Origin of the sequence: Croceicoccus sediminis (assembly GCF_007570835.1) — a bacterium.
Classification (GTDB): Bacteria; Pseudomonadota; Alphaproteobacteria; order Sphingomonadales; family Sphingomonadaceae; genus Croceicoccus; species Croceicoccus sediminis.
Genome location: NZ_SUNC01000002.1, coordinates 340,272 through 570,957, shown reverse-complemented (window position 1 = coordinate 570,957; position 230,686 = coordinate 340,272). Strand labels below are relative to the sequence as shown.

General features: G+C 63.8%; 206 protein-coding genes, 2 tRNA genes and 1 pseudogene (2 of these 209 only partly in view). 107 read left to right on the top strand and 102 right to left on the bottom strand.

The window, feature by feature from the left end; all coding sequences use genetic code 11:
• The 4 genes from FAX90_RS10780 to FAX90_RS10765 all read left to right on the top strand — a co-directional run.
• Window positions 1-1,199: the 3' portion of an HlyD family type I secretion periplasmic adaptor subunit gene (locus FAX90_RS10780; protein ID WP_144097358.1), read on the top strand. The gene continues 109 nt to the left of window position 1, outside the view; 1,199 of the gene's 1,308 nt are visible here — the last part of the coding sequence; its start codon lies beyond the left edge, outside the window; the stop codon is at window positions 1,197-1,199.
• 91 nt (window positions 1,200-1,290) lie between these two features.
• The gene (locus FAX90_RS10775) at window positions 1,291-2,505 is read left to right on the top strand and encodes a mechanosensitive ion channel family protein (RefSeq protein ID WP_144097357.1); all 1,215 of its coding nucleotides are present in this window, start codon (window positions 1,291-1,293) and stop codon (window positions 2,503-2,505) included.
• 130 nt (window positions 2,506-2,635) lie between these two features.
• On the top strand, window positions 2,636-4,729 hold the full coding sequence (locus FAX90_RS10770) for a prolyl oligopeptidase family serine peptidase (RefSeq protein WP_240704855.1): 2,094 nt from the start codon (window positions 2,636-2,638) through the stop codon (window positions 4,727-4,729).
• A gap of 108 nt (window positions 4,730-4,837) precedes the next feature.
• On the top strand, window positions 4,838-5,158 hold the full coding sequence (locus FAX90_RS10765) for a YbjQ family protein (RefSeq protein WP_144097429.1): 321 nt from the start codon (window positions 4,838-4,840) through the stop codon (window positions 5,156-5,158).
• A gap of 132 nt (window positions 5,159-5,290) precedes the next feature.
• Here FAX90_RS10765 and ald read toward each other — a convergent pair whose 3' ends face one another.
• Window positions 5,291-6,406, bottom strand: a complete 1,116-nt coding sequence (ald, locus tag FAX90_RS10760; protein WP_144097355.1) for an alanine dehydrogenase — start codon at window positions 6,404-6,406, stop codon at window positions 5,291-5,293.
• A gap of 132 nt (window positions 6,407-6,538) precedes the next feature.
• Between ald and FAX90_RS10755 the strand changes: the two genes are divergently transcribed.
• Window positions 6,539-6,994, top strand: a complete 456-nt coding sequence (locus FAX90_RS10755; protein ID WP_144097428.1) for an Lrp/AsnC family transcriptional regulator — start codon at window positions 6,539-6,541, stop codon at window positions 6,992-6,994.
• 18 nt (window positions 6,995-7,012) lie between these two features.
• On the opposite strand, the gene FAX90_RS10750 is transcribed toward FAX90_RS10755, so the two are convergent.
• The 9 genes from FAX90_RS10750 to FAX90_RS10710 are packed head-to-tail and all read right to left on the bottom strand — an operon-like array spanning window position 7,013 to window position 16,061.
• Window positions 7,013-8,443, bottom strand: a complete 1,431-nt coding sequence (locus tag FAX90_RS10750; protein ID WP_144097354.1) for an NAD-dependent succinate-semialdehyde dehydrogenase — start codon at window positions 8,441-8,443, stop codon at window positions 7,013-7,015.
• 29 nt (window positions 8,444-8,472) lie between these two features.
• A complete protein-coding gene (locus tag FAX90_RS10745) occupies window positions 8,473-9,042 on the bottom strand; it encodes a cytochrome b (protein ID WP_144097353.1) in 570 nt (189 codons plus the stop codon).
• A gap of 17 nt (window positions 9,043-9,059) precedes the next feature.
• Window positions 9,060-9,845: an SDR family NAD(P)-dependent oxidoreductase gene (locus FAX90_RS10740; protein WP_144097352.1), complete on the bottom strand. Its 786-nt coding sequence runs from the start codon at window positions 9,843-9,845 to the stop codon at window positions 9,060-9,062.
• Window positions 9,842-11,434, bottom strand: a complete 1,593-nt coding sequence (locus FAX90_RS10735; protein WP_144097351.1) for an acetolactate synthase large subunit — start codon at window positions 11,432-11,434, stop codon at window positions 9,842-9,844. Before FAX90_RS10735 ends, FAX90_RS10740 begins: the two co-directional genes overlap by 4 nt.
• A 5-nt stretch (window positions 11,435-11,439) precedes the next feature.
• Window positions 11,440-12,372: an alpha/beta fold hydrolase gene (locus tag FAX90_RS10730; protein WP_144097350.1), complete on the bottom strand. Its 933-nt coding sequence runs from the start codon at window positions 12,370-12,372 to the stop codon at window positions 11,440-11,442.
• Window positions 12,373-12,375: 3 nt separating this feature from the next.
• The gene (locus tag FAX90_RS10725; protein ID WP_144097349.1) at window positions 12,376-12,981 is read right to left on the bottom strand and encodes an amino acid synthesis family protein; all 606 of its coding nucleotides are present in this window, start codon (window positions 12,979-12,981) and stop codon (window positions 12,376-12,378) included.
• Between the two features lie 34 nt (window positions 12,982-13,015).
• On the bottom strand, window positions 13,016-13,504 hold the full coding sequence (locus FAX90_RS10720) for a VOC family protein (protein WP_144097348.1): 489 nt from the start codon (window positions 13,502-13,504) through the stop codon (window positions 13,016-13,018).
• The gene (locus tag FAX90_RS10715; protein WP_240704854.1) at window positions 13,491-14,525 is read right to left on the bottom strand and encodes a WD40/YVTN/BNR-like repeat-containing protein; all 1,035 of its coding nucleotides are present in this window, start codon (window positions 14,523-14,525) and stop codon (window positions 13,491-13,493) included. Before FAX90_RS10715 ends, FAX90_RS10720 begins: the two co-directional genes overlap by 14 nt.
• 36 nt (window positions 14,526-14,561) lie before the next feature.
• The gene (locus FAX90_RS10710; RefSeq protein ID WP_240704863.1) at window positions 14,562-16,061 is read right to left on the bottom strand and encodes an aldehyde dehydrogenase family protein; all 1,500 of its coding nucleotides are present in this window, start codon (window positions 16,059-16,061) and stop codon (window positions 14,562-14,564) included.
• Between the two features lie 135 nt (window positions 16,062-16,196).
• Here FAX90_RS10710 and FAX90_RS10705 point away from each other — a divergent pair, with 135 nt between their 5' ends.
• Window positions 16,197-16,997 (top strand): 2-keto-4-pentenoate hydratase, encoded by an 801-nt coding sequence (locus tag FAX90_RS10705; RefSeq protein ID WP_144097346.1) that lies wholly within the window; start codon window positions 16,197-16,199, stop codon window positions 16,995-16,997.
• 16 nt (window positions 16,998-17,013) lie between these two features.
• A complete protein-coding gene (locus tag FAX90_RS10700) occupies window positions 17,014-17,817 on the top strand; it encodes an SDR family NAD(P)-dependent oxidoreductase (protein WP_144097345.1) in 804 nt (267 codons plus the stop codon).
• Window positions 17,818-18,015: 198 nt separating this feature from the next.
• Here FAX90_RS10700 and FAX90_RS10695 read toward each other — a convergent pair whose 3' ends face one another.
• Both FAX90_RS10695 and FAX90_RS10690 read right to left on the bottom strand, forming a co-directional pair.
• On the bottom strand, window positions 18,016-19,146 hold the full coding sequence (locus tag FAX90_RS10695) for an MFS transporter (RefSeq protein WP_240704853.1): 1,131 nt from the start codon (window positions 19,144-19,146) through the stop codon (window positions 18,016-18,018).
• Between the two features lie 107 nt (window positions 19,147-19,253).
• A complete protein-coding gene (locus tag FAX90_RS10690; protein WP_144097343.1) occupies window positions 19,254-20,618 on the bottom strand; it encodes an aminotransferase in 1,365 nt (454 codons plus the stop codon).
• 192 nt (window positions 20,619-20,810) lie between these two features.
• Here FAX90_RS10690 and FAX90_RS10685 point away from each other — a divergent pair, with 192 nt between their 5' ends.
• Window positions 20,811-21,755 (top strand): LysR family transcriptional regulator, encoded by a 945-nt coding sequence (locus FAX90_RS10685; protein ID WP_240704852.1) that lies wholly within the window; start codon window positions 20,811-20,813, stop codon window positions 21,753-21,755.
• Window positions 21,756-21,787: 32 nt separating this feature from the next.
• Here the strand turns inward: FAX90_RS10685 and FAX90_RS10680 are convergent, their stop codons facing one another.
• Entirely contained in the window at window positions 21,788-23,002 is a 1,215-nt protein-coding gene (locus tag FAX90_RS10680; RefSeq protein ID WP_144097342.1) for an acyl-CoA dehydrogenase family protein, read from the bottom strand.
• A 329-nt stretch (window positions 23,003-23,331) separates the two neighbouring features.
• Between FAX90_RS10680 and FAX90_RS10675 the strand changes: the two genes are divergently transcribed.
• Together FAX90_RS10675 and FAX90_RS10670 are read left to right on the top strand one after the other, a co-directional pair.
• Window positions 23,332-25,740 (top strand): TonB-dependent receptor, encoded by a 2,409-nt coding sequence (locus FAX90_RS10675; protein WP_240704851.1) that lies wholly within the window; start codon window positions 23,332-23,334, stop codon window positions 25,738-25,740.
• A gap of 91 nt (window positions 25,741-25,831) precedes the next feature.
• Complete coding sequence (locus FAX90_RS10670) at window positions 25,832-26,464, top strand: glutathione binding-like protein (protein ID WP_144097341.1); 633 nt, start codon at window positions 25,832-25,834, stop codon at window positions 26,462-26,464.
• Between the two features lie 61 nt (window positions 26,465-26,525).
• Here the strand turns inward: FAX90_RS10670 and FAX90_RS10665 are convergent, their stop codons facing one another.
• The 3 genes from FAX90_RS10665 to FAX90_RS10655 all read right to left on the bottom strand — a co-directional run bounded on the left by FAX90_RS10665 (window position 26,526) and on the right by FAX90_RS10655 (window position 31,955).
• On the bottom strand, window positions 26,526-28,019 hold the full coding sequence (locus FAX90_RS10665; RefSeq protein ID WP_240704850.1) for an alpha/beta hydrolase domain-containing protein: 1,494 nt from the start codon (window positions 28,017-28,019) through the stop codon (window positions 26,526-26,528).
• A gap of 17 nt (window positions 28,020-28,036) precedes the next feature.
• The gene (locus tag FAX90_RS10660) at window positions 28,037-29,329 is read right to left on the bottom strand and encodes a PQQ-dependent sugar dehydrogenase (RefSeq protein ID WP_144097340.1); all 1,293 of its coding nucleotides are present in this window, start codon (window positions 29,327-29,329) and stop codon (window positions 28,037-28,039) included.
• A 199-nt stretch (window positions 29,330-29,528) separates the two neighbouring features.
• The gene (locus FAX90_RS10655) at window positions 29,529-31,955 is read right to left on the bottom strand and encodes a TonB-dependent receptor (protein ID WP_170234941.1); all 2,427 of its coding nucleotides are present in this window, start codon (window positions 31,953-31,955) and stop codon (window positions 29,529-29,531) included.
• A 419-nt stretch (window positions 31,956-32,374) separates the two neighbouring features.
• Between FAX90_RS10655 and FAX90_RS10650 the strand changes: the two genes are divergently transcribed.
• The 3 genes from FAX90_RS10650 to FAX90_RS10640 all read left to right on the top strand — a co-directional run bounded on the left by FAX90_RS10650 (window position 32,375) and on the right by FAX90_RS10640 (window position 34,657).
• Entirely contained in the window at window positions 32,375-33,607 is a 1,233-nt protein-coding gene (locus FAX90_RS10650; protein WP_170234940.1) for a hypothetical protein, read from the top strand.
• 133 nt (window positions 33,608-33,740) lie between these two features.
• Window positions 33,741-34,244, top strand: coding sequence for a MarR family winged helix-turn-helix transcriptional regulator (locus FAX90_RS10645; RefSeq protein ID WP_144097337.1), 504 nt, complete (start codon window positions 33,741-33,743; stop codon window positions 34,242-34,244).
• Entirely contained in the window at window positions 34,244-34,657 is a 414-nt protein-coding gene (locus tag FAX90_RS10640; RefSeq protein ID WP_144097336.1) for an acyl-CoA thioesterase, read from the top strand. The genes FAX90_RS10645 and FAX90_RS10640 overlap by 1 nt, the downstream gene beginning before the upstream one ends.
• A 3-nt stretch (window positions 34,658-34,660) precedes the next feature.
• Here the strand turns inward: FAX90_RS10640 and FAX90_RS10635 are convergent, their stop codons facing one another.
• Both FAX90_RS10635 and FAX90_RS10630 read right to left on the bottom strand, forming a co-directional pair.
• Window positions 34,661-36,067, bottom strand: coding sequence for a serine hydrolase domain-containing protein (locus FAX90_RS10635; protein ID WP_170234939.1), 1,407 nt, complete (start codon window positions 36,065-36,067; stop codon window positions 34,661-34,663).
• A gap of 93 nt (window positions 36,068-36,160) precedes the next feature.
• Window positions 36,161-37,504: a hypothetical protein gene (locus tag FAX90_RS10630; protein WP_144097334.1), complete on the bottom strand. Its 1,344-nt coding sequence runs from the start codon at window positions 37,502-37,504 to the stop codon at window positions 36,161-36,163.
• 303 nt (window positions 37,505-37,807) lie between these two features.
• Between FAX90_RS10630 and FAX90_RS10625 the strand changes: the two genes are divergently transcribed.
• The 13 genes from FAX90_RS10625 to FAX90_RS10565 all read left to right on the top strand — a co-directional run bounded on the left by FAX90_RS10625 (window position 37,808) and on the right by FAX90_RS10565 (window position 53,357).
• Window positions 37,808-38,194, top strand: a complete 387-nt coding sequence (locus FAX90_RS10625; protein WP_144097333.1) for a DUF6152 family protein — start codon at window positions 37,808-37,810, stop codon at window positions 38,192-38,194.
• A gap of 68 nt (window positions 38,195-38,262) precedes the next feature.
• A complete protein-coding gene (locus tag FAX90_RS10620) occupies window positions 38,263-39,063 on the top strand; it encodes a hypothetical protein (protein ID WP_205700668.1) in 801 nt (266 codons plus the stop codon).
• Between the two features lie 75 nt (window positions 39,064-39,138).
• A complete protein-coding gene (locus tag FAX90_RS10615) occupies window positions 39,139-40,461 on the top strand; it encodes a DUF4185 domain-containing protein (RefSeq protein ID WP_205700667.1) in 1,323 nt (440 codons plus the stop codon).
• Between the two features lie 60 nt (window positions 40,462-40,521).
• Window positions 40,522-42,678: a thiamine pyrophosphate-dependent enzyme gene (locus FAX90_RS10610; RefSeq protein WP_144097332.1), complete on the top strand. Its 2,157-nt coding sequence runs from the start codon at window positions 40,522-40,524 to the stop codon at window positions 42,676-42,678.
• The gene (locus FAX90_RS10605) at window positions 42,678-44,300 is read left to right on the top strand and encodes an indolepyruvate oxidoreductase subunit beta family protein (RefSeq protein WP_144097331.1); all 1,623 of its coding nucleotides are present in this window, start codon (window positions 42,678-42,680) and stop codon (window positions 44,298-44,300) included. The genes FAX90_RS10610 and FAX90_RS10605 overlap by 1 nt, the downstream gene beginning before the upstream one ends.
• 69 nt (window positions 44,301-44,369) lie before the next feature.
• Window positions 44,370-44,870 (top strand): MarR family winged helix-turn-helix transcriptional regulator, encoded by a 501-nt coding sequence (locus FAX90_RS10600; protein ID WP_170234938.1) that lies wholly within the window; start codon window positions 44,370-44,372, stop codon window positions 44,868-44,870.
• The gene (locus FAX90_RS10595) at window positions 44,867-45,340 is read left to right on the top strand and encodes a MarR family winged helix-turn-helix transcriptional regulator (protein WP_170234937.1); all 474 of its coding nucleotides are present in this window, start codon (window positions 44,867-44,869) and stop codon (window positions 45,338-45,340) included. Before FAX90_RS10600 ends, FAX90_RS10595 begins: the two co-directional genes overlap by 4 nt.
• Window positions 45,341-45,428: 88 nt before the next feature.
• Window positions 45,429-47,042, top strand: coding sequence for an AMP-binding protein (locus tag FAX90_RS10590; RefSeq protein WP_144097328.1), 1,614 nt, complete (start codon window positions 45,429-45,431; stop codon window positions 47,040-47,042).
• Complete coding sequence (locus tag FAX90_RS10585) at window positions 47,039-48,211, top strand: thiolase family protein (protein ID WP_144097327.1); 1,173 nt, start codon at window positions 47,039-47,041, stop codon at window positions 48,209-48,211. The genes FAX90_RS10590 and FAX90_RS10585 overlap by 4 nt, the downstream gene beginning before the upstream one ends.
• On the top strand, window positions 48,208-49,428 hold the full coding sequence (locus FAX90_RS10580; protein ID WP_144097326.1) for an SDR family NAD(P)-dependent oxidoreductase: 1,221 nt from the start codon (window positions 48,208-48,210) through the stop codon (window positions 49,426-49,428). The genes FAX90_RS10585 and FAX90_RS10580 overlap by 4 nt, the downstream gene beginning before the upstream one ends.
• Entirely contained in the window at window positions 49,425-50,243 is an 819-nt protein-coding gene (locus tag FAX90_RS10575) for a cyclase family protein (protein WP_240704849.1), read from the top strand. Before FAX90_RS10580 ends, FAX90_RS10575 begins: the two co-directional genes overlap by 4 nt.
• A gap of 101 nt (window positions 50,244-50,344) precedes the next feature.
• Window positions 50,345-51,811, top strand: coding sequence for an APC family permease (locus FAX90_RS10570; RefSeq protein WP_144097325.1), 1,467 nt, complete (start codon window positions 50,345-50,347; stop codon window positions 51,809-51,811).
• A 22-nt stretch (window positions 51,812-51,833) separates the two neighbouring features.
• Window positions 51,834-53,357 (top strand): aldehyde dehydrogenase family protein, encoded by a 1,524-nt coding sequence (locus FAX90_RS10565; RefSeq protein WP_144097324.1) that lies wholly within the window; start codon window positions 51,834-51,836, stop codon window positions 53,355-53,357.
• Between the two features lie 12 nt (window positions 53,358-53,369).
• On the opposite strand, the gene FAX90_RS10560 is transcribed toward FAX90_RS10565, so the two are convergent.
• The 3 genes from FAX90_RS10560 to FAX90_RS10550 are packed head-to-tail and all read right to left on the bottom strand — an operon-like array spanning window position 53,370 to window position 56,280.
• The gene (locus FAX90_RS10560; RefSeq protein ID WP_240704848.1) at window positions 53,370-54,683 is read right to left on the bottom strand and encodes an NAD(P)/FAD-dependent oxidoreductase; all 1,314 of its coding nucleotides are present in this window, start codon (window positions 54,681-54,683) and stop codon (window positions 53,370-53,372) included.
• Entirely contained in the window at window positions 54,680-55,102 is a 423-nt protein-coding gene (locus tag FAX90_RS10555; protein ID WP_144097323.1) for a Rid family hydrolase, read from the bottom strand. Before FAX90_RS10555 ends, FAX90_RS10560 begins: the two co-directional genes overlap by 4 nt.
• Before the next feature lie 38 nt (window positions 55,103-55,140).
• A complete protein-coding gene (locus FAX90_RS10550; protein ID WP_240704847.1) occupies window positions 55,141-56,280 on the bottom strand; it encodes an ornithine cyclodeaminase family protein in 1,140 nt (379 codons plus the stop codon).
• Window positions 56,281-56,496: 216 nt separating this feature from the next.
• Here FAX90_RS10550 and FAX90_RS10545 point away from each other — a divergent pair, with 216 nt between their 5' ends.
• Window positions 56,497-57,561, top strand: coding sequence for an AraC family transcriptional regulator (locus FAX90_RS10545; RefSeq protein WP_144097322.1), 1,065 nt, complete (start codon window positions 56,497-56,499; stop codon window positions 57,559-57,561).
• Between the two features lie 16 nt (window positions 57,562-57,577).
• Here FAX90_RS10545 and FAX90_RS10540 read toward each other — a convergent pair whose 3' ends face one another.
• Entirely contained in the window at window positions 57,578-58,081 is a 504-nt protein-coding gene (locus tag FAX90_RS10540; protein ID WP_205700666.1) for a DUF6644 family protein, read from the bottom strand.
• Window positions 58,082-58,134: 53 nt separating this feature from the next.
• A complete protein-coding gene (locus tag FAX90_RS10535) occupies window positions 58,135-58,623 on the bottom strand; it encodes a DUF6644 family protein (RefSeq protein ID WP_144097321.1) in 489 nt (162 codons plus the stop codon).
• Window positions 58,624-58,946: 323 nt separating this feature from the next.
• On the opposite strand from FAX90_RS10535, the gene FAX90_RS10530 reads away from it, so the two are divergent.
• From FAX90_RS10530 to FAX90_RS10520, 3 genes are read left to right on the top strand one after another with little or no spacing between them, the layout of a single operon-like run.
• On the top strand, window positions 58,947-59,417 hold the full coding sequence (locus FAX90_RS10530; protein ID WP_144097320.1) for a hypothetical protein: 471 nt from the start codon (window positions 58,947-58,949) through the stop codon (window positions 59,415-59,417).
• Entirely contained in the window at window positions 59,414-60,103 is a 690-nt protein-coding gene (locus FAX90_RS10525) for a HupE/UreJ family protein (RefSeq protein WP_144097319.1), read from the top strand. Before FAX90_RS10530 ends, FAX90_RS10525 begins: the two co-directional genes overlap by 4 nt.
• Complete coding sequence (locus tag FAX90_RS10520) at window positions 60,100-60,711, top strand: hypothetical protein (protein WP_205700665.1); 612 nt, start codon at window positions 60,100-60,102, stop codon at window positions 60,709-60,711. Before FAX90_RS10525 ends, FAX90_RS10520 begins: the two co-directional genes overlap by 4 nt.
• Window positions 60,712-60,814: 103 nt before the next feature.
• Here the strand turns inward: FAX90_RS10520 and FAX90_RS10515 are convergent, their stop codons facing one another.
• Together FAX90_RS10515 and FAX90_RS10510 are read right to left on the bottom strand one after the other, a co-directional pair.
• Window positions 60,815-63,103, bottom strand: a complete 2,289-nt coding sequence (locus FAX90_RS10515) for a TonB-dependent receptor (protein ID WP_144097318.1) — start codon at window positions 63,101-63,103, stop codon at window positions 60,815-60,817.
• An 18-nt stretch (window positions 63,104-63,121) separates the two neighbouring features.
• Window positions 63,122-64,570, bottom strand: a complete 1,449-nt coding sequence (locus FAX90_RS10510) for a PepSY-associated TM helix domain-containing protein (protein ID WP_276612304.1) — start codon at window positions 64,568-64,570, stop codon at window positions 63,122-63,124.
• Between the two features lie 347 nt (window positions 64,571-64,917).
• Here FAX90_RS10510 and FAX90_RS16610 point away from each other — a divergent pair, with 347 nt between their 5' ends.
• Window positions 64,918-65,472, top strand: coding sequence for a YybH family protein (locus FAX90_RS16610; protein ID WP_170234935.1), 555 nt, complete (start codon window positions 64,918-64,920; stop codon window positions 65,470-65,472).
• A gap of 83 nt (window positions 65,473-65,555) precedes the next feature.
• On the opposite strand, the gene FAX90_RS10500 is transcribed toward FAX90_RS16610, so the two are convergent.
• A complete protein-coding gene (locus FAX90_RS10500) occupies window positions 65,556-66,467 on the bottom strand; it encodes a fumarylacetoacetate hydrolase family protein (protein ID WP_144097315.1) in 912 nt (303 codons plus the stop codon).
• 48 nt (window positions 66,468-66,515) lie between these two features.
• Window positions 66,516-67,643, bottom strand: a complete 1,128-nt coding sequence (locus FAX90_RS10495; RefSeq protein WP_144097314.1) for a cupin domain-containing protein — start codon at window positions 67,641-67,643, stop codon at window positions 66,516-66,518.
• A gap of 144 nt (window positions 67,644-67,787) precedes the next feature.
• Here FAX90_RS10495 and FAX90_RS10490 point away from each other — a divergent pair, with 144 nt between their 5' ends.
• Both FAX90_RS10490 and FAX90_RS10485 read left to right on the top strand, forming a co-directional pair.
• On the top strand, window positions 67,788-68,789 hold the full coding sequence (locus FAX90_RS10490; RefSeq protein WP_144097313.1) for a carbon-nitrogen hydrolase family protein: 1,002 nt from the start codon (window positions 67,788-67,790) through the stop codon (window positions 68,787-68,789).
• A 29-nt stretch (window positions 68,790-68,818) separates the two neighbouring features.
• Entirely contained in the window at window positions 68,819-69,577 is a 759-nt protein-coding gene (locus FAX90_RS10485; RefSeq protein ID WP_144097312.1) for a maleate cis-trans isomerase family protein, read from the top strand.
• Between the two features lie 991 nt (window positions 69,578-70,568).
• Here the strand turns inward: FAX90_RS10485 and FAX90_RS10480 are convergent.
• Genes FAX90_RS10480 through FAX90_RS10450 form a run of 7 tightly spaced genes read right to left on the bottom strand, consistent with a single transcriptional unit; the run spans window position 70,569 to window position 75,772 of the window.
• Window positions 70,569-71,192 (bottom strand): DUF305 domain-containing protein, encoded by a 624-nt coding sequence (locus FAX90_RS10480; protein WP_144097311.1) that lies wholly within the window; start codon window positions 71,190-71,192, stop codon window positions 70,569-70,571.
• Complete coding sequence (locus tag FAX90_RS10475; protein WP_144097310.1) at window positions 71,193-71,609, bottom strand: potassium channel family protein; 417 nt, start codon at window positions 71,607-71,609, stop codon at window positions 71,193-71,195.
• Window positions 71,606-73,972 carry a heavy metal translocating P-type ATPase gene (locus tag FAX90_RS10470; protein ID WP_144097309.1) on the bottom strand — a complete coding sequence of 789 codons (2,367 nt, stop codon included), beginning with the start codon at window positions 73,970-73,972 and terminating at the stop codon, window positions 71,606-71,608. The genes FAX90_RS10475 and FAX90_RS10470 overlap by 4 nt, the downstream gene beginning before the upstream one ends.
• A 39-nt stretch (window positions 73,973-74,011) precedes the next feature.
• A complete protein-coding gene (locus tag FAX90_RS10465) occupies window positions 74,012-74,476 on the bottom strand; it encodes a DUF411 domain-containing protein (protein ID WP_144097308.1) in 465 nt (154 codons plus the stop codon).
• Window positions 74,476-74,859, bottom strand: coding sequence for a hypothetical protein (locus FAX90_RS10460; RefSeq protein ID WP_144097307.1), 384 nt, complete (start codon window positions 74,857-74,859; stop codon window positions 74,476-74,478). Before FAX90_RS10460 ends, FAX90_RS10465 begins: the two co-directional genes overlap by 1 nt.
• An 11-nt stretch (window positions 74,860-74,870) precedes the next feature.
• A complete protein-coding gene (locus tag FAX90_RS10455) occupies window positions 74,871-75,500 on the bottom strand; it encodes a DUF2231 domain-containing protein (RefSeq protein WP_240704845.1) in 630 nt (209 codons plus the stop codon).
• Complete coding sequence (locus FAX90_RS10450; RefSeq protein ID WP_109808972.1) at window positions 75,497-75,772, bottom strand: metal-sensitive transcriptional regulator; 276 nt, start codon at window positions 75,770-75,772, stop codon at window positions 75,497-75,499. Before FAX90_RS10450 ends, FAX90_RS10455 begins: the two co-directional genes overlap by 4 nt.
• Window positions 75,773-75,865: 93 nt before the next feature.
• On the opposite strand from FAX90_RS10450, the gene FAX90_RS10445 reads away from it, so the two are divergent.
• Both FAX90_RS10445 and FAX90_RS10440 read left to right on the top strand, forming a co-directional pair.
• The gene (locus FAX90_RS10445; protein ID WP_144097306.1) at window positions 75,866-77,686 is read left to right on the top strand and encodes a copper resistance system multicopper oxidase; all 1,821 of its coding nucleotides are present in this window, start codon (window positions 75,866-75,868) and stop codon (window positions 77,684-77,686) included.
• Window positions 77,686-78,906, top strand: coding sequence for a copper resistance protein B (locus tag FAX90_RS10440; protein WP_109808970.1), 1,221 nt, complete (start codon window positions 77,686-77,688; stop codon window positions 78,904-78,906). Before FAX90_RS10445 ends, FAX90_RS10440 begins: the two co-directional genes overlap by 1 nt.
• A gap of 225 nt (window positions 78,907-79,131) precedes the next feature.
• Here the strand turns inward: FAX90_RS10440 and FAX90_RS10435 are convergent, their stop codons facing one another.
• Window positions 79,132-79,527 carry a MerR family transcriptional regulator gene (locus FAX90_RS10435; RefSeq protein ID WP_109808969.1) on the bottom strand — a complete coding sequence of 132 codons (396 nt, stop codon included), beginning with the start codon at window positions 79,525-79,527 and terminating at the stop codon, window positions 79,132-79,134.
• 67 nt (window positions 79,528-79,594) lie between these two features.
• Between FAX90_RS10435 and FAX90_RS10430 the strand changes: the two genes are divergently transcribed.
• The 6 genes from FAX90_RS10430 (at window position 79,595) to FAX90_RS10405 (ending at window position 88,798) form a co-directional block, all read left to right on the top strand.
• Window positions 79,595-80,215, top strand: coding sequence for a cation efflux transmembrane domain-containing protein (locus FAX90_RS10430; RefSeq protein WP_144097305.1), 621 nt, complete (start codon window positions 79,595-79,597; stop codon window positions 80,213-80,215).
• Entirely contained in the window at window positions 80,208-80,603 is a 396-nt protein-coding gene (locus FAX90_RS10425; protein WP_144097304.1) for a DUF3703 domain-containing protein, read from the top strand. The genes FAX90_RS10430 and FAX90_RS10425 overlap by 8 nt, the downstream gene beginning before the upstream one ends.
• Before the next feature lie 487 nt (window positions 80,604-81,090).
• Window positions 81,091-82,344: a TolC family protein gene (locus FAX90_RS10420; RefSeq protein ID WP_144097303.1), complete on the top strand. Its 1,254-nt coding sequence runs from the start codon at window positions 81,091-81,093 to the stop codon at window positions 82,342-82,344.
• A complete protein-coding gene (locus tag FAX90_RS10415; RefSeq protein ID WP_240704844.1) occupies window positions 82,341-83,501 on the top strand; it encodes an efflux RND transporter periplasmic adaptor subunit in 1,161 nt (386 codons plus the stop codon). Before FAX90_RS10420 ends, FAX90_RS10415 begins: the two co-directional genes overlap by 4 nt.
• Window positions 83,502-83,559: 58 nt before the next feature.
• Complete coding sequence (locus FAX90_RS10410) at window positions 83,560-86,826, top strand: efflux RND transporter permease subunit (RefSeq protein WP_144097415.1); 3,267 nt, start codon at window positions 83,560-83,562, stop codon at window positions 86,824-86,826.
• A gap of 4 nt (window positions 86,827-86,830) precedes the next feature.
• Window positions 86,831-88,798: a heavy metal translocating P-type ATPase gene (locus tag FAX90_RS10405; protein ID WP_144097302.1), complete on the top strand. Its 1,968-nt coding sequence runs from the start codon at window positions 86,831-86,833 to the stop codon at window positions 88,796-88,798.
• Window positions 88,799-89,087: 289 nt separating this feature from the next.
• On the opposite strand, the gene FAX90_RS10400 is transcribed toward FAX90_RS10405, so the two are convergent.
• Both FAX90_RS10400 and FAX90_RS10395 read right to left on the bottom strand, forming a co-directional pair.
• A complete protein-coding gene (locus tag FAX90_RS10400; RefSeq protein WP_144097301.1) occupies window positions 89,088-89,303 on the bottom strand; it encodes a helix-turn-helix transcriptional regulator in 216 nt (71 codons plus the stop codon).
• A complete protein-coding gene (locus FAX90_RS10395) occupies window positions 89,296-89,787 on the bottom strand; it encodes a hypothetical protein (RefSeq protein ID WP_144097300.1) in 492 nt (163 codons plus the stop codon). The genes FAX90_RS10400 and FAX90_RS10395 overlap by 8 nt, the downstream gene beginning before the upstream one ends.
• Window positions 89,788-90,133: 346 nt before the next feature.
• Between FAX90_RS10395 and FAX90_RS10390 the strand changes: the two genes are divergently transcribed.
• The 3 genes from FAX90_RS10390 to FAX90_RS10380 all read left to right on the top strand — a co-directional run bounded on the left by FAX90_RS10390 (window position 90,134) and on the right by FAX90_RS10380 (window position 91,564).
• The gene (locus FAX90_RS10390) at window positions 90,134-90,715 is read left to right on the top strand and encodes a lytic transglycosylase domain-containing protein (RefSeq protein WP_144097414.1); all 582 of its coding nucleotides are present in this window, start codon (window positions 90,134-90,136) and stop codon (window positions 90,713-90,715) included.
• 64 nt (window positions 90,716-90,779) lie between these two features.
• Complete coding sequence (locus tag FAX90_RS16825; RefSeq protein ID WP_240704843.1) at window positions 90,780-91,331, top strand: thermonuclease family protein; 552 nt, start codon at window positions 90,780-90,782, stop codon at window positions 91,329-91,331.
• Entirely contained in the window at window positions 91,322-91,564 is a 243-nt protein-coding gene (locus tag FAX90_RS10380; protein WP_144097299.1) for a DUF6961 family protein, read from the top strand. Before FAX90_RS16825 ends, FAX90_RS10380 begins: the two co-directional genes overlap by 10 nt.
• 87 nt (window positions 91,565-91,651) lie before the next feature.
• On the opposite strand, the gene FAX90_RS10375 is transcribed toward FAX90_RS10380, so the two are convergent.
• The 5 genes and pseudogenes from FAX90_RS10375 to FAX90_RS16920 all read right to left on the bottom strand — a co-directional run.
• Window positions 91,652-92,875 (bottom strand): tyrosine-type recombinase/integrase, encoded by a 1,224-nt coding sequence (locus tag FAX90_RS10375; RefSeq protein WP_144097298.1) that lies wholly within the window; start codon window positions 92,873-92,875, stop codon window positions 91,652-91,654.
• Window positions 92,876-93,040: 165 nt separating this feature from the next.
• Window positions 93,041-93,127 (bottom strand) — tRNA-Leu (locus tag FAX90_RS10370).
• Between the two features lie 198 nt (window positions 93,128-93,325).
• A tRNA-Leu gene (locus FAX90_RS10365) sits at window positions 93,326-93,412 on the bottom strand.
• Between the two features lie 131 nt (window positions 93,413-93,543).
• Window positions 93,544-94,335, bottom strand: coding sequence for an FxLYD domain-containing protein (locus tag FAX90_RS10360; protein WP_240704842.1), 792 nt, complete (start codon window positions 94,333-94,335; stop codon window positions 93,544-93,546).
• Between the two features lie 66 nt (window positions 94,336-94,401).
• Window positions 94,402-94,497, bottom strand: a pseudogene (locus FAX90_RS16920) (zinc-ribbon domain-containing protein); the annotation flags it as partial.
• Between the two features lie 172 nt (window positions 94,498-94,669).
• On the opposite strand from FAX90_RS16920, the gene ftsE reads away from it, so the two are divergent.
• From ftsE to FAX90_RS10340, 4 genes are read left to right on the top strand one after another with little or no spacing between them, the layout of a single operon-like run.
• Complete coding sequence (ftsE, locus tag FAX90_RS10355) at window positions 94,670-95,434, top strand: cell division ATP-binding protein FtsE (RefSeq protein ID WP_205700664.1); 765 nt, start codon at window positions 94,670-94,672, stop codon at window positions 95,432-95,434.
• Window positions 95,431-96,402, top strand: coding sequence for a cell division protein FtsX (locus tag FAX90_RS10350; RefSeq protein WP_144097297.1), 972 nt, complete (start codon window positions 95,431-95,433; stop codon window positions 96,400-96,402). The genes ftsE and FAX90_RS10350 overlap by 4 nt, the downstream gene beginning before the upstream one ends.
• A 44-nt stretch (window positions 96,403-96,446) precedes the next feature.
• On the top strand, window positions 96,447-96,977 hold the full coding sequence (locus FAX90_RS10345; protein ID WP_144097296.1) for a YdcF family protein: 531 nt from the start codon (window positions 96,447-96,449) through the stop codon (window positions 96,975-96,977).
• Window positions 96,978-96,987: 10 nt separating this feature from the next.
• Complete coding sequence (locus tag FAX90_RS10340) at window positions 96,988-97,674, top strand: lysophospholipid acyltransferase family protein (protein WP_144097295.1); 687 nt, start codon at window positions 96,988-96,990, stop codon at window positions 97,672-97,674.
• Here FAX90_RS10340 and FAX90_RS10335 read toward each other — a convergent pair whose 3' ends face one another.
• Together FAX90_RS10335 and hisC are read right to left on the bottom strand one after the other, a co-directional pair.
• A complete protein-coding gene (locus FAX90_RS10335; RefSeq protein WP_240704841.1) occupies window positions 97,675-98,631 on the bottom strand; it encodes a prephenate/arogenate dehydrogenase family protein in 957 nt (318 codons plus the stop codon).
• Window positions 98,628-99,737 (bottom strand): histidinol-phosphate transaminase, encoded by a 1,110-nt coding sequence (hisC, locus tag FAX90_RS10330; RefSeq protein ID WP_144097294.1) that lies wholly within the window; start codon window positions 99,735-99,737, stop codon window positions 98,628-98,630. Before hisC ends, FAX90_RS10335 begins: the two co-directional genes overlap by 4 nt.
• A gap of 122 nt (window positions 99,738-99,859) precedes the next feature.
• Here hisC and metX point away from each other — a divergent pair, with 122 nt between their 5' ends.
• From metX to FAX90_RS10310, 4 genes are all read left to right on the top strand, one after another.
• Complete coding sequence (gene metX, locus FAX90_RS10325) at window positions 99,860-100,987, top strand: homoserine O-acetyltransferase MetX (RefSeq protein ID WP_144097293.1); 1,128 nt, start codon at window positions 99,860-99,862, stop codon at window positions 100,985-100,987.
• The gene (metW, locus tag FAX90_RS10320; RefSeq protein WP_144097292.1) at window positions 100,984-101,589 is read left to right on the top strand and encodes a methionine biosynthesis protein MetW; all 606 of its coding nucleotides are present in this window, start codon (window positions 100,984-100,986) and stop codon (window positions 101,587-101,589) included. Before metX ends, metW begins: the two co-directional genes overlap by 4 nt.
• A 72-nt stretch (window positions 101,590-101,661) precedes the next feature.
• Complete coding sequence (locus tag FAX90_RS10315) at window positions 101,662-103,173, top strand: replicative DNA helicase (RefSeq protein WP_144097291.1); 1,512 nt, start codon at window positions 101,662-101,664, stop codon at window positions 103,171-103,173.
• Window positions 103,174-103,272: 99 nt separating this feature from the next.
• The gene (locus FAX90_RS10310) at window positions 103,273-103,767 is read left to right on the top strand and encodes a GNAT family N-acetyltransferase (protein ID WP_144097290.1); all 495 of its coding nucleotides are present in this window, start codon (window positions 103,273-103,275) and stop codon (window positions 103,765-103,767) included.
• An 85-nt stretch (window positions 103,768-103,852) separates the two neighbouring features.
• Here the strand turns inward: FAX90_RS10310 and FAX90_RS10305 are convergent, their stop codons facing one another.
• Window positions 103,853-104,908 carry a CNNM domain-containing protein gene (locus tag FAX90_RS10305; RefSeq protein ID WP_144097289.1) on the bottom strand — a complete coding sequence of 352 codons (1,056 nt, stop codon included), beginning with the start codon at window positions 104,906-104,908 and terminating at the stop codon, window positions 103,853-103,855.
• Between the two features lie 245 nt (window positions 104,909-105,153).
• Here FAX90_RS10305 and FAX90_RS10300 point away from each other — a divergent pair, with 245 nt between their 5' ends.
• Complete coding sequence (locus tag FAX90_RS10300) at window positions 105,154-105,651, top strand: GNAT family N-acetyltransferase (protein WP_144097288.1); 498 nt, start codon at window positions 105,154-105,156, stop codon at window positions 105,649-105,651.
• Window positions 105,652-105,696: 45 nt separating this feature from the next.
• On the opposite strand, the gene FAX90_RS10295 is transcribed toward FAX90_RS10300, so the two are convergent.
• Together FAX90_RS10295 and FAX90_RS10290 are read right to left on the bottom strand one after the other, a co-directional pair.
• Window positions 105,697-107,160 (bottom strand): DUF1996 domain-containing protein, encoded by a 1,464-nt coding sequence (locus FAX90_RS10295; RefSeq protein ID WP_205700663.1) that lies wholly within the window; start codon window positions 107,158-107,160, stop codon window positions 105,697-105,699.
• A 172-nt stretch (window positions 107,161-107,332) separates the two neighbouring features.
• Window positions 107,333-108,526, bottom strand: coding sequence for a phospholipase D-like domain-containing protein (locus FAX90_RS10290; RefSeq protein ID WP_144097287.1), 1,194 nt, complete (start codon window positions 108,524-108,526; stop codon window positions 107,333-107,335).
• A gap of 109 nt (window positions 108,527-108,635) precedes the next feature.
• Between FAX90_RS10290 and rpoZ the strand changes: the two genes are divergently transcribed.
• The 3 genes from rpoZ (at window position 108,636) to FAX90_RS10275 (ending at window position 110,873) form a co-directional block, all read left to right on the top strand.
• The gene (gene rpoZ / locus FAX90_RS10285) at window positions 108,636-108,983 is read left to right on the top strand and encodes a DNA-directed RNA polymerase subunit omega (protein WP_144097286.1); all 348 of its coding nucleotides are present in this window, start codon (window positions 108,636-108,638) and stop codon (window positions 108,981-108,983) included.
• A 123-nt stretch (window positions 108,984-109,106) separates the two neighbouring features.
• Window positions 109,107-110,183: a DUF3667 domain-containing protein gene (locus FAX90_RS10280; protein WP_144097285.1), complete on the top strand. Its 1,077-nt coding sequence runs from the start codon at window positions 109,107-109,109 to the stop codon at window positions 110,181-110,183.
• A 69-nt stretch (window positions 110,184-110,252) separates the two neighbouring features.
• On the top strand, window positions 110,253-110,873 hold the full coding sequence (locus tag FAX90_RS10275; protein ID WP_144097284.1) for a hypothetical protein: 621 nt from the start codon (window positions 110,253-110,255) through the stop codon (window positions 110,871-110,873).
• Between the two features lie 4 nt (window positions 110,874-110,877).
• Here FAX90_RS10275 and FAX90_RS10270 read toward each other — a convergent pair whose 3' ends face one another.
• The 7 genes from FAX90_RS10270 to FAX90_RS16910 all read right to left on the bottom strand — a co-directional run bounded on the left by FAX90_RS10270 (window position 110,878) and on the right by FAX90_RS16910 (window position 118,890).
• Window positions 110,878-111,129 carry a hypothetical protein gene (locus FAX90_RS10270; protein WP_144097283.1) on the bottom strand — a complete coding sequence of 84 codons (252 nt, stop codon included), beginning with the start codon at window positions 111,127-111,129 and terminating at the stop codon, window positions 110,878-110,880.
• Between the two features lie 70 nt (window positions 111,130-111,199).
• Window positions 111,200-113,143 (bottom strand): ATP-dependent zinc metalloprotease FtsH, encoded by a 1,944-nt coding sequence (gene ftsH / locus FAX90_RS10265; protein WP_144097282.1) that lies wholly within the window; start codon window positions 113,141-113,143, stop codon window positions 111,200-111,202.
• 84 nt (window positions 113,144-113,227) lie between these two features.
• A complete protein-coding gene (gene tilS, locus FAX90_RS10260) occupies window positions 113,228-114,184 on the bottom strand; it encodes a tRNA lysidine(34) synthetase TilS (protein ID WP_144097281.1) in 957 nt (318 codons plus the stop codon).
• Window positions 114,185-114,199: 15 nt separating this feature from the next.
• Complete coding sequence (locus FAX90_RS10255; protein WP_240704840.1) at window positions 114,200-115,201, bottom strand: tetratricopeptide repeat protein; 1,002 nt, start codon at window positions 115,199-115,201, stop codon at window positions 114,200-114,202.
• Between the two features lie 45 nt (window positions 115,202-115,246).
• Window positions 115,247-116,080 (bottom strand): helix-turn-helix domain-containing protein, encoded by an 834-nt coding sequence (locus FAX90_RS10250; RefSeq protein WP_170234934.1) that lies wholly within the window; start codon window positions 116,078-116,080, stop codon window positions 115,247-115,249.
• Between the two features lie 153 nt (window positions 116,081-116,233).
• Window positions 116,234-118,510 carry a phosphoenolpyruvate--protein phosphotransferase gene (gene ptsP / locus FAX90_RS10245; RefSeq protein WP_144097279.1) on the bottom strand — a complete coding sequence of 759 codons (2,277 nt, stop codon included), beginning with the start codon at window positions 118,508-118,510 and terminating at the stop codon, window positions 116,234-116,236.
• Between the two features lie 134 nt (window positions 118,511-118,644).
• Window positions 118,645-118,890: a YdcH family protein gene (locus FAX90_RS16910; protein ID WP_338080276.1), complete on the bottom strand. Its 246-nt coding sequence runs from the start codon at window positions 118,888-118,890 to the stop codon at window positions 118,645-118,647.
• Window positions 118,891-119,097: 207 nt separating this feature from the next.
• On the opposite strand from FAX90_RS16910, the gene FAX90_RS10235 reads away from it, so the two are divergent.
• Window positions 119,098-119,292 (top strand): YdcH family protein, encoded by a 195-nt coding sequence (locus tag FAX90_RS10235; RefSeq protein ID WP_144097278.1) that lies wholly within the window; start codon window positions 119,098-119,100, stop codon window positions 119,290-119,292.
• A gap of 48 nt (window positions 119,293-119,340) precedes the next feature.
• Here FAX90_RS10235 and trmB read toward each other — a convergent pair whose 3' ends face one another.
• A complete protein-coding gene (trmB, locus tag FAX90_RS10230) occupies window positions 119,341-120,039 on the bottom strand; it encodes a tRNA (guanine(46)-N(7))-methyltransferase TrmB (protein ID WP_144097277.1) in 699 nt (232 codons plus the stop codon).
• Between the two features lie 82 nt (window positions 120,040-120,121).
• Here trmB and FAX90_RS10225 point away from each other — a divergent pair, with 82 nt between their 5' ends.
• Window positions 120,122-120,760 carry a YoaK family protein gene (locus tag FAX90_RS10225; protein ID WP_170234933.1) on the top strand — a complete coding sequence of 213 codons (639 nt, stop codon included), beginning with the start codon at window positions 120,122-120,124 and terminating at the stop codon, window positions 120,758-120,760.
• Between the two features lie 91 nt (window positions 120,761-120,851).
• On the opposite strand, the gene ctrA is transcribed toward FAX90_RS10225, so the two are convergent.
• Together ctrA and FAX90_RS10215 are read right to left on the bottom strand one after the other, a co-directional pair.
• Window positions 120,852-121,547, bottom strand: coding sequence for a response regulator transcription factor CtrA (gene ctrA, locus FAX90_RS10220; protein WP_144097275.1), 696 nt, complete (start codon window positions 121,545-121,547; stop codon window positions 120,852-120,854).
• 235 nt (window positions 121,548-121,782) lie between these two features.
• Complete coding sequence (locus FAX90_RS10215) at window positions 121,783-122,748, bottom strand: tetratricopeptide repeat protein (protein WP_144097274.1); 966 nt, start codon at window positions 122,746-122,748, stop codon at window positions 121,783-121,785.
• 195 nt (window positions 122,749-122,943) lie between these two features.
• On the opposite strand from FAX90_RS10215, the gene FAX90_RS10210 reads away from it, so the two are divergent.
• From FAX90_RS10210 to FAX90_RS10195, 4 genes are read left to right on the top strand one after another with little or no spacing between them, the layout of a single operon-like run.
• On the top strand, window positions 122,944-125,526 hold the full coding sequence (locus FAX90_RS10210; protein WP_276612300.1) for a cyclic nucleotide-binding domain-containing protein: 2,583 nt from the start codon (window positions 122,944-122,946) through the stop codon (window positions 125,524-125,526).
• Window positions 125,526-126,482 carry a hypothetical protein gene (locus FAX90_RS10205; RefSeq protein WP_240704839.1) on the top strand — a complete coding sequence of 319 codons (957 nt, stop codon included), beginning with the start codon at window positions 125,526-125,528 and terminating at the stop codon, window positions 126,480-126,482. Before FAX90_RS10210 ends, FAX90_RS10205 begins: the two co-directional genes overlap by 1 nt.
• A gap of 10 nt (window positions 126,483-126,492) precedes the next feature.
• Window positions 126,493-128,352: a cytochrome c3 family protein gene (locus tag FAX90_RS10200; protein WP_144097272.1), complete on the top strand. Its 1,860-nt coding sequence runs from the start codon at window positions 126,493-126,495 to the stop codon at window positions 128,350-128,352.
• A 4-nt stretch (window positions 128,353-128,356) separates the two neighbouring features.
• A complete protein-coding gene (locus tag FAX90_RS10195) occupies window positions 128,357-129,208 on the top strand; it encodes a metallophosphoesterase (protein ID WP_144097271.1) in 852 nt (283 codons plus the stop codon).
• Here FAX90_RS10195 and FAX90_RS10190 read toward each other — a convergent pair whose 3' ends face one another.
• Genes FAX90_RS10190 through lptB form a run of 3 tightly spaced genes read right to left on the bottom strand, consistent with a single transcriptional unit; the run spans window position 129,209 to window position 132,146 of the window.
• Window positions 129,209-129,892, bottom strand: a complete 684-nt coding sequence (locus FAX90_RS10190) for a class I SAM-dependent methyltransferase (RefSeq protein WP_144097270.1) — start codon at window positions 129,890-129,892, stop codon at window positions 129,209-129,211.
• Window positions 129,893-129,903: 11 nt separating this feature from the next.
• On the bottom strand, window positions 129,904-131,367 hold the full coding sequence (gene rpoN / locus FAX90_RS10185; protein ID WP_144097269.1) for an RNA polymerase factor sigma-54: 1,464 nt from the start codon (window positions 131,365-131,367) through the stop codon (window positions 129,904-129,906).
• Window positions 131,368-131,387: 20 nt separating this feature from the next.
• A complete protein-coding gene (gene lptB / locus FAX90_RS10180) occupies window positions 131,388-132,146 on the bottom strand; it encodes an LPS export ABC transporter ATP-binding protein (RefSeq protein WP_240704838.1) in 759 nt (252 codons plus the stop codon).
• A gap of 289 nt (window positions 132,147-132,435) precedes the next feature.
• Between lptB and FAX90_RS10175 the strand changes: the two genes are divergently transcribed.
• From FAX90_RS10175 to FAX90_RS10165, 3 genes are all read left to right on the top strand, one after another.
• Window positions 132,436-132,819 carry a hypothetical protein gene (locus FAX90_RS10175; protein ID WP_240704837.1) on the top strand — a complete coding sequence of 128 codons (384 nt, stop codon included), beginning with the start codon at window positions 132,436-132,438 and terminating at the stop codon, window positions 132,817-132,819.
• Window positions 132,820-132,940: 121 nt separating this feature from the next.
• Complete coding sequence (locus FAX90_RS10170; protein WP_144097267.1) at window positions 132,941-134,284, top strand: TldD/PmbA family protein; 1,344 nt, start codon at window positions 132,941-132,943, stop codon at window positions 134,282-134,284.
• Window positions 134,277-135,665 (top strand): mechanosensitive ion channel family protein, encoded by a 1,389-nt coding sequence (locus FAX90_RS10165; protein ID WP_240704836.1) that lies wholly within the window; start codon window positions 134,277-134,279, stop codon window positions 135,663-135,665. Before FAX90_RS10170 ends, FAX90_RS10165 begins: the two co-directional genes overlap by 8 nt.
• A gap of 21 nt (window positions 135,666-135,686) precedes the next feature.
• On the opposite strand, the gene ppa is transcribed toward FAX90_RS10165, so the two are convergent.
• Window positions 135,687-136,226, bottom strand: coding sequence for an inorganic diphosphatase (ppa, locus tag FAX90_RS10160; protein ID WP_144097266.1), 540 nt, complete (start codon window positions 136,224-136,226; stop codon window positions 135,687-135,689).
• A gap of 163 nt (window positions 136,227-136,389) precedes the next feature.
• The gene (locus FAX90_RS10155; RefSeq protein WP_240704835.1) at window positions 136,390-138,345 is read right to left on the bottom strand and encodes a M61 family metallopeptidase; all 1,956 of its coding nucleotides are present in this window, start codon (window positions 138,343-138,345) and stop codon (window positions 136,390-136,392) included.
• A 95-nt stretch (window positions 138,346-138,440) separates the two neighbouring features.
• Between FAX90_RS10155 and hisS the strand changes: the two genes are divergently transcribed.
• The 8 genes from hisS to FAX90_RS10115 all read left to right on the top strand — a co-directional run bounded on the left by hisS (window position 138,441) and on the right by FAX90_RS10115 (window position 148,058).
• A complete protein-coding gene (gene hisS, locus FAX90_RS10150) occupies window positions 138,441-139,670 on the top strand; it encodes a histidine--tRNA ligase (protein WP_144097265.1) in 1,230 nt (409 codons plus the stop codon).
• 6 nt (window positions 139,671-139,676) lie between these two features.
• On the top strand, window positions 139,677-140,750 hold the full coding sequence (prfA, locus tag FAX90_RS10145) for a peptide chain release factor 1 (protein ID WP_144097264.1): 1,074 nt from the start codon (window positions 139,677-139,679) through the stop codon (window positions 140,748-140,750).
• 2 nt (window positions 140,751-140,752) lie between these two features.
• Complete coding sequence (gene prmC / locus FAX90_RS10140; RefSeq protein WP_420810973.1) at window positions 140,753-141,592, top strand: peptide chain release factor N(5)-glutamine methyltransferase; 840 nt, start codon at window positions 140,753-140,755, stop codon at window positions 141,590-141,592.
• A 301-nt stretch (window positions 141,593-141,893) separates the two neighbouring features.
• Window positions 141,894-142,574: a DUF4167 domain-containing protein gene (locus FAX90_RS10135; RefSeq protein ID WP_144097262.1), complete on the top strand. Its 681-nt coding sequence runs from the start codon at window positions 141,894-141,896 to the stop codon at window positions 142,572-142,574.
• A gap of 40 nt (window positions 142,575-142,614) precedes the next feature.
• The gene (gene lnt, locus FAX90_RS10130) at window positions 142,615-144,219 is read left to right on the top strand and encodes an apolipoprotein N-acyltransferase (protein WP_144097261.1); all 1,605 of its coding nucleotides are present in this window, start codon (window positions 142,615-142,617) and stop codon (window positions 144,217-144,219) included.
• Window positions 144,220-144,260: 41 nt separating this feature from the next.
• Complete coding sequence (gene metK / locus FAX90_RS10125) at window positions 144,261-145,508, top strand: methionine adenosyltransferase (RefSeq protein WP_144097260.1); 1,248 nt, start codon at window positions 144,261-144,263, stop codon at window positions 145,506-145,508.
• A 79-nt stretch (window positions 145,509-145,587) separates the two neighbouring features.
• Window positions 145,588-146,253, top strand: coding sequence for a lysozyme (locus FAX90_RS10120; RefSeq protein WP_144097259.1), 666 nt, complete (start codon window positions 145,588-145,590; stop codon window positions 146,251-146,253).
• 53 nt (window positions 146,254-146,306) lie between these two features.
• Complete coding sequence (locus FAX90_RS10115; protein WP_205700662.1) at window positions 146,307-148,058, top strand: bifunctional metallophosphatase/5'-nucleotidase; 1,752 nt, start codon at window positions 146,307-146,309, stop codon at window positions 148,056-148,058.
• On the opposite strand, the gene FAX90_RS10110 is transcribed toward FAX90_RS10115, so the two are convergent.
• Window positions 148,055-148,591, bottom strand: a complete 537-nt coding sequence (locus FAX90_RS10110) for a glutathione peroxidase (protein ID WP_144097258.1) — start codon at window positions 148,589-148,591, stop codon at window positions 148,055-148,057. The two genes, FAX90_RS10115 and FAX90_RS10110, sit on opposite strands and share 4 nt — an antisense overlap.
• 29 nt (window positions 148,592-148,620) lie before the next feature.
• A complete protein-coding gene (locus FAX90_RS10105; protein WP_144097257.1) occupies window positions 148,621-149,256 on the bottom strand; it encodes a CoA transferase subunit B in 636 nt (211 codons plus the stop codon).
• Window positions 149,257-149,395: 139 nt separating this feature from the next.
• Between FAX90_RS10105 and FAX90_RS10100 the strand changes: the two genes are divergently transcribed.
• Complete coding sequence (locus FAX90_RS10100; RefSeq protein ID WP_144097256.1) at window positions 149,396-149,905, top strand: hemerythrin domain-containing protein; 510 nt, start codon at window positions 149,396-149,398, stop codon at window positions 149,903-149,905.
• 25 nt (window positions 149,906-149,930) lie between these two features.
• Here the strand turns inward: FAX90_RS10100 and FAX90_RS10095 are convergent, their stop codons facing one another.
• Both FAX90_RS10095 and FAX90_RS10090 read right to left on the bottom strand, forming a co-directional pair.
• Complete coding sequence (locus FAX90_RS10095; RefSeq protein WP_144097255.1) at window positions 149,931-150,701, bottom strand: HAD family hydrolase; 771 nt, start codon at window positions 150,699-150,701, stop codon at window positions 149,931-149,933.
• Between the two features lie 26 nt (window positions 150,702-150,727).
• Window positions 150,728-151,447 carry a CoA transferase subunit A gene (locus FAX90_RS10090; RefSeq protein ID WP_144097254.1) on the bottom strand — a complete coding sequence of 240 codons (720 nt, stop codon included), beginning with the start codon at window positions 151,445-151,447 and terminating at the stop codon, window positions 150,728-150,730.
• Window positions 151,448-151,603: 156 nt separating this feature from the next.
• On the opposite strand from FAX90_RS10090, the gene glnE reads away from it, so the two are divergent.
• The 4 genes from glnE (at window position 151,604) to FAX90_RS10070 (ending at window position 156,494) form a co-directional block, all read left to right on the top strand.
• Complete coding sequence (gene glnE, locus FAX90_RS10085; protein ID WP_144097253.1) at window positions 151,604-154,300, top strand: bifunctional [glutamate--ammonia ligase]-adenylyl-L-tyrosine phosphorylase/[glutamate--ammonia-ligase] adenylyltransferase; 2,697 nt, start codon at window positions 151,604-151,606, stop codon at window positions 154,298-154,300.
• Window positions 154,301-154,302: 2 nt separating this feature from the next.
• Window positions 154,303-154,779 (top strand): peroxiredoxin, encoded by a 477-nt coding sequence (locus tag FAX90_RS10080; RefSeq protein WP_144097252.1) that lies wholly within the window; start codon window positions 154,303-154,305, stop codon window positions 154,777-154,779.
• A 12-nt stretch (window positions 154,780-154,791) separates the two neighbouring features.
• Window positions 154,792-155,592: a ferritin-like domain-containing protein gene (locus tag FAX90_RS10075; protein WP_144097251.1), complete on the top strand. Its 801-nt coding sequence runs from the start codon at window positions 154,792-154,794 to the stop codon at window positions 155,590-155,592.
• A gap of 179 nt (window positions 155,593-155,771) precedes the next feature.
• Window positions 155,772-156,494 carry a M23 family metallopeptidase gene (locus tag FAX90_RS10070; RefSeq protein WP_144097250.1) on the top strand — a complete coding sequence of 241 codons (723 nt, stop codon included), beginning with the start codon at window positions 155,772-155,774 and terminating at the stop codon, window positions 156,492-156,494.
• 122 nt (window positions 156,495-156,616) lie between these two features.
• Here FAX90_RS10070 and FAX90_RS10065 read toward each other — a convergent pair whose 3' ends face one another.
• Complete coding sequence (locus tag FAX90_RS10065) at window positions 156,617-160,162, bottom strand: PAS domain S-box protein (RefSeq protein WP_144097249.1); 3,546 nt, start codon at window positions 160,160-160,162, stop codon at window positions 156,617-156,619.
• 158 nt (window positions 160,163-160,320) lie between these two features.
• Entirely contained in the window at window positions 160,321-161,202 is an 882-nt protein-coding gene (locus FAX90_RS10060) for a UTP--glucose-1-phosphate uridylyltransferase (protein ID WP_144097248.1), read from the bottom strand.
• A 168-nt stretch (window positions 161,203-161,370) separates the two neighbouring features.
• On the opposite strand from FAX90_RS10060, the gene murA reads away from it, so the two are divergent.
• The 3 genes from murA to FAX90_RS10045 all read left to right on the top strand — a co-directional run bounded on the left by murA (window position 161,371) and on the right by FAX90_RS10045 (window position 164,726).
• Window positions 161,371-162,654, top strand: a complete 1,284-nt coding sequence (gene murA / locus FAX90_RS10055; RefSeq protein ID WP_144097247.1) for a UDP-N-acetylglucosamine 1-carboxyvinyltransferase — start codon at window positions 161,371-161,373, stop codon at window positions 162,652-162,654.
• A gap of 55 nt (window positions 162,655-162,709) precedes the next feature.
• The gene (locus FAX90_RS10050; RefSeq protein WP_144097246.1) at window positions 162,710-164,413 is read left to right on the top strand and encodes a coiled-coil domain-containing protein; all 1,704 of its coding nucleotides are present in this window, start codon (window positions 162,710-162,712) and stop codon (window positions 164,411-164,413) included.
• A 67-nt stretch (window positions 164,414-164,480) separates the two neighbouring features.
• Window positions 164,481-164,726, top strand: coding sequence for a hypothetical protein (locus tag FAX90_RS10045; RefSeq protein WP_144097245.1), 246 nt, complete (start codon window positions 164,481-164,483; stop codon window positions 164,724-164,726).
• 78 nt (window positions 164,727-164,804) lie between these two features.
• Here FAX90_RS10045 and FAX90_RS10040 read toward each other — a convergent pair whose 3' ends face one another.
• The 5 genes from FAX90_RS10040 to FAX90_RS10020 are packed head-to-tail and all read right to left on the bottom strand — an operon-like array spanning window position 164,805 to window position 167,147.
• The gene (locus FAX90_RS10040) at window positions 164,805-165,053 is read right to left on the bottom strand and encodes a ribbon-helix-helix domain-containing protein (RefSeq protein WP_420810972.1); all 249 of its coding nucleotides are present in this window, start codon (window positions 165,051-165,053) and stop codon (window positions 164,805-164,807) included.
• Window positions 165,035-165,595 carry a GNAT family N-acetyltransferase gene (locus FAX90_RS10035; RefSeq protein ID WP_144097244.1) on the bottom strand — a complete coding sequence of 187 codons (561 nt, stop codon included), beginning with the start codon at window positions 165,593-165,595 and terminating at the stop codon, window positions 165,035-165,037. The genes FAX90_RS10040 and FAX90_RS10035 overlap by 19 nt, the downstream gene beginning before the upstream one ends.
• Window positions 165,596-165,598: 3 nt before the next feature.
• Window positions 165,599-165,931 (bottom strand): TraR/DksA family transcriptional regulator, encoded by a 333-nt coding sequence (locus tag FAX90_RS10030; protein WP_144097243.1) that lies wholly within the window; start codon window positions 165,929-165,931, stop codon window positions 165,599-165,601.
• 27 nt (window positions 165,932-165,958) lie between these two features.
• A complete protein-coding gene (locus FAX90_RS10025; protein ID WP_144097242.1) occupies window positions 165,959-166,465 on the bottom strand; it encodes a GNAT family N-acetyltransferase in 507 nt (168 codons plus the stop codon).
• Window position 166,466: 1 nt separating this feature from the next.
• Window positions 166,467-167,147, bottom strand: coding sequence for a uracil-DNA glycosylase (locus tag FAX90_RS10020; RefSeq protein ID WP_144097241.1), 681 nt, complete (start codon window positions 167,145-167,147; stop codon window positions 166,467-166,469).
• Between the two features lie 97 nt (window positions 167,148-167,244).
• On the opposite strand from FAX90_RS10020, the gene FAX90_RS10015 reads away from it, so the two are divergent.
• Genes FAX90_RS10015 through FAX90_RS10000 form a run of 4 tightly spaced genes read left to right on the top strand, consistent with a single transcriptional unit; the run spans window position 167,245 to window position 169,796 of the window.
• The gene (locus tag FAX90_RS10015; protein WP_144097240.1) at window positions 167,245-167,865 is read left to right on the top strand and encodes a ribonuclease D; all 621 of its coding nucleotides are present in this window, start codon (window positions 167,245-167,247) and stop codon (window positions 167,863-167,865) included.
• Between the two features lie 41 nt (window positions 167,866-167,906).
• A complete protein-coding gene (gene lptC, locus FAX90_RS10010; protein WP_144097239.1) occupies window positions 167,907-168,554 on the top strand; it encodes an LPS export ABC transporter periplasmic protein LptC in 648 nt (215 codons plus the stop codon).
• Complete coding sequence (locus FAX90_RS10005) at window positions 168,551-169,111, top strand: LptA/OstA family protein (protein WP_144097238.1); 561 nt, start codon at window positions 168,551-168,553, stop codon at window positions 169,109-169,111. The genes lptC and FAX90_RS10005 overlap by 4 nt, the downstream gene beginning before the upstream one ends.
• Window positions 169,112-169,136: 25 nt before the next feature.
• Window positions 169,137-169,796 carry an O-methyltransferase gene (locus tag FAX90_RS10000; RefSeq protein WP_144097237.1) on the top strand — a complete coding sequence of 220 codons (660 nt, stop codon included), beginning with the start codon at window positions 169,137-169,139 and terminating at the stop codon, window positions 169,794-169,796.
• On the opposite strand, the gene FAX90_RS09995 is transcribed toward FAX90_RS10000, so the two are convergent.
• Window positions 169,793-171,037, bottom strand: a complete 1,245-nt coding sequence (locus FAX90_RS09995; RefSeq protein ID WP_144097236.1) for a glycosyltransferase family 4 protein — start codon at window positions 171,035-171,037, stop codon at window positions 169,793-169,795. The two genes, FAX90_RS10000 and FAX90_RS09995, sit on opposite strands and share 4 nt — an antisense overlap.
• A 107-nt stretch (window positions 171,038-171,144) precedes the next feature.
• Between FAX90_RS09995 and FAX90_RS09990 the strand changes: the two genes are divergently transcribed.
• Together FAX90_RS09990 and FAX90_RS09985 are read left to right on the top strand one after the other, a co-directional pair.
• Window positions 171,145-171,597, top strand: coding sequence for a hypothetical protein (locus FAX90_RS09990; protein WP_144097235.1), 453 nt, complete (start codon window positions 171,145-171,147; stop codon window positions 171,595-171,597).
• A complete protein-coding gene (locus FAX90_RS09985) occupies window positions 171,594-173,552 on the top strand; it encodes a hypothetical protein (RefSeq protein WP_144097234.1) in 1,959 nt (652 codons plus the stop codon). Before FAX90_RS09990 ends, FAX90_RS09985 begins: the two co-directional genes overlap by 4 nt.
• A 14-nt stretch (window positions 173,553-173,566) precedes the next feature.
• Here FAX90_RS09985 and FAX90_RS09980 read toward each other — a convergent pair whose 3' ends face one another.
• Window positions 173,567-174,664, bottom strand: a complete 1,098-nt coding sequence (locus FAX90_RS09980) for a glycosyltransferase family 4 protein (RefSeq protein ID WP_144097233.1) — start codon at window positions 174,662-174,664, stop codon at window positions 173,567-173,569.
• A gap of 178 nt (window positions 174,665-174,842) precedes the next feature.
• Here FAX90_RS09980 and FAX90_RS09975 point away from each other — a divergent pair, with 178 nt between their 5' ends.
• The gene (locus tag FAX90_RS09975; RefSeq protein WP_144097232.1) at window positions 174,843-176,264 is read left to right on the top strand and encodes an O-antigen polymerase; all 1,422 of its coding nucleotides are present in this window, start codon (window positions 174,843-174,845) and stop codon (window positions 176,262-176,264) included.
• Window positions 176,265-176,274: 10 nt separating this feature from the next.
• Here the strand turns inward: FAX90_RS09975 and FAX90_RS09970 are convergent, their stop codons facing one another.
• Genes FAX90_RS09970 through FAX90_RS09935 form a run of 8 tightly spaced genes read right to left on the bottom strand, consistent with a single transcriptional unit; the run spans window position 176,275 to window position 184,288 of the window.
• Window positions 176,275-177,651 (bottom strand): MATE family efflux transporter, encoded by a 1,377-nt coding sequence (locus FAX90_RS09970; protein WP_144097231.1) that lies wholly within the window; start codon window positions 177,649-177,651, stop codon window positions 176,275-176,277.
• A complete protein-coding gene (locus FAX90_RS09965) occupies window positions 177,648-178,883 on the bottom strand; it encodes a WcaI family glycosyltransferase (protein ID WP_240704833.1) in 1,236 nt (411 codons plus the stop codon). Before FAX90_RS09965 ends, FAX90_RS09970 begins: the two co-directional genes overlap by 4 nt.
• Before the next feature lie 31 nt (window positions 178,884-178,914).
• On the bottom strand, window positions 178,915-179,874 hold the full coding sequence (locus FAX90_RS09960) for a GDP-L-fucose synthase family protein (protein WP_144097229.1): 960 nt from the start codon (window positions 179,872-179,874) through the stop codon (window positions 178,915-178,917).
• Complete coding sequence (locus FAX90_RS09955) at window positions 179,871-180,794, bottom strand: beta-1,6-N-acetylglucosaminyltransferase (RefSeq protein WP_144097228.1); 924 nt, start codon at window positions 180,792-180,794, stop codon at window positions 179,871-179,873. The genes FAX90_RS09960 and FAX90_RS09955 overlap by 4 nt, the downstream gene beginning before the upstream one ends.
• Entirely contained in the window at window positions 180,791-181,813 is a 1,023-nt protein-coding gene (locus FAX90_RS09950) for a glycosyltransferase (RefSeq protein ID WP_144097227.1), read from the bottom strand. Before FAX90_RS09950 ends, FAX90_RS09955 begins: the two co-directional genes overlap by 4 nt.
• Window positions 181,810-182,646: an NAD-dependent epimerase/dehydratase family protein gene (locus FAX90_RS09945; RefSeq protein ID WP_144097226.1), complete on the bottom strand. Its 837-nt coding sequence runs from the start codon at window positions 182,644-182,646 to the stop codon at window positions 181,810-181,812. The genes FAX90_RS09950 and FAX90_RS09945 overlap by 4 nt, the downstream gene beginning before the upstream one ends.
• Window positions 182,647-182,648: 2 nt before the next feature.
• Window positions 182,649-183,854: a DegT/DnrJ/EryC1/StrS family aminotransferase gene (locus FAX90_RS09940; RefSeq protein WP_144097225.1), complete on the bottom strand. Its 1,206-nt coding sequence runs from the start codon at window positions 183,852-183,854 to the stop codon at window positions 182,649-182,651.
• On the bottom strand, window positions 183,854-184,288 hold the full coding sequence (locus tag FAX90_RS09935) for a GDP-mannose 4,6-dehydratase (protein WP_144097224.1): 435 nt from the start codon (window positions 184,286-184,288) through the stop codon (window positions 183,854-183,856). The genes FAX90_RS09940 and FAX90_RS09935 overlap by 1 nt, the downstream gene beginning before the upstream one ends.
• Window positions 184,289-184,495: 207 nt before the next feature.
• Here FAX90_RS09935 and FAX90_RS09930 point away from each other — a divergent pair, with 207 nt between their 5' ends.
• Both FAX90_RS09930 and FAX90_RS09925 read left to right on the top strand, forming a co-directional pair.
• On the top strand, window positions 184,496-185,572 hold the full coding sequence (locus FAX90_RS09930) for a glycosyltransferase (protein ID WP_144097223.1): 1,077 nt from the start codon (window positions 184,496-184,498) through the stop codon (window positions 185,570-185,572).
• Window positions 185,569-186,126: an LbetaH domain-containing protein gene (locus FAX90_RS09925; protein WP_144097222.1), complete on the top strand. Its 558-nt coding sequence runs from the start codon at window positions 185,569-185,571 to the stop codon at window positions 186,124-186,126. The genes FAX90_RS09930 and FAX90_RS09925 overlap by 4 nt, the downstream gene beginning before the upstream one ends.
• Here FAX90_RS09925 and FAX90_RS09920 read toward each other — a convergent pair.
• The 10 genes from FAX90_RS09920 to FAX90_RS09875 form a co-directional block, all read right to left on the bottom strand.
• Window positions 186,112-187,248, bottom strand: coding sequence for a tetratricopeptide repeat protein (locus tag FAX90_RS09920; RefSeq protein WP_144097221.1), 1,137 nt, complete (start codon window positions 187,246-187,248; stop codon window positions 186,112-186,114). The two genes, FAX90_RS09925 and FAX90_RS09920, sit on opposite strands and share 15 nt — an antisense overlap.
• Complete coding sequence (locus FAX90_RS09915; RefSeq protein WP_144097220.1) at window positions 187,235-189,403, bottom strand: GumC family protein; 2,169 nt, start codon at window positions 189,401-189,403, stop codon at window positions 187,235-187,237. The genes FAX90_RS09920 and FAX90_RS09915 overlap by 14 nt, the downstream gene beginning before the upstream one ends.
• 62 nt (window positions 189,404-189,465) lie before the next feature.
• Window positions 189,466-190,161, bottom strand: a complete 696-nt coding sequence (locus FAX90_RS09910; protein WP_144097219.1) for a polysaccharide biosynthesis/export family protein — start codon at window positions 190,159-190,161, stop codon at window positions 189,466-189,468.
• A complete protein-coding gene (locus FAX90_RS09905) occupies window positions 190,158-191,495 on the bottom strand; it encodes an O-antigen ligase family protein (protein ID WP_144097218.1) in 1,338 nt (445 codons plus the stop codon). Before FAX90_RS09905 ends, FAX90_RS09910 begins: the two co-directional genes overlap by 4 nt.
• Before the next feature lie 76 nt (window positions 191,496-191,571).
• Window positions 191,572-191,823: a hypothetical protein gene (locus tag FAX90_RS09900; RefSeq protein WP_144097217.1), complete on the bottom strand. Its 252-nt coding sequence runs from the start codon at window positions 191,821-191,823 to the stop codon at window positions 191,572-191,574.
• A 153-nt stretch (window positions 191,824-191,976) separates the two neighbouring features.
• Window positions 191,977-193,413, bottom strand: coding sequence for a sugar transferase (locus FAX90_RS09895; RefSeq protein WP_144097216.1), 1,437 nt, complete (start codon window positions 193,411-193,413; stop codon window positions 191,977-191,979).
• Between the two features lie 104 nt (window positions 193,414-193,517).
• Window positions 193,518-194,561: a DNA polymerase III subunit delta gene (gene holA / locus FAX90_RS09890; protein WP_144097215.1), complete on the bottom strand. Its 1,044-nt coding sequence runs from the start codon at window positions 194,559-194,561 to the stop codon at window positions 193,518-193,520.
• Window positions 194,558-195,040: an LPS assembly lipoprotein LptE gene (lptE, locus tag FAX90_RS09885; protein WP_144097214.1), complete on the bottom strand. Its 483-nt coding sequence runs from the start codon at window positions 195,038-195,040 to the stop codon at window positions 194,558-194,560. Before lptE ends, holA begins: the two co-directional genes overlap by 4 nt.
• Complete coding sequence (leuS, locus tag FAX90_RS09880; protein WP_144097213.1) at window positions 195,040-197,562, bottom strand: leucine--tRNA ligase; 2,523 nt, start codon at window positions 197,560-197,562, stop codon at window positions 195,040-195,042. The genes lptE and leuS overlap by 1 nt, the downstream gene beginning before the upstream one ends.
• 22 nt (window positions 197,563-197,584) lie before the next feature.
• A complete protein-coding gene (locus FAX90_RS09875) occupies window positions 197,585-198,037 on the bottom strand; it encodes a DUF3576 domain-containing protein (RefSeq protein ID WP_144097212.1) in 453 nt (150 codons plus the stop codon).
• 405 nt (window positions 198,038-198,442) lie between these two features.
• Between FAX90_RS09875 and FAX90_RS09870 the strand changes: the two genes are divergently transcribed.
• The 3 genes from FAX90_RS09870 (at window position 198,443) to FAX90_RS09860 (ending at window position 200,620) form a co-directional block, all read left to right on the top strand.
• Window positions 198,443-199,207, top strand: coding sequence for a Rho GTPase-activating protein (locus tag FAX90_RS09870; RefSeq protein ID WP_240704832.1), 765 nt, complete (start codon window positions 198,443-198,445; stop codon window positions 199,205-199,207).
• Window positions 199,208-199,444: 237 nt separating this feature from the next.
• Window positions 199,445-200,167: an acetoacetyl-CoA reductase gene (gene phbB, locus FAX90_RS09865; protein WP_144097211.1), complete on the top strand. Its 723-nt coding sequence runs from the start codon at window positions 199,445-199,447 to the stop codon at window positions 200,165-200,167.
• A gap of 69 nt (window positions 200,168-200,236) precedes the next feature.
• Window positions 200,237-200,620: a limonene-1,2-epoxide hydrolase family protein gene (locus FAX90_RS09860; protein ID WP_170234932.1), complete on the top strand. Its 384-nt coding sequence runs from the start codon at window positions 200,237-200,239 to the stop codon at window positions 200,618-200,620.
• 4 nt (window positions 200,621-200,624) lie between these two features.
• Here FAX90_RS09860 and FAX90_RS09855 read toward each other — a convergent pair whose 3' ends face one another.
• The 5 genes from FAX90_RS09855 to FAX90_RS09835 form a co-directional block, all read right to left on the bottom strand.
• Window positions 200,625-201,044, bottom strand: a complete 420-nt coding sequence (locus tag FAX90_RS09855; RefSeq protein WP_144097209.1) for an SPFH domain-containing protein — start codon at window positions 201,042-201,044, stop codon at window positions 200,625-200,627.
• Between the two features lie 111 nt (window positions 201,045-201,155).
• Window positions 201,156-202,592, bottom strand: a complete 1,437-nt coding sequence (locus FAX90_RS09850) for a glutamate synthase subunit beta (RefSeq protein ID WP_144097208.1) — start codon at window positions 202,590-202,592, stop codon at window positions 201,156-201,158.
• A 13-nt stretch (window positions 202,593-202,605) separates the two neighbouring features.
• Window positions 202,606-207,246, bottom strand: a complete 4,641-nt coding sequence (gene gltB / locus FAX90_RS09845) for a glutamate synthase large subunit (protein ID WP_144097207.1) — start codon at window positions 207,244-207,246, stop codon at window positions 202,606-202,608.
• Between the two features lie 190 nt (window positions 207,247-207,436).
• Window positions 207,437-208,837: a hypothetical protein gene (locus FAX90_RS09840; protein ID WP_144097206.1), complete on the bottom strand. Its 1,401-nt coding sequence runs from the start codon at window positions 208,835-208,837 to the stop codon at window positions 207,437-207,439.
• Between the two features lie 146 nt (window positions 208,838-208,983).
• Window positions 208,984-210,228, bottom strand: coding sequence for a polyhydroxyalkanoate depolymerase (locus FAX90_RS09835; RefSeq protein WP_144097205.1), 1,245 nt, complete (start codon window positions 210,226-210,228; stop codon window positions 208,984-208,986).
• 179 nt (window positions 210,229-210,407) lie between these two features.
• On the opposite strand from FAX90_RS09835, the gene FAX90_RS09830 reads away from it, so the two are divergent.
• The 8 genes from FAX90_RS09830 to ribA all read left to right on the top strand — a co-directional run bounded on the left by FAX90_RS09830 (window position 210,408) and on the right by ribA (window position 219,313).
• Window positions 210,408-212,219, top strand: a complete 1,812-nt coding sequence (locus tag FAX90_RS09830; RefSeq protein ID WP_144097204.1) for an ABC transporter transmembrane domain-containing protein — start codon at window positions 210,408-210,410, stop codon at window positions 212,217-212,219.
• Between the two features lie 215 nt (window positions 212,220-212,434).
• Window positions 212,435-214,573 carry a M13 family metallopeptidase gene (locus FAX90_RS09825; protein ID WP_144097203.1) on the top strand — a complete coding sequence of 713 codons (2,139 nt, stop codon included), beginning with the start codon at window positions 212,435-212,437 and terminating at the stop codon, window positions 214,571-214,573.
• 65 nt (window positions 214,574-214,638) lie between these two features.
• Window positions 214,639-215,463 (top strand): undecaprenyl-diphosphate phosphatase, encoded by an 825-nt coding sequence (locus FAX90_RS09820; protein ID WP_144097202.1) that lies wholly within the window; start codon window positions 214,639-214,641, stop codon window positions 215,461-215,463.
• A 115-nt stretch (window positions 215,464-215,578) separates the two neighbouring features.
• Window positions 215,579-215,833 (top strand): GlsB/YeaQ/YmgE family stress response membrane protein, encoded by a 255-nt coding sequence (locus FAX90_RS09815; RefSeq protein ID WP_144097201.1) that lies wholly within the window; start codon window positions 215,579-215,581, stop codon window positions 215,831-215,833.
• A gap of 282 nt (window positions 215,834-216,115) precedes the next feature.
• Window positions 216,116-216,283, top strand: coding sequence for a 50S ribosomal protein L33 (gene rpmG / locus FAX90_RS09810; RefSeq protein WP_066764720.1), 168 nt, complete (start codon window positions 216,116-216,118; stop codon window positions 216,281-216,283).
• A 179-nt stretch (window positions 216,284-216,462) separates the two neighbouring features.
• Complete coding sequence (locus FAX90_RS09805) at window positions 216,463-217,119, top strand: LolA family protein (RefSeq protein WP_144097200.1); 657 nt, start codon at window positions 216,463-216,465, stop codon at window positions 217,117-217,119.
• Between the two features lie 321 nt (window positions 217,120-217,440).
• On the top strand, window positions 217,441-218,232 hold the full coding sequence (locus FAX90_RS09800; RefSeq protein ID WP_144097199.1) for an exodeoxyribonuclease III: 792 nt from the start codon (window positions 217,441-217,443) through the stop codon (window positions 218,230-218,232).
• A 10-nt stretch (window positions 218,233-218,242) separates the two neighbouring features.
• A complete protein-coding gene (ribA, locus tag FAX90_RS09795) occupies window positions 218,243-219,313 on the top strand; it encodes a GTP cyclohydrolase II (RefSeq protein WP_240704831.1) in 1,071 nt (356 codons plus the stop codon).
• A gap of 24 nt (window positions 219,314-219,337) precedes the next feature.
• On the opposite strand, the gene FAX90_RS09790 is transcribed toward ribA, so the two are convergent.
• From FAX90_RS09790 to recQ, 3 genes are all read right to left on the bottom strand, one after another.
• Window positions 219,338-219,538: a type II toxin-antitoxin system antitoxin gene (locus FAX90_RS09790; protein ID WP_144097198.1), complete on the bottom strand. Its 201-nt coding sequence runs from the start codon at window positions 219,536-219,538 to the stop codon at window positions 219,338-219,340.
• Window positions 219,539-219,553: 15 nt separating this feature from the next.
• The gene (locus FAX90_RS09785) at window positions 219,554-220,426 is read right to left on the bottom strand and encodes an SPFH domain-containing protein (RefSeq protein ID WP_240704830.1); all 873 of its coding nucleotides are present in this window, start codon (window positions 220,424-220,426) and stop codon (window positions 219,554-219,556) included.
• Between the two features lie 68 nt (window positions 220,427-220,494).
• Window positions 220,495-222,381, bottom strand: coding sequence for a DNA helicase RecQ (gene recQ, locus FAX90_RS09780; protein WP_144097197.1), 1,887 nt, complete (start codon window positions 222,379-222,381; stop codon window positions 220,495-220,497).
• 223 nt (window positions 222,382-222,604) lie between these two features.
• Between recQ and FAX90_RS09775 the strand changes: the two genes are divergently transcribed.
• The 6 genes from FAX90_RS09775 (at window position 222,605) to FAX90_RS09750 (ending at window position 230,024) form a co-directional block, all read left to right on the top strand.
• Window positions 222,605-224,008, top strand: a complete 1,404-nt coding sequence (locus FAX90_RS09775; protein ID WP_144097196.1) for an MATE family efflux transporter — start codon at window positions 222,605-222,607, stop codon at window positions 224,006-224,008.
• A 166-nt stretch (window positions 224,009-224,174) separates the two neighbouring features.
• Entirely contained in the window at window positions 224,175-224,462 is a 288-nt protein-coding gene (groES, locus tag FAX90_RS09770) for a co-chaperone GroES (RefSeq protein ID WP_144097195.1), read from the top strand.
• A gap of 45 nt (window positions 224,463-224,507) precedes the next feature.
• Window positions 224,508-226,160 carry a chaperonin GroEL gene (gene groL, locus FAX90_RS09765; protein ID WP_144097194.1) on the top strand — a complete coding sequence of 551 codons (1,653 nt, stop codon included), beginning with the start codon at window positions 224,508-224,510 and terminating at the stop codon, window positions 226,158-226,160.
• A gap of 243 nt (window positions 226,161-226,403) precedes the next feature.
• Window positions 226,404-226,811, top strand: a complete 408-nt coding sequence (locus FAX90_RS09760) for a baeRF12 domain-containing protein (RefSeq protein ID WP_144097193.1) — start codon at window positions 226,404-226,406, stop codon at window positions 226,809-226,811.
• A gap of 19 nt (window positions 226,812-226,830) precedes the next feature.
• Window positions 226,831-227,460 carry a biliverdin-producing heme oxygenase gene (locus FAX90_RS09755; RefSeq protein ID WP_144097192.1) on the top strand — a complete coding sequence of 210 codons (630 nt, stop codon included), beginning with the start codon at window positions 226,831-226,833 and terminating at the stop codon, window positions 227,458-227,460.
• Between the two features lie 11 nt (window positions 227,461-227,471).
• Complete coding sequence (locus FAX90_RS09750; protein WP_240704829.1) at window positions 227,472-230,024, top strand: HWE histidine kinase domain-containing protein; 2,553 nt, start codon at window positions 227,472-227,474, stop codon at window positions 230,022-230,024.
• Here the strand turns inward: FAX90_RS09750 and FAX90_RS09745 are convergent.
• Window positions 230,016-230,686: the 3' portion of an agmatine deiminase family protein gene (locus FAX90_RS09745; protein ID WP_144097190.1), read on the bottom strand. 319 nt of this gene lie beyond the right edge of the window; 671 of the gene's 990 nt are visible here — the last part of the coding sequence; the start codon falls outside the window, past its right edge — the gene reads right to left on this strand; the stop codon is at window positions 230,016-230,018. The two genes, FAX90_RS09750 and FAX90_RS09745, sit on opposite strands and share 9 nt — an antisense overlap.

Sequence of the window (230,686 nt, the reverse complement as noted above, 5' to 3'; positions counted from 1 at the left end):
TCGTCGCGTTCTTTCTCTGGGCTTCGCTGACCCAGATCGACCGGACGGTCCGCGGAGAGGGGCGCGTCGTGCCCAGCTCCAAGTTGCAGGTCGTCTCGAACCTCGAAGGCGGCATTGTCGAGGAGATTCTCGTCAAGGCCGGGCAACAGGTGCAGCAGGGGGACGTGCTCGTCCGCCTGTCGCCCACCCTGACGGGTGCCGCCTTCGGGAGTTCCACGGCGGAAGTACAGGCGCTGGAGGCCAAGATCGCGCGCCTCAACGCCGAAGTGCGCGGGACCACGCCCGACTATGGCATGGCACCCGAAGGGCAGGTCGCCATCGAAAGTTCGCTGCACAATGCCCGCATGGCGGAATTGAGAGGTTCGATGGCCGCCGCGGCCGCCCGCGTGCATCAGGCCGAACGCCACGTGATCGAAGCGCGGTCCATGCTGGAAGCCAGGCAGTCCAACCTGACGACGGCGCGGCAGGAACTGGAAATGCTGCGCCCACTGGTGCCCACCAAGGTCATCAGCCAGGTCGAATTCATCAAGGCGGAAAACGCCGCACTTGTCGCGCAAAAGGAAGTGGACTCGGCCGAGGCCGCCCTCGCCCGCGCACAATCCAGCGTGGCCGAGGCCAGCGCCCAGTCCGCGCAGGCGCGCAGCGACTGGCTGACCCGTTCGGGCAGCGAACTGTCGCAGGCACAAGCGGAACTCTCGGCCAAGCGGCTGCAACTGCCCGCCCTGTCCGACCGCATGGACCGCACCGTGATCCGCGCCCCGATGGCGGGACTCGTCAACCGCGTGCTCGTCACCACCGTGGGCGGCAGCGTCAATGCGGGCATGCCGATCGCCGAGATCGTGCCGTCGGACGACGCGCTTTACGTAGAGGCAAAAGTGCGCCCGTCGGACATCGCCAATATCCGGTTGGGACAGGAAGCCAAGCTTGAGATCACCGCATACAACCGCGCGGTGTTCGGCACGCTGGACGGGACCGTCACCTCGATCTCGCCCGACGCGGTGGAGGACGAAAACCTTCGCGAGAATTTCTACCTCGTCGAGGTGCAGACCACCGACACCTTGCGCGACAAGGACGGAACGGCGCTGCCCATCGGGCCGGGCATGGTCGCCAACGTGAACCTGCTGGGCGACAAGCGTTCGATCCTGTCCTACATCTTCACGCCGATCACGCGCCTCAGCCAGACGGCGTTCCGCGACTGACCGTCGTGACGGCAGAACGCCGTGTGAAGGCAGGAGCTTTCCCGATCGCGGGTTGAAACTCGTGTCCCGACGTGGGATCGGCCCTGCCGTCATGGAACAACTGCAACAGACTTTCGCCGAACAAATGCCCTGGGTGCAGTCGCTCATCGGGCTCGTTCTCCTGGCCCTTGCCGCGCTGGCGGTGAACTTCGTCATCAAGAAGGTCCTGCTGCGCGCCGCCGCGCCCTTCCTCGACACGCGCAGCCTGACCGCCGACAAGGCCGCCGCGCGCCTTGCCAACGTCATCCCGCTGATGATCGTGTCCAAGGGCATCATGCTGGTCCCCAACCTGACCGAAGGGGTGCGGATCGTGGTCCAGAACCTGGCAGAGGCCGGGATCGTCCTGTCGATCGCCTTCGCGATCAGCGGCGCGCTCAATTACGTGAACGAGCTTTATTCCCGCCGGCCAGAGGCGAAGAGCAGGCCGATCAAGGGCTATGTCCAGGTCGTCAAGATCGTCGTGTTCGGCGGCGCCGCGATCCTGGCCATCGCGGTGCTGATGGAGGAATCCCCGCTGCTCCTGCTGTCGGGCCTCGGCGCGATGGCGGCTGTCCTGATGCTGGTTTTCAAGGACACGATCCTCTCGCTCGTCGCCTCGGTCCAGCTGTCGTCGAACGACATGCTGCGCGTGGGCGACTGGATCGAAATGCCGCAACTGAACGCCGATGGCGACGTGATCGACATCGCCCTGCACACGGTGAAGGTGCAGAACTGGGACAAGACGATCACCACGATCCCGACGCACCGGCTGATTTCCGAAAGCTATCGCAACTGGCGCGGCATGAAGGAGGCGGGCGGGCGCCGGATCAAGCGTTCGATGTTCCTTGACCAGAACGCGATCCGCTTCCTGTCCGACGACGAACTGGCCACCGTGCGCCGGTTCCGCCTGCTGGACAGCTATCTTGCCCGCAAGGACGAGGAACTGCGTGACTGGAACGCGAAAGCCTTGCGCGAAGGCTGCGACCGGGTGAACGCGCGGCGGATCACCAATATCGGCACGTTCCGCGCCTATGTTATCGCCTATATCAAGGCGCACCCCCACATCCGCGACGACATGACGATGCTGGTGCGCCAGCTTCCGCCAACGCCGCAGGGGTTGCCGCTGGAAATCTACTGCTTCACCGCAACCACGGTCTGGAACGATTACGAGGCGATCCAGTCCGACCTGTTCGATCACCTTCTGGCGATCCTGCCCGAATTCGGCCTGCGCATCTATCAGGAGCCTTCGGGTCTCGACTTTCAGGGTATGCTGCGCGCATCCGCCTGAAAAGGCGGGCGAAGATACGGGCTTGATCGATGCGGGACAGCGCATAGATAGGTTTCAACAGAAACCAACAGGTCCCTTCCCCACGATGCAAACCGGCCTCCGTACTTCCCTTTCCGCCTGCCTCGCCGCAATGATCGCAAGCGCCCCTGCCGGGGCCGAGGAGATACCCTTGACCCAGTCCTTGCCCGAAGATCCCTACATCTGGCTCGAAGACACTTATTCGCAGCGCGCGCTCGACTGGGTGGAGACGGAGAACGCGGTCAGCGCCGCACGGCTTGAGGCGGAACCGACCTATCAGGCCGCCTATGACGAGGCATTCGCCATCGTATCGTCCGAAGACCGCATCCCGATGCCGGCCTTTCGCAAGGGCATGCTCTACAACTTCTGGAAGGATGCCGACCACTTGCGCGGTATCTGGCGGCGCACGACGCTGGAATCCTATCGCTCCGGCAATGCCGAGTGGGAGACGATCCTCGACATCGATGCGCTCGGCGAAAAAGAAGGCCGCTCGTGGGTCTACAAGGGCGTGTCCTGCCTGCGCCCCGAAGAACGCCTGTGCCTCGTCGAACTGTCCGACGGCGGCGAGGACGCGGTAGAGATTCGCGAATTCGATCTCGCCAAGAAAAGCTTCGTCGAAGGCGGCTTTTTCGTGCCGAAGGGCAAGTCCGACGCGACCTGGGTGGACGAGGACACGATCCTGCTCTCCACCGACTTCGCAGGCGACGGGTCCGATCTCACCACCTCGGGCTATCCCGCCGTGGTCAAGCGTTTGAAGCGCGGTCAGGCCATATCCGATGCGGTCGAGATATTCCGCGGCAAAAAGGACGACGTGGCATCGTCGGCCGCGGTGATCCGCGACAATTCGGGCAACGTGCTGCAGATGATCGTGCGTTCGACCGATTTCTGGAACCGCGAATTCGCGCTGATCGACGGGGACACCGTCACCCCGCTCGCGCTGCCTTCGCAAAGCAGCCCGCTCGGGCTCATCGACAATCGCCTTGTCGTCAAGCTTTCGCAGGACTGGGCCGTTGGCGGCACCGACTATCCGGCCGGTGCGCTCGTCTCGCTCGACGCCGACGCGTTGAAGGCCGATCCGGCAAATCCTGCGCCCACGCTCGTCTGGGCACCGGGACCGAGCGAGGCCTACAGCTCCGCGACGACCACCGCGAACCGGCTCGTCATGTCGATCCTCGACAATGTCAGCGGGCGCATCCTCTCCTTCGCACCGGCCGCGGATGGCAGCTGGACGAAAAGCACGGTCGACTTGCCCGACAAGATGACGCTCAGCCTCGTTTCGGGCGACGAGGACAGCGACCGCTTTTTCCTCAACGCCGAAGGCTTCACCACGCCCGACGCGCTCTACCTCGCCGACGCGGCGAGCGACGAGAGCGAGGTCCTGCGCGCCATGCCCGCCAAGTTCGATGCCAGCGACCTGGTCGTCGAACAGAAGTGGGCGACATCCACCGACGGCACGAAGATCCCCTATTTCCTCGTCCGCAAAAAGAACGCGGCGATGGACGGCACGACGCCGACGCTGCTCTATGGCTATGGCGGGTTCCAGGTACCGATGACGCCGGGTTACAGCGCGATCATCGGCAAGCTCTGGCTCGAAAAGGGTGGTGCCTATGTGCTGTCCAACATTCGCGGGGGCGGCGAATTCGGCCCCGCGTGGCATCAGGCCGGCCTGCAGACGAAGCGCCAGATCATCTTCGATGATTTCGCGGCCATAGCCGAAGACCTGATCGCCAGCGGGCTGACCAGCCCCGAACACCTTGGCATGATGGGCGGATCGAACGGCGGCCTGCTGACGGGCGTCGAAATGACCCAGCGGCCCGACCTGTGGAACGCGGCGGTGATCCAGGTGCCGCTGCTCGACATGATCGGGATCAGCCGCATCGGCGCGGGCGCGTCGTGGCAGGGCGAATACGGCAACGTGAACACCGACCCGGATGCGCTGGCCTTCTGGCTGGAACGTTCGCCCTATCACGCGTTGAAGGCGGGCACGGACTATCCGGTGCCTTTCATCTATTCCTCGACCAAGGACGATCGCACGGGCTCTGCCCATGCCCGCAAGTTCGCGGCGCGGATGAAGGAACTGGGCCTGCCTTATGAATACTTCGAACAGACCGAAGGCGGCCACGCCGCGGGCGCCGATCCCCGGCAGGAGGCGCGTTCATGGGCGCTGACCTACACCTACCTCACCCGTCAGTTGATGGGTGAGTAAAGGCCTTCACGCGGGCGCAACCTTCGGGCACTAGTCACGTGTAAACCGAAGGTTGCACCAGCGAGGAGAGCAATAATGGCAAGTCCGTGGGGTAACGCCGACAGCGGCATGATCGTCACCACCACCCCGACCGTGCAGGGCCGCGAAATCGCTGCCTACCACGGCATCGTCACCGGCGAAGTGATCGTGGGCGCGAACCTTTTCCGCGACCTGTTCGCATCGATCACCGACCTCGTCGGCGGCCGTTCGGGCAAGTACGAGGAAGTCCTCGCCCGCGCCCGCCGCGAAGCGATCGCCGAAATGAAGGAAGAGGCGATGAAGCTGGGCGGCAACGCCGTCGTCGGCGTCGACCTCGACTACGAAGTGCTGGGCCAGAACGGCTCGATGCTGATGGTCAGCTGCTCGGGCACGGCGGTCACGCTGGGCTGATCGGCCACGTTTGGGCGGACGGGAAAGGCCCCGCCGTCTGTTGACGGAATTTGGGCTAGCCGCGGCCCGGTGCGTGATGCCCGTGCCGCGGCGCCTTGAATGGCCTTACCCGCCAATCCGTCAAAAAAGTACTCAGTCCAGCAGCGAGCTTACCGGCACGTAATCATAACCCAGGTCACGGGCCACGGCTTCGTAAGTGATCTGGCCTTCGTGCACGTTCAGGCCTTGCGCCAAATGGGCGTCGTCCTTCAGCGCCGCTTTCCATCCCTTGTTCGCGATGCGCAGGGCATGCGGCAGGGTGACGTTGTTCAGCGCGTACGTGCTGGTCCGCGCGACCGCGCCCGGCATGTTGGCGACGCAGTAGTGGACGATGCCGTCGACGATATAAGTCGGGTCGGCGTGGGTTGTGGCCTTAGAGGTTTCGAAGCACCCGCCCTGATCGATCGCGACGTCGACCAGAACCGCACCCGGCTGCATGGTGGACAGCATCTCGCGCGTGACGAGCTTCGGCGCAGCGGCGCCCGGAACCAGCACGGCACCCACGACGAGGTCTGCCCCGGCAACTTGCGCGGCAAGGGCGGCATTGCTGGAGAAAAGGGTATGCGCACGGCCCTCGAAGTGATTGTCGAGACGTTCGAGAACGGTCGGATCACGGTCGAGGATGGTCACGTCCGCACCCATGCCGACAGCCATCTGCGCCGCGTTGACGCCGACAACGCCGCCGCCGATCACGACGACCTTGGCCGGAAGCACGCCGGGCACGCCGCCCAGCAGCACGCCGCGTCCGCCCTGCGCCTTCTGCAACGCGGTTGCACCGGCCTGGATCGACATGCGACCTGCGACCTGGCTCATCGGCTTGAGCAGGGGGAGCGAGTTGCCGGGACCGGTCACCGTTTCATAGGCGATGGCGGTCACGCCGGACTTCACCAGGTCGGCGGTCTGTTCCGCATCGGGCGCAAGGTGCAGGTAGGTGTAGAGGATCTGGCCCTTGCGCAGCTGTGCGCGTTCCACGGCCTGCGGTTCCTTGACCTTCACCACCATCTCGCAACCCGCGAAAATCTCGGCCGCGGTCTGCTTCATTGTCGCGCCGGCCGCGACGTATTCCTCGTCACTGGCGCCGATACCTTCGCCTGCACCGGTTTCGACCCACACTTCGTGGCCATTCACGACCAGTTCCTGGGCGCTTTCCGGCGTCAGACCGACGCGATATTCGTGGTTCTTGATCTCTCTTACCGTACCGACACGCATCGTACCCACTCCTTCGAATCTGGAAGTGGTGATGATATCTCGGAAGCGGTGTGAATTTCTTCCGAATTTGCTATGGATCACCGCATATTTGGGATCTGATCCCGATCATAAGGCAATTACCGGGAAGAAATGATGGATTCGATAGACCGCGCTCTCCTCCGTGCCTTGCAGGAGAATTCGTCGCGCTCGATCGCCGACCTTGCCGAGATCGTCGGCGCATCATCTTCAAGCTGCCACCGGCGGATAAAGTCCCTCGAAGCGGCCGGTATCATCACCGGGTATTCCGCCCTGCTCGATCCGCAGCGGCTGGGGCTGAAGCTGCATGCTTTCGTGGAGATTTCGCTGGAAAGCCAGAGCCGGACTTCGATGGAAAGGTTCGAGGCCGCGGTCGCCGGTTTCGACGACATCCTGGAATGCCACCTGACCTCGGGCAATGCGGATTACATCGTCCGCATCGCCGCCCATGATCTTGAACATTTCGACCGCATCCATCGCGGCTGTCTGTCGCTGCTACCGGGGGTCAGTTCGATGCGGTCCAGCTTTGCGATCAGGACGATCAAGCGCGGAAAAGGCTACCCGACCGGATAGCCCTTTCCGTGCGTCAGATCAGCCGAGCCCGCCCAGCAGGCAGTACTTGATGTTCATGTAGTCGGCCAACCCGTGGCTGGACCCTTCGCGGCCGAAGCCCGATTCCTTAACGCCGCCAAACGGGGCCACTTCGGTTGAAATAAGGCCGTCGTTGACGCCGACCATGCCATATTCCAGCCCCTCCATGACGCGCCACTGACGCGCGGCATCGGCGGTGTAGAAATAGGCGGCAAGGCCATAGGGCGTGTCGTTGGCGATGCGCATCGCCTCGGCTTCGTCGGTGAACCGGATGACGGGCGCGACCGGGCCGAAAATCTCTTCATGCGCGATTTCCATGTCGGTCGTGACATCGGCCAGGACGACCGGCGCATGATAGGCCCCCGCTTCTGGAACGCCGGGAACTTTTCCGACCGAACGCGCACCTTGCGCCTCGGCCTGCTGCACCAGCTTCGCGACGCGGTTGGCGTCCTTGTCGCTCACCAACGGCCCCATGCCGGAGGGATTATCGATGCCGTCGCCGACCTTGATCGCGGCAACGCGCGCGGCCAGTTTTTCGACGAAAGCGTCGTGGATACCGTCCTGAACCAGGAAGCGATTGGCGCAGACGCAAGTCTGTCCGGCATTCCGGTACCGCGAGGCCATCGCGCCGTCCACGGCCCGGTCGATATCGGCATCGTCGAACACGATGAAGGGCGCATTCCCGCCCAGTTCGAGGCTGAGCCGCTTAACCTGTCCGGCCGCTTTCGCCATGATGATTTTGCCCACCTGTGTCGACCCGGTGAAGCTGATCTTGCGGATCGCGGGATGGGTGCAGAACAGGTCGCCCGCATCGGACGACTTTACCGCGGGAACGACCCGGAACAGATCGCGCGGCACACCCGCTTCATGCGCAAGCGCTTCCAGCGCAAGTGCGGACAGCGGGGTCAGTTCGGCGGGCTTCACGATGATCGAACACCCCGCGGCAAGCGCCGGGCCCGCTTTGCGGGTGATCATCGCCAGCGGGAAGTTCCACGGCGTGATGGCAGCACACGTGCCGACCGGCTGGCGCAGGGTGACGATCCGCTTGCCCTTGGCATGCGTGGGGATGACTTCACCATAGGCCCGACGCGCTTCTTCCGCGAACCATTCGATGAACGCGGCGCCGTATTTTACCTCGCCCCTTGCTTCATCCAGCGGCTTGCCATTTTCCAGCGTCATCAGGCGTGCAAGCTCTTCGGTCCGCGCCACGATAAGATCGTACCAGGCCCGCAGGATATCGCTGCGTTCTTTCGCAGGGCGGGCGGCCCAGCCGTGCCTGGCTGCCTCTGCGGCATCGACGATCGTTTTAAGAGCATCATTGTCGTACCGGCGCACCGCGGCGACATGCGATCCGTTCGCCGGATTGGTGACCGCAAGGCCGTTCGGGTCAAGCTGATCGGGCCGCAGAAGCTGCAGGGAAAGTTCGGTCATTATCTGGCTCTTTTAGGAAAGCGGAATGTCTACAGCATCCGCGGCAGGACGTCGGTTTCGCCGCCCTTGTCGTGAAAGCGATGCTTCATCGCACCGGCAACGTGCAGGACCACCAGGGCCAGAAGCACGTAGGCGCTGTATTCGTGAAGCTCGTGGTAGACGGCGAACGCGTCGTCGTTCTTGGGCAGCAGTTCCGGCACTTCCAGCCCGAAGAAGGGCACGCCATCGCTCTGCGTAAAGCTGGACGACATCGCGTAACCGAACATCGGCGTCAGGATCGTCAGCGCCATGATCGAACGGTGGACGACATGCGACAGCGTCTTTTCCCAGGGCTTCAGGCTCTGCGGCGTCTGCGGCAGGATCCGCCGGTTGTTCCAGCGGATCACGAGATGCGTCAGTGCCAGCAGCCAGACGACGATGCCGAATTGCTTGTGATTGGGATAGAACAGGTCGAACGTTTCCATCGGCGTCGTTTCCGGTAGCCCCGTCATGTACCATCCGGACCAGATCAACCCCAGGATCAGCACGGCGCGAAACCAGTGCAGCAGGCGCATAGACATCGGGTATTTCGCTGCGGCGACTTCGTTCTGTGTGTGCATGCTCAATTCCCCATCCCTTAAAGGTAGATGCCGCGCGAATATCCACCGTCCACGGTCAGCGACTGGCCGGTCAAGGCGGCATCGGGTGCATCCACCAGATGCGCGACCAACCTGCCGATCTGCGCAACGGTAAGAAACTGCCCGGTCGGAATATCCTGCCGGAATTCGTCTTCGATGACATTGACGGCCACGCCCCGATCCGTGGCCATTTCGGCAAACAGCTCTTCAAGGTGCGGGGTCAGCACGATGCCCGGATGAACGGCATTCACCGTTATGCCGAAAGGGCCGAGCTGATCGGAAAGCACTTTTGTGAGGTGCGAGACGGCGGCGTTGCGCAGCCCGCTCAACGTGTCGCTGGACCGTCCGGTCAGGCCGCCGATATTGACGATGTGCCCGCTGCCGGCGCTTTTCATGGCGGGCAGGACGGCCTTGGCATAGCGCAGATAGCCGCCGACCTTGACGTTGGCATCGGCAATCAGGGCATCGGCGTCGACGTCCTCGATCGCGCCGCCGATGGGCATCGAACTGGCCGCCGCATTGACCAGCGCGTCGATACGGCCGAACCGTTCTGACACCTCGCGGGCAAGCGCATCGGCCGAGGCCTGATCGCGGGCGTCGGATACGATCGCGGTGACGGGCACTTCCACTTTTGCCGCAAGACGCCGGGCGGCTTCCTGCAGGCGGTCTTCGCCCCGCGCCGTCAGCACGATGGCAAAACCGGCCCCGGCCAGCGTTTCCGCGATGCCGGGGACCAGGCCGCCGCTGCCACCCGTCAGGATGGCAACGCGCTGCTTGGCGGTCATGGCAATTCGGCCTGGATCAGCAACGGACCGTCCAGCGACAGCCCTTCGCGCAGGGCCTCTGCCAGTTCGCCATTGGTGCGCGCCAACCGCGCTTCCACGCCATATCCGCGTGCCAGCGAAACCCAGTCAACGCGCGGATGGTCGAGATCGGTCAGGGTCGAAACCACCGGGTCGTCGAGCGGAATGTCAGCCCGCTTCAATTCGGTCTGCAGGATGCCATAGCGATGGTTCGCCGCGATGATCACGGTGACCTTCAGACCTTCGCGCGCCATCGTCCATAGCGACTGCAGCGTATATTGCGCGCTGCCATCGGACTGCAGGGCGACCACGCGTGCATCGGGGGCTGCAATCGCCGCGCCGACCGCGCAGGGAAGCCCCTGTCCGATAGCGCCGCCGGTATTGGTGATGACCCTGTGCTTCTTTGCCCGGTGCGCCTGCTTCAGCCACGGTCCGCCCATCGTCGACCCTTCGAGAGAGATGACCGCATCCTGCGGCAACTGGACGAGCAGTTCCTCGACCACCGAGGCGGCCGACAGGGCATCTTGAGCAGCGGGCGAAGCCACCGCCGAAGCCGCATCGCGGGCAGGCACCCCTGCCCCGGCCCCGTCGATACGATCGGTCAGGTCCGCAAGCGCGGCAACCGCATCGTCGCCGGGCTCTGCCAGCCGGACAAGGCGTTCTTCGGGCACCAGCTGGCTGGGCCAGCCTTCGTATCCGAAATAGCTGATCGGCATGCGCGCCCCGGCCAGCACAACCGTGGCATCGCCCATCTGCGCCATCACGTCATCGGGGAAATAGGCCTGCCGCTCCACGACGGGCAGATCCCCGCCCAGCGTCACGATCGCGGGATACGGTTCCATCAGCAGGCGGCCGCCAAGCTTGTCTGCCAGTGCCCCGCCAGCCCGCACGCCCGCTTCGGTCAGCGCGTTACCGCCGATGAGAACGATGACGTTCGCGGCATCGCCAAGCGCCTTTGCAGCCTTGTCCAGCGCTTCGGCAGGCACGGGGCGCGGGCGGTAGGCCGTTTCCTCTACCGAAGCGCTGCCCGCAGCGGGTGCGTCGACGACGTCGGTGGGAAAGATGATCGTCGCCGCACCGCCTTCGTCCCGGTTGGTGGCGGCAAAGGCTGCCGTCACGCCGTCGGTGATCGTCCCGGTCTTGTCGAGATAGATCACCTCGCGCGAGACTGGCTGAGCCAGCGAACGAATGTCGGACGTCAGCGGCGCATCGTATTCCAGATGCCAGGTCGCGTGGTCGCCGATCAGGTTGATGATCCGCGATCCGGCGCGGCGCGCGTTGTGCAGGTTTGCGATCCCGTTCGCAAAGCCCGGCCCAAGATGCAGCAGCGTCAGCGGCACTTTGCCCGAAACGCGGGCATAGCCGTCGGCTGCGCCGGTGCAGACCCCTTCGAACAGGCTGAGCACGCAGCGGATACGCCCGTCGCGTGCCAGCGAGCTGACCATGCTCAGCTCCGTCGTGCCCGGATTGGCGAAGCAGATCTCGGCCCCGCCGCGATAGAGGCCGTCGAGCAGCTGGTCCGCACCAAGGCGCGTCTCGGAATTCAAGGTCGTGCCGGTCGGCTCGTTCATGGTCATCAATCCTGTCGTGCCACTGCGCCGCGGCATGTGCGGATGCCGGCCAGGAAACCTTCGACCAGTCGGCAGAAAGTGTCCGGGGCATCGTCGTGAACGTAATGGGATGCTTCTTCCACGGTGGCGTGGGAAAGCGCGGGATTATCCGCCTCCAGTTCCTGAACCTTGGCCAGGTTGCAGAAATCCGATTTGCCGCCGCGAATAATGAGGGTGGGCGTGCGGATCGCCGCGATCACGGGATGCAGGTCGACGACGCGGGCGGGATCGGGTTCTACCCGCGTGGCGGCGATGCCGTCGGCATCATAGCGCCAAATCACCGAGCCATCGTCGTCCTCGCGCATGGATTCGAACAAACGCTCCTCGATCGCGGCGTCGGCGACGCCCGGGCGAAGCTTGCGCCAATAGGCCCGGGCTTCTCCCCAGTCGGCAAACCGGCGCGGAAGCGCGGCCATTTCGGCCACGATCCGCTTGAATCCCTCACCCGCGACCGAGGAACCGGCGGTGATATCCTCGACCACCAGGGCCTGCAGGCGGCCCGGATGCTTCGCGGCATAGCAATAGGAGGTCGTGCCCCCCATCGAATGGCCCAGTAGAACAAACCGGTCGAGGCCGAGTTCGTCGACCACGGTTTCGAGGTCCGCCAGATAGGCGTCGGTGTAGTAGTTGCGATCGGGGTCCCAGTCGCTGCTGCCGCGGCCGCGCGTGTCGAACGCGACCAGCCGCCAGCGGTCCTGCAGGGACGAGGCAAGCTTGCGCCAGGTGCCCGAATATCCCCGCAGGCCGTGAAGCAGGACGATAGCCGGGGCATTCTGCGCGCCCCATTCCCGCACCAGGATTTCCACGTTGCCGCTGGCAATGCGCCGGGTGCGTTCCGTGGCCAGTCGCGTGACCGGTACCGGTGCCTCACAGGCTGTGGATGCTGTCTGCCCCGACATCGTTCAGGTCAGTCCGTTGCCCTCGGCATCTTCGGCCTTCAGGCCGCCGAGCCGTGCATTGAGCCGTCCGCGTGTTGCGAATACCCAGCACACGATGACTTCGTCGCGGTTGGGGGCATCGTCGAAGGACACGCTCATCGTGTCGTAGTGCGACCGGACGTAGAGCGCGTCCTTGTGGCCGAAGGGGATGTCGAGGATCGTGCCCGGCACGCCGCGCTTGCCGGTCGACGGGACCCACGATGCACCGCCGCCAACGGCATCACGCACGGGATTGGCGGCCGGATTGGTAAGCAGGGCGTTGCCGTGTTCGTATTCACCATCGATGCCGACCATGATCGCCTTGCCATAGCTTTCGATCTTCTGACCGCCGGTCAGCGCGTTGAGACGGCGACCGATCTCGATGCCAAGCTCCGGCGAGCCGTCGATCCAGGCGGACAGGTCCTCGACGAATTCGCCGGCATAAGGGTTCTTGATGCAGGCGGCGATCATGTACTTGAAAATGGGTTCGCCATCGGCGGGGGCGCCCGTTTCGCCAGCCCAGATCTCTTCGACCTGGCTGAACCATTTGCGGATGTGAAAGACGCCAAAATTGGCTGCATGAGTGGTCATTGTCTGTTCCTGCAGTATTGCTTGAAAAGGTGTGTCAGAGCTGGTCGGGAGCGACCGGGTTGGCCTGCCCCTCGTTACGGTTCAGCTCCGCCTGCGAGGCTCCGCCATCCGTGCTGATCCGCTGGCAGAAAACTTCCAGCATGTGGCCGTCCGGATCGTAGAAATAGATGCCGGTCGATACGCCATGATCGAGGATTTCAGCGACTTCGACGCCGCGTTCCTTAAAGAAGGAATAGTTGCGGCGCAGGTCGTCCATGCTGGTGCCCGACATCATCAGGCCGATATGCTCGAACTCCTTGCCGCGGCTGGCATCGGGTTCGCCGGGGAACAGCGCGATGTCGTGATCGGCAACGCCGAAGCTCATGAAGACGCCGCCCTTGTAGGGGCCGTCCCCGGCGCGCGCGACGATCTTCATGTTGAGCACGTCGCTGTACCACTTGGCCGAAGCCTCGGGGTCTTTCACGAACAGGACGATATGGGCGATCTTGTCGACCCGGATCGGAGAAGTATCAGTTTGTGACATGCGGCAGCCCCAGGTCTTCCGGTACGCCGGGAATCCAGGTGACATCGGTCACCTCGTTGAACTCCCGCCATTCCTTTTTCCACGTCTTGCCGGCATCGTCCGAGCGATAGAGATAGCCGAACTTGCTGGCGGCGAGCAGGAGATCGGGATCGGCAGGATTGCCGCCGAACGCCCACATGCAGGAATTGGACGGCTTATCGAGGTCGGACTTCGTCCAGGTCAGCCCGGCATTGCTGGACGTCAGGATCGACGCCTGCGTGCCCGGCGTTCCGTCGCCGATGCCCACGGCAACCTCGGTGCTGCTGCCCGGCTTGCGCATCAGCAGGCGCGAATAACGCAGGCCCCAGGTCTCCTTGGCCGGCTGGCGCGTCCAGGTATTGCCATCATCGGTCGAACGGTAAAGCGCAATGACGGTCAGCGCCAGATGCACTTTCGATCCGTCGGCCTGCTTCAGGACCATGATGTCGTGAATGTCGGAATTGCCGCCGAATTCGGACCACGTGGTATCCACGCGTTCCCAGCTGTCGCCACCATCGCGGCTACGATGCAGGCCGCCCTCCTCGACACCAGCCCAAACCTCGTTCGCATCATCGGGATCGACGGCCAGCGCCAGCATCCGCGGACGGTTCACGCCCGCACAGAATTCCGGCATTTCCAGCGGCGTACGCTCCCACGTCTTGCCGCCGTCGCGTGAACGGAACAGGATCGCGCGCGTCGGCGCACCGGTCCCTGCGTACATGACCTTGGGGTCGCTCTCGCTGACGACCAGTTTCCACACCGAGTAGCCGTTCAGCGCGCAATCGACCCGGTTCCAGTGGACGCCATGGTCTTCGCTGTAGAACAGGCCCTTCTCGGCCCCGGCGAACAGCGCCTTGGGGTCTGCCGGATCGACCAGCAGACAGCGGACACGATCATCGTATTCCAGGTCCTGCCCGATGTTGATCCTGTACCATTTTTCACCTTCGTCGTGCGAACGGATGAGCGCCTGCCCATCGGTTGCAACTATCATGGTCCTGCTCATGCAAACTCCTGCAATCTTGTTCGTGGTGGCGACGGATCAGCTCAGGTTGACCCAGACGCTCTTGATTTCGCTGTAGAGTTCCATCGCCTGGCGGCCGTGTTCGCGGCCCCAGCCCGACTGCTTGAAGCCGCCGAACGGCGTGGCGTTGTCGACCAGGTTGAAGCAGTTGACCCAGACGGTGCCGGCCTTGACCTGGCTTGCCAGGCGGTGGCCCTGCTTGATGTCGTTGGTCCAGATGCCGGCGGACAGGCCGAAATCGGAATCGTTTGCCTGCGCGACGAGATCATCGGCATCGTCCCAGCTCAGCGCGCTGAGCACCGGTCCGAAGATTTCCTCGCGCACGATGCGCATGTCGCATCCGGCATTCGTCATGATCGTGGGCTGGAAGAAATAACCTTCGCTCAGATCGGCCGGACGTCCGCCGCCGATCATGATGTCGGCGCCCTCGTTCTTGCCGATTTCGACATAGCTGCTGACCTGATCCCACTGCTCCTGCGACACCAGCGGCCCGAAATTGACCGAAGGGTCGAGACCGTTGCCGATGGTCAGCTGCGCGGCCTGATCGGCGATGCGCGCCAGAAGGTCGTCATGGATGGACGAGTGCGCGTAAAGGCGCGAACCCGCGGTGCAGGTCTGTCCCTGATTGAAGAAAATGCCTGCCGCGATCGAGGCGGCAGCTGCATCGAGATCGGCATCGGGCAGAACGATCTGCGGCGACTTTCCGCCCAGTTCGAGGCTGACCTTCTTCAGGTTGACGGTCGAGCCGCGCACGATGGCCTTGCCGACAGCGGTAGAGCCGGTGAAGGCGACCTTGTCGACGCCGGGATGATCGACCAGCGCGGCACCTGCTTCGCCAAACCCGGTGATGACGTTGAACACGCCTTCGGGCACTCCGGCCTCAAGCGCGAGTTCAGCCAGGCGCAGGGCGGTGAGCGGGGTCTGCTCGGCAGGCTTCAGGATGACGGTGCACCCGGCGGCCAATGCCGGGGCGACCTTCCAGGCCGCCATCGACATCGGGTAGTTCCACGGCACGATCAATCCGCAAACGCCCACCGGCTCGCGCACGGTGTAGTTCAGGATCTTCGCCCCGCTGCGCGGCGACACGGGCAGCGTCTCTCCGCCGAACTTCGTGGGCCAGCCGGCGAAATAGCGGAAGGTCTTGATCGACCCTTCGATCTCGACAGCCTGCGTCAGGGTGGCGGGCTTGCCGTTGTCGATGCACTCCAGCACCGCCAGCTCCGCCGCGTCACGTTCGATCAGGTCGGCAAGGCGATTAAGCAGCAGCGAGCGATCGACCGCGCTCATGTTGGCCCAGGCGGGATCGACCAGCGCCTGGCGCGCCGCCTTTACCGCGAGGTCGACATCTTCCGCGCCGCCTTCGGCAACCTGGCAGATTTCCTTGCCGGTAGCCGGATTCACGGTCGCGAACGTCTTTCCGGACACGGCCTGCACCGACTTGCCGCCGATGATGAGACCGCGCGGGGCCCTGGCCAGATCCGCTCCCAGCGACTCGGCCTTGGCAAATGATGTGGGCATTTCGTTCATGGCGCATCCTCGGTCTGCGGTTTCGTTTTCGCGCGGCGAACCCGTTGGAACGCTGGCGATTCCCAGAACAGGTAGCTCAAACGCGAAATGTAAACAATACTAGATTTGAAAAGTTATTTGTTGCATATGCGGGACAATCAAATCGAGGAGTTTGGTGTGCAGGGCGATAAGCGCGATCTCATGCGGGAACTGAGCGCCGTAAAAGGCGGCAACGTGATCGCACTTCCCGGCGACAACCCGTCGCTGGAAGAGGCCTATGCCATTCAGCGGGACGTGGCCGGCCGCAGCGACATGCCGGTCATGCTGTGGAAGCTCGGCCTCACCGGCGAAGGGGCGCAGACAGCCTTCGGAACGGATCAGCCGGTCGTCGGCAGGCTTCCGGCCAGCGCGATCTTTGCGCATGGCAGCGCCGTCACCTATTTCGGCCCCGCAATGTATGCGGAAGGCGAATTGGTCGTCGAACTGGCCAGGGATCTGCCCGAACAGGACGCGCCCTACACGAGGAGCGATATCTGCGACGCGATCGGCGGCATCTATGCCGGGATCGAGATCGTGCGCAGCCGCTTTGCCTCGGACGACCTTCCCCTCTCGCTCCTTGTTGCCGACAATGTCATGGGTCACTGCCTTGTCTGGGGCAGGAAGCTTGCCGATGAATGGGATGACAAATTCGCGGACATGCAGGTGACGCTTACACTCAACACGGACGATCCCGTCGAAGGATCGACCCGGCTGGTGCTGGGCAATCCGCTCGACGCGGTCGTCTGGCTGGCGAACTGGCTTCGCGATACCGAAGGCGGGCGTTTGCGCGCCGAACAACTGATCGCAACGGGCTCTTGCACCGGCGCGGCCCCTTTTCATGCAGGCGATATAATTCGCGTGGACTTTGACGACGCCGAAGGTGCGCGTGTCTTGGTCGAGCGCGCATAATGACAGGAGAACAAGAATGAACCTCGATCTCGGACTGGGCGGAAAAGTCGCCGTCATCACCGGCGGCGGCGTCGGCATCGGCAAGGAAACCGCGCGCAAACTGCTGATGGCGGGCGCCAAGGTCGCCATTGCCGCGCGCACGGCCAGCAAGCTGGAAGCGGCGGCGGAAGAACTGCGCCAGGAAACCGGCGGAGAGATCATCGCCGTTCCCACCGACACGACATCGAAGGAATCGGTTGAGGCACTTGTCGCCAAGACGGCCGAGACTTTCGGCAGCGTGGACATTCTCGTCAATTGCGCCGCGGCCCCCGGTGGCCTGGTGCGCAACGCGATCGAGGAAGCGGATGAGGACATGCTCCTCCTCGATCTCAACACCAAGCTGTTCGGCTATTTCCGCACGGCAAAGGCCTGCGTCCCGTACATGCGCAAGGCAGGCTGGGGCCGCATCGTCAATGTCGGCGGGCTGACCGCGCGCTGCACCGAAGCGCTGTCGGGCATGCGCAACACCGCGCTGGTCCATTTTACCAAGACGCTTTCCGACGAAGTCGGCAAGGACGGCATCACGGTCAACATCATCCACCCCGGCGTGACCCGCACCGAACATATCGAGGAATGGTTCGCCGAGATGGCCGAAGAGGAAGGCACGACGGTCGAGGCCATCACCGCGCGCGAAGCGGGCGATCCGGCAGCGCTGAAGCGCATGCTCGAGGTCGAGGAAGTGGCCGACCCGATCGTCTTCCTCTGCTCGAAACTGGGCAGCGGGATCACCGGCGAATCGATTGCGGTCGACGGCGGCCTGTCGCGGGCCGTATTCCTGTAATTCGAATGCAAAGGGGCGCCGGCCCGAAGGCGGCGCCCCACTGCATCTCATGACACGGAGCAGGAGCCTTTGCGCTCGGCCCGTGTCGCGGATTGTCGATCCGACCGATCAATCACCCCACTCATCACGATGAGACGAAGCCGCCACCGCTGAAAAGAGCGGTGGCGGCTTTCGGCATCTCGCGTCAGACCGAGGTGGTCAGCTGGCGACGACCTTGCGTGCTCTCGAAGTCGTGGCGACCGCCGCCAGCACGCTCAGCACAAGCGCCGCACACGCGCCGTAGATCATCAGGTCGAACGATCCGGTGACAAGCGTGGCCGCCGCCGCCGCCGGACCAAGGCCGGAACCGAAGGTCTGGATCGAGCCCATGGCGCAAACCACGCGCCCTCTGCTGCACGCCTCCGAACAGAGCCCGGAGAGAAGTGGCTGGCTGAAATTCCAGCTGAGCATCGTCAGGATCGTGCCGACAGTGAAAGCGGTCGGGGAAACTTCCCCGCGATAGAGCAGAAAGCCGATCAGACAGGCGATACCGCTCAACGTGATCGGGATAGAGCGTCCCAAGGTCCGCGGCAGCATCCCTGCCAGCGCCGCGCCCACCACGCCCGCCATCGTGCCGATGGAAAGCCCGGTCGCGATGACCTCTGGCGAAAGGCGGCTCGCCGCGCCGATACGCTCGGTATAGGACCAGACACCGACGACCGCGAAGAACAGCAGGAACACGCTTACCAACGCGCCAACCGAATAGGGCATGTCGATCTTGCCGCCACCGGCAAAGATATCGGCCTCGTCCTTGCTGCCGTCGGGCAGCGTGCGCAGCGTCAGAAGCACGAGGGCGTTTAAGGCCGCAAATATCAGCAACTGGGCCTGCGGCGATATCGCGGCCATGATGGCCGGCATCGCGAACAGGTAGGCCGAGGCAAGAATGTAGCCGACGACCAGATAGATGGCGAACGCGCGATCCGGGTTCGGCGCGCGGCCCAGGGCGGCGAATGCGAAGCCGATGGCGATGCCCGCCCCCGAACCGGCCACGACGCGCGCGGCAACCGTCGCCTCGAACCCGGATACGAGCACCGTCAGCACGTTGCCGATGATGATGAGGGCAAGGCCCGCGGCAACGGCCTTGCGCCACGAAATGCGGGCCAGCGCAAACGTGCTGAGCCCGATCGTGACGGCCATCGAATTGATGTCCCAGGCGACGAGATAGCCGAGCTGATCGTCGTCGAACCCGGTCATCTGGGCGATCACCGCCAGGAAACCCGGCGTTATGAAGATCACCATCGCGCCCACGAGGCCCACCAGGATCGCGCTGACGATTCCAGCCCGCGTCAATCTGGGAGGGCCTCCGTCGGGGCAGGGCGTGGCCTTGGCTTCGTTACCGTCCATAACATTCATTCCCTGCACCCGACGCGCCATCAAGCAATTGTGGTTGTCGGCGTTCAGCTGCCCACGACATCCTGAATCGAGAGCGCGAACTTATCGACGATCTCGTCGGCCTCGCCCCTCGTCAGCACCAGCGGCGGCGCGAAGACCAGCGTGTCGCCAAGCGCACGGGTGATAAGACCCCGCTCCGCCGCGGCCTTGAACACTTGGCGCCCGGTGCGGTTCTGCATCGGGAAAATTTCCTTCTTGCCGCGGTCCTGCATCAGTTCGATGCCCAGCATCAGCCCCTTGCCGCGAATGTCGCCGACATGGGGATGCTGGCCAAGCCGGTCTTTCAGGGCCTGCATCATATAGGGGCCGACATCGGCCACGTTCTTGACGATTTCCAGCTCGTCGATGAGCTTGAGCGCCGCCAGCGCGGCAGCCGCCCCGACCGGATGACCGGAGTAGGTGTAGCCATGGCCGAACACGCCGATTTCGTCCGCGCCGCCTTCCAGCACGTCCCAGACCTTGGGCGAGATGAAAACGGCCGACATCGGGAAATAGCCGGAAGTCACGCCCTTTGCCGAGGTGATCAGATCGGGCTCGAAGCCGTAGGACTGGCAGCCCCAGTAGGTGCCGAGACGGCCATAACCGGAGACCACTTCATCGGCGACGAGCAGGATGTCGTTCTTCTTGAGGATCGGCATGATCTCTTCGAAATAGCCTTCGGGCGGCGGGATCAGGCCGCCTGCGCCCATGACCGCTTCGGCGAAGAACGCGGCGATCGTGTCGGCGCCTTCACGCTCGATCGTTTCTTCCAGTTCCTTCGCCAGCTGGCGCGAGAAATCCCGTTCGGACATGCCTTCGGGCGCATTGCGATAGTAGTGCGGCGCGCCGACGTGCAGGATCGGACCCTTGGGCAGGTCGAACAACTTGTGCATGCCGGGCAGGCCCGTCAGGCTGGCGGTGGCGACGCCAGAGCCGTGATAGGCGTTCCAGCGCGCGATGATCTTCTTCTTCTCGGGCTTGCCGCGCAGGTTGTTGTAGACCCAGATGATCTTGAGCTGCGTTTCGTTGGCATCGCTGCCCGAAGTACCAAAGAACACGCGCGACATCGGCACGGGCGCGCGCTTCAGCAGTTCCTCGGCGCATTCGCCCACGACGTCCACGCTCATGTTGTTGAACGTGTGGAAGAATGAAAACTTCTCGCTCTGCCGCGCGATGGCGTCGGTGATTTCCTTGCGGCCATAGCCCAGGTTGACGCACCACAGCCCGGCCATGCCGTCGAGGTATTCCTTGCCGTTGAGGTCGCGGACGCGGACACCCGATCCCGATTCCATCAGCATCGGCCCTTCGGCCTTCATGTCGTTGATCGACGTGAATGGATGGAACTGGCTACGCTCATCGCGCAGGGCTGGTTCAGAACGCTGTGTGGCCATGATTTTTCTCCTTGGTCGCCGCGGTCTGACTCGCGGTCATCATATGTCTTGCCGCCTTCGTCGCGCAAACATGCCAAATTAGCAACAGTAAATCCATAAATCGGAGTATTTTTACCCAAACGCAACAATTATGCGTGGGACAGCCTAACGGGATGTGTTGACTAATCCCGGTCAGTGAAACAGGGATTTGCCATGGAAGACAGGGCAGATCTGGGCAATGTGATGGCGATGATCTCGTTCGCCGCCGTCGTCAGCACCGGCGGGTTCTCGAGCGCGGCCAAGCTACTCGGCTATTCTAAAGCGGCGGTAAGCAGGCAGATCGCGAAACTGGAGCAGAGCACCGGGGTCCGCCTGCTCGATCGAACGACCCGTTCCATCGCCCTTACCCCCGCCGGGCGCGAAATGTATGCGCGCTGCGCAAGGATCGTCGACGAGGTCAACGAGGCCAACCAGATCATCACCGGCATGGTGTCGAAACCGCGCGGAGAGCTGAGGGTCAACGCGCCGGTCGTGTCCTCGCTGTTCGACCTGACTTCGATCATCCCGCGATTCCTTCGCGAATATTCAGAAGTCCGGCTGTTCCTAAACCTGTCGGACAGCAAGGTCGACATGCTCAAGGGGCGGTTCGACGTCGCCTTCTGGATGGGCGACACTTTCGATGCCGGGCTGGAGGCAGTTCGCCTGCGCGACTATCCGATGGTGCTGGTCGCCTCGCCCGATTACCTGGACAAGGCAGGCAGGCCGACCGCGCCCGGCGACCTGAAGGAACACACCTGTATCGTCGAAACGCACTTGTCCAAGGTCGGCGAATGGCGATTGGCCGACGGCATCGCCGTTGCCGTCAATCGCGGCCCGCTGACCAGCAACTCGGTCCGCATGGCGCGCGAAGCCACGCTGGAGGGGCTGGGCATCAGCTACCTTCCGCGCTTCCTGGTGGAAGACGACATCGCGAAGAAGCGGCTGGAGCCGATCCTTGAGGATATCGTGAAGCAGAGCTTCCCGCTGCACATCATCTTCCCGCGCGGCAATTACGCGCTGTCCAAGGTTCGCGCCTTCGTCGACTTCGTCCGCGACGAGATGCAGGTCGAAGGCGAGGCGGACCAGGGCGGCGCCCTGGGCCTTGCCTCGGCCATCTGACCGGCACCACAACCGGCAGGCCGAGACCTACCTCAAAGATCCATGCAGTCGTTTTCCATGCCGAACGCCATGGCGCCAACGTTGCGCGCATAGGGGAACGGATTGTTGGCGACGTGCGCGCGGGCACAATGGATGTCGAGAAAGGCCCGCTGGATCACATTGCCCGAATAGATCGCCTTGCCGCCCGAAAAGAGCATGAGCGCGTCGATCGCCTCGACACAGCGTGAAACCATCGCGGTCGTGTGATGGCCGAGCTGGGCACGCCTCTCGATCGGCCAGTCCCCGCTCTGGGCCCGCCGATCGAGTTCAGCGAGGTCGCTGGCGAGCCGAAGCTCAAGATCGTTGATGATCAGCATGACGTCGGCGACGGCCTTCTGTATCGTCGGATCGCCCGCCAGCTTCTGCCCGGTGTAAGTCGTGCGCTTCTCGCGCGTCGTGTCGATGAAGACCTGCAATGCACGCCGCAGCGCGCCGATGGAGGTGGTCGACACCGTGCGATTGAAGACTTGCGCAAAAGGAATGCGGTACAGCGGCGCATCATTGGAAACATGCCCGGGGCAGTCGATCTCGAACATGGCCCTTTCGCGCAGGACGCGGTGGTCGGGCACGAAGACATCCTCGACAACGATGTCGTTACTGCCCGTCGGCCGCAGCCCCATCGTGTCCCAGGTATCGATGATCGCATAATCGCTGCGCGGCAGCAGGAAGTTGTAGGGTTCCGGCTTTCCGTCGCCGTCCTCTGCCACCATGTTGGCACCCAGGATGACCCAGTCGCAATGCTCCGACCCGCTGGAGAAGGCCCAGCGCCCGCTGAACCGGTAACCGCCGTCGACCCTGATGGCCTTGCCGGTAGGCATATAGGATGAACTGATCAGCGTGCCGGGGTCATCGCACCAGACATCCTCTGCGGCCTGCGGATGGAAAAGCGGCAATTGCCAGTTGTGGACCGCGACTACGCCGTAGACCCACGCACTACCCATGCAGCCTTCGGCCAGCGTCTTGGCAATTTCGCAATAGACCGCGGGCGACATCGCGTACCCGCCATAGCGCCTGGGCTGCAGCACCTTGAAAAAGCCTGCGCGCTTGAAATCGGCGATCGTTTCGTCGGGCACGCGGCGATTGCGGATGGCCTCTGCTTCCCGCGCGATCAGGTCTGGCACCATCTGGCGCGCCCTTTCGATAAGGACCGACGGATCGGGGACACCGGCGGCATCATTTCCACGCGGGGCTTTGGCGACGGCGACCATATAATTCTCTCCGGACGTTTTCGGCGAATCGCGTATGCATATCCGCCCGATTGCGTTTCTAAATTAGTATTCAAATATCAAAATAATGTCCATTATTGCAATTTTGCAACAGTTGAGCTTTTGGCTTTCCTCTCATTTTACCGTTATATAACAGTGTCTTATTATAATAACTCTCACTGTCCGATTTCACCTGCGCGACGCTCTTTCCCGCTAGCTTTACTGTTTATTTTTTGCAACACTGCATGCCGATACAGGTTAACTGTCAAGATAACGAAGATGCTGGCGCAAGCGACCAAGGGTCATGATCGCCGGGTAACAGGGGAAGACACATGAGTATGCGTAGTGTGAAACGAGTACTGCTGTTCACGGCCTGCATCGCGGGCGCGACACCGATGCTGGCCCAGGCCCAAGACGCAGGGTCGGGCGACGATGCTCAAACACCCCAGACCGGCGGCATCGCCGACACCATCATCGTCACCGCGAACAAGCGCAGCGAGAACCTGCAAAAGGTGCCGATCTCCGTCAGCGCATTTTCCGGAGAGCAGGTCGCCCGGCTGGGCATCACCGACACGACACAGGTGACGCAGCAGATCCCGGCCCTTCGCGTGAACGCATGGTCGCCCAACCTGACGATCTTCAGCCTGCGCGGCATTTCGCAGAACAACTTCACCGACAACCTCGAAGCGCCCGTCGCGGTCTATCAGGACAACGCCTACATCGGCTCGATGAACGCGATTTCGGGCCAGCTGTTCGACATCAAGCGGGTCGAAGTGCTGCGCGGGCCGCAAGGCACCCTGTTCGGCCGTAATGCCACCGGCGGTCTCATCCACTATCTGAGCGAGGATGCGAGCGCGGACTACTTCAACGGCTATGCCAAGGGCGAATATGGCCGCTTCAACGACCGCTCGCTCGAAGGGGCCATCGGCGGACAGATGACAGAAGGCCTGCGGTTCCGCGCCGCCGCCCGGATCGAAAAAGCCGACGGTTACATCAAGTCGCGCGACACCGACGCGACGGCGCTGGGCTTTGGCGTCATCCCCGGCAGCGGCCAGGACCTTGGCGGCAAGGACGGCTGGTCAGCGCGCCTCAACATCCAGGCGGACCTGTCGCCGGATGTGACGCTCAGCCTGTGGTACAAGCATGCCGAAGACAATTCGGTCGATACCGGCGGTTATGTCTTCGAAAACTGCGTCTATCTCGACAACGGATTTTGCGACACCGGCCCCGACGGCGTCAGCAATGCGCAGAACGGCGTCATCAACGGCATTACCGGCGATCCCGCGTCGCCGTGGGAGCATTTCGGCGAACGCGCCGGCCGTCTCGACCGTGTCATGAACAGCTACCAGGCGCAGCTCGACTGGGACTTCGGCGGCGCGCAGCTCACGTCGATCACCAACTACCTCGAGATGCACAAGTTCTACATCGAGGACGGCGACGCCCTGCCCTTCGTCATCGTGAACGTGGACACGGACCTGACGTTCAACCAGTTTTCACAGGAACTGCGACTGGCCGGTGAAACCGATGCCCTGAACTGGCAAGTCGGTGCCTATTATCTCAACATGGAATACGACGGCAATCACGCCGTCACCGGCGCGCCGATCTATGATCTGGCCATCGCGGGGAACGGCGGCTTTTCGGTGCCGACCGTGAACCAGCTCTACAAGATCAAGTCGAAAAACTGGTCGATCTTCGCCCAGGGCGACATCCACCTGACCGATCAGCTGTCGCTGACGCTGGGCGGCCGCTATTCGAAGGACAACAAGTCGATCGACTATGTGAATGTCCTGTCCGATCCGACTTTCGCGCCGCAACCGGACCCCATTGTCCTGTTCACCGACCAGGACCTGGTCGCCGTCGCACCCGGCGTGAATGAAGAACACTACGGCGACTGGGCGGCGCGCGTGTCGCTGAACTACCAGGCGACGCCCGATACGCTGCTCTTCGCGTCATGGAACCGTGGGATCAAGGGCGGCAACTGGTCGCTATCGTCGAACATCGCGCCGCAGGATTTCCGGCACGACCCCGAAACGCTCAACAGCTTCGAGGCCGGTTTCAAGACCAGCCTGATGGACCGGACGCTGCGCCTTAACGGCACGGTCTTCCACTATATCTACGACGACTATCAGGCCTTTTCGCTGGCGGGCGGCGTGCCGCATGTCTTCAACAGCGATGCCCATGCCACCGGCGCGGAACTGGAAGCGTTCTGGTCCCCGTCGGACCGGTTCGATGCCGTCCTTGGCGCGACGTGGGAGACATCGTCGGTCGACAGCATCCCGGCAACCGACGTGCAGTTCGGCCCCGAACTGTTTCCCGGCGCCCCGGATTCGCAATACTGCACCAACCTTGGCGGTCTGTTCCGCTGCGACTTTCCGCAAAAGACCATCGAAGGGGCCGAACTGCCCAACGCGCCGAAGTTCAGCCTGAACTACCTGCTGCGTTACAATGTCGACATTGCCAGCGGCAACATCGCCGCACAGGTCGATGGCGTCTGGTACGACGATCAGTACCTGGAAGTGACCAACGGCCTGGGCTCGCTGCAGAAAGCGCACAACGTCACCAATGCTTCCTTGTCTTACACGCATGACCAGACGGGCATCAGCGTGACCGGCTGGGGCCGGAACGTGTTCGACAAGGCGTACCGCGCCTATGCGCTGAACCTGGGCATCCTGGGCGTGACTTCGATCTACGCCCCGCCGGCGACCTATGGTGTCACGGTAAAAGTGCCCTTCGGCGGTTAACAGCTCCTAGCCGACTGGCCCCGGCACGATCGTTTTGCCGGGGCCGTTTTTTGGAGCCATCCCGCCAAGGTAGCGGACACGGTATTCGCGCATGAAATTCTATCACGAAATCCGCGGCTGCTCGCTGGCGGTGGACATCGTCGCTCGCGAACTGGCGATACCGCTCGACCTACAATGGGTCGACATGGCGACAAAGACGCTGCCGGGCGGCGTCGACTATCACGCGATCAATCCCAAGGGCACCGTGCCGACGCTGGAATTGCCCGATGGTCAGTTCCTGACCGAAGGCGCGGTGATCATGCAGTACCTTGCGGACAGCGTCGGAACTGGCGCGCTGCTGCCGGCACCGGGCACGATCGATCGTCTGCGCGTGCTCGAATGGAACAGCTTCATCGCTGCCGATCTGCACAAGGGCGGTTTCATGCCGCTGTTCAAGGCGCAGACGCCGCCATCTTACCGCGAGATTGCCGTGGACCGGGTCTGCAAGATGCTGTCGTGGATCGACAGCCAGCTGTGCGACCGGACGTATCTTGTCGCCGACCGTTTCACGATCGCCGATGCGCATTGTTACACGATTGCGATGTGGGGTTACGTCCACGCCATCCCGATGGGCCGCTGGCCATCGCTAGAGGCTTATCTGAAGCGGATCGGTTCGCGTGACAGCGTGCGCGCCGCGCTTGCCGCGACGCAGCAGCAGGCCGGGAAAGTCGGCCGAAGGCTCTAGAACCGCGCAAGGTCGCGCGAAAGGGCCGGACGAAATCGCCCGGCCCTCCCCTGCGACCATGTCATTCGCCTATGCGGAAGTCATCCGGTGTGGCGACGGGTTCAAGCTTCGCCGCGTCGGCAGCAAGCAGGTAACCGTCCTCGATGGCGCGGGCCTTGGCTGCCTCGTAACGCTTCACGTAGTTGGCATAAGTGCCGTACATCTGGCGCAGCTTGTCGGCAGAGTAGGGGACCTTGGTATCCATCACGATGCCGCAGCGGGTTTCCTGCTCCACCTTGTAGACAGCCGAAGGCACCGCGATCCAGGGCGTGCGCACCCCGCCCACCAGATTGCCCGTGGTCCTGTCCCGCACCGGCGTATCGCCGTTTCGCAAGACGCGCTTTGCCCGCGGCATCGGCGTGTCGCTGCGAACCCAGCGGTCCATCGAATCCAGAAGCGCAGACGCCACCATTTCGACCGGCTCGTCCTGAAGCGTCGTGCAATCCGGATCGTCGCCGCGCCCGACATCTTCGGCCGTGGGCTCGATCTCGCCCGTGCCCACGTCCGCAAGTCGCAGATGCGGCGTTCCGGGAATTTCGTAGAACCGCAGCCGGGGATCGTCGCTGTCCTGTGGCGCCGGGATTTCGTTCATCACGTCATGGGTCAGTTCGGACTGCGTGAAGATGGTCACGAAAGGCGCGTCCTTCGGCATCTTGCGGGGTATCCGAACGATATCTCCACCCACTTCGCCATGCGCCATGCGCCCGGTCATATAGGCATCGATCAGCGGGCGGCCGTCCGGCATGCGCCACTGCTGGTGGCGGCCCTGGTCGACATAATCCATCCAGACCTGCGCGGTCACGGCCCAGCTGTTGACATAGACCCGCTCCACATCAAGCCCCGCCAGAGGGCCGTTCGGCAGGTTACTCTTGAGCAGGAGCGCCAGCTGCGCACCCACGCCTTGCGATTGCGGGACGAAGGGATCGACCGATCCGCCCCGTTCGAACCGGGCCGGGTCGAAATAGAACCCAAGCGGCGCATAGCGCGCATAGTCATAGTCGCGCATGAATTCGAAATTGACGATGCCGAGATAGCGGGCCGCATCCTCGGTCGGCCAGTCGTCGGGGAACTTGGGGTCGGGTTCCGGCTTGTTGATGTTCACCGTATAGCCGGCATAGGCATAACCTTCGCGGACCAGGTAGTCGCGCGTCAGGATCCATCCTGCGCCGCGCTCTCCGAACCAGGTGAACGGTTCGATGATGACGGTGCCGTTGAACTGGGCGGGATCGGTGGGTTTGCGCACCAGAATGCGCGTCGTGTACGGCGCATCGAACAAGATTTCTCCAGCCGCCGTGATCGCGGGCGCCGCGCCGAACATGTAGTATTCTTCCTCGACATAACCTGCCGCGTCGAGGTCGATATATTCCGTCCCCTCCCGGTACGCGGAGGACAGGGGTTCCTTCGCAGAGGGAGGCACGGGCAATACAGAGGGCTTGTTCGGCACCTCGCCATGCGCCGCATTGGCAAGGCATGTCACGGCCATGACCAATGCCAACGATCGGCCGGTTGTTCGCATGTGCTCTTCGCCCTGTCCTAGTCGTCTTGCGGTCCGTCGGCCTGCGCCACCACCGATCCCGGAGAAATGCGGATGACCCGCGAATTGGCCTCGTCGGTAATGGCGTAGAGCAGGCCATCGGGGCCCTGCTGCACGTCCTTGAACCGCTGATGCAGCCGATCGAGCAGGATTTCCTGACGCATTTCCTGCAGATTTTCGTTGAAAGCGACGCGGATCAAGGCACCCGTGCCGTTGATCTGGCCGCGACGTGCGCTGGTCACGAACAGGTTGTTCTTCCAGTTCGGAAAGGCACTGCCGGTATAAAACGTGATGCCGTTGGGCGCGATGCCGGGCGACCAGATCTGCAAGGGGGTCTGCGTTTCCGGCAGGGTGGGATTGGCCGGCAGCGCGGACCCGACATATTCGGTCCCGTATGTCGAATGCGGCCAGCCGTAGTTTCGTCCCGGCAGCAGCTCATTCAGCTCGTCCCCGCCTTGCGGTCCATGCTCGGACGCGACGAGGCGCCCTGACGCGGGGTCGAACGCCAGCCCCAGCGGGTCGCGGTGGCCATAGGTCCAGATTTCCGCGCGGGCGCCCTCTTTTCCGACGAACGGGTTGTCGTCCGGAATGCTGCCGTCGGTCCGGACCCGCAGCACTTTGCCATAGATCTTGCCAAGATCCTGCGAAGTTTCCACCGCGCCTTCGCTAAGCCCCCCGAACGCGGCGAACACCGTTCCGTCACCGGCGACGATGATGCGCGATCCGCCGATGGCGACTTCGGGTTCGCTGACGACCAGATCCTTCAGGCCGGTCAGTTTCATGTCGGAAAGCCGCGCCCGCGCCAGGACGTAAGAGGCGGTGATCCTGCCCCGCGTCTCGTCGAAACCCACCGGGCGGTTGTAGGTGAGGTAGACTATGCCGTTTTTCGCGAAATCCGGGTCCGGCTCGATATCCTGTATGCCAAGGACATCGAACGGATGGATGCCGGGCGTATCGCCATATTCGGGCACGCCGGCGACGGCCTGTTCGTCGATAACCGGATCGGGCCCGGTCGCCCCGCGCAGCACGCGCACCCGCTGGCCGCGCTCCACCACCAGGGCGTCGCCGCCGGGAATGAACGCCAGCGCATAAAGATTGGCCAACCCTTCGGCCACCACGCTCGCGGTGATTTCCGGCTGTTCGGCGGTGACGAAAACATATGGGCCGGGGCCCGGCAATTCGTTCGGAACACCGACTTCCGGCACTTCGGAAGCCAGTGCGCCGGTCGGCAAGATGGCAGTGGCCAGTGAAGCAGCCAGAATGGCGGCCTTCGCGTGAATACGGATTGCCATGTGTGTCTTCCCGTCTAGTCGCACCCCGAAAGTGCATTTCTGGACTTACAGCCTAATGCGCACTTTCATGCAGGTGATTGCGTGGGCGGTCATAAAAGTTGCAAACTTGGCCACGATCCTTGCCGACAGAAACAAAAAGCCCCGCAAGCACGGATGCTTGCGGGGCCCATTGTTCGTCATGCGTATCGCGCGGTCAAAATCAGCGCGTTACGGTCAGCGTGACACCCACCGTGCGCGGGCGGAACGTGCCTGCCCGATAGAACGTCGAATCCGGCGTTTCGTGGAACAGGGCCAGCAAGGGCCGTTCGTCCGTCACGTTGTTGATGAACAGGCTGGCGTCGACGTCCACCGATCCGGCAACGAAACGATGGCCGAGGCGCAGATCGAGGACCGACGTTGCCGGCGGACGCGGCAAGGTAGGGTCGACCAGCGGGGAATCGACGTCGACGGGCTGGTCGATCTTGCTAGAATAGCTGAAGTCTGCGCGGGCATAGGTTTCGCCGCCGGCCATATCGTACCGGTACTCGGCATTGGCCTGCACCGTCCACGGCGACACCAGCGGGAAAGGCTCACCCGACTTGCGCACGACGGTATCGTCGGGCCCGGGGATCGCCGAAGTATAGCGAGCGTCGATATAAGCGACCGCGGCGCCCAGCGTCAGGCCGTCGACCGGGCGGGCCGACAGGGCGACATCGAAACCGTCGATCTTGGCTTCACCCAGGTTGAGAGCGGTCTGGATCGTGCACTGCGGCAGGGCGAACAGCGTCTGCACGTTCGACCAGTCGATGTGATAGGCCGAAGCGTCGATGGCGAGCTTGCCGCCGAACAGACGGTTCTTGCTGCCCACTTCGTAGCTCCAGATCGAATCGGGATCGACTTCAAGCGTCGCGAAAGGATCGAAGCCGATTGCAGCGGCATCGTCGATGCAGTTCGCACCGACCGGCGGCGACACGCCCGGCCCGCGCACACCCTTGCTGGCGCTGGCATAGAACAGGTTGTTCCTGTCCGCCTGATAGGACAGGCCGAACTTCGGGGTGAGCGTTTTCGACGTCGTGTCGGCGGTATCGGTGGTGCCGTCGGTTGCCAGTACGGGCCCTGCGTTGAAGCCGGTGAACTCGTAATCGGCAATCGTGTAGCGCAGGCCGACGGTGGCCTTCAGCCCGTCGATGATCTCGTAATCTGCCTGGCCATAGGCAGCGTACTGCTGGTCACGGTGTTCGTTGCGCGTCGCGACCGAGTACTGGCCCTGATAGAGCTCAGTCCCGAAGAACGATTCCGTGAGGCTCGGGAACGGTGCCTCGCCAACCGCTTCCTGGAACAGGTTCAGGACGTCGAGCAGACGCGGATCGCTTGCCAGGAACTGATCGTAGACCTTGGACTTCTGATAGAACAGGCCGAAGATCCAGCTTAGGCGATCGGTCTCGTCGTTATCCTGCATCCGCAGTTCCTGCGTGAACAGTTCCTGCTTCGTGTCGCTCCGCGTGCTCGGGCTGTAATCCTCGAAACCGGCCGGGAACGGGCGTCCGGTCAGGCCACCGGAAAAGACATAGCTGAGCGAGGTATCGTCGTTGATCGTGTCGGTGCGACGGTCGAAGTACGACGTCTCCGACGTGATCGAGACGCCGCCGAGTTCAAGCTCCGCCTTCAGCGCGGGGAGGACGAACCGGTCATGGTGCGGCTCGTTGCGCTGATTGAGGCCCTGACGCAGGTTGCCCGACTTGATGTCGGACGTTTCCAGCTCAAAGCGCGAGCCGTCGTTGATGTACTGGCGCTGGTAATAGATCGAGGGCGTCAGCGTCACGTTCTCGCCAAGGCGGAAGCCGAGCGCGAGACGTGCCGAGAACGAATTGGTGTAGTCGGAATCCTTCTCCACCAGTTCTCCGGTGTAAGGATCGAGCCGGTCGATATAGCCCCCGTCATGGCGGCCCCAGACGCTCAGGCGCATGCCGATCTTGTCTTCGACGAGCGGCGCACCGCCAGCCAGGCCCGCCTCGTAGCTTTCCGAACCATGCTTCGTCGTGGCCAGTTCCGCGCGGCTGTAGATTTCGACGTCGTCGTAGTTGGGCTCGGGCGTGATGAAGCGGATGGCGCCGCCCACCGATCCGCTGCCGAACAGCGTGCCCTGCGGGCCGCGCAGGACTTCAACGCGTTCAAGGTCGAAGATCTGCGGATAGGCATTGCCGAGCGAAGGGCTGACCCCGACGCGGGTCTGGATCGGGGTGTTGTCGATGTAGACGCCGGTCGTCGGAATACCGGACTGGGAATCGACGCCGCGGATCGAGATGATGGTCTGGCCCGTGCCGTATGCGATCGCGCTCTGCCCGAAGCTGACGCCCGGCGTGATCGACGCGATGTCGGCAATGGAACGCACGCCCTGAACGTCGAGTTCTTCCTGGCCCTTGGCCGTGACGCTGAGCGGCGTGCGGCTGAGCGGTGTGGTCCTGCGGGTCGCGGTGACGACGATCTCAGTCGAATTCACGTCGCCGCCGGAAGCCTGCGACGAAGATCCGGCAGCAGCATCTTGCGCCGCCGCGGAAACGGGCGCCAGCAGAGTGGCCGAACCGGCAAGCAGGATGGCCTTGCCCAAGGCGGACGCACCGCGGTTTCGCTTCAGATTCACGTTCATTCGAATTCCCTCCAATTCTTGACGCGCATTGCATGCTGCATGCCCAGCGCATACCCCTCGACCGCCATTTGGAAGCGTTCGAAGGACATCGACGCCAGACCGTTCGACTGGCCATTCGCCATCGCCAGATCTGACAAACTCACACCCAGAGCCGACCATTTTCCGGGTCCAGCCCCTTCCCCAAATTGCGGCCAGCGGATGCCGCAAGATCAGGGAACGGGATTTCCAATCCGGTCGATCTATGCATTTGGATATTTCAAGGTTAAAGGAAATGCAAGCGGATCGATGTTTCAGCCGCCCGGTGTTGCATTTTGGCAGCATGGGTGCATTCCTGCGGACCGGACGACCCCCGTCAGATGCAAGCGCCCTGGGCGAGTTGAACCGCATCATCTTCGAAGTGGAGCGGAATTGAATTGCCGATGACGACCGGACCTGCAGAAACGGCGGCCCCGACCGATTTCCGGTCCGAGACGGCCCGGTTCCGGGAAGAACTGGTGAAGGGCCGGTCCTCCAATCAGGTCGCGCTTTTCGATTTTCTGGTTGAACGGTCGCAGGATCAGCGTTCGCCCAAGGAAGTGGAGATCGCTCTCGAATTCTTCGGCTCCGACGCGACCAGCAGCGGCACATCCGATTCGGGTGTCAGGGTATACGTCCACCGGCTTCGCAAGAGGATGGAGCAGTTCTATGCGGGAACGCACGGACCGCGGCTGACAATCCCGAAGGGGGAATACCGCATCGTCCTGCTGGACGTGCCCGAACCCGAGCCGGATCCGTCTGCCCTTGGCCTTGTACGCAGGCTCCTGACTGCCAATCCGGCGCTCAGCCTCGGTCTGTTGCTGATCGTACTCGGCGGGTTCCTGTTTGCCGCGTTCCAGTTCTGGATGGTCGATGCGGCAAGGCCCAATGCGACGATGGCAGAGCGTCATACCCTTTTTGGCACGGGTGCATCGCTGGTCGAACCGGTGCTTGCCGTGGGTGACAGCCTGTTCGTGGCGGAAACCGAAGATCAGACCAGGGTCGAAAGGATGATCGTCGACCCCTCGATCTCCAGCCGCGCCGCCTTGGGTGAATATATCAAGGATCACCCCGAAGACTTCTATCGCCTTTACGATTTCGACCTGCGCTTCTCGCCGACAGGTTCGGTTCTTGCGGCATGGAACGTCCAAGAAGCCATGACGGCCGACCGCGGCCTGCAACAGATCGACATGATGCCCGTGTCGGCAATCGGCGAAGATGACTTGCGCCAGCATGACATCATCTACGTCGGACGGTTGTCACAGCTGGGGCCGTTGAAGTCGTCGGTCTTTTCACAGTCGCGTTTCGTGCTGACACGTTTCGATCAATTGTCTGACCGGGCGGACGGGACAGTTTTTCGCGCCGACGTATTCGCGGAAAATCCGAAACGCGGCACCACCGATATCGGCTATCTCGCCGTCCGCAATGGTCCGGGCGGAAAGCGCGTGATCGCGCTTGCCGGACTGGGCGATCTGGGCACTACGGCCATGGCAGATTTGCTAGGCGACCCGCTGGCCCTGGTTGAACTAAAAAAGGAACTGGGCAGCGCCAGAATGTTCGAGGCGCTGTTTACGGTCACCTCCAGCCCGGGCCGCCCGGTGACAAGAGAACTGATCGGCGTCTGGCCCCTGCCCTAGGGATCGTCATGACAAATGGATACTTGGCGCGCAGTGGATTTTGTTTTAAGCTTAAAAGATATTGGACTTTCGCGTCCGGCGGGTCGAAGGCCCGCATCCGGTTTGAATTGAATGACAAGCAAGTGAAAACAAGATGAGCAACGACGCCGCAAGTCCAGTATCGCAATCCGAAGCTGCGGCCAGATTGCCGGCAGGCGCGGGATCGGTCGATCTTCGCCTTTGGGTCAGGCTTCTGGCCTGCGCCAAGATGGGCGAAAAGCTGCTGCGCCGGCGGTTCGAGGATGATTTCCAGACGACCCTTCCCCGCTTCGACGTGCTGGCGGCGCTATATGCGGCACCGGGCGGTCTGAGGATGAGCGAATTATCCAAGGCGCTGCTCGTTTCCAACGGGAACGTCACCGTGGTCGTGCGCCAGCTGCAGGAACGCGGCGACGTTATGTCCAACGTCAATCCGACCGACCGCCGTTCGGCCATCATCACCCTTACGCCGGATGGCCGAAAGCGGTTCCTCGAACTCGCCGAGGCGCATTACTCGTGGGTTGGCGAACTTCTGGACGGCGTACCGGAAGAGCAGAAGGTTCTTCTTGTCTCCTCGCTGGGAGATTTGCGGACCACGATGTCGGGGAATCAGCGGTAATGGCCTTCGAGACGACGACGCAGGTGCGCTTCGCCCATGTCGATGCCGCCGGTATCGTATTCTATCCGCGCTATTTCGAGCTGCTCAATGCCGCGGTCGAGGACTGGTTCGCGCAAGGTGTGGGATGCAATTTTCGCGTCATGCACCTCGATCGCGGGATCGGCGTGCCGACAGTCCACCTCGAAGTCGAATTCCTCGCCCCGTCCATGCTGGGAGACGATCTGGTGATACGGATCGAACCGGTGGCGGTCGGCCGGTCCAGTTGCACCTATCACGCGACGTTCAGCGGAAATGGCGAAGACCGGATCAGGATCGTCGGCAAGCTGGTCTGCATGGACCTCGCAGAACGCAAGTCGGTGCCATGGCCCGACGACATTCGCGAACGAATTGCGCCGGACAAAGTCTGCGCCTGACCGTCAGAGCGGCTCGTCCATCGTCCCGATCGGCACGACGTCGAGCGAAGTGATCCTCTGCTGCTTATCCAGGCCCATGCGGATTTCCGCATTGCCGTCGGCATGCTGCGTGCGGATCCGGAATAAAGTCTCGCTGCAATCCTCTCGCTTCTCGTAGAGCGCGAAAGACTGCACCGGGCCAAGCGCGGCCAGCATGCCGCCCAGAAACTCGGTCAGTTCGCGGAAGTCGAGATCGGCAAAGTCGGCATAGTCGGACCGCTGCGCCTTTCCGGCGATCATTTCATCGACCAGTTGCATGGCGTGCCGCGTCGCCGCGGAAGGCTTGCTTTCGGCAGGGCGCGCGGGGACAAGCGGAAGGCCAGCATCAAGCGTGCGACCAACGCGGCGCGCCACGTCCTTCGCGTTCGCCGCCTCTCCGTTCGCGAGCACAAAGACAGAGATGTCGCGCCCCGGATAGTTCAGCGCATAAGTCCTGAAGCCTTGCCAGACGCCCGCTTGCCACCGGGCAAGGTCATTGCCCGTACCTTCCATGAACCAACCGGGCGCTGCCGCGCACGTGGCTCCGCCGCGAAGGGCGATCGCATGATCGAGCTCTTCCCACGACGTTTCTCGCAGCAGCAACCTGCGCGACAGGGCCTGCCCCCATGCGGCGAAATCCAGTGCGGAGAGGTACAGCGATCCGTCGGCCGTGGAATTTGCTGCGGCCGAGATCCATTCCGCATTGCGCAGTTCGCCGTCCCGCACTTCATAGCCTTTCGCGCGGTTGGGAATGATCGCCAGTTCGTCGATACCCCTGGCCGTCGTCATGCCCAGCGGCCCGAACAGCCTTTGGCGGGCAAATTCGCTCCACGGAACGCCGGTCACTTCCTCGATCACCATGCCCAGCACGACGTAGTTCGCATAGCTGAAGCGATAGCGCGTGCCGGGCGCGAAATTGATGTCCTGCGCGGCGATGATGGCCAGCATCTCCTGCCGCGTATATTCGGCAAGGAAATCGCCATTCGGCGTCGCAGGCAGGCCAGAGGTGTTTTCGATCAGGTGCCGGATCGTAACGCCGCTCCATTTGTCCGGTGTGCCCGGCAGATATGCGCTCACCGGATTGTCGAGAGCTATCTGCCCATCTTCGACCAGAAGCATCATCAGGGCGGCGGTGAACGGCATGCCGGTCGCGCCGGTCTTGAACATCGTATCCGGGTGAACCTTCACCCCGTGTTCGATGTCCGCTTCGCCGAAGGCCTCCACACGAACGACCCGCCCATCCTGCACCACGGCCAGCGCCATGCCCGGCGCGCCGCTACGGTCCAGTTCGGCGTTGGCTATATCCTGAATGGCATCGGCCCTCGCCTCAACGGGCGAGAGAGCCAGCGCGGCGAGGATCAGGGGCGAACATAGAGCAAGGTTTCTGGTCACGACGAAGGGTGTGCCCTGCCGCGCTTTACCCAGCCATTGCGCAACCGGACAATCTGAGCGCATCGACGGACAGTCCGGCTGCACAAGAGGATGTTACGTCCGGGGTTCGGGATCGATCGGACGGTAAACCGGAACCTCGCCCGAATTGTCCCAGATATCCTCTACCCGCAGCGACCGGGAGAAGATCAGCGATGCCCCGACATCGACGTTACCAAGCGTTCGAACCCTGAACAGCGCTTCGAAGCCGTCGTCGGAAGTCTCCGCACCCTGTCGCAGGCGGTCCAGTTGTTCGCGGTCGTTGACCAGCTGCGCCGCCCGCTTCACGCCTGCGTCGCCCAGCCCCGCGATCACCATAATACGGTTGCCGGCAGGGCCCGACAGGCTCGCGATATAGGCAAAGTCCCGTCGCGGCGTGCGTTCGTCGGTCAGGTTCATGTTGTCGGCCATGAAGGTTTCGCCGCTTTCGCGATCGACCAGTCCTTCGAGGTCAGGTCCGAAGTCGAGGCCGGTTGCCTGTAGCAGGGGCTCGCGGATCAACCGACCGATGCCGCCGAATTGGCCGACGAACACGATATCGTCAGAAACGAGCCGTTCGGGCGTCAGCTGGGAGAAGGAGATCAACCGGACCTGCCGGCGTCCCGCACCCGGCAGACGGGACAGCGCCACCCGGACCGTGGATATCGCCTCGATCGTCCCGCCGGTCACGAAATGCTGGTTGTAATCGACGAGGTTCTCGGCGCCGTCAGGCTCCAGCATTTCCAGGATCGTCAGGTCTTCGCGTGTCGGCACCGCCCTGTCCCAGACGAACCGAGGGCCTTGGTCCGGATCAATCGCCGGGCGGTCGAGCCGACTGAATGCGTAATAGTCCCCCATGACGACAGTAAGGGGACGGCCGGTTTCCGCCACCGGCTGCCACAGGGCCGTATCCGCCAGCGGCGCCCGGTCGCGCATCAGGACAAGGGCACCCAGGACGAGGATAACCGCGACCAGCAGCGCGGCTGGCGCGAGGCGCGTCCATTCGAGCTTCTCGGGAGGAGCCGGTTTTTCGATATTGTCGGGCTCGTCCATCTCCGCCTCTTGCTCGCCAACGGCGCTTTCCACCTTTAGCCGGTATTCGCCGACCGGAATGCTCAACCGGGGCGAAGACGGATCGGCAAAAACGGTGTCGAGCAACTTGCGCAGGCGATGGATATAGACGCGTACTTTCGGGTCCTTGCCGACCGAGTTGCCATAGGCGGCAAAGGCTTCGGTACTGATCTGCTGTTCGCTGGGCGATTCGCCGGCAAGGGTTTTTTCCAGCAGGTAATCGAACAGGCGACCCAGCTTGTCGGAGCGACTTTCCGACAGGGCTTCGCGCACCGCCTTCGCCCCATCACGCAGCATGCGCTCGTCATCGGGCGAAAGGCCATTGGCGGGGGTTTCGGGTCCAGATTTCATTGAACAGGATTTGCAACAATATCGCAAATTTGCAACCGGGCCTGCACGGGAGATGAATAATTTCTGCTTGCAGAGGCTTTTCGGTATCGTCGGTCGCAATCGACGCTTCGATATTAATGTGGTTTTATTACAGAGACTTATATCCGTTCGTGTAACCGTTTCACAACCTGTATCGGCTTCGGATCCGGGCTTTTGGCAGGTAAACCCAAATCAACGAAGCGGGCCAACCGGCCATCATCGGCCCGCCTCCCGAATGAAAGGGAGGAAGCCCGCTTCCAAGATTAAGTTTACGGAGTCGGATCAATGAACAAGTTCAAGAAAATTGCCTCTTACATCGCCCTGGCATCCGTGGCCGGAACGATGGTGGCCGCACCGGCCGTCGCGCACCATTCCTTTGCCATGTTCGACCAGACCAAGATCCTGCAGAAATCGCAGGCAACTGTCGCCGAGTTCCGGTTCACCAACCCGCATTCCTTTGTCGTCGTGAACGTCGTGCGCAACGGCAAGTCGACCCGCTACGTGCTCGAATGCAGCAGCGTCAACATGATGAGCCGTGCTGGCTGGAAGCACAACACGCTGAAGTCAGGCGACAAGGTCGATGTCGAATTCTACCCGCTGCGCAATGGCAAGCCGGGCGGCATGCTCAAGACCATCAAGGTTGCAGACGGCCGCACGCTGAGCGGCTGGTAAGCCCTTCACAGCGTTAGATGACACTAGGCCCGGTGGCAGCAGGCCACCGGGTGGGGAGAACCAAGAATATGCGCCTGACCAAATGTGCTCTCATCGCTGCGACGGCCGTGTCGTTCGGCGGCTGTACCGCCGTTTCCGCACAGTCCAGCCAGCCCGCTACCGCCACCACCCCGGCCGCGCAGGCCCAGCATCCCAACATCACCGGCGTCTGGGAAATCTGGCCCGATCCGTTCGCGGGGGATGAGAATACTTTTCTCGAACTCCCCGTTCCGGGCGACGGTCCGAAGCTGCGCGAACCTTATGCGACCGAATGGAAGAAGCTGCGCGACGAGCGCGATGCGCTGTTGCGTGCGGGCACGCCGCGGGTCGATCCCAGCACGCAGTGCCTTCCCGAAGGCATGCCGATGATCATGGGCGCGATCTTCCCGCTCGAAATCCTGCAGACTCCGGGCCAGGTCACGGTCCTGGGCGAATTCCTGACGCAGACGCGGCGCATCTACCTCGACAAGGAAATGCCCGCGCTCGATAGCCTCAATCCCAACTTCTACGGCTTTTCGACCGGCCACTGGGATGGCGACACTCTCGTGGTGAAGACCAGGGGCGTGAAGGAAGACACCGAGTTCTTCGAAATCCCGCACACGGTCAACATGACCATCACGGAACGCATTCGCCTGACCGGTCCCAATCTGCTCGAAAACGAGATCACGATCGAGGATCCCGAACGGCTGCTGGAGCCCTACACCTTCACTTACGGTTATCGCCGCAACCCGGATTACGTGATCCAGGAATATTTCTGCGAGGCCGAGGACCCGCTTCTGAAATTCAACGAAGACGGGACCGTCGAGATGAAGTCCGGGGAAGATTTCTAAGCCTTACCCTGTTCCACGCGGCGCGAGACCTTCCCCTCCCGCGCCGCGTGGTTCCTCCAGCCGGGACCTATAGCCATGCACAGACGCTTCTTTCTCAGCGGGAGCGCGGCATGCGCTCTGGCAGCTTCCACGATCATCGGAGGCTGTGCGACACTGGAACCCACCTCGCCGCAATCCGCGCTTGCGACTTCTGCGGCCCCGGATGCGGCTTCGCTGACCCGGCTCGGCGGTCTGGGTGACGGTTACAAGATGACTCAGCTGGCCGATGGCAAGCAGCTCGTCGTCGTCAACGACGGGACCGGCTGGGCACCGCCGCCCGCGACTTTCTTCAGCACCCGGCTCTGGGTCATGGACGGGCGTCCGCCCCAGCCGTCGTTTGAACAGCTGGACGGATATCCCGTGGTCGATCACACGACGCGGGATGAAAACGCGCCGAGCTATTACGGTCACAGCGTGCTGGCGATCGGCGACACGCTCTACCAGTTTCTTTCGACGCTGGACCGGGCCGAGGATCGGCCACGGCACTGGACCGGTGCGAAACTGATCCTTTCGAAAGACGGCGGTCGCAGCTGGCAGAACGCGGATGGCTCGTCCCCGGTCCGCTGGGAAAGCTTTGAGGAGCAGTCCCGCGACACCCTGATGTTCTTCGACGAACCGGGCGGCGCGTTCTCGCTGGTGTCGTTCCTCCAAATGGGCCCGGCGTACCGCGAAAACCGTGACGGGTTCGTCTATATCTACGGACTGAACGGCAGCGTCGACGGGAAGATGAACGAACTGGTTCTGGCCCGCGTCGCCGCCGAACGGATCGCCGACCGATCGGCCTATGAATATTTCGCGGGCCAATCGGCGCAAGGCGATGCTCGCTGGTCCGCGTCGATCGATGCCCGCCAGCCTATCCACCGGTTCCCCCTGGGCTGGGTCAATTACACCAACCTCTTCCCCGGCGATCTGGTCGTCGAATCGTGGCTACCCAGCGTGGTCTGGAACGAACCGCTGCAACAATACGTGATGGCCTCTGCCGGTATCGGCAATGCGCCCGACGGGACCGAATTCGGCAAGCCGAGCTATCTTGGCATCTACGTTTCGCAAACGCCTTGGGGCCCCTGGAAGCAAGTGCACGAAGACACCGCCTGGACCCCCGGCGGTGATGAAAATGCGCGCGCCTATTCGCCGCAGATCGCTCCCGGCTGGCTGGCGCCCGACGGGAAGTCCTTCTGGCTGGTGTGGGCCGACCTTGCCGGGATCCGCGAATTCGGCGCCGACGGCGATCTTGTCGATGCCGAAATGGCGAAAGCGACCACCGTTGAGGAGCGCGCCGAGGTCGAAGCGGGAATCCTGCGCCGCTACATGCCCGGCTTTTCCATGAACGCGCAAAAGTACGTTCTCGACACCGACTAGCGCAGGTTTGACTTCACCACCCCCGATATATATGCAGCTGCATATTGTTAGGAGTGAGTGATGGCCGAAAGATCGTTTGCCAAGGAAGTCGAGCATCTGCGCCTGGGCGAAGGCGAGGAATTCAAGGGCGAAGCCATCCTCGCGATAACCAAGGGTTTGCTGCAGTCGGGTGTTTCCTACGTGGGCGGCTATCAGGGCTCGCCGATTTCGCACCTCATGGACGTCTTGTCCGATGCGCAGGAAATCCTTGGCGAGCTGGGCGTCAACTTCCAGAGCTCGGCCAACGAAGCGACGGCCGCGGCGATGCTTTCCGCGTCGGTCATGTATCCGCTTCGCGGGGCCGTGGCATGGAAGTCCACCGTGGGCACCAACGTCGCCTCTGACGCGCTGGCCAACCTGGCGTCGGGCGGTGTGACCGGCGGGGCGATGGTCATCATCGGGGAGGACTACGGCGAAGGCTCCTCCATCATGCAGGAGCGGACGCACGCCTTCGCGATGAAGTCGCAGATGTGGCTACTCGACCCCAGGCCCGACCATACTCGCATCGTCGACCTGATCGAGAAGGGCTTCGAACTGTCCGAGGCCTCGAACACGCCGGTCATGCTGGAAGTGCGGGTGCGCACCTGCCACATGCATGGCAGCTTCATCGCCAAGGATAACGTGCGGCCCGAATTCACGCTCGACGACGCGTTGAACAATCCGCGCCGCGATCTGGATCGTATCGTCCTGCCCCCGGCCGCTTACGAGCATGAGCAGGAAAAGATTCACAAGCGCCTTCCTGCCGCGATCGAATTCATCAAGGCCAACAAGCTCAACGAATTCCTCGGCCCCGAAGCGGGCAGGACCGGCATCATCCTGCAGGGCGGGATGTACAACAACGTCATCCGCGCGCTGCAATATCTCGGCCTGTCGGATGCCTACGGCAATACGCAGGTGCCGCTCTACGTGATGAACGTGACCTACCCGGTCATCGCCAGCGAGCTGGAAGATTTCGCGCGGGACAAGGATGCCGTCCTGATGGTGGAGGAAGGCCAGCCCGAGTATCTCGAACAGGCGCTCAGCACCGTTCTGCGCCGCGCCGGAATCGACGCGCGCATCCACGGCAAGGACGTCCTGCCGATGGGCGGGGACTATTCGGTCGACGCCCTGCTCGGCGGGTTCGAGGCGTTCTTCGAACAGGAAGATCCGCACGCTCTGGGCAACCGGCCGCCGCGCCCCGATGCGCGGCCGATCCTGGCCCAGCCCGAGGTCGAGAACCTGCGATCCGTCGTGCCGCCGCGGCCGCCGGGGCTGTGCACGGGTTGTCCCGAACGTCCGATCTTTGCCGCGATGAAGATGGTCAACCAGGACTTGGGCGAACATCACGTCTCTGCCGACATCGGCTGTCACCTGTTCTCGATCCTGCCGCCGTTCAACCTGGGCGCGACGACGATGGGGTTCGGCCTTGGCGCCGCGTCCGCATCGGCGTTCAGCAAACCCGGCGGCAAACGTTCGATCGCCGTCATGGGCGACGGCGGGTTCTGGCACAACGGGTTGACCAGCGGGGTCGGCAACGCAGTCTACAACAAGCACGACGGCGTTTTCGTGATCGTCGACAATTTCTATTCCTCGGCGACGGGCGGGCAGGACATCCTTTCCTCGCGCGCCGACAACAAGACCCGCAAAACCGGCAATCCCATCGGCAAGGCCGTGCGCGGCATCGGCGCGACATGGGTGCGCGAAGTCGATCGCACTTATGACGTGGGCCAGATGAAGAAGGTCCTGACCGAGGCCCTGACCACGAAAGAGGAAGGGCCGAAGATCATCATCGCCTCTTCCGAATGCATGCTCAACAAACAGCGCCGCGTGCGCCCGATCGAGGCCAAGGCGATCAAGGGCGGCCAGCGCGTGGTCAAGCAACGCTTTGGCGTGGACGAAGACGTGTGCACCGGCGACCATGCCTGCATCCGCCTGTCGGGCTGTCCCTCGCTGTCGGTCAAGTATCTCGACGATCCGCTGCGCGACGATCCCGTGGCGGCCATCGACAATAGCTGCGTGGGCTGCGGCAACTGCGGCGAGGTTTCGGAGGCTGCGGTTCTTTGCCCTTCTTTCTACCGCGCCGACATCATCAACAATCCCACCTGGTGGGACCGGTTCAAGCACCGCGCGTCCATGGCGCTAATCGGCATCTTGCAGGCCCGCCGCGACCGGCGCCGCGCTTGGGTGGAGTTCGCCTGATGCGTGATGAAACCGTGAAGCTGCGACTGGAGGCTGCCGGCGAAGCGACCGAACGCCCCATTTCCATCGCCATCGTCGCCATGGGCGGACAGGGCGGCGGCGTCCTGACCGGCTGGATCGTCCAGCTGGCGGAGAATGCCGGCTGGGCCGCGCAATCCACGTCGGTGCCGGGCGTTGCCCAGCGCACCGGTGCAACGATCTACTACGTCGAAATGATGCAGCCGCGCGATGGCAGGCGGCCGGTCCTGGCGCAGATGCCGACGCCGGGGGACGTGGACGTCGTCCTCGCCTCGGAATTCGTAGAGGCAGGGCGTTCGATCCTGCGCGGTATCGTCACCCCGGACCGCACGACGCTGATCGCATCCAGCCACCGCACGTTCGCGATTTCGGAAAAGAGCGCGCCGGGCGAAGGCATCGCCGACAATGGCGCCATCGACGAAGCGGTCGGGGTCACGGCCGAGCACAGCATCATCTTCGACATGAACGCGCTTGCCGTGGCCAATGGCAGCGTCATCTCTTCCGCGATGTTCGGGGCGCTGGCCGCGTCAGACCGCCTGCCCTTTGGCCGCGAAGCCTATCATGACGTCATCAAGGCCGGGGGCAAAGGCGTCGCGGCCAGCATCCAGGCCTTCGACGCAGCTTTTGATCGCGCCAGGTCCGGCCCGGCGCAGCCCGTTCCCGAAGACCCCGCCGGGCCGGTGATCGCGCCGAGCGCGCTTGCCCCCGGTGCCCAGCCGCAAGATGACGGGCATCGGCTGCCCGAAGCACGACCGCGCGGGCGCGGAGCGCTGGACGTGGCGGCCCTGTTCCACCGGATCGACACGTGGCTTCCCGCACAGGCCCAGCCGCTAGCACGCGCAGGCCTTGCCAAAGTCGTCGACTTTCAGGACCCCGCCTACGGGTCGGAATACCTGGACGAAGTGGAGGCAATAAACGCCGTCGATCTCGCAGCCGGCGGAACTTCCCACGGATTCGAACTGACCGCACAGGCCGCCAAATACATCGCCAACGCCATGGCCTATGACGATGTCGTGCGCGTCGCCGACCTCAAGACCCGCAGTGCCCGGCATGGCCGCATCGGTGAGGAAATCGGACTGCGCGGCGGCCAGCTTTTCGCAACCACCGAATATATGCACCCGCGCCTTGAAGAAGTGGCCGGCCTGCTTCCTGCCCGCCTTGCCGACTGGCTGGGCAGGCATCCGCGCCTGTCCGGCTGGCTGGACCGGCGGATCAGCAAGGGCCGCCGCGTGCGCACCTACTCGCCCGGATGGTTCATCGCCTTGTATGTCATGGGCGGAATGCGGTGGTTGCGGCGTTCGTCCCTGCGGCACCGGCAGGAAACCGCACACCGACGCGACTGGCTTGCGCTGGCCACCGAACTGGCCCCCGAAAACTACGAACTCGGCGTCGAGGTGATCAAGTGCCAGCGCCTTATCAAGGGCTATTCCGACACCCATGCGCGCGGCCAGTCGAAGTTCGCCAGGGTCACGGCAGAGATCCGGCAAATCGCCATGCGCGACGACGCGGCACAATGGGCGCGCAGGTTGCGGGAGACGGGGATCAAGGACGGAGAAGGCGGCGATCTGGATGGTCTGATCCGGACGATCCGCAGCTTTGACTAAGGCTGGATTGCAGGCGATATTGCCGGACAGGCATGACGACTGACGGCAATGTCTATACGGGTGCCTTCCATGATCGACCCTGATGAGAAACCGGTCTTGCAGTCTTCCTTTCCTTCACCGCGCAGCCAGCAGAGCCGTACGTGGAACGCCGTGCTCGACCTTTATGGCGTGCTGTTCACGCGGTTGAACCGCGCGATGATCGGACACTCCGGCATCTCGCTGGCCAAGTACGACGTGCTGGCCCAGCTCGATGCCAATCCCGAAGGGTTGACCCAGGGCGAGCTGTCACGAAGGCTGAAAGTGACCGGCGGAAACGTCAGCGGTCTGGTGCGCCGCATGGCCGACGAAAACCTTCTTGCGCGCATGTCCGCGCCGGATGACCGAAGGGCCGTGCTGGTCTGCCTGACGCCCCATGGCCGACAGGCGTTTCAGGCCGCGAAGGCGCATCACGATACCATGCTCGGCAAATGGCTGGGCGGTATTGCCGAAACGCAACTTTCGGATATTTGCCAGCAGCTGGCCGAATTGAGGGCCCGTATCGAAGCGGACCAAGAGGTATCAGACAGATGACCGCCCCCATATCCCTTCCCGCCTCTCAGGAAGAGCTTGAAACCAACCTGCCCTACCTCGTGAACCGGCTCGCCAATCTGGGGCAGCCGGTCCAGAACCGGTTGCTGGCGCAAAGCGGGGCCAATCTCGTCAGCCTGCGCGCGCTTTCCATCCTGCATATCGAAGACGGGCTGACCATCAACGAGATCGCGGCACGCACCTTCATGGAGCAGTCCTCCACCAGCCGGGCGATCGACGCGATGGTGGACCAGGGCCTGGTCGAACGCAGGATCCCCGACCACGACCAGCGCCGCCGTGAAATCGTGCTTCTGCCCGCCGGGAAAGAGCGGCTGGAACAGGGTTGGCCTGCCATGGTCGGCTATTTCGAAACGCTGTGCGAGGGCATGGACGAGGCGGAGCGGGCCGTGACGCACAAGGCGCTGCTGAAGATGATCGGAAACCTCGAAAAGATGCGCCGCGCCGCCGACTAGCGCGGTGTGCAGGGCGCAATACGGCGATTGACTTGCAATGCTATATATATAAACATCTGCACATGCATATAATCCGTGAAGCCCTTTCATGAGCGACCAGACCGTATTCGACCGTTTCCGCAAGACGACGGAAACCTGGCCTGACGGACCGTTCCTCAACATCCTGCCGGAAACCGCCGACGTCTACGGGATTACGGCGGGTGAGATTACATACCGGGACATGATGGCCCGCGTTCTGGCGCGCAAGGAAACGCTGGAAGGCGCGGACTTCGGCGCTGCCACGCGGGTCGGCGTCCTGCTGCACAATCGCCCCGAATTCGTCGAAATTTTCCTCGCGGTGAATGCGCTTGGCGGGTCCATCGTCCCGATCAATCCCGATTTGCGGCGCAGCGAACTCGAATATCTTATCGATCATTCCGAGATGGATGCGGCCTTCGTCGTTTCCGACAGGATCGACGATATTGCCGAAGCGGGAAAATCGGCAGGCAGCCACCTCCAGGTGCTTTCGCCGTCACAATCCCCCGCCCCCTTGCCCAAGCAACCGAAAGACGCCGATGACGAGACAAGACAGCGCGAAGCGGCCTTGCTCTATACCTCCGGCACGACGGGCAAGCCCAAGGGGTGTGTGCTGACGAACGAATATTTCCTTCATTCGGGCGACTGGTACCGCGATGTCGGCGGACTGGTATCGCTGCGTCCGGGCACGGAGCGGATGCTCACGCCCTTGCCGATGTTCCACATGAACGCGCTGGCCGTCTCGCTCATGGCGATGATCACAGTGGGCGGATGCCTGATCGTTCTCGACCGGTTCCACCCGTCGACGTGGTGGGACTCGGTTCGCCGCAGCAAGGCCACCTGCCTGCATTACCTGGGCGTGATGCCGGCCATCCTGATGAAAGCGCCCGCCTCCCCCGCAGACCGCGATCACGACGTTCGCTTCGGATTTGGCGCGGGCGTTCCTTCCGAGTTGCATGCCGCCTTCGAAGATCGTTACGGCTTTCCCCTGATCGAGGCGTGGGCGATGACGGAAACCGGCAGTGGCGGCGTGATCAGTGCAAGCCGCGAACCGCGCAAGATCGGCACCCATTGTTTCGGCCGTCCGACCGACGCGATAGAGATCAGGATCGTCGATGATAACGGGAACGCAGTGGACGGCGACACGCCCGGCGAACTGCTGGTCCGGCGCACCGGCGGCAATCCGCGCTATGGCTTCTTCCGCGAATACCTCAAGAACCCCGAAGCCACCGCAGAGGCGTGGGCAGGGGGCTGGTTCCACACCGGCGACATCGTGTCGCAAGACGCCGACGGCGATCTCCACTTCGTCGACCGCAAGAAGAACGTCATCCGCCGTTCGGGCGAAAACATCGCCGCGGTCGAAGTGGAAACGATCCTGTCGAAGCATCCGCTGATCCGCGAAGTGGCCGTCGCCGCCACGCCCGATGCCATCCGGGGCGACGAGGTCGCAGCCCTGATCGTGACCGACCCGGACACGGCGAATGGCGATGCGGCGCAGGAAATCGCCCGCTGGTCGCTGGCGGAAATGGCCTATTACAAGGTGCCCGGCTGGATTGGTTTCGTCGATCAGCTGCCCCGCACCCCGACCGAGAAGATCCTGCGCGCGGCCCTGAAAGACGTCGTCGCCCGCGAAATGTCCGACGGATCGATGCACGATACGCGCGCTTTCAAGAAACGCAGCGGATGAGCCGTCGTCAGGCCTCTTATGACGGTGTGGCGGTCTGCGCGCCGGTAACGGTGCCCTATGTGCGCTTTTCCAACGAAACGGCGCACTGGTGGGCCGGAGCGGCGCTTCGCCAGTTGCGGGACAGCGTGGGGCTGACCCCGGCCGATGTCGACGGCTTCTGCTTTGCCAGCTTTACCGCCGGGCCGGACACCGTCGTCGGCATGGTCCAGCACCTCGGGTTGACGCCGCGATGGATGGATCACCTGCCGACCGGCGGCGCCAGCGGCGTAATGGCCCTGCGCCGGGCCGCCCGTGCCGTACAATGCGGTGACGCGGACCTCGTCGTCTGCCTTGCCGCCGATACCAACGCGATCGATAGCTTCCGCCACGGCCTCGCCAATTTCTCACGCTTTTCGCAGGACGCCGTCTATCCCTATGGCTTCGGCGGCCCCAATGCGACTTTCGCGCTGATCACCGATGCCTACATGCGCGCGTACGACGTGACGCGAGAGGACTTCGGCAAGCTGTGCATCGCGCAGCGCGCCAATGCCGCCTCGAACCCGATGGCCCTTCAGCGCAAGCCCCTGACCATGGACGACTACCTGGGCGCAAGGCCGATCGCGGACCCGATCCACCTGTTCGACTGCGTCATGCCCTGTGCCGGGGCGGAAGCGTTCATCGTGACGACGCCCGAAATCGCCGAACGGCGCGGGCTGAAGGCGGCAAGCGTTCTGGCCACGATAGAACGCCACAACGCCTTCCCAGACGATCCCGTGCAGCTGCGCGGGGGGTGGGAAATGGACATCGACGGCTTCTGGGAATCCGCCGGAATCACGCCCGGCGACGTCGATTGCCTGCAGGTCTATGACGACTACCCGGTCATCGTCGCGATGCAGATCGAGGACCTGGGCTTCTGCCCCAAGGGACTGGTCGGCAAAGTCATTCGCCAGACCGATTTCACGATTTCGGGCAACCTCCCGCTTAACACCAATGGCGGCCAGCTTTCCGCCGGTCAGGCGGGCGCGGCAGGTGGTTTTCAGAACGTGACCGAAGGGCTGCGACAAATCCTGCGCCAGCCGCTGGGCGATCAGGTGCCGGGTGCAAACATCGCGCTCGTCTCGGGCTTCGGCCTCGTCAATTACGACCGGGGCGTCTGCACGGGTGCGGCCGCGCTGAAGGCGATGTCATGAACGCGCGCCCACCGAAGGAAACCCGCGATCCGGTGCTGCGCAAAAAGGCGCGCCACCTTCCGCCGGGCCTGCGCAGCCGGTCCATGCATGCCATGTCCGCGCGGGCGGCGCAGGGGCGTTTCGCGCTGCAGGTCTGTGCCGATTGCGGCACGGCAACTTATCCGCCGCGCGAGGCCTGCCCCCAATGCTGGGGAACGCTCGACTGGCAGGACCAGCCCAACGGCGCGCAAGTCCTGTGCGAGACGACGGTGCGCGTTTCGACCGATCTCTATTTTCGCGATCACTTGCCGTGGAAGATGGGCAAGGTCGCGCTCGACGCAGGGCCGGTCGCGCTGGTTCACCTGCACCGCTCGCTGCGGCCGGACGACCGTGCCGTCATCCGCTGCATGCTGGATCGGGGCGGGAACGCCGCCCTCTTCGCCCTGCCCCTGCACACGTCAGGAGATATCGACATGACCGACCCGCAATTGCGCGAATTCGTGGTGCCCATCAAGGGCAAGACCGTGCTGGTCAGCGATGCGCGAAGCGCGATCGGGCTGGCCGTCGTCAAGGCGATGCACGATGCCGGCGCGGCGCTGGTCGTCGCCGGAATGGCACCGCCCGATCGCCCGCTGGGCGACGGAGCGCAGATACTGTCTCTCGACGGCGTGCAGCAGATGCCGCTGGATATTTCAGACCAGACCAGCGTTTCGGAAGCGCTCAGCAAAGTGGGCGGGCCGCTCGACATCGTCATCAACACCGCCCGCCACGTCCGCAGCGGTGGGGTGAGCGCCCATGGCAACCTTGTGGAGCAACGCCGCGCCTTCGACATTTCCGCCATGGGCCTGTCCCGTCTGGCGCAGGCTGCCGGGCCGATGCTGGCCGGGCGCAGTCATGGTGCCTTCGTCGACCTGATCTCAAGCGATGCGCTGTCCGGTTCTGCAAGCCACGCAGGATTTGCCGCGGCAGAAGCGGCCCGATTGGCGCTGCTGCAGTCTTTCCGCCACGAAATGCGCGGGGCCGGGGTGCGCGTCATGTCGGTCTTTACCGGCCCGGTCGAGGATGAACATTTCCAGTCGGTGCCACCACCCAAAGTCGCACCGCGCCGCATTGCCGGCGCCATCGTCGACGCACTGACACAGGGCCGCGAGCAAACTTGCGTCGGCGACATCGCGCAGGACGCGATGGACCGCTGGCTCGAAGACCCGGCCCTCTATGCAAGGGAGAAGAACCTGTGACCGCCACCATAGAAAAACCCAAAGCGGATCGCGGTGCGCTCGCCGAAATGGTCGCGCAGCTGGCCAGCGGCGACATCCGCGTCGTCGACCTGACCAATATCCTGTCGAGCGATTTTCCCGTCATCGTCCTGCCGTCCGAATTCGGCCAGTGCGAACCGTTCCGGATGGAAACCGTCTCTCGTTACGACGGCAACGGCCCGGCTTGGTACTGGAACAACATTTCCATGAACGAGCATACCGGCACGCATTTCGATGCGCCCGCACACTGGATCACCGGACGCGATATCGCGAACGGCACGGTCGATGCCATTCCGCCCGAAGACTTCATCCATCCCGCCATCGTTATCGACATTTCCGACGAAGCCGCAGCGGACGAGGACTTTATCGTCACCCGCGCCTTCCTCGAAGACTGGGAGGCGAAGAACGGCCGGATCGAACCGCGGCACTGGATCGCGCTCCGCTCGAACTGGTCCCGGCGGGTCGGAACGCTGTCCTATCTCAACCTCAAGGACGACGGGGCCCATTCGCCCGGTCCCGACGCCGATGCGATGCGCTTCCTGGTGAACGAGCGCGATTGCGTGGGCCTGGCGGTGGAGACGGTCGGCACCGATGCGGGTCAGGCCTCGCTGTTCGACGAGCCTTTGCCGGCGCACTCGATCCTGCACGGAGCCGGTCGGTATGGCTTGCAGTGCCTGACGAACCTCGATCAATTGCCGATCCGTGGTTCGGTCATCGTCGCATCGCCGCTGAAGATCAAAGGCGGTTCGGGCAGTCCGCTGCGCGTGATCGCCCTCGTTCCAGCCGCTGCCGACTGATAGGCTCTGGCCGAAAATAGCATCTATCGCGCAAAGCCCGCACTGCCCGTCTGGGCGCCCGCTTGGCACAAGCTGGGGTTCGGGAGATACGGGTGAAAAATATGACTGACGGCGCAGCACAAGCAGCGGATCGCGGTGGACTGATGAAAGGTCTGCTGGGCACCGGCGATATCATTTTCATGATCCTGGCCTGCGCCGCCCCGATGGGTGTGCTGGCCGGAATTATCCCCCTCGCGCTCGCCTTCGGAAACGGCGCCGGGATGCCGGGAACGCAGCTGCTGGTCTGCGGCGTGATGCTGCTGTTCGCGATGGGATATGTCCGCATGATCCCGCACGTTCGCAACGCCGGTGCGTTCTATGCCTACATCGCGCACAGCCTGAACAAGGAAGCAGGCGTCGCCGCGGCCTATGTGGCGGTCACCGCCTATATCTGCGCCGCCGCTTCGGTTCTGGGGGCCATGGCGTTCTTTGCCTCCGACCTCCTCGAAACGGGTTTCGGCATCGCGACGCGCTGGGAAATATGGGCGGCACTGGGCATCGGCCTCGTCGCTTGGCTTGGCTATCGCAAGATCACGCTCGCGGCGAAAGTCCTTGCCGTCGCGCTTCTGCTCGAAGTCGGGCTCATCGTCCTCCTCGACGTTCTCATCCTCTGGGAAGTGGGTTTCGATGGCCTTTCATTCACCAGCTTCACGCCCGGCGCGATCTTCGCACCGGGGCTGGGCATCGCGCTGATCTACGCCATCAACGGCTGCATCGGGTTTGAAGCGACCGCAATCTACCAGGAAGAGGCGCGCGATCGCGAACGCACCATCCCGCGCGCGACCTATGGCGCGATCCTGCTGCTGGGCACGTTCTACGTCCTGTCTTCGTGGTGCCTGGTCCTGGCCATTTCGCCCGAGAACATCCAGGCCGAAGCGGCCAAGGATCCGGGCCGCCTAGTCAGCGGGATCACCATGCAGCATCTGGGTGTGTTCGGCCGCGACGCGCTGAACCTGCTGACCGTGACCAGCCTGTTTGCCGCAGCGCTCGGCTTCTTCAACAATATCGCGCGCTACTTCTTCGCCCTGTCGCGGGACGGCCTGCTGCCCAGGAAACTGGGGCTGATCCACCCGGTCCACGGCTCGCCCTACAAGGCCTGCCTGCTGCTCGCCGTGATCCTGGGCACGATCATCGGCATGTTCGCGCTGGCCGGGCTGGACCCGCTGCTCAGCCTGACGACCAGCCTGTCGTCGATGGGGGCGGTCGGGCTGGAAATCCTGCTTGCCACCACGTCGCTCGCCATACCGGTCTATTTCATCCGCCGGGGCGAAATCACTTTCGGAACGGTTTGGGCGCCGCTGACAGCGGGGATCATCATCACGCTTATCACCGTGCTTTCGCTGGCGAACTATTCGGCCCTGACCGGCACCGACCTGGTTATCATCAACAGCCTGCCGATCCTATTCGTCTTCCTGATCGCGGCAGGCCTGTTCCACGGCAACTGGCTGCGCCGCGCCCGGCCGCAGGTCTATGCCCAAATCGGCGCGACCCAGGTGGAAGGCGACCTGCCCGCCACGTCCGCTGCGTAACCATTCGATCGGAAAAGCTCACATGTCCGCCACCGTATTGCCCGCCAAGAACGAACGCCCCGCGATCACGCTGCCGGGCGGCAAGCTGCTCCTGAACGGAGAGCTGGCCGAACCGCGCCATGCAAACGGCACGATCGATGCCATCGACCCGGCAACGGGAGAGCGCATCATGGCCTTTCCCGCCTGCAGCGCAGCGGACGTGGATGCGGCGGTCAAGGCGGCCCATGCCTGCTTCGAAAGCCGTGAGTGGCGCAGCATGCGCCCGCTCGATCGCGGTCGTCTGCTGGAAAACCTGGCCCTTCTGGTCGAGGAACACCGTGAAGAACTGGCGGCACTGGAATCGCTGGATAGCGGTAAGCTGCTGTTCGTCACCAGTAATATCGACCTGCAGTTCACGATCGACGGGCTGCGCTATTTCGCCGGCTGGGCTTCGAAGATCAACGGCGAGTATGTCACGCACAATCCGCTGATGCCCGAAGACGCCATCTATCGCGCCTATACGCAGCGCAGGCCCATCGGCGTGATCGGCGGCATCACGCCGTGGAATTTCCCGATCGGACAGGCGATCCAGAAGATCGCACCGGCCATCGCCTTTGGCTGTACCGTCGTGCTCAAGCCTTCGGAGGAAAGCTCGCTGACCACCATGCGGCTTGGCGAACTGATCGCCGAGGCCGGCTTTCCGGCAGGCGCAGTCAACATCGTGACAGGCACCGGCGCCGAGGCCGGGGCCGCGCTGGTCGATCATCCGCTGGTGAAGAAAATCGCCTTCACCGGCTCCACCGCCACCGGCCAGCACATCCTTGCCGCGTCCGCCAGGACCATGAAGCGCGTCACGCTGGAACTGGGCGGCAAATCGCCGACGATCGTTCTGGCCGATGCCGACCTGGAACGCGCCATCCCCGGCGCGGCGGCCGCGATCTATTCCAATTCGGGCCAGATCTGCACGGCGGGATCGCGCCTGCTGATCGAAGCGCCGGTCTACGATGCCGTCATGGAAGGTGTCGCCCGGATTGCCGAGGAACTCAAACTGGGCTCTCCCTTCGCCAGCGATACGCAGGTCGGTCCGCTGATTTCCGCCCGCCAGCGCGAACGCGTCAGCGGACTGGTCGATGCCGGTGCCAGCGAAGGCGCACGCACCGTGGCCGGCGGCTGCACGACCGAGGGACCGGGCTGGTATTACCGTCCGACCCTTCTGGCGGACGTGACCCCCGACATGACCGTCGTGCGTGAAGAGATTTTCGGCCCCGTTGTCTGCGCCACGCGGATCGAGGATCGATCCCAGATCGTGGAACGCGCCAACGACACGCCCTATGGCCTTGCGGCGAGTATCTGGACGAGCAATCTCGATAACGCCCACGTCCTTGCAGAGCGCCTCGACGCGGGTACCGTGTGGCTCAACACCCACAATATCCTCGATCTTTCGATGCCGTTCGGTGGCAGCAAGCTGTCCGGCCTCGGCCGCGAATTCGGGACCGAGGCGGTGCACGCCTTCACCGAACCCAAGGCGGTGTGCATGCGGCTGGAAGGCGTCGACCAGTTCGGCTGAACGCCTTGGCGTTCAGAACCGGTCGGGGCGATAGGGCTGGGGATCGATCGAAGGTTTCTGACCAAGAAGCAGATCGGCGACCAGCTCGCCAGCCGCCGGACCCGTTCCAAAGCCATGGCCGGAAAAGCCCGTCGCAAGCATCAGGCCCGGTATGCGTTCGGCCGCGCCGATGACCGGCATGGAATCGGGCGTCACGTCGATCATCCCGCCCCACTGCTGCGCGACCTTGGCCTGGGCGAAAGCCGGCCATGCAGAAATCAGGTTGCGCATCGCTTCGTCGTTCAGACCCTGCACCACGGGCGGGTCCATCGTGCGGACCATTTCGAAGGGCGAGATTTCGTCTGCTTTCCAGCGGCGCGGCAGCTTCAGGTCGGCCAGGAACTCCTTGCCCAAAGACACGCGCAGGTTCTTCCACTGCGCGATCAGGGTCGGCAGGTATTCCAGTCCGATGAGCAGGTGATCGAGCATGAGCGGCGCATAAAGCGCACCGCGCTGCGTGATCGTGTAACCCCCGTCCAGCCGCTTGCGGAACGAGAAGTCAGACCCGCCAACGGCACTTTCGGTCGGCCCCTCCATCGCTTCGGTCCGCAGGACCGAGGCGACCAGCGGCAAGGTCAGGAGGCGGATGCCGTGATTGGCCAAAAAGCGGCGGGACCAGACGCCGCCTGCCAACACCACTTGTCGGCAGCGGACTTCGCCATGCTCCGTCACGACGCCGCTGACCGCGCCGCCGGTCGTCTCCAGCGTGCGAACCGCGCAGTTCTCGATTATCACCGCGCCCTTGGCCATCGCGGTCCGGGCAATCGCGCTGTTGGCAATCGTCGGCTCCGCCCGGCCGTCGGACGGGGTGACGATCCCGCCGACCCAGCTTTGCGCGCTGCCGGGGGCTATCGCGTCGATCTCGCGCGGGGACAGCATGCGGGAATCGACGCCGGACCCCTTCACATCGCCAAGCCAGCCCGAATAGTTCGCCAGCTCGTCCTCGCTACGCGCGACATAGGTGATTCCGGCCTGCCGGAAACCGCAGTCCGAACCGACGCGTTGCGGCATTTGCGCCCACAGTTCCTCGGCCCGCTGCGCCATCGGCAGGTCGACCGGGGGGCGCATCACTTTTCGCACCCAGCCCAGGTTGCGCGAAGATTGCTCCCCCGCGATCCGGCCCTTCTCGATGACGGTCACGGCAACGCCGCGCTCGGCAAGGGACAGCGCAGTCGACAGCCCGACGATTCCGCCGCCGATCACGACGACGTCGGTTTCGCGCGGCAATGTCGCGCTGGTCTCGACCGGCTCGATCTGCGGAGCCATGTTGATCGGAAGCCGGGTCACAGCGAGATCGTCATTTCCTCGACATCGGCCCCGGACACGCCGCGAATGGCGACCACGTCGATCTCTACCTTGTAGGTTTCCGATCCCAGCGAGGGGCAAGTCATGGTGAGGGCCGGATTGATGCCGCGCATGCGATTGCCGTACGTCGTCATGATCGTGTCGATATGTTCGGGAAACTGCACGTAGACGCGCGCCGAAACGACGTCTTCCAGCCTGGCATCGACCGAAGCCAGCGCCGCCGCAATATTGTCGAGCACCTGGTTGGTCTGCTCGCCAAGATCTTCGGGAATCTCCTTCGTGCGCGGATTCCGCCCGGCGGTGTTGGACACAAAGATCATGTTGTCCACCGCGACGAGCCGCGAATAGGACCCGTGTTCCTCGAACTTGTTGCCGGTCTTTACCTTGACGACTTTAGGCATGATGCCTCCGTTTTGATGAGATCGGGAATGCGCGGCGCTCACTTCAGCGCCGGCTCTTCCCAAAGGTTCAGTTTGACGCCGATCCCGCTTGCGACGGCGTTGCGGTAGATGATGGTGCCCCAGGCGACGTCCTCGACCGCCATGCCGCCGACGGACAGGACGATGATTTCATCGTCGTTCTGCCTGCCGGGCGCATCGCCCGCCACGATCGCGCCAAGGTCTTCCATGTCGTCGCGCGAAAGGCGGCCTTCCTCGATCAGGTCGAAATAGCGCACGCCGACCGCGGGCACGTGGTTGTGGCGCGGCGCGGGCAATTCCTCGAGGTAGGCCTCGTACATGCCGGTGAAGTCGAGGACCTTGCGGATGTCCTTGCCGATCATGCCGTCATCGATGTTGCACGGCGCGGGCATGGACAGGAACGTGCCGGGTTCGACCCATTCGCGTTTGACCGTTGGGTAGATCGACGGATCGCCCGTCGCCACCGACGCGCAGAAACTGGCGATGTCGCTTCCCCGGATGATTTCCTCTTCGGTGTCCACGACCTCGACGCGCAATTGCGGATAGGTTTCGCGCACCCACGCCCGGAACGCGTCGAGATTGGCCTTGCCCCTCCCCTTGATCTTCACCGTGTCGATAAGCGGACATTCATTCATGAAGGCGGCCAACGAGGTCCGCGCCATAACGCCGGGCCCGACAAGGCCGACCACGCGGGAATCCTTGCGCGCCAGGTGCCGCGCCCCCACGCCGGGCACCGCGCCGGTGCGATAGGCCGAAAGCAGGTTGGCCGACATCATCGCCAGCGGCGCGCCCGTGTCGACATCGTTCAGGATGAACGTCAGGATCGAACGGGGCAGCCCGATCTCGCGGTTGGCGACGTTGGAGCCGTACCATTTCATCCCCGCCGTCCGGAACGACCCGCCCAGATAGGCGGGCATGGCCATGAAACGGCGATCGACCGTCTGTTTCGGCATGTCGGGAAACGGGGAGTTTTCCGGAAATACGACGATGGCGCCATGCGAATTGTTGCTGCCGCCCGCCATGCGGTAATCACCCACGTGCAGCAGGGCGAACATCTCTTCCAGCGCGTCGATGCAGCGGGGCATGTCGGTCACGCCCGCGCGGATCATGTCGGGTTCCGAAAGGTAGAGAAAATCCACGCGCGGGAGGTCGGCCAGCAAGGCGCCTCCGGGCTTGTCATTTGCGGACGCTGGAGCCGTCCCGCCCAGGGCATCACTATCTGCCAATTTGTTCCACTCCCACTTGTGTCGGCACCCGGGGCAGAGGCAATTCCTCTCTGCAAGGTGCGGACAATCGGCTTTCGCCTCTGGGGACGGAACGGTAAATTGCAGCTAGGGATTGACTGTTTGCATGTTCGGCCAATACCTTCACAAGGGATGAGCGAAAATACCGACATTGAAGACACGGCACCGGGGCCGAAGGCCGGGTTTGGAACCATCCGCCTGATGTTCCTGACCCCACTGCTCGATGCCCTTTCGGACATGGGCAAACGGATCGATCCGCTGCTGCGCGAACACGGGATGTTCCGCTCTCAGCTGGAAACCCCGTACGAAGTCGTGCCCCTCCATCGCTATGTCTCCCTGCTGGAAGTGGCGGCGGAGAAATTCGACCGGCCATATCTTGGCCTGCAGATGGGCGCGTCGTTCGGCCTGGCCGATCTGGGACCGTTCTATGCGCTTTTGCGCGCGGCGGGGAACTTGCGCGGCGCGCTCGATTGCCTGGCCCTGTTTCAGTCGAGGCTGCAAAGCCGGACGCTGTTCGAAAGCCGCCGCGATACCGATACGACCGCCTATGTCTACCGTATCGAGGACGAGAGGGTGTGGCCGCGCACGCAGGATTCCGAATTCGCGCTTTCGGGCTACGTTCACATCGCCCGCGAACTCATCGGCCCGAAATGGGCACCGCGCATGGTCCATTTCGAACACCCGATCGAGGGGCGCAAGGAACGGCTGGAGGAATATTTCAGGGCACCGGTCCTGGGCAACCAGCTGATCAACGGCCTCATCATCGACAATGACGATCTCGATGCCGGGTTCGCGACCGCGGTCCCGTCTCAGGATCGCAAGCTGCGCAATATCCTCGAATGGCACCTGCTCGACCTGATGGGCCCCGAAGCGGCCCCCAGCGAGAGCTTCGTGTCGCTGACCCGCGACATCATCTCGCGTTGGTTGGGGCGCACCCATATCGACTGCGCTGCGGTGGCGGCCGAACTGAAATTGTCGGAAAGGTCGCTTCGCCGCCGCCTTACCGAAGAAGGCACCTCGTTCCGCGAACTGCTGCAGGACGCCCGCAAGGAACGCGCCCAGACGATCCTGTCGAAACCGGGCGTGTCGCTTGCCATTGCGGCAGAACAGCTTGGCTATTCCGATGCCGCCGCCTTCTCCCGCGCTTTCAAGGAATGGACCGGGTACTCTCCCGGACGGTTTCCGGGAAAGACCTGATCCGGCCTGCGGGCTGTTACCAGACCATTTCCAGCGTGAAGCCGATCCAGCGGCCCAGGAAGATAACCACCGTCCAGGTGATCAGCGACGTAAAGCCCGCAAAGCGCGCTGCGCGCGGCGGCGGAAGGGTTTCGTCCCATTCGCTGATGCGGCGATAGGCGGTGGAATGGAACCACGCCATGTTGAGGCCCGCCACGACGAGCGCGACCATCTTCAGCAGGAAATAGGTATTGGCCGCATAGGACAGCGCGTTCGACATGAACATGCCGAGCCCGGTCAGCACCGCCACCACGAACGCCACCCAGGTAAAGGGCAGCAGTTCCCGGATCAGCCTGCTTGCCTCGCGGCGGTGGGACGCCACGCCGACAAGCCGCAGATCGACGATCAGGATCGTTCCGAAAACGATGGCCAGCGCGAGCACGTGCAGCGATTCCAGGACCGGGAAGGCATTGACGCTTTCCCGCACGGACGCGGACATGGGCAAGTCGTAGATGGTTTGCAGGATGTTATCGATGCTCACGGGCTTTCCCCTCTGGTCTCAATGGTGACGGCGCTTGCCGTGCGCTGCTGTCATCAGACGTATGCAATGAAGCGTCCGCAGAAGATGATCGCGACCCAAACCAACAGCATCAGCCAGGAAAGGCCGCGCGACGCTTCGGGCCTGGCTACCGTGTCGGGTCCGTCCGCGTGGTCCACCACCAGTGTGCGGCGGGCACGCAGGGTCACCAGGCTGGCCCCGGCAACCAGCGCCATCTTGATCCAGAAAAGCGTGTTGTTGAGCGTCCTGCCCGGCTCTGCGATCACGAGCAGAAGTCCGGTGGCCAGAAGCACCACGAGCGCCCACTTCATCCACGGAAGGTAGCGGTTGAGCACATTGGGCAGGGCCCGGTCGGTCGCGAAGAGACCGGCCATGCGCAGCTCTGTCGCGAGAGCCGATCCGACGATCACGCAGATCGCGAGGATGTGGATCGTCTGCAAATTGGGAATCGCCCAAGTCGTCTCGCGCAGCACGGTAGAAAATGGCGTTTCGTACAACCAATCGCTGAAGGCGGTTAGCGACATTGAGTGTCTCCCCTCTCACTGGGCTTTCGTGGGGCCCATGCTGAGGGGGGCGGCGCGCTTAGCCAAGCGGCGGCACGTTACGATACCGGTACAGCCCTCGTTTTCCTGACTTGCGAACGCGTTCCCGCAGGCGGCCGACCCACGCTTTGCCGGGGCTTTCGCGCCAAGTGTAACGGCCCTGTAACCTCTCGGTCACCGCAATTTTCTTTCAGGCACCCGGATAGACCAGCACGATGGCGGCACATTGGACGTGCATCATCGAGAGGACCCGATCCGTGACCAGAATATCATTGCCCGGAATATCGTTGGGATCCGTCGGCCTGATGGCTGCCCTTTTCGTTGCCGGATGCTCGTCACACGACGATGGCAAGGCAGCCGGGAGCGAGGACAACATCGCTAAGATGCTGATGATCGAAGCGGTGCAGCCCAATGCCGACACATACTGGCAGGCCGTGCAATACATCAGCGACGAAAACGGATCGCGCGAGATCATGCCGCAAAGCGACGCCGAATGGGAAACCGTCGCCGCCGCCGCGCGAAAGCTGGGCCAGTTGGGCGAAGACATGCAAAAGCCCGAATATGCCGAAGGTCGCGGCGCCGACTGGACCGCCTATGCGCAAGGCCTGGTCGCGGTTTCGCAGCAGGCCGAAGAGGCAGCAGCGGCGCAGGATCCCGAAAAGGTGCTGGACGTCGGCGGCACGCTCTACAACGTGTGCAGCGCCTGTCACGAAACCTACATGACCAACCCCGCAGGCATGGCCCCAAGCTGGCGCGCGGTGCAGCCGGCCGAATGAAGCCGGCCCTTCTTCGCACCTGTATCATCCTGCTGGCGGCCGCCATGATGGCCGCCCCGCAATTCGCGCTCGCCCACGATGTGGCGCAAGGCGATCGCGCCTTCGTCGCCGCGACGCAAGGACCTGCGATAATCCCGTTCCTGTACCTTGGCGCCAAGCACATGGTGACCGGCTACGACCACATCCTGTTCCTGATCGGCGTCGTGATGTTCCTGCACCGGTTCCGGGACGTCGTCCTTTACGTCTCGATGTTCACCATCGGGCATTCGCTGACGCTCATGCTCGGCGTGCTGTTCCACACAGGCGCGAACAGCCACATCGTCGATGCGATCATCGGGCTATCCATCGTTTACAAGGGGGCGGAGAACCTTGGCCTGCTGAGCCGCGCGGGATGGAACCTCGACAAGCGCATTGCCGTGCTCGCGTTCGGCCTGTGCCATGGTCTCGGGCTGGCGACCAAACTGCTGGACCTCAAGATTTCGCCCGACGGGCTGGTGACCAACCTGATCAGCTTCAACGTCGGGGTCGAACTGGGACAGATCATCGTCCTGTTCTTCGTCGTGAACCTGCTCAACCTCTGGCGTCTGCGGCCCGGTTTTGCCGTTCAGGCGATCGCGGTGAACCGCGTCCTGATCGGCTGCGGCCTGATTATCTTTTTCCATCAAATCTGGGAGTATTCGACATGAGCAACCAAGCAAATCCGGGTGCGTCGGGGCGCAAGAAGGCCCTGCTGATCGGCGGCGGCGCGGTCGTGGTGGCGGCCATTGCCGTCATATTCGTGCTTCCGGCAGAAACCGGCATCGACCCCACGGGCCTTGGCGAACAAAGCGGGCTGACGCAGATGGCCAATCCTTCCGCGGCGGAAAATCTTGCACGCGGGGCAAAGCGGCAAGGCGTTCTGACCCCTCTTGAAACCATCGCCGATCCGGAGCCGGGCGTTTCCGATCACTGGACCTACGAAATCCAGCCCTATGGCGAGATCGAACTGAAATACAAACTCGAGAAAGACGCGCCCATCACTTTCGCGTGGAGCGCCGACGGACCGTTGAACATGGACATGCACGCGCACCCGTTCGACGGTGGGGAAGCGCTTACCGAAAGCTATGCCATTACCGAAACGGACCACCAGGCCGGGCGCTATGTCGCGGCGTTTTCGGGTATCCACGGCTGGCATTGGCAGAACCGCGGGCTTACGCCGGTCACCCTGACACTCGACGCATCGGGCAAGATCAGCGGGTCGCAAGTGCTCGACGGCCGCTCGGAACAGGACCGCGAGCTTACGCCCAAGCCCTGAGGCATCGCCCCACTACACCGGCCCCAAACGAAAAGGCCGCGGCGAACCAGCTTCGCCGCGGCCTTTCTTTTTCCGCCCGGTCAATTCAGTCCGGGACGAATGTTCAGAACTTCATTTCCGCATTGAAGCCGATGGTGCGCGGCCGGGCATAGTTGAACCAGTTGGCGTTGTATGTGGTCTGGTTCCAGAACCCACCGCCGATCACGCCATGCTTGTTCGTCACGTTCTGGACGAACCCGCTGAGCGTGAACTGGCCCATCGTGGCCGAGGCATAGAGATCGAACTGGGTGTAGGACGGATAGTTCTGACGCAGGTCGTAGACGCCCTCGAATGGTACGAATTCGCCCTTGCGGTCGCCGACATAAGTCGCCGATCCGCCGATGCGCGCCTCGATGGACGAACTCGGGAAGAATTCGTAATCGATCGACAGACGGGCCGAATGCTCGCTCGAGAACGGCAGCCTGTCGTCTTCGCGGGCGAAGAAGTTTGCATCCTCGACCGCTTCACGCAGCGTCGCATCGACATAGGCATACCAGCCCGAAATCGTCAGCCCGTCCATCGGCCTTGCGGTCAGCCCCAGCTCCACACCGCGGCTGCGCGCCTTGCCCGCGTTACCGTTGTAGACGAACACGTCCAGCACCTGGACGATCTGAATGTCCGTCCAGTCGATGTGGAACAGCGACACGTCATAGGACAGCGCGCCGTCGGCAAGATCGCCCTTGGCGCCCAGTTCGTAATTGACCGTCTTGTCCGGCTTGAACTCGCAAGGAACGTCAAACGGCAGGGCCAGCGGACCGCAGATCGCGTTCGGACCGCCGGGGCGGTAACCGGATGCCACGCGCGCATAGACCATGTGGTCGGGCGTCGGCTTGAAGCGGGGCGAGACCTGGTACGTGAACGCGCTTCCGCTGGCCTTGGGCTGGTTGGTCGAGGGGAACGCCGGTGCCGGGTACGGATCGTACTGGAACCAGTCGTTGTGGTCCATGCTCTGGTCGTTGTGGCTGTAACGGCCGCCGACCTGGATATCGAACCGTTCCGAAAGGATCAGGTCGACGTTGGCGAAGGCTGCGTATTCCTCAAACTTGATCTTGTCGCGCCAGACGATGATCGTGCCGAGCTGCGGGCCGTTCCCATCGTCGATGGGAACGCCCACCGTGTCCCCGGTCACCGGATCGATGGCGGAATTGTCCAGCGAGTAATCGCCGTTTTCCTTGGTGTAGAAGCCGCCCACGATCCAGTCGACGCTGTCACCGAAGCTTCCGGCAAGACGGGTTTCGTGCGTCCACTTGTCGACGTTGTATTCCTGGTAGAACAAGTCGCCAAGGCCGGGCTGATCCGGGAAAAGAGTGGGGAAGATCGGCGCGAATTCGACCAGCGGGGACGCGGTAAAGTCCAAGTTGTCGTAGCTCTGCGCGCGCGAATAGGACGTGATCGACGTCAGGTCGACACCGCCAAGATCGGCATTGAAGGTCGCCGTGTACATCTGCGTTTCCGAACGGCTGCGGCCGGTTCCGGGCATGTCCGTCTGCTGATAGAAGGACCCGGTCGTGCTATCGACGTTGGATGAGCCGTAGATGTTGCGCACTTGGTAAAGCGCATTGAGGTCGAGCGAAATTCCGTCCGTGGGTTCCCACAGCGCGGCAAGCCTTCCGCCTGAAACACGCGAGGAATTGACGTCGCTTTCGCCCGTGCGGACGTTGTCGATATACCCTGCTTCCTTGCGCGTGTAGCCGCTGGCACGGACGGCCAGCGTATCGCTGACCGGCACGTTGACCGCGCCGCGCAGGTTGTAGCCGACTTCGCTGCTCCGCTTGGTCCAGGACAAACCGCCCGCGACCGAACCGCCAAAGGCACCGAGGTCCGGCTTGACGAGAACGTACTTGACCAGGCCGCCCATGCTGGCCGCGCCGTAAAGCGTGCCTTGCGGGCCGCGCAGGACTTCGACCCGCGCCAGTTCCGACGGGTCGAGATCGGGAGCCGAGCCGAACAAGCCGCCCTGGCTCGTCGCGCCGCCGAACGGGGCGTCGTCGATGGTATAGCCGACGACCGGGTTGCCGCTGACGGGGCCGGTGGTGATGCCGCGGATGGCAAGCTGCGAACGGTTGTTCTGGAACTGCAGGTTCACGCCGGGGACGCTGGCGAAGAATTCCTCCACCTTGGTCTGGTTCTGCGCAATCAGGTCGCCGCCGCCGATGGCGGTGACCGGTACCGGAACGTCGCTCAGCAACTGTTCGCGCTTCTGGGCCGTAACGATGATCTCGTCCGGGTTTTCGTTGCGCAGTTCCTGATCCTGCGCCCAGGCAACGCCGGGGGCGCCGACAAGGCACAGCATTACGGAACCCGACAGGGCCTTTGCCGCGGCTATTCGTCCAAACTTGGTGCTCATAGTCATTTCTAACCTCCCTGAAATCTATCCGGCCTTCCCCTGGACGGATGTAGATGGCTTGTTTGCGAACCCTGTCTTGTCCCGTTGGCCCGGGGCCGGCCGCGGCGCGGGCCGCGTCTGTCGGCGCCGCCACCACAGCAGCACGCCGGTCACCGAAATCAGCACAACCGTCATCCCGAACAGCGAGACGGCGACCTGCCAGGCCCGCCCGCCGATGGCAGTCACGTGCAGTGCGATCAGCCAGCTGGTCACCGTATTGCCGGCGCGTTGTCCGCGCGGCAGCTGCAGGCCCAGGAACCGCCCGTCGCGCGCGTCGATCGCGATGGTCGCAGCGGTCGCGGGCGAATTGCTCTCGGTCGGGTTGCCTTGCGCATCGAGCAGGTCGCGCGACGTATGCATGGAGAAGAAATAGACGCCCAGGTCCCGGCGATATTCGATCGCCGCGGGCTTACCCAGTTCAAAGCCCTCGATCCGGGCCTGCTCCGCGAAATAGCGCTGACCCAGGTCGGCGGCCCAGTACCAGTCGACCGGGGGATCGAGCAGCAACTCGGCCAGCGGCGGGACCGGCGGCTCTTCCTGGAAATGGGCGTAATCGGTGAAATTGCCGATAAAGCGCGCGTATGGCCCGCCCTGGTTCAGGACATATCCGGTCAAGGCGAACATGAGCAGAAGCGGCCAGAGCCACAGACCGGTCGACCTGTGCAGATCGAGCAACCGCCGGTTCGCAGGCGCGCTGGGCGCGATCTTCCACGAGGTCGACCAGCGCTTGAGGAACGGGCGTGGCTTCTTGCCCGACTTGTTCGGCTTTGGCCTGGCGGGCAGCGTCAGGTAGAAGCCGAAGATGGATTCGGCGGCCCAGACAAGTGCCAGGATGCCGAATATCACGATCCCGATGCCGAGCGGAAAAACCAGCGCGTAGTGCAGGTAATAGAGGAACGAGGGAATACCCTCGGGCCGCAAGGTGGCCGCGCCGATGATCCGCTGGCCCAACCGTTCCCCGGTGTAGGGGTTGGCGAAAACCTCGTCATAATCGATGTCCGCCGGCTGCCCGGTTACAGGGTCCACCGCCGGCATGACACGGGAAAACAGCGATTCGTCAGGCTGTTGCGGGAACTGCAGCGAGAAGACGTGGGCGCGCGGGTCCTGCTGTTCCAGTTCCTCCCGAATGCGCAGTGCATCGCGGATGGTCCATCCGCCGTCCTGCGGTTCGACGACGCGCATACCGGTATTGAGAGAGCGTTCGAGATCATCGTAGAACGCGATGACGCTGCCGGTCCCGGCAATGATGACGAGCAACGGCGCCAGACACAGGCCCACATAGCGGTGGGCCTTTGCAATTACGGTCTTGAAGGTCGTCCTACCATTCAAAACTTGTCTCCAGCGGGTTGCCCTGAACAAGGCACCGGCAAAGGCCGTTGGTGTTCGGCCCGAAACGAAAAGGTCTGCAGGATACGCATGGCAAGGGGCGTCCACCCCCGAACCGATCCTGCTGACATCAATATGATGTGAGAATGACACAGCCTCCGTCCGGACGAATTGCCGTCGCGCGCCGATACGCTGCAATTCCGGCCACGGGGCTGGAACGTCATGCCGCTGTAACGGTCACGGCCCATCCGACCGGATCGGCCATGCCGCGGGCGAGCACGCCCGTGCAGGCATTGCATCGGCCGCACCCGATCCGGACCGCGGCGGTAGGCCGAAAGAACCGCCATTTGGCCGAAACTGGAATGGACGCGGCGGTGCCGTCGCATCAAGCTGTCACGGACCGCCGGCGGCCCGATCGTCAGCGCCTGTCCAGATTTCTACCGGGAAAAATCACCATGATCGCATCTATTCGCAATGCCCTTCTTTCTGCCAGCCGCCCCAAGAGCGGCAGCGATTCCGATGGCCAGCTGCCGTTGAGCCGCGGCGATTTTCTGCGGATGGCAGCGGCAGGTGCGGTAGCCGTGGGCGTGTCCGGCAAGGCATTGGCGGCAACCAAGACCGGCGCGATCCCGCCGGTGACCGATATCGACGTGTTGTACGATGCCTGGCAGGAACGTTGCAACAACGGAGACCTTGAAGGTCTGCTCGATCTCTACATGGAAGACGTCACCTACATCAATCCGAACGGCGTCCTGATGACCGGCCGGGACAAGGTGCGCGAGGATCTTGGCGGATTGCTGGCGATCAAGCCGACTATCGTGCTCGGCAACCGGAAGCACTATGTCTATCGCGACGTCGCCCTGACGACCAATCACTGGCGTCTGAACTTCACCAATCCCGATGGCGCGTTGCAGGAAATGACCGGCGGCGGTGTCGAAGTGATGGCGAAGGACCCGCGCGACGGCGGTTGGCGCTACATCATCGACGATGCGTCCCGCTCGGCATACTGACGCGATCGTTCAGCAGGACGAGAAAAAGGGCAGGAAGCGTACCGGCTTCCTGCCCTTTTCTGTGGATCGGCCGGGTTGGGCGATCAGCCCGCGACAACCGGATGGCGCAGCTTGCCGATACCGGCGACTTCGGCCTCGATGACATCGCCGGGCCAGACGAATTCCTGCGGATCACGCCCCGCGCCGACGCCCTCGGGCGTGCCGGTTGCGATGATGTCGCCCGGATCGAGCGTGATGCCCTGGCTGATGTCGGAGACGAGTTCGTCCACCTTGAACAGCATGTGGCTCGTGTTGTTACGCTGCTTTTCAACGCCGTTGACGGTCAGCCACAGGTCCAGCGTCTGCGGATCGGGGATTTCATCTGCGGTAACGATGCACGGGCCCATCGGGCAGTAGCTGTCCTGACCCTTGGAATAGATCCACTGCCCGGCGCGGCGGCAATCGCGCGCGCTCATGTCGATCAGCACGGTATAGCCGAAGACGTAGTTCAGCGCGTCTTCGCGCGAAACGCGCTGTGCCCGCGTGCCGATGATCGCGCCCAGTTCGACTTCCCAGTCGAGCTGCTGCGTAATGTCGGCGCGGTGGACGATCGGTTCGCCCGGCGCGATGACCGTCGTCGGCGGCTTCGAAAAGATGACCGGCTGTTTCGGCAGTTCGGGCGAAGTGTCGAGCGCCTTTGAACTTTCGGCGACGTGATCGATGTAGTTCAGCCCGATGCCGAACACGTTCTTGTCCGGACGCGGGATCGGCGCGAGCAGGACGACCGACGGCAAGGGCAGCGCGCCATCGACCGGCCAGCGGCCCTTGGCCTCTTCGATAAGGCATCCCAGTTCGCTAACGGCATTGGGGCCAAGGCGGATAAAGTCGAGCATACGCGAGGGCAGCGGAACGCCGGCGCGCGCGCCGAGGCGGGCGACATCGACGACCGTACCGTCAACCAGCACGCCAAGGCGCGCCTCTGTCTCGATGGTCGCACGGTAAGTCACTAAGCGCATGAAGATTCCTTTTCAGTCAGATTGTCGTTTGCGCCCCAGGGGCGAATGTCAGGGCAGGATCGGCTGGTAACCGCCGTTTTCGGCGAGCCCCTCGGCACGGTAGAGGCCAAGGGCCCGCATCGTCGGCAGGTCGTGGAACGAGAACAGGCAGGCGTCTTCGGTGTCGGAGCCGTTGACATGTTCGTGCCACATCCAGGACGGGACGACGAAGATGTCCTTTTCCTTCCAGTCGAAGCGCTTGCCGCCGATGATGGAATGGCCGTGGCCCTTGGCGCACTGATAAACGAAGCTGCCGACTTCTCGGTGGGCCTTGGTATGCTGGCCCGGTCGCAGCAATTGCATCGAAGCGCCCATGGTCGACATCGGCGGACCGCCGGTGAAGGGGTTCACGTAATCCATGTGGATCCCGTCGTAGGGCGAACCATCGGTGACCTTTTCATAGCGGCAGAGCGCTTCGTAAGTCGGTTCCCACTCGTACTTCAGCAGCGGTGAATAGCGTTTCGACCAGGTTTCGCCTGCAGGTTTCAGCGCAGCATGGCCCCAGGTCGACGTGGAATCGTCGATCGGGAAGCTGACCGCCTGTTGCAGGTCGGGGTGGACTTCGTAGAAATTGGCCTCAAGCGCATTCATCAGCGGAATGTCGAGCCCGTCCTGCCAGATGCAGACCGAGCCGTCTTCCGCGACACCGTGTTCGTGCCAGGTGCCATTGGGCGTCAGCACGAAATCGTTGCGGCCCAGCGTCATCTTGTGCCCATCGACATTCGTGAAAGCGCCACTGCCTTCCATGATGAAGCGCAGCGCAGAGGCCGAGTGGCGGTGGCTTGAGGCGACTTCGCCCGGCCCCATGACCTGCAGGCCGGTATAGAGCCAGCCGACCGCGGCGGTCACGTCGGCCCGCCCCGGATTGGCAAGGTAGACGACCCGGCGACCTGCCTTTTCGGGGCTGACGAGTTCGAGCGCGCGCAGGACATGATCGCGCAGCCGGTCATATTGCCACAGGACCGGGACCGAGTCGGATTCCGGTTCCCACGGTTCGATCTTGTTGGCCACGGTCCACAACGCACCGGCGTGTTGCGATTCGAGGTCGCGGTAGAATTCCACCAGCTCGGGCGTGTCGGCCACGTTGGCGCGGCCGAGCTGGTCTTCGCGATATTGATCGTATGCCTGCACCGCCATGATCGTACGTCCCTCAAGCCTGTCCAAAGGTGTTCCGTCAAATTTGTTTAAGCTTAAAATATCTTGCGTCGACCTGTCAACATGATGCAAGGGACAGCGGCGATGATGGTGGGGCGCGACGCCCCGAATAGAGGGAAAGCGAGAATGCAACTTCCGCAATTCAAGGCCGCCGCAGTGCAGACCAGCCCGGTCTTCCTCGATGCCCAGGCCACTTGCGCCAAGGCCGCCGGACTTGTCCGCGAAGCGGCCGGCAACGGCGCGGCATTGGTGGTGTTTCCCGAAGTCTTCGTCTCGGCCTATCCCTATTGGAGCTGGATCACCGATCCCGTGTCGGCCAGCCCCTGGTTCGAAAAGCTGGTGCGCGGCTCCATCCTTCTGCCGGGGCCGGAAATCGAAACAGTCTGCGAAGCGGCGCGCGAATGCGGTGTCCACGTCATCATCGGCGTGAACGAACGCAGCCCGGTTTCGGTCGGCACGCTCTACAACACGATGGTTTTCATCGGACCGGACGGTGCGATCATGGGCGGCCATCGCAAGCTGGTGCCGACCTGGGCGGAAAAGATGACCTGGGCACCCGGCGACGGATCGGGCCTCGTCGTCTACGACACGGCGATCGGCCCGCTGGGCGGCTTGGCCTGCGGCGAGAACACCAATACGCTGGCGCGTTTCTCGCTTCTGGCGCAGGGCGAACTGGTCCATGCGGCCAGCTACATCTCGCTACCGGTCGCCCCGGCCGATTACGACATGGCCGAAGCGATCAAGGTGCGCGCGATGGCGCATTCGTTCGAGGGCAAGGTCTTCACCGTCGTCTCCTGCTCGACCATTTCGGAAGAGATCATCACGGCGATGGAAGGGCTGGTCCCCGACGCACGGGAAAAGCTGCAACGCAAGAACAGCGCCTATTCCGGCGTGATCGGCCCGGACGGCCGCGAAGTGGGCGAGCCGCTGATCGACGACGACGGCATCGTCTATGCCGACATCGACCTGTCGCGCTGTATCCAGCCCAAGCAGATGCACGACATCATCGGCCATTATAACCGTTTCGACATCTTCGACCTGACGGTGGACCGCACCCCGCGTGCGCCCGTCACGCTGTTCGATGCGCCCCTCGATGCCGACCTCGAAAGCGGGTCCGGCGAGGACTGAGCCCCGTTTCCAATCGCAAGGATTTTCCCATGAGCCAGAACCGACCCTTCCGCGTGGGGCAGATCGTCCCTTCGTCCAACACCACGATGGAAACCGAAATCCCCGCGATGCTGCGCGCGCGCGAAGCCATCCTGCCCGAACGCTTCACTTTCCATTCCAGCCGCATGCGGATGAAGAAGGTGGTTAAGGAAGAACTGGAAGCGATGGACCGCGATTCCGACCGCTGCGCGATTGAGCTGTCGGACGCGCGCGTGGACGTGCTGGGCTATGCCTGCCTGGTCGCGATCATGAGCATGGGGCAGGGCTATCACCGGGTGTCCGAGAAGCGGCTGCACCAACGCACGGTCGAGAACGACGCCGCCGCCCCCGTGGTGACGAGCGCAGGGGCCCTTGTCGAAGGGCTGCATGCACTGGGCGCGAAGACGATTTCGGTCATCTGCCCCTACATGAAGCCGCTGACGCAGCTGGTGGTCGATTACATCGAGAGCGAGGGCATCACCGTGCGCGATTTCACCGCGCTGGAGATTCCCGACAATCTGGAGGTCGGTCGCCACGATCCGCAGCGCCTTCTCGAAATCTACAAGCAGGTCGACATCACCGGGATCGACGCCTTCGTGGCCTCGGCCTGTGTGCAGATGCCCTCACTGCCGATCATTCAGCCGCTACAGGACCGGATCGGCATTCCCGTCGTATCGGCCGCAGTGTGCACGACGCACCAGATGCTGGACAAGCTGGGCCTGGAACGCCGCGTTCCCGACGCCGGTGCCTTGCTCGGCGGCACGTACTGAAGCGGTTCGACTGGCGGCAGCTACCTTTCGCCGGGTAGCTGCCGTCCTGCCCCTGCCCCAGCCGATGCGTTTGCCGAGTTCATCGGTCGCGACCCGCCCCACCTTGTTGGCCATGTATTGACGGAGGACGACGATCGCGCCGTCCAACTGAAACTCTGAACTTGAGGGGCTCGATTTACGAAACGGGTGCCATTCAGCAGTGGGCGAGAGCCAGCAAGTTGGTGGCGAGGTCGGCTTCGAGCACCCTCACGGCAATCTTGCATGGTGTCTCAGTGCCTCGCTCACGCTGGAGCGATCCACCCGTTCCTCACTGCAAACCGCAATTGCCAAATCATCCTGAAACGGTCGTAGCAGCGTTGGATCAACCGCTACACCAGCCCCGGACTCGTCCGAATTGAAATACGAGAACCGCGATAGCGAGCGTGAAGCGGCGAAGATCGTCTTGAAGACTGTCAGTTTTGGAAGGGCGCCAAGCCTCTGATCGGCCGAGTGTAGGTCGGGATATGGCACCGAAGGCAATGGCGATCTGCACGAAATTTCATGCCTCTGGGCATGAAAACCGGAACTGAAACCGGAACAGCCGCGTGGACCATTTCTGACGGTTTTCCGATGCTTAGATCGGAACTACGGGCACCAGACCGTAGCAAGCACGCTCTCGGGGCGTCTGCTCGACGATTTCTTTAAATTTCCAGCTATTTGAGAAGCGATGGTGCCAGAAGAGGCATCACATTCTAGCTAGTTTTTTACGTCTTATCAGATGGTTAGAAATTCGGCCGTCTCCAAAAAGCCCTCAAAAGGCCCTCAAAACCCGTCTAATGCATTGGTTCGATGCCTTTTTCAGGACTCAGCATTAGCGCTAATCCCGCTTTGATATCGTCATTGCAAGTCAGCAAGAACGGTCAGCAAACCACCTTCGCACAGCCATCCGATCACGTGTTTATCCCGCAAATTCACGTTTTCGCAAATTGCGGGATAAATCATCTCGAAGCTTCTATTCGTCCACCGTAACCTCGTCGCGCACCTCCGGGCTGATAGGACGCTCAACCGCCTGTTTGGCTTCCTGCAATAGCTCTGGTGTGAGATCGGTCGTCCGCGCGGGGAGTGGCGTGCCGTCGCCCATCTCACCGTTCCTTTCGATGTCTTCGATCAGCAACTTCATCTCTGCAATTTCTTTGACCTGAGCCTCGATGATCGAGTCCGCTAGCTTGCGAACACGCGGATCGGTGATCTCGGCCCGCGCGCTCGTCATGATTGCGATCGAATGGTGAGGGATCATAGCGGACATGTACTCTTCGTCGTTGACGGTCGCCTGGCTGCGGACCAGCCACAGCGCCACCGCAAAGACCAGCGCGCCTACGGCCAGGATGATGAAGTTCTTGGTCTTGTCCTTGTACATGCCCCACATGAGGAGGAGCATGACGATCATCATCATGCCGCCCATGACGAACGTCATCCAAAAGCGCGTCTCGCTCCAGAACACGTGATCAAGCTCGTATGTGTTTAGATACATCAGGCCGAACATGATCGCGGTCGACGTCGCCACCATCGCCATGAAGCGCCAGTAGTTGCCTCCACCACCGTTCTGCTGGTGATCCGCACTGTGGTTCTCGGCCATTCAATCCTCCTGTTGGCTCATCGTCTTGTATACGTACTGGGCTGTGCAGCTGATCAGGATGAAGCCCGTCAGCGACGCGATGCCAGCAATCACCCTGAGGTGATCGGTTGGATAGATGTCGCCCAGGCCCACTGTCGTCACGGTGATCAGGGCGAAGTAATAATAATCCATGGGCGACATGGCCGGTTCCTTGGCGAACCCGCCAAGACCGACCGAGGCTGCCCATGCGAAACCAGCCGCGAAGACGACGGCTACCATCATGTGGCTGATGAGAACGAGCAATGAGCCGCCCGTTAGTCTCAGACCGGTCGGCGCAAGCCCCGGCGGTGAAAGCTTCTTCGCCAGGCGCAGCATGGCGAGATGCAATGTCAGCGAAGAAAGGAAGAGCGCTATTCCGATAGCCGTTGCCGCGATCATGCCCGACCTTCGCTCAAGGTTGGAAGTTTGAGCCCGCGAAGACGCAGGGCATTGGCGATGACCGACACCGACGAGAGGCTCATGGCCGCGGCGGCGATCATTGGATTGAGAAGAAGGCCAAACGCGGGAAACAGCACGCCAGCTGCCACCGGGATGCCGAGCGCATTGTATCCGAACGCGAATACGAGGTTTTGGCGAATATTGCCCATGGTGGCGCGCGACAGGACGATCGCCTGGAGTACACCGGTCAGGTCGCCGCGAACCAGCGTGACTCCAGCGCTTTCGATTGCCACGTCGGTGCCGGTTCCCATTGCAATGCCGACATCCGCAGCCGCCAGCGCTGGCGCGTCGTTAATGCCGTCCCCTGCCATCGCAACGCGCTTGCCGGCGGCCTTGAGAGCCTCGATCTTGCGATGCTTGTCCTCGGGCGACACATTGGCCTCGACCTCGCCGATACCGAGCTGGCGGGCCACGGCTTCGGCGGTGGCCCGGCTATCGCCGGTCAGCATGACCACTTCGATCCCGCGCTCGTGCAGCGCCCGAATGGCCGCAGCGCTGGTCGGCTTGATCGGATCGGCGACCGCGATCAGCCCTGCCGGTGCGCCATCGCTGGCCACGAACATCACGGTCTGGCCCTGGGAGCGTCCGGCTTCTGCGGACGCGAGCCATTCCGCATCATCGATACCGAGCCGCCGCATCAGTTTCTCGTTACCAATGGCGACCTTCCGCGGTCCCACGCGCGCCTCGACACCCTCGCCGGTAGTCGACGACAAATCAGACGCTGCCTCGAACGCCACGCCTCGCGCCTTGGCGCCTTCAACTATTGCATGGGCGAGCGGATGCTCGCTCCCCGATTCGACCGCGGCGACGGCGGAAAGGAACTCGGCCTCGTCCAGGCCCACTCGGGGAGTGACGGCGACGAGATCAGGCTTGCCCATGGTGAGAGTGCCCGTCTTGTCGACCACCAGCGTGTCGATCTTTTCGAGCGTCTCGAGCGCCTCGGCGTTGCGAATGAGGATGCCGTGCTGGGCGCCCTTGCCGGTCCCGGTCATGATCGACATCGGCGTTGCGAGGCCGAGCGCGCATGGACAGGCAATGATCAGAACGGCGATCGCGTTGACCAGTGCATAGGCAAGCGCGGGGAAAGGCCCCCAGATGGCCCAGACGATAAAGGTAACGACCGCGATCACGACCACCGAAGGCACGAACCAGGCCGCGACCTGATCGGCCAGCCGCTGGATCGGTGCCCGGCTGCGCTGAGCTTCGGCAACCATCTGCACGATCTTGGACAGCATCGTGTCCTTGCCGACCGCGCCCGCACGCATAACGAAGCCGCCGGTCTGGTTGACCGTTCCGCCGATCACCTGGTCGCCGGCCTTTTTGGAAACAGGCAGCGGCTCGCCGCTGATCATGGACTCGTCAATGGCACTCGCGCCCTCGGTCACTTCGCCATCGACCGGCACCTTGTCACCCGGGCGGACGCGGAGCAGATCACCGCTTGCCAATTGGTCGAGCGACACTTCGCGCTCGTCGCCGCTGCCGAAGACCTTGAGCGCGGTCGGCGGCGCAAGTTCGAGCAGTGCACGCAGCGCGCTCGAGGTTGAGCCCCGCGCCCTGAGTTCGAGCACCTGGCCAAGTAGGACGAGCGTGGTGATGACCGCCGCTGCTTCGTAATATACCCCAACCCGACCCGAGTGATCGCGGAAGGCGGGCGGGAATATATCGGGAAGGAGAGTCGCGACGAGGCTAAACAGGAATGCGATCGCAACGCCGAAGCCGATCAGCGTAAACATGTTGAGGTTGCGGGTCCTGAGCGACTGCCATGCGCGCTCGAAGAAAGGCCAGCCGCCCCAAAGTACGACCGGTGTAGCGAGGGCCAGCTGCGCCCATTGCGCACGTGCCGGTTCGATCAGCCGGTCGAAGCTGATCCCGGGCACCATGTCGCTCATCGCGTAGACGAACAACGGCAGGGTAAAGAGCGCGCTGACCCAGAAGCGGCGGGTCATGTCGACGAGTTCGGGATCGGGGCCATCCTCGAGGCTGACCGTCTCGGGCTCCAGAGCCATTCCGCAGATGGGGCAGCTTCCCGGTCCTACCTGCCGGATCTCGGGATGCATGGGACAGGTGTAGATCGTCCCTTCGGGAACGTCTTCGACCTGCTTGGGATGCGCGCCCGACAGATAGTGCTCCGGATCGCTGACGAACTTGTCCTTGCATCGTGCCGAACAGAAGTAATGGGTCGCGCCATCGTGCTCGGCGACATGAGCCGCGCTTTCGATCGTCACGCTCATGCCGCAGACGGGGTCGACGGCGGTAGCTTCACCTTGCGCGTGATTTGCGTGGTGGGTGTCGCAACAGCTCATGGATTGCCTCCTCTGCTTCGCAGGTGCGTATGACTGAAATCAGGGATAGGATGCGAAAACCTCGCGGCGGCCGTTGCCGAACGCTATGACCTGGTACGGTTGGACTTTGCCCCCCGCTTCCATGCCGGGCGATCCGAGCGGCATACCGGCGACCGCGAGCCCTTCGACCCAGTCGGGCCTTTCCGCGAGCAGGCGTTCGACTTCGGCGGCGGGTACGTGGCCCTCGATGACGTAGCGATCCGCGATCAGGGTGTGACACGAACGAAGGTCATCAGGGACGCCGTTCTGCGTCTTTACCGACGCCATGTCGGGGTGATCGACCGTGGCGACTTCGTGCCGGTCGCCCTGCCGCATGTGCGCGGCCCAGGCTTCGCAGCATCCGCAGCTGGGATCGCGATACATGGTGAAGCTGGCTGCCTGCGCCGCGCCCGTACAGGCTGCGAGCAACATCGTGCCAAGTATGGGGAGAAGCGGGCGACGGGTCGGATTTCTGCGTTGGCTCATCAGTTGTGTCCCATTGCTTTCATGTCTTCGTCGGACATGGTGGTCATGTCGTGGCCCGCATGCGGATCAGCGGCGGGCGTTGCGGCTGCCGTCGGCGTGGGGGTTGCGACGGGTGCCGGCGCGACCTTTCGAGCGGAAGGCACGGGCGCACTGGTGGTTGCAGGCTGCGGACTCGACGCGGCGACTGGCGCATCAGATCGCGGCTCGGAGACTGGCTCGGTGACCGCCTCGGAAGCAACCGGAGCGGGGGTAGCGACAGCCACCTCGGCTGCCGGAGTTTCCTCCTCCACCGGCGCGGCGGCATCACTGCATGCATACAGCGGGAGCAGGAGCGCTGGCGCAAGCAACGACTTTCCGGCGCAGGCGAAAGAATTGAAACGCATGGCAGGCTCCTTCAGAGTTTGAGGTGATTGAGACCATGAGCGAGTTCGCCGCCCATGTAGCCCTGAGCGATCAGTAGGGCCGCAAGCGGGAAAAGCGTCAGGCGAAGAGCAAGGCGCGATTGCGGATTTCGGTAAGCGATCCAGGCTGCCACCAGGCCAAGGGCGGCGATCAGCATCCCGTTCCAGCGGTGAAGTTGCATGACGGTATCGCCGCCGAACCACAGTCCGGTATGTATCCACCCGAACAGCGCTGCCACGACAGATCCCGCAGCGCCGCCGTAGATCATGATCTTCATGGCCGCTTCGCGTTCTGAAGTACGGCGGGACATTACGAACATCTCGATTAGCGCAGCCATCAGCAAGAGCGCTATCGGGAAGTGGACGGTTGCCGGATGCAGGCTCTTGAGAGCTCCGGTTATGCCTTCACTCTCAACCTGCTCGGCATCATGGCCTTGCGTGGTTTCGTTGGGAACTGCGGCGCTGCCCATCGTTTCCATTTCGTGACCGGGCTGAGCACGGACCTCAGCGGTTACAGCAGGACGCGTGCCCTCCTCCCCATGCTTCTCGTCGCCGTGCGCGAACGCAACCGTTGCCGAGAGAAGAAGAGCCAGGCTGGCCAAAAGGCGCAGAACGGAGTTCACCGCTTGGCCTTCTCGAAAAGGTCGACCAGTTCGCCGAATTTCTGCTTCTGTTCGTCGGCGTCACCGCTGGCGATCGCTTCAGCCACGCAGCAAGCCGCATGGCGCTTCAAAATTTCGCTCTCGGCACGGCCGAGAGCAGCTTTGATCGCCTGGACCTGGTTCAGGACGTCGATGCAGTAACGATCATCCTCGATCATCTGCGCCACGCCGCGCACCTGTCCCTCGATCCTGCGAAGACGATTTACGATGCGGGAACCATCGGTTGCTGCCACGTTTAGCACTCCATCGGCGACGATACCCTCCCGGGTATCTTGCAATACTCCTGGGGGGTATATATGTCAGCGGCCGAAGGAGTTGCAAGACCCATGAGTGAATTGCTGGTTTCGCGTCGACGACTTTTGGGAGCGGGAGCGGTCGGTGCAGGCGCCTTGGCCCTGCCGGCCTGGGCCCGCGGCGCCGACCTTCACGGCGGCGGCCCCATCCGCGCTGGCTTCGATGAAGTCTCGGGTCGGGACATCGCGCTGACCATCGGCGAAGGCCCGCGCGTCGTGCAGGGCCGCCGCGGACACGCAGTCGCCGTGAACGGTAGCGTGCCCGGTCCGCTGGTGCGCCTGCGCGAAGGTCAGCCGGTTCGCCTCGCGGTCACGAACACTCTTGATGAGGACAGCTCGATCCATTGGCATGGCCTGCTGCTGCCGTTCCAGTTCGATGGCGTCCCTGGCGTCAGCTTCCCCGGGATTAAGCCGGGTGAGACCTTCGTCTACGACATCCCTGCGCTTCGCCAGCACGGCACCTACTGGTGGCACAGCCATTCGGGACTGCAGGAACAGGCGGGGCATTACGGGCCGATCGTGGTCGAACCCTCCGGCCCGGACGCGGTGCAGGCGGACCGCGATTACGTGCTGCTGCTGAGCGACTTCACCCCGCTCCACCCGCACACCATCATGGACAAGCTGAAGAAGGGCGAAGGCTACTTCAATTACCAGCAGAACACTTGGACCGACGACTATCCGCTCTCTGGCGAAGACCGGCGGATGTGGGCGCGCATGCGCATGATGGCGACCGACATCCTGGACGTGACGGGCTCGACTTACACCTATCTCGCCAACGGACGCGGCCCGGAAGAGGGTCTCGAGTTCCTGTTTAATCCCGGCGAGCGGGTGCGGCTGCGCGTCATCAACGGCAGCGCGATGACCTTCTTCAACGTCCGCATTCCCGGGGTGAAGTTCTGGGTGGTTGGCGCCGATGGGCAAAACGTGCGCCCGGTCGAGGTCGAGGAGTTCCAGATCGGCACGGCGGAGACCTACGACATCGTTGTCGAGCCGACCGGTGAGGCGCGGACAATCGTGGCCGAGAGCATGGACCGGTCGGGCATGGCGGTGGCGACCCTCGCCTCGCGTCCCGGCGCGCGGGCTCCTATCCCGCCCTTGCGCGATCCGCCGCTTCTGACGATGGCGGACATGGGTATGAGCCACGGGTCGGGTGGAATGGACCATGGCACCGGCGACATGGCCGACATGGATTATACGGCCATGGGCCATGACATGTCATCGCAGGGTGCGACCCCCGATCCGATGTCCGGAATGGATATGAGCGGCATGAACATGCGCGACACGTCCCTGCTGCCGCCCAGTGTGAAGGTCGGCCCCGGTATCGACATGGTGTCGATGAATCCGGTCGATCGCATGGGCGATCCTGGCCTTGGGCTGGACGACGTGCCGCACAAAGTCCTGAACTACAAAGATCTTGTCGCGCTCGAACCGAACGACGATCTGCGCCGCCCGTCACGACAAATGGAGATTCATCTGACCGGCAATATGGAGCGCTACATGTGGTCGTTCGACGGCAAGAAGTTCACCGCCGTGAGCGACGATCCGATCCGCTTCGCCTATAACGAACGCGTGCGGGTCAAACTCGTCAACGACACGATGATGGCGCACCCGATCCACCTGCACGGCCATTTCTTCGAACTGGTCAACGGCGCGCCTGCCGATCGCCAGCCGCAGAAGCACACGGTGATCGTCCAGCCCGGCGGCAGCGCGACCTTCGACCTCACCGCCGACGAACAGGGCGACTGGGCCTTCCACTGCCATCTGCTCTACCACATGCATTCGGGCATGTTTCAGATCGTGACCGTCGCCAAGCCGCCTTCGGCACCCGATGTGAAGCGGGTGGGAGAAGACTGATGCGCCTGGTCGTCGCCATGCTCCTCGCGAGCGCCGCAACTCCCGCTATCGCACAGGACCATTCAGGTCACGCGCTGCCTAGCGCGCAATCGCCAGCCCAGACCGAATGCGAACAGGAAGCCGCACGCCATCGCGCCATGGGCCATCCGGTGCCCGAGGGGGCTTGTGAGCCTGCCACGCCACCGGGGGAACCAGTCTCCGCCGATCGGCACGAGGGCCATTCTGGCATGGATCATTCGCAGATGGACCACGCTCAAATGGAAGGAATGGACCATTCCGCCATGGACCATTCGGCGATGGATCATAGCGAGATGCCGGCGATGGAACATTCCAATATGGAAAGCATGGACCACGCGGCGATGGGCCATGAAGGGATGCAATCGTCCGGCCAAGCGCCGATGGACCATCAGACGATGGACCATGGAGACATGGACCACGGAGCCATGGACCATGGCACGATGGACATGACACCCATCCCACAAGGACCGCCTCCGGCAGCGGCGGGATCGGGACCGCCCCGCGCCGCCGACGCGATCTGGGGCGCCGAAGCGATGCGCGCCTCGCGCGATGCTCTGCGCGCCGAGAACGGCGGGATGAACGTGTTCTGGTTCCAGGGCGATCGGGCTGAGTATCGCGCACGGGAAGGTGGCGATGGTTACTTGTGGGACGTGCAAGGCTATTACGGCGGCGACCTCGACAAATTCTGGTTCAAGAGCGAGGGCGAAGGTACCTTCGGAGAGAAGCCCGAGTCCGCCGAAATCCAAGGCCTTTGGAGCCACGCGATCGGTCCTTGGTGGGACCTGCAGGCTGGTGTTCGACAGGACCTGACCGGTCCCGAACGCACCCATGCCGTCATCGGCGTGCAGGGACTTGCACCTTATATGTTCGAGATCGACGCGGCCGCGTTCCTGTCCACCAAAGGCGATCTGACGGCACGTGTGGAAGCCGAACTAGATCAGCGCATTACCCAGCGCCTGATCCTCCAACCGCGCGCCGAAGTGAACCTGTCAGCGCAGGACATTCCCGAACTGGGTGTCGGAGCAGGTCTCGAATCGGTCGAACTCGGACTGCGGCTGCGCTACGAATTCGCGCGTGAATTCGCGCCCTATGTCGGCGTTGAACAGGAATGGAAGGTGGGCCAAAGCGCCGACTATGCCCGCATTGCGGGCGAGGATCCGAGCGTGACCAACTACGTTGTGGGCGTCCGATTCTGGTTTTGAACACCGCCGCTTAGTGTGGGCGAATGGCGGGCCTTCATTTTTGATGTGTTCAATTTAGGACAGCTAATGAACATCCTATTTGGATGATCACGTAGCTTTTTTGGGACTCAACATTGGTTCTGCGGCTACTGAAGTCAGGGCGGGATCAATGTACGCCTTGCACCTCATTTCGGTCTTCTAGACTGCATCCAATGACGTCCAAAGCCGACCCTCCGCCAGTCATTGTCAACGCATGGGGCGCGCGAGGCTTTCGAGAATGCGACACTCGCCTACCCTGTCCGAACGGCAGGAATGAAGAAGCTGCCCAAGCTCGCCATGGAGTGACTGCAAATCTAAGATCTTGCGTTCGACATCCTCGAGATGATCCCGCACGATTTGATCAACATCTTCGCAGGGCTTGTCGTCGTGATCGGAAAGCATGAGCAATTCTTTCACTTGCACCATGTTGAATCCCAAGCCTCTAGCCCTACGCACGAAAGTCAGGGTAGCCAAATGGCTGTCGGAATAATCACGGTAGTTACTATCAGTCCTGTCGGCGACGGGCAGAACACCTTCACGCTCATAATAGCGGATGGTTTCCGCCTTGGTGCCGGTGGCTTTGGCGAGTTCTCCGATACGCATCGCTTGACCTTGTAGTTGCTACAAGGTGCATATGTGCTTGCGACTCGAATGTTGCAAGGAGAGCCGCATGGCCAAGTCCTGCTGCCAGACACCGGAACCCGATACCGCTGCGCACAATGAGCCGCGCTGGCGCCGCGCCCTTTGGATCGCGCTCATCGCGAACGCAGCCATGTTCATAGTCGAAATGGTAACGGGTATCGCTGCCGATTCCCGCTCCCTTCAGGCCGACGCGCTCGATTTCTTCGGCGATGCAGCGAACTATGCGATCAGCCTGGGCGTTGCCGGGATGGCGCTCGCATGGCGGGCGAAAGCTGCTCTGATAAAGGGAGCAACCATGCTCGCCTTCGGTATCTGGGTGATCGGCTACGCCATCTATGGCCTCATAGCAGGTGCCGATCCGGAGCCTTCGACGATGGGAATAGTCGGCACGCTGGCGTTGGCGACCAACGTAATCGTCGCACTTATGCTTTTCCGCTTCCGCGAGGGCGATGCGAACATGCGGTCGGTCTGGATTTGCTCGCGCAACGACGCCATCGGGAACATCGCGGTTCTCGGGGCCGCTCTCGGCGTTTTCGGAACGGGTCAGGCATGGCCCGACCTGCTGGTCGCCTCGATCATGGCCGGACTGGCGTTCTGGGGAAGCATCGAGGTATTCGGGCAGGCGCGGCGGGAGCTGGCCCATGAATAGCAATACCATCAGTAGCAGGAATGCATTCCTCGCAGAAGAATACCGACGCGCAGCGAAGGCCGCGAAGGAGCAGAATTTCGAGGAAGCCTGGCACCATCTCGAGCGCGCCCACGTGGTCGCTCAAGACCGTTTCGGACCGCACTGCGTCGCGCATTTGCGCATGCTGCGGCTTGCCTGGAGAGTAGGAGACTGGCGGGAGGTCCGCGGTCAGATGTTCAGGCTTGCGCTCGCTCCCCTGGGTAACGCTACAGGAAAGCTGCCGGTCGGAAACACCGGCCGTTCCAATGTCAGTGCTTTCACCCGGATGGAAATAGAGCCGGAGATCAGACGCGTGCTCGGTCTATCGCCAACTCGAAATGATTGCTCATCAAAGAAAAGCGTTTGGTAGAGTGGGCGATATTGTCATGACATCACATTTCGTCATTCAAGATTGTTCTTCCTTGGTGAAGCTCGCGCTGCTACCGGACACCCGATGACCCGGTTCTTCGCCCGTTCTCCGTTGCTACGGCTTATCACGCTGTGCACCGCGCTCGGTGTCCTATGGGCACCGGTGGCGGAAGCGGCCGAATGCGCGGGAGAGCCCTCGGTAGCATCCCAACTCGAGCAGCACGACGAGCCCGGCGATGATGACCGTGGCCCGGAGAAGCACGGCGCATGTGCGCATGGCCATTGCCATCATGCTTCGCAGGCCGTCGGACGGTCGTCTGACGCCGTCACCTTGGGCTCGGTGATGAGCGGCCTACGCGCTGGCGACCAGCCCTCGTTCGCGTCCAATCTGACCGAACTGGCAACGCCCCCTCCTCGCGGCTGACGTTCGCCGCGCGTCGGACCTGTTTTCCGACGCTAACTGAACGTCACCAAAGGAATACCCATCAATGTTCGCCATATCGTGGCGAGCAGCCCCCGTCTGGGGGCTGATACTCGCCCTGTCCACGGGACCTGCCAGCGCGCAGGACCCGCGTGTCGTCACGCTCGACGACGCCCTCGATCTCAGTGGGGTCGCCCTTGAGACCGATGCCCCCGCCACCAACCCTCGCCTCGTGGGTCCCCGCGCGGAATCCGAGGCGGCAGCGGCGCTTGTCGATCAGGCTCGCCTCCGGCCTAATCCCGAAGTGTCCTTCGAGGTCGAGAACCTCGCTGGCAGCGGGGCTTTTTCCGGCCTTCAGGCGACCGAGTATACACTCTCTGTAGGACAGCGTCTCGAACTAGGCGGCAAACGCTCCGCCCGTGTCAGTGCGGCTGAAGCCCAGGCGGGACTCGCATCCCTCAGGGCCGATCTGACCACGGTCGAACTCGGCCAACTGGTGCGCGAGCGATACCTCACGGCTGTTGCCGCAGCTGCCAGGGTCGAACTTGCGCAGGATGTGGTCGCGCGCAATGAAGAACTGGCGCGTATAGCTGGCGTCCTTGTGGAAGTCGGCCGCGAGCCGCCTCTGCGCGCGCTGAGAGCGGATGCAGCCCTCGCCGAAGCGCGCGCACATCTGGTCGAGGCCGAGGCGGAGAGCCTGTCGGCTCGAACTGCGCTCGCCGCTCTATGGGCGGGCGGTGAAGCGCCCTTCGTTCCAGCTGAATTTCCGAATGTTCTCCCGCCCGCCTCACTTATGGCCGATGCGACGGAAAGTCTGACCTACAGGGTCGCGCGTGCCGAAAGCACGGCTGCTGCGGCGGAAATTGAGCGGCAGCGAACTCTGCGTATTCCGGATCCGACAGTCTCCGCGGGCGTGCGGCGCTTCGGGGAAAGCGGCGATAACGCCTTCCTCGTCGGTGTTTCGATCCCGCTTCCCTTTCGGGATCGCAACCAGGGCAACGTTGCGGCTGCCGAGGCTCGGTTGCGGGCAGCGAACGCTCGCGAAGCCGTAGCCCTCGCGGACTACGAGCAGGCGGTCGCCAGCGCCCGCGCAAGGTATCTTGGTGCCGAAGCGCGCGTCGAGACCCTGTCGCGGACATCGCTCCCGCAGGCGGAGGAGGCGCTACGCCTCGTGAGCATCGGATATCGCAACGGACGTTTCCCCCTGATCGAAGTTCTCGCTGCCGCCGAGGCGCGCGACACGATCCGCGAGGCGCTCATCGCCGCCCGCGAACAGAGGGGCCTGGCCGCAGCCGAACTGATCGGGCTGGCCGCACAATGAAAGATACATCCATGATACGCAGAAATCTGGCGATCCTCGTCGGTATCGTAATCGCGATCGGCGCGCTGACGCTGATCTTCTGGCCGACCGCCAAAGACGACGACCATACGGAGGAGGAAGCGGAGGCGGAGACACCCGAGGGGGTGGTCACACTGAGCGAGGAGCAGATCAGCGAGGCCGCGATACAGCTGACCGCCGTGCGGTCTGGCGCCGCTGTCGAGCTCGTCTTCCCGGCGACCGTCGCTGCAAGCCCCACCGCTTCCGCGCGGATCGACGCCCGTGCTTCTGGCGTCGTTCGCTCGGTGGGCAAGACGCTCGGCGACTATGTGTCGCGCGGGGAAACCGTCGCCCGCATCGAAAGCGCGGACGCTGCGGCTCTCGCCTCGCAGCTCAGTGCCGCGCGTGCGCGGGTGGGCGAGCTGTCGGCCGCCTACGAACGCGAACGGCGGTTGTTCGAAGCAAACGTCACCGCCCGCCAGGACCTGGAAGCCGCGCAGGCCAATCTCAGCGTAGCGCGTTCGGAACTGCAACGGGCGCAGGCGGCAGTAGCAGCAGCCGGTGTCAGCGGTGATGGGCGATCGCTGGCAGTCACCTCTCCTCTGGCCGGCAGAATCACCGCGGCACCCATTGTGCTCGGAGCCTTCGTGAACGCCGGCGAGGAGCTTTACAGCGTGGTCGATCCGAACGGGCTTCAGATCGAGGTGGCGCTCCCTTCCGCTGAAGCCTCCCGCATCCAGCCTGGTGACGAGGCCGTGCTGGTCGTCGGCGATGGCCGCGAAATTGGCGCCCGGGTGCGTTCGGTCACGCCTTCTCTCGATCCGGAAAGCCGCAGTGCCACTGCGGTCCTGTCGTTGTCGCGCGGTATTCCTGGCCTTCAGCCGGGCGCGTTTCTCCAGGCGCGGATCAGACCTTCGGGTGAGATCGACCGCGACCGCATCGCGGTGCCGGAGGACGCTATCCAGGTGGTGGAGGGGCGCGATGTCGTTTTTGTCCGGACGAAGACCGGGTTCCAGGCCCGCGAGGTCCAAGTCGGAACTCGGTCTGCGGGCATGGTGACAATTCTCTCCGGCCTCCAGGAGGGATGGCGGATCGCTGTCGCCAACGCCTTCCTGCTCAAGGCCGAACTCGGGAAGGAGGGCGCCGAACATGGTCACTGAGACACGGCCCACGCCCGAGGTGGGAAACCACACCGGTTCGGCCAGCCATCGCCACGGTTTGATCGGGGCCATCCTCGACATCGCCGTGCGGTTCCGCTGGGCGGTCATCGTCCTCACCGTCTTCGCCGCGATCTACGGCGCCATGAACCTTTTGCGCCTGCCGATCGATGCGGTGCCGGACATCACCAACACGCAGGTGCAGATCAACACCAGCGCGCCCGCGCTCTCCCCGTCGCAGGTGGAGACTCAGGTGACATTTCCCATCGAGACCGGGCTTGCCGGGATCGAGGGGCTCGAGATGACCCGCTCGATCTCGCGCAACGGCTTCAGCCAGGTCACGGCGATTTTCGAAGAAGGCACCGATATCTACTTCGCACGCAGCCAGGTGAACGAACGGCTCGCCCCGATCGGCGCCTCCCTGCCGGAAGGCGCCGAGCCTACGATGGGGCCGATCTCGACGGGCCTGGGCGAAGTGCTCATGTATACGATCGAATACGAGTATCCGGGAGGTCGCGATGCGCCCAAGGGTGGTCGAACCGGCTGGCAGGCGGACGGGAGCTTCATCACCGAACGCGGCGAGCGCCTCGACACCGAAGTCGCCAAGGCAGCCTATCTTCGCACGGTGCAGGACTGGGTGGTGGCTCCGCTCATGCGCTCCATCGACGGGGTGGCGGGCGTGGACTCGATCGGTGGCTACGAGAAGCAGTTCCTCGTCCAGCCCGATCCTGCTCGTCTGACCGGCTACGGTCTGTCGTTCGACTCCCTGATCGATGCTCTGGAAGCGGCGAACCTCGCCGAAGGCGCAAACTTCGTCGATCGTGCAGGAGAGGCTCTGCTCGTCCGCGTCGATGCGCGGCTTGGGGGCACACAGGACATCGAACAGGCAGTGGTCGCGACCCGCGAGGGCGTTCCTATCCGGATCGGAGATGTCGCCTCGGTTCGCATCGGCGGCGACCTCAGAACCGGTGCTGCCTCGCTCAATGGCGAGGAGGCGGTCGTGGGCACGGTCCTTATGCGCAGCGGCGAGAACAGCCGCACCGTGGCTGCCGCCTCGGCCGAGCGACTGGAAGAAGTTCGCGCCTCGCTTCCTGCCGGAGTGGTCGCCGAGATCGTCTACAACCGCTCGTCGCTCGTCGATGCGACCATCGCGACGGTCGAGAAAAACCTCGTCGAGGGCGCGCTGCTGGTTATCGCAGTCCTGTTCCTGATGCTCGGCAATATCCGGGCAGCGATCATCGCCGCCCTGGTCATTCCGGTATCCATGCTGATGGCCGCCGTGGGAATGAACAGGCTTGGAGTCTCGGGCAATCTGATGAGCCTGGGGGCGCTGGACTTCGGGCTAATCGTCGATGGCGCAGTCATCATCGTCGAGAACAGCGTCGCGCGGCTCGCTGCGAGGCAGCACCACGAAGGCAGACTGCTCAGCCTCGGCGAGCGGCTGACCGAGACGCGGCTGGCGGCACAGGAGATGATCAGGCCGACCGTCTACGGCCAGGCGATCATCCTCTTGGTCTATGCGCCGCTTCTCACCTTCACGGGGGTCGAGGGCAAGACGTTCTCGCCCATGGCCATCACGGTCATGCTGGCGCTCGCCTCCGCCTTCGTGCTGTCGCTGACCTTTGTCCCGGCGATGATCGCGGTGCTCCTCAATCGCAAGCTGACCGAGAAGGAGGTCAAGCCGGTCCGGATCGCGAAGGAACGCTATGGCCCGGCCCTGCGACGTGCCATCGCACGCCCATGGCCGGTGATCGGGGCGGGTGCCGGGATGTTTGCCTTAGCAGCCTTCATGTTTACCTTTCTCGGCAGCGAGTTCACGCCGCAGCTCGACGAGCGGGACATCGCGGTTCAGTCGCTGCGGATACCGTCGACCTCGCTCGAACGCTCGCTCGCCATGCAGAGACAGGTGGAGGACAAGCTCGAGGCTTTCCCACAAGTAGAACTGGTTTTCTCGCGCACCGGCACGGCCGAGGTCGCGAGCGATCCGATGCCGCCGAACGCGTCCGATGCCTACGTCATCCTGAAGCCGCGCGAAGAGTGGCCCGATCCCGACCTGTCGAAGGACGAACTCGTCGCCGAGATGGAGGAATCGCTCAGCGGTCTGGTCGGCAACCTCTACGAGTTCAGCCAACCCATCGAACTGCGCTTCAACGAGCTGATCGCGGGTGTTCGCGGCGACGTAGCGGTCAAGCTCTACGGAGACGACCTCACGGCGCTGACCCGGTCAGCCGGAGAAGTGGCCGGGGTGCTTCGCGGCGTCGAGGGTGCTGCCGACGTCAAGGTCCAGCAGGTCACCGGCTTCCCCACGCTCGACATCGCCTTCGATCGACCGACGATTGCCCGCTATGGTCTGACCGTGGAGGAGGTCGCGCAGTCCGTGGCCATCGCGCTGGGCGGCCGCCCCGCCGGGCTGGTGTTCGAGGGTGACCGCCGGTTCGATGTCGTCGTGCGGCTTGCCGATGCGACCCGGGACGATTTCGATCAGCTCGGCGCTCTGCCCATAGTCCTCGAAAGCGGGGTCACGGTCCCGCTTCGCACGCTGGCGGATTTCCAAGTGGTAGATGGTCTCGCCGAGGTTCGCCGGGAGCAGGGTCGCCGATTGGTGATCGTGTCGGCGAACGTGCGCGAACGCGATCTCGGCTCGTTTGTCGAGGAGGCCCGGGCAGGCGTCTCCGAAAGCGTCGAACTGCCGGCCGCATCCTTCATCGAATGGGGCGGGCAATACCAGAACCTCCAGGCCGCGCAGGCAAGGCTCGCCCTCGTCGTTCCGGTCTGCTTCGCGCTGGTATTGCTGCTCCTGTTCATGGCGCTCGGCGGATGGGTGCCAGCGCTGGCGGTGTTCAGCGCGATCCCGATGGCACTGGCAGGCGGGGTTTTCGCGCTTGCCTTACGGGGGATGCCGTTCTCGGTGTCCGCCGCCGTGGGCTTCATCGCCCTATCGGGTGTCGCGGTATTGAACGGGCTCGTGATGATGACCGCGATACGCCAGCGGCTCGACAAGGGACTGCCTCTCGATGAGGCGATCACCGATGGCGCATTGGCGAGGTTGCGACCGGTGCTGATGACAGCCTTGGTGGCCTCGCTCGGCTTCGTGCCGATGGCCCTTGCGACCGGCACGGGCGCGGAAGTCCAGCGTCCGCTCGCCACTGTCGTGATCGGCGGATTGATCACCGCAACCGCGCTGACACTCTTCGTCCTTCCCGCCATTGCCCGGCTGGTGCTGCGCGCGAACGGCCAAGATGTCGGATGGCGTGAGAATTGGCGAGCGATGCTCCGGCTCAACCTGACTCGCGCCGAACGCCGCGAATATCCCTCTGGGGAGATCTGAATATATGGCTGACAATCACGATCACGCGCATGGGGTTGCCAAGCTTTTCGGCCTCCCCGTAGAACTGGCCTTCGCCATCCTTTCCGGCATCACGCTGGCGGTGGGGTTTGCGGTAGAGAAGCTGGTGCCCACCGCGCCGCACTGGGTGCCTCTGGCAGGGTATGTCGCCGCCTACTTTTTCGGCGGACTATTCACGCTTCGCGAAGCAGTCGAGAATGCGCTGGCACGCCAGTTCAAGATTGATTCGCTCATGCTCGTCGCGGCGGCGGGGGCGGCGATCCTGGGCGAGTTCGCGGAAGGCGCACTGCTGCTGTTCCTGTTCAGCCTGGGTCATGCGCTGGAAAGTTTCGCCATGGGCCGCGCGAAGCGCGCGATCGACGCGCTGGCCGAACTTGCACCCGAACGCGCGACCGTGCTGCGCGACGGATCGCCGGTCGATGTCGCAGTCGAGGAACTTGTCGTCGGCGACGTCGTGCTGGTCCGTCCCAACGAGCGCCTGCCTGCCGATGGTTTCATCATCAAGGGTCAGTCTGCCATCAATCAGGCACCCGTGACCGGCGAGAGCATTCCGGTCGACAAACGTCCGGTTGAGGATCGTGCCGCAGCGCGCACGGCTGCCGGCGCCGTCGATGCCGTCTCGCGCGCCTTTGCCGGGACCATCAATGGCAGCGGCGCGCTGGAAATCGAGGTAACGCGTAAATCGAACGAAAGCACGCTCAGCAAGGTTGCCGCGCTGGTGGCTGCAGCGGAAACCGAACGCTCGCCCACCCAGCGGATGACCGACAAGTTCGAACGCATATTTGTCCCTCTCGTGCTACTGCTGGCCGCGCTGTTGCTCTGTGCGCCGCTGGTGATTGACGAGCCTTTCAGCGAGAGTTTCTATCGTGCCATGGCCGTGCTGGTCGCGGCCAGTCCCTGTGCCCTGGCAATCGCCACGCCCAGTGCCGTGCTGTCCGGCGTTGCCCGCGCGGCACGTGGCGGCGTGCTGGTGAAAGGCGGTGCAGCGCTGGAAGATCTCGGCACGCTGAAGGCCATCGCCTTCGACAAGACCGGCACGCTCACCGAAGGTGAGCCGCGGATAACCGATGTGATCCCGGCCCCGGGCATTGATGAACGTGAGTTGCTGCAAGTCGCCGTGGCGGTCGAGGCGCTGAGCGACCATCCGCTGGCGCAAGCGGTCGTTAGGGATGGCAAGGCGCGTCTGGACGCACCAGCGGATCGGAAAGCCGAGGGCCTGGAAAGCCTGACCGGACGCGGCGTGAAAGCCATGCTCGAAGGTAAGACGGCATGGATCGGAAAGGCGGAGATGTTCGGCGCGGATGGGCTCGAACCACTCGGCACACCGTCAGCCGACGCCATCGAGAAGCTGCGCGATGAGGGGCGCACGACGATGGCCGTGCGCTACGGCGGACGCGATCTCGGCGTAATCGGGATGATGGATACGCCGCGCGACGGCGCGCAGGAGACGCTGAAGGAACTGCGCAAGCTTGGCATTGAACGGATGCTCATGATCTCGGGCGATCACGCCAAGGTTGCCGAGGCTATCGCCGCCGAGGTGGGGCTGGACGAGGCGCGCGGCGACCTCATGCCCGAAGACAAGGTCGCGACTATCGAGGCGCTCAGCCGGGAAGCAAAGGTCGCCATGGTCGGCGACGGAGTGAATGATGCGCCCGCCATGGCGCGCGCCACAGTCGGCATCGCCATGGGCGCCGCCGGATCCGACGTCGCGCTTGAAACGGCGGACGTCGCTTTGATGGCGGATGATCTGCGCCATCTGCCCTTTGCTGTCGGCCTGTCTCGCAAATCGCGCAGCATCATCCGCCAGAACGTCTATGTCAGCCTGGGCGTGGTCGCTCTGCTGGTTCCCGCGACCATATTCGGCCTTGGGATCGGGCCCGCTGTCGTAATGCATGAAGGATCGACGCTTCTCGTCGTGTTCAATGCGTTGCGACTTCTTCGCTACGATCCATAGTTGAACGTGCGCTCCGGACAGGCCAGCTTCCCCGCAAGCCAGTAGCAAGCAAGCATCGAGCTTAAGACGATTGTGATGTGACGGCGCCTGTTGCGATAACTGCCTGCAACCATGGTGGTCCGGACAGGATCCCTTGCCCTAATCCACGCGAAGACATGGGGTCGGCTTCGATAAGGATTATCCGGGTCTCGATCCGTCTGCGAAGATTCCTGCGCAGGACCCCAAACCCCGTCCGCTTCTGCAATTCCGAGATTCAGATCCAGATCGTCCATGAATGGACTGTTCGCCTTCATTTCAGCCGCGTCGCTATCCAGGCCTGTACCTCGTCTTCCGCCCATGCGACCGCATAACCACCGAGTTGCACCGGCTTCGGAAACTTGCCTTCACTCATCCAGCGATAGATCGTCGAACGGCCAAGCCCGACCTGGTGCTGCACTTCGGGCAAGCGAATTAGCCGCGTCGCCCTGCGAGACTCCGTCGCTCCTTTGTCGATCTCTTCACCCACGATGGCCTCCTTCGGCACCGGCGAAGACATCGCCAAGCAGCGCGTCCTTGCGTTCGAGCTCATCGATGTGATCGGAAAGCAGGCGGGCGACACGGTGCGCCGTACCCTTGGCCCAACGCGGCTTCACGTCATGAACCTGATTGCCGAGGACTCGTTCGAGTGCTGAAGGCAGTTCGCCGGAAAAGTCCTCGAAGAACTGCGCGAGGTCCGATTGCAGCCACGCAATCGCGTGATCGCCGCTACTGCCGAGGAACAGCAGCAGGTGCGCATGCGGAGCGACGCCGCACGCGGCGAGAATACGCAAGGCTTCACCGAGGCTGGCCGAGCGTTCGCCGGCAAGGACGCGGCGCAGGGCATCCTTGTGGATCTGCGCGTCGCGCGCGATGTCGCAGCGGGCACGGCCGCTGGCTTCGACGGCTGCCAAAAGCAGCCGGGCGAGGTCGGCGCGAACCTGTTGTTCGGCAAAGAGCGCCATGTTGGTCATCGACGAGTCCTTTTCTCTGGAGGTGATCGACTCACCGGCTAACCGCGAAGGAAGCCTGTAGGAAAACGAAAAGAACATTAAGAGAACATAGAGGAGGGAGCGAATCGGCTTCCTTCAGTGATTCGCGCAAATTCCGGCCGCATTTGCGCGTATCACGGCACGCTTCGCTCAGATGCCGGCACAGTCGGCGCTGCTTCGCGATCAGCCTGCGCGAATCCCGGCCAGCGCACCTCCCGATGTCGCTTTTTGCTTGGTCGGCAGCCCCAAAATCCAATTCCCGATTTCCTACAGGCATATGTTCTATTTATGTTCCATTGTGATTCGAATCAATGGAGCACTGATCGAGATGAATTGCCTCAATCGTCTGACCGCGATAGCGGTCGCCTGTCTGGGGATGATCGCGACCTCCGCACAGCAGGTCCGCGCCCAGCATTTCACCTTGTTCGAGCACGCGATCGTTCCGCCGAAGGCGGACCAGCCGGCAAGGGAATATCTTCCTGCAATCTACCAGGCCGGGCCAGCAAACGTGTCCTACCGGGAAGGCCTGTATATGGCGGCAATAGCCGAGGCTGAGCGCCGGTACGGGCTTCCGACCAACCTGCTTCGTGCTCTTATCTGGGCTGAGTCCCGCTTCAATCCGATGGCTGTGAGTCCAGCGGGTGCTGCCGGACTTGCTCAGCTTATGCCGGCCACCGCGCGCGAACTGGGCGTTCGGAACCGTCATGACCCTTTTGCATCGATCGACGGTGGCGCCCGGTATCTTCGCGACATGTTGAACCGGTTCGAAGCGGTCCACCTGGCCTTGGCTGCTTACAATGCGGGCCCAGGTGCCGTCTCCCGATCACGCGGCATTCCCAAAAATGGTGAAACGCCGCAATATGTCCGCTCTGTATTGGGACGTTGGCAAGCAATTGGTACGTACAATTGACGAAACTGCCTGATTTCCGGCAATTGTCTGAAATCATGTGCCGGAATGAAGACGGACGACGCTTGTGAATGAGCCCCCCGGTGAGCCTTTCGACTTTCGCAACGCGTTGAAGGCACAGAAGCGCCGCAAGCTGAGAAAGGAGATCGCGTTGGGTTTGGGAGCGTTCGCGATCGTATTTGCTGGAGGGATGCTGGCACTCAACTGGCCAGTCCATGATGCCAGCCTTCGTAACGACGATCAGCAGCCTCAAACTCTATTCCAGCAAGCGAGCTCCCCACAATTCGACATCTGCGGATCGATCCGGCGCACATGCGTCGTGGATGGAGATACTTTCTGGCTTGATGGCGTGAAGATCCGCATTGCCGACATCGACACTCCAGAAATTGGCCAGCCCAGATGCGACTATGAATACCAACTCGGCATGCGCGCGACGTACCGCCTTGTCGAATTGCTCAATGACGGGCCCTTTGAACTGAGGACTATCGGGAGCAGAGATAAGGATCAGTACGGTCGCAAATTGCGGGTTGTAACGCGCGGCGGCCGCTCGCTTGGCGATCAGCTGGTCAGCGAAGGGCTGGCGCGGACCTGGACCGGGAGACGTGAGCCATGGTGCTGAACCGCGATCAGGAATTGTGGGCTGTCGCGCTCTGGGTCGAAAAGAACCACGGCGAAGAGGGAACCGCGTATATCGCGCAGCAAATCCAGCGGCTATCCAACGAAGGGGACGAGGCAGGCATAGCAACTTGGAAAACTGTTGCTGAGCGCTTCGATCAGCTTGGCTGCCAAAGCTCTACGACTGAGGCTCGGCACAATGCGGAATTGGCTTCGAATCTGGGGCATCAGAATTGAGTTCGCCTTGTTGGCGTCTGTGTCCCTGGCGGGGCTGATCCTAAGCCTCCAATCCTGCATTGGGTGAGAAGAAATTCGTTCTCTCGATCAACCCTTCGCAAACTTGCCCTGGATGACCCTTCCTCCTGTCCGGAGCTCATCGAGGTAGTCGCTCCACCATTGAGCCATCCGCACACGCTCGTCCCAATGTTTGCCGCGATGGTAGATGCCACGCACAACATTGCTGTCGCCATGTGCGAGGGCACGCTCGATTGCATCCGGATTCCAAAGTCCCGACTCGTTCAGGAATGTTGATGCTGTCGCCCGGAGTCCGTGCGCGGTGACCTCTTCCTTCGAGTATCCCATGCGACGGAATGCGGCATTGAGCGTGTTTTCACTCATGGGACGCTTGGAGCTGCGCGCAGATGGGAAAACATATCCTTCGCGGCCGAGCATCTCGCCCAGATCAGAGAGATAACCTCTAACCTGCTTGGAAAGCGGGACGGCATGCGCTCGGCGCGCTTTCATTTTACCGGCAGGAATCTTCCAGACCCCATCGACTATGTCGATCTCATGCCATTCGGCGTGCCGGAGTTCGCCGGGGCGTACGAATACATGCGGCGCTATCTGCAAAGCCAGCTTCGTCACCATGTAGCCAGTGAAGTCGTCGATTGCGCGCAGCAGTCCGCCTAGCTCGGTGGGCTCGAGGATTGCTGCATAATGCGTGGCTCGCGGCGTTACGAGAGCACCCTTCAGCATACTTGTCGGATCGGATTTGCAACGGGTCGTTGCGACCCCGTAGCGAAACACGCGGCCTGCGAACGAGCGGCATTTCTTCGCAGTCTCATGTTTACCAGTGGCTTCCAGCCGTTTCAGAGGAGCCAGGACTTCGAACGGCTCGATCTCGTGGATGGGTCGGTTCCCGATAGCAGGCGCAAGCTTGTCGAGGAAATAGTTGGCCTTGACGATCGTGCCATCGGCGCAGCCATTCTGCACCATCATCTGTTCGATATACTCACGCGCGACTGCCTCGAACGTCTGTGCAGAAAGGAACTCGGCGCGGATTTTCTGCTTCCGCTTCTCAAAGGCAGGGTCGCCCCCAGAAGCAACAGCTCGTCGCGCCTCGTAGGCCGCGTCTCGGGCTTGCTTGAGGCTGATGTCGGGATAGCTGCCGATGCAGAGCTTCTTTTGCGCACCGCCGATCCGGTATCGGAATCGCCAAAGCTTGCTGCCGGTCGGCGTGACCTCGACATACAGGCCGCGCTCATCGGTTACCTTGTACGGCTTATCCTTGGGCTTGAGTGCGCGGAGGCGAGTATCTGTCAGAGGCATGTGGGGGCCTTTTCATCTGGGCCTTTGCGAAACGGCCTCAAAAGGCCCACAAAAGTGTCTGGAACCCCCGAGAACAGGCGGGACGATCCGGAACGATCCAAGGGCCGAATCCCTAGGATTTCTGCGGGTTTTATAGATTATTTGGGAGAACGTGAGAAGAACAAATGGTGCCCAGAAGAGGACTCGAACCTCCACGCCGTTGCCAGCGCCGCCACCTGAAGACGGTGCGTCTACCAATTCCGCCATCTGGGCACACATGCGCGATGCCATGTTGCATCGTGCGGGTAGGGCAGCGCCGATAGCGAGCGTTGCCTCACCTTGTCAACAACCGGAATTCGGCAAACGAAAAATCGTCGGCCATGTCCGGCGCAGCCCTGGCATGATCACCGTGATCGGCCATCCGCATTTACGGATGAAGACGATGCCCGGTGATACATGGATCGGGCTACTTGGTGCGGTCGAGAAGACTCGAACTTCCACGGACTTTCGTCCACAACGACCTCAACGTTGCGCGTCTACCAATTCCGCCACGACCGCACCTGTAGCAAGCGTGCGGACCGATCGGAATCGGATACCGCCGCCGGGTAGGCGCGTGCCATTAGCAACGGTTGAGACCCCGCGCAACAGGCGATGAAAGGAAATTTCGCGCAAGCGAAAAAAGGCTGCGGTTAGCTGGCCTTCCAGCCGATCTCGACCACGCGCGCAGAGGCCGGAACGTCGGTCACAGCCTCGTTGATGGTCAGCGACTCTCCCGGGGCGAGTTCGCGCTTGGGCGGTTCAAGCTCCCACGAGTAGACGACGCGTTCCTGCGCGTCGCGCAGCACGACCTGAACGTCGGGGACATATTGCGTCTGGCGGCCCGTGTTGGTCACCGTGCCGCTGGCCGCGAAATACTGAAGCCCGTTTTCCAGCTTGCGGCGATCCTGTTCCTCGACCGGGAATTCCAGTTGCAGGTCTTCGGACGCGGGGGCGAAAGCGACTTGCCCCACCGGCATCCATTCCGGCGCGCCGTAGTGGCGCACGGCAAAGAAGGCGGCGGCGGCCACCGCGGCCAGGACCAGCAGTATCACGACGATCAGGCGCAGCTTCGACTTGCGAGCCGGCTCCTCCTCGTACTCCGTCCACTCGCCCTCTTCATAGGCGGCGGCGGGCATTTCCGGTGCGGGCGGCGCGGGAACGTGTTCGGGCGCCGCTGCAACCGGGGTAGCGTCCGGGCGGTCGAATTCGGGGGCTTCGGGCCACGCCTCTGCCCCGGCCGCATTTTCGGCGTAGGGCTCGGGCGTGCCGGGCATCGGCTCCGCCGGGGTGTCGGGCTGCGCGAAAGTCGGCTCTGGCGCGGTATCGTATCCCGTGTCGGGATAGGTAGGCGGCGCCGGCGTAGAAACAGGCTCTGCCGGAGCCTCGTCCCAGCCACCGGTCGTCGGCGCGGGCGGCACGGGCGTGCTTTCGGTTGGCGGCACGGGCGCCGCGGGCGCTTCGGGAGCGGGTTCAGCTTCGGCGCCAGGACCCGCTTCGAACCAGCTGTGCCGACACTTGGCACAGCGCACCGTCCGTCCTTCCGGTCCGATCGCTCCGTCCGGGAGAGAATAGCGCGTCTGGCAGGCAGGGCAGGCTATTTGCATGGCAGGACTAAACTACGGCGGCGAATCGGGGGCAATAGGCTGCTGCCCCTGCACCCCGCCCAAAGCGGGTTTATCCACATGAATAGGACTGGAAATAACCCACTGGCGGGCGCTAGAAGCGGTTCGGCCCCTATTCGCGCCGGATTTGCCCGGCAGGTGATGCGCTGGATCCGTGAGCCCCGACCCTTCTCCCCTTGACCTTGCCGCCCCCGGTTTCGGCAATCCGACCGGCCCGATCGTGCGGTTCGAGAACGTGGGGCTGCGCTATGGCGCGGGGCGCGAGGTCTTGTCCGACATCACGTTCAAGCTGCATCCGGGGCGCTTCTATTTCCTGACGGGCCCATCGGGCGCGGGCAAGACGACGCTGCTCAAGCTGCTTTACCTTGCGCAAAGCCCCTCGCGGGGCGCGATCTCGATGTTCGGCGACGATGCCAGCGTGCTGTCGCGCGAGAGGCGTACCCAGCTGCGCCGCCGGATCGGGGTGGTGTTCCAGGATTTCCGGCTGGTCCCGCACCTGACCGTGTTCGACAACGTGGCCCTGCCGCTGCGGCTGGCGGGTGTGGCCGAGGAGGAACTGGTCGATCCCGTCACCGACATGATCGAATGGGTGGGACTGAGCCGTGCGACGAACCAGCGGCCTTCCACCCTGTCGGGCGGGGAGCAACAGCGCGTGGCGATTGCCCGCGCGGTCATCACGCGGCCCGAACTTCTTGTCGCGGACGAGCCGACGGGCAACGTCGATCCGCAGATGGCGGTGCGGTTGCTGCACCTGTTCACGGCGATGAACAAGATGGGCACGACCGTCGTTCTGGCGACGCACGATACCTCACTGATGCACCGGCAGGGCGATGCGGCGGTGATGCGGCTGGAAAAGGGACGGCTCGACGATCCGACCGGCGTGCTGCGCAATCCCCCCGACCGGAAGAGCGCACGATGATCCTGACCGGGCGCGAGAGAGCGTGGATCGCAGTGAAGCGCGGCGCGAGTGCGCTGCGCAACCGCTGGTTCCCCAAACCGGCCAGCGCGCCCCTGCTCAGCCAGAAGGCGGTGGCCGGCCCGGTGCCGTGGGTGATCGCGATCATGACCGCGCTGACCGTCGTGGCCGCGGCGGGCGGGCTGGCGCTGGGGTCAATCGCGCGCACGGCAGAGGCCGACCTTGCCGGCGGTGTCACCGTCCAGATCGCGGGTCCGGCCCAGGACGAGGCGAGGAAGCAGGCCAGCGCGGCGGTGGATGCCTTGCGCCAGATGCCGGGCGTTCGCGACGTGCGCCGCCTGACCGATGCCGAGCGCGAGGCCCTGCTGCGCCCGTGGCTGGGCGATGCGGCGCTGGACGATGGCGAGCCGGGCGATGACAGCCTGCTGGTCCTGCCCGAACTGATCGAGCTGCGCCTCACGGCCGAGACACAGGACGGCGGCATAGACGCGATCCGCAAGGCGCTGGCCGAACCGGCTCCCGATGCGACGGTGAGCGCGGACATGGACTGGCTCGCCCCGCTGGAAGGCGCGATTTCGGCCTTGCAGTGGCTGGCCGTCGCGCTTGTCGGACTGCTGGTGACGGCGACGGCGGCATCGGTCCTGCTGGCCAGCCGCAGCGCATTGGCCGCCAATCACGACACGATCGAGATCATGCATCTTCTGGGTGCGCACGATTCGCAAGTGGCGCAGATGTTCCAGAAGACCGCGGGGATGAGCGCGGCGGCGGGCGGCGCGGCAGGCTTTGCCGTCGCGCAAGCCACGATCATCGCGCTGGGCCGCCGTTTCGCCGACCTCGGCCCCGGCAATACCGCGGCAGGGCTGCACTGGTACGACTGGATCGCCTTGGTGCTGATCCCCGTTGCCGGTGTCGCGCTGGCCGCGTTCACGGCGCGGGTCACCGTTCTGGCAACGCTGCGCAGAATGCCGTGAGCATCGTTGCGGCGCGCGATTGCTGCGCCTAACAAGACATTCAGATGTTCCGACGGATATTCGCCTTTCTCCTGCTTGCATGGCTGCTCGGTTTCGCGTGGTTTGCCGTGCTGTTGCCGCAGCCAGCCGATGACACGAAGACCGACGGGGTCGTCGTGCTGACGGGCGCGGGCGGCCGGATAGAGCGCGGGATAGAGGCCGTTCGCGAAGGCTGGTCGCAAAAGATGCTGGTATCGGGCGTCGACCGCGAGGTCCGGCCCGAGGAACTGGCCGCCGAATACGATATTCCCGCAAGCCTTATGGAATGCTGCATCACGTTGGGCTACGACGCGGTCGACACGCGCACGAATGCGGCGGAAACCGCGCAATGGGCGATCGACAACAAGATGCGCACGATCCGCCTCGTCACCAGCGACTGGCACATGCGCCGCGCCGCGTTCGAGCTGGAAACCTCGATCGATCCCGATATCGTGATCCTGCGCGACGCGGTGACGAGCGAGCCTTCCTTCGCGATGCTGTTCCTTGAATATCACAAGTTCCTGATCGGGCACGTCGCTCGCTGGCTGGACCTGTAACGCACTCACCATGAACTGGCTTCGCACGCTTCTCTTCAGCATTTTCTTCTACGGCGGCTCACTGATCCTCGTGCTGCTGTGCTTTCCCGCGCTGATCATTCCAGGCGCGGTGAAGCATCCGCCGCAGTGGTGGTCGACCTGGCACCGCTGGTGCGTGACCGGGATCCTGGGCATCAAGGTCGTGGTCGAGGGCGAGATACCCGAAGGGCAGAAGTTCTTCGCGGTGAAGCACGAGAGCTTTTTCGAGGCGATCGACAGCCCGCACCTGTCTCGCGGGCCCATCGTCCCCTTCGGCAAGATCGAACTGCTCTCGATCCCGCTGTGGGGACAGGCGGCGGGCCATTACGGCGTGATCGGGGTGGACCGGCAGGCCGGGGCCAAGGCATTGCGTTCGATGGGAAGACAGGCCTCGGCGCTGAAAAAGCAAGGCCGCGATTTCCTGCTGTTCCCTGAAGGCACCCGCGTCGCCCACGGCGAACGCGGCCAGATGCAAAGCGGGCTTTACGGCATCTACAAGTTGCTGGGCCTGCCGATCGTGCCGGTCGCGGTGAACAGCGGGCCGCTCTATCAGTGCAGCCCCAAGCGGCGCGGGACGATCACTTACCGGATCGGGGAAGTCATTCCGCCGGGTCTTTCGCGAGATGAAGTGGAGACGCGCGTGTTCGAGGCGATCAACGCGCTCAATCCGCCCGAATAGTCAGGCCTCGGGCTCTGGCACCTCGCCATGGTCGTGACGACCGAAATCGGGACGGGCATCGTCCTGCCCTTCCTCGATGATCGAACGGCGCACTTCGCGGGTCTTGCTGAAATGGTCGAACAACGCATCGCCGTCGCCCCATCGGATCGCGCGTTGCAGCGCGGTCAGGTCCTCTGAAAACCGCTGCAGGATTTCGAGCACGGCGTCCTTGTTCGACAGGAACACGTCGCGCCACATCGTCGGGTCGGACGCGGCGATGCGGGTGAAGTCGCGGAAACCGCCGGCAGAATACTTGATGACCTCGCTGCGGGTCACTTCCTCAAGGTCAGAGGCCGTACCGACGATGGTATAGGCGATGAGGTGCGGGACATGGCTGGTCACGGCCAGAACGCGGTCGTGGTGATCGGGCGCCATCGTTTCGACCGTCGCCCCGATCGCGCGCCAGAAGGCGATGACCTTGTCGACGTGGACCTGATCCACCCCCTCGCCCGGCGTCACGATGCACCAGCGGTTGTGGAACAGCGAGGCAAAGCCAGCCCCCGGCCCCGAATGTTCGGTGCCGGCAACGGGATGCGCGGGCACGATGGGCTGGCCGGGAAGCTGGCGGGCGATGGCGTCGGCCACCGACTTCTTGCACGAACCCACGTCGCTGATGACGCAATCGGGCTTGAGCTTGCCCTTCAGCTGCGCCGCCACTTCCTCCATCGCGCGCACCGGGACGCACAGGACGACAAGGTCCGCGTCCGCCACCGCATCGTCGATGTTGGCAGGAATGGCGTGGGCAAGGTTCCGCTCCGCCGCGACTTCGCGGACATGGGCATCCGCGTCCCAGCCGAATGTCCGCACGTCCGGCATCGCTTCGTGCACGGCAAGGCCGACCGACCCGCCGATAAGGCCGAGCCCGATGATCGCAACATTGGCGAACGGGGCTTCGATGGGTGTCTCGACCTCGCTCACGATACGGCCTCCGCCTCGCGGGCGATGACGGTGACGATGTCGTCCATCTGCGATGCCGTGCCGATGGTGATGCGCAGCGCATCGGGCAGCCCCTGCCCCGGCAGGTGGCGCACGGCATAGCCCGCCTCGCCGATGGCGTTCAGCGCGCGTTCTGCCGAAAGCGGGCCTTCGAACAGGACCAGCACGAAATTCGCCTTGCTGGGCACGGCGCGAATGCCCTGATTGCCCAGCGCCGCGATCGACGCTTCGAAACGGGTGCGTTCGGCCAAGTTGTGATCGCGGCTGGCGCGCACGAAATCCTGATCACGCACGGCGGCGACGGCAGCGGCCTGTCCAGTCAGCCCGACGTTGAAGGGGCCGCGGATGCGGTTGATGACATCGATGATCGCAGGCGAACCCGTGCCCCATCCGATGCGGTCACCGGCAAGGCCGTAAATCTTGCTGAACGTGCGCGTGACCAGGACATTGTCATGCGCGGCGGCCAGCGCCATGCCGCCATCGTCCTCGTCCGCGCTCAGATATTCGCCATAGGCCTGGTCGACGACCAGCAGGACACCATCGGGCAGCCCGGCTTGAAGCCGCGCCAGTTCGGACGCGGGAATATAGCTTCCGGTCGGGTTGTTGGGGTTTGCGACAAACACGACGCGCGTCTTTTCGGTCACGCAGGCCAGCAGCGCATCGACATCGGTGCCGTAATCCTTGTCCGGCGCAACGACGGGCACGGCCCCGCAGCGGCGCGCCGCGATGTCGTAAACCGCGAATCCGTAACGGACGTAGATCACTTCGTCGCCCGGCCCGGCATAGCCTTGCGCCGCCAGGTTCAGCAGCTCGTCGCTACCCGTACCGCACACGATGCGCGCCGGATCGATGCCGTGAAGCTCACCCAGCGCCTCGCGCAGCGCGCGGCTGTCGGGGTCGGGATAGATCGAAGGGCGGTTCGCCTCGCGCCGCGCGGCGATCGCCAGCGCGCTGGAACCCAGCGGATTCTCGTTCGCGGACAGCTTCACCAGCGGGCGTCCATCGGCTCTGGCGGACTTGCCGGGGACATAGGCGTGGATGCCCTCGATCCAGGGCTTCGGGCTCGGTGCAATTCGGCGGCCGGTCATAGCACGGCGCTCTAGCCCCAGTTGGGCCAATATCAAATGTAACTTTTGCAACCATCACCGCGATCTTCACAGCACTTACAATCGTTGACACGGATGCCGCTTCGCCCCAATCCCGGCGCCCCATGGCACCGACGCCCGAAAATACCCCTGCCGGCCCCGTCCTGAAGCTGGCGCAGCCGCTGCCCTTGGATAGCGGGCGCAGCCTTGCGGACGTCGAAGTCGCTTACGAAACCTACGGCACGCTGAACGCGGACAAGTCGAACGCGATCCTGATCTGTCACGCGCTTACGGGCGATCAGCATGTCGCATCGCCGCACCCGATCACGGGCAAGCCGGGCTGGTGGATTCGCATGGTCGGCCCCGGAAAGCCGATCGACACCGACCGGTTCTTCGTCATCTGTTCCAACGTCATCGGATCGTGCATGGGCTCGTCCGGCCCGGCAAGCATGGCCGAAAGCTGCGCGCCCTATGGCATGACCTTCCCCGTCATCACCGTTCGCGACATGGTCCGCGCGCAAGTCGCGCTGGTCGACGCGCTGGGCATCGACCGGCTCCACGCCGTCGTCGGCGGGTCGATGGGCGGGATGCAGGCGCTTAGCTGGGCCGCCAATTTCGGTGACCGCATCGATGCCGCGCTCATCATCGCCAGCACGTCGCGCCATTCGGCCCAGAACATCGCGTTTCACGAAGTCGGGCGTCAGGCGATCATGGCCGATCCCAAGTGGAACGGCGGCGATTATTACGGCGCGACCGGCGAAGACCCGCGCAAGGTCGGACCCGAATCCGGGCTTGCCGTCGCACGCATGGCCGCGCACATCACGTATCTTTCGGAACAGGGCCTGACCGAAAAGTTCGGTCGGCGCTTGCAGGACCGTGACGCCAAAACCTTCGGCTTCGACGCCGATTTCCAGATCGAATCGTACCTGCGTTACCAGGGCCTGTCGTTTACCGACCGGTTCGACGCGAACTCGTACCTCTATATCACGCGCGCCATGGACTATTTCGACCTGGCCGAAGAACACGGCGGCAAGCTGGCCGACGCGTTCCGGAATACGCAGGCGCGGTTCTGCCTCGTCAGCTTCGACACCGACTGGCTCTACCCCACCAGCGAATCGCGCACGATCGCCCACGCGCTGAACGCGGCGGGCCATCCGGTCAGCTTCATGGAACTGTCGGCCCCGTTCGGGCACGATTCCTTCCTGCTCGACAACGATGATCTCGACCGCGTGGTGAAAGGCTTCATCCGATGAGCCCTGCTGCAACCGGCACGCTGCGCCCCGACCTTGCCGTCATCGCCGACCATATCCAGCCGGGCGCGCGCGTGCTCGACATCGGGTGCGGCGACGGGGAGCTGATGGCCGCGCTCACGGCCAAGGGCTGCGATGCCCGCGGGCTGGAAATCGACCCCACGAATGTCGCCGCCTGCGTCGGGCGGGGCCTGTCGGTGATGCAGGGCGATGCCGATACCGACCTTGTCTATTACCCGGACAGTTCCGTCGATTACGCCGTCCTGTCGCAGACGTTGCAGACGACGCGGCGGCCCGACCTGATCCTGGAAAACCTGCTGCGCATCGCGCCGCGCGGGTTCGTCTCGTTCCCCAATTTCGCCCACTGGCGCGTGCGCGCGTCGCTGATGCTCGGCGGGCAGATGCCGGTGACCGAAGCAATCCCGGTGGCTTGGTACGAAACGCCCAATATCCACCACCTGACAATCGCCGACTTCCGCTCGCTTCTGGCCGAACGTGGTATCCGGGCAGAACGGTCCTGGTTCTTCACAGGTGGCCAGCCATCGCGCCAGCGGTTTGCGAATCTGACCGGCGAACACGCCGTTTTCCTCGTCACGCGGGACTGATGCCCGCTACCCACAGGGTGTGGAAACATCTCTGCTTGATAGGCGGCGAACGGGGGAGCATTACGCTGCTCCATGGCACTCAACGATGCGATTCCGCTGCACCCTTCCAATGACGACGAAGGGCAGAAACTGCCCGCCAACGTAGAGGCGGAGGCAGCGTTTCTGGGCGCGATCCTGATCGACAACCGCGTGATCGAGGAATTGAACACGCACCTCATGCCCGATCATTTCTTTGAACCGCTGCACAAGCGGATCTACGAAAAGATCCTGACCCTGATCGACCGCAAGGCCGTGGTCACCCCCGTCACGCTGAAGCCTTACTTCGAGGCGGACGAGGCGATGAAGGAAATGGGCGGCATCAATTACCTTGCCCGCCTGACCGCGGATTCGCAGGGCCTGATCGCGCCGTTCGAACTGGCCGAACAGATCTACGACCTGGCCCTGCTGCGCCAGCTGGTGTCCGTGGGCCGGCAGCTCGTCACCGACGCGATGGACACGTCCGAAGCGGTCGACCCGATGCAGCAGATCGAGCACGCGGAATCCGCGCTCTACAAGGTCGCCGAAGGCACCACGACCGGGACCGAGACGCAAAGTTTTGCCCAGGCGACCCGCACCTCGATCAAGCTGATCGAACAGGCGCTGAATTCGGGCGGCCACGTCGCGGGCGTCACCACGGGCCTTTCCTCGGTCAACCAGAAGCTGGGCGGCCTCAAGAATTCCGACCTTCTGATCCTTGCCGGACGTCCGGGCATGGGCAAGACCTCGCTTGCCACCAACTTCGCGTTCAACGCGGCCAACCGCCTGCGCCGCGATCTGGCCGACGGCATCAGCGAAGAGGAATCGGTGGGCGCGGCAACCGCGTTCTTCTCCCTGGAAATGAGCGCAGACCAGCTGGCCACACGTATTCTTGCCGAACAGTCGGGCATTTCGTCGGGCGACCTGCGCACCGGCAAGATCAGCCGCGAGGATTTCCAGGCCCTTTCGCGCGCAAGCCAGGAACTGGCCGAACTGCCGCTCTATATCGACGATACCCCGGCGCTCACCATCGCGGCGCTGCGCGCGCGTGCCCGCCGGTTGAAGCGCCGCCACAACATCGGCTTCATCGTGGTCGACTACCTGCAGCTCTTGCAGGGTTCGGGCCGCGCCAACGACAACCGCGTGAACGAGATTTCGGAAATTTCACGCGGGCTCAAAACGCTGGCCAAGGAACTCGACCTGCCGGTGCTGGCGCTGTCACAGCTGTCGCGCGCCGTCGAACAGCGCGAAGACAAGAAACCGATGCTGTCCGACCTTCGCGAATCCGGCTCGATCGAGCAGGATGCAGACATCGTCCTCTTCGTCTACCGCGAGGATTACTACGTGCAGGCGGTCGAACCGAAGCTGCCGGACGAGAACGATCCCGCCGACGTCCACGAAAAGTGGGAAGCATGGCGCGCCAAGATGGAGCAGGTGACCGGCATCGCCGAACTGATCGTCGCCAAACAGCGCCACGGCTCCACCGGCCGGGTCCGCATGCGCTTCGAATCGCGCATCACGAAGTTCTCTGACCTCGTCGATGACGATTACGGGTACGCTAACGAATAGGTTTGGCGGGAGATGTGGTTGTCGGATGGCCGCGCGGTTGCTGACGTTAAGATCATAAACTCGATAGACCAGTAGCGGGTAATCGTTACACTCCAAAGGATGATCATACGAGAAGAGCAAGAGAGTGATCACTCTGCAATTGCCAAAGTCACCGCACAGGCGTTCGCCGGTGTGGAGCACAGCGACCAGACTGAGCCGGAAATTATTGCACGGCTACGGACGGCTGGCGCACTGACGATTTCTCTGGTCGCGATCAAAGGCAACACTTTTGTCGGGCACGTTGCCTTTTCGCCAATCACGATCGACGGAGCAGATAAAAGCTGGTTTGGGCTTGGGCCGGTATCGGTCAGCCCCGATCACCAGCAGCTAGGCATCGGTTCCGCTCTGATACGCACAGGTTTAGAGCGACTTTGCTCTCAGGGCGCTGCCGGATGCGTGGTACTTGGCGATCCCGCTTACTATTGTCGATTTGGGTTTGAGCGGGATGAAGGTTTGCGATTTTACGCAGCGCCGTCCGAATATTTTATGCGGCTGAACTTCGCTGCCGAGGTGCCAAGAGGCCGTGTCGACTACGCGCCTGCTTTCGCCGGGTAGCTTAACTCCGTTTTGTTGCGACTTTTGAGTTCAGCAGACCGCCGGGAAGCCACCCCACTCCCAACATACCGCCAACCAAACCGCCCTACTGATCGCCGCCGCGCCCCGTTGCCCCCGTCCGCTTGCGCGACAATTCGCGGGCATAGGCCTGCATGTCGGCGACCTTGTCGAACTCGTCGACGATCTCGAACCCGAAGATCGTCTCCAACACGTCTTCCAGCGTGACGAGGCCGAGGAACGTGCCATATTCGTCGACGACGGCCATGATGTGATGGCGTTCGGCGATCATGCGGTGGAACAGGCGGTCGACGGAAAATTCGTCCAGCACGCTGGGAAGCGGGCGCACCAGGGGTTCCAGTGACTGCACCGCGGGATCGTCTTGCGTCATCATCGCCAGCACTTCGCCTTTCAGGACGAAGCCCTTGATGTGATCGACGTTCGTTTCATAGACCGGGATGCGCGTATGCGAGCTTTCGCGCACTTCGCGGGCGAACTGGTCGAACGACTTGTCCAGCGACAGGCAGAAGGCAACCGTGCGCGGGGTCATGACGTCGGCAGTCTTGATCGCGTTCAGTTGCAGCATGTTCTTGACGAAGCGGACCTCGCTGCTGGCAAGCTGGCCCGATGCCTGGCCAAGGCTGGCGACGGCCAGCAATTCCTCGCGGTGCTGCGGCACGCGCGATGACTTCCCGAAAGTGATGAGTTTCGTGACCTGCCGCGATGCCCAGACCAGCGGGGCCAGCGCAGAGATCAGGAACGGCAGCAGCCGCGCGCTGAACGGCGACAACCCGACCGCATATCGCGCGCCCAGTGTCTTGGGGATGATTTCCGTGACGACCAGGATGGCCAGCGTCAGCACCGCGGCAAAGACCGCCTCTCCGCCGTCGCCATAGAGCGCGGCATATTGCGCGCCCGCCCCGGCCGCGCCCATTGTGTGGGCAATCGTGTTGAGCGTGAGGATCGCGGCCAGCGGCCGTTCGATGTCGTCCTTCAACCGCTTCATCGACTTGGCCCAGCCCGCGCCCTGTTCCTGCGCGGTGCGGACCTGCGACGGCGTGATCGTCAGCAGGGAGGATTCGAGCAGCGAGCACAGGAACGAGACACACAGTGCAAGCGCGACGTAAAAGACCAGCAAGGCCATGAGTTTGCAATCATCCGAATAATTCGAACATCACGCTCTAGCGGCGAATGCGGCGCAGGCATAGGTCTGCGCGTGTGGGTTGGCTCGTCGGGGCGGTTCTTCCCGCTGGCGCTTGTCAGCGTTCGCCAAATATGGCCTGTCGGCTTCCACCCTGATTACAGACATTGCTGTCCGACCGGATCAACGTCTGTAATGGCGTGGAGAGCAGACGTCGCAAATTGCGGTAGGGATGGAAACGAAAGCCGATGAAGAACGAAGCCCGATTGCCGACCGTGACGTTAGAGCTTCAGGTCGCGGCGCACGCGCCGGAACTCTTTCCGCTGCTGCATGACGAGGCGGTTCACGAATTTATCGACAGCAAGCCACCCCGAAGCGAAGAAGAGCTGCGGCAAAGATTATCGAAACTGGAGACGCGGCAATCCCCCGATGGCAGCGAACAGTGGTTGAACTGGGTGATACGCCGATCGACGGGCCAGGTCGTCGGTTACGTTCAGGCGAGCGTCGAGGCAGACCGAACTGCCGAGATCGGGTTTGTCCTGGGCGCCCCCTATTGGGGAGAAGGTTTGGCCTTTGCAGCCACGAAAGCGATGCTAGAATTGCTCGCAAACGGGTTCGGAGTAACGAACGTTTCAGCCTCGGCGGACTCGGCTAACCTGCGGTCTATAAAATTGCTGGAAAGGCTTGGGTTCCAGCTTTTCTCGAGCGACGATCCGCAAGACATCGTCTTCCGCCGAGATATCTAGAGCCGATAACTGCCAACGGGGTTGATCGGAGGTGGTGCCACCTCGCTAGTTGCCGCGCCCCTTGTTGATAATCTCCGGCTCGGATTGTGTGCCCGGTCGGGTGCCGGAAAGGCGGAAGCCGGTGCCCAAATTCCCGTCGTGGCAATCGAACCCTCCTTTGATGCATGTGTCCACGATTGCCTGCAACGCCTCTGGATGCCATGCATTGAACCAATCTCCATGCAGCGACATGCCGCCCGGTGTGCTGATCGTCGCATCGTAGCTGTCCGAGGCCAGGCGCCATCCGCGGCTGGTTTCGGTGGCCGGATCATAGACCTCGGGCAGAACGCCCCACGCATAGTGGAAACTCACCCGCACGATCGGCACGGGATGGCTCGACGGACAGACCATGTCTGCCCCGTTTTCGATCGGGTAGGCAAGGTGGCTCTTGTGATCGGCCGAATCCAGATCGGTACCGTTCCAACAGCTGGGGAAGAAGATATCCATACGCAGCCGGTCGGGCGCCTTGCATTCGGGTATCGAGGTGCTCCAGCGCGGATTGGTGGCTTCATCGGAGAACCAGGACTGGCAGTGCCAGCGTACGATGGACGTATCCTGCTCCATCCCCGGCTGGCCCATATGATTGCCTGCAATCATCTTCAGCCCCAGCGGGATCGGCTGGATCGAGCTGAGGTCTGATACCCCCGCCGAATAGTAGAAGATTTCATGCGCGACATCGTCGCTGCCGACCACCGCAGGGACGACCTTCCATGCCGGTTCGCCCGCGTCATCGTTCAATCGTGCACCGCTACCCGGATCGTAGGACGGGGCCAGAAGGGCCGGTACCCAGTAGGCGGACCGGTTCAAGGTGTTGCCCTGGCAACTCGACTCGCCGCTGGTGAACAGGCTTTCGATGGTGCTGTTCTCGTCGAGCAGCGTGTTGCCATAGAAACGGTGAAGATGCGCCGCGCCGTCCTGTCCGGGGTAGACGATCGGATCGTCGTAATCCGAATGAGCGAAATCGCAATTGATCCGCAGGATGCCCTTCCAACTGTTTGGAGCGACCAATGCAGGACTGACGGTAGTGCGGGTGATTTCAGGGTGTAGCGAAGCATCGGCCGCATCGCCGAAAATGCTGCTCACCGTCCACGATGTGTCGGCGGGGGAGCCTTCGTTTCCTGCGCTGTCGTACGCCGTGACAGACAGAGTGTGTGCCCCGGTAGAGAGCGGGAAGACGAGAAAGGGGCTTTCGCAAGCTTCGGTAGCGGCTCCATCAAGGCTGCATTCGAAGCGCGCTGCCCCGCTCGCCGAAAACTCGAAGCTGGCGAAGGCCTCTTTCGTTACCGCATCTGGTAGTGATCCGAAGCTGGTGCTTGGTCCGGCGGTCGGCGTAGGCGTTGCAGCGGGCGGCGTGGGCGAGGATGTGCCGCCAATGGTGGTCGGCACGGGTTCATCGTCGTCACCACCTCCGCACGCCGATAGAGCGAGTGCAGCGAGCATACAGCTACTCGCGTAAAGCCGACCCTTCATTCAAATCCTCCCTCGTGAATTGCTTGGGACCGTCATGCATGGTCCTCTTGCAACGTCGCTAGAATGAAGGAGGAGCAAAGTCCCGTCGCGGTTCGTATCGCATTGTAACGAAGCCTATTTGCAGAAGGGCAGAGACCCGGTGCAGTCGGCGACGCGCTGAAACGCGGTGCAGCTAGAGACCCAGGTTCAGCCTGCGGCTCACCGTGTAGTCGAGGACGGCGACAAGGAACCACGATGCGCGCCAGCGGATGCGGTTCCATACCGTCGCGCGGGTCTTGTGCACTGTCGGCGTGATCTCGAGCGAGGCGGGCAGGTGCTCGGCCACGAATTCGCGCATCCTGTCGGAAAGGGCGGGATCGTCGATCACCAGCATCAGTTCGAGGTTGAGATAGAGGCTGCGCATATCGAAATTGGCGCTGCCGATATAAGTGCGATCGTCCAGAACGATCAGCTTGGTGTGCAGCTTGCAGGCCACGAATTCCCAGATGCGCGTGCGCCGCTTCAACAGATAGCGATAGAGCGCGCGGGTCGCCCCGATGGTGGCGCCGTTGTCCGACTTTCCCGCCATCAAGAGCCGCGCCTCGCCCTTCTGCGCAATGTGCCCGATACGGCGGACCAGCCGTTTCGGCGGCGAGAAATAGGCCATCATCATGTCCAGCCGGTCGCCGTGGATCAGGTCTTCGGAAACGCAGCGCGACCATGACGACAGGCCCCGCGTCGGCCCACCGACCAGAAGGCGCACCGGCCCCTTGCCGGGGTCCCATTCGCGCAGGATGCGGCGGATTGCGCGCCAGTTGGCGTTCGGGTCGGAAACCCACCCTTCCATCTTGCCGTACCAGCGCGAAAGATCATCGACGACAGAACCGGTGACCACCATGCCAAGGTCGTTCCATCCGTTGCGCTGGGGCGGGTCGAAATAGCTGTCCTCGACGTTGAAGCCGCCGATCATGGCGCGCTCATCGTCGACGATGACCATCTTCTGGTGATTGCGGATCAGGTAACGCTGCGACCAGCGGGCCGAAAAGCGCCAGTACTGCCCGCCGGCCGCCGCCAGCGGTTCGAAGAAAGCATCGCTCGCCGCCGCGCCGAAGCCGTCGACGACCAGCTTGACCGTCACTCCGCGGCGGGCGGCCGCGGCCATGGCATCGCGCACCCGGCGGGCGCTTTCGTCTTCGGCAAAGATGTAGAAACAGACCGAAAGGCTTTCCATTGCCGAATCGATCAGCTCGATCAGCGCCTCCAGCCTGTCTTGCCCGGCGGGATAGAACGTCAGGGTCTGGCCCTGTGCCTCAACCGTGAAAGGGGGCGGATCGCGATAGTCCGGCTCGTCCATCTGCGCAGGTTCAAGGGTTGCCGGTTTGTCCATGGACCACCTTCTGGGGGCAAGCGGGCCGCGCCGCAATCCTTGACTCTTGACAGGTCTGCCCCTAATTGCGGCCCTTTCCCGTCAACTTAGTTTCTTGTGGGAGTGCCCCATGGCGCGCGTTACCGTCGAAGATTGCGTCGACAAGATCCCGAACCGCTTCGATCTCGTCCTGCTGGCTGCCCAGCGTGCGCGCGAGATTTCCGCGGGTTCCGAACTGACCGTCGACCGCGACCGCGATAAGAACCCGGTCGTCGCCCTGCGCGAGATCGCGGAAGAAAACCTCAAGCCCAAGGATCTGAAGGAAGCCCTTATCCAGGGTCTTCAGAAGGTTGCCGTCGATGACGACGACGAAATCGATGAAATCGGCTCGCTGTCGCGTTCGGCAGAGGCACTTCGCCTCACCGCCGCCGCGCCGACACGCAACACCTCGATCGGCAGCGATTACGACGCCGGTTGATCGCCTGCGGGCCTGAACCGGCCTGCGGCTTGTGAAAAAGGGCTGCCTCCTTGCGGGGCGGCCCTTTTTCATTGCGCGAATGCAGCATAGGATACCCGGCGGGACGACAACGGGGGTATGGGCATGAGCGACCTTGAGGGTCTGGGCACCGCGGTTACCGGAACCGCGCTGGGCCGCGCGGTGGAGCCGGAAACCGGCGCGGTCAGCCGCGGCGGCAAGGGCCACTTCCACGAAAGCGCGTGCCTCAACTGCGAAACGCCGCTGACGGGCAATTACTGCGCCCATTGCGGCCAGCCCGCGCATCTGCACCGCACGCTCGGCGCTTTTTTGCACGACCTGCTGCACGGTGTTCTGCATTTCGAGGGCAAGACCTGGCGCACGCTGCCGATGCTGGCCTTCCGTCCGGGTCGCCTGACCCGCGATTACATCGACGGTAAACGCGCACGCTTCGTCTCGCCGATGGGCCTGTTCCTGTTCTCGGTCTTCATCATGTTCGCGCTGGTCCAGATCGCGGGCAAGTCCGGCGCGCAGGAAGAAGCGGATACCGGCCGGGTCGATGTCGTGTCCTCGGTCGCGAAACTGCAGGAAGAAACCGAGGCGCGCCGCGACGACGCGCTGGCGCAGCTTGAGGCCATGCCCGCCGATGCTGCGGGCCGCGCGAAAGTGGAAGCGGCGCTCGCCAAGGCGGAGGAAGATCTCGACACCCTGCAAAGCGCGAAGAAGATCACGACCGGCATCGGGTCAGACGGCGAGACATTCGAATCGGGAAGTTCCTGGCTGGACGAACACATCATCAGGAAGTGGCAGCAGAACCCGAAGCTGATGATCTACAAGATGCAGTCGAACGGGTACAAGTTCTCGTGGCTGCTGATCCCGCTGTCGCTGCCCTTCGTGTGGCTGCTGTTTTTCTGGAAGCGCGGGGTCGGGCTCTACGATCACACGGTCTTCGTCACCTACTCGATCGCCTTCATGTCGCTGTGGTTCATCATCGTCAGCGTCATCGCCCTGCTCGGCGCGCCCGAAGGGTTGATCCTGCTGCTCAGCATCACGGTGCCGATCGTGCATCTCTACCGACACGTGAAGGGTGCTTACGAATTGCGGCGGCGTTCCGCGCTATGGCGCACGGCGGCGCTGCTGATCTTCATAAACTTCACCGCGCTGCTGTTCATGGGGGCGATCGTGCTGCTGGGATCGATGTGATAAACATCTGATATTGCGTAGATCGTGGCGCGCTGTAATCCTTTTGGCAGAAGCCTGAAGGAGCGTGGCATGAAGATAAAGGCTCTGATCGCGCTTGCGCCGCTCGTCCTCTCGGCATGCATCACGCGCCCGCACGAACCGACGCCGGGGTGGCAATGCCGCTACGCATCGCCCGGCTACACCTTCGATGCCCACGCCAATGTCGCGGCCGACGGAACCCTGCTGGAAACGCAATGGTTCTGGTCATGGCGGGACGACGGTTCGCAATGGTCGATCCGCGCTTTTGCAGGGGACGGGACCTACCGGGTGAGAGAACCGGTCCCGCTCAATGGGATGACCACGGCAGAGATCCAGGTCTTCGGCGCGCAAGGGGTGGGACAGGTCGTTCTTTCACGCCATGACGGCGAAGACGCCTTTGCCGATCCCATCGTGGCGGGGAAGAAGGGTGACACCATGCTCAGGCTCGATTGGGCGGCACTGGTGGAACTGGCACACAGCGATGCCCCGCTATATGTCGCCCGGCGGGACCAGCATGGCGCGATCTTCAGCCGCGCCGTCCCGAAGGAAGTCATCCTGCTGGGTGCCGACATCCTCGACGAGGCAAAGGCGGGCCTGCGCGAAATGATCGCAGACCCGGCCAGCCGGTGCATCGCCGTCGACGATCTCTATCCCGAGATCGTCCTGACCTGAAAACTCAGTCCGTGCCGTCGAGCTTGCCGTCGCCCTGATCGGGATCGGTCTGTTCGTCCTGTTTAAGTTCCGCGCTGATCTTGTCGGCGGCCTCGATCGTCTTTTCGCGCACGGCGTTTTCAACCACCTCGGCATTGTCGACCGTATCGGCCGCCGCGCGGTCCAGCGTTTCGGTTGCGTTCTGCTCGGTCTCTTCGGAACAGGCGCCCAGGCCCAGAAGGGCAATGGCGGAAAGGGCAATCAGGGTCGTGCGCATCGTCGTCACCTCATAGGTTGTCCCTATGGGAACCAACGGCGATGCAGACCGGTTCCGAGAGGAAGGCGGGTCAGGCGCCCTGCGGCGCGGTGCCCCCGCCCAGACGGCGACCTGCCTTGGGCACGCCGACACTGCCTGTGCTGAGCGGACGGCGCGGGCCCTTCGGCTCGTCAGGGCGGTCGATCTCACCACTTTCCAGCAGGTGCGTGATCTCGTCCCCCGTCAAGGTCTCGTACTCAAGCATGGCCTGCGCCAGCAGGTGGAGCTTGTCCTCCTGCGTCTTCAGGATATCGGTTGCGCGCGCATGGGCATCGTCGACCAGCTTGCGGATTTCGGCATCGATGACCTTGTTCGTCTCATCGCTGGCCATCGTGCGCTGGGTCTGGCCCATGCCGAGATAGCCTTCCTGGCTCGCCTCGTACTGCAACGGGCCGAGCTTGTCAGACATGCCCCACTTGGTGACCATGTTGCGGGCAAGATCGGTCGCGTACTGGATGTCGCTCGACGCGCCGGACGAAACCTTGTCGTACCCGAAGATGATTTCCTCTGCCACGCGGCCGCCCATCGCGACCGACAGGTTCGCATGCATCTTGTCGCGGTGATACGAATAGTTGTCGCGTTCCGGCAGGCGCATGACCATGCCCAGCGCGCGGCCGCGCGGAATGATCGTGGCCTTGTGGATCGGGTCCGACGCGTCCTCGTTCATAGAGACGAGCGCGTGCCCTGCCTCATGATAGGCAGTCATCTTCTTTTCGTCGTCGGTCATGACCATCGATCGGCGCTCCGCGCCCATCATGACCTTGTCCTTCGCGTCCTCGAACTCCTGCATGGCGACCAGCCGCTTGTTGCGGCGCGCGGCCAGCAGCGCGGCCTCGTTCACGAGGTTCGCAAGGTCGGCACCCGAAAAGCCGGGCGTGCCGCGTGCGATCGTGCGCGAATTGACGTCGGGCGCCAGCGGCACCTTCTTCATGTGGACCGAGAGGATCTTCTCGCGCCCGTCGATGTCGGGCACGGGCACGACAACCTGACGGTCGAAACGGCCCGGACGCAGCAGCGCGGGATCAAGCACGTCGGGACGGTTGGTCGCCGCGATGATAATGATGCCCTCGTTCGCCTCGAACCCGTCCATTTCGACGAGAAGCTGGTTGAGCGTCTGCTCACGCTCGTCATTCGAATTGCCGAGGCCGTGGCCACGGTGACGGCCGACGGCGTCGATTTCGTCGATGAAGACGATGCACGGCGCGTTTTTCTTCGCCTGTTCGAACATGTCGCGCACGCGGCTTGCGCCCACGCCCACGAACATCTCGACAAAGTCGGAACCGGAGATGGTGAAGAACGGCACGCCCGCCTCACCCGCGATGGCGCGGGCAAGCAGGGTCTTGCCGGTACCGGGCGAGCCAACCAGCAGCGCGCCCTTGGGAATCTGTCCGCCAAGCTTCGAAAAACGCGACGGGTCTTTCAGGAACTCGACGATTTCTTCCAGTTCCTCGCGCGCTTCGTCAATGCCGGCGACGTCGTCGAACGTGACGCGGCCCTGCTTTTCGGTGAGCATCTTGGCCTTGGACTTGCCAAAGCCCATCGCACCGCCCGCGCCGCCGCCCTTCTGGACCTGGCGCAAGGCAAAGAACGCGATGCCAAGGATGAGCAGGAACGGCAGCGACTGCGCAAGGATGTAGAGCAGCAGGTTCGGCTCTTCCGCGGCGACGCCTTCGTACTGAACGTCGTTTTCAGCCAGCAGCGTGGTGAGCTGCGGGTCGGAGCCGACGGGAATCGTGCTGAACGTCTGATCGTTCTTCAGCTTGCCGGTGATGCGATCGGGCGCGATTTGCACCTCGCTGACCGAACCTTCGGCCACCTTGTCGCGGAAATCGCTGTAGGCGATCTGCGTTCCGGCCGGTTGCGAGCGGTCTCCGATCATGGAAACCACCAGAAGCAGGCCGAGGAAGATGCCGCCCCAGATCATCAGGCTCTTCAGCCAGGGATTGCCGCTAGGCTGCTGGTCGTTGTCGTTCATGTGCGCAGATTCGTCCTTTCACCCGCCAATGTAGGTTGCGCCGAGTGAATGGCAAGCAAACGAAAGTCTGCTTTTGTCGCCGTTTCAGCCTTCGCTGCGCGGCGGGGCGGCAGTGAAATGCCAGGAACCGGCACGCGGCGTGCACATCACGCCCGAAAGCGTGGCCTTCTGCCCCGTTTCCAGCGCTTCCATCAACCGGGCCAGCTGTTCACCGCGCGGGCTTCCTTCGGTGGCCAGGCGGGCGACGATTTCCTCCAGCACGCGAAAACGCACCGCGCGCGGACCGGCAGGATTGTAGGCGAACTGGCCGCCATCCTCGCTCATCGTGACTTGCGCGGCGAATTCGTGCCGGGCGGCAAATTCAAGGATGTCGGCAGCGTCGCGCAAATGCAGCGCGCTGGCCGCAAGGCGCATCGGGTCGAGCCAGTCGGCCTCGGCAAGGCCTGCGCGGATGCGCGCGCGATCGTAGGCGGGGTCTGCATTCGATGGATCGTCCGCCGGCTCAAGCCCCGCGCGCTCCACCACTTCGGCAAGGTCCGCACGCGGCAAGGTCAATAGCGGGCGGATCAGCGTGATGTCCTTGCGCCCCGGCATCGGCGCGCGGTCGCGCATGGCGGCAAGGCCGGGCAGACCCGATCCGCGGTTGAGCCGCATGAGCAGCGTCTCGGCCAGATCGTCGGCGTGATGCGCGGTCGCGACGCAGCGGATTTCGCGGCGCTGTGCCCAGTTGCCCAGTGCACTGTATCGCGCGGTACGGGCGCGGGCCTGCATGTTGCCGCCCGCTTCCAGTTCCACGGGCAGGGTGTCATGCGGCACGCCGAGGTCGGCACAGACTTGCGCCACCATCGCCGCTTCCTGCGCGGATTCGGCTCTTAGCCCGTGGTCGACAGTGGCGACATGGATCGAGGCGGGCATGAGTTGCTGGGCGAGCACCAGCAGCGCGAGGCTATCCGGTCCGCCCGAGACGGCAAGGCCGAGCTTCTCGCCCTCACCCAGTCCCAGCCGCGCGCATTCCTGCGCAAAGTGGACCGCAAGGTTCATGCCCCCTCCGTTTCGTTAGCTGCAGCCCGCCTTCGTCCCTGTTTCGGACGAAAGCGACGAAAGGCGACCCGACGCTTCCTGAGGGTAAACGAGGCGGAATTCCTCGAGCGCTTCGCAGGCTTTGGCCTTGTTGCCCAGCTGCAGCGTGGCGATCGCGAGATAGACGAGGCTGTCGGGTGCACGCGCGCCGCCGCGATTGTCGAGATAGTTCTTGAGGAAAGCCTCTGCCGCAGGGCGCGGCTGACCATCGTCAAGATAGGCGCGGCCCAGCAGGTTGCGGGCATAGGATGCGCGGCTGTGGGTCGGATAATCCTTCAGCATCTGCTGAAGCGCGGTGCGCGCCGGGGCATAGTACCCCTCGTTCCACAGGCGGTAGCCATAGACATAGGCATCGTCGCCCGCATCGCCGGTATTGGGCCGTTCGACCGTCGATGCGCCGGAGGGCGCGGGTGCGGGCGCAGGCGTTGCCGTCGCGGGACGCGGTGCCGGGGCCGCCGGAAGCGGGCCTGCGCCATCGCCGATACCGCCGTCCGGTTCGACCGGCATCGGCATCGACGTCACCGTCTTGCGCTCAAGCTCATCGAGTCGCGAATTCATCAGGCGCATCGCGTTGGACTGCACCTCGACCTGAGCGGTCAGGCTGGCCAGCGCGGATTCGACCGCGTCCATGCGGGCGAGAAGATCGGTTACGGGGCCGCTGGCAGGGCCGGTCGTCATCGCGGGCTGCGCAGGCTGCTGCGCGGTGATCTCAGGCTCGAAATACTTGCCGTCGCCACCGGGAAAGACCTTGCGCTGAAGGGCGCGGACTTCGGATTCCAGTTTCTTGATACGGCTCGCATCGTCTTGCGCCATCGCGGGCGCGGGCGAAAGCAGCGCGGCGGACAGCGTCGTGCCGATCAGAAGGGCGGAGAAGCGACCGGTGCGGCGGCGAAGGCCAATGAGGCGGCGAAAGGGAGTCATGATCTTGAAGACCTTTTCGTATTTCGTGTTCGTCGCCCGACTAGGTGACAAGGTCATGCCAAACAGGCGCTTAACGAAGCTGGTAAATCGGCAAAATTTGGATCATCCGCGTGTCGGCAAGCCCGGCCCTGCGGGGCGCGAGGTCAGCGATTCGGCATCGACCGGCACGTCGCGGATCGTGGTCTGTTCGGTGGCGAGCGGTGCGACTTGCTGTCCGCCGACCGTGATGGTGAAAGCGTCCGGACGACCGGTCCAGATCTGCGGGCCGTCGGCATCGGCGGGAATCGTGAATTTCTCACCCTCGGCCATCTGCTTCTGGAAAAGCTGGCGGCCGGAGCGGTTGTAGAACTTTACCCAGACCCCTTCGACCGTGGCGGTGAAGGCAACTTCGCCCGTGGGCGCGGCGGTTTCGGTTGGCGTGGGCGTAGCGGTCGGGGCCGCGACGACTTCCACGTTCTCGTCCCCAAGGGTCGGCAGGTCCGCGGCGGGCACGAAGAACCCTTTCCACGTGAAAGCGCCGATGACGATCAGCACGATCAGCAGCGCGGCGACGCCCCAAGCCAGCTTGGAAGAGGGGACGCGCGCGGGGTCGCCCGGCTCCATGTAGTCGAGCTTGCGTTCGGGCACTTGCGGCGCGGCGACGCCCATTTCATCGCGCACGCCTTCGACGATTTCATTTTCATCGAGGCCGAGCGCACGCGCGTAACTGCGCGCGAAACCGACCGCGTAAGTGCGTCCCGGAAGGTCGGTAAAACGGCCTTCCTCGATCGAGGTGAGATGGCGTTCGGCGATCTTCGTGCGCTCACCGATCTCCTCCCGCGTGAGGCCCTGGCGTTCGCGTTCGGCCTGCAGACGTGCACCGACAGCGACCGGGGCGGCCGATACGGTTTCGGTCGTCTCGATTTCAGGCTGCGATCCGTCTTCGATGTCGTTCACTCGATTAGATGCCTTTTTGATGAAACGCCCTGTTTGTGAAGGCAAGCGCGCCAAGGGGCGCAAGTCAAGCAAGCGCCGAGGATTTCCCCTCTTTACTCGCCTCTATTCACCAACCGGGAGATGCCGACACCGTTCCCGCAAGGGATCAGGAAACTATTCCCACTCGATCCCGCGTTCCTCGGCCCAGGCGATCAGCGATCCGCGAAGGTCGGGAACAGGGTCGGCCAGCCAACGATCCATCGCGGCGGTAATTTCCCGCGTGTCGATCTTGCAGACCATCTCTTTGAGCGGCCCGACCGATGCCGGGGTGATCGAAAGGCGCCTGATGCCAAGGCCGATCAGCGCCAGCGCCTCAAGCCTGCGCCCGCCCATTTCGCCGCAAACGGTGACAGCGATGTCGTGCCCGTCCAGGTTGCGCAGAACGCGGCGGATGAACCGCATGATCGACGGGCTGAGCCAGTCGTAGCGTTCGGCAAGCTTGGGGTTCGAACGGTCGGCCGCGAACAGGAACTGGGTCAGGTCATTCGTCCCGATCGACAGGAACGATATCTTGGGCGCCAGGACGTCCAGCACTTCGGCAAGGGCCGGCACTTCGAGCATCGCGCCATAGCGGATCTGTTCGGGCAGCATCTTGCGGCGCGATCGCAGGAATTCCATCTGCCCTTCGAACACCGCCTTGGCCGCGTCGAATTCCCAGGGTTCGGAAACCATCGGGAACATGACGTAAAGCGTGCGCCCGGCGGCAGCTTCGAGCAAGGACCGGGCCTGCGCCTTCATCAGCCCTTCGCGTTCAAGCGCAAGGCGCAGCGCGCGCCAGCCCATCGCGGGATTTTCATCGTCCTGCCCGTCATCATCGCCGCGCAGGTACGGCAGGGACTTGTCCCCGCCGATATCGACGGTGCGGAACACCACCGGCTTGTCACCCGCCGCGTCCAGCACGTCGCGGTAAAGGCGGGTCTGGCGGTCGCGCTGCGGTAGGGTGGCCGAAACGAGGAACTGAAACTCTGTGCGGAACAGGCCGATGCCGTCCGCACCCGTCATGTTCAGCGTCGGCACATCGTCGCGCAGGCCCGCGTTGATATAGATCGACACACGCTCGCCGTCCTTCGTGCGCGGCTCCACGTCGCGCAGACCGGCATAAGTCGCCTGCCTTTCGCGGTTCTTGGCCGAACGCGACTCGAACGCCTCGATCACGGCGGGGCCGGGCCGGACGTTGGCGATGCCCTGCTGTGCATCGAGCAGGATCTCGTCCCCCTCGCGCACGTAACCGCGCAACCCGTGCACGCGGCCCAGCACCGGCACGCCCATGGCGCGCGCGACGATAACGACGTGCGCGGTAAGCGAGCCTTCCTCCAGAATTACGCCCTTCAACCGGCGGCGATCGTATTCAAGCAGTTCGGCAGGGCCGAGATTGCGCGCGATCAGGATCGCATCGCCGCGCAGCCCCATCGTCGCCGCCGTTCCGACCTGTCCCGATACCATGCGCAGCAGCCGGTTCGACAGGTCCTCGAGGTCGTGCATGCGTTCCGCCAGAAGCGGATCGTCGATCTGGCGCATGCGCATGCGGGTGCGTTGCTGCACGCGTTCGATCGCGGCCTCTGCTGTCAGGCCGGAATCGATCGCCTCATTGATGCGGCGCGCCCACCCTTCGTCGTAGGCGAACATCTTGTAGGTCTCGAGCACGGCCTCGTGCTCTCCTCCCACGCCGAATTCGGCCTGGCTTGCCATCTTGTCGATCTGTTCGCGCATCTTGTCGAAGGCGAGATAGACGCGCTGACGCTCGGCCTCGGTATTCTCGGCCACGACGTGTTCGATGTTGATGCGCGGCTGATGGAAGACGGCGTGCCCTGCGGCCAGCCCCTTCACCAGCGGCAGGCCCGACAACTGCTGCGGATCGACGAAGTGCGGGCTGGCCGACAGCGAATCGTGTTCGTCGATCAGGTCCGCGTTGCTGATCAGTTCGGCCAGCACCATGGCGACCGTCTGCAGCGCCTCGATCTCGACATCGGCATAGCGGCGCGGTTCGACGTGCTGCACGACCAGCGCGCCGACCGCGCGTTCGCGGCGCACGATCGGTACACCGGCGAAGGAGTGAAACTTTTCTTCGCCCGTTTCAGGGCGGTAGAGGAAGTCCGGGTGGGCCGCAGCTTCGGCCAGATTCAGCATTTCCACGTTTTTCGCGATCGTGCCGACAAGGCCTTCGCCGATGGCGAGGCGGGTGACGTGGACGGCGCTTTGTTCCAGACCGCGGGTCGCGAAGAGTTCGAGCATCCCTTCGCGCAGAAGGTAGATCGAGCAGACCTCGCTATCGAGATTCTCGCCGATGATGTCCACGACCTGGTTCAGCTTGGCCTGCGCGTTCGCGCGCGAGGCCATGACCTCGTGCAGGTTCGTGAGGATCGAGCGGGCTGCTGTTGTGGCGGATTCCATCGTGCTTTGCGTTAAAGCACATGCGCGGCGGTTTTCGAAAGGGAAAGCGCGTAAAAAACGGCATGTCCGTTCGAAAAAGGAAACGCCCCCGGCCTAGGGCGCGGGGGCGTTCGGTTCCTTAGTTCGGTTAGAGGTCAGTGAAGCGAGATGGCTTCCTTGATCTTCAGCTTCGCTCGCTTCAGCTCCTGGATTCTTGCACTATCCGGCACGGGGCGCGCCTGCTCGTTACGAAGCTCCCGGTCCAGACCGGCATGCTTTGACTGAAGAGCGGTGATGTGCGTCGATTCCATGGCTTTCTCCTGCGTTGGTTGACGTTGTTCCCCTGAACCTTCTTTCGTCCAATTCGTGTCGGTCTTTTCGTTGCCGGGCGACTCACTCACCCTTCTTTCCGACCCGCATAATGGAACACAAAGTTTCACGATTGCGAAGAGCCTCGCACGAAAATTTCGATAAATCGGGCAAGATCAAAGGGTGAGCCGATTTGCCATGCGACGGGGCGATTGCACGCGGCGACGGGTCGTGCGAAAGAGCGCTCGCCCGCGGTATGGCGGGCTGGTTCGAACAGATTTCCTGAGGGCAGCGCTCGCATGACCGAAGACGAAATGCGCAAGCGGCTTGAGATTCTGAAGGTCGAACACCGCGACCTCGATGCCGCCATCGCTGCGCTGTCCGAAAATCCGGCGGCGCAGCTTCAGGTCGCCCGGCTGAAGAAGCGCAAGCTGGCCCTGAAAGACCAGATCGCAATGCTCGCCGACGCGCTGATCCCCGACATCATCGCCTGAAACCCGGAACCGCGCCGAAGCGTCAGCAGGCCCGCCCTGCCGCCCGCATCACTTGCGGCGATAGCGGAAGTACCAGACCTCGTGCCCAAGCCGCCGGGCCTTGGCCTCGTACCGGGTTTCGGGCCAGCCGCCCGGACGGGTCAGGAAGTCGCCGGGCTTTTCACAAAGCCAGTCGAACAGGTCGGTGTGCCTCTGCATGATCATCAGGGCATGGCGGACATAGACCGGGTGATCGGTGCCGAACCGGAATTCGCCGCCCGGTTTCAGCTTCGATGCGATCATTTCCACCGGGCCGTCGTTCATCATCCGTCGCTTGGCATGGCGCGCCTTGGGCCAGGGATCGGGATGCAGCAGGTAAAGAAACGATAGCGAACCGTCAGGCACGCGCGACAGCACTTCCAGCGCGTCGCCGTGATGGATGCGCACGTTGGCAAGCTTGCCTTCCTTCACGTGGACCAGCGCCTGCGCCACGCCGTTCACGAAAGGCTCTGCCCCCACGAAGCCGTGATCGGGCAGCATGTCGGCGCGATAGGCCATGTGCTCGCCCCCGCCGAACCCGATCTCGAAATGCATCGGGCGGTCGTATCCGAACAGCGCCTCTGCCGTCACCGGCCCCTCTTCGGGCACCGCGATCTGGGGCAGAAGGGTATCGACCAGCTCCTGCTGGCCCGCGCGCAGGGGTTTGCCCTTGGCGCGGCCATAGAGCCGGTTGAGTGTCGTCGGGTCGCCTTCCTTGTGTGCCGTCATGGCCCGCGCCGATGGCGGGGATCAGCCTGCGGGTCAAGAGGGCCCCTTGCCGCCCACGCGCTGCGGCGCTAGCGCGATAGCCATGCTCAGCCATTCGCGCACGGTCCGCACGCTCGCTTTCGCCATTGCCGCGATCGCGGGGTACGTCGATGCCGTCGGCTTCCTCGGTTCGGGCGCGTTCTTCGTCTCTTTCATGAGCGGGAATACCACGCGGCTTGGCGTGGGTCTGGCCGGCAACGGCGACGCAGCGATGGTCGCCGCAATCCTAATCGCCAGCTTCATCGCCGGGGTGGCGGCAACGTCGCTGCTGCGCAGGATCATGCCGCCCGGCCGCAGGCTCGGCCTTACGCTTGCGTTTTGCGCGGCGCTGCTGACGGGCGCGACGATTTCCATGGGTCAGCTTGGCACCGTCATTCCCTTCGCCATGCTCGCCTTCGGGATGGGCGGGATCAACCTGGCGCTGGAAAGCGAGGGCGAAGTCCGGTTCGGCCTGACTTACATGACCGGCACCCTCATCAAGCTGGGCACGCGCCTTGCCGATGCGATCGCGGGGCAACCGCGTTCGGACTGGCTGGCCTTGCTCCTGCTCTGGCTGGCCCTGTCGTCGGGCGCGGTGCTTGGCGGGCTGGTCTTCGGGGCCATCGCATTGGCCGCGCTTTGGCCGGCCGTCGCCGCGCTATGGCTGCTGGCGATAGTTTCCCTGCTGGTTGCCAAGGCTTGAGCGCACACAACGTGAAAAGGGCAGGCGGTGGGGCGCCTGCCCTTTCTGGGGAATGTCCGTCATTTCCGCGGCGGACGGATTTTTCAGTCGATCAGGCGGCCTGCGCCTCTGCGCCCGGATCGCGCAGCACGTAGCCGCGGCCCCAGACGGTTTCGATGTAATTGTCGCCGCTGCATGCCGTCGCCAGCTTCTTGCGCAGCTTGCAGATGAAGACGTCGATGATCTTCAGTTCCGGTTCGTCCATCCCGTTATAGAGGTGGTTGAGGAACATTTCCTTGGTCAGCGTCGTGCCCTTGCGCAGCGAGAGCAGTTCCAGCATCGCGTATTCCTTGCCGGTCAGGTGCACGCGGGCGCCATCGACCTCGACCGTCTTGGTGTCGAGATTGACCGAAAGCTTGCCGGTCCTGATCACCGACTGCGAATGACCCTTCGAACGGCGGACCACGGCGTGGATGCGGGCGACCAGTTCGTCCTTGTGGAACGGCTTGGTCACATAATCGTCGGCGCCGAAACCGAAGGAGCGGACCTTCGAATCCATCTCCGAAATGCCCGAGAGGATCAGAACCGGCGTCTGCACCTTGGCGACGCGCAGTTTCTTCAGGACGTCGTAACCGTGCATGTCGGGCAGGTTCAGGTCGAGAAGGATGATGTCGTAGTCATAAAGCTTGCCCAGATCGAGGCCCTCTTCGCCGAGGTCCGTCTGGTAGACGTTGAAGCCTTCGGTCGTGAGCATAAGCTCGATCGCCTTGGCCGTGGTCGGTTCGTCTTCGATCAGAAGGATACGCATAAAAACTGCCCCCTAGTCCGTTTCCGTCGACCGGCTTCGCTTTATCAAACCCCCGAAGCCCGCGCCGTGAATCATTAACCATGACGAGAGTCGTTTAGAAAGGTTAATAAAATCTGAAAAAGGTTAACGTTTGCGAATAAAGTCTTAATTGCAACGCTTTGGGGACCGTTTTCGGGCGTTTGGGGGGTGTGGACAAGCGAATCTCGCAAACCCGTACGACACTTTACGCAAGTCGTTAAAGACCCAGCGCACCGGCCGCCTCGCGAAGGCGGCGCGTGGTCGTCCCGTCGTTGCGGAACAGGCGCAGCGCTTCGTCACGCGCCTCGCGCGCGCCGTCCATATCGCCCAGCTGCACGCGGCTGCGCATCAGCATGATCCAGCCATCGGGGTTGAGCGGATCTTCCTCCAGCTTCGCCGCCAGCCGGTCGACCATGCCGCGGATCATGTCCTGCTGCTGGCTGGCCGACAGCGATCTTGCCGCCTCGATATCGGACGCGCTCGGCCCCGGAATACCGGCCGTGGCGGTGGCGGCCCCGTCGGTCTTCAGCCCTCCGCTCGGCGGGGCGAAGCTGGCCTGTTCCAGCCGTTCGGCAACGTCGATGCCATTGGCCTTGCCCACTTCGGCGATGACCTGGCGCACGTCCGCGGCATAGGGCGCATCGGCGGGCGTATCCTTCAGAAGGTCGAACCAGGCATCGATCGCTTCCTCGTGCTTGCCTTCGAGGTCAATGGCGACGGCGCGGAAATAGCGGGCGCGCGGGTCGGCCGGGTCCAGTTCCAGTGCACGGTCGAACGCGGCGCGCGCATCGGACGGCAGCCCGTCGCCATCCCGGCTGGCCAGCACCAGCGCCTCGCCCAGCATCGAATGGTTTTCCGCAGTGTCGGGGTCCAGCGTGGTCGCGCGCTTGAACGCGGTCGCGGCCTCGGCATAGCGGCCGGTCTGGAAATAGGACCAGCCGAGCATCCGCCAGCCCTCTGCATCGTCCGGGCTTTCGGCCAGACGCGCCTCCAGCCGGGAAATCATCTGCGACACCGATGCCTGTTCGCCGGTGTCCGCCGCCTGCTGCACCGGCGCGCTATCGTTGCGGATCACCGAATAGCCGACGGCACCGCCCGCGATCAGCGCCGCCACGCCCAGCACCCAGCGCGCCATCACCCTTCCCGATCCGCCGTTCGACGCTACGCCCTTGTCTCCCGTCACCACGCAGTCCCCGCCATAGTCATTGCAGGCATTCGTTTACCCGCAAGCACCGCGCCGGGAACCCCGTTCCGCGCATTTTTTTACCCACGTGCTTTATTCGTTCGGCAACCCTCTATAGGCTTGATGCCGGATCGTATGGGGGTGTGATCCGGCTAACGGGCCGCCGAACACCCTTCACAGGGGGGAATGGGAACGGTGAGCGACACGTTCCGCGTAGCGATAATCGGGTCTGGCCCCGCAGGGATGAGCGCGGCCAGCCGCGCCGCCGCGCTTGGGCTCAGCCACGTGCTTATCGAAAAGACAGACCACCTGTCGGACACCATCTTCAAATACCAGAAGGGCAAGCACGTGATGGCCACGCCGTCGCAGCTTATCCTCCGCTCCGACCAGGAATTCGACGCGGGCAAGCGCGAGGATATCCTGGAAAAGTGGAATTCGCGCACTGCGGACCTTGGCATCAACGTCAAGTACGAGGCCGAAGTGAAAGCGATCCGCGGCACCGGCCCCGCCATCCCCGGCAGCGTACAGCAGATCGTGAAGCGCAATCGCGACGGCACGAAAGACGTCAAGGAACTGCAGCGCCACGAAGGCCCTTACGAACTTGAACTGACCAATGGCGAGAAGCTGATCGCCGACACGGTGATCCTTGCCATCGGCACGCAGGGCAATCCCAACCTGATGCGCTGTCCGGGCGGCGACCTGCCCCATGTCACGTACCAGCTGGACGATCCGACCGAGGTTCTGGACGAACATGTCATCGTCGTCGGCGTGGGCGATGCGGGAATCGAGAACGCGCGCGGCCTTGCCGAGGATTCGGCACAGGGCAACGTGGTCTCGATCCTCAACCGCAAGCCCAAGTCGACCAACGTGCGCGAAAGCTTCGCCAACGCGAAAGAGCCGAACGCCAAGGCGCTGGTCGAAGACGATGCCGACGGCAAGCTGACCATCCGGTACGAGACCGAAGTCAAGGAACTGGAGCCCGGCTGGGCCACGCTATCCACCCGCGACGGCGAAGAGAAGATCCGCTGCGACCGCGTGATCGCCCGTATCGGGTCCGCCCCGCCGCGTGCGTTCGTCGAAAACTGCGGCATCGCCTTCACCAGCGAAGACCGGCTCGCCTTCCCGCAGCTGTCCCCGGTGTTCGAAACGACTGCGCCCGGCATCTTCGTGATCGGCGCGCTGGCGGGCTATCCGCTGATCAAGCACTGCATGAACCAGGGCTATGACGTCGTCGAGTTCATCAACGGCAATACCGATCTGAAACCGGCGGACGAACCGCTGCTGGCCGAAAAGTTCGCAGGCCTGCCCAAGGGCCGTTCGGTGGACGAATGGCTCGAGCACCTGCGTACCAGCATCTCGATCCTGAAGGACATGAGCCCGCTGCAGATGCGCGAATTCATGCTCGACAGCGACGTGCGCAGCTATGCCCCCGGCGAAGTCGTGTTCGAGAAGAACGCGCCGGGATCGTCGCTTTTCGCGATTGCCGAGGGCTTGGTCCACGTGCGGATCGATCCCAACGATGCATCGAAAGTCGTGCCGATCGAGGCCGGGACCATATTCGGCGAAGTCGGCCTGATCTCCGGCCGCCGCCGCGGCGCGACGATCGTTGCCGCAGAGCCGACGATCTGCGTCGAGATCAGCCGCAACGCCGCGCTCAAACTGATGAGCCAGGTCCCGCCCGCCAAGCGCGAGATCGAGCGTATCAGCACCGAGCGCCAGTTGCTGCAGATGTTCGGATCGGGTCTGACGAGCGCGGATATCGCCGAAGTGGTCGAGACCGCGAAGATTCGCACCGTGCCCGCGGGCCAGGCGATCATCAAAGAGGGCGAGGACGGCAAGAACATCTTCGTCATCCGCGTCGGATCGATGGTCGTCGAAAAGGAAGTCGGCGGCAAACCAGTGTTCCTCTCCTACCTGCCCGCCGGGTCATACGTGGGCGAAATGGCCCTGATCGACGGGGGGCAGCGCACCGCCACCGTGCGCGCCGCGATCAAGAGCGAGGTGATCGAGATCGACGGCGAGGCGTTCGAGCGTGTCCTTGCCGCAAAACCCGCGCTGATGGACAAGGCGCGCGGCGAAATGGACGTTCGCCGCCGCACCAACGCCCTGATCGAATCGAAGAAGGACAGCTTTTCGGGCGTCGTCGACCTCTATTCCGAACAGGCCAAGTTCCTGGTCAGCCAGGGCCTTGGCGAAGCGACCGACGTGCTGCTGATCGACGAGAAGCTATGCGTGGGTTGCGACAATTGCGAAAAGGCCTGCGCCGATGCGCACGAGGGGCTGTCGCGCCTGGACCGCGAGGCGGGCAAGAGCTTTGCGCACCTCCACGTGCCGACATCGTGCCGCCACTGCGAACACCCGCACTGCATGGCCGACTGCCCGCCCAACGCCATCCATCGCGGGCCGGATGGCGAGGTTTTCATCGACGACACCTGCATCGGCTGCGGCAATTGCCAGCGCAACTGCCCCTATGGCGTGATCCGCATGGACAAGGTGCCGCCGCCAAAACCGTCACTGCTGTCGTGGCTGTTCTTCGGCAAGGGACCGGGACCGGGCGAACCGGCGGCCAAGTGGGCCAAGAAGAACATGCCCTACAACGGCGACCCCGCGCATGACGAAGCGCTCGACCGCAAGAAGGCGATCAAGTGCGACATGTGCGCCGGGATCGACGGCGGTCCGGCCTGTGTCCGGGCCTGCCCGACAGGCGCGGCGATCCGTGTCGCGCCCGATGAATTCCTGACGGTCGCACGCCTCAAATCCGAAACGGAGGGCGCGTGATGGCAAGCGTACCGGGTCTCGAACCCACCGAAACCGCGGCAACCGCGGAGGATACGACCACCACCGACACGCCCCGGTCGTCGCGCCGCCGCACGCGCCGCAACAAGGTGACGAGCCACGACAGCTTCCTGTCCTATGCGAACGGGCGCTGGTGGAAGATCGCGGGACTGCTCTGCCTCGCCTCCCTGCTCGCCTATATTTTCGTGCCCCTGCCCGCGCAGCATTTCGGCGGGACGTGGCTGGGCTATACGCTTGGCACCATCGGGGCGGGATTGATCGTGTGGCTGACCCTGCTGGGCGTGCGCAAACGCGCGATGACGCCGGGGACGTGGAGCCTGAAGGCATGGACCAGCGCGCACGTCTATCTCGGCCTGTCGCTGATCGTCGTGGCCACGCTGCACACCGGGTTCGACCTTGGCTGGAACGTCCACACGCTCGCCTGGGCGCTGATGATGATCGTCATCGTGTCGGGCATGTTCGGCATCTGGTTTTACTGGACCTTGCCGCAGGCGCTGTCCGAAAACCGCTATGACGAAGACGGCGCGGTCACCGAAAAGCAGATGATCGAACAGCTGCGCAGCCTCGACCGCCAGATTCACGACGCCGCCCAGCCGCTCAGCGCCGAGGATGCCGCCGTCGTCGAAAAGAGCCTTGAGCAAGACCCTTTCGACGGGTCGATCTGGAATCGCGTGACCGCGCGTTATCCGAACTGCGCCACGCGCCGCGCCGCGGGCACCTTGCGCGAGGCACGCGCCTTTCGCCCGCGTGTGGCCGACGATCCGCTGGACCGGGTCGATGCCCTGCTGACTCGCAAGGAAGCGATGCTGGCGCGCCTGCGCCGCCACTTGCGGCTGAAATCGCTGCTGCAGCTGTGGCTCTATGTCCACGTCCCAGTGACTTTCGCGCTGCTGGCCGCGCTGTCCGCCCATATCGTTTCCGTGTTCTTCTACTGGTGAGGGCGGCAAGATGACTTTCCTGATCCGCCAGATCGCGCTCAAGGCCAGTGGGGAGGAGATCGTCCGCGCCACGACGGTGGAGGGTGACACGATCACCATCGGGCGCGATGCGTCGTGCGACATCCACTTGCCCGACCTCGCCGTCGATCCGCGCCATGCCCGCGCGGTGATGAAGGACGGCGAACTGTTCGTCGAATCCATCGCCGACCAGCCGTTCGAAGTGAACGGGCGCAGCGTGAACCGCCGCGCCATCGACCTTTCGCGCGGGGCAGAGCTGACTTTCGGCGGCCACCGCATCAACGTCGAACGCGGCGAAGGCGGAGTGCCGGTCTTCACCGTCCGCCGGGTCGAGGCGATTTCCGACGTGTCGGAGGAAAAGGACCTCGGCAGCGTCTATACGCTGAAGGGGCTGATGCCCGGCAAGCGCATGTCGGCCTGGGGCTTTGCGATCCTCGTGCTGCTGGCCTGCCTCGCCTGGCCGATCGGCGCATACGTCACTCACAAGGGCGAAAAGGAACGCGGCTCTGGCTATCACGGGGACGAGATATGGTCTTCGGGCGATCTCACCCTCGCGCATGAAAAGCTGAAGGACGATTGCCAGGCCTGTCACGTCGATGCTTTCGTCGCCGTGCGCGACAATGCCTGCATGACCTGCCACGAAGACGATGCCCACGCGCACATCGCCGGACTTGCCGCCAACGACGCCACCGCCCGCCTTGTCGCGGCTCGCGGTGAACCCGGCCCATTCGGCCAGTTCCAGCGCGCCGTCGCCGAAGGGTTCAACCGCCCGGCAGGCAGGTGTGTCGAATGTCACATCGAACATACCGGTGCCGGCGCTATGGAGGCGACACCCCAGAAGTTCTGTACCGATTGCCACGACGGGATGAGCAAGAGATTGCCGGACACGAAACTGCCAGATGCGAGCGATTTTGGAACCGGTCACCCCGAGTTCCACCCCGCGCTCGTCGTCGAACCGGGTAACAAGCCGGTGTTCCAGCGCGTGGCGCTGACGAAGAACACGCGTGAGGACAGCGGCCTCAAGTTCACGCACGCCGAACACATGAGCAAGGCCGGCGGCGTCGCCCAGATGGTCCGCCGCCGTCCGGGCGAATACGATGGCCGCGACGCGATGCAGTGCGCCGATTGCCACACGCTCGATTCCACCAAGGTCCGGTTCGAGCCGGTGAAAATGGAAGAATCGTGCCAGTCCTGCCACGCGCTCGGCCTTGAAATGGTGGACGGCACGACCCGCACGCTACGGCACGGCAAGCCCGAACTGGTCGCCGCGGACCTGCGCGCTTTCTACCGTTCGGGCAATCCGCCCCGCCCGGCCAGCCTGTCGGGCATGTCGCGCCGTTCGCCCGGCGACGGCGCATCGCAGCGCACCGCACGCGATTTCGCCCGTGCGGTGCAGTTCTTCCCGGCCCGCGCCGACGGGGCCGTGACCCGCGTATTTTCCAAGGGTGGCGCCTGTTACGATTGCCACGTTGTCACGCGCGATGGCCCAGCCGTCACCAACGGATTTGACATCGTGCCCGCGGTGCAGAACGACCGCTACTTCGAAAAAGGCTGGTTCACGCATGACGCGCATTCGAAGTACGAATGCACCGACTGCCACGTCGAAGCGACGCGCAGCAACGATGCCGGCCGCGTGATGATTCCCGGTCTTGGCGGAGAAGGCGGATGCCGGACCTGCCACGTCGGCGGCACGGGCGCTTCGCTGGCCAAGGTCAATCATCCGGTCGAAAGCGATTGCGCCATGTGTCATGACTATCACGCCGACGACGGCCCGCCGTGGATGGCAAAGCCCAAGCGCACAGTCGCCGGTGCCGATCGGCCAAAGTCCCTGCGCCAGGTTTCGCTGAGGTGACGCGATGCTGATCGCCCAGATCACCGACATCCACCTGGGGTTCGAGCCGGATTCCCCCGGCGAATTCAACCGGCAGAGGCTGGACCGCACGCTCGACCGGCTGGCGAGCCTCGATCCGCTGCCCTCGCTCCTGCTGCTGACCGGCGACCTGATCGATCGCGGCGACGTCGATTCCTACCGCCGCCTGCGCGAGGCGCTGGCTGATTTTCCGGTGCCCTGGCACATGGCGCTGGGCAATCACGACGACCGTGCGAACTTTGCCGAGGTCTTTCCCGAACACGCGTTCGAAGACGGCTTCCTGCAATACGAACTGCGGGTCGGCCCGATGCGCCTGCTGGTGCTCGACACGCTGGAAGTCGGACGCCATGGCGGCGGTTTCTGCGATACGCGCGCCAGATGGCTGAATGACCGGCTGGACGCCGACACCGAAACCCCGACGATCATCGTGCAGCATCACCCGCCCTTCGAATGCGGCATCCCGTGGATGAATACCGTGCCCGAAGAACCGTGGGTCCAGCAGCTCGGATCGTGCCTGAAGGACCGGGACAACGTACACACGATGGTCTGCGGCCATATCCACCGCGCCTCGGCCAGCACGTGGCAGGGGCTGGAAGTCGTGACCACGCCGTCGACCGCGCCGCAAGTCGCGCTCGAATTCGCAGAAATCGATGTCGACACGCCGGATCATCGCCCGCTGATCGTCGCCGATCCGCCGGCCTATGCGCTGCATTTCTGGAACGGGCGCGAACTGGTCACGCACTGGGACACGGCCGAAGACCGCACCGTCCTTGCGCGGTACGACCACAACCTTCAGCCGATGATCGCCCACATGTTCGAAGAACGGCCCGGCGGCTGATCAAGCCGGCTTGCGGGCCGTAAACAGAATATGTCCGGCGAAGCGTAGCTTGAGGTAGTTGGCCTTGCGAACGTCGATACGGCGCAGTTTCAAGGCAATGTCTACGCCGGGATAAACAAGCTTGAGGCCCTTTATCCGCCGCGCCGATATCTGCCGCACGATCATGCCCAGTCCTTCGGGTCCGGGACGCATTTCCTCAAGCTCAAACCCGTTGTCGCTGAGCACGCGGAAGACACCGTATGGCGTGTAATTGAAGATCGAATAGGAGTGGTAAGGCTCCAGATAAGACAGCGCCGCAACGAATCGGCCCCCTGGTTTCAGTACGCGAAGTACTTCGCATAGCAGGCGATCGGGATGGCGCACGTGTTCGAAGACCTGGTTCGAATAGACCGCGTCGAAATGGTCGTCGCCAAACGGCAAGTCCGTACCGTTGTAGGTGAGGAACTGCTCGTCTGTGCGCTGCCGCGATGCAACTTCGGGCGACTGTTCGATATCGACGCCCACATAGTCCGCGCCGGTCCCGCGGATCAGTTCGACGGCGCGTCCGTCGCCGCAGCCCAGGTCCAGGACCAGCCCCGGGCCAGATGCAGCCTTGAACATCTCGCCAAGATTGGCCTGCTGAGCGTTGTCAGTGGGAATTGTGTGTTTGAGTTCTTCGAACTCGGGGCCCTCGAATGTTGCCACAAATTTCCTTTCTAGCGCGCGCGCTGAAGCTTCTTCTGGCGGCGCCGCTGGACCGAGCTGCCAAGGCCGATCGCCTCGCGGTATTTGGCGACCGTGCGGCGGGCCAGCGTGTAGCCTTTCGCCTTCAGCAAATCGACGAGCGTGTCGTCCGAAAGGATCGCGTCGGGCTTTTCGGCATCGATCAGGTCCTTGATCGCAGCCTTCACCGCCTCTGCCGACGCGGCGCCGTCGCCGCCGTCCGAGGCGACGCCGGAAGAGAAGAAGTACTTCAGCTCGAAGGTCCCGCGCCCGCAATTGAGGAACTTGTTCGAGGTCACGCGACTGATCGTGGATTCGTGCATTTCCACCGCCTCGGCCACGTCGCGCAAGGTCAGCGGGACCAGCGCGGAGACGCCGCGGCGGAAGAAACCTTCCTGCCGCCGCACGATTTCCTTCGACACTTTCAGGATCGTCTTCTGCCGCTGGTCCAACGCTTTCACCAGCCAGTTGGCATCGGCCAGTTTCTCGCTCAGCCAGCCGCCGGACGACTTGTCCTTGCCGCATCCCGCCTTGACCGTGGCGTAATACTGCCGGTCGATTACCAGCCGCGGCAGCGTTTCGCGGTTCAATGCGATCGCCCAGCCGCCCACCCGGTCGGGCTTTACGAAGACGTCGGGCACGACCGGCGGCGCGGCATCGCCGCCGATGCGGCAGCCAGGCTTGGGATCATAGCTGCGCAGTTCCGCGATCATGTCGGACAGGTCTTCGTCGTCCACCCGGCACATCCGCTTCAACTGCGCGAAATTCCCGCGCGCCAGAAGATCGAGGTTCGCGATCAGCACTTCCATGCACGGATCGTAGCGGTCCGCCTCTTTCGCCTGCAGCGCAAGGCATTCGGACAGCGACCGCGCGCCCACCCCGGTCGGGTCGAGCGACTGGACGAGCGCCAGTCCAGCCTCTGCCTGATCCATCGAAATGCCCAACAGGTCGGCAATCTCGGCAAGCTCGATCGTGAGGTACCCCGCCTCGTCCAGTTGGTCGATGATCTGGCGCGCGATGAACTGATACACCTCGGTCCCGCCCGCCGCGCCAAGCTGGGCGTGGAGATATTCGGCCAGCGTCTCCTCGCCAGAGGCGCGCTCCCCGATATCGGGCATGTCTTCGCCGCCGCCCGCCCCGCTACCGCGCGAAGAGCCGGTATCGAAGTCGCGGTCCAGCATTTCGCCCGCGATGTCGAGCGCGGCCTCTCCGTCTCCCTGCCCTTCGACCGTACTTTCACCCGGCACCGCTTCCGCGATTTCGCCGCTTTCGGCAGGGGCCGCCCGCTCTCCCTCTCCGTTCGCGAGGTCGACGAGCGGGTTGTCGGACACCGCCTCGGCGATGAACGATTCCAGTTCGAGATTGGACAGCGCAAGCAGGCGGATCGCCTGCTGCAACTGCGGCGTCATCACCAGCGATTGCGATTGCCGTAGGTCGAGGCGGGGGCCCAGTGCCATCGGTCACCTGCGCCGGGGCATCACAGCGTGAACGCTTCGCCCAGATAAAGGCGGCGCACGTCTTCGTTCGCGACAAGATCTTCCGGCGACCCGGCGAACAAGACCTGCCCGCCATAGATGATGCAGGCCCGGTCCACGATTTCCAGCGTCTCACGCACGTTGTGGTCGGTGATCAGGACGCCGATCCCGCGGGTTTTCAACTCGAGCACGAGATCGCGGATATCGCCGATCGAAAGCGGGTCGATCCCGGCGAAGGGTTCGTCCAGCAGCATGATCGAAGGCTTTGCCGCCAATGCTCGGGCAATCTCGCAGCGGCGACGTTCACCGCCCGAAAGAGCCATCGCAGGGCTTTCGCGAAGGCGCGTCAGGCCGAATTCGTCGAGCAGGCGTTCCAGTTCGGAGGCGCGCACGTCCGCGTCGGGCTCCACCATTTCCAGCACGCAATTGATGTTCTGTTCAACCGTCATGCCGCGAAAGATCGAGGTTTCCTGCGGCAGATAGCCAAGGCCGAGGATCGCGCGGCGATACATCGGCAGCTTGGTCACGTCCTCACCGTCCATCAGGATACGGCCCGAATCGGGACGAACCAGGCCCATGATCGAATAGAAACACGTCGTCTTGCCCGCGCCGTTAGGGCCCAGCAGGCCAAGCACTTCACCCTTGGCGACCGACAGGGAAATGTCGGTCAGGACCGCGCGCTTGTCGTAGCTTTTTGCGATGGAGACGACTTCCAGCCCGCCCTGCGGAACCGGGGGCGAGGCCGTTGCGGCCGGGTCCACGGACGGATCGAGGGTGTGGCTGTCGATGGTTCTGCTCCTCGTCGGCAGGGCCCCGTCATGCGAAGCGAAAGGGCACCCGCGTCATTCTCTCGCGCCACCACATAGCATCTGTGCCACAGCTTTGAAGCCCCCCGGCATGGCAATTGGCAAGATTCCTGCATGGCTGGCCGATAGCGATACGGGACGCGCCGGGCAGGGCATCGCCCGTGCGATGCAAAAGCGCGCTTGACGCACATTTCTCCCAGATGAATACTCGTGTCATAAAAGGGATCGCAAAGGGACTGGAGCGATGATGGTAAACAGCCGGAAGGATTCCGCGATCCAAGGCCATGCGCACGAAGATGCCGTGACCAAGGACTGGCGCCGCCGCATCAGCGACCATCTGGCCTATGCCTTGCTGGTCTATACCGCGCTGCAGATCTTCGTGACGATGAAACAGCTGAAAGAGATGACCAGCACGACGCTGCCCTATCTCGCGCTCATCGTCCTTGTCGCCATGATAATCCCCGCCGCCCGGATGCTGGAAAAGCACTGGAGCGAGCTGACCGATGCAGAGGCGTTCGACCCGGCGCAGGCATCGCGTTTCAAACGGGACCGGATCATCATCTGGGTCTTTGCCATCGGCATGCCCTTCGTCCTTGCGGGTATCGCGCGCCTTATCGCCGCATTCTGACCCCGGACCGTGACGCGGCTTGCCCGCCCGCGATCCTGCGCCTATCCCTTTGAGGGATGCTGCAAAACAAGCGAGCGATGGACGCCTTGATGACGATCCCCTCCTTCACGAACGAGAGCCCATGCTGAACGAAGAGGGTGCGCTTGGCCGCTGCGCCGACCTGATCGCGCGCGCCAGGGAACTGGGCGCGGACGCCGCCGATGCGGTATATGTCGGAAATCATTCGGAAAGCGTGGAAGTGCGCCTCGGCGAACTCGAATCGGTCGACCGGTCGGAAACCGAGCTTTTCGGCCTGCGCGTCTTTGTCGGCAAGCGCAGCGCGACCATCGGGTCCAGCGCGCTCGACGCCGGAGGTCTTGATGAACTGGCCGGCCGCGCGGTCGCCATGGCGCGGGCCGCGCCGCAGGACGAATATTCCGGGCTCGCCCCCGAAGACATGCTGATGCGGGGCGATCTGCCCGATCTCGATCTCGTCTCTCCCAACCCCGACGCCGACGTGCTGCGCGAATGCGCACGAGAGGCAGAGGACTGCGCCCGCCAGGTACAGGGCGTGACCAACAGCGAAGGGGCATCGGCGGCAAGCGGCGGCGACACCATCGCCATCGTCACCAGCCACGGTTTCGCCAAGGGCTATTGCCAGTCGCGCCACTCGATCGGTGCGGCGGTCGTTGCCGGACAGGGCAGCGGGATGGAGCGCGGTTCGGAATGGCGCGTGGCACGCCACCGCGGCGAACTTCCCGATGCCGGTGCGATCGGCCGCAAGGCCGCCGCCCGCGCGGTCGAACGCCTCGGCCCCGAAACGATGCGGAGCGGCGCCATGCCGGTCGTGTTCGACCCGATGGTCGGGCGCAGCCTCGTCGGCCATCTCGTCGGGGCGATTTCCGGCCCGTCCATCGCGCGCGGGGCCAGCTTCCTGCTGGAACATGAAGGCAAGCAGGTCTTCGACAGCGCCGTGACCATCGTCGACGATCCGCTGCGCCCGCGCGGGCTCAGTTCCCACCCCTTCGACGGCGAGGGGCTTGCCGCCCGCCCGTCCACGATCATCGACAAGGGCGTCCTTTCGAGCTGGCTGCTGGACACGGCATCGGCGAACAAGCTTGGGCGCAGGCCCACCGGTCACGCGATCCGCCACGGCGGCGGTGCGCCCGGCGCTTCGTGTTCCAACGTCGTTCTGGGCCCCGGCGAACAGAGCGTGGCCGAGCTGATCGCCGATATCGAGGAAGGCGTGATCGTCACCGACCTGATCGGCCAGGGCGTGAACGGGGTCACCGGCGACTATAGCCGCGGGGCATCGGGCTTCCGCATCCGCGGTGGTGAGATCGCGGGGCCGGTTTCGGGCATCACGATTGCAGGAAACCTGCTGGAGATGTTCCGCACGCTTCGCGCGGCGAACGATCTTGAGACGATCTACGCCGTCAACGTGCCGACCCTGCGGATCGACGGGATGACGGTTGCCGGTGCCTGATTTGAAGGGCCTGCGCGATCTGTTCTGCGCATTCGTTTTCGCGCTGGCGTTGCCGGTGGCTGCCCATGCCGCGATTCCCGACCTGAGCGGACAACCCGCTGCCGAGGAAAGCGCGCCCGCCGATCAGCCCGCGATCGAGACCGACCGGGCCGCCGATGCCGACATCCGCATCGCCGAACGCATCCGCGCCATTTTTGCCGCCATCGATGCGCTGGACGCCGTTTCGGTGGAAGTCGAGGAAGGCGTCGTCACCCTGTCGGGCAGCGTGGCAAGCGCGACCAAGGCCGACCAGGCCGAAACCATCGCAGGCCGCGTGGCGGGCGTCGTCACCGTCAACAACGAGATAGAACGCGACCTTGCCGTCGACCGCAACCTGGCCCCCACCGTTTCGGCCATCGGGGACGAAGCGCGCAACGTGTGGCGGATGCTGCCCCTGTTCGGCGTGGCGGTGGTGCTGGCCGTTCTGGTCATCGTCGCGCTGCGCTGGCTGGCGGACCGGGAAAGGCTTTGGCTGCGGCTGACGCCGAACCCCTTCATCGCCGAACTTCTGGCCAGCGCCATCCGGTTCTTCGGCGTTTTGCTGGGGCTTTACATCGCGCTCAAGATCCTTGGCGCGACGTCGCTATTGGGCGCGCTGCTGGGCATTGGCGGCGTGATCGGCATCGCCATCGGTTTTGCCGTGCGCGATACGATCGACAATTACATTTCCTCGATCATGCTGTCCCTGCGCCAGCCGTTCCGCGCCAACGACCATGTCGTGATCGAGGGGAACGAGGGCCGCGTCATCCGCCTGACCAGCCGCGCCACGGTGCTGATGACGCTGGACGGCAATCACTTGCGCATTCCGAACTCCACCGTCTTCAAGGCGGTGATCCTGAACTACACCACCAATCCGCAGCGCCGCTTCGAATTCGATCTGGGCGTCGATGCCGATGACGATCCGGTCGAGGCGATGGCGGTCGGCACCGCGGCGATCGCGGCGCTCGATTTCGTGATCGACGATCCCGTTCCGGGCGCGCGCGTCATGAATGTCGGCGATTCGAACGTGGTCGTGCGGTTCCTCGGCTGGATCGACCAGACCGATACCGATTTCTACAAGGCGCGTTCGCTGGCTATCGAGGCGGCGAAGAAGGCGCTGGAGGACGCAGGTTTCGGACTGCCGGAGCCGATCTACCGCCTGCGCATCGACCCGCGCTCTGCCCCGATGCCGCTTCCCGGTGCCGCCGAGACCGGTCCGAAACCGGCCAAGGCGTCCCGCGCCGCGATTGCCGAGGAAAAGGTCGATACCGCGCCCGAAACCCACGTCGCCGAACTTGTCGAGCGGGAGCGGCAGGGTACGCGCGAGAAAGACCTGCTGGACGAGAGCCGCCCTGTAGAGTGAGCGGCTGCTCGTCCCGAAAGGTCAGGCCTGGCCTGCTTCCTTGGCGCGTTCGATCGCTTCGATCACGATCTGGCGTGCTTCTTCGGCGCCGCCCCAGTTACCGATGCGGACCCACTTCTCGGCTTCGAGATCCTTGTAGTGGGTGAAGAAGTGTTCGATCTGCTGCATCACGATTTCGGGCAGATCGGCTTTTTCCGCGACGTTGCTGTAGTACGGGAAAGTCGAATCCACCGGCACGCAGACCAGCTTTTCATCGCCGCCGTGTTCGTCTTCGAGGTTGAGGACCGCGATCGGGCGCGCGCGCACGACCGAGCCGGGAACGAAGGGGCTGCGCGCCACGACGAGCGCGTCGAGAGGGTCGCCGTCGGGCGAAAGCGTGTGCGGGACAAAGCCGTAGTTGGCCGGATAGCGCATCGGCGTGTGCAGGATGCGGTCGACGAACAGCGCGCCCGATGCCTTGTCGAATTCGTACTTCACGGGTTCGCCGCCGGTCGGGACCTCGATGATGACGTTGAGACTTTCGGGCGGATTGTCGCCGGTCGGGATCATGTCGATGCGCATCGGAATTCCTGTCGTATCACGATAAAGTGAAGCTTGCCGCAGTGCAGCAAGCGAAATGAACGCCGGTGCCTCTAGCGCGCCCGCGCCCCTTCGCCAAGGCTTCCTTTGGTCTGATGTGCAATCCGCGCCGCGCCTGCGAAAAGGATCGTCACGGCTGCGAAAGCTAGCGTCGCGGCTCCAGCCAGCGGTCGATATGGGCCGTGCCCTTCACCGCCTTTTCCAGCCACGGCCAGCGCAGCCCGCCATCGTAGGCGACCGACACGGTCGTGTACCGTCCGCCGCGCTTGACCAGCAGGTCGATCGTGCCGCTTTCCCTGGCCGCGGTGATCGCCTTTTTCATCGTTTCGGCCGAATATTCCTTCCCGTTGACGGCCACGATCTCGGCCCCGCTGACGATACCCGCCTTGAAGGCGACGCCGTCCCAGATCACCGAAGTCACCGTGCCGCTTTCGTTCAGCACCATGCCCAGCGAATGTTCCAGCCGCAGCGCGCCCTTGGCCATCAGGCTGGCATCGAAGGGATTCGGCTCATCCTTGAAGACAAGTTCGTAGCCGCCAAGCTGGATACCCTTCAGCGGTGCGGGCGCGCCGGGTGCATAGACCCTTTCGCGCAGGAACGTCGCCCAGTCGTGAGGATGAACCGCGTTCAGCGTATCGACCACGTCGCCGAAATCATACGTGATCTCGCCCCAATCGCCCGGATGACCGCCGAAGAACAGCTTCGCAAAATCGTCCAGCGACTTGCGGCCGTTCGTCTCGCTGCGGATCAGCATGTCCGCTTCGAGCCAGACGAGAGCGCCTTCGTTGTAATATTCCTCGCCCCGGGCATAGCTGTAGTACGGCTTCGCCGCGCGCTGACCGATCTGCGGATCGTTGGTGGTGTCGGCCAGCGAACGCCATGCACGGCCCGGCTCGTTCACGTATTCGGCCGCCGACCGCGCGATCTCGCCCAGCACCATCGCCTTGCTCTGCATGCCCGAACGCACGGAAAGCGGCAGGTCCCAGTACTGCGTCTGGCCTTCATAGACCCACAACAGCTCGTTCTGGGTCGGCTGGCGGTAATCGGGCGTCCACGAACCCACCGGGCGGCGGAACTTGCCATTCCAGCTGTGCACCAGTTCGTGCGGCAGCAGGTCGACGCGGTATTCGTTCTTTTCCCAGTCCTCGAACGTGTCGGGCGGAAGCGTGTTTTCCGATGATCGGTGATGTTCCAGCCCGATGTCGCCAAGATCGTCGGTCAGGCCCAGCAGGAAGTCGTAATGGTCCCACTGCTGGTTGCCGAACAGGATCACCGCCTCGTCCACCAGAGCGCGGATGCTGGCGATCCGTTCGTCGCTCGCCTCAAGCTCTTCGGGATCGTGGGCAAAGGCCTGAAGCCGCGCATCGTGGCCAAGATCCCATTCGCGGTGATATTCCCCGGCGAAGATCGGGCTGTCGACCAGCGTCTGGTAATCGGTCTGCGCCCAGGTCACCGTGTCGCCGCTGCGCGCCATGCCGTCGAGCGCGGTGGCCACGTCCCAGCCTGCCGGAAACGTGACGGTCGGCTTCACCGCGATGCGGCGCACGTAGTGGCCTGCGGGGTAGAGCGTCATTTCCTCGAACTTGAGGTTCAGCATTTCGGGCGTCATCACGATGCGCCCCTCGGACGGACGCAGCGGCGAGGTATAGACAAGATGCGCGACCACTTCGCTCGCACCTTCGGGCAGGTCCAGGTGAAAGGCATATAGCTCGACCGGATCACGCTCCCATGCCACGTCCTTGCCGTCCACGGTAAAACGGATACCGTTCAGGTTGCGGATCTTGGCGAGCCCCTCGTGCTCGCCGGGCCGCCATTGCGGATAGAGCAGCGTCAGCTTTTCGGTGCCGGGGGCGACGGGGATCGTCTCGGTCGTGCGGAACAGGCCGCGCGCAAGGTCCGTCGCGTCGACATCGATGGTGATGGTTCCGCCCGGATAGGGCGTATCGAAGGGGTCCGGCACGTCCTGCGATAGCGCAAGGCCCGCGGCGGGCAGGCTGCGCACCTCTTCCGCCTGGGTCTGGGCCAAGGCGGAAACGGGGGCGGTGGTGAGGGCGAGTGGGGCGCTGGCTGCGAGCAGCGCGATCATCGGAAACGGTTTCATCGCCTACTACATGGTCAGGGGCTTTGCATGATGCAACAGCATGGCCCGACAGCGATGCTTTTCAGCCCGCATGAACATCGCTAAGGCGCGCGGTCATGAGCGGCAAGATCGACACCCCAAAAGCCATTCGCGGCACACAGGACATTTTCGGCGCAGAGGCGGAAAGCTTCGCCCACGTCGTCGAAACCTTCGAACGCGTGCGCAAACTCTATCGTTTCCGCCGGGTCGAAATGCCCGTGTTCGAAAAGACCGCCGTCTTCTCGCGCAGTCTTGGCGAGACCACCGACGTGGTTTCGAAAGAGATGTATTCGTTCGAGGATCGCGGCGGAGAATCGCTGACCCTGCGTCCCGAATTCACCGCCGGACTTGCCCGCGCCTACATCACCGATGGCTGGAAACAGTATGCCCCGCTGAAGATCGCGACGCACGGCCCGTTGTTCCGGTACGAACGCCCGCAAAAGGGCCGCTATCGCCAGTTCCACCAGATCGACGCCGAAGTGATCGGCGCGGCCGAGCCGCAAGCCGATGTCGAGCTTCTGGTCATGGCCGATCAGCTCCTGCACGAACTGGGCATCGCCGATGGCGTGACCTTGCAGCTCAACACGTTGGGCGATGGCGACAGCCGCGAGGCGTGGCGCGCCGCGCTGGTCGAATATTTCCGCGACCATGCCGCGTCGCTGTCCGAAGATTCGCAGGACCGGCTGGAGCGTAATCCGCTGAGGATCCTCGATTCCAAGGACCCGCGCGACAGGCCTTTCGTCGCCGATGCGCCGAAGATCGACCAGTTCCTTTCGGGCGAAGCGCAGGACTTCTTCGGCGCGGTCACGTCCGGCCTTGATGCCGCAGGGGTGAAGTGGGCCCGCATGGATTCGCTGGTGCGCGGGCTCGACTATTATCGCCACACCGCTTTCGAATTTGTGACCGACCGGCTTGGTGCGCAAGGCACCGTGCTGGGCGGCGGGCGCTATGACGGGTTGATGGAAGCACTGGGCGGTCCGCAGACCCCGGCGGTCGGCTGGGCCGCAGGGATCGAACGGCTTGCGATGTTGGTGGGAGAGCGTGAGGAAGCCGTCACCGAAGTGATCGTCGTGGTCGAAGACGATGCCGCGATGGCCGATGGCGTCGCCGCCGTGTCGCGCCTGCGCCGTTCGGGCACCAGCGCCGAACTTTTCGCCAGCGGCAGCCCGCGCAAGCGGTTTGACAAGGCGGTGAAGCAGGGCGCGAAGGCGATCCTTGCCTACTCGATCCGCGAAGGCGAAGTGACCAGCCGCATCAAGGCCGAGGACAACCTCGCCGCGACGATCGAAGCGGCTTTGGCCGACTGACACGCAGTGCAAGTCTCCGATCAACGCCTCTCCCAGATCGCGCAGCGCTTTTCCGAACTGGAAGCGCGGCTGGCGTCGGGCACGCTGGAGGGCGACGACTTCGTAAAGGCCAGCCGCGACTATGCGGAACTGGAACCTGTTGCGCGCGAAGCGGCGGGCGTTGCCGGAATGCGCAGCGAACTGGCCGAACTGCGCGAAATGCTGGCCGACCCGGAGATGAAGGCGATGGCCGCCGATGACATCGCCCGGATCGAGGCGGAACTGCCCGAGGCCGAAGATCGCCTTGCCATCGCGCTCCTGCCGCGTGACGCCGCCGATGCTCGCCCGGCAATGCTCGAAATCCGCGCCGGCACCGGCGGGGATGAGGCCGCGCTTTTCGCAGGCGACCTGTTCCGCATGTACGAACGCTATGCCGCCGAACAGGGCTGGCGGGTCGAGGCGATTTCGATGAACGCGTCGGACGTCGGCGGCTTCAAGGAAATCGTCGCCAACGTGTCGGGCCAGGGCGTCTTCGCCAAGCTGAAGTTCGAAAGCGGCGTCCACCGCGTGCAACGCGTGCCCGTCACCGAAAGCGGCGGACGCATCCATACCAGCGCGGCGACCGTCGCGGTCCTGCCCGAACCCGACGAGGTCGACGTGCAGATCGCCGACAACGACCTGAAGATCGATATCTACCGCGCATCGGGCGCAGGCGGTCAGCACGTCAATACGACCGATTCGGCCGTGCGCATCACGCACTTGCCCAGCGGCATCGTCGTCACCCAGCAGGACGAGCGCAGCCAGCACAAGAACAAGGCCAAGGCGATGCAGGTCCTGCGCGCCCGCCTCTACGAAAAGATGCGCGACGAAGCCCACGGCGCAGAGGCCGAGGCCCGCAAGGCCATGGTCGGCAGCGGCGACCGGTCCGAGCGCATCCGCACCTACAACTTTCCGCAAGGGCGCGTGACCGACCACCGCATCGGGTTGACCCTGCACAAGCTGCCCGAGATTCTCGAAGGGCCCGGCCTTGCCGAACTGGTCGACGCGCTGATCGCAGAGGATCAGGCCGCGCGCCTTGCCGCGCAGAACGAAGCGGGCTGATCGTGGGCAGCGTGGCGGATGCCCTGCGCGACGCCGCCCGCGCACTGGACGGGGTCAGCACCTCGCCCCGCCTTGATGCCGAACTGCTGATGGCGCACGCGCTGGGCGCCAGCCGCTCCGACATGTTGCTACGCCATGCCCGCGACGATGCGCCCGCCGCGTTCGGGCCGTTTCTGGAACAGCGGCTGACCGGAAAGCCCGTTTCGCAGATCACCGGTTTCCATGAATTCTACGGCCTCCCGCTCAAGGTCACGCCCGATGTCCTGACCCCGCGCCCCGATACAGAAACACTGATCGAGGCGGCGATCGAAGCCTTCGCCGATCGCGCCCCCGCGCGCATTCTCGATTGCGGCACCGGCACGGGCGCGCTGCTGCTGGCCGCATTGTCGGTCTGGCCCAAGACGCAAGGGATCGGCATCGAACGCAGCCCCGCCGCGCTTGCCGTCGCCTGCGAAAACGCGAAAGCGACCGGCATGTCGAACCGCTCCGTGATGCAGGCTGGCGACTGGACGCAAGACACTTGGCGTAACGGATTGGGCCGCTTCGACCTCGTCCTGTCCAACCCGCCCTATGTCGAAACGCACGACCCCGATCTCGCCCCCGACGTGCGCGACCACGAACCGGCAGAGGCGCTTTTTGCCGGGAAGGACGGCCTCGACGATTATCGCATTCTCGTCCCCGTGCTGCCCGAATTACTGGCGCCCGGCGGCATCGCGGTCATCGAAATCGGGTCACGCCAGGCGGACGCCGTGACAGCAATCGGTGAAAAGTCGGGGCTATCCGCCGCGATGTACCGAGACCTGGGAAACAATCCGCGGGCACTATTATTTCGTGCAGCCTGAACAGGCTTTTCGTTAAAAGGGGTTGGCAGGCCCCGATTTTGCCTATAACCCTGTTCTCAGACGAACGACGGACGTAGATTCCCGCGCGATCGTCTATCCTCCCGTTCCGAACGCTCAGTGCCTTTTAAAAGGCCGGTCGGTGCTGGACCGTGAGGGCATGGTCTGCCGTCCGCATATGCGAATTCACAGGGCGCTGGACCGACAAGGGCTTGCCCGTGGTATGAGGCTCCGGGCGTTTCCGACTGGGTGCGCGCTGAGGTGAGTTTGGATCACCCGCGCCGGACAAGGGAACAGTCTTACTTTGAATAACAATCGTGGCAACAATCGCCGGCGCGGCCGTAATAATCGGTCGCAAGGTGGCGGTCAGCATCTCAACCGGATCGACAGCCGTGCACGGGGCAATGCCCCCCAGCTGCTCGACAAGTACAAGAAGCTGGCGGAAGAATCGCACCGCAACGGCGATCGCGTGCAGGCCGAATATTACCTGCAATTCGCGGATCATTATTTCCGCGTGATCGCCGACGGCAAGGTGCGGCAGGACGAACAGCGCAGCAAGCGTGACGACGATCGCCCGGACCGGCAATCGGACGACGATGGCCGTGACAATCGCGACAGTCGTGACAGTCGTGACAATCGTGAAAGCCGTGATCAGAACAACGACAACGACGGCGAGAACGAAAGCGAGGAAGAGGGTGAAACCTCCAACCGCCGCCCGCGCCGCCGCAAGGACAGTTCTGAGGAAAATCCGTTCACGCGTGACGCCCGGCCGCGTCGTCAGCGCCGCAGCCGCGACGACGAGGAATCGTCGGACGGCGAAAGCGAGACCGAGAAATCCGTCGACAACGACGGCGGTCTCGACCCGCAGGCCCTGCCCCCCGCAATCGGCGAAACCGAGGAAAAGCCCAAGCGTCGCGGTCGCCCGCGCAAGGTGAAGGCAGAAACTTCGGACGGCGACGACGTGAAGCAGGCCGTTAACGGCTGACAACAGAGGCGACTGGCCCTAATTGGCCGATATGCCTCTGATGTCTGGTCGTTCCGCAAAATTCTCCGCACCGCTGCTGGCCTTCGTGGCCGGCGCGGGCGCGGCGACGGGGTTCGAACCCCTTTCCCTATGGCCCGTGACACTGGCGGCGCTTGCGCTGCTGATGCATCTGGTGCGCAGATCGCAAAGCGGCAAAAGCGCGGCCTTGCTCGGCTGGCTGTTCGGCGTCGGGCATTTCTGGCTCGGCAACAACTGGATCGCGACGGCCTTTACCTATCAGGCCGAAATGCCCGCATGGCTGGGCTGGATCGCGGTTTTTCTCCTGTCTCTCTATCTTGCGGTCTATCCCGCGCTGGCGGCGCTGGGCGCGTGGCTGATCGTCCGACGCCCCGGACCCGGCAGAATCGTGCCCGGCTGGATCGTGCCCGTCGCCTTTGCGGGAACCTGGATCGTGAGCGAATGGCTGCGTTCGTGGGTCTTCAGCGGCTTTGCGTGGAACCCTTTGGGCGCAGTGGCACTGGGCGGGTTCGAGCGGCCGGGGCTTGCCGTGGTCCTTCCGTGGATGGGCACATATGCTCTTTCGGGCGTGGTGGTCCTGTTGTCGGGCGCGTGGCTCTGGGCCTTTGACGCATGGCGCGGCGGTGCGGCGAAGTGGCGGGCTGCGCTGGCGGCGGCGGTGCCGGTCGCGCTTCTGCTGCTGCCCTTCCCGGCCGCCGGACAGGGTCAGGGCACGCTTGCCTTCCGCCTGGTCCAGCCGGACGTGCGGCAGGACGTGCTGAACGATCCCCGGCAATACGAGGCGAATTTCGTCAAGACCGCGATGCTCAGCGGCCCGCCCGTGGCAGAAGACGACACCACGCTGTTCCTCTGGCCGGAATCGGGCGTGCCGGACTATCTGCGCCCCGGCTATCCGCGCCGTTATTACGTCGCGACGACTTATGGCGCGGACCCGGCGATGGCGCGGGAACGGATCGGCCAGATGGTCGGGCCGGGCGGACTGCTGCTGACCGGGACTGTCGACATCGTCCTCAACGATGAGGGCACTCGCGCCGCAGCGGCCGAAAACGTGGTCACCGCGGTCGGGCCCGACGGCGATATCGTGGCAGGATACGCCAAGGCGCATCTGGTCCCTTATGGCGAATATCTGCCGATGCGCTCAATCCTCGAACCGCTCGGCCTGTCGCGGCTCGTAGCCGGAGCGCTCGACTTCCGTCCCGGTCCGGGTCCGCGCACGATGGACCTTGGCAAATGGGGCAAGGCCGGCGTGCAGATTTGCTACGAGATCGTATTTTCGGGGCAAGTCGTGCAACGCGACGATCGCCCGGACTACCTGTTCAATCCCTCCAATGACGGCTGGTTCGGGACATGGGGCCCGCCGCAGCACCTGGCGCAGGCGCGGATGCGCGCGATCGAGGAAGGCCTGCCGGTCCTGCGTTCCACCACCACCGGGATCAGCGCCGTGATCGACGCGGGCGGCGTCGTGCGGAGCCACGTGCCCAAGCATCGCGCCGAGCGGCTTTCGGGCATCGTTCCCCCTGCCACCGCGCCCACCCTGTTCTCTCGCACAGGCAACTGGCTTCCGGTCGGCCTTGGCATCCTTCTGATTATCGCGGCGGTGGTTGCAAGCCGCCGCGCGCATCGTTAGAGCGCATATAAAGAAAGCTTTATACGTCGTCAGGATCATTCATGCGTCGCAATTTTCTCTTCACTTCCGAATCGGTTTCAGAAGGGCACCCCGACAAGGTCTCCGACCAGATCTCCGACGCCATCGTCGACCTGATGCTGGCGAAGGATCCCGAAGCGCGCGTCGCGTGCGAGACGATGACGACGACCCAGCTCGTCGTCCTGTCGGGCGAAATCCGGTGCAAGCCGATGTACGACACCGCGCGTGAGGACTGGGCCGAAAACGGGTACTGGGCCCCCGGCGCGAAGGAAGAGATCGAGCAGACCGCACGCGCCGTCGTGCGCGACATCGGGTACGAGCAGGACGGCTTCCACTGGGATCGTCTGCGCTTTGAAAACCATCTCCATGGCCAGTCGAGCCAGATCGCGCAGGGCGTCGATTCGAACGAGGAAAGCGCCAAGGACGAAGGCGCGGGCGACCAGGGCATCATGTTCGGCTTCGCCTGCGACGAAACGCCCGATCTCATGCCCGCGACGCTGGATTACAGCCACAAGATCCTGCAGCGCCTGTCGGACGACCGTCATTCGGGCAAGGCCGATTTCCTTGAACCCGATGCCAAGAGCCAGGTGACGCTGCGTTTCGAAGACGGCCAGCCTGCCGCCTGCACCGCCGTCGTCGTCTCGACCCAGCACAAGCCGGGGTATGACACGGGTGAGCGTGAGGCCGAGCTGAAAAGCTATGTGAAGGGCGTGATTGCCGACATCCTGCCGCACAACCTGCTGTCGGACGAAACGGTCTATCACATCAACCCGACCGGCTCGTTCGAAATCGGCGGCCCCGATGGCGATGCCGGCCTTACCGGCCGCAAGATCATCGTCGACACGTACGGCGGCGCGGCCCCGCATGGCGGCGGCGCGTTTTCGGGCAAGGACCCGACGAAAGTGGACCGCTCTGCTGCCTATATCTCGCGCTATCTGGCCAAGAACATCGTCGCGGCGGGCCTTGCCAAGAAGTGCACCATTCAGCTGTCCTACGCGATCGGCGTCTCGCACCCGCTTTCGCTCTATGTCGACACCCACGGCACTTGCGCCGATGGCGTGACCGATCCGCAGCTCGAGGACGCGATCCGTTCGATCGAAAGCCTTGGCGGTCTGACCCCGCGCGGCATTCGTACGCGGCTCAACCTCAACCGCCCGATCTATCGCGCGACCGCCGCCTACGGCCACTTCGGCCGCCCGGCGAACGACGGGATGTTCCCGTGGGAAGCGACCGACCTGGTCGATGAACTGAAAGCCGCGCTCAGCCGCTGAGCCTGTTGCCGGTTTTTATTTTCCTACAATAGCTTGCCAGCATCATGAGGCGGGTTTCCTTTTGCCGGAGACCCGCCCGATGCCCCATACTTACGACCCTGCCCGCCCGACGATAACCCCGCGTATCGCCGCCGAACTGATCGCACACGAAGGCGTGGTCCGCGAAGCCTATCGCGATTCGGTGGGCGTCTGGACCTGGAGCGTGGGACTGACCGACGCCAGCGGCCACCGCGTCACCCGCTACCGCGATCAGCCGCAACCGCTGCACCGCTGCCTGGAGGTCTTCGTCTGGGTCCTGCGCAACCGCTACCTGCCTGCGGTTCTGGAAGCGTTCGGCCCCGTCCAACCGGAAGAACATGAACTGGCTGCCGCGCTTTCGTTTCACTGGAACACCGGCGCGATCGGCCGCGCCGAGTGGATGCGCCACTTGCGCGAAGGGGACCGCAAGGCGGCGAAGAAGGCCATGCTAAACTGGTGCCGCCCCGCCTCGCTCGCCATCCGGCGCAAGCGGGAGCAGGCCCTTTTCTTCGACGCACGCTGGCACGGTGACGGGACGGCCCTCGTCTATTCGGTCGCCAAGCCGTCCTACCGCCCGGCGAAAGGCAAACGCATGCCGGTGATGGACACGTTGAAACTGCTTCTGCGCGGCGGCCCCGCGCGCGAAGTGACCGCGCAGGAAGTGAAGGTCCACGCCCCGCCCCAGCGCGCCGCCGACAACTGGTTCGCCCGCCTTTTTAACTGTTGAGCGGCGAAAATCGCTGACGCAGGGCGGCGAGGTGTTTATTGCCTGAAAGCGCAATGATTCGTCGCATCCTCACCCCCGCCGCCCTGCTCCTCACCGCCGCCTGCGCCACGGTCCCCGACGCACCGCCAGCGCAGCCACCGGAGCCAGTCACCGTCCGCATCGTCGGCATCAACGACTTCCACGGCAACCTGATGCCGCTGTCCGCGCCCAAGGACGTGATGACGCCCGATGGCGAAATCGTGAGCATTCCGGTCGGCGGTGCGGCGTGGATGGCATCGGCCATCAACACGATCCGCGCGCAGAACGATTATTCGATGGTCATTTCCGCCGGTGACATGATCGGGGCCAGTCCGCTGGCGTCGGCCGCGTTCCTCGACGAACCGGCGATCGGCGTGATGAACCGCGTGGGTGTGGACTTCAACGCGGTCGGCAACCACGAATTCGACAAGGGCTGGCAGGAATTGAAGCGCATCGCCGATGGCGGCTGCGAGAAATATACGCTGCGCGAACCATGCGCGGTGGAAAAGGACTTCGGCGGCGCGGACTTTCCGTTCCTGTCCGCCAATGTCGTCACCCGCAACGGTGAAACGCTGTTCCCCGCCTTCGGCACCAAGACGTTCGGCAAGGGCGCGGAGGAAGTTACCGTGGGCGTCATCGGCCTGCCGCTGCGCGACGTACCCAATCTGGTCACGCCGAGCGGGGTCGAGGATCTCTATTTCGGGGACGAGGCCAACGCCATCAACATCTATGTCGAGGAACTGGCATCGCGCGGCGTCGATGCCATCGTCGTGTCGATCCACCAGGGCCTCTACAACGTCCCGCGCGAGGATTCGAACGGCTGCGGCGGCATTTCGGGTGAGCTTCTGCCCATTCTCGAAAAGCTGGACCCGCGTGTCGACCTGGTGATTTCGGGGCACACGCATCGCAGCTACATCTGCAATTACGGCGACATCGATCCGGCACGGCCCTTCCTTGTCACCAGCGCGGGATACGGCGCATCGCAAGTCACCGACATTGCGGTCACCATCGATCCGGCTACCAACGAGGTGACGGCCAAATCCGCGCACAACGTGACCGTACAGAGCGAGGGCAAGGCCAAGGACGGATCGCCGCTTCCCACCAGCAGCGCCTTTGCAACCATCGTCCCCGATGCCGGTATCGCAGCCTATGTCGGGCAGTACGTCGATGCCGTCGCCGAAGTGGCGAAGCGTCCGTCGGGCCGGATTTCGGGTGAGGCGCTGATCACCGATGACGACGAAGCGGAAACCGCGCTGGGCGACATGATTGCCGATGGACAACTGGCCGCCACGCGCGATGCCGGGGCGCAGATCGCGTTCATGAACAATTCGGGCGTCCGCGCCAGCCTTGTCCCCGCCGCCGACGGCACGGTGAGGTTCGGCGACCTTTACGCGGTGCAGCCCTTCGGCAATTCGCTGATCACGCGGACCTTTACCGGCGATCAGGTCATGGCCCTGCTGGAACAGCAGTTCGACAGCGCGGACAAGAAACAGATCCTCGCCCCCAGCGAAGGGTTCGCCTTTACCTACGACCGGTCACGGCCCAAGGGCGACCGGATCGTGACCGCGACGCTGGACGGCGATCCGATCAATCCACTGAAGTCCTATCGCATCACGATGAACAGTTTCCTTGCCGCGGGCGGCGACGGGTTCACCGTGTTTACCGAGGGGACGCAGACGACGACGGGCGCGAACGATCTCGACGCGTTCGAGGCATGGCTGGCCGCGGTGCCGGTTCGCCAGCTGCCCGATACGGACCGCGTGACGAACCTGACACCTGCGGGTTAGAGCGCGGCCTCGATCGCGGAGACGAGGTCCGCGTCATCGGGCGCGGTCGCCGGCGCAAAGCGGGCGATGACTTCGCCGTCGCGGCCGACAAGGAACTTCTCGAAGTTCCAGAGCACTTCGGGGTCCTCTGTCGGCGTCATGCCGAACCCGCGCAGCTTGTCGCGGAAACCGTCGGCATCGCCCTGCTTGGTCGGGGCGGCTTCGACCAGCTGCGCATAGAGCGGCTGCTTGTCTTCGCCAATCACGCTGGCCTTGGCGAACATCGGAAAGTTCACGCCAAAGCTGGTTTCGCAGAACGTGGCGATCTCGTCGTCAGTGCCCGGCTCCTGCGCGCCGAAGTCGTTGGCCGGAAAGCCCAGCACTTCGAAGCCCTTGTCGCCGTACTTTTCCTGCAAAGCCTGCAGCCCTGCGTATTGCGGGGTAAGGCCGCACTGCGAAGCGACGTTGACGATCAACAGGACCTTGCCCTTGTGGGCAGCAAGGCTGTCTGCGCTACCGTCGTTACGGGTCAGCGCGATATCGGACAGGGCCATGGGCAAATCCTCTTTCTTAGGTGTCGAGCTTACGAAACGTAGTGCGCGGTCGTCTTTTCCGCCACTTCCTCGGCCGTGACGCCGGGGGCCAGTTCGACCAGCTTGAACGGGCTATCGTGATCCGGGCGCTGGAACACGGCAAGATCGGTGACGATCATGTCGACGACGTTCTTGCCGGTCAGCGGCAGGGTGCATTCGGGGATGAACTTGGGGTCGCCGTTCTTGCTGGTGTGTTCCATGACGACGATGATCTTCTTCACGCCCGCGACGAGATCCATCGCGCCGCCCATGCCCTTGATCATCTTGCCCGGAATCATCCAGTTGGCGATGTCGCCGTTCTGGTCGACTTCCATCGCGCCCAGCACGGTCAGGTCGATGTGCCCACCGCGGATCATGGCAAAGCTGGCCGCGCTGTCGAAATAGGCGCTCTTGTCCAGTTCGCTGATCGTCTGCTTGCCCGCGTTGATCAGGTCGGCGTCTTCCTCACCCTCAAACGGGAAGGGCCCGATGCCCAGCATGCCGTTTTCCGACTGCAGCGTGACTTCCACGCCTTCGGGGATGTGGTTGGCGACCAGCGTCGGGATGCCGATGCCGAGGTTCACGTAGAAACCGTCTTCGAGTTCCTTGGCGGCGCGGGCGGCCATTTCATCACGGGTCCAGGGCATCGGTTCGGGTCCTTTTCAAGTTTTATCGGTTATGGCGAAAGGGGTTGGCGGCAGTTTCGGGCATCGGGGCAGACTATGTCCGGAACCGGGCCGGGTGGTGCCCGTTCCTTCCGCATACAAGGAATACGGGACTTATATAATGGATATTGTCGATTGCATCCTGGCCGACCACGACCGTCAGCGCCGCATGTTCTGCGCGCTGGACGAAGCAAGGGCCGACCTTGATTCGGCGGGCAAGATTTTTGGCCGCCTGAAAAACTTTCTCGAAGCGCATGCCGCGGCTGAAGAGCTCTATTTCTATCCCGAGCTGCTGAAGCTGGGCAAGGGCGCGGTCGATTCCGACAGCGCGGAAGAAACGACCGACGATGCGATCGACGATCACAACAAGATCGCCAAGGCGGTCGAGAAAGCCTCGAAACTGGAAGTCGGATCCGACGAATGGTGGGACGCGGTCGATGAAGGCAACCTTCAGAATTCGAAGCACATGGCCGAGGAAGAGCGTCAGGGGCTGAGCGATTTTCGCCGCAACGTTCCGCTGGAACGCCGGGTCCAGTTGGGCGTGAAGTACCTTGCGTTCGAATCCGAACATTCGGGCAAGTTCGAACGGACGGAGAAGGACCCCGACGAATACATCAAGGAAAACACCTGACCGCACGCGCGACCTGTCGCCCCGTTCAACCATCGGTCCGCACTTCCGACGGGGGAGCGGCCTGACCGGACAGCGGCGGCGGCAGTTCGAACCAGCCCGCCCCCATCAACCCGTCATAGGGCGTGGTGGCGGCGGGATCGCGCAGGTAGTCCATCAGCTCGTCGAAATCGCCGGGACGGTCGCCCATGATGGCGACGAAGCAGTATTGCTCGATGGCCGCGTTGCGACGGTCGGTCTTGCTTTCGCCCGGATCGCGGATCAGCAGCAGATCGTCCTGGCCCGCAAGGTCCAGCCCCGACGCCGCCAGAGCGCGGCGGATCGCAGGCGCCTGCCCTTCATCGAGAATGCTGGTCCACACCACTTTCACCCCGCTACCGCGCGCCAGCGAAAGTGCGGGGGCAAGCCCCGGCGTGGCGGAAAGCGCGTCATCAGGTCGCAGGGCCGCGCCAGCCGGGTCCAGATCGACAAGCAGAGCGGGCGGCTGGTCCGCGCCGCAAGGCAGGACGACGCTTTCGGCATCCATCGGCGCGGCCGGATCGGGGACAGCCGAAACGCCGGCCCCTGCACGATCCGATGCGAACAGCGCGGCGGCAACGAAACGCTCGGTAAAGTTGGCATTGCCCGTCGGCTCAGGCGTTGGGGCGAGAGCGGTTTCGGCCTCGACCTTCGCCGGTGCCACTGCCGCTGCGGGCTGACGCCCATCCTTTGCCGCGCCATGCGCCATCGCGCCGCTGGCCAACACGGGCAGTGCCGCCGCGACACAGCCCGGCAGGGCCGCGACGACGGGTAGCAGCATCAGGAGGCGAAAGCCCCGCACGAAGATCAGGCCGGCTCGCGCTCGCGCACGGTGCGGAACTCGATCTTCTTGTCGTAGGGTGCGCCGACGATCATGCGCTGGACATAGACGCCCGGCAGGTGGATGCAGTCGGGGTCGAGACTGCCGGTCGGCACGATCTCTTCCACTTCGACGACACAGACCTTGCCGCAAGTCGCAGCCGGAAGGTTGAAGTTGCGCGCGGTCTTGCGGAACACCAGGTTGCCGCTTTCATCCGCCTTCCACGCCTTCACCAACGAAATGTCAGCGAAGATGCCCTTTTCAAGGATGTAATCCTCAGGACCGTTCCGACCATCGAAGGTCTTCACTTCCTTGCCCTCGGCAACCTGTGTGCCGACGCCGGTCTTGGTGTAGAAACCGGGAATGCCCGCACCGCCTGCGCGCATGCGTTCGGCCAGCGTGCCCTGCGGGCAGAATTCCACCTCCAGCTCTCCGGCAAGGAACTGGCGTTCGAATTCCTTGTTCTCGCCGACGTAGGAGCTGATCATTTTCCGGATCTGCTTGGTACGCAGCAGCTTGCCGAGGCCTTCGTTGTCGATACCGGCATTGTTCGACGCGACGGTCAGCCCCTTCACGCCGCTTTCGACCACGGCATCGATCAGGCGTTCGGGAATACCGCAAAGGCCAAAGCCCCCGCTGGCGACAAGTATGTCGTCCTTCAGCAAACCTTCGAGAGCGGTCTTGGCGTCGGGGTAGAGCTTCTGCATCGCGGAACAGGCCTTTCCTGAAAGTCGGTTCGGGTTCGAGGCGCCTATTACATTTAGCAGGGGGGCCTGTCACCACTGTTGCAATCGGCGGGCGCGTCATGCGCTTCTTGGCCAGCCATCTTGCCATCGGGGCCGCGCGGTCCCATCCCGTGTTTCATGGAGAGGCATACCGACCCCGACTGGACCGGCGCGATCGCCCGCGCCAAGGCACATGCACCGTTTCTGGAAGACCTGCTTTCGCGCAGGTCCAATCTGGAAGAGATGCTGACCAACGGCGACGGCGAAGCGGCGCTAGACCTTGCGAAACAAGCGGGCGAAGGGGCGCCTGACGTGGGCGCGGCGCTGCGCCGGGAAAAGCGCGCTCTGGCACTGGTTTTGGCCATCGGTGACCTTGCGGGCGCTTTCCCGCTGCTGAAAGTCACGGGCGAACTGTCCGATTTCGCCAGCCGCGCGCTTCATGCCGCGATCGGGGAAGCGATCGCGCACCGCATGCCGGGGGCCGAGAACACGGGCATGACCGCACTGGCGCTGGGCAAGCACGGCGCGGGCGAGCTGAACTATTCCTCCGACATCGATCCCATCCTGCTCTACGATCCGGCCCGCCTGCCCCGGCGAGAGCGGGACGAACCGGGCGAGGCTGCGCAGATGGCCGCGCGCCGCGTGGTGCAGACAATGGGCGCGCAAACCGCGGAAGGATATGTGTTCCGCACCGACCTGCGCCTGCGTCCGGCAAGCGAGGTCAGCCCGCTGGCGATCAGTTTCGATGCGGCGCTGACCCATTACGAAAGCAGCGCCCTTGCCTGGGAACGCGCCGCCTTCATCCGCGCCAAATCGGTCGCGGGCGATATCGAGGCAGGTCGTGAGTTCCTCGCCCATATCCGCCCCTTCGTCTGGCGGAAGTCGCTGGATTTCGGCGCGATTTCCGAGGTCGGGCGGCTGGTTCACCGTATCCGCGACGACCACGACGGACCGCAGCGGCCCGGCCCCGGATTCGACGTGAAGAAAGGGCGCGGCGGCATTCGCGAAGTGGAGTTCTTCGCCCAGACGCACCAGTTGATCCACGGCGGGCGCGATCCCTCGCTGCGCTGTTCCGGCACCCGCGCCGCGCTCGACGCACTGGCCGCTGCGCAGATCATCGCCGCCGAAGACGCAATCGTCATGGGCGAAAGCTATGACCGCCTGCGCGAGATCGAACACCGCCTGCAGATGGTGAACGACCGGCAGACGCATATGCTGCCCGGCGGAGAGGCTCTGGACCACGTGGCCCAGCTGGACGGGCTGGCCGATGGCGCGGCGCTGATCGCCGAACTGGACGTGCTGTGCAAAAAGGTGCGCACCCGTTTCGACCGGCTGGTCGAAGCACACGGCGGCAAGGTTTCAGCACCGAAACCGCAACCCGTGGCCGAAGAACGGCTGGAGGAGCTGGGCTTTTCGGACCCCGGCGCATTAGCCGAACGCATCGGCGGTTGGGAAGCGGGGCGCGTGAAGTGCCTGCGTTCCGATGCCGCGCGGCAGGCCTTTGGCGCGATCCGCCCGCAATTGCTGGAGGCGTTGGCCAAGGCGCCGGAGCCCGAACGCGCGCTGACCCGGTGGGAACAGATGCTGGCGCGGCTGCCGTCGGCCATCAACATCTTCCACTTGCTGGAGGCGCGGCCCGCCCTGCTGGAAACGCTGGCCCGCGTGCTGGCCCTGTCGCCCAGCCTTGCCGATGCGCTGGGGCGGCGCGGCGACCTGCTCGACACGATGATCGACCGCACGGCATTCGACCTGCCGGGCGATGTCGCCACGCTGGTCGCGGACATGCGCGGCGAGGATGACGACTACGAAGCCGTGCTGGACCGCGTCAGGCGTGAAGTCGGCGACGTGCGCTTCGCCCTTGGCGTGCAGCTGATCGACAACGCGCACGATCCGCTCGACATCGCGGCGGCCCTGTCGCGCGTTGCAGAAGCCGCGATCACGGTCTGCGCAGAGGCCGCTTCGCGCGAATTCGCATTGAAACACGGGCAAATCGGGGATGAGGCGCTGGTCGTGCTGGGTCTCGGACGGCTGGGCGGCGGGTCGCTGACCCATGCCTCGGACCTCGACATCGTCTACCTGTTCACTGGGGACTTCGAAGGGGAAAGCGACGGCGAACGCCCGCTGGGCGCGACGCAGTATTTCAACCGCCTGGCCCAGCGCGTGACTGGCGCACTGACCGTGCCAACGGCAGAGGGCGCGCTGTTCGAAGTCGACACCCGCCTGCGCCCGTCGGGAACGCAGGGGCTTCTGGCCGTCAGCATCGACAGCTTCGCCCGCTATCAGGCCGAATCGGCATGGACGTGGGAGCATATGGCCCTGATGCGCGCCCGCGTCCTGCACGGCCCGGCAGAGGCGCGCGAAGCCGTGGCCGAAGTCGTCCGCACGGTCCTCACGCGCACGCGCGATGAAGAAGCCTTGTGCGCCGACGTGTTGAAGATGCGCGGCGACATGGCGGCGCACAAACCCCCGCGCGGTCCGCTGGACATCAAGCTGCAACGCGGCGGGCTGGTCGATCTGGAGTTCCTGACCCACTATCACCAGCTGCGCACCGGCACATGCCACGATCCCAACCTTGGCAAGGCGATCCGCTGTCTGGGCGCGGCAGGCCACGTCCCCGAATCGCTGGGCGAGGCGCGCGACCTTTTGACCCGGATGCTGGTCACGCTGCGGCTCGTCTCTCCCGACACCAAACTGCCTCCGCCTGCCGCGCGCGACGTGCTGGCCGCCGCCTGCCGTCAGGACAGCTGGGAGGCGCTGCTATCCGCCCTCGACAAGGCCCGCGCCGAAGTGGCAGGGGCCTGGGCCGAGACTTTCGGCCAGACACTGGAGCTTTGACCATGACCGACACCCGCCCCGACGTTGGCGATGCCTTTCCCGACATCGCGATGGAAACGCCCGATGGCGGCGCCGTCTCTATTTCCGACTTCACGGGCAGGAAGGTCGTCGTGTTCTTCTATCCCAAGGCGAACACGCCGGGCTGCACGACCGAGGCGAAGGACTTTTCCGCGCTCCTGCCCGAATTCGAAAAGGCCGGAACCGCAGTTCTGGGGGCGAGCAAGGACAAGCCCGCCGCGCAGCAGAAGTTCATCGACAAACACGAACTGACCGTTCCCATCGCCTCCGATCCGGTCGAACACGGCGTTACCGACGCGCTGGGCGTCTGGACCGAGAAGAAGAACTACGGCCGCACATACATGGGGATCGAGCGTTCGACCTTCCTCGTCGGCCCCGACGGCAAGATCGCGCAAGTGTGGCGCAAAGTGCGCGTCAAAGGCCATGCCGAGGCGGTGCTGGAGGCGGCAAAGGCGCTCTGACCTGCGAGTACCATGCCTGACAACCTGCCTTCCCTGTCGTCGGCGATCCGCGATGCCCTGCTGACGGGCGATCCGCGCGCAAAGGCCATGGCCACCCGCAAGCTGGTACGCGATTGGCGGCTGGGGCGGCTGGCTTTCGTGTTCGATTGCGACATGCCGGATGAACCGGCGCGCCCGGACAGGCCCGAACTGCTGCCGCCCAACCAGATGCCGAAACGCCGCAAAGGCGGGTCGGAGCGCGGGCGAATCGCCCTGTGGCACGCGGTGGCGCACATCGAATTCGTCGCGATCGACCTCGCGCTCGACATGGCGGGCCGATTCGGCGAATCGATGGGAGAGGCCTTCGTCGATGACTTCCTGTCCGTCGCCGCGGACGAGGCGATGCACTTCGCGCTGATCGACCGGAAGTTGCATGCGATGGGCAGCCATTACGGCGCCCTGCCCGCCCACGCCGGCCTTTGGCAGGCCGCGCAGGACACCCGGCACGACGTCGCGGCAAGACTGGCGGTGGTACCGATGGTTCTGGAAGCGCGCGGCCTGGACGTAACGCCCGCAATGCTGGAACGGGTGCGGTCGCAGGGGGACGAAAACGGGGCGCGAATCCTCGAACGAATCCTTGACGACGAGATTCGCCACGTGCGGTTCGGAACCAAGCACTTCGACGAACTGTGCCGTGCCAGAGACGAAAATCCGCAAGAAAGCTGGAGAAATCTGGTCGAGAGGCATTTTGGCGGTCGCTTGAAGCCACCGTTCAACGACTCGGCGCGTGAGGCAGCCGGTCTGTCGCGGGAGTACCGCACAGGTATTGTCTAGTTAACCTTTACCCCCGTAACCAATACTCACGAGGCGACGGGAGGGTTCCGACGTTCTCTACAAAAATTATCGCGGCAGGACTGTGACGGACATCACGCCTGCCGTGCCGAGGGGGTCACCCGGCGTAATTCGTATCCTTCAAAGGGGGTCGGAAGCGCCGAGATAACGAAGGACTTGGCATGACGGACGTAATTCGGATTTCTGCACTCAAGGCTGGGCGGGCGATCGCGCTCGGAACGGTCGGCCTCGCCGCGATGGCGATGGCTCCCGCTCCGGCTCTTGCCAACGCCAGTGCCTCGGCCAGTGCGGACGTCAAGGCGCCCGTCCGCGAAAACGCAGAGCGTGGCGAGAGCGACGCGAAGTTCAAGCAGCTTTTCGCCAGCTGGAAGAAGACCGAGGCTCAGGAAGCCAAGGTCGGCATCGCAACCCCCGCAACCGCCACTGTCGCGTCGATCCCGTCGCGCCTCCCGGTCGAAGGTTCGCGCTATTCCAGCTCGTTCGGTTCGCGTATCCACCCGGTGACGGGCCGCCGCAAGAACCACAATGGCCTCGACATGGCTGCGCCGACCGGCACGCCGATCTACGCCACCGCCGATGGCCGCGTCGAAATGGCGCAGTGGTACGGCGGCTATGGCAATTACGTTCAGATCGAACACGGCGGCGACATCGAAACCCGCTATGGTCACATGTCGCGCATGAACGTGCGCCCCGACCAGGAAGTGAAAAAGGGCGACCTGATCGGCTGGGTCGGCTCGACCGGCCGTTCCACCGGGCCGCACCTGCACTACGAAGTCCGCATCGCGGGTGAGCCCGTCGATCCGGAACCCTATCTGAACCGCGACACGTTCCAGCAGGCTTTTGCCGATGCCAACGGACTGGGCGCCGGCGGTCCGGAAGACTAAAACGGTAATCTCCCGATATCCGGGACCAAGCGGCCCGGCACTCAGACCAGAGTGCCGGGCCGCTGCCGTTTCAGGTCAGGCATTGCATCGGGGGGCGTTGGCTGGGTCGGCATCCGTGGTGGTCAGGCGACCTTCTTCATCGTTTCCCATTCGGACCTGAGCAGCGCCAGCCGCGCGTTCGCATCTTCGGCAGACCGCAGCCGATCTTCGAGCGAGCGGGCCAGTTCGCCCAGCCGCGATTCGCCGAAATAGCCCGCGGTTCCGGCCAGCTTGTGCAACTGCATGGCAAGAACGTCCCACTGCGCCTCACCCTGCCCCGCGGCGACTTCGGCCAGTTCGGACAGCAGCTTGCCCTTGCGTTCGCGGTAACGAACCGCAAGCGGGTCCGCCTCTTCGATGACGGCCTCGACCACTTCCGTTTTCGCCTCGGCACCGGAATCGCGTTCGGGCGCAAGATAAGTTTGCACGGCCTGTGACAGCGCCGGCATCTGCAACGGTTTCGCCAAGTGCCCCTGCATCCCGGCCTCGTGGCAGGCGGCGATGTCTTCGGCAAAGCAGTTCGCGGTCAGCGCCACGATCGGCAGCATGTCGGGTTCGAAACCGGCCTGTCTGAGCCGACGGGTCGCTTCCAGCCCGTCCACGCCCGGCATCTGCATATCCATCAGGACCATGCGATAGGGCCGCCCTTGCGCGTGGGCCGCCTTGACCATGGCGATCGCTTCACTCCCCTCCGATGCAAGATCGGGGTCGAGCCCGGCGTTGCGCGCCATGGCGAGGACCAGTTCCTGGTTGATATCGTTGTCCTCTGCAACAAGGACGCGGGGTCGTTCGCCAAGCCGCTGCCGCAGGGCGGGCAGTGGCGCGGTAACCGGCGCGACCTTCTTGTCCAAGACGTCTGCCGTTGGCGTCGCGCCATCCTCTGCCTGTGCCCGCAGCAGGGGAATCCTGACGGTGAAAGTCGTGCCTTCGTCCAGTTCGGACACCACGTCGATTTTCCCGCCCATGAGCCGCGCGAGCTGGTTGGAAATCGCCAGACCAAGCCCTGTCCCGCCATATTTGCGCGCAATGGATACGTCGGCTTGGCGGAAATGTTCGAAGATGGCGCTCAGCCGCTCGGGCGCGATGCCGATGCCGGTGTCGGCAACGCTGATGGCCAGAATCCGGCCATCAGGCCCCGGCTCGGTCCGCGCATGGACGGAAACCTGCCCTCTTTCCGTGAACTTCACGGCATTGCCAATCAGGTTCAGCAGGATCTGGCGCAGGCGCAGCGGGTCACCCAGAAGTCGCGCGGGCACATCGTTGTCCACACGGGATTCGATCGCGATACCGGCATTGTCGGCGACGGGTTGCAGCAGGCTGACGCAAGTTGCCACTTTGGCGCGCAGGTCCACAGGAGCAGGGACAAGGGTCAGTTTGCCCGAATCGATCTTCGACATGTCGAGGATGTCGTTCAAAAGCCGCATCATCGCCCGCCCCGAATCGGCGATCAGCTGCGCATGGCGGTGTTGCGTGGCGTTGAGATCGGATTGCAGCAGGAGGTCGGTAAAGCCGATCACCCCGTTCATGGGCGTGCGGATCTCGTGGCTCATGTTGGCCAGGAACGCGGCCTTGGCCTGGGCGGCATGCTCCGCCTTGCGCCGGGCCGTGGTCAGGTCGGATTCAAGCTGTTTCGCCTCGGATATGTCGCGCACCGATGCGACGATGGAATGCACCCCGTCATCGCCTGGAACGGCGGAAAGGTGGGCATCCATCCAGCGTCCGCCCGCGCTTTCGTCCATGCGGAACTGGAAAGCACAGCTGCGCTCCTCCCCGCTCCACAAGGGGCGAAGACGCTGATCGATCGCGGCATGGGCGTCTTTTCCGAACAGGGCCGCAAAGGGCCGGTCGATCAGCGATTCGGGTTCGCGGTCGAACATGGCCCCGGCGTAGGGCGATGCATAATTGCAGGTGCCGTCGGCCTTCACCATGAACAGCGCATCGCGGACATTGTCGGTGATCGTCTTGATCTGCCGCTCTCTCTCGGCCAGCTCGGCTTCGGCCAGGCGCACTTCGGTTATGTCCATATTGATCCCGATATGGCCTGTAAGCCGCCCTTCTGAATCGAACTGCGGCGCGGCTGCACACGTCAGCCAGACCACGGAACCGTCCGGGCGCAGCCAGCGCCACGTGTCGGTAAAGGTGCTGCGCGCCGACGTCGCGGCCATCCACCCGTAATAGACACGGTCGAAATCGTCGGGATGGACCGCATCGGCCCACCCATGGCCGCGCCATTCCTCGCCCAGCATTCCGGTCGATTCCTGCCATGACCGGTTGACCCACGTGCATTCGCCGCGGGCATTCGTCAGGAACAGGCCCGCCGGCGCCAGTTCGGCCAGCGTCGCGAATTTCCTCTCGCTCGCCTCCAGCGCGATACGCCCCGTCGCCTCGTCCGACACGTCCCGCATGTGGCCGATCACCCCTTGCGTACGTCCTGCGTCATCGCGGGTGCATCGCATGCGCATCTGGACGTATCGCTCCTCTCCGTCGGGGCGTTCGAAGGCCAGTTCGATATGCAGCACCGTGATCAGCCCGGCGCGAAGCTTTGCCATCTCCTGCCCGATGCGCGCCCTTTCCGCCGGGGGGAGGAACTGGTCGTAAGGTTCGCCGATCGATGTCTCCCGGCGCCGCCCGGTGATCCGATCCCACGCGGCATTCAGGGTCAGCCACGCCCCATCGTTGGCGATGGAGAAAATGACTTCGTCGATATTGTCGAGCAGGCTGCGCTTTTCGTCCCGGCTCCGGCGCAGTTCCTCACGATCGCGTATCCCGCGCTCGATCAACCCGGCAAGCGGCAGGCCGACCAGCGTCAGCGAAGCGAGAAACAGTTGCAGCGTCACGAACTGCAGTCCGGGCTCCCCGCGGGTCAGCGTCATCGGGCCGCTGCCGACCGCAGTGGCCGCGGTCCCGATCGTGGCCATGAGGACCAGCACGAAGGCCGTGCCGCCCATGCCCGAGCTGATCCCCGCCAGAACGACGAGCGGGGTGACAAGGAAAAGGAACGGGAAGCTCGACTGCCAGAAGATCGCCAGCGTGCCGAAGATGATAGTGACAAGAACCGGAATCGGCACGAGGTTGCCCCCCTGCCCCCGCTTTCGCCAGGCGGAAATGGCAACCATGGTCAACGGTGTGATGAAGACCAGCCCGCTGGCATGCCGCGCCACGAAAAGCGCCCCTGCACCCGGAACGGCGACCAGGGCGATAGCGAACGAAGCGACGACACCGCCCGTCATCGCGGCCACGAACCGGAAGAACGTGGCCGGATCGGTGAAATCGACCCGCTCTCCGCACAAGCGGCGAACCAGAAGCGCGGCCACGGCGACTTCCGCGACATTGGCCCCCGTCAGGATCAGGCTGGCGTCAAGAGGTACCCGGCTTGCGATCTCTCCCAGCAAAAGGCCCGCGCCCGCCCCCAAAAGGGCGGCGGGCAGAAGCTGGCTGCGCGATGAAAGCACGGCGGCGAGGATGACCGCGTTGGGCAGCCACATCGCGGCCAGCACGCCGTCATGCGGGATTGCGAGGCTGAGGACCGCCAGGATCAACGAAACCACGAACATCGCCGCGCAAAAAGCGACATTCGCCAGCAGACCGGGCGGGGTCTTCACGTCCTCCCAGACCGCGTCGTTTGCCATTGCCCTCTATCTCCTGCTGCCTTTGATCGGGCAGCCTGATTAGGCGTTGGCAAACAAAGCCATGGCAAACAGGGCGTTAGGTATTACCCGCAGCGGCTTCGCGCGGTTTTTACATGCGGTCGATGGCTGGCCCGATCGCCGACCCGCTCACGGCACGGTCATTGGGCCAGAAGCCGCTCCGCAATGGCGCGGACGTCCTTGCCCATGTCCTCACGCTCCAGCGCGAGCTTCAGCGTGGCCTCGACAAAGCCGAGCTTCGATCCGCAGTCGAACCGTTCGCCTTCGAACGTCACGGCGTGGAACGGCTGGTTGCCGATCATCCTGGCCATGGCATCGGTCAGCTGGATTTCGCCGCCCGCGCCCTTTCCCTGCGTTTCCAGCGTGCGCATGACTTCGGGCTGAAGGATGTAGCGGCCCGACACGATCTTGTTCGAAGGGGCGTCTTCAACCGCTGGTTTTTCGACCAGCCCTTTCACCTCGGTCAGGTTGCCCTTTGTCTCGCCCGGGGTGATGACGCCGTATTTGTAGACTTCCTCGTGCGGCACCTCGAGCACCGAGATCAGGTTGCCGCCGACCTCGTTGTAGGCCTCTACCATCTGCTTCATGCAGTTGGGCTTGCCCCACATCAGTTCATCGGGAAGCAGGATGGCGAAGGGTTCGTCGCCCACGACGGCGCGGGCGCACCAGATCGCGTGGCCAAGGCCCAGCGGGACCTGCTGGCGCACGGTGATGAGGTCGCCGGGCGTGAAGCGCGTGTCTTCCAGCGGGCTCATGTCCTTGCCGCGTTCCTGCATGGTCTGTTCCAGCTCGAACGCGATGTCGAAATTCTCGACCAGCGCGGTCTTGCCACGGCCGGTGACGAAGATCATCTGCTCGATCCCGGCCTCGCGCGCCTCGTCGATGGCGTACTGGATCAGGGGGCGGTCGACGACGGGAAGAAGCTCTTTCGGGATCGCCTTGGTCGCGGGCAGGAAGCGGGTTCCCAAACCGGCGACGGGGAAAACGGCTTTGCGGATCGGCTTGCGTTCAGAAGAGCTCATGAGGTCGGCAGACGTCCCTGTGATTGTTCGCGAATGGTGCACTGCAACCTAGGCATGGCATGGGGGCGGGTTCAAGGGCGCATGGCCCTGCCGTTCGAAACTTGGGGGGAACCGCATGGCTCTCGCGCGGTTGCTTGCCCATTACGCAAAACGGGGTAAAGGCGGGGAATGGACAAGATTATCATCGAAGGCGGCAAGCGCCTTGAAGGCGCGCTGCCGATCTCCGGCGCGAAGAATGCGGCCCTTACGCTGGTGCCCTGCGCGCTGCTGACCGAAGAACCGCTGACCCTGCGCAACCTGCCGCGTCTGGCCGACATCGACGGGTTTCAGCACCTGATGAACCAGTTCGGCGTGTCGACCACGATCGCCGGGTCGCGCCCCGAAGATTTCGGCCGCGTCATGACGCTTCAGGCGCCGCGCCTTACCAACACGACCGCGCCCTACGAACTGGTGCGCAAGATGCGCGCCTCGATCCTCGTGCTCGGCCCGCTGCTGGGCCGCGCGGGCGAGGCGACGGTGTCGCTGCCCGGCGGCTGCGCCATCGGCAACCGCCCGATCGACCTTCACCTGAAGGCGCTGGAAGCGTTCGGCGCGACGATCGAGCTGACCAGCGGCTATGTCCGCGCCCACGCGCCCGACGGCGGCCTTCCGGGCGGCGATTTCTCTTTCCCGGTCGTATCGGTCGGGGCGACGGAAAACGCACTGATGGCGGCGGTTCTCGCCAATGGCACCAGCCGCCTCGACAACGCGGCGCGCGAGCCGGAAATCGTGGACCTTTGCAACCTCCTCGTCGCGATGGGCGCAGAGATCGAAGGCATCGGCGAATCGCTGATCACCGTCCACGGCGTAAAGCGGCTTCACGGCGCGACCTACCGCGTCATGCCCGACCGTATCGAGGCCGGCTCCTACGCCTGTGCCGCCGCGATCACCGGCGGTGACGTGACGCTGATCGGCGCGAACATGAAGGACATGAGCGCGACGAACCACGCCCTGCGCAACGCGGGCGTCCACGTCGAGGAAGTGAAGGGCGGCGTGCGCGTCCATGCAGACGGCCCCTTGAAGGCTGTGAACCTGTCGACCGCGCCTTACCCCGGCTTTCCCACCGACATGCAGGCGCAGATGATGGCGCTTCTGTGCATGGCGCAGGGGACCAGCGTGCTGACCGAAACGATCTTCGAAAACCGCTACATGCACGTGCCCGAACTGAACCGCATGGGCGCGCATATCGAAACGCAGGGCCGCACCGCCATCGTCCACGGGGTCGAAAAACTGACCGGCGCCGAAGTGATGGCGACCGACCTTCGCGCCTCGATGAGCCTTGTAATCGCAGGGCTTCGGGCAGAGGGCGAAACGGTCGTGCACCGGCTCTACCACCTCGACCGCGGATATGAACGGCTCGAGGAAAAGCTCGGTCTCGTCGGCGCGAACATCCAACGCGTCGGCGGGGACTGACGCACGGCTTCATCCGGCCCTTTACGCGCCGGTCTGACCGGGTAGTCTGACACGCGTGCAGGTTCTCAAACTCGTCATCGGCTGGATCGCACGTCACTTCGTGCTGTGGATCCTGCTGATCGGCGCATTGCTGGTCTGGAACGCGTGGCAGGTCGGCGCGGAACGGGAACTGCGCGCCGACGCACTGGAACAGGCGCTCACCGAAATCGAGACCCGGCGCGAAGTGGGTGAAAACGCGCTGCGCGAGGCAGAGGCCGATGCACGCGGGCGCAGTGTCGAAGTGCTGCAAGGCATGCTGGCCGAGGCGAAGGCGGGACGCGCACCGTTGATCGGGCAGCGCCGGTCCGACCTCAAACGCCGCGCCAGCATCGCACTGGCCGACAGTGACGCGATCATCGCGGACCAGACGCTGGAGCTGGAAATCGCGGTAGCCACGCGCAAGATCGCCGGGCTGGAACGATCGATCGCCGCGACCGAGGCACAGCTGGACCGCGCCGCGATGATGACCGCCGCGATCAGGGCGTGGCGCGATGCGGACGCGAAATGGCGCCGCGCCGCCGCGGCCTGCGATGCCGCGACCGAGCGCGTCGACAGATACGAGGCGCGCCGCGGACTCGACCGCTTTTTCGGCAGCATCACCGGCCAGGGCAGACGGCTGAGGTCCATTCGCGACGAGCAGTGTTCCGGCGTGGCCGCGCTGGCTTCACGGGCAGGCCGCGTGAAGGAAATCCTCGACGAAACCCGCCGGGGCGGTGCCGCCGCCGCCCGCGCCGGAGCATGGTCGCAGGAACGCCTGGAAAGCGCCGACACCACGCTGCGCGAAGCGGTGGCGCGCGAACGCGAGGGTGCAGAAGGATCAGCCCGCGCGCAAATCCGCAAGAAATGGACCGACTGGGGCATGACCGCGATCCTGTGGCAGGCGTTCTTCGCACTGCTATTGCTGATCGCCACGCCCTACCTGATCCGACTGCTGTTCTGGTTCGTCCTTGCGCCACTGGCCGAAAGGCGCCCGTCGATCCGCATCGCCGTGCCCGGCGGGGTCGGCGCACCGATGCCGCCTGCCGATCCCAGCAAGACTTCGATCTCCGTTACGCTGGACAAGGACGAGGAATTGCTGGTCCGGCAGGACTATCTGCAAAGCAGTTCGGTTCGCGGCGCAAAGGAGACGCAGTGGATGCTGGACACCCGCCACCCGCTGTCCAGCCTTGCTAGCGGGCTCTGGTTCCTGACCCGTATTCGCGGGGCAGACGAAGTCACCACGATTTCGGCGGTTCACGATCCTTTTGCCGAAGTCACCGCGATCACCCTGCCCGACAACGGCGCCGCCGTCCTTCACCCCCGCGCCTTGGCCGCCGTGGTGCAGAAACAGGGCCAGCCGCTGCGCATCACCAGCCACTGGCGGCTGTTCTCGCTCAACGCATGGCTGACGATGCAGTTGCGTTTCCTCGTCTTTCACGGCCCGGCCCGACTGATCATCAAGGGCGGGCGCGGAGTGCGCGTGGAACCGGCCGGGGCGGGCAGGATCTTCGGTCAGGACCAGCTCGTCGGGTTCAGCGCGGACCTTGCCTATGCCGTCGCCCGGACGGAGACGTTCTGGCCCTATTTCCTTGGCCGCGAGCAATTGCTGAAGGACCGTGTGCTGGATGGCGAGGGCATGTTGATCGTCGAAGAATCGCCAATGGCCGGCCGCAAGGGCGCGGGCCCGCGCGGCGGTCTGGAAGGGGCGATGGACGCGGCATTGAAGGCCGTTGGCCTGTAACAGGACTTTCTCGAAACAAATCCGGGGCTCCGTGCGTTCTTAGGGCAAAGAAACAAGGAGAATTCCCATGGGTCTCATCAAGATGGCCGCTCTCGGCGCACTCGGTTACGCCGGATATCGTTATTACCAGAACCGCAGCGGCGTCCCCGCCGCCTACGACGCCGATGGCCCCAAGGCCACGCCGTCGAACGAAGTCACTCCGGTCCGCGACTCCGGCCCCGCTGCCATGCGCGACAAGCCGAAGGCCTGGTCGAAAACGGACGAAACGTTGGACGAAAGTTTCCCGGCCAGCGATCCGGCCGCGACCTACTGATCGCACACGAATACCAAGCAAGGGGCGGGGAAACCTGCCCCTTCTTTCGTTTGTGGCACCGCCGAACCGTTTTGACGGTCAAGGCAGCCGGGCTGTCACAAGCCAGACTCGGATCGCGCTGGCAAGGCCGGGCGGCGTGCTGCTCCGGATACGTTCGGCATCGATTTTGCCGACCAGCGCATTGACCGACATGTCCTGATCGGCAGCGGCATCCTTCAGCATGTCCCAGAACAGAGGCTCCAGGCTGATCGAGGTCTTGTGACCTGCGATCTCGACCGAGCGTTTGACCGGCGGATGATAGGCGTCGGTCACAGGTCGATCCGCCATAGCAGCGTGTTGGCGCAGGGGTGATGCCGGTCGCCATCGGCGAACGTGCCGACAATGCGGCCGCCCACTTTCTCGATCGTACGGCGAGAGGCGATGTTGCCCTCCTCCGTCGTCAGTTCCACATATTCCAAACCGATGTCCCGCGCCTCCTTGCAGATCAGGATCAGGGCGCGCGCGGCATAGCCGTGACCGCGATGCCACCGCGCGACGGTATAGCCGATATGCCCCGGCACACCTTCGGGCAATGCGCTCGTCCCCTTCTGCCAGCGCAAGTTGATCGCGCCGAGAAACGCGCCGTCCTCCCACATCCAGCGGGTGATGCCGGGAAGGCGCGGCCTGAACGAACCATCCTCCTGCTCGATCGGCGGTCCCTTGCCCTCGCGGTCGTCCATCAGGGTGATCAGGCCTTCGGGGTCGTTTTCCAGCTGCGCCAGCTGTTGCAGCCGAACGCGTTCGGTATTGATGTTGTGCGGCGAAAACCCGCGTTCCAGCGCATCACGGTATTCCGGCAACATCGCCAGTGTGGGAAGCACCAGTTCCATCGTTCAACCCCCGGATGCGCACGTCACGCAAGTACCGACCGACGGATCGTGACGCAGCCGCCCTTCGGCGATTTCGTCCCCGCAGGTCAGGCACCATCCCCATTCGCTTTCCGCCAGCCGTTCCAGCGCGGCTGCGATACGCAATCGCTCGGCATCGTGGCGCGCCTTTGTGGCAAGCGCCATCGCCTGCCCCTGCATCGCATCCATGCGCGACAGGCGACCAACGCTGTCCTGTTGCAGCGTGACGGGCGCGCGCGCGTCTTCGCCGGCGCGGTCCTGCGCGTCGAGTTCGGCGAGCCGGGCCTTAAGCCGTTCGCGTGCTTCGTCTTCGTCCATCACCTGCGCATATTGCCCGATCCGGGCTTATCCGGTCCAGTCCTCGACCGTGATTGCCCAGCGTTCGTGATCGCGCCACTGCCCGCCGATCATCAGGTAGCGCGGGCTGTAGCCTTCCTTGCGAAACCCCGCCCGCTGCACCAGCGCGATGGAGCGGGTGTTTTCCGGCTGAACATTCGCCTCGATCCGGTGCAGCCCAATCTCGGTAAAGGCAAAGCGCAGCACCTCGCCCATGGCCTGTGTGACAAGCCCGCGCCCCGCCGTTGCCGGATAGCCATGATAGCCAAGATAGGCGCTGCGGAAATTGCCCAGCGCGATCTGGGTAATGTTGAACACGGCCACCAGCTCGCCATCCGCCGTGCGCGCAATTTGCGTGCGGTTGGCAGGCGCAGTGGCGACTTCCAGCCATGCGGCAAAAGCTTCCTCGTCGATGCAGGGAGAGGCGAATTCGCCGTGATGTTCGCGCGCCGCCCGGTTCGCCGCGATGATCTGCGGGCCATCCTCTTCGTGCAGCGGGGCAAGTTCGATGGTCATCTCACCACTCTATCGGGCCGCGCCCGTGTTCTTTCAGGAACGCATTGGCGCGGCTGAAAGGCTTCGATCCGAAAAACCCGCGATGGGCCGAAAGCGGGCTTGGGTGCGGGCTTTCGATGACGCAGTGACGCGTGTCGCCCGACAGTTCGGGAATGCGGTGCGCCTTGCCCTGCGCGTGGCTACCCCACAGGATGAACACGCTCGGTTTCTCCGATCTTGCGACGGCAGCGACGCAGGCATCGGTGATCGCGTCCCAGCCGCGCTTCTGATGCAAACCGGCATTGGCCGCCTCCACCGTCAGTGCATTGTTCAGCAGCAGCACGCCCTGTTCGGCCCAGCCGGTCAGGTCGCCGCTGCCCTTGGGCGCGACGCCGCAATCGGCCTCCAGCTCCTTGAAGATGTTGCGCAGCGAGGGCGGCACTTTCACCCCGTCCGGCACGGAAAAGGCAAGCCCGTGCGCCTGTCCCGGCCCGTGATAGGGGTCCTGCCCCAGGATGACGACCTTGACCCGGTCGAGCGGGGTAAGTTCCAGCGCCCGCAGCCTTTGCCCGCGCGGGGGATAGACGGTCTTGCCCGCCGCTTCCTCCTCGCGCAGCCAGCCGCCCAGCCTGCGTGCAGCGTCCGTCGCCAATGCGGGTTCGAGCACCGGGGCCCAAGACGGGGGGATCGCTTCTTCGTTCATCGCGCCTCTTCATTCATCGCACAGGGGATTAGGCTTTTTGCCGTTCTCCCGCCAGCCGCCCCTTTCCCTCTTTCCCCATTCGGCCTAAGGGCCATTCATGGCAGTTTACCTCCACGAAGAAGACCTTCCCGAAGGCGTGCTCGCACCCGGCCCCGTGGCCGTGGATACCGAAACGATGGGCCTCGTCACCCGGCGCGACCGGCTGTGCGTCGTCCAGATCAGCGACGGCAAGGGCGACGAACACCTCGTCCGCTTCAAGGTCGGCAGCGATTATGCCGCGCCGAACCTGAAGGCGGTGCTCGCCGATCCGGCGCGGGAAAAGTACTATCACTACGCCCGCTTCGACCTTGCCGCGATCCAGCATTACCTTGGCGTGATGGCCGCACCGGTGTTCTGCACCAAGATCGCCAGCAAGCTGACCCGCACCTACACCGACCGCCACGGCCTCAAGAACCTCGTCACCGAGCTACTCGGCAAGGACATGAGCAAGCAGCAGCAGTCGAGCGATTGGGGCGCGCCCACCCTGATCGAGGCGCAGAAAGACTATGCCGCCAGCGACGTGCGATTCCTGCATGAAATGGTCGATATTTTCCGCGTCCGGCTCGAACGCGAAGGCCGCACCGAAATCGCGCAGGCCTGTTTCGACTTCCTGCCGACGCGCGCGCTGCTCGATCTTGCCGGTTGGGAAGACAAGGACCTGTTCAGCCACGAGGCGTGATAACCCTTCGTTCAAGAAGATCGCGTCCCATATAGAGAGCCATGACCGCCGAAGCCGACATCATCCGCGACAAGCGACAGCACATGGCCGCCCCCGGCGGCGCGCATGACAAACTCGTGCGCTTTCTCGTGCTGGTCCTGCCGATCGCCATCGGCGTGCTGTTCGCGTTGATGATCCTGGCCCCGCTGTCCTCGCGCGGGGAGATCAGCTTTCTGCTCGACCGGGACAAGGTGCAGGTCACGCCCAACCGCATTTCGGTGAACAAGGCGATGTACCGCGGCCTCGACGCCGAGGGACGCCCCTTTGCCGTCATGGCGGGCCATGCCGTCCAGAAAACCCGCGAAGTCCGCAAGATCGAGATGGACGACCTGACCGCGCGCATCCTGCTAGACAACGGCCCTGCGGAATTGAGCGCGCAGAACGGCATCTACGACTTCGGGGACGACACCGTCACGGTGCCGGGTGCTGTCAATTTCACGGCGGCGGACGGCTATCGCATGATCGCGCGCGACGTGTCGCTGGACCTGTCCGACCAGAAACTGGTCGGCACGGGCCGGGTCGAGGGGCGCATCCCCGCCGGCACGTTCAGCGCCAACCGGCTGGAGGCCGATTTGCAGGCCCGCACCATATCCCTTATCGGAGACGCCCGGCTCCGCATGGAACCCGGCTCACTCAGGATGCCCCGATGACATTCAAGACCATTCTGAAATCCCGCACGCTTCGCGCCGGCCTTGCAGGCTTTGGCCTGACCGCGGCCCTGATGCTGGGTGCACAACAGCTTTCGGCGCAGTCGATCGCGGGCTTCAACTCGAACCAGCCGGTCGATTATGCCGCCAACCGGATCGAGCTGCAGGACCGCGAAAACCGCGTCGTGTTGTCGGGTGACGTCGCGATCCGTCAGGGCGACCTTCGCCTCAACGCCGGTCGCACCATCGTGAATTACACCGACGCTGGCGAACTGAAGATCCAGCGCATCACAGCCACCGGCGGCGTGCAGGTCGCGCGCGGCAACGAAACGGCGCGCGGCAATGTCGGCGTCTACGATTTCAACCGCCGCATCATCACGCTGGTCGGCGACGTGCGCCTGCGCCGCGGGTCCGATACGCTAAACGGTGGACGGCTGGTGATCGACCTCAACACCGGCGTGTCCAGCGTCGATGGCCGCAGTGCGGGTTCGTCGTCGTCCGTCGGGGGCGAAACCTCGTCGAACGGCCGGGTGAGCGGAAGCTTCTCGGTGCCCGAATAACAATTCAGTCGGGGTCGCACCTGCCATGTTCAACAAGCTCATCGCGGGCGCGCCTTCGCGCAAGACGCGGTTTCACGATGCCTGTGGGCGCAGCGTCCCTGTCGGGCGCGCATTGCGCAACGGATCGCGCGCGCTGGTCGGCGCGATCGGGCGCGTCATGCTGGATGTTCGCCCCGCGCGCCCGTGGATTTCGTTCGATGCGCAGGCCCTGATCGATGAGCGGCTCGATGCGGAAAGCTCGGTGCTGGAGTTCGGCTCGGGCATGTCGACCCTGTGGTTCGCGCGCCGGGTCGGCCGGATCGTCTCGCGCGAGGATCATGCCGGATGGCACGGCGAGATCGCCGGGCGCTTGGCTGACAGCAATGCGGAAATCGACTATCGCCATGCGCCCGGGCGCGAGGAATACCTTGCCGTGCCCGATGGCGAAATATTCGATCTCGTGCTGGTCGACGGCAAGTTCCGCGACGAATGTGTCGAGCTTGGCCTCTCGCTTCTGAAGCCGGGCGGAATGCTCTACCTCGACAATGCTGATCACGGCGTCGGCGAATTCGACGGTGACGTGCCGCGTGCCGTTTCGATGATCGAGGAAGCGAGCCGCACGAGGGGCTGGCCCATGAAGTCCTTCACCGATTTTGCGCCGACGACGTTCTTTGCCCAGCGCGGTCTTTTGATCCAGCGGCGCTAAAGGACCTCGTCCAGCAGGCTCGCGATCCCGTCGCGGTAACGGGTGAAGGTAAAGGCCTCGGCCCGCTTCGGCGCAGCCTCGCGCCACCCATTCAACAGGTCCCGATCATCCACCACGCGCAGCATTGCGTCGCGGACACTCTCTACGTCGAGACAGTCGAGCATGATCCCGGTGCCGCCATCGACCGCATGGCTGGCGTTCGGCGTCTGGATCAGGGCAAGCCCTGAGGCCAGAGCCTCGTAAAGCGCGATACCGCCGCCTTCGTAGAAGCTTGGGAAGACAAATGCGTGGTGCTGGCGCATGATCGCCGGAATCGCGCTGCGCGGCACGGCGGGGATGTGGGTCACGCGATTGGCAAAAGGCGCGAAGGCGGCCTCGGGCAGATCCATCCGGCCGACGAGCGTCAGTGTCGCAGCGCTATCAGTCAGGCCGGCCAGAGCTTCGATGAGCAGGTGCACGCCTTTCCTCGCACTTATCCCGCCGACGAACAGGAAGCGCACCGGCTCGTCGCGGCCCACCCCGATCACTTCCGGCAGTTGGCCAAACAAAGCCTCATCGTAACAGTAGGGCAGGACGCGTAGTTTGCCCGTCAACGCCGGATCGTCCGCGATCACGCTGTCACGTGCGAACTCGCTGCCCGTCACGATGACGTCGGCCAGAGCCTGTTCCTCATCCTCCAGGTCGATCCGCTGCTGGCTGTATCGCTGGCCCGGTTCGGCAATCCACTGCGGAAAGCGTTCCTCGATCTCGTCGATTGCCGCATTTACCTTCCGCAGCGACGGGGTCGTGCGGTCGTAGATCGTCTTGCGCCCGCTGGCCGCGCGAAAGGAACAGAGCGAGCTGCCGTTGTAGCCCCAGAGCGCGAAATCGCCCTGCCCGGCGGCGAACTTTGCAACCCGGCGTCCGAAAGCCGCGTTGCCGATCCGGTCGATCTCGCGGGCAAGTCCGTCAAGGCCGGCGCGCCTTGCTACACGTTCCGCCCATTCGTGCCAGCCGAATGTCAGGACCTTGTCGGGGTCGATCGCGGGATGTGAAAAGCGTGCAAATTCGGATCGGGCTTTCGCAGCCAATCCTTCGGGCAGATAGCGAACTGCGCGATAGGGCCATGCATCCGCTTTCTCGAAGATCGAGGTCGCATAGACTCGAAGCCGGCCAAGATGCTGCAGCGCAAGCGCGGTCTGCCAGCTATGTTGCGTGCCCGGATGGAAAACCAGGACATCGTCGGTGCCGCGTACGCTCATGCCGCGCTTCTTCGCGCAATCATCGTCCCGTGTCGAGCGCCTGTTATTTTCCTACACCGCCGAGTCGTTCTAACCAATATGGTTCCTACTGTCATACAGGGTGAACCATGCCACAATCTCCTGAAATCAAGCTGCCTTCCGGCTACGCGCCCGCCTACGCGCTGGCCTTTACCGATTCGAACGGCGACCTCGCGTTCGTCGGTACCGACCAGCCGCTGCCGACCGCGGCCAGCGTCACGATCGAGCCGGTCGCAGAACCCACGCCGCCCCAGCCGCTCTCCGGCACGAGCGCGACAAGCGCAATCGTCGGCCCCTTCGCCCCGTTGACCGGTCGCCCCATCGTCCTGGCGCTTGCAGGTACGTGGACCGGCACCGTCTCGTTGCTGCGCTCCGTCGATGGCGGCGCGACCAAAGTGAGCCTGACCGCAGGCGGCCTGCCCTGGGGCGTCTATATCGCCAACGCCTGCGAAGCGGTGTGGGAAGAGAGCGAGGCCGCAGTCGAGTTTTTTCTCGACATCGCACCTGAGAGCGGCACCGTCGAATACCGGGTGTCGCAATGAGCGGGCTGGACATCGTCGCGCGCGGCATGGGTGTCGCCGCGCAGGCCGCCATGCCGCGCCTCTTCGCCGATCTCGAAGGCGCTGCCCTGCCCCGCACGCTGCTGCGCGTCGACACCGTGGGGCATACCACTTCGGGCCTTGGTGCAGCGGTTTATGTTAACGATGCGCTCTGCGACGCGGCACTTGCCGCGAAGCACCCGCGCTTTGTCTTTACGGCAGCGGACGGCCGGGTCTTTCGCCTGCTCCCCGATTTCGGCAGCGTCAGCGTCGAACAGGGCGGCGCGGCCGGTGATGGCGTTGCGAACGACCAGCCTGCGGTGCAGGCCACCATCGACTATGTCGAGGCCATCGATGCCCGCGAAGTCGTGTTCTCAATGCCGCGCTATGCCATCTGGGCGACCGTGCGGACATCGCCGCGCGCATCGCGCTTCGAGCTCGACGGAAGGCCGATCGTCGTCACCAAGACGATTTCGCTGCGCGGTGCCTCTGCAGATCGCAGCGTGCTCGATTTTCGCGGGCTGGGCGGCGTCGATCCCGAAACCAACTGGCAGGTCGTGCCCGACAGTGAAGGTTCTTCCACGAACGCGGTCTGGCGCGGCGGCGGCATCTTCCTGTTCGGCAACATGACCGAACCGGAAGATGGCGAGGCGCTGAACATCGAGCGGTTCGAGATGTGTAGGCTTGTGCTTCAGGGCAATCGCGAGCGCACCGGCAATTCGAACACGACCGCCAGCCTCGTCACCGGGGACGGGTGGGATACCTCGGACAAGGGCATCAGTATCCACGATACCTGGGTCGGCGACCTGGTCATCAGCGACTGCGAGGTCCACGGCTTCAAGGGCGAGCTTTTCTTCATCGCCGGAGCCGATGCGCGCAGCCTTCATGCAGAGCGGCTGCACCTGCACACCACCAACGGCAATGCATGGAATGCCGGCACCAACATCCGCATCACCGCCGACAATTGCGAGTTCGGCAACGCGCTGATCGCGCATGAGGACACGGGCAAGACCTTTGCCCGCTACACCAACTGCGTCTGGCGCGATGCCAGCACGGCGACGCTGGGCAGCGGACCGACCAACGGTATCCTCTACAACTACCTCTACCCCACGCGTGACGAGACCGAGAGCGCACCGATGACCCAGCTTGAAGGCTGCGTCTTCAAGAACATCGGGCAATTGCTGGTCGGTTGCTGGACGCGCGGATCCATCCGCACGATCGATACGCAGGTCTATTTCTCGACCCCGCTCTACAGCGCACTTCGCGATATCGACATCGAGATCGAGGCGTGGATGGACCAGCGCGGCAACTTCTCGCCGGTTTCGATCGGCGGGCCGGCCAACCTCACCACCCAGGTCAGCGGCGCGCCTGCCGGGACCTACCAGGTACCGCCGCGCAACATGCGCATCTATGTCCGAACGCTGCGCACTGCGGTTGCCAAGGCGGCGGGGCGCGAATGGATCGCGGCGACATGGACCGGTTACGTCGAGCCGACCTGCCGCATCATCGTCGAAGGCGAGGCGAACAAGGCGCCCTATGCGATCAATCCGGTCTCTATGCCCAAGTTCGATCTGCGCGACTACAACTCGACCCACGTATCGGCAGGCGCGTTCAACGTGGCGCACTCGCTGGGCTGGATCGACCAGAACCTGACTGTCGTGCCGAGCGCGGTGCACATGGGCTACTACCAGTCGGCCGGCACCGCTCCGCGTGACGTCACGGTCGCGACCGAACCGGCAGCGGGATACCAGTACGGCTTCGCACACGGGCAGAAGATCCGCTTCTACGCCTTTACCAACGGACCGGGCATCCGCTTCGTCAAGGGCACCGCGGGATTGCGGCTCTCGCAGACGCGGACGTTGGTGAACAAGAAGGACTGGATCGAGTTCACGTTCGACAAATACGACGGACGCGCCTGGGAAGAGAGCGGCTTCTTCTCGAGCGCAGACCCCGTCTGACCCGTCGGCGGGTCTCAACCCATCAGGCGTTCGAGACCCGCCACGAAATGGCGCACGTCGCCGCGTTCGGCACTGTCGTACGCGGCGGCGGCCATGCGTTTGCGCATGGACTCGTCCGTGCCGATCGCCTCCATCGCGGCCAGCATCTGCGCGTGCGAATCCGATGCGACGGCAAACCCGTTCACGAGATTGTCGAGCACGACATCGGTCGCCCCACACTGGGTGGAGGCGATGACGGGAAGGCCGCTGGCCAGTGCCTCGATGACGACGAGACCGTACTGTTCCTCGATACTGGGCAGCAGGAGAGCGGCACTGCGCTGCATCGCTCCGGTGACTTCGGCGGTCGGGCAAAGCCCGCGAAAATCGACCTGCCCCGCAATGCCGAGCGCCTGCGCTTTTGCCTCAAGTTCAGAACGCAGGGGCCCGTCGCCCAGGATCTCCAGTCGCCGGGCCGTCCCGTTGCGCGCGACATATTGCGCGAAACATTCGAGCGTGAAGGCGATGTTCTTCTTCGGCACCAGCCGCGCGACGACGAGGAAGGGCCGCGCGGTGCCGTCCAACTCGGCGATGGCATCCGGGTTCTGTGACCGCAACCGTTCGACCGACAGCGTGTCGTAGCCGGTCACCGCGTCCTTGAGGCCGAGGAAACGCATGTAGCGGACCGAACGCTCGCTCCCCACGATCGCCCCGCAATAGGGCTTGAGCAGGACTGATTTCCCGCTTTCGCGCCACCACTTGCGGTCGTAGTCGTCGAACTTGGACGCGATCATCGCATAGGGCCTGCGACCCGTTGCGCGCAGCCAGCCAGCGGCCATGAACACGCCGGGGAATTCGTAGTGGCACATGAAGATGTCGCGCGCGCCGCTTTCGCCCACTGCGGCAACGATCTTGCGCGCAAGAATCGGCGGCGTCAGCTCGTCGTGCGATTTCGCCAGCGTTACAGTGCGGAAGCGGTTCGAGCCGCCTTCTTCCCAGTCATACATGTTCGACTTGCTGGCGATCTGGATCGCGGTCAGGTCATAACCCGCATCGGCGACTGCGTTCAGCCGGTCGTAGTGATTGGGACCGAAATTTTCCCAAAGAAGAACAATAGGTTTCCTGCCGGAAGGCATGAACTGACAATCCCGATCCTAGCGAAGCGGCAGGCCATAAGCGAGTTGCCCGGCGCTGGCAAACCGTTCGGACGGGCGCCTCTCCACCGCACGAACCGGCGGGCTTTCTAAGCCGGGCCATCGCGACTATGGTCGGCGCCCGCGCACCTCATTCGCCAGATCGAAATTCTCCCCGGACATGTACGACCTGCTGCTTCTCGCCTCGACGCTCTTCTACATCGCGGTCGTATTTATCTACGTGCATCGTCCGGCCGCCTCGGTATTTCACCCGGCCTCGCTCTACCTGCTGTTCCACGGCTTCATCTTTGTCCTGCGCCCCATTGCGGCGCGGCTGATGGACTTCGAATTCGTCTACGCGACCTACCAGTTCCAGCCTTCGCTGTCGGACAAGATGACGGTGATCCTTGCCGCGAACCTGGGCATGGTGACGTTCGTCGCGACAGCCATGTCGGTCGCGCGCCAACCCGTCGTGTTCGAGCGCGACGAATTCGACGAAATTTCGCGCCGTTCGCTGCGCAAGCCCTTCATTGCCGCAGCGCTGATCCTTGCGCCGGTCGGGCTATACTCGATCTTCGACTACTGGATGAATTCGGCCACCGACACCGGCACGATGGTCTTCGATACCGAGACGAACATCCGCATCAACACCACCGGCAACGGCTATTTTTTCGAGATGCAGTTGGTGCTGGCCTCGCTCTCGGTCGTGACCGCATGGCTCTACCGGTTCCGCTGGTGGTCACTGCTGCCGTTTGCGTTCTTCGTCTTCGTGAAGGCCGGGTCGGGCGGACGCGGGGCATTTGTCTATGCCTCGTTCGCGCTCATGCTGCTCTGGCTGTGGGAAAACCGGCGCAAGTGGCCCGAATGGCGCACCATCGCGATGGGTGCGGGCGTGCTGGTCCTGTTCAACTTCGTCGTCGCCGACCGCGGCAAGGCGATCCGTTCGATCTTCGTGGCCGACCAGGCGCGTACTTATGAGCGTGCCGCGCTGAAACCGCTGGAGCACATGGACTTCGCGAACATGGAGTACTTCGAGTACCTCGTGTACGCAGTCCCCCAGCGATCGGGCACTTACGACTATTTCCTGTCGAACCTGCAGATCTTTACCGAGTGGATTCCACGCGCGCTCTGGTCCGGGAAGCCGGTCGGCGCGCCGATCAAGACGATCAACCTGTTCGATTATGGCAGCCCGCTGGGCATGACGACGTCGCTGCCGGGGATGGGCTGGTACGAACTGGGCTGGATCGGCGTGGTGATCCAGTGCGCGGTCTTTGCGGCGATCTTCGGTTATGCCTATCGCTGGCTGCTGATCGGCAAGCGCAGCACGTTCGCGCTGCTGATCTACATGCTTTTCCTCGCGACCGCAGTAATCGGCTTTCGTGATGGATCGCTGCTGTCGACGGTCAAGATGTCGCTGTTCTATCTCCTTATTCCGCTCGGCCTGTGGTGGGGCATTGCGCGGATGCTGAAGATTCCGGGCGCGATGGAGATGCGCGGCGACGCGCTGCGCCGGATGCCGGATACTGCGACCCCCGAACGCGCCGCGATGACACCTGCCGAAAGGCGCAAGGCGATCGCCAGCCTGGTGCCTGCCTCGCGCTGAAGCCCGGAGGTCAGCCCCGCCCGAGGAACCTGGCGAGCATCGCTTTCACGCGCCCCGGCGCACGGCGAAGCGCCGCTGCGTGGAGCAGGTCCATGCGCCGCGCCTGAAAGCCGACCCAGCCCAGCATCGCCGCATCGAAACACATCGCGGCCAGCGCCGCGCCTTCTGCGCCCATGCGGCGGGACAGGACGAAAGCCATGACCACCGACAGCGCGGCCAGCCCTGCAAAGACGTAGCTGAACCGCTCATGCTCGTTCACCGCCATCATCAGGTTGCTGATCGGCACCCATAGCCCGTTCAGGACCATTGCAGTCGTCAGCATAGCGACCAGGAGGTAACCCGGCGCGATCTCTCCGCCGGTCCATAGCGCGACTAGCCACGGTCCCGCCGCGAACAGCACGCTCGCCGCGGGGATCAGTACAACCAGACCGGTCATGATCGAAAGCGCTACCAGTTCCTCGCGCTTGGCAAGGTCACCCCGCGCATGGGCGACAGTGAATTCGGGCATGGAGGCGACGTTGATCACGCCCGTCACCTGGACTGCAGCGCGGGTCAGCGTCCGGACGCTGGTAAAATAGGGCACCGCCGCTGCCCCCGCAGCCGCGCCGATGGCAAGGATCATGCCCTGCATCGAGAGCGCATAGCACAGCGGGATAAGCATCATGGCGAGCGCTGGACGGAACAGGCGGCGAAGCTCCGACGCCTCGACCCGCCAGCGCCACTGCGCCAGCCACGGCACCTTGCGCGCAATCGCCATCCGCATCGCCGCCAGCACGATCGCGTGGCCGACCAGATAGCACAATGCCGCACCCAACAGGCCACCGCCGGTCAGCACCCAGGCCCAGAGAGCCAGCGTCTCGATCGCGGTCGCCGCGGTAATCAGGTAGATCGCCGCCGGATAATGCCCGCCTGCACGCAGCCCGGCGCGCGCAATGGCGAACTGCTGTCCCAGAACGCCCCAGGCCACGATGACGAGCAACGTCGCGATGGCATCGCCCCCTGCCGCGTCCTGCGCGAAGGCGAGAAGGTCGCTGCCCGGCCAGAGCAGGACAATCGCGCAGATCGCGACGACCGCGATGCCGATCAGGGTCACGCCCGACTGCACCGCCTGCATCGTGCGCAGCGCATCGTCGCGCCGGTCCTGCGCGGCGGCAGCGGCGATGTCGTTCGCCGCCGCACCGATCAGTCCGAGATCGCTCATCGCGAGGTAATAGGGGATCGAGAAAAGGATCAGCCAGACGCCGTAAGTCTCGAGCCCCCAGTTGGTTGCGAGAATCGGGACCGACAGCAGTTGCACGGCCATGTTGACGGCCTGGCTGATGCCCTGCGCCCCGACATTGCCGACAAGGCCCGGCCCGCTCATGCGCGACACGATGCGGCGGATCATGCAGCGCCTCTCGCAGGCCGGCGGGCGATCAGCTCGGCCTCGGTCGCATCGAGTATCCCGTCCAGTGCCCAACGCTCCCGCGCTCGCAGCCGCGCCCTGGCGCCCAAACGGTCGGCAAGGGCGCCGTCATCGGCAAGCCGCTCGATCGCATCGGCAAGCGCGCGTGCATCTTCGGGCGCGGTCACGAAACCGCAGCCTTCGCACTCCTCGGCAAGGCCTGTTCCAGCCTCTGCCGTTGCGATCACCGGACGGCCCGAGGCGAGAATATTCGTCAGCTTCGAGGGCAGGACAAGATCGGCAGCGCCCGCCTTTTGCGGAAGCAGGTGCGCATGGGCGAGCGCGAGCAGGTCGCCCACTTTCGCACTCGGCTGGAGATCGTGGAACTGAATATTGCCGAGCCCCGCGGCCTGTGCCTCCAGCTTTTGACGGTTCGGCCCCTCACCGCAAATCACGAAGGCAAGATCGTCGCGGCCTGACAGAAGCCGCGCTGCATCGATCACGACGTCGAGCCCCTGCTTGTTCGCGATATTGCCCGAATAGAGCAGGACCTTGCGCCCTTCGAGCCCCCACGCTCGGGCGTAGGACGACGATCCGCTTGCCTTTCCGCCCGCTGCCCCGATCGTGTCCGCGTGATTGGCCCAGTTGCGCATCTCGAATGTGTCGCCTGGGGCAAAGCGCTTCGCCACCAGCCGCGTGCGCATGGCCGGGCTGATCGTCGAGGCAAAGTCCGCAAGACCGAAGAGAAAGCGTTCCACCGCGCGGCCCAGCCGGGCAACCGCTCCCCCGCCCGACAGAAGACCGGTCGCCTGCGCGGCTTCGAGTTCGAAATCCTGGACGTGGACCCACAGCCTCGCGCCCGAAATGCGCGCGGCAAGCGCCCCGACCGGCATCGCCAGCAGCGACGGCGCAACGACGAGGACATGGTCGGGCTTCATCCGACGCGCCTGCTTCATCGCCGGATAGAGCGCGGCAAGCGTGAAGCTCGCAAGGTGGATCAGCCGCTTCAGCCCGCCCGGATTGCGCGGAATGTAGTGCGGTACGCGGGTGATGCCGACACCGCTCTCGACACGGCGGCTCCAGCGCGCGGGGTATCCCGGCAGCGGCGACCATTGCGGATAGTAAGGGCGCCCGGCGACGGCCTCGACGCGGTGGCCGCGCGCCACCAGACCCTCGGCAAGCCCCGTTGTATAGGGGCCGATACCGACCGGTTCCGGCGCGTAGTTCAGCCCCACCACAAGGATCCGCAAGGGACCCGCGGGATTGTCAGCCGCCAAGACGCACCTGCCGCGCTTCGCCCGAACGGAACTCGCGATAGACCTGCTCGATCCCCTCACGAAGCCCGATGCTGGCCTCCCAGCCCAGGTTCGAGAGCTTGGAGACGTCGAGTCGTTTGCGCATCGTGCCGTCGGGGCGTGAGGTATCGAATTCCAGCCTGCCTTCGAAGCCGACGACATCGGCGATCAGGCGTGCCAGCTCGCCCACTTCGAGATCGACGCCGCAACCGATATTGACCTGCCCGGCGGCCGAGAAATGCTCCATCAGGAAAACGCAGGCATCGGCAAGGTCGTCGACGTGCAGGAATTCGCGGCGCGGCTTACCCGAACCCCAGACGACGATGGCATCGTCGCCCGCAACTTTCGCCTCGTGCGTCTTGCGCAGCAGGGCGGGCAGGACGTGGCTGGTCTCGAGGTCGAAGTTGTCGCCCGGACCATAGAGGTTGGTCGGCATGGCCGAGATGAAGTCGCAGCCATATTCGGCGCGATAGGCATCGCACAGCATGACGCCCGCGATCTTGGCGATCGCGTACCACTTGTTCGTGGCCTCCAGCGGGCCGGTCAGCAGCGCGTCCTCTGCAATCGGCTGGGCTGCATCGCGCGGGTAGATGCAGGACGAGCCGAGCATGAGCAACTTGCCCACGCCGGACCGGCGCGACGCTTCCACGACATTCGCCTCGATCATCAGGTTGTCGTAGAGGAACTGCGCGGGATAGCTGTCGTTAGCGAGTATGCCGCCGACACGCGCCGCGGCCATGAAAACGGCGTCAGGACGATTGGCTTCGAACCATGCGTCGACCGCCGCCTGATCGCGCAAGTCCGTTGTCCGCTCGCTCGTCAGCACTTCGCAACCTGCGGTCGCCAAGCGGCGCACGATGGCCGAACCCACCATGCCGCGGTGGCCCGCGACATAGACGCGCTTGCCGCGAAGCTCATAGATCGCGCTCATGCCGCGATCCTCAGCCGCTCGCGGTCGATCCAGTCGAGCAGCCCCGCATCGCGCGACGCGATCTTCCGGGCGAAGAACCGGTCGGTCGACGCGATGGCCTTCCGCGTTTCGGCATCGTCGCGCATCCAGCGGGCATTGCCCTTGCGTACGAGCACGAGCGGCGCATCGTAGATATTGTCGCCACCCTTGTCCTCGTCCGGCCCGTGCTGATGTCCGGCGCGCGGGCCTGCGGCGATCATGGTCTGGAAAAACAGTTCATCGGGCGCGAACCCGGTCCGCAGCGCCTGGCCAAGCTGCGGATCGGCGGCATGGGCGTCAAGCACGGTGGCGACCGTTTCCGCGCTCAAAGCCCACCACGATGCGCCGTGGTACAGGTCAAACGCCACTTCGTCCTCGAACCGCCGCCCGATGCTCCGCGCAATCCGGTTGCGGATGCGCCGCGCAAGGTCGTCAGCTCTCGCTGCGAAGCGGTGCCGCGCGCGGGTGCGATGGGACAGGAACGGCCGCTGCCGCCAGTGGCGACCGACCAGTCCGCGAAGGACCGAATCCGGCCCGACGCGGACCATCTGGATCACGTCCTCGCCCTGCATCCCCGCCAACATCCCGGCCAGATCGGCCACGGGGCGGATCGGATAGCAGTGGCCCGAAATCAGCAGCGTGTGACGGGCCAAACCGTCCTTGCGGGCCAGTTCGAGCAGGTCCAGCGTCGCCTCGACCATGGCATATCCCGCCCAGTCTATCGCGTGGCGATGGCTGGCCACCGTCACGTGCGGCATGTCAGCCAGAATGTCCGCGCCCATGTCTTGCGCCTTGGCATCGATGTGCACGTAAGTCGGGTGCGGCGAGAGCCTTTCGCACAAGCGGCGCAGCATCGCGGGATCGTCATGCGCGAGGACAAGAAAGGCGAGAGGCCCGCTCATCCCGCGCTACCCATCCGGCGGCGCAGCGCCTGCCATGCCGGGCGCAGCATCACCGGGCTGGCGATGCTCTTGCCCGCAGCGGCGCGCACCGCTTCCATTTCGCGCGAAATCGCCTCTCGCACCGCGCTCCTGTCGCCAAAGCCCGGCAATTCGTCGGGTGCACGGCGCTTCAGGACGATACCCTGTACGAAAAGCTCGGCAGCGATGGCATGGCGGTCTGCCGCGCCGAAATCGAGGTCCGCCTCGCAAAAGGCGATACAGCGCGCCAGCCAGTAACCCATCGTCAGGAACCACGGTGAGGACGATATAGTGATCGAGCCTTCATGCGCAGAGAACTGCGCGACTTCGGCCTGGGTGCGGAAGACCGTGTCTTTCACGCCGCCCAGCGCGATGAAGAACAGCAGGAGATCAGGCCCGATGGCCCGTCGCCACAGGAAATATTCGCGTAGACCGTTTGCGCGCGACATCCCCTCGACACGGCCCAGCCATGACGAGACCGCCGCGTGCGGAAACAGCGCGCAGGCCGGACTGACCTGGAGCGGATCGCCGTCGGGCGTGCCCTTCAGGAAATAGGCCGAAGCGACCGTGTCTGCAGGAAGCGCGCCGCGCCGCCCTTCCTGCGACAGCGGCTCCTCGCACTCCGCCGGACGGATCTTTCCGTGCCCGATCGCAACCGCCGCGCCTTCGCGCAAGGGCGGCAGGAGTTCGGTGAGGAATTCACGCGCGACATAATCGTCGGACCACAGGAACGTCGCATAGGCTGCCTCGAACCCTGCCACGTTGTCGCACCAGCTTTTCGTGGGGCCAAGGCCGCGTTCGTTCTGCCGCAGTTCGACGCGCAGGTCGTCTCCGAACACCGCGTTCAGCGCTTCCCACGATCCGTCGTCGCTCTTGGAATCGAGCACGATGACACGTCCCGTGACGCCCGCGTGTTCGATCGCGGCAATGCACGAGTGGACCGCCCGCAGGACCATCGGGTTGCGGTTGAGCGTGGGGACGAAGAAAGCAACGTCGATCATGCCCCTGCCTTTTCCCGCGCTTCGACGAAGGCGGCAAGCGCTTCGTCCAGATCGAACGGCGGAAGTTCGGGCAACAGGCTGCACATCTTCCCGTTCGCGCCGACCAGCGCATTGCGGCCCGTTCCGGCCGGCACGAAGCTGACATCGCTGCGCCCCATCGCGGCAGCGAGCCGTGCGGCAAGGTCGCGAATGGCAAAGCCGCGCCCGGTGCACACGTTGACCGCCCCCGTCGCCGATCCTAGCGCGAGATCTACAAGACGCCCTGCCAGCCAGGCCGCATCGGCCATGTCGCGGGTGCTGTCTGCTCCGAACAGGTCGAGCGACTCGCCCTGCGCAGCCCGCTCGATCCGGAAGGCCAGCGCAGGCACCACGAACAACGGGTCCTGCCGCGCATCGAAATAGCTGAACAGACGAAGTACCAGCGCATCGGGGAGCATGCGCCGCGCCCAGTTTTCTGCATCCAGCTTGGTCATGCCATAGGCGGTCGCAGGGCCAAGCGCGCCATCCTCGGCGATCGGATCGTCGGAGGGTTCATAAACATGGCTGGTGGAAACGAGCGCGAGCCGCCCGCCCGTTCGTGCCAGGCCCGTCGCGATATTGATCGTCCCGCCTGCATTGACGGCAAGCGCGCGTGCCGGATCGGCCTCGACCTCGCGCACCGGCACCATCGCGGCGCAGTGGATCACGAGACCACACGCTTGCGCCCAGCTGGCAGTAACAGGTGCATCGGTGACATCGCCGGTGAACACATCGGGTTCGATACCCCTGCCGCGAAGCGCGGCCAGCACGTGCCTGCCGAGAGTGCCCGTCGCTCCGGTCAGGCCCACCCGCATCGTCAGCCCCTCGCCGCGCGCTGCAGCGCCTCGCAGACGAAAGCCTCGTCCTCGTCCGTGGCGTTGGGGTTGAGGCCCAGCATCAGCCCGCGATCGAACGTCGCATCGCAATGCGGCAGGTCCGATTGGTGATCGGAAAGTTCGAACATGCGCGAGACGGGATGCCGCAGCAGGTTCCCGACGATGATCGGGCGGGTTTCGACACCCGTTTCCTCAAGCGACTGCTGCGCCGCGATTCGGTGTTCGCGGCTGGGGAAGATCACCGGCGTCGTCATCCAGCTGTGCCGGTCGGCGATCTCGGCCCCCGGCACGCACGCGTCGGTGCCCGCCAGCGCCGCAATGCGCCCTTGCGCAATACGGCGGCGCGCGACGACAAGGTCAGCCAGCCGCGCCAGCTGCACCTGCCCGATGGCCGCATTCAGTTCGGTCGAGCGCACGTTGTAGCCCGGCAGCACGAAGCAGAAGCGCGGGTCGATCGCATCGCTGTCGAAGTCGAGAAACCCGTCGAGCTTCAGATTGCGCGACCAGCCATGCGCGCGCAGCGCATAGGCCATGTCGGCCAGCTCGTCGCTGTCGGTCAGGATCGCCCCGCCCTCGATCGTGGTGATGTGGTGCGAGAAATAGAAGCTGAAGGCGCTGGCCGAACCAATCGTGCCGATCCTGCGCCCTGCCTCGGTCACCGCGCCCATCGTTTCGCAGGCATCTTCGAAGAACAGGATCTCGCGCTCGGCGCAGAACGCGGCCAGGTCCTCGACATGGCTGGGATTGCCAAGCACAGGCACCGCGATGACGAGCCGGGTGCGATCCGAACAGGCGGCCTTTACCGTCTCGACACTGGCGTTGAGGCTTTCGGGATCGATGTCGCAGAAGACGGGCTTCAAGCCCATATTGAGCAGGGGCTTGATCGTGGAGGGCCAGTTCAGCCCCTGGATCACGACTTCGTCGCCCGGCATTGCCGCGCGGCCCGACGCCACGAGATCGGGCCGCAGCCGCGACAGCATGACCAGTGCCTCGATCCCGACAAGATTGGCCGACGACCCCGAATTTACGAAGATCGCATGGCGAACCCCGTGCCAGCTTGCCAGCTGTTCCTCGAATTCGGCAACGCGGCGGCCCTGCGTCAGGAATCCCGACGCAAGCGTTTCCTGCGCGGCCTCGATTTCTGCCGACCCGATCGAATTGCAGGCCAGCGGTATGCGATAATTCATCAGGCGTCCTTGGCGATGGGCGCGTCGCGCATCAGGTCCAGATCGGCGAGCGTCATCTCGCGCGCGAGTTCGCGCACGCTGGTTTCATGACGCCAGCCCAGCTTTTCGTGCGCCTTGCGCGGATCGCCCAGCAGCAGGTCCACTTCGGTCGGTCGGAAATAGCGTGGGTCCACTTCAACAAGGCAGCGCCCGGTTTCGAGACAATAGCCCTTCTCGTCCGCACCTTCGCCGCGGAACTCGATCGGGATGCCGGCATCCTCGAACGACCAGCGCACGAATTCGCGCACTTCGGTCGTCTCTCCGGTGGCCAGCACGTAATCGTTAGGCTCGATGCCGTGAACTTCGTAGCCCTTTTCCAGCAGCAGTTCGGCAAGGTAGGCGCCGTCCTGTCCGGTTACGCCCGTGATCAGTGCGACCTTCCGGTCCGAGCCCATTTTGCGTTTCCCAAGTTCGTGGAAGTGATTAGGTAGCCGCACTTAGCGACACATGCCGCGCCCATGCAACCGAGAGAGCCCGTTGCATGCGTCAAATTCCGGTAAATACACTGTTTTTGCGGGAGAGAGCCCCTGAACCGAACTGTCGATATCGCCGGACTGCGGATCGGGCTGCTGACGGCCCGCGCCTCGCGGCTGGGCGGCGGAGTGTTCGAGGCGGTCGTCCACCACGCCGCGCTGCTGCGAGAGGCGGGCGCGAAAGTGTGCGTTTTCGCCCTGGCCGATGAATTCGCGGACAAGGACCGCGACCGGCTGGGCGGATGCGAATTCGTGACGGCGCCGGTGCTTGGCCCCGGGCAGGTCGGCTATGCGCCGAAGCTGGTCGATGCGCTGCTTGAGGCAGACCTCGACCTGCTGCACCTGCATGGCATCTGGATGTATCCTTCCGCGGCTGGCGCAACATGGGCGCGGCGGACGGGGCGGCCTTACATCATTTCTGCGCACGGGATGCTCGACCCGTGGATCACGTCGCGGGGGCGCTGGAAGAAGGCACTGGCGCGGGCCGGCTACGAAAGGCGCAGCTGGCGCGCGGCGAGCGCATTTCATGCCCTGACCGGACGCGAGGCGAAAGACATCGCGGCAGAGGCGGGAGCCGTGACAAGCGTCGTCATTCCCAATCCCGGCCCGCAAGTGACGGATACTCCGGCGCAGGACCGGGCACCCTGCTTCGGTTATATCGGGCGCATCCATCCCAAGAAGAACCTCATGGCCCTGATCGATGCGTGGCAGATGCTGGGCGATGCACGGCGCCTGCCGGATGGCGCAATGCTGACACTGGCCGGATGGGGCGAGGATGGCGACGTCGAGGCGCTGAACCTACGGCTCGAGACCGCTCCTGACAGTATCCGTTTTGTCGGGCCGGTCTTCGGCGGCGAGAAAGACGCGCTGCTCTCGACCTCGCGATTCATGGTGCTGCCTTCGCTGAGCGAGGGGCTGCCCGTCGCCGCGCTGGAGGCATGGGCTGCGGGTACGCCGATGCTGATGAGCGAGGAGTGCAACCTTCCCGAAGGGTTCGAGGCCGGAGCCGCGATCGACTGCGGCATGACCGCCGCAACGATTGCCGATGCGATCGTCAAGGCGCTCGACATGACGGGCGCGCAATGGAATGAGATGTCCCGCGCCGCAACCGCGCTGGCATCGGGGCCGTTCGGCGCGCCGGCCGTGTCGCGCAGGTGGTGCGGCCTGATCGGCACGCTGGTTGCGCAAGGAGGCGGAAAGGCATGAAAGTTCTCGACGCCAGCGAGACCCGGCCGCTCGAAGGCGGGGCGAGCTTCCCGCTGTCGAACCGCCTGTTTCGCGTAGTGTGGATGGCGGCATGGCTGGTCCTGTGCCGCTTCACCCCGCCCCCGATGCACGGCTGGCGGAGACTGGTCCTGCGCCTGTTCGGAGCGCGGGTTGCGAGCGGCGCGCGGGTCCATGCCAGCGTGCGGATCTGGCACCCCGCCAACCTCGAACTCGGCGCCAACGCGCTGATCGGACCGGGTGCCATCCTCTATAACCAGGGACGCATCACGATCGGGGCGAAGTCGGTCGTCTCGCAGCGCGCACACGTCTGCGCCAGCAGCCACGACATTCGCGGCGAGGATTTCCAGCTTGTCCTGAAGCCCGTTGTGATCGGCAACAATTGCTGGGTCGCGGCCGAGGCTTTCGTCGGGCCCGGAGTGACGATGGCCGACCGGTCGGTGCTTTCCGCGCGCGGTGTTCTGTTCGGCGATGCGGACGAAGGCGGAATCTATCGCGGCAACCCTGCCGAGAAGGTCCGTTCAAGAGCCGGTTGAGACCGCCTTCACGCTCTTCACCGTGAACTGCGTTCCCGGCCTTGCCCAAAGCGAGAGCGTCTGAACCGCGCAGTCGGGCACCGGGATCGCGTCCTGCCGCCCGAACGATGGTCGTGCCGGAGCGCCGCAATCGAGCGAGGCGGCGAGCGTGCCGCCTGCCCCGTCGCTGGTGATCTCGACAGATGCCTTGCCCGCCGCGAAACGGACGAGACGCGTGGCGAAGACCCGGGCGATCCGTCCGCGATTGGCGACGCGCAGCACATCGCCATCTTCGCTTACCGAAACGTCACCGCTGGGCACCAATTGCCAAGCGAAAGGCGATTTTGCCCTGCCCGCAAAGCCGCCATCGATCTTGCGCGCAAGGTGGGCGCCATCGGGGCAGTGCGCCAGCCAGACCGCCTCTGCCTCATCCCAGAGCGAGCGCTTCACCAGGGCCGTCGCCGTCATGTCGATCTTCTCGCAGCCGAGCGGACCCGACCGGTTTGCAAGACGCTCAAGAACGTCGGTACGCGCCGCCGCAGTCGCGTCCGGCGTTTCCGCGCCCAGCGTCAGGTATGGCAGGAGCCAGACCGGCTGCTCGGCAAGGCGGGCGGCAAGTGCCTCGCGCCCTTCGGGACTGGCTTCGAGTTCGGCGCGCAGTTCGTCGGCTTGCGGCAGGATCGGGTGCGCTCTCAGGATCGCGTCGATGCGCGCGGCGGCCAGATCGTATTCGCCCAGATCGATGGTCTGCTGCGCCCAGTAAAGCTGCGTCGCCGGTTCGCGCCAGCCGCCTGCCGCGGACACTCGGAAGGCGGCATCGGCCCTCGCCGTATCGCCCGACAGCAGGTATCCGCTGGCCAACATGCCCGCGCCAACGCCATAGAACGGCTGCTTGCGAACCGCATCCTGTCCGGCATCCACAGCCGCCTCGCCATCCTGACGGGATACCGCCAGCCTTGCGCGGGCCACATCGGCCTCGCTGCGGAATATGGCCGGAACCGCGCTCTCGGCCATGATCTCGCGCCCCGCGATCCGGTCCAGGCCGCTGCCGAGCGCAGCGACCGCATAGACCAGCGCGCCAGCCGCGACGATCCAGCGCAAGGTCCCTCGCGCCGGTGACGCGGACCTGTCAGGCCGTGCCATCGCTCGAGCTTTGGTAGCGATAGTATTCGTAGCCGTAATATTCGGAATAGAGGTTCGCCCCCTTGCGGGAATCGAACTTGGTCAGCACCGCGCCCAGGATCACCGGGTCCATCGCGCGCAGGCGCTGCAGCGCGGTGCGCAGCTGTCCGGCGCGACCGCGATCGGATTCGATCACGAACAGCACGCCGTCGGCAAGGCCGCTGATGACCGGCGCGTCGGCAAGGCCGAGGATCGGCGGGCTGTCGAGGATGATGCATTCGAAGCTTGCCGAAAGCTCTTCCAGCAGGCCTGCAAGACGTGGCCCTGCCAACAGCTCGGTCGGGCTCGGCGGGATCGGCCCCGAGGTTATGACCGACAGGTTCTCGGCCACTTCGTGCACCGTTTCCGCGCCGATCGTGTCGACGCCGGTCAGCAGGCCCGAAAGACCGTGTTTGTTGGGTAGCGAATGGCGCTTGTGCTCCGACGGGCGGCGAAGGTCGGCATCGATCAGCACCACGCGCTTGCCCATGCGGGCGAGCGAATAGGCGATCGCGTTACTCGTCGTGGACTTACCCTCGGACGGCTGCGAACTGGTGACGAGCAGCACCTTGGGCAGACCATCGGCCGTCGAATAGAGCAGCTGGCCACGCAGCGAGTTGTAGGCTTCCGACATTGGCGACTTGGGATCGAGCATATCCTCTTCGGGCGTATGCTCGTCGGAGACCGGAATGACCCCCAGCAGCGGCAGCTTGACCTTGCCCTGTACGTCTTCGGGAATGCGGATCAGATCGTCCAGCTGATCGCGCAGGAACACGTACGCAGCCGAGAGCATCGCGCCCAGCAGAAGAGCGATCAGCAGGTTCTTGAACAGGTTCGGCGACGACTGGCCCGTCGGGATTTGCGCTGTGTCGACGATCGACAGGTTGCTGTTCGCAATGCCAGCCGAAGCGTTCAGTTCACGGAAGCGCTGCAGCAGCCCTTCATAGATGGAGCGCGCCGTATCCGCCTCGCGCGCCAGCGTATTGTAGCGCACCGAACGGTCCTGTTCTGCCAGCGTGTCGCCCTGAAGTGCGCCGACCTGGTTGCGGAGCTGGCGCTCGGCCTCGCTCGCGGCGAGGTATTCTCCGCGCACGCCATCGCGCACCGATTGGGCGACGCTGCGGATCTGGTTGGTCAGTTCCTCGCGCTGGGTCTGAAGCTCGACGATCTCGGGATAGTCGTCGAGATAACGGGCGCGCAGCGTCTTGACCTGGGAATCGATGCGCGCACGCTCGGTCATGAGGCTCTGCACGGTGGGATTGGCCAGAACGGTCGTCGACGACAGCAGCGGCTGGGCCGCCTCGGCGCGCCAGCGGGCTTCGAGTTCGATACGTTCGGCCCGCGCGCGGTTTGCCGCCTCGTTCAGCTGGACGAGACTGCTCGCAGTCACGCTGTTCGACGTCGTGTCGCCGTCGCTCATCGAACCGCGCCCGCGGATCAGGCCGGCCTGGCGGGCATAGGCGTTCAGCTCGCGCTCCGAAGTTTCGAGCTGGGCACGCGCTTCGCCGAGCTGTTCGGAAATGAATTCGCGCGCATAGGACGAACTGTCGTAGCGACGCTGCAGGCTCGACTGGATGAACTGGGTCGCGAACTCGTTGGCGATCCTGGCCGAAAGGTCGGGGTTCGCACTGGTGAAGCTGATGCGCGCGATACGGCTTTCGCGCGGCAGGTCGCTCGACATATTGCCGCGCAGAAGGCCCACGGTCAGGTCCTCGCGTATGGCGCGGGTCATGCCTTCTGCGGGCAATTCGACTTCCATCGCGGCGTAAAACGCCTCGTCCTCGTAGAGGTCGAGCGCGTTGGCCACGCGCAGTGCGACATCGCGGCTCTTCAAAATCTCGAGCTGGGTGTTGAGAAAACGGTCGACGTCCCAGCCGCTGTTGACGTTGCTTTCGCTGTCCAGTTCCTCGCCCAGCACGTTCTCGCTCTGGTCGTTGATCTGGATCGTCGCCGTCGCGGTATAGCGCGGCGTGTCGAGCATCGTGGTGACGACCGCGATGGCCACCATCGCCGCCATGATCAGCGCGATCGGGATGATGTTCCTGCGGACCAGCGCCAGGCCATAGCGCACCAGTTCGCCGATCGTGCCGCCCTTCCCTGCTTCATAGGGATCGATCGGCCCGTGGATCGGGTTCATGGGGACCGGGGCGTTCGACGTGCTAGCCAATTTCGTGTCCAGTTTCGGTCGTTCGGATCGCGTTAGTAGCGATAGAAGATGTTGAGCAGCGGCGCAGTCTTCAGGAAATCCTGGAAGACGCCGCGAACCTGCGAGTAGCCGACGACGACGACATCGCCGGGCAGGATGACGGGATCGGGCGCGCGTCCGGCGCGGATCATGGCCAGGTCGAACCGCGCGCCCAGCCGTTCGCCGTTCACGGTGCGGAACACCAGGACCTGGTCGACCTTCGCGCGGTCCGTTGTCGAACGGGCCATGGCGATCGCACTCAAGAGCGTGTAGCCGGGCTGCATCTCGTACACGCCGGGCTGCTCGACCTCGCCCTCGACCGAGACGGTGAGCAGGGCGGGCGTTTCAACCGAGACAGTAACGCGCGGATCGCGCAGGAACGAGGCGGCAAGCCGGTCGCGGATGTTCGCGGCCAGTTCGTCCTGCGTCATTCCGGCGGCAGGAATCGTGCCCAGCATGGGAAGCGCAATGTTGCCCGATACGTCGACCAGCACCTTCTGCGCGCTGAAATCCTTTTCGCGGAACACGCTGACGTCGATGCGGTCACCCGCACGCAGACTGTAGACCGCAGGGTTTGCCACTTCGGGCGCGACAGCGATGGCGTCATAGGCCGCGCTGCCTTGCGGCAAGTGGGTCGTCACCGTCTTCTGACATGCACCAAGTATGAGGGGGGCGGCCACAGCGGCCAGCAACGCAACCCTTGAATTCACGAATTTGTGTCCTTCTCAGGCGCCCGCTGTCCCGGCCGGGCCATCATCGCGACGGCCAGCGCCAGCAGACAGGCAAGCGACATGGAGCGCAGGGGGTAGTCCACGAGCGAGTGCAGGGCAACAACCGCGACCGTTCCAAATGCGAAAATCCGGTGTTCGCGGGGGATTGCGCCAGATCGGAACGAGCGCCAGGCCAGAACCGCGATCAGTGCCGCGCAAGCGATCAGGGCAACCACGCCGAGCGCACCGCTTTCCACCATGAGTTCGAGATAATCATTATGCGCGCGGTTGGGCCGGGTCCGGTCGACGACTTCCAGCCGCTCGAACGGCAGGAGCAATCTGGCAAAGCCCCCCACACCGCCGCCAACAGGCCAGAACGCCTGCGCCGCAGTCCAGCCGTCGCGCCAGAGTTCGAAGCGGAAGTCGCCCGACACGTCAAAGCGGCTGGCCACGCGTGCGAGGGGGCCGGCGGTCATCGCGGCAAGTAGCCCGGCGATGGCAATGCCGGTCGCGCCCAATGCGACAGCGATTCGGCGGCGGGAAGCGAAGATCGCCGCGCCCGACGCGATGACGGCAAAGAAAAGCGCGGGGAACAGCAGCCCGATGCCCGCGCGCGATCCGGTAAGGATCAGCGTCAGCGAGAGCACGGCAAGACCGCCGGCAAGCCACCATGCGGTGTGCCGCCTGCGCGCGTAAGAACCGGCAAGCGCTCCGAATGCCATCATCGCGATCAGGACGACATCGGCGGTCGCATTGCGATTGGCCTGAAAGCCGACGATCCAGTCACGATGCGTCTCGCCATAGAAGCGCAGTGCATTGCCGCCCGCGACAAGCTGCATCGCGCCCAATAGCGCAGTTGCGAACCCGCCTGCGACCACGACGAAAAGCAAGGACGTGCGCCGTTCGGGGCGGAGCGAAGAGACGACGATCATCAGGGCCAGCGGCGGCCCGAGCGAAAGCAGACTTGCCAGCGTCTGCGCAGGATCGAGCGAAATGGGCCTCCACTCGGCCGCCGCGCCGACAAGGTCGAGCGCAACAACGGCATTTTCGCGTCCCGGCAAAGCCTGCCAGACAGACGGGGGCATGGGAACCAGCTGGATCAGCGGGACAGCAACGACAATGCCCGCGAGCGCGATCATCAGCGGGTCGACCGGCTGCCGGTCTTTCGCGAAGAATATCCAGCTACACAAAGCTAGCGCCGCGCCGAATTCGACCAGCAGCTCTGCACGCGGGGCCGGAGAACCGCCGCCGCCGAACACGATTGCGGTGGCCAGCAGGGCACAGGCAATCGCCGCGGCGATCTCCGGCCTCAGATAAGCCTTTGCTGTCAGCATCTGACCCGCCAGACCCTCAAAAAGAAAACCCCGCCGTTACGGGCGGGGTTCTTCTAAACCTTGAAGAGATCGCGGTTCAACCGGGCGTATCGCTTCCCGAATCGCCGATCATGGCCACGCCGCCGATCAGGACGGCAAGACCGGCAATACCGAGCAGATAGCCAGCGCCGCGCTTCTTTTTCTTCTTTTCGGCAGGTGCGACCGTGCCGTCAGCCGAAGTGGCCTGCGGAAGCATATTAACCGAAGTCGTTTCCTGCGCATTTGCAACACCGCCAAGCACGAGGCCGGCAGCGGCAAGGGCGAAAGTAGCGGATTTCACGACGCGCATTCATCTACTCCGGAAAATGTGCAGACGCAGCATTATCTGCATTTCAATGGCTTCTAAAACAGAAAAGTTCCTTAATTGCAAACACAAAGCGAGCAAATTGCACACTTGTTCCCGTGGGCGTTGCCATGGGCGGTCCGGCCGGTGCTTACCCGGTCAGAAAGCCCGGTCGTGCACGATGACGCGAATGGTCGCAAAAATGATGCCCATGTCACGCCAGATGGACCAGCCGTCGAGATACTGCAGGTCGGCCTGCAACCGGTCCAGCAGGTCGACCTCGCTCTCTGTCGCGCCGCGCAATCCGCGTATCTGCGCAAGTCCGGTAAGCCCGGGCTTCAGCATGTGGCGCTGCCAGTAACGCTCGTCGATTTCCCAGAACAGCTTGTCGCCCGCCTGCGATCCGGGAGCATGGGGGCGCGGCCCGACAAGGCTCATCTCGCCCGACAGGACATTGAACAGCTGTGGCAGTTCGTCGATCGACGTGCGGCGGATGAAGTGCCCGATACGCGTCACGCGATCGTCCTCGCGGCTGGCGGAGCGGGTTCCGTGATCGTCCTGCCGCTCGATCCGCATCGACCGGAACTTGTACATGCGGAAGAACCGGCTCGACCGCCCGGTCCGCTTCTGCACGAAAAGCGAGGGGCCTTTGTCCTCGGCCCAGATCAACACGGCGACTGCCAGCATCAGCGGCGAGAGAACGATGAGAGCCGGGATCGTCAGCGCAAGGTCCAGCAACCGCTTTATCGCCCGCGCACGCAGGCCCAGCGGCTTGTGCGAGACGAGCAGAAAACCCTGCCCGCCCAAGTGACTCGCCCCCAGCGCGCCCAACTTCTCCACCCGCTCGTCGACGACCTCGCCTTCGACCGAAAGGCCTTTCAGAGCCATCGCCCACGCCAGCTTGCGGTCCTCGGCACAAGTGATCAGCACGCGATCCATCGGGCCGAACCACTGGCCCAACCGGTCCAGCGCGACCGGGTCGGCAAGGTCGGGGCGCAGCACCTCTGCCCTTGCGTCGACAACGTAAGCCCCTTCGAACGCCACGTCCGGCCCACCATCTTCGACGACAAGGACGTTCTCGACCCGCACGCCGCAGCGCCAGCGCACGAAGCGGCGCATGGCAACGCGTATGGCGGGAAGCACGACGAGGCATGCGGAAATGCCGAGAAGGAAGACGAGGCGCGAATAGATCGAGGCAGTCTTGCTGAGATAGGTCAGCAGGATCATCGCCAGCGCCGCCAACACGACCGCGCGCAGCACCGCCCCCATCGTGCGCCACGACATCCGCAAGGCGCCGAGATTATAGGCTCCGTTGTAGAGCGCGACGGTGAGGTAGAGCGGCAGCATCAACTGCGCCTGCAGCAGGGCATGGCTCTGCGGGCCGGGCCCGTAATAAAGCGTCGCGCTTCCTGCAAAAGCGATGAGAATCCCGACAATATCGGCGATGACGAGCGCGAGATAGCATTGCAGCCGCCGCTTCTCGAGCGGCTCCACCGTGGGCGCAGTCAGGCGCGTGCGACCGAGCGCGTCGATCGCCTGGGTCGGCGCCTTGCCCGACAGCCTTGGATAAGCGTTTTGCGCCTGAGGGCGGTTCATGATCTCGCTCTGCGCCTATACGCGCTAATACGTAGCAGCGCGGCGATACTGCACAGGTGCCGGCTTGCCAATGGGCTGAGCCGCACACACTTGATTTGTCACATTTATCTGCGGCCGCGTGCCGCCTGTGCGATCTGCGTGCAACCCGCCGCGAACAGAAGCGGCGCGGCCTGGCTGTCGGCAAGCAGCGAGCGGTGCAGTTCGATCAGCCTTTCGCCGAGCCGGGCCAGACGGGCGCCGCGCCACTGTTGCAGCTGACGCGCGATCGCGTCCTTGTCGCGGAAAAACAGGCGGCGGGCATCGACCTCGCCCTTCACGAACCCTGCGACGTCGGGCCGGTCGCCCAGACGGGCAGCCAGTTGCGCCAGTTGCGCCACGCGCCGCTCCATCGCGAGAACGGTGCCGACAGGGTTGAGGCCCAGTTGCTTGAACCGGGCCAGTTCGTGCGGCACCGCTGCCGCATCGCCCGACAGCACCGCGTCGACCAGCGGCATCATGCCATCGTCCTCGGTCTCTGCCGCGATGGCATCGAGGTCTTCCGCGTTCACGCTGCGCGGGGCCTGCGCATCGGCATCGAGATAGAGCGCGAGCTTCTGGACTTCGGAAGCTGCCATGCGAATGTCGAGCCCAACCGATGCGGCGATCCGCTGCGCCAGTTCGGACCCCATGCGCAGGCCCGCTGCATCGGCCAGCCGCCTTACTTCCGCCGTGACCGAGGCAAGGTCGGGCGGGTAGAACATGACGACGAGCGCATCGTCGCGCTTTTCCAGCAGCTTTGCCGTGCGGGACTTGTCGGTCGCACCGTTCGCGACGATCAGCACCGGCCAGCCCTCGGCAATGTCGGCAGCGTCGCTGTCGGTCAGGATTTTCACCGCGTCGTGCGCTTCATCGCCATTGGCGCGCACGACGATATGGCGGCGGTCGCCGAACAGCGAGGTGGAGCGGGTCTCATCGGCAAGCCGGACCGGGTCCTTCTTGAGGTCCGACCCCTCCATCTCGACTTTCTCGCCCGGCGCGTCGAGCATCGCGGCGATGCGCGTCGCCGCGGCGTGGGCCCCGGCTTCGTCCGGGCCGCAAAAGAAGAATATCCGCGCCTTGCGCGCCGCACCGGCGGCGACAGACGCGAAGTTGCGCTGTGTCGCCTTCACCCTGCCGAGCGCAGCTTCAATGCCACGCTGGTCACGATGCGGTCCGCGACTTCGAGAGTCAGGTTTTCGAGCGCGGTCTGTTCGGCCGCTATCGTCGCATATTCGCTGGAGACGACGTCGATACCCGCATCGGCACCGGCGGTCGCGTCTAGCACGGTATTGCCCGTCGACAGGTCGACCAGCCGGTAACGTGCCCGCAATGTGCGGCGTTCGCGCCCAATGGTATCGTCCGACAGCAGACCGAGCCCGTCGAGCTGATCGTCCAGCCGCACGTCCAGCCGGTAACGCGGCGAGGCGCTGCCCGAACCGAGCCGTTCGGTAAGGGCATCGCGCATGAGCCAGCCCTGCTGGCCGGGAATGGCGCTGACCGAAACGGAGGACAGCCCCGTCGCAACCTGCCCGTCACCGCCGCCCGCATACATCGGCGAAAGCCCGCAGGCGGACAGCATCAGGGCGAGAGGAAGAACGAGAAAGCGCATCAGACGACGATGTTCACCAGCCTGTCGGGCACCACGATCACCTTGCGGACCGGCGCCCCGTCGATGTTACGCTGGACTTTCTCGCTGGCGAGCGCAAGCGCCTCCAGCTCGTCCTTGCCGGTTCCCTTGGCGACCGTCAGCGTATCGCGAAGCTTGCCCTTCACCTGCACGGCGATGGTCACTTCGTCCTCGACCAGCATGGCCTCTTCGAATTCGGGCCAGGCGGCCTCGGCGATGAGGCCTTCCATTCCGGCGCGCGACCAAGCCTCTTCCGACAAGTGCGGCATCATCGGCGCGACGAGCAGCATCAGCGCGCGGATCGCCTCGCTGCGGCTGGCCGAGGGCGCGGCCTTTTCGGCGGCATTGGTCAGTTCGTAGATGCGGGCGACGGCCTTGTTGAAGCTCAAGGCCTCGATATCGTCGGCAACCGCGGCGATGGTCTGGTGCATCTTGCGCGCCAGCGGCTTGTCGTCGCCTTGCGCATTCGCGTCGTACTGGCCGAACAGGCGCCACAGGCGCTGCACGAAACGGCCGCAGCCTTCGATGCCCGCCTCGCTCCATGGCAAGTCGCGTTCGGGCGGGCTGTCGGAGAGCATGAACCAGCGCACCGCGTCTGCGCCGTAGCGGGCCACGATCTCATCCGGGTCGACGACGTTCTTCTTCGACTTCGACATCTTGATGACCCGGCCGATTTCCACCGGCTGGCCATCGTCCTTCAAAGTCGCGCCATTGCCGTCGCGCACGACTTCGCCGGGGCTGAAGTAGACGGGGCGTCCGTCGGCCTCGCGGCTATAAGTCTCGTGCGTGACCATGCCTTGCGTGAACAACTGGGCAAAGGGCTCCTTCACCTCGATCATGCCGCAATGGGCCAGCGCGCGTGTCCAGAAACGGGCGTAGAGCAAGTGCAGGATCGCATGCTCGATCCCGCCGATATACTGGTTGACCGGCAACCACTTGGCGACTTCTGCCGGGTCGAACGGCTTGTCGCCGGGCTGGCTGGCAAAGCGCAGGAAGTACCAGCTGGAATCGGCGAAGGTATCGAGCGTATCGGTCTCGCGCTGCGCCTTTGCGCCGCACTTCGGGCAATCGACATGCTTCCACGTGGGATGACGGTCGAGCGGGTTGCCCGGTGTCTTGAAGTCCACGTCATCGGGCAGCGTCACCGGAAGCTGGTCCGCCGGCACCGGCACGACGCCGCAGGCATCGCAGTGGATCATCGGGATCGGCGTGCCCCAGTAACGCTGGCGCGAAACGCCCCAGTCGCGCAGGCGATACTGCGTCTTGGGAACGCCCCAGCCGTCTTCGGCGGCGCGGGTGATGATCGCGGTCTTCGCATCCTCAACCGAAAGGCCGGTGAGGAAGTCGGAGTTCACGACGATACCCTCGCCCGCCTCGGCCTCGCCCTCGAAAGGCTTGTCCGCATCGGCCTGGCTGGCCGCGACGACGCGCAGGATCGGCAATCCGTACTTGGTGGCGAATTCGAAGTCGCGCTGGTCATGCCCCGGCACGGCCATGATCGCGCCGGTGCCGTATTCCATCAGCACGAAGTTCGCGATCCAGACGGGCAGGTCCTCACCCGTGAACGGGTGCGCGACTTTCAGGCCGGTATCGAAGCCCAGCTTCTCCGCCGTTTCCAGCTCGGCCGCGGTCGTGCCACCGGCCTTGCAAAGCTTGATGAAATCCGCCGCTTCGTGGTTCGTGTCGGCAACGGCCTGCGCAATCGGGTGATCGGCGGCAACCGCGACGAAACTGGCGCCGAAGATCGTGTCGGGACGCGTGGTGTAAACCTCGATCGTCTCGTCGAAATTCACGCCCTTGAAGTGCGCCTGCAGTCCGGTCGACTTGCCAATCCAGTTTTCCTGCATCAGGCGGACCTTTTCGGGCCACTTGTCGAGGCCGTCCAGCCCTTCGAGCAAGTCGTCGGCAAACTGCGTGATCTTCAAGAACCACTGCGACAGCTTGCGCTTCTCGACCAGTGCGCCCGAACGCCAGCCGCGTCCGTCGATCACCTGTTCGTTGGCCAGCACGGTCATGTCGACCGGGTCCCAGTTCACCGCCGATTCGCGGCGATAGACAAGGCCATGCTTGTAGAATTCAAGGAACAGCGCCTGTTCGTGGCCATAGTATTCGGCATCGCAGGTCGCGAACTCGCGGCTCCAGTCAAGCGCGAAGCCGAGGCGCTGGAGCTGCGCCTTCATGTTGGCGATGTTCTCGCGCGTCCAGCCGCCGGGGTGCACGCCCTTTTCCATCGCGGCGTTTTCCGCCGGCATGCCAAACGCGTCCCACCCCATCGGGTGCAGCACTTCATGGCCCGTCATCGCCTTGAAGCGGGCCAGCACGTCGCCCATGGTGTAGTTGCGCACGTGGCCGATGTGAATGCGCCCCGAAGGATAGGGGAACATCTCCAGCACGTAGCTCTTCGGCTTCTCGCTGCTGGAATCCGCGCGGAAGACCTCTGCCTCGTCCCACGCGCGCTGCCAGCGTCCGTCGGCGACCGACGGATCGAAACGCTCTTCAGTCATCTTCGATGCCCCTGGCGTTGGATCAGCCGGTCAGCGCGTCACGGCGCAGTTCGCGCGCCCGCGTGAGGATTATGTCTTCCAGTTTCTGGATCGTCGCGGCCTGAACCGGTGCAGCAACCCACGTTCCGCCCTGCGAAAGTTCGCGGCTGGCGGCAACGCGCAGCGCGTCGGCGCGCAGGTCCTGGTCGAGGATTGTGACCGTGACCTTCATCCGTTCGCCAGGGTTGGCGGGGTTGGTGTACCAGTCGGTCACGATGACGCCGCCGTTCGAATCGGTCTGGACCAGCGGCGCGAAGCTCAGCGTGTCGAGGCTGGCGCGCCAGAGGTAGGCGTTGACGCCGATCGTGGTGACCTGGCTTGCCGCGAGGTCGGCCTTAACCGCGTCCTTGCTGCCGCCACAGGCGGAAAGCGCGGCCAGCGCGCCGGTCACCAGAAGCGTCTTGGCAAAGGTGGCGGGAGTGGTCTTGCCGATCATCGAATCTCAGTATCCTTGGGCAGAATGAATGTCTTGCGAAGCGGCTGCTTCGCCCGGCTCGGGCCTGCTCTATCCCGCGCGAAGGCAGGCGGCAAGCGTAGAGGCGGGACAACCGTCGTTGCTTAATGGGACTAAGGCCAGGAACGCCCTTCGTCACGCTCTCATAAGGCGGTATGGTGATTAACCGAAGCTGGCCAGCGGCAGAGTCTGCGGATTCCTTGCAACATGTTGCGCAGAATCGCTTTTTCACGACACGAGAAAGCTTGGCATAGGTACGAAATGCATAGTAGATTGGCTCTTGCGACTTAAATCTTGTCGCGCATGGGAACCGGTTCATCGCAACAGCGTAGGGTCGGTTGAGAGACGGAGATAGCGGAAGCCATCATGGCGACGGGGAATGCATCCATGTTCAGGCGCGTAGCGCGTGCAGGCACCGGCCTGCTCGCTGGTGCTGCCTGCGTGGTCGGCCTTTCGTCCGCCGTGGCCGCCGTTTCCGGCAGCTCGATTCACGATCTCAGCATCGCGGCCGCCGATGGACTCGGTGCTTTCACGCCCTCGTCGGTCGATCCCAAGCTGGTCGATACCCTGCGCCGCGCCCGCGATGCCGGCGGCGATGCGGGTTCGCTGTTCCGCTTCACGCCCGCCGGCGCGAAGACGGGTCCGCGCTCGATCACCGTCGCGGTCCGCGTCGATTCCGAAACCGCGCAGGCGATCTCTGTCCGCAAGGCCGCCGACAAGGCTGGCCGCGGCGTCACCGGCGTTGCGCCGGTCGCCTTCAACCTGGGTGTCGCGCGCGGTTACCAAAGTTTCGTGCAGTCCGACGACGTACTGCAGACCGGCAAGCGTAGCCTGACGGTGGGAAGCCCCATCGGCGAAATCAGCGCGCCGGACCTTCGTACTTTCACGCCCGCCAAGGCGCCCAGCGACAAGAGCCGCTTCAGCACCGTGGTCGAGCTTGACGAAAAGCAGAACCTGCCCGGCGCATCGCCGCGCACGTTCTCCGGCTCGAACGACATGTCGGTCGACGTCGGCGGCGCCTATCGCGTCGCGGGCAACCTCAAGGTCACTGCCGGCATCCGGTATGAAAGCGACCGCGACCGCGTGACGCCGCTGACCGACGGACAGCAGGACAGCCAGTCGGTCTACGTCGGAACGCGTTTCCGCTTCTGATCGGGTTGCCGCACCTGTCGCGGCACTTTCATAATATTCGTCGATGCCCCGGCTGGCATTCGCCTGATCGGGGGTGCAGTTTATCCATTTGCCTATGCTGCAAATGCGAAAAACTGTTGATTTATGCTGCAATGCAGCATAGCTGTCCGGGCAAGAGTGCGACGAAAGTCCGCTTGTGGAGAACGGGACCGGCTCATAGGCTGGGCCGTAAGGGAGCAACTGAAAGGGAAGTATCCAATGAGTCGAGTTGCAGTGGTCACCGGTGGTAGCCGTGGCATCGGCGAAGGCATAAGCCTCGCTCTCAAGGAAATGGGCATGACCGTCGCCGCGAATTACGCTGGCAATGACGAAAAGGCGAAGGCCTTTACCGAACGTACCGGTATCGCCGCATACAAGTTCGACGTGGGCGACCACGACGCAACGGTCGCCGGTTGCGCGAAGATCGTCGAAGAACTCGGCCCGATCGACGTCGTCGTCAACAACGCTGGCATCACGCGCGATGGCGTTCTGCACAAGATGACGTGGGAAGACTGGAACGAGGTCATGCGCGTCAACCTTGGCGGCTGCTTCAACATGGCCAAGGCGACGTTCCCCGGCATGCGCGAACGCAAGTGGGGCCGCATCGTCAACATCGGTTCGGTCAACGGCCAGGCCGGTCAGTATGGCCAGGTCAACTATGCCGCAGCCAAGTCGGGCATCCATGGCTTCACCAAAGCCTTGGCACAGGAAGGCGCGAAGTACGGCGTCACCGTGAACGCGATTGCGCCCGGTTACATCGACACCGACATGGTCGCGGCCGTGCCGGAACCCGTGCTCGAAAAGATCATCGCCAAGATCCCGGTAGGCCGCCTCGGCCATGCTGACGAGATCGCGCGCGGCGTTGCCTTCCTCGTTTCCGAAGAGGCGACGTTCGTCACCGGATCGACGCTGTCGATCAACGGCGGCCAGCACATGTACTGATCAAGGTTCGGCGGGTCTTCGGACCCGCCGCGCTTTGCCGTGTCAGGGGGACGCGCCATGCCTTCACCCATGCAAACGGTCGATGCCTTCCTCTCCATGTGGGACCGGCCCGGCGGGTTTGCCGAAGCCGTAAGGCGCTATTTCACGTCGGACACGCACTATCGCAACGTCGGGATGTCCGACACGCGCGGGATAGAAGAAACCCTGGCTTTCATCGCCGGTTTCGAACAAGTCGCCGGCGCCAATAGCCACATACGTGTCGAAACATTGTCCAGCGCCAGCGAAGGCAACCGCGTATACAACGAACGCATCGACGAAGTCGTCGCTGCCGACGGTCGCGTGGTCGCCAGCATCGCGGTGATGGGCATCTTCGTGGTCGAGGACGGCAAGATCACCGAGTGGCGCGACTATTTCGACACGGCCGGACTCGCCGCGCAATTGGGCGGCGCGTGACGGGCTAGTTCGCCGCCGTCCCTTGCCTGCCCGCCTCAAGTATGGGCAGGCCGCCCTCGGTGGGTACGTAGATGATCTGACCGCGCGATTGCTCCAGGTTCTGGATATAAAGGTAGCGCAAGTAACCTTCTGGTCCACCCAGGCTGTCGGCAACGATGCGGTTCGCCTCGGCAAGGCCTTTCGCGCGTTCGATCTCCGCTGCCGCTTTCAGTTTCGCACTGTCCAGTGCGGCCTGCGCTTCCAGCACCGCAATCTTCCGGTTCTGCGACGCCTGCGCCAATTCGGCCTCGCCCGCGGTTTCCGCGTTCCAGACACGGACCGAGTTATAGGCCGCGCATGAGCCCAACCCGCCCCCGACAATGACCAGAAGAAGAAACGCGAGTGCTCCGCCGAGTTTCAGTATCGACGCGACCGGATTATTCATTGCGACCCCCCAAGGCTTGTTTAGCCCAAGGCTACTGCCAACCGCCCACGTTTAAAAGAGAAAGGCGCGCCCTGCAGGACGCGCCCTTTCTCTTTCCGGTAGTGAGGCGGATCAGCGGGCGAGTTCGCTCACGCCCATCAGAGCCTCGTCCAGCGCGCGGGCGCACTGGCGACCTTCGCGGATGGCCCAGACGACAAGGCTCTGCCCCCGGCGCATGTCGCCGCAGGCCCAGACGTTCTCGTCGCTCGTCCGGTACGACGTCGTATCGGCCTTCACGTTGCCGCGTGCATCGTATTCGAGACCGGCCTGATCGAGCATGCCGCTCTTCTTCGGGCCGATGAAGCCCATGGCGAGAAGGATGAGATCGGCCTTCAGCGTGAATTCGCTGCCCTCGATCTCCTTCATCTCGCGGCCTTCCCATTCGATGCGAACGCATTCGAGGCCGGTAACCTTGCCGTTTTCGCCGACGACCCGCTTGGTCAGGATCGCCCAATCGCGGTCGACGCCTTCCTCGTGGCTGGACGACGTGCGCAGCTTGAGCGGCCAGTTCGGCCAGGTCAGCGCCTTGTCTTCCTTTTCGGGAGGCTTGGGCATGATCTCGATCTGCGTCACGCTCGCCGCGCCCTGGCGGTTCGAGGTGCCGACGCAGTCCGAACCGGTGTCACCGCCGCCGATGACGATGACGTGCTTGCCCGTCGCGGTCAGCGTGCCGCGCGGGGCGGCACGCTGTTCGTCGTCGCCTGCGTTACGCTTGTTCTGCTGCGTCAGGAATTCCATGGCGAGGCGAACCCCGCTCATTTCCGAACCGGGAATGTCCAGCGTGCGGGCATCTTCGGAGCCGCCTGCCAGGACCACCGCGTCGAAGTTTTCCTTCAGCGTCTTGATGGAAATGTCGACGCCCACTTCGGTCGAAGTGCGGAAGTTGACGCCTTCAGCCTCCATCTGCGCCGCGCGGCGGTTGATGAGGTGCTTTCCCATCTTGAAGTCGGGAATGCCGTAACGCAGCAGGCCGCCGACGCGGTCGCTCTTCTCGAAGACGGTGACCGAGTGGCCGGCACGGGCCAGCTGCTGCGCGCAGGCCATGCCCGCCGGGCCGGAGCCGACGACGGCAACCGACCTGCCGGTACGCTTTTCGGGCACCTGCGGCTTGATCCAGTCGTTTTCCCATCCCTTGTCGACGATCGCACATTCGATCGACTTGATGGTGACCGGCTCATCCGTGATGTTCAGCGTGCAGGCCGCCTCGCACGGGGCGGGGCAGATGCGTCCGGTGAACTCGGGGAAGTTGTTGGTGGAGTGCAGCGTGATCAGCGCCTCCTTCCAGTCCCCTTCGTACGTCATGTGGTTCCAGTCCGGGATGATGTTGTTCACCGGACAGCCGTTGTGACAATAGGGAATGCCGCAATTCATGCACCGCGAGGCCTGGCTACGCAGCCCGTCCTCGGTATGCGGAATCACGAATTCCTTGTAGTGCTGCAGACGCTCGGCCGGATCCGCGTAAGTGCGGTCGACACGGTCGAGTTCGAGAAAGCCCGTTTCCTTGCCCATCGTTTGCTGACCCTTATTCCGCTGCTTCGCTCTGCGCGGCGATACGCTCGGCTTCCATGGCCTTGAGAGCGTTTTCATAGTCGCGCGGCATCACCTTGACGAACTTTCCGACGGCGTTGTCGAAATCGTCGAGCAGGGCGCGTGCCTTGCTGCTGGTGGTGTGGAGGTGGTGACGTTCCAGAAGGACCCTGATGCGTTCGGCATCGTGGTACAGCGGATCGCCCATGCCCGTGTCGTCGACCGAGTGGCCGCGCTGGGTCGGACGGCCCGTGCCGTCGTCTTCGTCGCAGACATTCTCGACCTTGCGCAAGTCCACCATGGCGGTGTTGCAGCGTTTTTCGAACGTGCCGTCCTCGTCATAGACGTAGGCGATACCCCCGCTCATCCCCGCGGCAAAGTTTCGGCCGGTCGTGCCAAGCACGAGGACCATGCCGCCGGTCATGTATTCGCAGCCATGATCGCCAGTGCCTTCGACAACCGCCACCGCGCCGGAATTGCGGACGGCGAAACGTTCGCCCGCAACGCCGTTGAAGTAGGCCTCGCCCGCGATCGCGCCGTAAAGCACGGTGTTGCCGACGATGATGTTGTTCGACGGATCGCGTTCCGCGCCTTCGGGCGGACGGACGATGACGCGGCCACCCGAAAGGCCCTTGCCGACATAGTCGTTGGCATCGCCGACGAGGTCGAGCGTGACGCCGTGCGCCAGCCAGGCCGCAAAGGACTGACCCGCGACACCGGTGAAGTTCACGCGGATCGTGTTGTCGGGAAGACCGCCGTGGCCGTACTTCTTCGCGACTTCGCCCGACAGCATCGTGCCGACGGTGCGGTTCACGTTGCGAACCTCGCGGTCGATGCGGACGCTCTCACCCTTTTCGAGCGCGGCGGCCGATGCCGTGATGAGATCCTGGTCGAGCGCTGCCTCCAGGCCGTGGTCCTGCGTCTCGGTCCAGAAAAGCTCCTTGCCTTCGGGAACCGCGACCTTGTGCAGAAGGCGCGACAGGTCGACGCCGTGCGCCTTCCAGTGCGTGACCGCCTTCTTCATGTCGATCCGGTCCACGCGGCCGATCATTTCGTCGAGAGTGGCAAAGCCCATCTCGGCCATGATCTTGCGCAGTTCCTCGGCGACGAAGAAGAAGTAGTTGATCACGTGCTCCGGCTGACCGGTGAAGCGCTTCCTCAGTTCCGGGTTCTGCGTCGCGACGCCGACCGGGCAGGTGTTGAGGTGGCACTTGCGCATCATGATGCAGCCTGCCGCGATCAGCGGCGCGGTGGCAAAGCCGAATTCGTCGGCACCCAGCAGCGCACCGATTGCGACGTCGCGGCCGGTACGCAGGCCGCCATCGACCTGGACCGAGATGCGCGAACGCAGATCGTTGAGAAGCAGCGTCTGCTGCGTTTCGGCAAGGCCGATTTCCCACGGGCTGCCCGCATGGGTCAGCGAAGTCAGCGGGGACGCGCCCGTGCCGCCTTCGTAGCCCGAGATCGTGACGTGGTCCGCACGCGCCTTCGAAACGCCGGCGGCGACGGTGCCGACGCCGACTTCGGAGACGAGCTTGACCGAGACGCGCGCGACCGGGTTCACGTTCTTCAGGTCGTGGATCAGCTGTGCCAGATCCTCGATCGAGTAGATGTCGTGGTGCGGCGGCGGCGAGATCAGGCCGACACCCGGGGTCGAGTGGCGGGTCTTGCCGATGATCTTGTCGACCTTGTGGCCGGGCAGCTGGCCGCCCTCACCGGGCTTGGCGCCCTGTGCCATCTTGATCTGGATGTCGTCGGCGTTGACGAGATACTCGGTCGTGACGCCGAAGCGGCCGGACGCGACCTGCTTGATCGCTGAACGCATCGTATCGCCGTTGTCGAGCGGGACGAAGCGCTTGGGGTCTTCGCCGCCTTCGCCGGTGTTCGACTTGCCGCCGATCCGGTTCATGGCGAGTGCCAGCGTCGTGTGCGCTTCCCAGCTGATCGAGCCGTAGCTCATCGCGCCGGTGGCGAAACGCTTCACGATCGATTCGGCTGGTTCGACTTCGGAAAGGTCGAGCGGCTTGTCGGCCTTCTTCAGGTCCATCAGTCCGCGGATCGTCAGCAGGCGTTCGCTCTGCTCGTTGATTTCCTTGGCGAACTCTTCGTAGTTGGCGAAGTTGTTGCCGCGGACCGCGTGCTGCAGGTTGCTGATCGTGCCCGGCGTCCAGGCATGATCTTCGCCGCGCAGGCGGTACTGGTAGATACCGCCGACATCGAGCTGGTTCTTGTAGATCTGCTCGTCCGAGTAGGCCGCTTCGTGGCGGCGCACGGTTTCCTGCGCCACTTCGGAAAGGCCGACGCCCTCGATCGTGGTGGCCGTGCCGGTGAAGTAGGCGTCGATGAAGCGGCTGGACAATCCGACCGCGTCGAAGATCTGCGCACCGCAATAGGACTGGTAGGTCGAGATGCCCATCTTGGACATGACCTTCAGGATGCCCTTGCCGACGGCCTTGATGTAGTTCTTCTCGACTTCCCACGATTCCAGCGGGGCGTCCTTTTCGACGCGCATCTTTTCGAGCGTCTCGAAGGCGAGATAGGGGTTCACCGCTTCGGCGCCGTACCCTGCAAGAACGCAGAAGTGATGCACTTCGCGCGCTTCGCCGGTTTCGACGACAAGGCCGGTCTGCATGCGCAGGCCCTGGCGGATAAGGTGCGCGTTGACCGCAGCCGTCGCCAGAAGTGCCGGCATCGCGATGCGGTCCTTCGACTGTGCACGGTCCGACAGGACGAGGATGTTCTTGTCCTGCAGCACCGCTTCGGTCGCGGCCCAGCACATTTCCTTGATCGCCTGCTCAAGGCCTTCGGCCCCGGTGCTGGCGTCCCAGGTCATATCGATGGTGGCGGTACGGAACGCGCCGTCGAGCATTTCCTCGACCGAGCGGATCTTGGCCAGATCGGCATTGGTCAGGATCGGCTGGCTGATTTCCAGCCGCTTGTGCGTGCCCGCTTCCTTGCCCAGCAGGTTCGGACGCGGCCCGATCATCGACAGCAGGCTCATGACCAGTTCCTCGCGGATCGGGTCGATCGGCGGGTTGGTAACCTGTGCGAAGTTCTGCTTGAAATAGTCGTAGAGCAGGCGCGGACGCTTGGACAGGACGGCGATCGGCGTGTCGGTGCCCATCGAACCGATCGGGTCCTCGCCCCTGAACAGCATGGGCTCAAGGAACTTGGACACGTCTTCCTGCGTGTAGCCGAAGGCCTGCTGGCGATCGAGCAGTTCGCCCACCGCCATGCCGGTATCCTCGGCCTCGGGTTCCAGCGGTTCAAGGTCTTCGAGCTTGTACTGCGAATGGTTCAGCCAGTCGGCATAGGGCTCCGCGTTCGAAAGCTCGGCCTTGACCTCTTCGTCCTCGATGATGCGGCCCTGCTCAAGGTCGATGACCAGCATCTTGCCCGGCTGAAGGCGCCACTTGCGCGTGATCGAGGTGTCGTCGAACGGCAGGACGCCGCTTTCCGAGGCCATGCAGACGAGATCGTCGCTGGTCGTGCAATAGCGCGCGGGACGCAGGCCGTTACGGTCCAGCGTGGCGGCGATCTGGCGGCCATCGGTAAAGGCCACGGCGGCGGGGCCGTCCCACGGTTCCATCAGCGCGGCGTGGTATTCGTAGAACGCGCGCAGGGCCGGATCCATCTCGTGGTTCTTGGCCCAGGCCTCGGGGATGAGCATCATCATCGCGTGGCTGAGCGAATAGCCGCCCGCCAGAAGCAGTTCGAGCGCATTGTCGAGGCAGGCCGTGTCCGACTGCCCATGCGGGATGATCGGCCACATCTTGTCGAGATCGGCGCCCATCAGCGGCGATTCCATCGTGCGGCGGCGTGCGTTCATCCAGTTCACGTTGCCGCGAACGGTGTTGATTTCGCCGTTGTGCGCGATGAGGCGGAAGGGCTGCGCCAGCTTCCAGCTCGGGAACGTGTTGGTCGAAAAACGCTGGTGCACCAACGCCAGCGCCGACGTGCAGGCCGGATCGCGCAGGTCGTCGTAGAAGCTGCCGACCTGGTTGGCGAGCAGCAGGCCCTTGTAGACGATCGTGCGGGTCGAGAAGCTGGGCAGGTACAGTTCAGTGAGGCCCGGCAAGCCGTGCTTGATCGAAAGCGCTTCGAGCGGGTTCTGGACCTGCTTGCGGATGGCGAGGATCTTGCGCTCGAAAGCGTCCTGGTCCTTGCAGGGGCCGCCGCGGCCGATGATCGCCTGGCGGATGACGGGCATCTGCTCAATCACGGTCTTGCCCAGGCCGTCCAGCGTGGTCGGCACGTCGCGCCAACCGATGAGGTCCTGGCCTTCCTTGGCGATGAAAGTCTCGAACCGCTTCACGACGAAATCGCGTGCGGCCTCTTCCTGCGGCAGGAAGCACATGGCAACCGCGTAGTCGCCTTGGGGGGGCAGGGTCTTGCCGTGCTTTTCGGCCCAGCCACGGAACAGCGCGTCTGGCATCTGGATCAGGATACCGGCGCCGTCACCCAGCAACGGGTCGGCACCCACCGCACCGCGGTGGTCCAGATTTTCCAGAATGGTCAGGCCTTGTTTAATAATCGCGTTGGATTTCTGACCTTTGATATGTGCGATGAAGCCCACACCGCAGTTGTCGTGTTCGTTACGCGCATCGTAGAGGCCTTGAACCGGCGGAAAACCCATTTTCACCTATCCTGTCGGGGCCCGGACACCATCGCCCGGAAATAAAATGCGACTCAGTCGCCGCAGCTGCGCAGCGAAATGGCGCATAAAAACCCCATGGCGATAGATTTGGATTTTTGCAACTGCACAGTAGACGAAAAAGGCAGCAGAACCCGCAATTCCGGCCACCTAGTGCAGAATTTTCATGGCCTTAACGTGCCGAAGGATCGACTCGCATCAATTCGGCCAAGGCCTCGCGAAGCCGGAAATCCTGCGGTTTCCCTTTGGGAATCGCCGTCGACACGTTGGTATTGCCGAATTCCGAGGGCGGCAGACCCGCCTCGCCGCGCTGCCCATCGCCGCCGCGCGGCTGATGGGTGCGGCCAAGCCCGATGTCGGATAGCGAGCCGTATCCGGCGCCGTCGTCCTCGGCCTCTTCCTCGTCGTCGCCCGCACCGTCGTACCAGTTTTCGTCGCTCGGCATCGCAAACTTGACGCGGGAATAGGCGTCGGGAGCAGCATCGGCGGCCGGCTGCACCGCTTGCAAGGCCTGGGATTCTGCGGGTGCAGGCTGAACGGGCGTCATCGCTGCGGCGGGGACCGGTTCCCATTCAGGCGCAGGGATTGGTTCTGAAACCGGTTCGGGTGCTGCCTCGGTCTGGGCCGGGTTCGATTCGGTGACGGGTTCGCAGGCTATCGTTTCGGGCTCAGGCTCCGCAATGGGCTCCTGAATCTCGGCATGGACCGGCTTGGCCTCATCGACCGGCATTGCGGCAGGCTCCGGCTCTGGCTCCGCAGCCGCGTCCTCGGGCAATGTTTCGAACGTGGGTGCCTCGAATGCGGGACGCTCGAACGCCGAATCGTCGCTTGCCGGAGCATCGTTCCAGTCAGCGGCCTGCTCGGCGACGGCAGGACGTTCCTCGATCGGCTCAGCCTCTGGCGCGGTGGGGAAGGGCTCGGGCGCGGTCCATTGCCCGGCGGTTTCTTCCCGGCGTTCTTCGGTCTGCGGCGCAGGCGGCGCGTCCATGGCGACAGGATGGGGGGCGATAGGATCTGGGGCCGGGGGCTGGGCGCGGGCGGGCGGTTCGGCATTGCCGAATTCGGCCCATTCGTCGTCCGCACTCCCCGCACTCTCCGGGCGATTCGCCTGTTCGGCGTAGACAAATGAATCGTGGTGATCGTCATGCTCGCCCGCGGGATCCGGGTATTCGCTGACGTGGGGGTGATCAAGGCCGAGTTCCTTGAACGAGACCGCAACCGGCTTCGTCGGGGCGGCGTTCGGGTCTTCGTAACGCGGGACGACCGACGCCTGTTTCTTCTCACCGTCCACGAGGTGGCGGCGCAGACGCGGAACCGATTCTGCCGCGTCATGGCGATTGCCGGGGGGATCAATGGGACGGTGACGCAGCATCGCGGCGATCTGCGAGCCCATGAGGAAGCCGATCAGGCCGAACAGCCCATGCGCAACCATGCGCGCCATCTGGAGATCGACGCTGCCCGACAGGCCGAGCGCGGCAATGGAGCGGCCAAGTACGGCGTCGGGAATGAACGTAACGGCGGCCACGCCCGCACCGGCACCGCCGATTCGCAGCAAAAGACCGACAATCTTCATCACAGCGTCCATCCACCCTCTTTCGCAGGAGTTGCGAGAAGATGTCTTAAACGGACTTGGTAAACGCAGTGATAACGAAGGCTTAGGTGAGGAGGTGGATGGCGAGGGGGCAGCACAGTCTGCGCCGCCCCCTCAAGTCCCTGAAATCAGGCGACGGCCTGCAATTTGCCGCGGCGATGGTCGGCCATCCACTTCTCGACGATCGGGGCGATTGTGCCCCGCCATTTCGATCCGTTGAAAATGCCATAGTGACCGACCGACGGAGCCAGGTGATAGAGCTTCATGTCGTCGGAAAGGTTGGGCGTAAGGCCAAGCGCGGCCTTTGTCTGGCCGACGCCGGAAATGTCGTCACGCTCACCTTCGACGCACAGGATCGCGGTGTCGGTGATTGCGCCCAGATCGACCTTCTTGCCCTTGTGGGTCAAAAGGCCGCGCGGCAGCAGGAATTCCTTGAACACCGCATTCACGGTCTGGAGATAGAATTCCGCCGTCATGTCGCAGACCGAGAGATATTCGTCGTAGAATACCTTGGTCGCTTCCGCGCTTTCGCCGTCGCCCACGACGAGATGTTTGAACATCGCGTAGTGGCTCATCATGTGGTTGCCCAGATTCATCGACATGAAGCCCGCCAACTGCAGAAAGCCCGGATAGACGCGGCGTCCGGCACCGGGATAGTGCAGCGGCACAGTCTGGATCAGGTTCTGCTTGAACCACGCCATCGGGCGCGATGTAGCCATGTCGTTGACTTCGGTCGGCGCTTCACGCGTGTCGATCGGGCCACCCATCATGGTCAGCGTGGCCGGGCGGCAGGGGTGTTTGTCCGCGGCCATGATCGCCGTGGCCGCAAAGGCGGGCACCGAAGGCTGGCACACGGCCATGACGTTCGCGCCGGGGCCGATGAATTCGAGGAAGTCGATCACGTAATCGATATAGGCGTCGAGATCGAAGACACCTTCCGATGCCGGGACCATTTTCGCGTCGGCCCAGTCGGTGATGTAGACTTCCGCGTTTTCGAGCATCCGTTCGACCGTCCCGCGCAGAAGCGTGGCGTAGTGCCCGCTCATCGGGGCGACGATCAAAAGGCGCGGCGGGTTCTTGGGCAGGCCGGCGTGCGTGAATTTCTTCAGCGTTCCGAACGGCTTGTGCAGCACATCGGCTTCGCTGACTTCGAAAGTGTCGCCATCGCGTTCAACTTGCGTGATGCCGAATGCGGGTTTGCCGCGCGGGGATGCGGCGTGTGCGAAAACTTCCATGGCAGAGGAAATCGCGGGTCCGAAACCTGTGTATCCCAGCGGGTTGCGCGGGTTGCCAAGCCATTCGGCGCCGACCGATGCGGCGGCGCTTGCACTGGACAGCCAGGCCTTCTGAAGCTCGTAGATCTGGTAGAGCAAGAGTGGTCCTCCTCGTATCTCCTCCGCCAACTATATCGGCGGTCTCGCCTCTCGTTGCAATGCACAAGATTATTTTGCAGCTGCGAGAGAGGCTTGGCCTGCCGTAAACGGCAACGCCGGTGAGGATTAGACCCACAGGGCACTTGGCCCTGCCTCCCCTTTGGGCTAGGCCCCGCGCCATGAGCGGGAACAGGCGGCGCAAGTCGCGCCAGGACACACCGGCAGAAGCGAACGGCAGCGACGCACCCAAGGCAAAAAGCCTCGGGCCCTTGCGCCTGTTATCCGACGCTGCGCGCAACTATCCCGGCGTGGTAACTGCCGCGCTGATCGCGCTGGTCATCACCTCGGCGGCGACGCTGGCGATCCCTTCGGGATTTCGCCTGATCATCGACCGGGGCTTTTCCGGCGAAGGCGATATTTCCCGCTGGTTCCAGTACCTGCTGCTGATCGTCGTGATCATGGCGGTGGGCACGGCGTTCCGGTTCTATTTCGTGTCGTGGCTGGGCGAACGGGTCGTGGCCGACTTGCGCGTGCGGGTGAACCGGCACCTGATGGCGATGCCGCCCGCCTTTTACGAAGAGAACAGCCCGTCGGAAATCGCCTCGCGCATGACCGCCGATACCGCGATCATCGAACAGGTCGTGTCGAGCACGGTTTCGGTCGCCCTGCGCAACCTGCTCATGGCGATCGGCGGGACGGCCTACATGTTCTACCTCGCCCCGACGCTGAGCGCGTGGCTGGTCCTCGCCATCCCTTGCGTCGTGCTGCCGATCATCTGGTTCGGGCGGAAGGTCCGCAACCTTTCGCGCACCAGCCAGGACCGCATCGCCGACGTCGGCGCAATGACCAGCGAGGTGCTTTCCTCGATGCAGGTGGTGCAGGCCTTCAACCAGGAGGACCGTGAGCGCGACCGTTTCCGCGGCGCGGTCGACCGCAGCTTCGGGGCGGCGATTCAGCGCATCAAGGTCCGCTCTTTCCTGACCTTCGTCGTCATGACGATGATCTTCGGCGCGATCACGCTGCTGCTCTGGAAAGGCGCGATCGAGGTTACCGCCGGCAACATCAGCGGCGGCACGATCGCGGCCTTCGTCATCACAGTCGGCCTTGTCGCGGGCGCTTTCGGATCGCTGACCGAGGTTTACGGCAGCCTGCTGCGCGCCGCCGGTGCCGCCCAGCGCATGGGCGAACTGCTCGACGCGCGGCCCACCATCGCCGCACCCGAACGCCCGCAGTCCCTGCCGGTCCCGCCGCGGGGGCAGATCGCGTTCCAGAACGTCACTTTCCGCTATCCCGCCCGCCCCGAACGCGCGGCGCTGGAGGATTTCTCGCTCACTATCGAGCCGGGTGAGACGGTGGCCGTCGTCGGCCCGTCGGGCGCGGGCAAGTCCACGCTGTTCCAGCTGGTCGAACGGTTCCGCGATCCGCAAGCCGGCAGCGTGCGGATCGACGGGGTGGACCTGACCCGTGCCGATCCCGCCGACATCCGCGACCGGATCGCGCTGGTGCCGCAGGAATCGGTCCTGTTCGCAGCAACCGCGCGCTACAACATCCTCTACGGCAAGCCCGAGGCCAGCGACGACGACATCTGGGAAGCCGCGCGCGCGGCCAATGCCGAAACTTTCCTTCGCGAACTGCCCGAAGGTCTCGACACTTTCATCGGCGAAGCCGGTGCCCGCCTGTCGGGCGGCCAGCGTCAACGCATCGCCATTGCCCGCGCACTGCTGCGCGACGCGCCGATCCTGCTTCTGGACGAAGCGACCAGCGCCCTCGACGCCGAGAGCGAGCGTCTGGTGCAATCCGCACTCGACCGGCTGATGGAAAACCGCACCACGCTGGTCATCGCCCACCGGCTGGCCACCGTCCGCGCCGCCGATCGCATCGTGGTGATGGACCAAGGTCGAATCGTCGAGCATGGCGATCACGACACGCTTTCGGCCGCAGGCGGCCTCTATGCCCGCCTTGCCCGGTTGCAGTTCGACGACCCCGCCTGACGGCGCGAATTGCGCCCGGGATCGGGCCCACTAACGAAAATTGCCGGAAACCTTGCCGCAAGCCTGAACGCAGGCTTGCGAAAAGGGGCGCTTGACCCATCTACAGGTGCGGTTCATCGATAAAGTTACAAAAGAAACCGACGAACGACATCTGCAACACCGCGTCTGGCGCTATGACGCGGCATCGGAACAACGAACGGAACTGCACTCCCCCCATGACCAAGATAACCCGGAAAATGCTTGTTGCCGGTTGCTCGGCACTCGCCTTCGCACTCACCGCCCCCGCCATCGCCCAGGAAACGTCGGAAGAGACCATCGCCGCCGCAGAGGCAGCGGACTGGGGCGCTTTCGGCGTCCAGACGCAGTACATGGACACCTCGGTAAAGCCGGGTGACGACTTCGACGAATACGTCAACGGCGAATGGATCAAGACCACCGAGATCCCTGCCGACAAGACCAGCTACGGCGCGTTCAACCTGCTGGCCGACCTGTCCGAAGCACGCGTGCACACGATCCTCAATGAACTGGCCGCGGGCAATTGGGAAGCCGGGTCTGACGAGGCGCGCCTTGCCAATGCCTATGCCGCGTTCATGGACACCGACGCGATCAACGCCGCCGGTCTTGCGCCTGCGCAGCCCTATCTGCAGTCGATCTATGCCGCCAAGACGCCCGCCGACCTGGTGAAGCTGTTCGCGACGCCCGGCTATGCCTCGCCCATCGCGCCCGCCGTCTTCGCCGACATGAAGAACAGCGACGTCAACGCGATCTACTTCTTCACCTCGGGCCTCGGCCTGCCGGACCGCGACTATTACCTGAAGCCGACCGAGACGAACCTCGAGGCGCAGGCCGCGTACAAGAAGTACCTCGCCTTCCTTCTCGGCAAAGCCGGTTACCAGAACCCCGATAAGGCGGCCGAGGCGGTCTATTCGCTCGAACGGCGCATGGCGCAGGAAGACTGGAGCCAGGAAATCAGCCGCCAGCGCGACCTGACTTATACCCGGCTCGACGCGGACGAACTGGCAAAGCTCGGCCCTGACGGCCTGATGCCCCGCTTCCTGGCCGACATGGGCCTTCCCGACCTTCCCTATGCGGTCATCTGGCAGATGCCGCCGACGCAGGAAGAACTGGACGCCGCCGGTATCGACGCCGCCGAAGCGGCCGCCAACATGGGCGGCGGCGTTCCGGCCGTGCTCGACCTGATTGAGACCGTGCCGGTTTCGACCTGGCAGGCGTGGCTCGCCGCCAAGTTCCTGTCCAGCCACTCCGAAGTGCTGCCCAGCGATATCGCCGACGCGCGGTTCGACTTCTACGGCCGCACCCTGCGCGGTCAGGAAGAACAGCGCCCCCGCTGGAAGCGCGGCATCGGCGCGGTCGAAGGCCAGATGGGCGAGCTGCTCGGCAAGATCTATACCGAGCGGTACTACTCGGTCGAGGAAAAGGCCAAGATGGAGGCGCTGGTCGCCAACCTGCGCACCGCCATGGACGCCAATCTCGACGACCTGGCCTGGATGAGCGATGCCACCAAGGTCGAGGCCAAGGCCAAGCTGAACGCCTTCGTGCCCAAGATCGGATCGCCCGACGAGTTCAAGACTTATGCCGGCCTGATGCCGACGGCGAACGATCCGCTGGCCAATGCGATGATGGCGTCGAAATGGGCATTCGAGGACGAGATCGCCAAAGTCGGCAAGGAAGTCGATCGCAGCGAATGGGGCATGTTCCCGCAGACCGTGAACGCCTATTACAACTCGACGCTGAACGAGATCGTCTTCCCCGCCGCGATCCTGCAGCCGCCGTTCTTCAACGTCGATGCGGACCCGGCCGTGAACTACGGCGCGATCGGCGCGGTCATCGGCCACGAAATGGGCCACGGCTTCGACGACCAGGGCGCCAAGTCCGACGGCGAAGGCAATTTGCGCAACTGGTGGACCGACGGCGACAAGGCCAACTTCGAAAAGCTGCAGAACGCACTGGCCGAACAGTACGATGCCTTCTGCCCGTTCGATAACGGCGAAACCTGCGTCAACGGCCGCCTGACCATGGGTGAGAACATCGGCGACCTCGGCGGTCTCTCGCTCGCCTATCGCGCCTACAAGCTCGCGCTGAACGGCGAAGAAGCGCCGGTGATCGACGGTTTTACCGGCGACCAGCGCTTCTTCATGTCGTGGGCACAGGTCTGGCGTTCGAAGATGCGCGAAAAGCGCATGCGCGAATTGCTGGTCACCGATCCGCACTCGCCGCCGCACTACCGCATCAACGGCATCGTCCGTAATTTCGACGAATGGTACAAGGCGTTCGACGTGAAGCCGGGCGAAGAACTCTACCTCGCCCCGGATGAGCGTGTGCGTATCTGGTGATTTGAAGGACCGCCCGGCGCATTCGGCTTGACACGGGCCGAGCGTCGGGCGACCTCCCGCGGCGCATGGAAAATCTCACGCTGACCGCAATCCTCCTCGGTATCGTCGAGGGGCTGACCGAATTCATTCCCGTCTCTTCGACCGGCCACCTGATCCTGGCATCGGCCCTGTTCGGCTATGACGCGGAGGAATGGAAAGTCTTCAACGTCGTCATCCAGCTTGGCGCGATCCTGGCGGTCGTGGTCCAGTACTGGCGAACGTTCTGGGCAGCGGGCATCGGCATCCTGCACCGGCACCCCGAATCGATCCGGTTCGTCATCAACATCCTTGTCGCCTTCACGCCCGCGGCCATCATCGGCCTGCTGCTGAAGGATTACATCGACATCATGCTGGGCAGCCCCAGTATCGTGGCATGGGCCCTGATCGCAGGCGGCATCGCGATTCTCGTGATCGAAAAAGTCGCCAAGGAAGGCCCGCCCACCGGAATCGGCCAGTTGCCGGTGAAACAGGCGCTGGGCGTCGGTTTCATCCAGTGCCTTGCCATGGTGCCCGGCGTCAGCCGTTCGGGCGCGACGATCATGGGCGCGCTGGCCATGGGTATCGAACGCCGCACGGCTGCCGAATTCAGCTTCTTCCTCGCGATCCCGACCATGCTGGGCGCATCGACGCTGGAAATCTGGCAATACCGCGACATGCTGTCCGCCGGATCGATGACGGTCGGCTGGGACGAAATCGCGATCGGCTTCGTCGTGTCGTTCATCGTCGCCCTGATCGTGATCCGCGCCTTCGTCGCCTATGTCTCCAAGGCCGGCTTTTCGCCTTTCGCCTGGTACCGTATCGTCATCGGCATCGCCGCGCTGATCTGGCTGGGCGTCGCGACGGGCGGCTAAAGCCCTGAAAAACCTGACTTCATGGCCAGCCCTTGCGGACTTTTCCACAAGGGCCGGAACCAAGAAGCACCCACCGACGTTTCTTCTTCAAACGCTAATTTGAAGGAATCGAACGATGGGTATTATTATTCTGATCATCGTCGGCGGCATTATCGGCTGGCTCGCCAGCATCGTCATGCGCACTGATGCACAGCAGGGTATCCTGCTCAATATCGTCGTCGGCATTGTCGGCGCCCTGATCGCCGGCCTCGTCGTCGGTGGCGACACGATCATGAACGGCTTCAGCCTCTCGGCTCTGCTGTTCTCGTTCCTTGGTGCCGTCGTGCTCCTTGCGATCGTCAATCTCTTCCGTCGTGGTTCGGTTCGCTAAGAACTGAATTTCCAACGGGACAAGGCAGGAAGCTGCCACGAACGGCGCCGGGGTTTTCCGGCGCCGTTTTCGTTTGCCAAAGGCGCGTCGGACTGCGGTTCGCCGCTTCGAAAGGCGGGTTTGGGTTGACTTGGCAGGGCGTTTATCGCAAAGGCGCCCACGCTTTGCGAGACGGGTCAGGCGATTCCGAATCTCGCACTTACGAATACCCGCGAGTTTTAACGTTCGCGTAGCAGGCTCACCGGCCAGCCGCGCGGCTACAGGAATTATCAGGAACACGTCATGGCGAAGCCCGCAACCGTCAAGATCCGGCTGGTCTCCACCGCCGACACCGGCTTCTTCTACGTCACGAAGAAGAACCCCCGCAACATGACCGAAAAGATGGTCCAGCGGAAGTACGACCCGGTCGTGCGCAAGCACGTCGAGTTCAAGGAAGCCAAGATCAAGTGATCTTGCGCGGCGGGGCCCTGGCCTTGCCGCACGCTTTCCGGCGGTCTGAAGGCGGGCGCGGCGAATCGCGCCGCCCGCCATCCCGCCTCGTCCTGCCCGATCTGGTCACTTCTTACCTTAAGGGCGGGAACACTCCCGGTTCACAACGGGTTCAATGCCGCAAAGGTAATAGAACCGGGATGAACACGATGAACCCTATCCGCAAGACCGCCCGCGCCATCGGCGTCGGCCTTCTCGCTCTCGCCGTACCGGCCGCACTTGTCGCGCCGGCCGTGCCTGCTGCGGCTGCTTCGGGCAACAAACTCGACCAGGCCGTTACAGCCCTGCGCGCCATCAACACGATGACGGCAAACTTCACGCAGATCGGCCGCGGCGGACAGCAGCTCACCGGCAAGATGGTGCTGAAGCGCCCCGGCAAGATTCGCTTCGAATATGCAAACGATGTGCCCGTGCTCATCGTCTCTGACGGCTCGCGCCTGACGATGCTGGACTATGAAGTGAACCAGAAGCAGGTCTGGCCGATCAAGAACAGCCCGCTTGGCGCGCTGCTGCAGCCCGATGGCGACATCAGCAAGTATGGCACGCTGATGCCGACAAACCATTCCGACGTCACCAGCATCCGGGTCAAGGATCCCAAGCACCCCGAATACGGCACGCTGACCATGATCTTTGAAAAGAACGCCTCGGCACCGGGCGGCATGGAACTGGCAGGCTGGGTTTCGGTCGACGCGCAGAACAAGGTCACCAAGATCCTGCTCGACAACCACCGTTATGGCATGTCGGTTTCGAACGGCACGTTCATGTTCAAGGACGTCAAGCCGCGCAAGCGGCGCTGATCGGCTTTGTTCAGGTTGGGCGGTGCTCCGTTCAGGTTTCCCGCCCCATGAACGGCCAGTCGTGCCGGCATGGCGATGAAATGCCCCGTTGGAATGGTTACTGTTCATCTAATGGACAGGACGCCCCCACTAAAAATAGACACACAGGACGCGCGGTTCGGGTTTCCCCCCTGTTGCTCGTAACCAAAGCGAACGTGTCCTGCCGAGCGTGACGAACGCGAATGGAAGCCCTCGACCCATTGCCCCCGGGTCGGGGGTTTTTCCATTTCTGATCCCTGCACACGGTGGACTTTGGAGCGCGGCGCTCTATTTGCCATTGCCATGGTCTCTATCGCTACCTGGAACATCAATTCGGTCCGTCTTCGGATGGGCCAGGTCGAACGCGTGCTGACGGAGCAGGCGCCCGACGTCCTCTGCCTGCAGGAAATCAAGTGTGCAGAGCACCTGTTCCCGCACGAAGCGTTCGAGAAGCTGGGTTATACCTATCGCGCCGTTCACGGTCAGAAGGGGTATCACGGCGTCGCGACGGTCAGCCGCATCCCCCTTACCGAATTCAGCCGCCACGACTGGCAGGACAATGGCGAGGCCCGCCATGTCGGCGTCGAATTGGGCGGTCCGGGCAAGGGCATGATCCTTGAAAACGTCTATATCCCCGCCGGCGGCGATGTCGCCGACCGCGAGGTGAACCCCAAGTTCGGGCAGAAGCTCGACTTCCTTGAACGCATGACGCGGTGGTCCGAAAAGATCGACCGCCCCACGCTGCTGGTCGGCGATTTCAACATCGCGCCGCTGGACTGCGACGTCTACGACCACAAGGCGCTGCTCAAGGTCGTCAGCCACACCCCGCTGGAGGTGGAAACGCTGGGCAAGCTGGGCGATGCGCACGGCTGGGTCGATCTGGGGCGCAAACATATCCCTGCGCCCGAACGGAACTATTCGTGGTGGTCCTACCGCTCCTACTGGCGTCAAAAGGACCAGGGCCGCAGGCTGGACCACATGTGGGCATCGCCCGATCTGGCCGCGCAATCGACGTCCCACCGCATCGTCGAGGAAACCCGCAAGTGGGAGCAGCCTTCCGACCATGTGCCGCTGATCACGGAATTCGACCTGTGAGCGTGCTTCGGTGAGCACCGGCAATCCCCGCCGCGCGGCGCAGGCCATCGATGCCTTGCGCCACGGCTGGCCGATCCGGCTGGCCGGGGCGGACGGGGTGTTGACCTTGCTGAACCCCGAAACCGGGTTCGAGAGCGGCAATACCACCGCCCCGCGGCTGCTGATTTCCGCAGCGCGGGCCGCGACGCTGAAACTGGCGAACCAGCGCGATGCCGCCGTGCCCGATGCGCCGGTCCTGATCCGAGCGGCAGAACCCTTCACGCTTTCCCTTGCCCGCGATCTTTCCGATCCGTCGCAGGATCTGGCCCACCCGCTGGCAGGACCGTTCCGGGCCGAACCTATCGAAGCGGGCGAGGCGGCAAAGGCCGCGATGACGCTGGCGCGGCTTGCGGGACTGCTCCCTTGTTTCCTGGTCGATCCTTCGCCGGCCGATGGCGCCGTCGAATGCGATGTCGCCGATCTGGCCGCGTTTCAGGACCCGCACCGCCTGACGATCCAGGCCCGCGCGCATTTGCCGACTGCTGCCGCCGAGGCGTGCGAGATCGTCGCCTTCCGCGCGCCGGACGATCTGCGCGAACACGTCGCGCTGATTGTCGGGGCACAGCGGTCGGACAGGACGCCGCTCGTCCGGCTTCATTCCGAATGTCTGACCGGCGACGTGCTCACCAGCCTCAAGTGCGATTGCGGCCCGCAGCTCGACGCCGCGCTTCACGCCATGGCCGAAGAGGCCGCGCGGGGCGGATACGGCGTCCTTCTCTACCTGCGCCAGGAAGGGCGCGGCATCGGCCTCATCAACAAGTTGCGCGCCTATCGCCTGCAGGACCAGGGTTTCGACACGGTCGACGCCAACAACCGGCTCGGCCTGCCGACAGAAGCGCGTGATTTCCCCGTCGCGGCGCGAATGCTGGACCTGATGGGTATTCCCGCGATCCGGCTGATGACGAACAACCCGGCCAAGGTCGAGGCGCTTGCGGCGGTTGGCGTCACCGTGACAGAGCGGGTGCCGCACCAATTGCCCGCCAATCCGCACAATGCCCGCTATCTGGATACCAAGCGCGACCGGACCGGGCACCTGCTCTGACCCCAAAGCCATTCGGGACCTGGATCAATCGTCCTGTTTCGGCGGACGCCCCCTGCGCGGCTGATCGCTGACACCGACTTTTACCCCGCGCCTCGATAGTGCCTCGCGCAAGAGAAACTCGATCTCGGCGTTGACCGAGCGCAGGTCGCGCGCGGCCATACGCTCGACCTCGGCGTGGAGCGCCGGGTCGAGCCGCAAGGCAAAGGGTTTGCGTTTCGCTGGCACGAATGCCTGCCCCCGTTATCCGTTGTAGAGCGTGCCGGTGTTCACGATCGGCTGCGTATCGCGTTCACCGCACAGCACGACCATCAGGTTCGAGACCATGGCCGCGCGGCGTTCGTCGTCGAGGTGCACGATGTTGTCTTCGGACAGCTTGGCCAGCGCCATTTCCACCATCGACACCGCGCCCAGCACCAGCTTGGCCCGCGCGGCGATAACCGCCTCGGCCTGCTGGCGGCGCAGCATGGCACCGGCGATTTCGGGTGCATAGGCAAGGTGGGTCAGGCCCGCTTCGTCCACGACGATCCCGGCGACCTTCAGACGCTCGTTCAATTCGGTCAGCAGTTCGGCGTTCACCTGGTCGCCGTCGCCGCGCAGCGTGGTCTCACCTTCCTCGATGTCGTCATAGGGATGGCGCGAACCCACGGTGCGCAGCCCCGCCTCGATCTGGATGTTCACGAATTCGCGGTAATCGTCGACGTCGAAGCTGGCCTGTGCAGTATCGCGCACGCGCCACACGACGTTGCAGGCGATCTCGATCGGGTTGCCGCGCAGGTCGTTGATCTTGATGCGGTCGGAATGAATGTTGTTTGCACGCGCGCTGATCTTCTTGCGCCCCATCCATGGCCAGACCCAGCGCAACCCGTGCGTGCGATCGGTGCCGCGATAGGACCCGAACAGCGTGATCACCGCCGCCTGGTTGGGTTGCAGCATGTAAAAACCGGCGCTCACAAAGGCAAAGATCAGGCCTGCGGGTATGAGGACGAGGAGCGACGGGAAACGAACCCCATAGGCAATCGCCAGAAGCGACAGGAGTATAACGACCAGCATCGGATAACCGCTTGCCGTGCTGGCATCGGTCTCGCGACTGGCTTCCATCGATTTGAGTTCCATGAACATTCCCCCTTCTGATATAAATATGATATCATCATTATATCAGAATCAGGCGGACGGCAAGGAAATCAGGAATGTTGGCGGATTACGGCCAGGAACTGGTCGCCATAGGCATCCAGCTTCTTGGCCCCGATCCCCGGCAGATCGGCGAGCGCGGCGCGGTTCTGCGGTTTGAAGCCCGCCATGTCGCGCAGGACCGCATCGTGGAAGATGACATAGGGCGGCACCCCGCCTTCCTTTGCCAGATCGCGGCGCAGGGTGCGCAGCGCATCGAACAGCGGATCGCCCACGGGGTTGAGCGCCTGCCCACTGCCCTTCCGGCCCCGGCTGCGCTGACGCTTTGGCGGCAGGACGAGGTCGAGCGGCTTTTCGCCTTTGAGATACGTCCGCGCCTCCGGACCCAGCATCAGCCCGCCGTGCTCTGTCGGTAGCAGCGCCCCGCGAACCAGTAGGGCGCGCTGGACCGGCTTCAGCAAGGCGGCTTCCTCACCCTCGACGATGCCGAAAACCGACAGGGTGTCGTGGCCCTGCTGGCTCGCCCGTTCGCTGGCCTGGCCGGTCAGGATACCCTCGACATAGCCGGCCCCGTACATCTGCCGCGTGCGCGCGACGGCGGAAAGGTACTTCTGCGCCGTCACCGTGGCGTCGACCGACTTGGGCGGTTCGAGGCAGTTGTCGCAATTCCCGCAGGTTTCGGGCGGCGTTTCGCCAAAATGGCGCAACAGGATCGCGCGGCGGCATCCGGCGGTTTCGACAAGCGCGCCCAGCGCCGACAGGCGCGTGCGTTCGCCCTGCTGGCGCGCCTCGTCCACCTCCTGCACACGCATCCGCGCGCGGGCGAAATCGTCCGCGCCCCAGAACAAGTGCGCGCTGGCCGGATCGCCATCGCGGCCCGCACGGCCCGTTTCCTGGTAATAGGCCTCGATCGATTTGGGCAGGCCCGCATGCGCGACGAAGCGCACGTCGGGCTTGTCGATACCCATGCCGAAGGCGACCGTGGCACACATGACCATGTCTTCGGACGCGACAAAGGCCGACTGGTTCGCCGCGCGCACTTCGGGCGGAAGCCCTGCGTGATAGGCGCGCACCTCGCGCTTGCCGTCCGACAGCGATTCGGCCAGCCGCTCCGTCGCGGCGCGGGTCGGGGCATAGATGATGCCGGGGCCGGGATTGGCCGCCAGCAACTGGCGCAGCTGCTGCGTCAGCCCTTCGCGCGGCCCGATGGCATAGCGGATGTTCGGCCGGTCGAACCCGGCAACGATCATTCCCTCTTCGGGAATGCCCAGCTGGGCCAGGATGTCCGAACGGGTATGCGCATCCGCCGTCGCCGTCAGGGCAAGACGCGGCACGCCGGGGAACAGGTCCATCAGCGGGCGCAGCAGGCGATAGTCGGGACGGAAGTCGTGCCCCCATTCGGACACGCAATGCGCCTCGTCTATCGCGAAAAGCGCGATGCGGCACTGGCCCAGAAGCTCGCGGAAATGTGATTGGCTGGCGCGTTCGGGCGCGACGTAAAGCAGGTCCAGCTCTCCTGCGCGCAGGCGGGCGACGGTCTCTGCCCGGTTCTCGTCCGCGCTGGTCAGGGTGGCGGCGCGAATGCCGTTCGCCTCTGCACTGCGCAGCTGATCGTGCATCAGCGCGATGAGCGGGCTGATCACGACGCAAGTGCCATCCACCATCGTCGCGGGCAGCTGGTAAGTCAGCGACTTGCCCGCACCCGTAGGCATGACGGCCAGCGTCGACTGCCCCGAAAGGACGCGGTCCAGCACTTGCTGCTGAACCCCGCGAAAGGCGCGGAAGCCGAAGACCGAATGCAGCCGGTCCAGCAACGTCGCCTCGTCCGGCGGCGGGCCGAAAGGGACATGTTCCGGCGCGAAGTCGGGATAGTCCACGCGATCGAAGTCGTCGTACTGATCGAACGGGTCGAGATATGGGGCGTCTGATGGCTCTGCCATGTACTGACCCTTGCCAGAGGTTGGGGCCACAGGAAAACCGCCTGCGCCGCTCTGCCCCGGCAAAGCCGTGGATAGCAGGTGTGAAAAGCTGAACTTTGCCACCTTCGGGACCAGAGCACCGCGCCGCACAGGCCAACGGGGACTTCCATGCCGGTAACCTTCAAGTCGCTGCGAACGAAATGTCTTTCCCCGGTCACGCCGCTCGCCTAACCGGGCCGGCTTTATGACTGACGCCGCCCCCATCTCGAATCGCCGCGATGCGACTGCCCTGCGTGCCGAATTCGGCGCGACGGCCCGGCTGGCCGTGCCGCTGGCGGCGGCGAACCTGTTGCAGATGGCGGTCTATACCATCGACGTGCTGTTCATCGCGCGGATCGGGACACAGGAACTGGCAGCCAGCACGTTGGCGGTATCCAGCTATGGCCTGATGCTGTGGTGCACGATGGGCCTCATCAGCGCGGTCGCCCCTATGGCCGCCACCGCGCTGGGACGGGGCCGACATGCGGTTCGCGAAGTGCGGCGGTCTTTCCGCATGGCGCTTTGGCTATCGGTCTTGGCTGGCATCGCGGTCATGGTGGGTTCCAACCTTGCCGAACAATTCATGCTGCTGACCGGGCAGAGCCCGCAGATTGCCGCGATGGCGGGCGAGTACCTGCGCTGGCTGTCCCCTGCGGCGATACCCGTGCTGGCAGCGGCGGCCTTGCGAATCTTCGTATCGACGATGGACCGCGCCGTGATCGCGACCTGGGTGACCGTTCTGGCCCTGATCGTGAACTTTATCGGCAACTGGCTCCTGATCTTCGGCAACTGGGGCTTTCCGGCGCTTGGCCTGAAGGGCGCGGCGATTGCCAGCGTGATCACGTCCATGGTCGTCCTGGCCGCCTATGTCGCGATTATCCAGTCTGACAGGCGCATGCGGCGGCACTTCCTGTTCGGACGTCTGTGGCGGCCAGACTGGCAGCGATTGAACGAGCTTTGGCGCGTCGGCCTCCCGATCGGAGCGATCACGCTGGCCGAGGGCGGGCTGTTTTCGGGCGCCGCATACCTCATGGGCGCGATCGGAATGCTGGAACTGGCAGCGCATACCGTGGCTTTGCAACTGGGCGCGCTGGCGTTTCAGGTGCCGATGGGCATTGCGACGGCGGCTACGATCCGTGTCGGGCTGCACAATGGTGCCGGATCGCGCGAGGGCATCCACCGCGCCGGGCTTGCAGTCATCTGGGTCGTCATCGGTTTTGCCGGGCTGTTCGCGGCGGCGATGATCGGGATTCCCAAGGTGCTGCTGTCGTTGTTCTTCGATGTCGACGCGCCCGCCAATGCGGATGTCGTGCCGCTTGCGGTCACCTATCTGGTCGTCGCCGCCGCGTTCCAGCTGTTCGACGGGGCGCAAGTGGTTCTGGCGGGGCTCCTGCGCGGCCTCTCCGATACGCGAGTGCCTTTCATCCTTGCCGTGATCGGCTATTGGGTCTTCGGGTTCGGGACGGCCTACTATCTGGGCTTCCACACCGAATTCGGCGGACTGGGGGTCTGGATCGGTCTTGCCGTCGGGCTGATCGTCACCTCGGCCCTGCTCGGCTGGCGCTGGCACCGGCGCGAGAGTCTCGGGCTTGTCACCGGCGGGCGATAGGTCGCCGCGAACGCCCGACTGCAAACAGGCAACGGCCCGTCTCAAAAAAACTTGATGAACGCCGCTTGACGACCACGTTCACCCCGACCATATCGGCCCCGCTGGCACTCTCCGAGCGGGAGTGCCAATCGCAATAACCAACCCATTAATTGGAAGAGGTCATATCATGGCATTCCGTCCGCTTCACGACCGTGTTCTGGTCGAACGCATCGAAGCCGAAGAAAAGACCGCCGGTGGGATCATCATCCCCGACAGCGCCAAGGAAAAGCCCTCGGAGGGCCGTATCGTGGCGGTTGGCACCGGCACCCGCGCCGAAAACGGCACCGTCACCCCGCTCGACGTCAAGGAAGGCGACCGCGTCCTTTTCGGCAAGTGGTCGGGCACCGAAGTCAAGGTCGACGGCAAGGACCTGCTCATCATGAAGGAAAGCGACCTGCTCGGCGTCATGGCCTGAGCGGATCCTTCCTGACTTACTGCATTCTCAAAAGGAGAAATAACAATGGCTGCCAAGGACGTGAAATTCTCGCGTGACGCACGCGAACGCATCCTGAAGGGTGTCGACACCCTCGCCAACGCCGTGAAGGTCACGCTGGGCCCCAAGGGCCGCAACGTCGTGATCGACAAGAGCTTCGGCGCACCGCGTATCACCAAGGACGGCGTTTCCGTCGCCAAGGAAATCGAACTCAAGGACAAGTTCGAGAACATGGGCGCCCAGATGCTGCGCGAAGTCGCATCGAAGGCGAACGACGCTGCCGGTGACGGCACGACCACCGCGACCGTGCTGGCCCAGGCCATCGTGCGCGAAGGCATGAAGTCGGTTGCCGCCGGCATGAACCCGATGGACCTGAAGCGAGGCATCGACCTCGCGGTCACCAAGGTCGTCGCCGATCTGCAGAACCGTTCCAAGGACGTTTCCGGTACGTCTGAAATCGCCCAGGTCGGCGTGATTTCGGCCAACGGCGACAAGGAAGTCGGCGAAAAGATCGCCGAAGCCATGGAAAAGGTCGGCAAGGAAGGCGTCATCACCGTCGAGGAAGCCAAGGGCCTCGAATTCGAGCTGGACGTCGTCGAAGGCATGCAGTTCGACCGCGGCTACCTGTCGCCCTACTTCGTCACCAACGCCGAGAAGATGACCGTCGAACTGGATGACCCGTACATCCTGATCCACGAAAAGAAGCTCACCAACCTTCAGCCGATGCTCCCGATCCTGGAAGCCGTCGTGCAGTCGGGCCGTCCGCTTCTCATCATCGCGGAAGACATCGAAGGCGAAGCGCTCGCGACTCTCGTCGTCAACAAGCTGCGTGGCGGCCTGAAGATCGCTGCCGTCAAGGCTCCGGGCTTCGGCGATCGTCGCAAGGCCATGCTGCAGGACATCTCGATCCTGACCAACGGCGAAATGATCAGCGAAGACCTCGGCATCAAGCTCGAGAACGTGTCGCTGAACATGCTCGGCCAGGCCAAGCGCGTCACGATCGACAAGGACAACACCACGGTCGTCGACGGTGCCGGCGATGCGGAAGCCATCAAGGCCCGCGTCGAACAGATCCGCGCACAGATCGAATCGACCACGTCGGACTACGACCGTGAAAAGCTGCAGGAACGCCTCGCGAAGCTCGCCGGCGGTGTTGCGGTCATCAAGGTCGGCGGCGCTTCGGAAGTCGAAGTGAAGGAACGCAAGGACCGCGTCGACGACGCCCTGCACGCAACGCGCGCAGCCGTCGAAGAAGGCATCGTCCCCGGCGGCGGTACGGCCCTGCTTTACGCCACGAAGGCTCTCGAAGGCCTGAAGGGCGACAACGACGACCAGACCCGCGGTGTCGACATCATCCGCCAGGCCATCATGGCCCCGGTTCGCCAGATCGCGAGCAACGCCGGCTTCGACGGTGCGGTCGTCTCGGGCAACCTGCTGCGCGAAGGTGACGAAACGCAGGGCTTCAACGCTGCGACCGACGTGTACGAAAATCTCGTTGCTGCCGGCGTGATCGACCCGACCAAGGTCGTTCGTACTGCCCTGCAGGACGCAGCTTCGGTTGCCGGTCTGCTGATCACCACGGAAGCCGCGATCAGCGACATTCCGGAAGACAAGCCCGCCATGCCGGCGATGCCCGACATGGGCGGCATGGGCGGCATGGGCGGCATGGGCGGCTTCTAAAGCCACCTGCCATCCAGGCTCTGAAAACGGGCCAGACGCTGAAAACAGGGTCGCCGGACATGTTCCGGCGGCCCTTTTTCATGCCCGCTTTCCAACGGCTTCGCCAACTCCTGCCCTCGTATTGACCTGCCATGCGGCGCGTTGTGCGACTTAACATCAAAATTTTCGGCAATCGGGACACTTCGGCAGTCTCGGGCGTTGGCTAAACGAACAATAACGCAAAAATTTCGGAAGGGACGACTTATGCGCCTGCCGCACAAGGCCCACCTCGCCATCGTCGATGGCACAACCTTCACCCTGATGCGCAATGACGGATCGCCGGATTCGCCGTCACTCACCGCGGTCGACAAGCCCGAAGTGGAAGGCAGCAATTTCAGCGCGGGCGTGCGCCATCAGGACGATATCGGTCAGCGCCACGGGCGCACGGACCTCAACGAGCTGGCCCATGCCACCGCGGTTGCCGAATATCTCAATGGCGCGGTGCTGCAGGGCAAGATCGACAAGCTGGCCGTTGTTGCCGATCCCAAGTCGCTGGGCGAAATGCGCCGCCATTATCACAAGTCGCTCGAAGCCGTTCTTGTCGCCGAAGAGGCCAAGACCATGACAGGCGAACCGGTGGCACGGATCGAAAAAGTACTTCTTTCCGATTGATCAGAGAGCATCGAATTTGATGGACGGGTCGCAATTCAACCAGCCCGAATTCAGGTCTCCGGCGCTTGCCCGCGAAAGCGGGTCGGGCGCCGAAGCCGTTTTGGCCGAGCCGACAGATCGTGGTCGCACCGCGCGCTTCGTGCTGCGTGACCGCACGCATGAGGAGCACGAGGCGACCGAGGTGGCCTTTGCCCCCTTCGACCTTGGCAATATTAGCGATTACCGCGCCTTCCTGACCGCGCACGCCATGGCGCTGCCGCGGCTGGAACTGCACGTTACGGGACTTGGCTGGCAGGGCTGGCTGCCGCGCTACCCGCGCATTGCCGACGACCTTGCCGCGCTGTGTATTCCCCTGCCCGCACCGATGATCGCCTTTTCCGTCACCCCGGTATCGGCCTGGGGTGTGCAATACGTACTCGAAGGATCCCGCCTTGGCGGCAGGATCCTGTCCGATCGCGTGCCCAATGGACTACCGCGCAGCTACCTGTCGCCCGACGCTGACATGGGCCGCAGATGGCAAGCGTTCTGCGCCGCCTTCGACGATGCCTGTACCGGCGCGGATTGGCTGGACGAAGTCACTGATGCGGCTATAGAAACTTTCCGCGCCTTCCGCAGGGGGGCGATGGCCATGGCGGAGGACATTCGTTGAACCGACCCCAAGTGGGAACGGACACTGTTGATCTTACAAACTGTGATCGTGAACCCATCCATATTCTGGGCAATATTCAGCCCATCGGTTTCCTGATCGCGGTCGGCGCGGACTGGATCGTCCAGCGCGCCGCCAATACAGAGCCGTATCTCGGCATCGAACCGATCGGCCTGCTGGGCCGCCCGCTGCACGATATCTTCCTGCCTCATGCCCTGACTTCGCTTCGCGCGCGTGTGGGCAACTTGCGCGGCGATGACGCGGTCGAGCGGCTGTTCTCCGTACGTCTGATTTCCGACGCCGCGGCGTTCGATGTCGCCATTCACTTCTCGGGCCGATCGATCGTGATCGAATGCGAACCGGCCCGCGGTGATGAGATCGAAGTTGCGTCGCTGGTGCGCAGCATGATCACGCGCATCCAGTCGACCGACACGCTTTCCAACATCTTTCGCGAAGGCGCACGGCAGGTCCGTCTGCTGACCGGCTTTGACCGGGTCATGGTCTACCGTTTCGGACAAAGCGGTTCGGGTGAAGTTGTGGCGGAGGCGCTAGAGCCTGGCGTCGACAGCTTCCTGGGCCTGAACTTTCCCGCATCCGACGTCCCGAAACAGGCCCGCAAGCTTTACTTGCGCAACGTCTTTCGCATCATCGCCGACGTGAACGACGAACCGAAGCCGATCGAACCGGCAAGCACGGGCGAACCGCTCGACCTTTCGCTGTCGCTGTTCCGCGCGGTGTCGCCGATCCACGTAGAATACCTTAAAAACATGGGCGTACGCGCCTCGCTGTCGATCTCGATCATCATCGACGGGAAGCTGTGGGGCCTGTTCGCGTGCCACCATTACAGCCCGCGCCTGCCCAGTTTTGCCGAACGCAGCGCGGCCGAACTTTTCGGCCAGATGTTCTCGCTGGTTCTCGAAAGCCGCCTGCGCTCGGAAACCACCGCGTACGAGGACAAGGCACGCCGCGTGGCAGACCGCCTGATGGCCGCAGCCGCGCAGGACACCGAGCGGCTGACCGACGCGCAGTGGATGGGCGACCTCGTCATGGACGCGATCCCCGCCGACGGCGTTGGCGTGTTCGTGGAAGGCAATGTCTCGCTCAGCGGACTGACCCCGAACGAGGAGCAGTTCCGCACGCTTGCCAATATCCTGAACCGGGGTGAAGCGAGCCAGATCTTCACCACAAACCGAATTTCGGAAATCCTGCCCGAGGCGGAGGCATATGGCTCCAAGGCGGCAGGCCTGCTTGCCGTGCCGATTTCGCGTCGGCCGCGCGACTATGTCGTCCTTTTCCGCTCGGAACGGCTGCGGTCTGTGCGCTGGGCCGGGAACCAGGAAAAGGAAATCGAATACGGGCCGAACGGTGCCCGCCTGACCCCACGCAAGAGCTTCGAGGAATGGTCGGAACTCGTCCGCGGCGAAGCGGCCCCGTTTACCGAGGCGGAGATGCGCGTGGCCGACGCCTTGCGTTCAACCCTGCTGGAAGTGGTCTTGCGCCTGACCGAAGCAGCAAGCGAGGACCGCAGGCGCGCCAGCGAGCAGCAGAAGCTGCTTATCAGCGAACTGAACCACCGCGTACGCAACATCCTTGCACTGATCCGCGCGCTCGTCGGGCAGACCAGCCGCAACGCAGATAATGTCGGTGCGTTCATCAGCACACTCGATTCGCGAATCCAGTCGCTGGCCCGAGCGCATGATCAGTTGACCGCCGACCAGTGGGGTCCAGCGCGTCTGGAAGACCTGATCGTGACCGAGGCGAGAGCCTATTTCGAAGCGGGGCACCAGTCCGTACGCATGGACGGCCCCGATGTCGCGATCACCCCCGAGGCCTTTACCGTCTTGGCGCTCGTCATCCACGAACTGGTGACCAATGCCGCGAAATACGGCGCGCTGAGCGATAGCGGCACGGTCGATGTCAGCTGGAAGATCATCGAAGACGGTTCGCTCGCGATCGAGTGGCGCGAAATAGGCGGCCCCGCTGTCATGCCGCCCAAGCGGCGCGGTTTCGGCACGACGGTCATCGAAAACTCGATCCCCCACGAGCTGGGCGGTGAGGCCAAGGTCTTCTACAAGACCGCCGGTTTCGAAGGACGTTTCGTGATACCGGGCCGCTATGTCGCCGAAAGCAATGGAGCAGAGGTTCACAAGGCCGTGCCCTCCAGCAAGTCCGGCGGCGAGGCCTTGATTACCGGCAAGCAGGTCCTTCTGGTCGAAGACAGTGCGCTGATCGCTCTCGATGCCGAAGACTCGCTGCGCGAACTTGGCGCGGGCGAGGTCTACCTTGCGGCGAGCAACGCCAACGCGGCGAGAATCCTTGAGGAGCGCGAAATCGATCTGGCCGTGCTGGACTTCAACCTCGGGCGGGAAAACTCGTCACCCACGGCGGAAAAGCTGATGAACGCGGGAATCCCGTTTATCTTCGCATCGGGTTATGGCGGTGAGGACACAATGCCCGAACGGTTCCAGCACGTGCCGATGATCGTGAAGCCCTATGGCACCACACAGATGGGACAGGCCCTGGCCGAACTCGCCGTCAAGGAAGACCCCGAAGCCGGTTCAGACTGACGGCATCTGCTGGCTGGCGCAGTGGAAGCTGCCACCGCCGGCCAGCACCGCGCCTGCCGGAAGACCGATCGCCGGGCGGTCATGGAACAGCGCATCGACCGCCGCCACGCCATCATCATCGTGAACCGATCCGTAAGTCGGCACGACCACGAGGTGCGTGGTGATCGCAAAGTTCATGTAGCTCGCCGGTTCGACGAAATCGCCCGCAGTGATGAGCCCCGGCGAAGGCACGTCCACGACCTTGAGACCGGCCGCCAGCGCCCTGTCGCGCGCATCGGCATAGATCGCCCGGTTGGGATCGTCGGAGCCGGTCGGCAAAGGCAATGCCAGCGTACCTTCGGCAACGAAGCGGGCGAGATTGTCGACATGGCCATCGGTATGATCGTTCAGCAAACCGTCGCCCAGCCAGACGACCCGGCCCATGCCCAGATCGGCGGAAAGCCTGCCCTCGATATCGCCGCGCGACATGGCGGGATTGCGATTGGGGTTGAGCAGGCACTGCTCGGTCGTAACGACCAGCCCGCTGCCGTCCCCCTCGATCGCCCCGCCCTCGAGGATCCAGTCCGAGGTCCTGAGCGGCAGCTCCGCATCGCGCGCAAGTTCCGCTCCCACGGTCTGGTCCCCGTCCATCAGGTACTTCCCGCCCCATCCGTTGAAGCCGA

Coding starts and splice junctions, on each gene's coding strand:
- FAX90_RS10775 (WP_144097357.1), top strand. CDS start 1,291: ATGGAACAACTGCAACAGACTTTCGCCGAACAAATGCCCTGGGTGCAG.
- FAX90_RS10770 (WP_240704855.1), top strand. CDS start 2,636: ATGATCGCAAGCGCCCCTGCCGGGGCCGAGGAGATACCCTTGACCCAG.
- FAX90_RS10765 (WP_144097429.1), top strand. CDS start 4,838: ATGATCGTCACCACCACCCCGACCGTGCAGGGCCGCGAAATCGCTGCC.
- ald (WP_144097355.1), bottom strand. CDS start 6,406: ATGCGTGTCGGTACGGTAAGAGAGATCAAGAACCACGAATATCGCGTC.
- FAX90_RS10755 (WP_144097428.1), top strand. CDS start 6,539: ATGGATTCGATAGACCGCGCTCTCCTCCGTGCCTTGCAGGAGAATTCG.
- FAX90_RS10750 (WP_144097354.1), bottom strand. CDS start 8,443: ATGACCGAACTTTCCCTGCAGCTTCTGCGGCCCGATCAGCTTGACCCG.
- FAX90_RS10745 (WP_144097353.1), bottom strand. CDS start 9,042: ATGCACACACAGAACGAAGTCGCCGCAGCGAAATACCCGATGTCTATG.
- FAX90_RS10740 (WP_144097352.1), bottom strand. CDS start 9,845: ATGACCGCCAAGCAGCGCGTTGCCATCCTGACGGGTGGCAGCGGCGGC.
- FAX90_RS10735 (WP_144097351.1), bottom strand. CDS start 11,434: ATGAACGAGCCGACCGGCACGACCTTGAATTCCGAGACGCGCCTTGGT.
- FAX90_RS10730 (WP_144097350.1), bottom strand. CDS start 12,372: ATGTCGGGGCAGACAGCATCCACAGCCTGTGAGGCACCGGTACCGGTC.
- FAX90_RS10725 (WP_144097349.1), bottom strand. CDS start 12,981: ATGACCACTCATGCAGCCAATTTTGGCGTCTTTCACATCCGCAAATGG.
- FAX90_RS10720 (WP_144097348.1), bottom strand. CDS start 13,504: ATGTCACAAACTGATACTTCTCCGATCCGGGTCGACAAGATCGCCCAT.
- FAX90_RS10715 (WP_240704854.1), bottom strand. CDS start 14,525: ATGAGCAGGACCATGATAGTTGCAACCGATGGGCAGGCGCTCATCCGT.
- FAX90_RS10710 (WP_240704863.1), bottom strand. CDS start 16,061: ATGCCCACATCATTTGCCAAGGCCGAGTCGCTGGGAGCGGATCTGGCC.
- FAX90_RS10705 (WP_144097346.1), top strand. CDS start 16,197: ATGCGGGACAATCAAATCGAGGAGTTTGGTGTGCAGGGCGATAAGCGC.
- FAX90_RS10700 (WP_144097345.1), top strand. CDS start 17,014: ATGAACCTCGATCTCGGACTGGGCGGAAAAGTCGCCGTCATCACCGGC.
- FAX90_RS10690 (WP_144097343.1), bottom strand. CDS start 20,618: ATGGCCACACAGCGTTCTGAACCAGCCCTGCGCGATGAGCGTAGCCAG.
- FAX90_RS10685 (WP_240704852.1), top strand. CDS start 20,811: ATGGAAGACAGGGCAGATCTGGGCAATGTGATGGCGATGATCTCGTTC.
- FAX90_RS10680 (WP_144097342.1), bottom strand. CDS start 23,002: ATGGTCGCCGTCGCCAAAGCCCCGCGTGGAAATGATGCCGCCGGTGTC.
- FAX90_RS10675 (WP_240704851.1), top strand. CDS start 23,332: ATGAGTATGCGTAGTGTGAAACGAGTACTGCTGTTCACGGCCTGCATC.
- FAX90_RS10670 (WP_144097341.1), top strand. CDS start 25,832: ATGAAATTCTATCACGAAATCCGCGGCTGCTCGCTGGCGGTGGACATC.
- FAX90_RS10665 (WP_240704850.1), bottom strand. CDS start 28,019: ATGCGAACAACCGGCCGATCGTTGGCATTGGTCATGGCCGTGACATGC.
- FAX90_RS10660 (WP_144097340.1), bottom strand. CDS start 29,329: ATGGCAATCCGTATTCACGCGAAGGCCGCCATTCTGGCTGCTTCACTG.
- FAX90_RS10655 (WP_170234941.1), bottom strand. CDS start 31,955: ATGAACGTGAATCTGAAGCGAAACCGCGGTGCGTCCGCCTTGGGCAAG.
- FAX90_RS10650 (WP_170234940.1), top strand. CDS start 32,375: ATGACGACCGGACCTGCAGAAACGGCGGCCCCGACCGATTTCCGGTCC.
- FAX90_RS10645 (WP_144097337.1), top strand. CDS start 33,741: ATGAGCAACGACGCCGCAAGTCCAGTATCGCAATCCGAAGCTGCGGCC.
- FAX90_RS10640 (WP_144097336.1), top strand. CDS start 34,244: ATGGCCTTCGAGACGACGACGCAGGTGCGCTTCGCCCATGTCGATGCC.
- FAX90_RS10630 (WP_144097334.1), bottom strand. CDS start 37,504: ATGAAATCTGGACCCGAAACCCCCGCCAATGGCCTTTCGCCCGATGAC.
- FAX90_RS10625 (WP_144097333.1), top strand. CDS start 37,808: ATGAACAAGTTCAAGAAAATTGCCTCTTACATCGCCCTGGCATCCGTG.
- FAX90_RS10620 (WP_205700668.1), top strand. CDS start 38,263: ATGCGCCTGACCAAATGTGCTCTCATCGCTGCGACGGCCGTGTCGTTC.
- FAX90_RS10615 (WP_205700667.1), top strand. CDS start 39,139: ATGCACAGACGCTTCTTTCTCAGCGGGAGCGCGGCATGCGCTCTGGCA.
- FAX90_RS10610 (WP_144097332.1), top strand. CDS start 40,522: ATGGCCGAAAGATCGTTTGCCAAGGAAGTCGAGCATCTGCGCCTGGGC.
- FAX90_RS10605 (WP_144097331.1), top strand. CDS start 42,678: ATGCGTGATGAAACCGTGAAGCTGCGACTGGAGGCTGCCGGCGAAGCG.
- FAX90_RS10600 (WP_170234938.1), top strand. CDS start 44,370: ATGATCGACCCTGATGAGAAACCGGTCTTGCAGTCTTCCTTTCCTTCA.
- FAX90_RS10595 (WP_170234937.1), top strand. CDS start 44,867: ATGACCGCCCCCATATCCCTTCCCGCCTCTCAGGAAGAGCTTGAAACC.
- FAX90_RS10590 (WP_144097328.1), top strand. CDS start 45,429: ATGAGCGACCAGACCGTATTCGACCGTTTCCGCAAGACGACGGAAACC.
- FAX90_RS10585 (WP_144097327.1), top strand. CDS start 47,039: ATGAGCCGTCGTCAGGCCTCTTATGACGGTGTGGCGGTCTGCGCGCCG.
- FAX90_RS10580 (WP_144097326.1), top strand. CDS start 48,208: ATGAACGCGCGCCCACCGAAGGAAACCCGCGATCCGGTGCTGCGCAAA.
- FAX90_RS10570 (WP_144097325.1), top strand. CDS start 50,345: ATGACTGACGGCGCAGCACAAGCAGCGGATCGCGGTGGACTGATGAAA.
- FAX90_RS10565 (WP_144097324.1), top strand. CDS start 51,834: ATGTCCGCCACCGTATTGCCCGCCAAGAACGAACGCCCCGCGATCACG.
- FAX90_RS10555 (WP_144097323.1), bottom strand. CDS start 55,102: ATGCCTAAAGTCGTCAAGGTAAAGACCGGCAACAAGTTCGAGGAACAC.
- FAX90_RS10545 (WP_144097322.1), top strand. CDS start 56,497: ATGAGCGAAAATACCGACATTGAAGACACGGCACCGGGGCCGAAGGCC.
- FAX90_RS10535 (WP_144097321.1), bottom strand. CDS start 58,623: ATGTCGCTAACCGCCTTCAGCGATTGGTTGTACGAAACGCCATTTTCT.
- FAX90_RS10530 (WP_144097320.1), top strand. CDS start 58,947: ATGGCTGCCCTTTTCGTTGCCGGATGCTCGTCACACGACGATGGCAAG.
- FAX90_RS10525 (WP_144097319.1), top strand. CDS start 59,414: ATGAAGCCGGCCCTTCTTCGCACCTGTATCATCCTGCTGGCGGCCGCC.
- FAX90_RS10520 (WP_205700665.1), top strand. CDS start 60,100: ATGAGCAACCAAGCAAATCCGGGTGCGTCGGGGCGCAAGAAGGCCCTG.
- FAX90_RS10515 (WP_144097318.1), bottom strand. CDS start 63,103: ATGACTATGAGCACCAAGTTTGGACGAATAGCCGCGGCAAAGGCCCTG.
- FAX90_RS16610 (WP_170234935.1), top strand. CDS start 64,918: ATGATCGCATCTATTCGCAATGCCCTTCTTTCTGCCAGCCGCCCCAAG.
- FAX90_RS10500 (WP_144097315.1), bottom strand. CDS start 66,467: ATGCGCTTAGTGACTTACCGTGCGACCATCGAGACAGAGGCGCGCCTT.
- FAX90_RS10495 (WP_144097314.1), bottom strand. CDS start 67,643: ATGGCGGTGCAGGCATACGATCAATATCGCGAAGACCAGCTCGGCCGC.
- FAX90_RS10490 (WP_144097313.1), top strand. CDS start 67,788: ATGCAACTTCCGCAATTCAAGGCCGCCGCAGTGCAGACCAGCCCGGTC.
- FAX90_RS10485 (WP_144097312.1), top strand. CDS start 68,819: ATGAGCCAGAACCGACCCTTCCGCGTGGGGCAGATCGTCCCTTCGTCC.
- FAX90_RS10480 (WP_144097311.1), bottom strand. CDS start 71,192: ATGGCCGAGAACCACAGTGCGGATCACCAGCAGAACGGTGGTGGAGGC.
- FAX90_RS10475 (WP_144097310.1), bottom strand. CDS start 71,609: ATGATCGCGGCAACGGCTATCGGAATAGCGCTCTTCCTTTCTTCGCTG.
- FAX90_RS10470 (WP_144097309.1), bottom strand. CDS start 73,972: ATGAGCTGTTGCGACACCCACCACGCAAATCACGCGCAAGGTGAAGCT.
- FAX90_RS10465 (WP_144097308.1), bottom strand. CDS start 74,476: ATGAGCCAACGCAGAAATCCGACCCGTCGCCCGCTTCTCCCCATACTT.
- FAX90_RS10460 (WP_144097307.1), bottom strand. CDS start 74,859: ATGCGTTTCAATTCTTTCGCCTGCGCCGGAAAGTCGTTGCTTGCGCCA.
- FAX90_RS10445 (WP_144097306.1), top strand. CDS start 75,866: ATGAGTGAATTGCTGGTTTCGCGTCGACGACTTTTGGGAGCGGGAGCG.
- FAX90_RS10440 (WP_109808970.1), top strand. CDS start 77,686: ATGCGCCTGGTCGTCGCCATGCTCCTCGCGAGCGCCGCAACTCCCGCT.
- FAX90_RS10435 (WP_109808969.1), bottom strand. CDS start 79,527: ATGCGTATCGGAGAACTCGCCAAAGCCACCGGCACCAAGGCGGAAACC.
- FAX90_RS10430 (WP_144097305.1), top strand. CDS start 79,595: ATGGCCAAGTCCTGCTGCCAGACACCGGAACCCGATACCGCTGCGCAC.
- FAX90_RS10425 (WP_144097304.1), top strand. CDS start 80,208: ATGAATAGCAATACCATCAGTAGCAGGAATGCATTCCTCGCAGAAGAA.
- FAX90_RS10420 (WP_144097303.1), top strand. CDS start 81,091: ATGTTCGCCATATCGTGGCGAGCAGCCCCCGTCTGGGGGCTGATACTC.
- FAX90_RS10415 (WP_240704844.1), top strand. CDS start 82,341: ATGAAAGATACATCCATGATACGCAGAAATCTGGCGATCCTCGTCGGT.
- FAX90_RS10405 (WP_144097302.1), top strand. CDS start 86,831: ATGGCTGACAATCACGATCACGCGCATGGGGTTGCCAAGCTTTTCGGC.
- FAX90_RS10395 (WP_144097300.1), bottom strand. CDS start 89,787: ATGACCAACATGGCGCTCTTTGCCGAACAACAGGTTCGCGCCGACCTC.
- FAX90_RS10390 (WP_144097414.1), top strand. CDS start 90,134: ATGAATTGCCTCAATCGTCTGACCGCGATAGCGGTCGCCTGTCTGGGG.
- FAX90_RS10380 (WP_144097299.1), top strand. CDS start 91,322: ATGGTGCTGAACCGCGATCAGGAATTGTGGGCTGTCGCGCTCTGGGTC.
- FAX90_RS10375 (WP_144097298.1), bottom strand. CDS start 92,875: ATGCCTCTGACAGATACTCGCCTCCGCGCACTCAAGCCCAAGGATAAG.
- FAX90_RS10350 (WP_144097297.1), top strand. CDS start 95,431: ATGATCCTGACCGGGCGCGAGAGAGCGTGGATCGCAGTGAAGCGCGGC.
- FAX90_RS10345 (WP_144097296.1), top strand. CDS start 96,447: ATGTTCCGACGGATATTCGCCTTTCTCCTGCTTGCATGGCTGCTCGGT.
- FAX90_RS10340 (WP_144097295.1), top strand. CDS start 96,988: ATGAACTGGCTTCGCACGCTTCTCTTCAGCATTTTCTTCTACGGCGGC.
- hisC (WP_144097294.1), bottom strand. CDS start 99,737: ATGACCGGCCGCCGAATTGCACCGAGCCCGAAGCCCTGGATCGAGGGC.
- metX (WP_144097293.1), top strand. CDS start 99,860: ATGGCACCGACGCCCGAAAATACCCCTGCCGGCCCCGTCCTGAAGCTG.
- metW (WP_144097292.1), top strand. CDS start 100,984: ATGAGCCCTGCTGCAACCGGCACGCTGCGCCCCGACCTTGCCGTCATC.
- FAX90_RS10315 (WP_144097291.1), top strand. CDS start 101,662: ATGGCACTCAACGATGCGATTCCGCTGCACCCTTCCAATGACGACGAA.
- FAX90_RS10310 (WP_144097290.1), top strand. CDS start 103,273: ATGATCATACGAGAAGAGCAAGAGAGTGATCACTCTGCAATTGCCAAA.
- FAX90_RS10305 (WP_144097289.1), bottom strand. CDS start 104,908: ATGGCCTTGCTGGTCTTTTACGTCGCGCTTGCACTGTGTGTCTCGTTC.
- FAX90_RS10300 (WP_144097288.1), top strand. CDS start 105,154: ATGAAGAACGAAGCCCGATTGCCGACCGTGACGTTAGAGCTTCAGGTC.
- FAX90_RS10295 (WP_205700663.1), bottom strand. CDS start 107,160: ATGAAGGGTCGGCTTTACGCGAGTAGCTGTATGCTCGCTGCACTCGCT.
- FAX90_RS10290 (WP_144097287.1), bottom strand. CDS start 108,526: ATGGACAAACCGGCAACCCTTGAACCTGCGCAGATGGACGAGCCGGAC.
- rpoZ (WP_144097286.1), top strand. CDS start 108,636: ATGGCGCGCGTTACCGTCGAAGATTGCGTCGACAAGATCCCGAACCGC.
- FAX90_RS10280 (WP_144097285.1), top strand. CDS start 109,107: ATGAGCGACCTTGAGGGTCTGGGCACCGCGGTTACCGGAACCGCGCTG.
- FAX90_RS10275 (WP_144097284.1), top strand. CDS start 110,253: ATGAAGATAAAGGCTCTGATCGCGCTTGCGCCGCTCGTCCTCTCGGCA.
- FAX90_RS10270 (WP_144097283.1), bottom strand. CDS start 111,129: ATGCGCACGACCCTGATTGCCCTTTCCGCCATTGCCCTTCTGGGCCTG.
- ftsH (WP_144097282.1), bottom strand. CDS start 113,143: ATGAACGACAACGACCAGCAGCCTAGCGGCAATCCCTGGCTGAAGAGC.
- tilS (WP_144097281.1), bottom strand. CDS start 114,184: ATGAACCTTGCGGTCCACTTTGCGCAGGAATGCGCGCGGCTGGGACTG.
- FAX90_RS10255 (WP_240704840.1), bottom strand. CDS start 115,201: ATGACCTTGTCACCTAGTCGGGCGACGAACACGAAATACGAAAAGGTC.
- ptsP (WP_144097279.1), bottom strand. CDS start 118,510: ATGGAATCCGCCACAACAGCAGCCCGCTCGATCCTCACGAACCTGCAC.
- FAX90_RS10235 (WP_144097278.1), top strand. CDS start 119,098: ATGACCGAAGACGAAATGCGCAAGCGGCTTGAGATTCTGAAGGTCGAA.
- trmB (WP_144097277.1), bottom strand. CDS start 120,039: ATGACGGCACACAAGGAAGGCGACCCGACGACACTCAACCGGCTCTAT.
- FAX90_RS10225 (WP_170234933.1), top strand. CDS start 120,122: ATGCTCAGCCATTCGCGCACGGTCCGCACGCTCGCTTTCGCCATTGCC.
- ctrA (WP_144097275.1), bottom strand. CDS start 121,547: ATGCGTATCCTTCTGATCGAAGACGAACCGACCACGGCCAAGGCGATC.
- FAX90_RS10205 (WP_240704839.1), top strand. CDS start 125,526: ATGGCAAGCGTACCGGGTCTCGAACCCACCGAAACCGCGGCAACCGCG.
- FAX90_RS10200 (WP_144097272.1), top strand. CDS start 126,493: ATGACTTTCCTGATCCGCCAGATCGCGCTCAAGGCCAGTGGGGAGGAG.
- FAX90_RS10195 (WP_144097271.1), top strand. CDS start 128,357: ATGCTGATCGCCCAGATCACCGACATCCACCTGGGGTTCGAGCCGGAT.
- rpoN (WP_144097269.1), bottom strand. CDS start 131,367: ATGGCACTGGGCCCCCGCCTCGACCTACGGCAATCGCAATCGCTGGTG.
- FAX90_RS10175 (WP_240704837.1), top strand. CDS start 132,436: ATGATGGTAAACAGCCGGAAGGATTCCGCGATCCAAGGCCATGCGCAC.
- FAX90_RS10170 (WP_144097267.1), top strand. CDS start 132,941: ATGCTGAACGAAGAGGGTGCGCTTGGCCGCTGCGCCGACCTGATCGCG.
- ppa (WP_144097266.1), bottom strand. CDS start 136,226: ATGCGCATCGACATGATCCCGACCGGCGACAATCCGCCCGAAAGTCTC.
- FAX90_RS10155 (WP_240704835.1), bottom strand. CDS start 138,345: ATGAAACCGTTTCCGATGATCGCGCTGCTCGCAGCCAGCGCCCCACTC.
- hisS (WP_144097265.1), top strand. CDS start 138,441: ATGAGCGGCAAGATCGACACCCCAAAAGCCATTCGCGGCACACAGGAC.
- lnt (WP_144097261.1), top strand. CDS start 142,615: ATGTCTGGTCGTTCCGCAAAATTCTCCGCACCGCTGCTGGCCTTCGTG.
- metK (WP_144097260.1), top strand. CDS start 144,261: ATGCGTCGCAATTTTCTCTTCACTTCCGAATCGGTTTCAGAAGGGCAC.
- FAX90_RS10120 (WP_144097259.1), top strand. CDS start 145,588: ATGCCCCATACTTACGACCCTGCCCGCCCGACGATAACCCCGCGTATC.
- FAX90_RS10115 (WP_205700662.1), top strand. CDS start 146,307: ATGATTCGTCGCATCCTCACCCCCGCCGCCCTGCTCCTCACCGCCGCC.
- FAX90_RS10110 (WP_144097258.1), bottom strand. CDS start 148,591: ATGGCCCTGTCCGATATCGCGCTGACCCGTAACGACGGTAGCGCAGAC.
- FAX90_RS10105 (WP_144097257.1), bottom strand. CDS start 149,256: ATGCCCTGGACCCGTGATGAAATGGCCGCCCGCGCCGCCAAGGAACTC.
- FAX90_RS10100 (WP_144097256.1), top strand. CDS start 149,396: ATGGATATTGTCGATTGCATCCTGGCCGACCACGACCGTCAGCGCCGC.
- FAX90_RS10095 (WP_144097255.1), bottom strand. CDS start 150,701: ATGCTGCTACCCGTCGTCGCGGCCCTGCCGGGCTGTGTCGCGGCGGCA.
- FAX90_RS10090 (WP_144097254.1), bottom strand. CDS start 151,447: ATGCAGAAGCTCTACCCCGACGCCAAGACCGCTCTCGAAGGTTTGCTG.
- glnE (WP_144097253.1), top strand. CDS start 151,604: ATGGAGAGGCATACCGACCCCGACTGGACCGGCGCGATCGCCCGCGCC.
- FAX90_RS10080 (WP_144097252.1), top strand. CDS start 154,303: ATGACCGACACCCGCCCCGACGTTGGCGATGCCTTTCCCGACATCGCG.
- FAX90_RS10075 (WP_144097251.1), top strand. CDS start 154,792: ATGCCTGACAACCTGCCTTCCCTGTCGTCGGCGATCCGCGATGCCCTG.
- FAX90_RS10070 (WP_144097250.1), top strand. CDS start 155,772: ATGACGGACGTAATTCGGATTTCTGCACTCAAGGCTGGGCGGGCGATC.
- FAX90_RS10065 (WP_144097249.1), bottom strand. CDS start 160,162: ATGGCAAACGACGCGGTCTGGGAGGACGTGAAGACCCCGCCCGGTCTG.
- FAX90_RS10060 (WP_144097248.1), bottom strand. CDS start 161,202: ATGAGCTCTTCTGAACGCAAGCCGATCCGCAAAGCCGTTTTCCCCGTC.
- murA (WP_144097247.1), top strand. CDS start 161,371: ATGGACAAGATTATCATCGAAGGCGGCAAGCGCCTTGAAGGCGCGCTG.
- FAX90_RS10045 (WP_144097245.1), top strand. CDS start 164,481: ATGGGTCTCATCAAGATGGCCGCTCTCGGCGCACTCGGTTACGCCGGA.
- FAX90_RS10040 (WP_420810972.1), bottom strand. CDS start 165,053: ATGGCGGATCGACCTGTGACCGACGCCTATCATCCGCCGGTCAAACGC.
- FAX90_RS10035 (WP_144097244.1), bottom strand. CDS start 165,595: ATGGAACTGGTGCTTCCCACACTGGCGATGTTGCCGGAATACCGTGAT.
- FAX90_RS10030 (WP_144097243.1), bottom strand. CDS start 165,931: ATGGACGAAGACGAAGCACGCGAACGGCTTAAGGCCCGGCTCGCCGAA.
- FAX90_RS10025 (WP_144097242.1), bottom strand. CDS start 166,465: ATGACCATCGAACTTGCCCCGCTGCACGAAGAGGATGGCCCGCAGATC.
- FAX90_RS10020 (WP_144097241.1), bottom strand. CDS start 167,147: ATGAACGAAGAAGCGATCCCCCCGTCTTGGGCCCCGGTGCTCGAACCC.
- FAX90_RS10015 (WP_144097240.1), top strand. CDS start 167,245: ATGGCAGTTTACCTCCACGAAGAAGACCTTCCCGAAGGCGTGCTCGCA.
- lptC (WP_144097239.1), top strand. CDS start 167,907: ATGACCGCCGAAGCCGACATCATCCGCGACAAGCGACAGCACATGGCC.
- FAX90_RS10005 (WP_144097238.1), top strand. CDS start 168,551: ATGACATTCAAGACCATTCTGAAATCCCGCACGCTTCGCGCCGGCCTT.
- FAX90_RS10000 (WP_144097237.1), top strand. CDS start 169,137: ATGTTCAACAAGCTCATCGCGGGCGCGCCTTCGCGCAAGACGCGGTTT.
- FAX90_RS09995 (WP_144097236.1), bottom strand. CDS start 171,037: ATGAGCGTACGCGGCACCGACGATGTCCTGGTTTTCCATCCGGGCACG.
- FAX90_RS09990 (WP_144097235.1), top strand. CDS start 171,145: ATGCCACAATCTCCTGAAATCAAGCTGCCTTCCGGCTACGCGCCCGCC.
- FAX90_RS09985 (WP_144097234.1), top strand. CDS start 171,594: ATGAGCGGGCTGGACATCGTCGCGCGCGGCATGGGTGTCGCCGCGCAG.
- FAX90_RS09980 (WP_144097233.1), bottom strand. CDS start 174,664: ATGCCTTCCGGCAGGAAACCTATTGTTCTTCTTTGGGAAAATTTCGGT.
- FAX90_RS09975 (WP_144097232.1), top strand. CDS start 174,843: ATGTACGACCTGCTGCTTCTCGCCTCGACGCTCTTCTACATCGCGGTC.
- FAX90_RS09970 (WP_144097231.1), bottom strand. CDS start 177,651: ATGATCCGCCGCATCGTGTCGCGCATGAGCGGGCCGGGCCTTGTCGGC.
- FAX90_RS09960 (WP_144097229.1), bottom strand. CDS start 179,874: ATGAGCGCGATCTATGAGCTTCGCGGCAAGCGCGTCTATGTCGCGGGC.
- FAX90_RS09955 (WP_144097228.1), bottom strand. CDS start 180,794: ATGAGCGGGCCTCTCGCCTTTCTTGTCCTCGCGCATGACGATCCCGCG.
- FAX90_RS09950 (WP_144097227.1), bottom strand. CDS start 181,813: ATGATCGACGTTGCTTTCTTCGTCCCCACGCTCAACCGCAACCCGATG.
- FAX90_RS09945 (WP_144097226.1), bottom strand. CDS start 182,646: ATGCGGGTGGGCCTGACCGGAGCGACGGGCACTCTCGGCAGGCACGTG.
- FAX90_RS09940 (WP_144097225.1), bottom strand. CDS start 183,854: ATGAATTATCGCATACCGCTGGCCTGCAATTCGATCGGGTCGGCAGAA.
- FAX90_RS09935 (WP_144097224.1), bottom strand. CDS start 184,288: ATGGGCTCGGACCGGAAGGTCGCACTGATCACGGGCGTAACCGGACAG.
- FAX90_RS09925 (WP_144097222.1), top strand. CDS start 185,569: ATGAAAGTTCTCGACGCCAGCGAGACCCGGCCGCTCGAAGGCGGGGCG.
- FAX90_RS09920 (WP_144097221.1), bottom strand. CDS start 187,248: ATGGCACGGCCTGACAGGTCCGCGTCACCGGCGCGAGGGACCTTGCGC.
- FAX90_RS09915 (WP_144097220.1), bottom strand. CDS start 189,403: ATGAACCCGATCCACGGGCCGATCGATCCCTATGAAGCAGGGAAGGGC.
- FAX90_RS09905 (WP_144097218.1), bottom strand. CDS start 191,495: ATGCTGACAGCAAAGGCTTATCTGAGGCCGGAGATCGCCGCGGCGATT.
- FAX90_RS09900 (WP_144097217.1), bottom strand. CDS start 191,823: ATGCGCGTCGTGAAATCCGCTACTTTCGCCCTTGCCGCTGCCGGCCTC.
- FAX90_RS09895 (WP_144097216.1), bottom strand. CDS start 193,413: ATGAACCGCCCTCAGGCGCAAAACGCTTATCCAAGGCTGTCGGGCAAG.
- lptE (WP_144097214.1), bottom strand. CDS start 195,040: ATGCGCTTTCTCGTTCTTCCTCTCGCCCTGATGCTGTCCGCCTGCGGG.
- leuS (WP_144097213.1), bottom strand. CDS start 197,562: ATGACTGAAGAGCGTTTCGATCCGTCGGTCGCCGACGGACGCTGGCAG.
- FAX90_RS09875 (WP_144097212.1), bottom strand. CDS start 198,037: ATGATCGGCAAGACCACTCCCGCCACCTTTGCCAAGACGCTTCTGGTG.
- FAX90_RS09870 (WP_240704832.1), top strand. CDS start 198,443: ATGTTCAGGCGCGTAGCGCGTGCAGGCACCGGCCTGCTCGCTGGTGCT.
- phbB (WP_144097211.1), top strand. CDS start 199,445: ATGAGTCGAGTTGCAGTGGTCACCGGTGGTAGCCGTGGCATCGGCGAA.
- FAX90_RS09860 (WP_170234932.1), top strand. CDS start 200,237: ATGCAAACGGTCGATGCCTTCCTCTCCATGTGGGACCGGCCCGGCGGG.
- FAX90_RS09855 (WP_144097209.1), bottom strand. CDS start 201,044: ATGAATAATCCGGTCGCGTCGATACTGAAACTCGGCGGAGCACTCGCG.
- FAX90_RS09850 (WP_144097208.1), bottom strand. CDS start 202,592: ATGGGCAAGGAAACGGGCTTTCTCGAACTCGACCGTGTCGACCGCACT.
- gltB (WP_144097207.1), bottom strand. CDS start 207,246: ATGGGTTTTCCGCCGGTTCAAGGCCTCTACGATGCGCGTAACGAACAC.
- FAX90_RS09840 (WP_144097206.1), bottom strand. CDS start 208,837: ATGAAGATTGTCGGTCTTTTGCTGCGAATCGGCGGTGCCGGTGCGGGC.
- FAX90_RS09830 (WP_144097204.1), top strand. CDS start 210,408: ATGAGCGGGAACAGGCGGCGCAAGTCGCGCCAGGACACACCGGCAGAA.
- FAX90_RS09825 (WP_144097203.1), top strand. CDS start 212,435: ATGACCAAGATAACCCGGAAAATGCTTGTTGCCGGTTGCTCGGCACTC.
- FAX90_RS09820 (WP_144097202.1), top strand. CDS start 214,639: ATGGAAAATCTCACGCTGACCGCAATCCTCCTCGGTATCGTCGAGGGG.
- FAX90_RS09815 (WP_144097201.1), top strand. CDS start 215,579: ATGGGTATTATTATTCTGATCATCGTCGGCGGCATTATCGGCTGGCTC.
- rpmG (WP_066764720.1), top strand. CDS start 216,116: ATGGCGAAGCCCGCAACCGTCAAGATCCGGCTGGTCTCCACCGCCGAC.
- FAX90_RS09805 (WP_144097200.1), top strand. CDS start 216,463: ATGAACACGATGAACCCTATCCGCAAGACCGCCCGCGCCATCGGCGTC.
- FAX90_RS09800 (WP_144097199.1), top strand. CDS start 217,441: ATGGTCTCTATCGCTACCTGGAACATCAATTCGGTCCGTCTTCGGATG.
- FAX90_RS09785 (WP_240704830.1), bottom strand. CDS start 220,426: ATGGAACTCAAATCGATGGAAGCCAGTCGCGAGACCGATGCCAGCACG.
- recQ (WP_144097197.1), bottom strand. CDS start 222,381: ATGGCAGAGCCATCAGACGCCCCATATCTCGACCCGTTCGATCAGTAC.
- FAX90_RS09775 (WP_144097196.1), top strand. CDS start 222,605: ATGACTGACGCCGCCCCCATCTCGAATCGCCGCGATGCGACTGCCCTG.
- groES (WP_144097195.1), top strand. CDS start 224,175: ATGGCATTCCGTCCGCTTCACGACCGTGTTCTGGTCGAACGCATCGAA.
- groL (WP_144097194.1), top strand. CDS start 224,508: ATGGCTGCCAAGGACGTGAAATTCTCGCGTGACGCACGCGAACGCATC.
- FAX90_RS09760 (WP_144097193.1), top strand. CDS start 226,404: ATGCGCCTGCCGCACAAGGCCCACCTCGCCATCGTCGATGGCACAACC.
- FAX90_RS09755 (WP_144097192.1), top strand. CDS start 226,831: ATGGACGGGTCGCAATTCAACCAGCCCGAATTCAGGTCTCCGGCGCTT.